Annotated in this window: 139 protein-coding genes, 2 tRNA genes, 2 pseudogenes and 1 riboswitch; of the genes and pseudogenes, 87 read left to right on the top strand and 56 right to left on the bottom strand. The window is 61.1% G+C overall.

The window, feature by feature from the left end:
* Nucleotides 1-157: 157 nt before the first annotated feature.
* Both OC71_RS28650 and OC71_RS28645 read right to left on the bottom strand, forming a co-directional pair.
* Nucleotides 158-757, bottom strand: a pseudogene (locus OC71_RS28650) (methyl-accepting chemotaxis protein); the annotation flags it as partial.
* 303 nt (nt 758-1,060) lie between these two features.
* Nucleotides 1,061-1,717, bottom strand: a pseudogene (locus OC71_RS28645) (MCP four helix bundle domain-containing protein); the annotation flags it as partial.
* A 344-nt stretch (nt 1,718-2,061) separates the two neighbouring features.
* On the opposite strand from OC71_RS28645, the gene OC71_RS06410 reads away from it, so the two are divergent.
* The 3 genes from OC71_RS06410 to OC71_RS06400 all read left to right on the top strand — a co-directional run bounded on the left by OC71_RS06410 (nt 2,062) and on the right by OC71_RS06400 (nt 4,628).
* Complete coding sequence (locus tag OC71_RS06410; protein ID WP_007967306.1) at nt 2,062-2,292, top strand: hypothetical protein; 231 nt, start codon at nt 2,062-2,064, stop codon at nt 2,290-2,292.
* Nucleotides 2,289-2,591: a cell division protein ZapA gene (locus OC71_RS06405; protein ID WP_007967308.1), complete on the top strand. Its 303-nt coding sequence runs from the start codon at nt 2,289-2,291 to the stop codon at nt 2,589-2,591. The genes OC71_RS06410 and OC71_RS06405 overlap by 4 nt, the downstream gene beginning before the upstream one ends.
* A gap of 99 nt (nt 2,592-2,690) precedes the next feature.
* Nucleotides 2,691-4,628: a methyl-accepting chemotaxis protein gene (locus OC71_RS06400; protein ID WP_041065888.1), complete on the top strand. Its 1,938-nt coding sequence runs from the start codon at nt 2,691-2,693 to the stop codon at nt 4,626-4,628.
* A 142-nt stretch (nt 4,629-4,770) separates the two neighbouring features.
* Here OC71_RS06400 and OC71_RS06395 read toward each other — a convergent pair whose 3' ends face one another.
* Together OC71_RS06395 and putA are read right to left on the bottom strand one after the other, a co-directional pair.
* The gene (locus OC71_RS06395; protein ID WP_041065885.1) at nt 4,771-6,573 is read right to left on the bottom strand and encodes an acyl-CoA dehydrogenase; all 1,803 of its coding nucleotides are present in this window, start codon (nt 6,571-6,573) and stop codon (nt 4,771-4,773) included.
* Between the two features lie 260 nt (nt 6,574-6,833).
* Nucleotides 6,834-10,787: a trifunctional transcriptional regulator/proline dehydrogenase/L-glutamate gamma-semialdehyde dehydrogenase gene (gene putA, locus OC71_RS06390; RefSeq protein WP_041065882.1), complete on the bottom strand. Its 3,954-nt coding sequence runs from the start codon at nt 10,785-10,787 to the stop codon at nt 6,834-6,836.
* A gap of 457 nt (nt 10,788-11,244) precedes the next feature.
* On the opposite strand from putA, the gene putP reads away from it, so the two are divergent.
* The 4 genes from putP to OC71_RS06370 all read left to right on the top strand — a co-directional run bounded on the left by putP (nt 11,245) and on the right by OC71_RS06370 (nt 16,845).
* Complete coding sequence (gene putP / locus OC71_RS06385) at nt 11,245-12,729, top strand: sodium/proline symporter PutP (protein WP_041065879.1); 1,485 nt, start codon at nt 11,245-11,247, stop codon at nt 12,727-12,729.
* 349 nt (nt 12,730-13,078) lie between these two features.
* Entirely contained in the window at nt 13,079-15,094 is a 2,016-nt protein-coding gene (locus OC71_RS06380; protein WP_041065876.1) for a type VI secretion system tip protein VgrG, read from the top strand.
* Nucleotides 15,084-15,788, top strand: coding sequence for a DUF4123 domain-containing protein (locus OC71_RS06375; RefSeq protein ID WP_041065873.1), 705 nt, complete (start codon nt 15,084-15,086; stop codon nt 15,786-15,788). Before OC71_RS06380 ends, OC71_RS06375 begins: the two co-directional genes overlap by 11 nt.
* A gap of 217 nt (nt 15,789-16,005) precedes the next feature.
* Nucleotides 16,006-16,845 carry a 23S rRNA (adenine(2030)-N(6))-methyltransferase RlmJ gene (locus tag OC71_RS06370; protein ID WP_041065871.1) on the top strand — a complete coding sequence of 280 codons (840 nt, stop codon included), beginning with the start codon at nt 16,006-16,008 and terminating at the stop codon, nt 16,843-16,845.
* 124 nt (nt 16,846-16,969) lie between these two features.
* Here OC71_RS06370 and msrA read toward each other — a convergent pair whose 3' ends face one another.
* The 5 genes from msrA to aceE all read right to left on the bottom strand — a co-directional run bounded on the left by msrA (nt 16,970) and on the right by aceE (nt 26,988).
* On the bottom strand, nt 16,970-17,635 hold the full coding sequence (gene msrA / locus OC71_RS06365; protein WP_007967332.1) for a peptide-methionine (S)-S-oxide reductase MsrA: 666 nt from the start codon (nt 17,633-17,635) through the stop codon (nt 16,970-16,972).
* A gap of 127 nt (nt 17,636-17,762) precedes the next feature.
* Nucleotides 17,763-20,459 carry a bifunctional diguanylate cyclase/phosphodiesterase gene (locus OC71_RS06360; protein ID WP_041065866.1) on the bottom strand — a complete coding sequence of 899 codons (2,697 nt, stop codon included), beginning with the start codon at nt 20,457-20,459 and terminating at the stop codon, nt 17,763-17,765.
* A 252-nt stretch (nt 20,460-20,711) separates the two neighbouring features.
* Complete coding sequence (locus OC71_RS06355; RefSeq protein ID WP_041065863.1) at nt 20,712-22,109, bottom strand: alkaline phosphatase D family protein; 1,398 nt, start codon at nt 22,107-22,109, stop codon at nt 20,712-20,714.
* Between the two features lie 275 nt (nt 22,110-22,384).
* Nucleotides 22,385-24,331 (bottom strand): dihydrolipoyllysine-residue acetyltransferase, encoded by a 1,947-nt coding sequence (aceF, locus tag OC71_RS06350; RefSeq protein ID WP_041065862.1) that lies wholly within the window; start codon nt 24,329-24,331, stop codon nt 22,385-22,387.
* 11 nt (nt 24,332-24,342) lie between these two features.
* Nucleotides 24,343-26,988 (bottom strand): pyruvate dehydrogenase (acetyl-transferring), homodimeric type, encoded by a 2,646-nt coding sequence (aceE, locus tag OC71_RS06345; RefSeq protein WP_003220999.1) that lies wholly within the window; start codon nt 26,986-26,988, stop codon nt 24,343-24,345.
* A 262-nt stretch (nt 26,989-27,250) separates the two neighbouring features.
* On the opposite strand from aceE, the gene OC71_RS28475 reads away from it, so the two are divergent.
* The 9 genes from OC71_RS28475 to OC71_RS06305 all read left to right on the top strand — a co-directional run bounded on the left by OC71_RS28475 (nt 27,251) and on the right by OC71_RS06305 (nt 37,577).
* Entirely contained in the window at nt 27,251-27,376 is a 126-nt protein-coding gene (locus OC71_RS28475) for a hypothetical protein (protein WP_256198919.1), read from the top strand.
* Nucleotides 27,373-30,312: a bifunctional [glutamate--ammonia ligase]-adenylyl-L-tyrosine phosphorylase/[glutamate--ammonia-ligase] adenylyltransferase gene (gene glnE, locus OC71_RS06340; protein WP_041065857.1), complete on the top strand. Its 2,940-nt coding sequence runs from the start codon at nt 27,373-27,375 to the stop codon at nt 30,310-30,312. Before OC71_RS28475 ends, glnE begins: the two co-directional genes overlap by 4 nt.
* A gap of 305 nt (nt 30,313-30,617) precedes the next feature.
* Complete coding sequence (waaF, locus tag OC71_RS06335) at nt 30,618-31,652, top strand: lipopolysaccharide heptosyltransferase II (RefSeq protein WP_041065855.1); 1,035 nt, start codon at nt 30,618-30,620, stop codon at nt 31,650-31,652.
* 1 nt (nt 31,653) lies between these two features.
* Nucleotides 31,654-32,715, top strand: a complete 1,062-nt coding sequence (waaC, locus tag OC71_RS06330; RefSeq protein WP_027611365.1) for a lipopolysaccharide heptosyltransferase I — start codon at nt 31,654-31,656, stop codon at nt 32,713-32,715.
* Nucleotides 32,715-33,836: a glycosyltransferase family 4 protein gene (locus OC71_RS06325; RefSeq protein ID WP_041065851.1), complete on the top strand. Its 1,122-nt coding sequence runs from the start codon at nt 32,715-32,717 to the stop codon at nt 33,834-33,836. The genes waaC and OC71_RS06325 overlap by 1 nt, the downstream gene beginning before the upstream one ends.
* Nucleotides 33,837-34,643 carry a lipopolysaccharide core heptose(I) kinase RfaP gene (gene rfaP / locus OC71_RS06320; protein WP_041065847.1) on the top strand — a complete coding sequence of 269 codons (807 nt, stop codon included), beginning with the start codon at nt 33,837-33,839 and terminating at the stop codon, nt 34,641-34,643.
* Nucleotides 34,643-35,377, top strand: coding sequence for a lipopolysaccharide kinase InaA family protein (locus tag OC71_RS06315; protein WP_041065844.1), 735 nt, complete (start codon nt 34,643-34,645; stop codon nt 35,375-35,377). Before rfaP ends, OC71_RS06315 begins: the two co-directional genes overlap by 1 nt.
* Nucleotides 35,374-36,126: a lipopolysaccharide kinase InaA family protein gene (locus OC71_RS06310; RefSeq protein WP_041065841.1), complete on the top strand. Its 753-nt coding sequence runs from the start codon at nt 35,374-35,376 to the stop codon at nt 36,124-36,126. Before OC71_RS06315 ends, OC71_RS06310 begins: the two co-directional genes overlap by 4 nt.
* Nucleotides 36,126-37,577, top strand: coding sequence for a lipopolysaccharide kinase InaA family protein (locus OC71_RS06305; protein WP_041065838.1), 1,452 nt, complete (start codon nt 36,126-36,128; stop codon nt 37,575-37,577). The genes OC71_RS06310 and OC71_RS06305 overlap by 1 nt, the downstream gene beginning before the upstream one ends.
* Before the next feature lie 143 nt (nt 37,578-37,720).
* On the opposite strand, the gene OC71_RS06300 is transcribed toward OC71_RS06305, so the two are convergent.
* Complete coding sequence (locus tag OC71_RS06300; RefSeq protein ID WP_041065835.1) at nt 37,721-38,926, bottom strand: hypothetical protein; 1,206 nt, start codon at nt 38,924-38,926, stop codon at nt 37,721-37,723.
* Nucleotides 38,927-39,303: 377 nt separating this feature from the next.
* On the opposite strand from OC71_RS06300, the gene OC71_RS06295 reads away from it, so the two are divergent.
* From OC71_RS06295 to OC71_RS06270, 6 genes are read left to right on the top strand one after another with little or no spacing between them, the layout of a single operon-like run.
* Nucleotides 39,304-41,061, top strand: a complete 1,758-nt coding sequence (locus OC71_RS06295) for a carbamoyltransferase (protein WP_041065832.1) — start codon at nt 39,304-39,306, stop codon at nt 41,059-41,061.
* Nucleotides 41,045-42,175, top strand: a complete 1,131-nt coding sequence (locus OC71_RS06290) for a glycosyltransferase (protein WP_041065829.1) — start codon at nt 41,045-41,047, stop codon at nt 42,173-42,175. The genes OC71_RS06295 and OC71_RS06290 overlap by 17 nt, the downstream gene beginning before the upstream one ends.
* Nucleotides 42,175-43,071 carry an antimicrobial resistance protein Mig-14 gene (locus OC71_RS06285; RefSeq protein WP_041065825.1) on the top strand — a complete coding sequence of 299 codons (897 nt, stop codon included), beginning with the start codon at nt 42,175-42,177 and terminating at the stop codon, nt 43,069-43,071. The genes OC71_RS06290 and OC71_RS06285 overlap by 1 nt, the downstream gene beginning before the upstream one ends.
* Nucleotides 43,072-43,079: 8 nt before the next feature.
* Nucleotides 43,080-44,516, top strand: a complete 1,437-nt coding sequence (locus OC71_RS06280) for a PIG-L deacetylase family protein (RefSeq protein ID WP_041065822.1) — start codon at nt 43,080-43,082, stop codon at nt 44,514-44,516.
* Nucleotides 44,513-45,667 carry a glycosyltransferase family 4 protein gene (locus OC71_RS06275; RefSeq protein WP_041065819.1) on the top strand — a complete coding sequence of 385 codons (1,155 nt, stop codon included), beginning with the start codon at nt 44,513-44,515 and terminating at the stop codon, nt 45,665-45,667. Before OC71_RS06280 ends, OC71_RS06275 begins: the two co-directional genes overlap by 4 nt.
* 14 nt (nt 45,668-45,681) lie before the next feature.
* A complete protein-coding gene (locus OC71_RS06270) occupies nt 45,682-46,566 on the top strand; it encodes a glycosyltransferase (protein ID WP_041065906.1) in 885 nt (294 codons plus the stop codon).
* Nucleotides 46,567-46,584: 18 nt separating this feature from the next.
* Here the strand turns inward: OC71_RS06270 and OC71_RS06265 are convergent, their stop codons facing one another.
* On the bottom strand, nt 46,585-47,802 hold the full coding sequence (locus OC71_RS06265; RefSeq protein ID WP_041065816.1) for an acyltransferase: 1,218 nt from the start codon (nt 47,800-47,802) through the stop codon (nt 46,585-46,587).
* The gene (locus OC71_RS06260; RefSeq protein WP_041065814.1) at nt 47,802-49,664 is read right to left on the bottom strand and encodes a bifunctional O-antigen ligase/aminoglycoside phosphotransferase family protein; all 1,863 of its coding nucleotides are present in this window, start codon (nt 49,662-49,664) and stop codon (nt 47,802-47,804) included. Before OC71_RS06260 ends, OC71_RS06265 begins: the two co-directional genes overlap by 1 nt.
* A 153-nt stretch (nt 49,665-49,817) precedes the next feature.
* Between OC71_RS06260 and msbA the strand changes: the two genes are divergently transcribed.
* The 4 genes from msbA (at nt 49,818) to hldE (ending at nt 54,686) form a co-directional block, all read left to right on the top strand.
* Nucleotides 49,818-51,620 carry a lipid A export permease/ATP-binding protein MsbA gene (msbA, locus tag OC71_RS06255; protein WP_041065811.1) on the top strand — a complete coding sequence of 601 codons (1,803 nt, stop codon included), beginning with the start codon at nt 49,818-49,820 and terminating at the stop codon, nt 51,618-51,620.
* Nucleotides 51,621-51,853: 233 nt separating this feature from the next.
* A complete protein-coding gene (locus OC71_RS06250) occupies nt 51,854-52,558 on the top strand; it encodes a sulfotransferase family 2 domain-containing protein (RefSeq protein ID WP_041065808.1) in 705 nt (234 codons plus the stop codon).
* Complete coding sequence (gene cysC, locus OC71_RS06245; protein ID WP_041065805.1) at nt 52,551-53,162, top strand: adenylyl-sulfate kinase; 612 nt, start codon at nt 52,551-52,553, stop codon at nt 53,160-53,162. The genes OC71_RS06250 and cysC overlap by 8 nt, the downstream gene beginning before the upstream one ends.
* Nucleotides 53,163-53,264: 102 nt before the next feature.
* A complete protein-coding gene (gene hldE, locus OC71_RS06240; protein ID WP_041065802.1) occupies nt 53,265-54,686 on the top strand; it encodes a bifunctional D-glycero-beta-D-manno-heptose-7-phosphate kinase/D-glycero-beta-D-manno-heptose 1-phosphate adenylyltransferase HldE in 1,422 nt (473 codons plus the stop codon).
* Between the two features lie 90 nt (nt 54,687-54,776).
* Here hldE and OC71_RS06235 read toward each other — a convergent pair whose 3' ends face one another.
* The 4 genes from OC71_RS06235 to OC71_RS06220 all read right to left on the bottom strand — a co-directional run bounded on the left by OC71_RS06235 (nt 54,777) and on the right by OC71_RS06220 (nt 58,240).
* A complete protein-coding gene (locus OC71_RS06235; RefSeq protein ID WP_041065799.1) occupies nt 54,777-55,745 on the bottom strand; it encodes a hypothetical protein in 969 nt (322 codons plus the stop codon).
* A gap of 31 nt (nt 55,746-55,776) precedes the next feature.
* Entirely contained in the window at nt 55,777-56,589 is an 813-nt protein-coding gene (locus tag OC71_RS06230) for an aldo/keto reductase (RefSeq protein WP_041065796.1), read from the bottom strand.
* The gene (locus OC71_RS06225) at nt 56,586-57,761 is read right to left on the bottom strand and encodes an FAD-binding oxidoreductase (protein WP_041065793.1); all 1,176 of its coding nucleotides are present in this window, start codon (nt 57,759-57,761) and stop codon (nt 56,586-56,588) included. The genes OC71_RS06230 and OC71_RS06225 overlap by 4 nt, the downstream gene beginning before the upstream one ends.
* Nucleotides 57,762-57,907: 146 nt before the next feature.
* On the bottom strand, nt 57,908-58,240 hold the full coding sequence (locus OC71_RS06220; RefSeq protein ID WP_003221050.1) for a multidrug efflux SMR transporter: 333 nt from the start codon (nt 58,238-58,240) through the stop codon (nt 57,908-57,910).
* Between the two features lie 102 nt (nt 58,241-58,342).
* On the opposite strand from OC71_RS06220, the gene OC71_RS06215 reads away from it, so the two are divergent.
* Both OC71_RS06215 and waaA read left to right on the top strand, forming a co-directional pair.
* The gene (locus OC71_RS06215; RefSeq protein ID WP_041065790.1) at nt 58,343-59,245 is read left to right on the top strand and encodes a LysR family transcriptional regulator; all 903 of its coding nucleotides are present in this window, start codon (nt 58,343-58,345) and stop codon (nt 59,243-59,245) included.
* Between the two features lie 11 nt (nt 59,246-59,256).
* Nucleotides 59,257-60,531 carry a lipid IV(A) 3-deoxy-D-manno-octulosonic acid transferase gene (gene waaA, locus OC71_RS06210; RefSeq protein ID WP_041065787.1) on the top strand — a complete coding sequence of 425 codons (1,275 nt, stop codon included), beginning with the start codon at nt 59,257-59,259 and terminating at the stop codon, nt 60,529-60,531.
* 147 nt (nt 60,532-60,678) lie between these two features.
* Here the strand turns inward: waaA and OC71_RS06205 are convergent, their stop codons facing one another.
* Nucleotides 60,679-62,112: a TolC family outer membrane protein gene (locus tag OC71_RS06205; protein ID WP_041065783.1), complete on the bottom strand. Its 1,434-nt coding sequence runs from the start codon at nt 62,110-62,112 to the stop codon at nt 60,679-60,681.
* Between the two features lie 205 nt (nt 62,113-62,317).
* Nucleotides 62,318-62,423, top strand: a riboswitch (TPP riboswitch).
* 146 nt (nt 62,424-62,569) lie between these two features.
* Here OC71_RS06205 and thiC point away from each other — a divergent pair.
* A complete protein-coding gene (thiC, locus tag OC71_RS06200) occupies nt 62,570-64,459 on the top strand; it encodes a phosphomethylpyrimidine synthase ThiC (protein ID WP_041065780.1) in 1,890 nt (629 codons plus the stop codon).
* Between the two features lie 220 nt (nt 64,460-64,679).
* Complete coding sequence (gene cytX / locus OC71_RS06195; RefSeq protein WP_041065778.1) at nt 64,680-65,972, top strand: putative hydroxymethylpyrimidine transporter CytX; 1,293 nt, start codon at nt 64,680-64,682, stop codon at nt 65,970-65,972.
* On the opposite strand, the gene OC71_RS06190 is transcribed toward cytX, so the two are convergent.
* Nucleotides 65,941-66,687 carry an RsiV family protein gene (locus tag OC71_RS06190; RefSeq protein ID WP_041065775.1) on the bottom strand — a complete coding sequence of 249 codons (747 nt, stop codon included), beginning with the start codon at nt 66,685-66,687 and terminating at the stop codon, nt 65,941-65,943. The genes cytX and OC71_RS06190 overlap by 32 nt on opposite strands.
* Nucleotides 66,688-66,917: 230 nt before the next feature.
* On the opposite strand from OC71_RS06190, the gene OC71_RS06185 reads away from it, so the two are divergent.
* From OC71_RS06185 to OC71_RS06145, 9 genes are all read left to right on the top strand, one after another.
* The gene (locus OC71_RS06185) at nt 66,918-67,535 is read left to right on the top strand and encodes an NUDIX domain-containing protein (RefSeq protein ID WP_041065772.1); all 618 of its coding nucleotides are present in this window, start codon (nt 66,918-66,920) and stop codon (nt 67,533-67,535) included.
* Nucleotides 67,526-67,978: a DUF1249 domain-containing protein gene (locus OC71_RS06180; protein ID WP_007967395.1), complete on the top strand. Its 453-nt coding sequence runs from the start codon at nt 67,526-67,528 to the stop codon at nt 67,976-67,978. Before OC71_RS06185 ends, OC71_RS06180 begins: the two co-directional genes overlap by 10 nt.
* A gap of 99 nt (nt 67,979-68,077) precedes the next feature.
* Nucleotides 68,078-68,893 (top strand): 3',5'-cyclic-AMP phosphodiesterase, encoded by an 816-nt coding sequence (cpdA, locus tag OC71_RS06175; RefSeq protein WP_041065769.1) that lies wholly within the window; start codon nt 68,078-68,080, stop codon nt 68,891-68,893.
* Between the two features lie 241 nt (nt 68,894-69,134).
* Nucleotides 69,135-69,743 carry a YqiA/YcfP family alpha/beta fold hydrolase gene (locus OC71_RS06170; RefSeq protein ID WP_041065766.1) on the top strand — a complete coding sequence of 203 codons (609 nt, stop codon included), beginning with the start codon at nt 69,135-69,137 and terminating at the stop codon, nt 69,741-69,743.
* Nucleotides 69,744-69,785: 42 nt separating this feature from the next.
* Nucleotides 69,786-71,693: a DNA topoisomerase IV subunit B gene (gene parE, locus OC71_RS06165; protein ID WP_041065763.1), complete on the top strand. Its 1,908-nt coding sequence runs from the start codon at nt 69,786-69,788 to the stop codon at nt 71,691-71,693.
* On the top strand, nt 71,693-72,682 hold the full coding sequence (locus OC71_RS06160) for an esterase-like activity of phytase family protein (protein WP_041065760.1): 990 nt from the start codon (nt 71,693-71,695) through the stop codon (nt 72,680-72,682). Before parE ends, OC71_RS06160 begins: the two co-directional genes overlap by 1 nt.
* A complete protein-coding gene (locus OC71_RS06155; RefSeq protein WP_041065757.1) occupies nt 72,679-73,203 on the top strand; it encodes a TIGR02281 family clan AA aspartic protease in 525 nt (174 codons plus the stop codon). The genes OC71_RS06160 and OC71_RS06155 overlap by 4 nt, the downstream gene beginning before the upstream one ends.
* A 7-nt stretch (nt 73,204-73,210) precedes the next feature.
* The gene (gene parC, locus OC71_RS06150; protein ID WP_003221074.1) at nt 73,211-75,475 is read left to right on the top strand and encodes a DNA topoisomerase IV subunit A; all 2,265 of its coding nucleotides are present in this window, start codon (nt 73,211-73,213) and stop codon (nt 75,473-75,475) included.
* Between the two features lie 186 nt (nt 75,476-75,661).
* Complete coding sequence (locus OC71_RS06145; RefSeq protein WP_041065754.1) at nt 75,662-76,372, top strand: membrane integrity-associated transporter subunit PqiC; 711 nt, start codon at nt 75,662-75,664, stop codon at nt 76,370-76,372.
* A 252-nt stretch (nt 76,373-76,624) separates the two neighbouring features.
* On the opposite strand, the gene OC71_RS06140 is transcribed toward OC71_RS06145, so the two are convergent.
* On the bottom strand, nt 76,625-78,139 hold the full coding sequence (locus OC71_RS06140) for an AhpA/YtjB family protein (protein ID WP_041065751.1): 1,515 nt from the start codon (nt 78,137-78,139) through the stop codon (nt 76,625-76,627).
* Between the two features lie 134 nt (nt 78,140-78,273).
* On the opposite strand from OC71_RS06140, the gene serB reads away from it, so the two are divergent.
* Nucleotides 78,274-79,488 carry a phosphoserine phosphatase SerB gene (serB, locus tag OC71_RS06135; RefSeq protein ID WP_007967407.1) on the top strand — a complete coding sequence of 405 codons (1,215 nt, stop codon included), beginning with the start codon at nt 78,274-78,276 and terminating at the stop codon, nt 79,486-79,488.
* Nucleotides 79,489-79,623: 135 nt separating this feature from the next.
* On the opposite strand, the gene OC71_RS06130 is transcribed toward serB, so the two are convergent.
* The 4 genes from OC71_RS06130 to OC71_RS06115 all read right to left on the bottom strand — a co-directional run bounded on the left by OC71_RS06130 (nt 79,624) and on the right by OC71_RS06115 (nt 84,795).
* Entirely contained in the window at nt 79,624-81,378 is a 1,755-nt protein-coding gene (locus OC71_RS06130; RefSeq protein WP_041065749.1) for a hypothetical protein, read from the bottom strand.
* Nucleotides 81,379-81,520: 142 nt separating this feature from the next.
* Complete coding sequence (asd, locus tag OC71_RS06125) at nt 81,521-82,381, bottom strand: archaetidylserine decarboxylase (protein WP_041065746.1); 861 nt, start codon at nt 82,379-82,381, stop codon at nt 81,521-81,523.
* Complete coding sequence (rhdA, locus tag OC71_RS06120; protein WP_041065743.1) at nt 82,381-83,214, bottom strand: thiosulfate sulfurtransferase; 834 nt, start codon at nt 83,212-83,214, stop codon at nt 82,381-82,383. Before rhdA ends, asd begins: the two co-directional genes overlap by 1 nt.
* A gap of 42 nt (nt 83,215-83,256) precedes the next feature.
* Nucleotides 83,257-84,795 (bottom strand): HDOD domain-containing protein, encoded by a 1,539-nt coding sequence (locus OC71_RS06115; RefSeq protein ID WP_041065740.1) that lies wholly within the window; start codon nt 84,793-84,795, stop codon nt 83,257-83,259.
* Nucleotides 84,796-84,961: 166 nt separating this feature from the next.
* Here OC71_RS06115 and motA point away from each other — a divergent pair, with 166 nt between their 5' ends.
* Together motA and motB are read left to right on the top strand one after the other, a co-directional pair.
* A complete protein-coding gene (gene motA / locus OC71_RS06110) occupies nt 84,962-85,813 on the top strand; it encodes a flagellar motor stator protein MotA (RefSeq protein WP_007952169.1) in 852 nt (283 codons plus the stop codon).
* A gap of 3 nt (nt 85,814-85,816) precedes the next feature.
* On the top strand, nt 85,817-86,893 hold the full coding sequence (gene motB, locus OC71_RS06105) for a flagellar motor protein MotB (RefSeq protein ID WP_007967412.1): 1,077 nt from the start codon (nt 85,817-85,819) through the stop codon (nt 86,891-86,893).
* A gap of 52 nt (nt 86,894-86,945) precedes the next feature.
* Here the strand turns inward: motB and OC71_RS06100 are convergent, their stop codons facing one another.
* The 4 genes from OC71_RS06100 to rsgA all read right to left on the bottom strand — a co-directional run bounded on the left by OC71_RS06100 (nt 86,946) and on the right by rsgA (nt 90,044).
* Nucleotides 86,946-87,431, bottom strand: a complete 486-nt coding sequence (locus OC71_RS06100; RefSeq protein ID WP_041065725.1) for a toll/interleukin-1 receptor domain-containing protein — start codon at nt 87,429-87,431, stop codon at nt 86,946-86,948.
* Entirely contained in the window at nt 87,431-88,390 is a 960-nt protein-coding gene (locus OC71_RS06095; protein ID WP_041065722.1) for a caspase family protein, read from the bottom strand. The genes OC71_RS06100 and OC71_RS06095 overlap by 1 nt, the downstream gene beginning before the upstream one ends.
* A gap of 2 nt (nt 88,391-88,392) precedes the next feature.
* Nucleotides 88,393-88,800 carry a TIR domain-containing protein gene (locus OC71_RS06090; RefSeq protein ID WP_041065719.1) on the bottom strand — a complete coding sequence of 136 codons (408 nt, stop codon included), beginning with the start codon at nt 88,798-88,800 and terminating at the stop codon, nt 88,393-88,395.
* Nucleotides 88,801-89,012: 212 nt separating this feature from the next.
* Complete coding sequence (rsgA, locus tag OC71_RS06085; protein WP_041065716.1) at nt 89,013-90,044, bottom strand: small ribosomal subunit biogenesis GTPase RsgA; 1,032 nt, start codon at nt 90,042-90,044, stop codon at nt 89,013-89,015.
* 107 nt (nt 90,045-90,151) lie between these two features.
* On the opposite strand from rsgA, the gene orn reads away from it, so the two are divergent.
* On the top strand, nt 90,152-90,694 hold the full coding sequence (gene orn / locus OC71_RS06080; protein WP_003221098.1) for an oligoribonuclease: 543 nt from the start codon (nt 90,152-90,154) through the stop codon (nt 90,692-90,694).
* 159 nt (nt 90,695-90,853) lie between these two features.
* Nucleotides 90,854-91,465 (top strand): trimeric intracellular cation channel family protein, encoded by a 612-nt coding sequence (locus OC71_RS06075; RefSeq protein WP_003221099.1) that lies wholly within the window; start codon nt 90,854-90,856, stop codon nt 91,463-91,465.
* Here the strand turns inward: OC71_RS06075 and queG are convergent.
* Nucleotides 91,447-92,526 carry a tRNA epoxyqueuosine(34) reductase QueG gene (gene queG / locus OC71_RS06070; RefSeq protein ID WP_041065713.1) on the bottom strand — a complete coding sequence of 360 codons (1,080 nt, stop codon included), beginning with the start codon at nt 92,524-92,526 and terminating at the stop codon, nt 91,447-91,449. The genes OC71_RS06075 and queG overlap by 19 nt on opposite strands.
* A 63-nt stretch (nt 92,527-92,589) precedes the next feature.
* Here queG and OC71_RS06065 point away from each other — a divergent pair, with 63 nt between their 5' ends.
* The 12 genes from OC71_RS06065 to OC71_RS06010 all read left to right on the top strand — a co-directional run bounded on the left by OC71_RS06065 (nt 92,590) and on the right by OC71_RS06010 (nt 107,585).
* A complete protein-coding gene (locus OC71_RS06065; protein ID WP_041065710.1) occupies nt 92,590-94,089 on the top strand; it encodes a bifunctional ADP-dependent NAD(P)H-hydrate dehydratase/NAD(P)H-hydrate epimerase in 1,500 nt (499 codons plus the stop codon).
* Nucleotides 94,077-94,547: a tRNA (adenosine(37)-N6)-threonylcarbamoyltransferase complex ATPase subunit type 1 TsaE gene (tsaE, locus tag OC71_RS06060; RefSeq protein ID WP_041065707.1), complete on the top strand. Its 471-nt coding sequence runs from the start codon at nt 94,077-94,079 to the stop codon at nt 94,545-94,547. Before OC71_RS06065 ends, tsaE begins: the two co-directional genes overlap by 13 nt.
* A 51-nt stretch (nt 94,548-94,598) precedes the next feature.
* Nucleotides 94,599-95,978 carry an N-acetylmuramoyl-L-alanine amidase gene (locus OC71_RS06055; RefSeq protein WP_371260346.1) on the top strand — a complete coding sequence of 460 codons (1,380 nt, stop codon included), beginning with the start codon at nt 94,599-94,601 and terminating at the stop codon, nt 95,976-95,978.
* Nucleotides 95,979-95,983: 5 nt separating this feature from the next.
* On the top strand, nt 95,984-97,885 hold the full coding sequence (mutL, locus tag OC71_RS06050) for a DNA mismatch repair endonuclease MutL (protein WP_177327904.1): 1,902 nt from the start codon (nt 95,984-95,986) through the stop codon (nt 97,883-97,885).
* A complete protein-coding gene (gene miaA / locus OC71_RS06045; protein ID WP_041065702.1) occupies nt 97,885-98,856 on the top strand; it encodes a tRNA (adenosine(37)-N6)-dimethylallyltransferase MiaA in 972 nt (323 codons plus the stop codon). The genes mutL and miaA overlap by 1 nt, the downstream gene beginning before the upstream one ends.
* Before the next feature lie 94 nt (nt 98,857-98,950).
* Complete coding sequence (gene hfq, locus OC71_RS06040; protein ID WP_003221112.1) at nt 98,951-99,211, top strand: RNA chaperone Hfq; 261 nt, start codon at nt 98,951-98,953, stop codon at nt 99,209-99,211.
* Between the two features lie 12 nt (nt 99,212-99,223).
* Nucleotides 99,224-100,525: a ribosome rescue GTPase HflX gene (gene hflX / locus OC71_RS06035; protein WP_003221114.1), complete on the top strand. Its 1,302-nt coding sequence runs from the start codon at nt 99,224-99,226 to the stop codon at nt 100,523-100,525.
* A 96-nt stretch (nt 100,526-100,621) separates the two neighbouring features.
* Nucleotides 100,622-101,797: an FtsH protease activity modulator HflK gene (hflK, locus tag OC71_RS06030; RefSeq protein ID WP_041065698.1), complete on the top strand. Its 1,176-nt coding sequence runs from the start codon at nt 100,622-100,624 to the stop codon at nt 101,795-101,797.
* Nucleotides 101,797-102,666, top strand: coding sequence for a protease modulator HflC (gene hflC / locus OC71_RS06025; protein ID WP_041065696.1), 870 nt, complete (start codon nt 101,797-101,799; stop codon nt 102,664-102,666). The genes hflK and hflC overlap by 1 nt, the downstream gene beginning before the upstream one ends.
* A gap of 313 nt (nt 102,667-102,979) precedes the next feature.
* Nucleotides 102,980-104,167, top strand: coding sequence for an ATP phosphoribosyltransferase regulatory subunit (locus OC71_RS06020; RefSeq protein WP_041065693.1), 1,188 nt, complete (start codon nt 102,980-102,982; stop codon nt 104,165-104,167).
* Nucleotides 104,168-104,221: 54 nt separating this feature from the next.
* Nucleotides 104,222-105,511, top strand: coding sequence for an adenylosuccinate synthase (locus OC71_RS06015; protein WP_003221122.1), 1,290 nt, complete (start codon nt 104,222-104,224; stop codon nt 105,509-105,511).
* A 139-nt stretch (nt 105,512-105,650) separates the two neighbouring features.
* Nucleotides 105,651-107,585 carry a methyl-accepting chemotaxis protein gene (locus tag OC71_RS06010; protein WP_041065689.1) on the top strand — a complete coding sequence of 645 codons (1,935 nt, stop codon included), beginning with the start codon at nt 105,651-105,653 and terminating at the stop codon, nt 107,583-107,585.
* A 79-nt stretch (nt 107,586-107,664) separates the two neighbouring features.
* Here the strand turns inward: OC71_RS06010 and OC71_RS06005 are convergent, their stop codons facing one another.
* The 4 genes from OC71_RS06005 to OC71_RS05990 all read right to left on the bottom strand — a co-directional run bounded on the left by OC71_RS06005 (nt 107,665) and on the right by OC71_RS05990 (nt 110,877).
* The gene (locus OC71_RS06005) at nt 107,665-109,230 is read right to left on the bottom strand and encodes an iron ABC transporter permease (protein WP_041065685.1); all 1,566 of its coding nucleotides are present in this window, start codon (nt 109,228-109,230) and stop codon (nt 107,665-107,667) included.
* A complete protein-coding gene (locus OC71_RS06000; protein ID WP_041065682.1) occupies nt 109,230-110,240 on the bottom strand; it encodes an extracellular solute-binding protein in 1,011 nt (336 codons plus the stop codon). Before OC71_RS06000 ends, OC71_RS06005 begins: the two co-directional genes overlap by 1 nt.
* Before the next feature lie 282 nt (nt 110,241-110,522).
* A tRNA-Leu gene (locus OC71_RS05995) sits at nt 110,523-110,609 on the bottom strand.
* 181 nt (nt 110,610-110,790) lie between these two features.
* Nucleotides 110,791-110,877 (bottom strand) — tRNA-Leu (locus OC71_RS05990).
* A gap of 225 nt (nt 110,878-111,102) precedes the next feature.
* On the opposite strand from OC71_RS05990, the gene rnr reads away from it, so the two are divergent.
* The 11 genes from rnr (at nt 111,103) to OC71_RS05935 (ending at nt 127,950) form a co-directional block, all read left to right on the top strand.
* Nucleotides 111,103-113,736, top strand: coding sequence for a ribonuclease R (gene rnr / locus OC71_RS05985; RefSeq protein WP_041065679.1), 2,634 nt, complete (start codon nt 111,103-111,105; stop codon nt 113,734-113,736).
* Nucleotides 113,733-114,497: a 23S rRNA (guanosine(2251)-2'-O)-methyltransferase RlmB gene (gene rlmB / locus OC71_RS05980; protein ID WP_027611421.1), complete on the top strand. Its 765-nt coding sequence runs from the start codon at nt 113,733-113,735 to the stop codon at nt 114,495-114,497. The genes rnr and rlmB overlap by 4 nt, the downstream gene beginning before the upstream one ends.
* 313 nt (nt 114,498-114,810) lie before the next feature.
* Entirely contained in the window at nt 114,811-115,233 is a 423-nt protein-coding gene (rpsF, locus tag OC71_RS05975) for a 30S ribosomal protein S6 (protein WP_003221133.1), read from the top strand.
* A gap of 28 nt (nt 115,234-115,261) precedes the next feature.
* Nucleotides 115,262-115,492 (top strand): 30S ribosomal protein S18, encoded by a 231-nt coding sequence (rpsR, locus tag OC71_RS05970; RefSeq protein WP_002551829.1) that lies wholly within the window; start codon nt 115,262-115,264, stop codon nt 115,490-115,492.
* 36 nt (nt 115,493-115,528) lie between these two features.
* Entirely contained in the window at nt 115,529-116,422 is an 894-nt protein-coding gene (locus OC71_RS05965; RefSeq protein ID WP_041065670.1) for a hypothetical protein, read from the top strand.
* Between the two features lie 19 nt (nt 116,423-116,441).
* The gene (gene rplI / locus OC71_RS05960) at nt 116,442-116,888 is read left to right on the top strand and encodes a 50S ribosomal protein L9 (RefSeq protein ID WP_003186385.1); all 447 of its coding nucleotides are present in this window, start codon (nt 116,442-116,444) and stop codon (nt 116,886-116,888) included.
* A gap of 120 nt (nt 116,889-117,008) precedes the next feature.
* On the top strand, nt 117,009-118,406 hold the full coding sequence (gene dnaB / locus OC71_RS05955) for a replicative DNA helicase (RefSeq protein WP_041065665.1): 1,398 nt from the start codon (nt 117,009-117,011) through the stop codon (nt 118,404-118,406).
* Between the two features lie 203 nt (nt 118,407-118,609).
* Nucleotides 118,610-120,913, top strand: coding sequence for a YgiQ family radical SAM protein (locus OC71_RS05950; RefSeq protein ID WP_041065663.1), 2,304 nt, complete (start codon nt 118,610-118,612; stop codon nt 120,911-120,913).
* A gap of 296 nt (nt 120,914-121,209) precedes the next feature.
* Nucleotides 121,210-124,485, top strand: a complete 3,276-nt coding sequence (locus OC71_RS05945; protein ID WP_041065662.1) for a DUF2126 domain-containing protein — start codon at nt 121,210-121,212, stop codon at nt 124,483-124,485.
* Between the two features lie 88 nt (nt 124,486-124,573).
* Complete coding sequence (locus tag OC71_RS05940) at nt 124,574-127,060, top strand: circularly permuted type 2 ATP-grasp protein (RefSeq protein ID WP_041065660.1); 2,487 nt, start codon at nt 124,574-124,576, stop codon at nt 127,058-127,060.
* Entirely contained in the window at nt 127,060-127,950 is an 891-nt protein-coding gene (locus OC71_RS05935) for a transglutaminase family protein (RefSeq protein WP_041065658.1), read from the top strand. The genes OC71_RS05940 and OC71_RS05935 overlap by 1 nt, the downstream gene beginning before the upstream one ends.
* A gap of 153 nt (nt 127,951-128,103) precedes the next feature.
* Here OC71_RS05935 and OC71_RS05930 read toward each other — a convergent pair whose 3' ends face one another.
* Both OC71_RS05930 and OC71_RS05925 read right to left on the bottom strand, forming a co-directional pair.
* A complete protein-coding gene (locus OC71_RS05930) occupies nt 128,104-128,295 on the bottom strand; it encodes a hypothetical protein (RefSeq protein ID WP_041065655.1) in 192 nt (63 codons plus the stop codon).
* Between the two features lie 68 nt (nt 128,296-128,363).
* Nucleotides 128,364-128,951 carry a TIGR00730 family Rossman fold protein gene (locus tag OC71_RS05925; protein ID WP_041065653.1) on the bottom strand — a complete coding sequence of 196 codons (588 nt, stop codon included), beginning with the start codon at nt 128,949-128,951 and terminating at the stop codon, nt 128,364-128,366.
* Nucleotides 128,952-129,291: 340 nt separating this feature from the next.
* Here OC71_RS05925 and azu point away from each other — a divergent pair, with 340 nt between their 5' ends.
* A complete protein-coding gene (gene azu / locus OC71_RS05920) occupies nt 129,292-129,738 on the top strand; it encodes an azurin (protein ID WP_041065650.1) in 447 nt (148 codons plus the stop codon).
* A 227-nt stretch (nt 129,739-129,965) separates the two neighbouring features.
* Nucleotides 129,966-130,886 (top strand): hypothetical protein, encoded by a 921-nt coding sequence (locus OC71_RS05915; RefSeq protein WP_052510581.1) that lies wholly within the window; start codon nt 129,966-129,968, stop codon nt 130,884-130,886.
* Nucleotides 130,887-130,961: 75 nt separating this feature from the next.
* On the opposite strand, the gene nadE is transcribed toward OC71_RS05915, so the two are convergent.
* The 3 genes from nadE to OC71_RS05900 form a co-directional block, all read right to left on the bottom strand.
* Nucleotides 130,962-131,789 carry an ammonia-dependent NAD(+) synthetase gene (nadE, locus tag OC71_RS05910; protein WP_041065647.1) on the bottom strand — a complete coding sequence of 276 codons (828 nt, stop codon included), beginning with the start codon at nt 131,787-131,789 and terminating at the stop codon, nt 130,962-130,964.
* 4 nt (nt 131,790-131,793) lie between these two features.
* Nucleotides 131,794-133,017: a nicotinate phosphoribosyltransferase gene (gene pncB, locus OC71_RS05905; protein WP_041065644.1), complete on the bottom strand. Its 1,224-nt coding sequence runs from the start codon at nt 133,015-133,017 to the stop codon at nt 131,794-131,796.
* 199 nt (nt 133,018-133,216) lie between these two features.
* Nucleotides 133,217-134,122 (bottom strand): LysR family transcriptional regulator, encoded by a 906-nt coding sequence (locus OC71_RS05900; protein ID WP_041065642.1) that lies wholly within the window; start codon nt 134,120-134,122, stop codon nt 133,217-133,219.
* 164 nt (nt 134,123-134,286) lie between these two features.
* Here OC71_RS05900 and OC71_RS05895 point away from each other — a divergent pair, with 164 nt between their 5' ends.
* The 9 genes from OC71_RS05895 to OC71_RS05855 all read left to right on the top strand — a co-directional run bounded on the left by OC71_RS05895 (nt 134,287) and on the right by OC71_RS05855 (nt 145,467).
* Nucleotides 134,287-135,777: an aldehyde dehydrogenase family protein gene (locus OC71_RS05895; protein WP_041065639.1), complete on the top strand. Its 1,491-nt coding sequence runs from the start codon at nt 134,287-134,289 to the stop codon at nt 135,775-135,777.
* Between the two features lie 143 nt (nt 135,778-135,920).
* A complete protein-coding gene (locus OC71_RS05890) occupies nt 135,921-137,204 on the top strand; it encodes an FAD-binding oxidoreductase (protein ID WP_041065634.1) in 1,284 nt (427 codons plus the stop codon).
* A 368-nt stretch (nt 137,205-137,572) separates the two neighbouring features.
* A complete protein-coding gene (locus OC71_RS05885) occupies nt 137,573-138,706 on the top strand; it encodes an ABC transporter substrate-binding protein (protein ID WP_041065631.1) in 1,134 nt (377 codons plus the stop codon).
* Nucleotides 138,707-138,947: 241 nt separating this feature from the next.
* The gene (locus OC71_RS05880) at nt 138,948-139,862 is read left to right on the top strand and encodes a branched-chain amino acid ABC transporter permease (protein ID WP_027613532.1); all 915 of its coding nucleotides are present in this window, start codon (nt 138,948-138,950) and stop codon (nt 139,860-139,862) included.
* Between the two features lie 3 nt (nt 139,863-139,865).
* Nucleotides 139,866-141,167: a high-affinity branched-chain amino acid ABC transporter permease LivM gene (gene livM, locus OC71_RS05875; RefSeq protein ID WP_041065627.1), complete on the top strand. Its 1,302-nt coding sequence runs from the start codon at nt 139,866-139,868 to the stop codon at nt 141,165-141,167.
* A complete protein-coding gene (locus tag OC71_RS05870) occupies nt 141,164-142,036 on the top strand; it encodes an ABC transporter ATP-binding protein (protein WP_041065624.1) in 873 nt (290 codons plus the stop codon). The genes livM and OC71_RS05870 overlap by 4 nt, the downstream gene beginning before the upstream one ends.
* Nucleotides 142,033-142,749, top strand: a complete 717-nt coding sequence (locus OC71_RS05865) for an ABC transporter ATP-binding protein (protein ID WP_041065619.1) — start codon at nt 142,033-142,035, stop codon at nt 142,747-142,749. The genes OC71_RS05870 and OC71_RS05865 overlap by 4 nt, the downstream gene beginning before the upstream one ends.
* Before the next feature lie 849 nt (nt 142,750-143,598).
* Complete coding sequence (locus tag OC71_RS05860; RefSeq protein WP_041065617.1) at nt 143,599-144,363, top strand: SDR family oxidoreductase; 765 nt, start codon at nt 143,599-143,601, stop codon at nt 144,361-144,363.
* Nucleotides 144,364-144,561: 198 nt separating this feature from the next.
* A complete protein-coding gene (locus OC71_RS05855) occupies nt 144,562-145,467 on the top strand; it encodes a cation diffusion facilitator family transporter (protein ID WP_041065610.1) in 906 nt (301 codons plus the stop codon).
* A gap of 130 nt (nt 145,468-145,597) precedes the next feature.
* On the opposite strand, the gene OC71_RS05850 is transcribed toward OC71_RS05855, so the two are convergent.
* The 7 genes from OC71_RS05850 to OC71_RS05820 form a co-directional block, all read right to left on the bottom strand.
* Entirely contained in the window at nt 145,598-146,731 is a 1,134-nt protein-coding gene (locus tag OC71_RS05850) for an AGE family epimerase/isomerase (RefSeq protein ID WP_041065607.1), read from the bottom strand.
* A gap of 179 nt (nt 146,732-146,910) precedes the next feature.
* The gene (locus tag OC71_RS05845) at nt 146,911-147,483 is read right to left on the bottom strand and encodes a HupE/UreJ family protein (RefSeq protein WP_041065604.1); all 573 of its coding nucleotides are present in this window, start codon (nt 147,481-147,483) and stop codon (nt 146,911-146,913) included.
* A 27-nt stretch (nt 147,484-147,510) separates the two neighbouring features.
* The gene (gene ureG / locus OC71_RS05840; protein ID WP_041065601.1) at nt 147,511-148,125 is read right to left on the bottom strand and encodes an urease accessory protein UreG; all 615 of its coding nucleotides are present in this window, start codon (nt 148,123-148,125) and stop codon (nt 147,511-147,513) included.
* Nucleotides 148,126-148,136: 11 nt separating this feature from the next.
* Nucleotides 148,137-148,811, bottom strand: a complete 675-nt coding sequence (locus tag OC71_RS05835) for an urease accessory protein UreF (protein ID WP_041065598.1) — start codon at nt 148,809-148,811, stop codon at nt 148,137-148,139.
* The gene (ureE, locus tag OC71_RS05830) at nt 148,808-149,308 is read right to left on the bottom strand and encodes an urease accessory protein UreE (protein WP_003221180.1); all 501 of its coding nucleotides are present in this window, start codon (nt 149,306-149,308) and stop codon (nt 148,808-148,810) included. The genes OC71_RS05835 and ureE overlap by 4 nt, the downstream gene beginning before the upstream one ends.
* A 244-nt stretch (nt 149,309-149,552) precedes the next feature.
* Nucleotides 149,553-150,185, bottom strand: a complete 633-nt coding sequence (locus OC71_RS05825) for a TetR family transcriptional regulator (RefSeq protein WP_007966952.1) — start codon at nt 150,183-150,185, stop codon at nt 149,553-149,555.
* 173 nt (nt 150,186-150,358) lie between these two features.
* Nucleotides 150,359-150,865: a hypothetical protein gene (locus tag OC71_RS05820; RefSeq protein WP_041065594.1), complete on the bottom strand. Its 507-nt coding sequence runs from the start codon at nt 150,863-150,865 to the stop codon at nt 150,359-150,361.
* A 385-nt stretch (nt 150,866-151,250) separates the two neighbouring features.
* On the opposite strand from OC71_RS05820, the gene OC71_RS05815 reads away from it, so the two are divergent.
* Nucleotides 151,251-153,326 (top strand): AsmA family protein, encoded by a 2,076-nt coding sequence (locus tag OC71_RS05815; protein WP_041065591.1) that lies wholly within the window; start codon nt 151,251-151,253, stop codon nt 153,324-153,326.
* Nucleotides 153,327-153,499: 173 nt separating this feature from the next.
* Here OC71_RS05815 and OC71_RS05810 read toward each other — a convergent pair whose 3' ends face one another.
* Complete coding sequence (locus OC71_RS05810; RefSeq protein WP_003221186.1) at nt 153,500-154,033, bottom strand: bacterioferritin; 534 nt, start codon at nt 154,031-154,033, stop codon at nt 153,500-153,502.
* Nucleotides 154,034-154,124: 91 nt separating this feature from the next.
* Nucleotides 154,125-155,084, bottom strand: coding sequence for a LysR substrate-binding domain-containing protein (locus OC71_RS05805; RefSeq protein ID WP_161794897.1), 960 nt, complete (start codon nt 155,082-155,084; stop codon nt 154,125-154,127).
* A 158-nt stretch (nt 155,085-155,242) separates the two neighbouring features.
* On the opposite strand from OC71_RS05805, the gene OC71_RS05800 reads away from it, so the two are divergent.
* The 3 genes from OC71_RS05800 to OC71_RS05790 all read left to right on the top strand — a co-directional run bounded on the left by OC71_RS05800 (nt 155,243) and on the right by OC71_RS05790 (nt 157,168).
* Complete coding sequence (locus OC71_RS05800; RefSeq protein ID WP_041065585.1) at nt 155,243-155,881, top strand: FMN-dependent NADH-azoreductase; 639 nt, start codon at nt 155,243-155,245, stop codon at nt 155,879-155,881.
* Entirely contained in the window at nt 155,882-156,187 is a 306-nt protein-coding gene (locus tag OC71_RS05795) for a multidrug efflux SMR transporter (protein WP_041065582.1), read from the top strand.
* Nucleotides 156,188-156,277: 90 nt separating this feature from the next.
* Complete coding sequence (locus OC71_RS05790; RefSeq protein ID WP_041065579.1) at nt 156,278-157,168, top strand: triacylglycerol lipase; 891 nt, start codon at nt 156,278-156,280, stop codon at nt 157,166-157,168.
* 116 nt (nt 157,169-157,284) lie between these two features.
* On the opposite strand, the gene OC71_RS05785 is transcribed toward OC71_RS05790, so the two are convergent.
* Nucleotides 157,285-158,172 (bottom strand): DMT family transporter, encoded by an 888-nt coding sequence (locus tag OC71_RS05785; RefSeq protein ID WP_041065576.1) that lies wholly within the window; start codon nt 158,170-158,172, stop codon nt 157,285-157,287.
* 96 nt (nt 158,173-158,268) lie between these two features.
* Here OC71_RS05785 and OC71_RS05780 point away from each other — a divergent pair, with 96 nt between their 5' ends.
* The 3 genes from OC71_RS05780 to OC71_RS05770 all read left to right on the top strand — a co-directional run bounded on the left by OC71_RS05780 (nt 158,269) and on the right by OC71_RS05770 (nt 160,643).
* Nucleotides 158,269-159,063: a helix-turn-helix transcriptional regulator gene (locus OC71_RS05780; RefSeq protein ID WP_041065900.1), complete on the top strand. Its 795-nt coding sequence runs from the start codon at nt 158,269-158,271 to the stop codon at nt 159,061-159,063.
* Between the two features lie 63 nt (nt 159,064-159,126).
* Nucleotides 159,127-159,432: a PsiF family protein gene (locus tag OC71_RS05775; RefSeq protein ID WP_041065573.1), complete on the top strand. Its 306-nt coding sequence runs from the start codon at nt 159,127-159,129 to the stop codon at nt 159,430-159,432.
* 197 nt (nt 159,433-159,629) lie between these two features.
* The gene (locus OC71_RS05770) at nt 159,630-160,643 is read left to right on the top strand and encodes an AI-2E family transporter (protein WP_041065570.1); all 1,014 of its coding nucleotides are present in this window, start codon (nt 159,630-159,632) and stop codon (nt 160,641-160,643) included.
* A 132-nt stretch (nt 160,644-160,775) separates the two neighbouring features.
* On the opposite strand, the gene OC71_RS05765 is transcribed toward OC71_RS05770, so the two are convergent.
* Complete coding sequence (locus OC71_RS05765) at nt 160,776-162,050, bottom strand: Hsp70 family protein (RefSeq protein WP_007966976.1); 1,275 nt, start codon at nt 162,048-162,050, stop codon at nt 160,776-160,778.
* 291 nt (nt 162,051-162,341) lie between these two features.
* Between OC71_RS05765 and OC71_RS05760 the strand changes: the two genes are divergently transcribed.
* Together OC71_RS05760 and OC71_RS05755 are read left to right on the top strand one after the other, a co-directional pair.
* Nucleotides 162,342-163,292, top strand: a complete 951-nt coding sequence (locus OC71_RS05760; protein ID WP_041065895.1) for a DnaJ C-terminal domain-containing protein — start codon at nt 162,342-162,344, stop codon at nt 163,290-163,292.
* Between the two features lie 23 nt (nt 163,293-163,315).
* A complete protein-coding gene (locus tag OC71_RS05755) occupies nt 163,316-163,621 on the top strand; it encodes a chaperone modulator CbpM (RefSeq protein WP_003221201.1) in 306 nt (101 codons plus the stop codon).
* A 123-nt stretch (nt 163,622-163,744) separates the two neighbouring features.
* On the opposite strand, the gene OC71_RS05750 is transcribed toward OC71_RS05755, so the two are convergent.
* The 8 genes from OC71_RS05750 to urtE all read right to left on the bottom strand — a co-directional run bounded on the left by OC71_RS05750 (nt 163,745) and on the right by urtE (nt 170,378).
* Nucleotides 163,745-164,872 (bottom strand): sensor histidine kinase, encoded by a 1,128-nt coding sequence (locus OC71_RS05750; RefSeq protein WP_041065566.1) that lies wholly within the window; start codon nt 164,870-164,872, stop codon nt 163,745-163,747.
* A gap of 147 nt (nt 164,873-165,019) precedes the next feature.
* Complete coding sequence (gene ureC, locus OC71_RS05745) at nt 165,020-166,720, bottom strand: urease subunit alpha (RefSeq protein WP_041065563.1); 1,701 nt, start codon at nt 166,718-166,720, stop codon at nt 165,020-165,022.
* A 170-nt stretch (nt 166,721-166,890) separates the two neighbouring features.
* Nucleotides 166,891-167,199, bottom strand: coding sequence for an urease subunit beta (locus tag OC71_RS05740; protein WP_007966984.1), 309 nt, complete (start codon nt 167,197-167,199; stop codon nt 166,891-166,893).
* Complete coding sequence (locus OC71_RS05735; RefSeq protein ID WP_041065556.1) at nt 167,196-167,732, bottom strand: GNAT family N-acetyltransferase; 537 nt, start codon at nt 167,730-167,732, stop codon at nt 167,196-167,198. The genes OC71_RS05740 and OC71_RS05735 overlap by 4 nt, the downstream gene beginning before the upstream one ends.
* A gap of 6 nt (nt 167,733-167,738) precedes the next feature.
* The gene (locus tag OC71_RS05730) at nt 167,739-168,272 is read right to left on the bottom strand and encodes a GNAT family N-acetyltransferase (protein ID WP_041065554.1); all 534 of its coding nucleotides are present in this window, start codon (nt 168,270-168,272) and stop codon (nt 167,739-167,741) included.
* A gap of 9 nt (nt 168,273-168,281) precedes the next feature.
* Nucleotides 168,282-168,584: an urease subunit gamma gene (gene ureA, locus OC71_RS05725; RefSeq protein ID WP_041065549.1), complete on the bottom strand. Its 303-nt coding sequence runs from the start codon at nt 168,582-168,584 to the stop codon at nt 168,282-168,284.
* A 225-nt stretch (nt 168,585-168,809) separates the two neighbouring features.
* Entirely contained in the window at nt 168,810-169,649 is an 840-nt protein-coding gene (locus OC71_RS05720; protein ID WP_041065546.1) for an urease accessory protein UreD, read from the bottom strand.
* Between the two features lie 30 nt (nt 169,650-169,679).
* Nucleotides 169,680-170,378 carry an urea ABC transporter ATP-binding subunit UrtE gene (urtE, locus tag OC71_RS05715; RefSeq protein WP_041065543.1) on the bottom strand — a complete coding sequence of 233 codons (699 nt, stop codon included), beginning with the start codon at nt 170,376-170,378 and terminating at the stop codon, nt 169,680-169,682.
* Nucleotides 170,379-170,533: the final 155 nt, after the last annotated feature.

The raw sequence follows: 170,533 nt of genomic DNA, 5'->3' as shown, positions 1-170,533 counted from the left end.
GGAGGGAGAGGGGACCGACCGCGGGGTTTGTTCAAGTTACACCGACCTGCTATATCGAGCCGAACTCAAAATCTGCAAAGCCCCCAATGTGCTCCCTTTCCCCCTCTCCCTCTGGGAGAGGGCTGGGGTGAGGGGCTTTTGACCTTGATCTGAAAATTTACAGGCTGAACCGCCCGACCATATTGTTCAGATCCAGCGCCAACCGTGACAGCTCGTTGCTCGCCGCACTGGTCTGATTCGCGCCGGTCGCCGATTGCACCGAGAGGTCGCGGATGTTCACCAGGTTGCGATCCACTTCGCGGGCCACTTGTGCCTGCTCTTCAGCGGCGCTGGCGATCACCAGGTTGCGCTCGTTGATCTCGACGATCGCGCTGTTGATGGTGTCCAGCGACATCCCGGCGCCACGCGCAATGTTCAGCGTCGATTCGGCACGCTCGGTGCTGTTGCGCATCGAATCCACGGCGTGTTCGGTGCCGCTCTGGATGCTGCCGATCATGCGTTCGATTTCGCTGGTCGACTGTTGGGTGCGATGCGCCAGGGCACGCACCTCATCGGCGACTACGGCGAAACCACGCCCGGCTTCACCGGCACGTGCCGCTTCAATCGCCGCGTTCAGGGCCAGCAGGTTGGTCTGATCCGCCAGACCACGAATCACGTCCAGCACCTTGCCGATGTCACGGGACTCATTCGCCAGATCGCCGATCAGGGTCGCGGTGCTCTGCACGTCGGCGCTCATGCGCTCGATAGCGCTGACGGTTTCCTGCACCAGGTCGCGGCCGTCGCCCGCCGAAGTGGTGGCGTTCTTCGAGGCTTCCGAAGTGCTCACTGCGTTGCGCGCCACTTCTTCCACGGCGCTGGTCATCTCGTTGACGGCGGTGGCAGCCTGTTCGATTTCGTTGTTCTGCTGGGTCAGGCCACGGGCGCTTTCGTCGGTGACGCTGTTCAGTTCTTCCGCCGCAGATGCAAGCTGGGTGGCCGAGCCGGAAATGCGCTGCAAGGTGTCGCGCAACTTCGATTGCATCTTGGCCATGGCCGCCAGCAGACGTCCGGCTTCGTCGGTGCCGTCGACGTGGATCGGCTGGGTCAGATTGCCCTCGGCAATGGTTTCTGCCGCGTCCAGTGCTTTGGAAATCGGCTTGGTGATGCTGATGGTCAGCAGCCAGGCGAACAGCAAGGTCAGGCCGGTCGCCACCACCAGCAGGGTGACCACCAGATTGAACGCCGAGGAATACTGGTCGACCGCCTCTTGATTGGTCTGGCTGATCTGCTCGCCGTTGATCTGCATCAGGCGGTTGAGCACGGTGTTCATCGCTTCGGAGTTGTTCAGCAACTCGGTGTTGAGCAGGTTGCGCAGCTCGTCCACCTGATTGTTGCGCGACAGGCTCTTCATCCGGTCTTCGATCTGGCGGTACTGGCCCAGCAACTGCACATATTGATCGTAGGCCGCGCGTTCCTGCGGGCCGCTGATCAACGGCTCATAGGCCGATTGGGCGGCGCGGATCTGCTGGTTGCGGGTGTCCAGCAGTTCCATGGTCTTCTGCTGCACGTCCGGCTCGCGATTGACCAGCAAGCGATACGACAGCACCCGCAGGCGCAAGGTCAGTTGGGTGAACTCGTCGAGGTTCTTGATGCTCGGCACGCTGCTGTTGGTGATGTCCTCGGCAGCGCCGCGGATTTTGCTCATCTGGTTCAGGGCGAACACGCCGAGAATCAGCATCAGGCCGCCGATCAGGGCGAAGCCGGTGAACGCCCGGGGGGCGATATTCATATTGCGAAGGGACATGGCGCGGATACCAGAAAGGGCCGCATCCATGCGGGCTGAGACTGCTGTATGGATGACTTATCGGTCATACGACTAAAGTCTTGAGGCACTGTGCGTATTTGTCGCATAGGGGGCTGAGCGACGAAGTGCAGGAACCAGATCGGCAGATCACAGTCTTTTAAACTCGCGAGAACAGTCGGCCGCCAGGAAAATCAAGGCCTTGCGCCGGTATAGCCCTGGCATCCGCAGTGACTTTTCTTTATCGTACGCGCCCTTTGAAAAACGCCTGGAAGATCAAAATGTTGGAAGCATCCCTCAGCCAATTGGAACAGCTCGTCAGCGACCTGGTGCAACAGAACCAGACCCTCGCGCAAACCAACCAGACCCTGTCCACGGAACTGGCCCAGGCCAAGGATGAAAACGAAAGCCTGCAACTGAGCCTGATGGAACAGGAAGAGAAGCACGGCGCCACCGCAGCGCGCATCCAGGCCCTGGTTGATCGCGTCAACGCAGGTCCTGTCAGCGCATGAACCACGGCACCGCAGGGGTAAAAGTCATCTCCATTCTCGGGGAGGACTATTCGATCAAGGCACCGGCCGGGGAAGAACAGACCCTGCTGGACGCCGCACTGATGCTCAAGGCCGCTCTGGCCGACACCAAACGCAAATACCCGACGCTGATCGGTGACCGCTTGCTGGTGCTGGCAGCGATGAACCTGTGCTCGCAGCAGATCGAAATGAAGAAGCAGCACCAGCAGGAACTCGACCGTTACCAAGAGCAAGTCAGCGCCACGGTCGACACCATCGCCAAGACCATCAATCAGGGCTGATGGGGTTGCGCACAACCAAAGAATAGATTGTCGATCAGGTTGTATACAATCGGCACGGCTGTTGCATTGTTTCGGCCACTTATTCTTTGGGGGTGCTCCATGCAGTTGTGGCGACGCAGTATTCAATGGCAGCTGATTCTCAGCATGGGCACCGCCCTGCTGGTCAGCATCCTGATCGTGATTGGCATTTATACCCTGGTGGTCAACCGCCTCGCCCAGAGCTATCTGGTCGAACAAGCGCTGCCGTCGAGCATCGAAGCGACGCGCAACGACATCGAACGCATCCTCGTCCAGCCGCTGACAGCCGCCAAAGACATCGCGAGCAACAGCATGGTGCGCGACTGGCTGGCCTCGGGTGAAGACAGCAGCAAAACAGCGGCTTTCGCGCAGTATCTGGAAGGCATCCGCGCCGAACATAAAGCCTTCACTGCGTTGATCATCGGCAGCGACTCCAATCACTACATCACCGAAAAAGGCTTGGATCGCACGCTCAGCCGGACCAAACCAGCCGATGCCTGGTTCTATTCCTTTCTCGACAGCAATCAGCCGCGCACCCTGAACATTGACAACGATGGCGCCACTGGAGAATTGGCGCTGTTCATCGACTTGAAGGTCGAGCAGGCCGGCAAAGTGGTCGGCGTCGCCGGGCTGGGCTTGAGCATGAAAGAGCTGTCGGAGCTGATCCACAACTTCAGCTTTGGCGAACGCGGCAAGGTCTATCTCGTGCGTTCCGACGGTTTGATCCAGGTCCATCCCGAGGCGCAGTTCAGCGGCAAGCGCACCCTCACGGAGCAAATCGGTGCGTCGGCGGCGCAAGCGGTCATGGGTCAAAAAGTCGCCACCAACAGCTCGTTCCAGCGCGATGGCGAAGACTTCCTCGCCTTCAGCCTGCCGCTGCGCGATCTGGGCTGGACGCTGGTGGCCGAAGTGCCGCAAGCGCAGATCTACGCCGAAGCCCGCAAGGCGATGTGGATGAGCGGCGGTATCGGCTTGGCGGTGGCGCTGGTGTGCTTGGCGCTGGTGGTGTGGCTGGCCCAGGGGCTGGTGCGACCGATTCGTCAGGTAACAGCCGCGCTGGTAGCGATCGGTAGCGGCGGTGGAGATTTGACCCATCGGTTAGATTCCAGTCGCGCCGATGAGCTGGGCGATCTGGCGCGAGGCTTCAACCGTTTCCTCGACAGCCAGCGCGGGCTGATCGGCGAAGTGCTGACCACCAGCGAGCGCCTGCGCACAGCCGTCGGCCAAGTGGCGAAAGTGGTGGAAAACACCGCTGAACGCTCCGGGCGTCAGCAGGAAATGACCGACATGGTCGCCACCGCGGTGCACGAGATGGGCCTGACCGTGCAGGAAATCGCGCAGAACGCCGGCAACGCCGCACTCGCCTCGCAAACCGCCCGGGATGAAGCGTTGCAGGCGCGGGAAGTGGTTGGCGGCTCGATTCGTCATATCGAAAGCATGTCCGATGAGATTGGCGTGGCGGCGGGCGCGGTGGGTGAGCTGGCGCATCAGGTGGCGTCGATCGATTCGGTGCTGGCAGTGATTCGCGGGGTGTCCGAGCAGACCAATCTGCTGGCGCTCAACGCTGCCATCGAAGCCGCGCGGGCCGGCGACATGGGCCGTGGGTTTGCCGTGGTGGCCGATGAAGTACGCACCTTGGCGAGACGGACTCAGGCGTCTACCGACGAGATCCAGCAGATGATCGGCAGCCTCAAGCAAGGCGCCGAGAATGCGGTGTCATCGATGCGTACCGGGCAGGCGGCGACCGGCACCGGGGTTGAGTCGAGCCAGCGTACCGGCGCCTCCCTGACCGCGATTACCGGGCAGGTCGAGCGCATCAGCGACATGAACCATCAAGTGGCAACCGCGACAGAAGAACAGTCGGCGGTGACTGAAGAGATCAACCGCAACGTGCAGGGAATTTCCGATCTGGCCCGGGCCACGGCCGGAGAGGTGCGGGCGTGTCGTGAGGATTGTCAGATGTTGCAGCGGTTGGCGGATGATCTGGCGCGGCAGATGGGAGGGTTCAAGTTGAGCTGATGTGTCCTCCGTTCGGGCCTCTTCGCGGGCAAGCCCGCTCCCACAGGTCTTGTGACAGGTCACTTAATATGTGAACGCCACAGGACCCTGTGGGAGCGGGCTTGCCCGCGAAGACGGCATCAGCAGCGACAAAAAATCTGGATCAGAACCACGCATCCTGCATCGCCAGACACGTATCATCCCGCGCGTCCAGCAACGCCAGCTCATGGTGACAGCCCGGCACTTCCCACGTCAGGAAATACCGCGCTGCCTGCAGCTTGCCCTTATAAAAGTCAGCATCTGCCGCATTGCCTTTGGCCAGACCTTCCTCGGCGCGGATCGCCTGTTCCAGCCAGCGCCAGCCAATCACCGTGTGCCCGAATACCTTCAAGTACAGCGCCGAATTCGCCAGGCTGCTGTTGACCTTGCCCTGCGCCAGATCGGTCAGCAGGCCGATGGTGACTGTTTGCAGGCGCGCCACCAGTTGCTCCAGTGGCTCACGCAATGCCGTTAACGATTCATACGCGGTCGCGCGCTCGGCGGTGTTGGCGATCAGGCGGATCAGTTGCTTCAATCCGGCGCCGCCGTTCTGCGCCAGTTTGCGCCCGAGCAAGTCCAGCGACTGAATGCCGTGGGTACCTTCGTGGATCGGGTTCAGGCGGTTGTCGCGGTAATACTGCTCAACCGGGTATTCGCGGGTGTAACCGTGGCCGCCGAGAATCTGGATCGCCAGTTCGTTGGCCTTCAGGCAGAACTCCGACGGCCAGGATTTGACGATCGGCGTCAGCAGATCCAGCAACTCATGGGCCTGTTTACGCTCGGCTTCGGTCTCCAGCGTCGTGGTGTCATCGAACAGTCGCGCCGCGTACAAACCGAGGTCAAACGCCCCTTCGACGTAGGACTTTTGCGTCAACAGCATGCGTCTGACATCGGCGTGCTGAATGATCGCCACTGGCGCGGTGGTTGGATCCTTGCTGTCCGGCACCCGCCCTTGCGGGCGTTCGCGGGCGTATTCCAGCGAGTACAGGTAACCGGCGTAACCGAGCATCACTGCGCCCATGCCGACGCCGATCCGCGCCTCATTCATCATCTGGAACATGTAGCTCAAGCCATGGTGCGGCTTGCCCACCAGATAGCCGACACAATCGCCGTTATCGCCGAAGTTCAGTGCCGTCGAGGTGGTGCCGCGCCAGCCCATCTTGTGGAACAGCCCGGCCAGCAGCACATCGTTGCGCGCACCGAGGCTGCCGTCAGCATTGACCAGAAACTTCGGCACGATGAACAGCGAAATACCTTTCACGCCTGGCGGCGCGTCGGGCAGTTTGGCCAGCACCATGTGCACGATGTTTTCCGACAGCGGGTGATCGCCGCCGGAAATGAAGATCTTGTTGCCCTTCAGGCGATAGGTGCCGTCAGACGCCGGCTCGGCGCGGGTACGAATATCCGACAACGACGAACCGGCGTGCGGTTCGGTCAGGGCCATGGTGCCGAAGAAACGGCCGTCGATCATCGGTTGCAGGAAGCGCTGTTTCTGCTCGTCGCTGCCGAAGCTTTCGATCAGGTTGGCCGCGCCCATGGTCAGGAACGGGTAGGAAGTGGTCGCCGCGTTCGCCGCTTGAAAGTGCGCAAAGCACGCTTGCGACAGCAGCGTCGGCAGTTGCATGCCGCCCGCTTCGAAACTGCGCGCGGCATTCAGGAAGCCGGCCTCGAGGAACGCGTCCACCGCCGGTTTCACTTCCGGGATCAGAACCGCCTGACCATTTTCGTAGCGCGGCTCGTTCTCGTCGCCCTTGCGGTTGTGCGGTGCGAAGTATTTCTCGGCGATGTTGCGCGCCGTGCCAAGGGCCGCATCGAATGTTTCACGGTTGTGCTCGGCAAAGCGCTCACGCCGGGTCAGGCCCTCGGCATCGAGGACTTCGTACAGCTCGAAAGCCAGATTGCGGGAACTGAGCAGCGTCTCGGACATGGCGGCCTACCTGAAAATTGGGATTGGGCCGAGTCTAGGCGTGCTGATAAAGGCTGAACAGGATGATTGATGGGCGTGATGTTGGAGCCCCGCAACAACTTTGCAAACACCCCAAAACAACTGTGGGAGCTGGCTTGCCAGCGATGGCGGCGGAGCAATCACCATTAATGGTGGCTGACACATCGCTATCGCTGGCAAGCCAGCTCCCACAGTTTTTTCTGCTGAACCGGGCACCTGTGCAGTACCCGGCTTAACGGTTTTTAACCGATAGTCATCAGGCTCGCATTACCCCCCGCCGCCGCCGTGTTGACGCTCAACGCGCGCTCGATCACTAGGCGCTCCAGCGCGATGTTGCTCTCGCCCTGGGACAGGCCCTGAACGCCAACGATCGCACCGGCCCGCTTGGCAATCTGCTGGCACACGCCACGCAACTGGTCGGAATGACCATGATGCAGCACGGCATCAAACACCACTTCATCCTTGTGCCAGTCGGCAACCCGTTTGATCCGCGCCTGAACGTCCTTCGGCAGGCGTGCGAACAAGGCCTTGCTGATGTCGGATTCCGGCCATACCGCCGAACCGCCGACCGCCAATACCGCCGCCAGTTGGGTCAGAAGATCGCCTTCGACGTCCGCCAGGCACAGCACGTGTTCACGCGGCAGGATCGCGTAGCTGTTTTTCTCGCCGGTCGGGCCGGCCAGCACGCGGGTGATACCGCTTTGCGACTGCGCGGCGTATTGCACGCACAGGGTGCTCAGTTCGGCGTATTGGTTGCTCTCGGCCCAGGCCTTGAAAGCGTTCAGCGGTTTGCTCATGGCCTCACGCAGACGCACGTCCGGGGCGACGAGCGCATCACCGCGAGCGAAGGATTGTTCGATGGCGTCCGTAGGACGCGTCGACAGCAGACGATAGAGGTACAGTGGACCACCGGCTTTCGGGCCCGTACCCGACAGGCCTTCGCCGCCGAATGGCTGCACGCCGACCACGGCACCGACGATGTTGCGGTTGACGTAGACGTTACCGGCGTTGACGTTGTCGATCACCTTGGCGATGGTCTCGTCGATGCGGGTGTGTACGCCGAGGGTCAGGCCATAACCGGAGGCATTGATCTGGCCGATCAACTGGTCGATGTCCTTGCGCTTGTAGCGCACCACGTGCAGCACCGGGCCGAAGATCTCGCGTTGCAGTTCGTCAAAGCTTTCCAGCTCAATCAGGGTCGGCATGACGAAGGTGCCGCGTTTGACTTCTTCGCTGTCGGCGATAGCCACCTGATACACGCTGCGACCTTTATCGCGCATGGCCTGGATGTGCTTGTCGATACCGGCCTTGGCTTCGGCGTCAATCACCGGGCCAATGTCCACGGACAGGCGCTCAGGGTTGCCGAGACGGCTTTCAGCCATCGCGCCTTTGAGCATTTCGATGACGCGGTCGGCGGAATCTTCCTGCAGGCACAGCACGCGCAGGGCCGAGCAACGCTGACCAGCGCTGTCGAAGGCCGAGGACACCACGTCGATCACCACTTGTTCGGTCAGGGCCGAAGAGTCGACGATCATCGCGTTCTGGCCACCGGTTTCGGCGATCAGCGGAATCGGACGGCCCTGGCTGTCGAGGCGACCGGCGATGTTGCGTTGCAGCAGGCGCGCGACTTCGGTGGAGCCGGTGAACATCACGCCTTTGACGCGCTCATCACCGACCAGACCGGCACCAACGGTTTCACCGCGCCCCGGCAGCAGTTGCAGCACGCCTTCGGGAATCCCGGCTTCGAGCAGCAAGCGCACGGCTTGCGCGGCGACCAGCGGCGTCTGCTCGGCCGGTTTGGCCAGTACCGGGTTGCCGGCGGCCAGTGCGGCAGCGACCTGACCGCTGAAGATGGCCAGCGGGAAGTTCCACGGGCTGATGCACACCACCGGGCCCAGTGGGCGGTGGGCGTCATTGCTGAAATCGTTGCGCGCCTGCACCGCGTAATAACGCAGGAAGTCGACCGCTTCACGCACTTCGGCGATGGCGTTGGCGAAGGTCTTGCCGGCTTCACGGGCCAGCAGGCCCATCAGTGGCTGGATCTCGCCTTCCATCAGGTCAGCGGCGCGTTCCAGAATTGCTGCACGCTCGGCTGGCGGGGTGGCCTGCCAGATGGGCGCAGCATTCAGCGCGCACTGGATCGCGTTGTCGACATCTTCGACGGTAGCTTCCTGCACGTGACCGACCACATCACGGTGATCCGCCGGGTTCAGCACTGGCGCCGGGGCTTCGTTGCTGGAAGCGCAACCGAGCATCGGCGCGGCTTTCCAGTTGTTGTGCGCAGTGGCGAGCAGCGCGCAGGACAGCGAGGCCAGACGATGTTCGTTGGCCATGTCGATGCCGGCGGAATTGGCGCGCTCGGCGCCGTACAGGTCACGCGGCAGCGGAATGCGCGGGTGCGGCAGGCCGAAACCACCTTCCACGGTCGCCATCTGCTCGATCTGTGCCACCGGATCGGCCACCAGTTCCTGAATCGAAATCGACTGGTCGGCGATGCGGTTGACGAACGAGGTGTTGGCGCCGTTTTCCAGCAGACGACGCACGAGGTACGCCAGCAGGGTTTCGTGGGTACCGACCGGTGCGTACACGCGGCACGGACGGTTCAGCTTGCCTTCGGACACTTTGCCGACAACCTGCTCGTAGAGCGGTTCGCCCATGCCGTGCAGGCACTGGAATTCGTACTGGCCCGGGTAATAGTTCTGACCGGCAATGTGATAAATGGCCGACAGGGTGTGGGCGTTGTGCGTGGCGAACTGCGGGTAGATGACTTCCGGCACCGACAGCAGTTTGCGCGCGCAGGCGATGTAGGAAACGTCGGTGTACACCTTGCGGGTGTACACCGGATAGCCTTCCAGGCCTTCGACTTGGGCGCGCTTGATTTCGCTGTCCCAGTACGCGCCTTTCACCAGACGGATCATCAGGCGATGACGGCTGCGGCGAGCCAGGTCGATCACGTAGTCGATCACGTACGGGCAACGCTTCTGATACGCCTGAATCACGAAACCGATGCCGTTCCAGCCAGTCAGCTGTGGCTCGAAGCACAGGCGCTCGAGCAGATCCAGCGACAGCTCCAGACGATCAGCCTCTTCGGCGTCGATGTTCAGGCCGATGTCGTATTGCTTGGCCAACAGGGTCAGCGACAGCAGGCGCGGGTACAGCTCGTCCATCACGCGCTCGTATTGCGCACGGCTGTAGCGCGGGTGCAGGGCCGAGAGCTTGATGGAAATGCCCGGGCCTTCATAAATCCCACGACCGTGAGACGCTTTGCCGATCGAGTGGATGGCTTGTTCGTACGACGCCAGGTACTTCTGCGCGTCGTGTTCGGTCAGCGCCGCTTCACCGAGCATGTCGTAGGAATAACGGAAGCCCTTGGCTTCGAACTTGCTCGCGTTGGCCAGTGCTTCGGCGATGGTTTCGCCAGTGACGAACTGCTCGCCCATCAGGCGCATGGCCATGTCGACGCCCTTGCGGATCATCGGCTCGCCGCTCTTGCCGATGATCCGGCTCAGCGACGAAGTCAGGCCGGCTTCGTTGTGGGTCGACACCAGTTTGCCGGTCAGCAGCAGACCCCAGGTCGCGGCGTTGACGAACAGCGATGGGCTGTTGCCCAGGTGCGGCTGCCAGTTGCCGGTGCTGATCTTGTCGCGGATCAGCGCATCGCGAGTGCCTTTGTCCGGGATGCGCAGCAGCGCTTCGGCCAGGCACATCAGGGCCACGCCTTCCTGGGACGACAGGGAAAATTCCTGCAGCAGGCCCTGAACAATGCCTGCACGACCGCCGGCACTTTTCTGGTTACGCAGTTTTTCCGCGATGGTCGCGGCGAGTTTGTTGGTGGCTTCGGCCATCGGAGCCGGCAGGCGCGCCTGCTCGATCAGCATCGGCACCACTTCCGGCTCAGGGCGACGGTAAGCAGCGGTGATCGAGGCGCGCAGTACCGATTGCGGCAGGATGCTTTCAGCGAATTCGAGGAAACACTGGTGCGCGTGATCGGTGTGGACTTCACCGGCGTCGTCGCTGTCCTTGGCGGTCAAACCGTTCAGCTCGGTCAGGGTTGCACCACCCTCGAGTTTTTCCAGGTAATTGAAAATTGCCTGCTTGATCAGCCAGTGCGGTGTGCGATCAATCGAGGTCGCGGCAGCCTTCAGGCGCTCGCGGGTCGGGTCATCGAGTTTGACCCCAAGGGTGGTGGTAGCCATATTTTTATCCTCATGGTTGCCACAGTTGCGTGGCATCAGCTGGCGGCAAGATTAGCCGTGCGCCGAAAGAGGTGCAACCGGGTGCAACCCTTTTTTTGTCGGAAAAATAAACGCTTCGTCAGGAATTATTTTCTGGTACTGACGTGCCGCTCCTGCTTGGTGCTTTTACTTCTAGCGGAGCGCAGTGACTGCGCTAAAAAGGAGCAAAAACCGCGTATTTATCGGTATATCCGACTAGGTGCAACTTAATCGCCAGAAACTGGTTGCACCTTTTTTACTTTGTTGCATAGCATTCGCGCCCAAGGTGCAACCGGGAATACCCGGTGTATCGGCTGGTGGCTTTCCTGGGGAAACATCAGTCCTAAATGCGCGGGATCCCGTTTCGTCTGCCAAACATCGTCGTTTGTGTGCGATTGATCACCGCTGCTACATAAAAACAAAGCCAGGGCGTAACTTAATGAGCGTAAGCAATCCAACACTGATCACGTTCGTGATCTACATCGCAGCAATGGTGCTGATCGGCTTCATGGCCTATCGCTCCACCAACAACCTTTCCGACTACATTCTTGGCGGCCGCAGCCTCGGCAGCGTGGTAACGGCTTTGTCCGCCGGTGCTTCCGACATGAGCGGCTGGTTGCTGATGGGCCTGCCGGGCGCCATCTACATGTCCGGTCTGTCCGAAAGCTGGATCGCCATCGGCCTGATCGTCGGTGCCTACCTGAACTGGCTGTTCGTCGCCGGCCGTCTGCGCGTGCAGACCGAGCACAACGGCGATGCCCTGACCCTGCCGGACTACTTCTCCAGTCGTTTCGAAGACAAAAGTGGCCTGCTGCGCATCATTTCGGCGGTGGTGATTCTGGTGTTCTTCACCATTTACTGCGCTTCCGGCATTGTGGCCGGTGCCCGTCTGTTCGAAAGCACCTTCGGCATGTCCTACGAGACGGCGCTGTGGGCCGGTGCTGCGGCGACAATTGCCTACACCTTCGTCGGCGGTTTCCTCGCGGTGAGCTGGACTGACACCGTGCAAGCCACGCTGATGATCTTCGCTTTGCTGCTGACGCCGATCATCGTGTTGCTGGCCACTGGTGGCGTCGATACCACGTTCCTCGCCATCGAAGCCCAGGATCCAAGCAACTTCGACATGCTCAAGGGCACCACCTTCATCGGCATCATCTCGCTGATGGGCTGGGGTCTGGGTTACTTCGGTCAGCCGCACATCCTCGCGCGTTTCATGGCCGCTGACTCGGTGAAGTCGATTGCCAACGCCCGTCGCATCTCCATGACCTGGATGATCCTGTGCCTGGGCGGCACCGTCGCCGTGGGCTTCTTCGGTATCGCCTACTTCTCGGCGCACCCGGAAGTGGCCGGCCCAGTCACCGAGAACCACGAACGGGTGTTCATCGAACTGGCGAAAATCCTCTTCAACCCGTGGGTGGCCGGTGTCCTGTTGTCGGCGATTCTCGCTGCTGTCATGAGCACCCTGAGCTGCCAGTTGCTGGTGTGCTCGAGCGCCCTGACCGAAGACTTCTACAAAACCTTCCTGCGCAAATCCGCCTCCCAGGTTGAATTGGTCTGGGTGGGCCGCGCGATGGTGTTGCTGGTGGCGTTGATCGCTATCGCCATGGCCGCCAACCCGGAAAACCGCGTGCTGGGCCTGGTGTCCTACGCCTGGGCTGGTTTCGGTGCCGCGTTCGGTCCAGTGGTGCTGATCTCGGTAATCTGGAAAGACATGACCCGCAACGGCGCACTGGCCGGCATCCTGGTCGGCGCCATCACCGTGGTGGTGTGGAAGCATTTCGAGGTGATGGGTCTGTACGAAATCATCCCGGGCTTCATCTTCGCCAGCCTGGCGATCTACATCGTCAGCAAAATGGGCGAGCCAACCAAAGGCATGGTGCAGCGCTTCGAAGCGGCGGAAAAAAATTTCCACCTGAACAAGTGATGCACTGAGCTTCGGCTCACAGAAAAACGGCCCGTTTCCTACAGGAGGCGGGCTGTTTTTTTATGCCTGTGATTTCTCAAGAACTTGGAGAACCCTGTGGGAGCTGGCTTGCCAGCGATGGCGGTGTGTCAGTGAGCGAATAAGTTGGATGTGCCGGCCTCATCGCTGGCAAGCCAGCTCCCACAGGTCCAGTGGTGGTTTTGGGGGATATGTCTGTAGTCGATTGCGCCAATATCCGAAGGCTTTTTCGCCAGAAAAAGTAGGGCAAATCTGATTTTCCCGTCACCCGTCCAACACCCGTTATCCCTCATGCAGAATCGCCCGCCCTCAATCTGCAGAGACACATCGGATGTTCGCGCCTGCCAATCAACCGCGTTTCACGTTGACCCTCGAAGGCGCCCAATTTGATCTCAAAGTCCTTGAGTTCACGGGCAAGGAAGCCATCAGCCAACCCTTTCGTTTCGAGCTGGAACTGGTCAGTGAACGGCCCGATCTGGACCTCGAGAGCCTGCTGCATCGTCAGGCGTTTCTGAGCTTCGATGCAGAAGGTTCCGGTGTCCATGGTCAGATTTATCGAGTCGGGCAGGGTGATTCCGGGAAACGTCTGACGCGCTATCACCTCAGCCTGGTACCGCGTCTGACTTACCTCGGGCATCGCATCAACCAGCGGATTTTTCAGCATCAGACGGTGCCGCAAATCGTGGCGCGGATCCTCAAGGACCACGCGATCCTGCGTGACGCCTTCGAGTTTCGTCTCGGCAGTGATTACCCGGTGCGCGAATATTGCGTGCAGTACGCCGAGAGCGATCTGGCGTTCATTCAGCGCCTGTGTGCCGAGGTCGGCATTCATTACCACTTTCAGCACAGTCCTGAAGGCCATCTGTTGGTGTTCGGCGACGATCAAACGGTGTTTCCGCGCCTGGCCGAGCCCACGCTGTATCTGCCGGGGAGCGGAATGTCGGCTGGTGCACCCGCCATCCAGCGTTTCAATGTCCGGGTAGAAACCCGCACCAGCGTGGTCACCCGGCGCGACTACAACTTTGAAAAACCGCACTTGCAACTGCAAAGCCGCAGCGACAGAGAGCAGCGCCCGGTGCTGGAGGATTATCGTTTTCCCGGCCAGTTCAGCGATCGCGAGACGGGCAAGCATCTGGCGCAGCGTGCGTTGGAAAGGCATGTCGCCGATTACCGTCAGGCCGAGGGCATCAGCGACGTGTCTGCACTGGTTTGCGGACATTTCCTGCAACTGACCGAACACCCGCGCCTGGACTGGAATGATCTGTGGCTGCTCACCGCCATTGAACACCGTGGCCGACAGCCGCAAGTGCTGGAGGAATCGGTGACCAGCGATGGGGAAACATTCCAGGGTTACCGTAATACCTTTCTTGCTACGCCGTGGGAGGTGTTCTTCCGCCCAGCCCTCGGCCCGGAAAAGCCACGAATGCTTGGCTATCAACCTGCCGTCGTCACCGGGCCGCACGACGCGGAAATCCACTGCGACGAGTACGGTCGGGTCAAGGTGCAACTGGCCTGGGATCGCGACGGCGAGCTCAACGAGCATTCCAGTTGCTGGCTGCGTGTGGCAACCGGTTGGGCTCATGACCATTACGGCAGCGTGCTGATCCCGCGAGTCGGCATGGAAGTGCTGGTCGGTTTCATCGACGCCGATGCCGACAAGCCGTTGGTGATGGGGTGCCTGCCGAATGCCGCGACCCCGGTACCGCTGGACCTCCCGGCGGACAAGACCCGCAGCATCTTCCGCAGCCACAGCAGCCCCGGTGGCGGTGGTTACAACGAGCTGCGCATCGAGGACAAAAAGGGCGCCGAAGAAATCTACCTGCGCGCCCAGCGCAACTGGACCCAGCATGTACTGCACGACCAGCAGGTGCAGGTCGACAATCAGCGCAGCATCGTCGTCACCGGCACCGCCAAACATGAGTTGAAGGCCGACGAACAACGCATCACCCACGGCCAGCGTCTGACCGAAGTCAAACAGGACGATCACCTGACGGTGGTCGGCGATCGGCATATTCGGGTGAGCAACCAGGCCACCAGCGCCAGCGCACAAATCCACGTGAGTGCCGGGCAACAAGTGGTGATCGACGGCGGCGCGAGCGCCACGATTCAGGCCGGCGGGCAGTGGATCAACATCGGGCCTGGCGGGATCTTCAGTAGCGTGCCGATTCAAGTCGGTGGCGCGCCGATGGCGGCGATGAGCGCGGCACCCGGTGTGCCGGGGTTGCCAGCGAAACTTGCAGCGGCACCGGCGGCCATGCTCACCGCCGCACAAATCATGAGCTTTAAAGGTGATGCGCCATTCTGCGAAGAGTGCGAGCGCTGCAAGGACGGTGTTTGTGCAGCCTGAGTGCCTGACGCCTTCAGCGTGGCTGGCGCGTGAGCCGCTGAAACCTGCGGAGCAACTGTTCGCGATTTTCAGTAATGCCAGCGACGCCAGGCCTCCGCTGGTCGGACCCCACCCGATCTGGGCGGACACGATCTACGCCGAGTGGGACGAGGTAATGCCCTTTGTAGGAGTTGTCGCGGCGGACAGTGCGTTTCTCGATTGGGTGGCCTCTACCGAGTCTCGCGACTGGGGGTGGTTGGCGGTGTCCTCGGCGAGCCTGGAGGTGGTAGTTGAGCACTTTCGCAGCCTGACTCAAGTGCTGATGCCGGACGGCGCAGCAGTGTTTTTTCGCTTCTGGGATGGGCGTTTTGTGTTGCCGATCCTAAAGTCCGACGAAGTGCAATCTGCGCAGTTGATGCCGGTGATTTCGCGCGGCTTGATCAATGGACAGACCGTGGAGATCGGGGGCAGGGCGCAGGTTTCGGGGCGAGTGTTTCCTTGGTGGAAAGTAACGGGATCGGTCTTGGCCGCAACAGCTGATGACATTCGCATCGGCAATGCTGTGCAGTGGCTGAGCGAGGAGCATCCTGCCTTGTTCGAGGCCTTTCCCGAGCCGGTTTTACGTTGCAAGGTCAGGCGGTTTTTCCGGGTTTCAGCGTCGGAAGAAACGTCGCAATCGGCGTTATTGGACCATTTGCAGGACGAAGCAGGATGAAATTTCCGGGCGAAGTCCAAGGATCAGCGATGTTCGCGTCCTGGGCTTTGATAAAGCTTTCGATGGGTTGTCGAGGCAACTGAACTGTGGCGAGGGGATGAATCCCCTCGCCACAGGTATTGGGCCGGATCTTAAGGTGTAAGAGGGCCGCTCAGCCCCCAACCCCTGACTTGCCGCCCGGTAAAAGGTAAACTTCACGGCCCTCGCAGGAGCAGCCATGAATTATCGTCACGCCTTCCATGCCGGCAATCACGCCGATGTGTTCAAACACCTGACCTTGACCCGCCTCATCGCCCTGATGTCGCGCAAGGAGCAGCCGTTTGCCTATCTCGATACGCACGCCGGTATCGGTCTGTATGACTTGCAGGGCGATCAGGCCAACCGTACCGGCGAGTACCTGGAAGGCATCGCACGTTTGTGGGATCAGCCGGATCTGCCGGCGCTGACCGCCGACTACATGAAGGTGCTGCACGAGATGAACCCGGATGGTCAGTTGCGTTACTACCCGGGGTCACCGGAGCTGGCGCGGCGTCTGACCCGGCCGCAGGATCGGGTGATGCTCAATGAGAAACACCCGCAAGACGGCGTGCAGCTCAAGGAGAACATGGCCGGTGATCGTCGGGTCAAGGTGCATCTGGGCGAGGGCTGGCATGTGGCGCGGGCGATGTTGCCGGTGCAGGAGAAACGCGCGGTGATGTTGATTGATCCGCCGTTCGAACAGCTCGACGAGATGCAAAAGTGTGCGGCGTCGCTGAAAGAAGCGATTGGCCGCATGCGCCAGACCGTTGCGGCGATCTGGTATCCGGTGAAGGATCAGCGTGCGTTGCGCCGTTTCTATCAGGATCTGGCCGGTACCGGTGCGCCGAAGTTGCTGCGCGTGGAACTGTTGGTGCATCCGCTGGATACGCCGAACAGCCTGAACGGCTCCGGTATGGCGATTGCCAATCCGCCGTGGGGGCTGGAGGAAGAATTGCGCGAGTTGCTGCCGTGGTTGTCGAAGAAGCTTGGGCAGACTCAGGGTGGATGGCAGATGGATTGGTTGATTGCTGAAAGCTGATCAACTGTTTTAGCGGTGTCTGAACGGACGCCTTCGCGGGCAAGCCCGCTCCCACAAAGTACTGCGCCATTTTGAAGTCGGCGCTAAACCTGTGGGAGCGGGCTTGCCCGCGATGCTTTGGGGTTTAGTTACCCGCCAGGCTCGGTGGCATGCACACGCCGGTGCCGCCGATCCCGCAATAACCTTCAGGGTTTTTCGCCAGGTATTGCTGGTGATAGGCCTCGGCGAAATACACGGTCGGCGCCTGTTCGATTTCGGTGCTGATGTCGCCCAGTCCGGCCTTCGACAGCTCAGCCTGATACACCGCTTTGCTCTTCAGCGCAGCGTCCAGTTGCTCTGGCGAGGTGGCGTAGATCACCGAACGGTACTGGGTGCCGATGTCGTTGCCCTGACGCATGCCCTGCGTCGGGTTGTGCAGCTCCCAGAACATCGCCAGCAGCTCTTCGTAGCTGACCTTGGCTTTGTCATACACCACCAGCACCACTTCGGCGTGGCCGGTCAGGCCCGAGCAGACTTCTTCGTAAGTCGGGTTCGGCGTGTAGCCACCGGCGTAACCGACCACGGTGCTGACCACGCCTTCGCGCTGCCAGAAACGGCGCTCCGCGCCCCAGAAGCAACCCAGACCGAAGATCGCGAAGTCGACGTCCTGGAAAAACGGGCCGAGCAACGGGGTTTCTTCGAAGACGAAATGCTTTTCAGGCAGGGTCATCGCGGTCTCGCGGCCGGGTAGAGCTTGGTCTTTGGTCGGTAGCACGTTTTTGTTCACCAGAATTTCCGAGCGCAGAACCATGATCGTTCCTCTCAGTCAGGATGGGATGTAAAAAATCAGACCGCCAGTGTGCCGAATGATGCCGGATTTCGCACTATTCAATGTAGGAGCTGCCGCAGGCTGCTCCTATATGAAAGGGCGGCGAGGGCTACAGGCAGAGCGGGCCGCGCGGGTAGCGCTTGAGCGCCTGGATCAGCTCACCACCGGGGATCGGCCGGTCGAACAGGTAGCCCTGGCCGACGTCGCACCGGTGGCGACGCAGGAACGCCAACTGCTCGGCGGTCTCGATGCCTTCGGCCACGACCTTGAGCTTCAGGTTGTGCGCCATGGCGATCACCGCGGAGGTGATTTCCATGTCGTCCTGGTTGTCGGGGATTTCGTGGATGAAGCTGCGATCGATCTTGATGATGTCGATCGGGAATTTCTTCAGGTAACTGAGCGACGAATAACCGGTACCGAAGTCGTCCATGGCCAGGGTCAGGCCCAGGCGCTTGAGCTGATCGAGCTGCAAGTGCGTATCTTCGGTGGCTTCCAGCAGCAAACCTTCGGTCAGCTCCAGTTCGAGCAGACTGGCCGGCAGCGCTTCTTCCTTGAGGATGTTGGCGATGGACGCGACTAGATCCGGGTCGGAGAACTGCTTGGGTGACAGGTTGATCGCCACTTGCAGATTGCCCATGCCTGCGGCAGTCAGCGCTTTGCTCATGCGGCAGGCCTGGCGGGCGATCCACTTGCCGATCGGAATGATCAGGCCGGTTTCTTCAGCAACGCTGATGAACTGATCCGGGCGGATCATCCCGCGCTCCGGATGGTTCCAGCGCAGCAGTGCTTCCATGCCCAGCAGGCGACCGCTGCGCAGGCATAGCTTGGGCTGGTAGAACACGTCAAGCTCGTTCTGGGTCAGGGCGCGGCGCAGGTTGTTCTCGACGAACAGTTTGTAGCTGGCCTCGGCATTCAGCGCTTCGGTGAAGACTTGCACCTGATGCTTGCCGTTGGCCTTGGCTTTGTGCAGAGCGAGGCCGGCGTTGCGCATCAGGGTTTGCGGATCGCGTCCGTGCAGCGGCGCGCAGGCCAGGCCCACGGAGCCGGTGACGCTGATCAACTGGTTGTCGACGAACATCGGTTTGTCGAGGGTCGCCAGCAACTGGTTGGCGATCTGCTGGCCGGTGGCGAGATCCGTGTCGTCGAGCAGTACGGCGAACTCGTTACTGGCGAACCGCGCGAGGCTGCCGCTCGGGCTGAGGCTGTTGCGCAGGCGCCGGGCGAGGCTGATCAACAGTTTGTCGCCGGTCTGGTGACCGAGGCTGTCGTTGATTCGCTTGAAGTTGTCGATGTCCACCAGCAGCAGGCTGATCGGCGTATCGCTATCGCGGGCGAAGCGCTCGTCCAGATTGCGGATAAACGCCGGGCGGTTGCCGAGGTTGGTCAGATTGTCGGTGTACGCCAGACGCTCGATGCGCTGTTGCGCCAGTTTGGTCTGAGTGATGTCTTCGTAGATGCCGATGTAGTGCGTCAGCTCGCGGTTATCGCCATACACCTTGGAGATCGACAACTGGCCCCAATACGGTTCGAGGTTCTTGCGCCGGCTTTTGAATTCGCCCTGCCAGCTGTTGCTCTTGGCCAGCGCCGACGGCGCGTCAAACAGCAGCTCGCTGAGGTTTTCCAGGGCCGGCAGTTCCGACAGGCGCTGGCCGTGGACTTCCTCGGTGGAGTACTGGGTGATCGCGGTGAAACTCGGGTTGACGTACTCGACCACGCCGTCGCAATTGACCAGCAAAAAGGCGTTGGCGCTTTGCTCGACCGCGCGCTGGAACAGGTGCAGGGCGCTGGTGGCGGTGCGGCGGTTGTGGTTGTTGATGACCTGGGCGAACTGATCCGCCAGTTCACCGGCAAAGGCGATTTCATCGGACTGCCAGGCGCGGGTCACGCCGGTCTGCTCCAGACAGAGCACGCCGACCACCTGGCCGTCGACGCGGATGCTGGCGTCGAGCATGGCGTTGACGTCGCGCGGGCGCAGGGCTTCGGCCATCTCGCGGGTGCGCGGGTCGCGCATCGCATTGTGCGCGTCGATGGCGCGGCTGCCGTGCAGCGCTTCCATGTAGTCGGGGAAGCCGCTGATGTCGATCACCTCCGGCAGGAGGTATTCCTGCGTTGCGCGGTGATACGCGGAAATCGGCACCAGCAGATTGCCTTCGAGGTTCCACAGGCTGGCGCAGTCGATTTCATAGATGTCGCAGGCGCAGCGGGTGATCAGTTCGGCGGCTTCCTGCAGCGAGTTGTGGCTGCTGTAGCGCTGGCGGGCAAGCAGCAGAATCAGATCCTGCTGGGCGCGGACCCGATCAAGGTGCTGCAGTTGTTCCTGCTGGGCGCGCTGGTTCAGCTCCAAGGCGATCTGCAGCCGCGAGTTCTGGGTTTCGAGGTCGACGGAGGGCAGCGCTGGTGCTTCGTCGAAGACATCATCGACCGCCAGCAAATAACCGCGCAGCAAGTGCCGATTGTGCTGTTTATAGGCTTCGCCGAGTTCGAGGATGCTCAGCACGCCAGCGGCGGTGTGCAGGGTGTAGCGCACCAGATAATGCGGGCTGTCGCGCAGTTGCTGCTGGATCGCGTCGTGCAACTGATAGCGCGCTTCCGGCTCCATCAGACTGGCGTAGGGCGAGCCGACCAAGGCACACAATTCGACGGCCGGCTGGCCGAACTGGCGTTCGCAGTTGGGATCGAGAAACAGCATCGCCCAGCTCGCTTCATTCAAGCGCTCGAAACGCAGCATGCCGAGCCGCGAGGGCACAGGCAACTGCGTCACTACCTCGGCCGCCATACGGCTGGCGGCATCGGGTTGGCTCTTCATGAAGGAACTCGCTTGGAAATATGCTGAACGCGCGGGCTCTCGCCCTCTTTACTGTTGCCTGCGGCAAGGTTGCATCATTGCGGCACCGACTGACAAGAGAGATGAAGGCCAAGTGCTATAAGAATGTGTCGGCCGCTCGGGGCATTTCTCCAGTGTGTGGTTGAAAAGAGCAAAAGATCGCAGCCTGCGGCAGCTCCTACAAGGGATGCATGCCAATGTAGGAGCTGCCGAAGGCTGCGATCTTTTCAGAATTCAACGCAATTTGATGCTGATCGATTGCAGCTTCTTGCCATCACGATCATGGTAATTGACCAGAATCTGATCAGTCTCGACGACTACATGGGCGAAGTTGTCTTCGCTGACGACCGGGCTGGTCAACTCATGCTGATAATCACCCGTCGCCGTGCGCGCCAGCGGTCGATCGAGGATGAACGTTGACGCCTTGGCATAGGGCAGCAGCTTGCTGTTGTAAAACGGTGAGGAAACGATGGTATGGACTTCGAAGTCCGGGTCTTCGCTGTGGGTCAGGCGCGAAGTCAGCGAGCCGTGCACGTCGCCTGAGACAAACACGACATTGTTGATGCGTCGGGTGCGGATGGTTTCCAGCAGGCGCAGGCGCTGCTCCGGGAAGGCTTTCCAGGCATCGTCGCCGTGCAATTTGCGATCCGGGTAGAACATCACGCTGGTCACGACGAATTTCACCCGCGCCGGGCTGTTGGTCAGCCACTTGAGCAGTGCCTGTTCCTGCGCCTCATCGAGTATGCGGCGATCATCAGCTGACAAGTTGCGGCGGGTGCGGCTGTCGGTCACAAACCATTCGATATCACCGTCACTGAATTGATACCAGTAGTGCTCGAGTTTTGCCCGATTCACCTTTTCGTTAGTTGTAAGTTCATGCGCCGGGCTGTGGCTGACTTGATAGATTTCATAGGCGGCCATGGCGTTGCGATATAGCACTTGATCTGATTGTTCGGCATTCGCCGGCCAATTGTCTTCGATTTCGTGATCGTCCAGGATCATATAAGTCGAAGTGCCGGACATCAAACGCTGAATATTCGGCTGAGAAAATGCCGCACGGTACTTACTGAGGATGTCCTTATATTCACGATCAGGTGCAAACAGATTAAGGTCGTCGACATAAACCTGATCACCCGTCATCAGGGTGGCACTGATCGGCGGCTGCGCACCTTCGATCAATTGGTTGATGGAGGCAAAGATCCGGTCACCCAGATGGGGCAGCACCGGCACCCCCGCCGTCATGCGCAAATAGCGGCAAGAGCCGACGATATAGGCCTTTGGCTGCAGGGCATTGCTTGAGCGGGTGCGCAATCGATAGATTTCCCGCGGCCACTGCAGCGGCAGTTCGGCGACACTGTCCACGGTATGGACCGGATTCATCGGGCTGAACCAGCCGGTCTGGTATTCATATTCGGTGTCACTGCTCAAGTTGTTGAGGGTGAACACTTCGGTCATGTCGCGCAGCGCACTGGGTTCGGCGAAAATACTAGCTGACCACTGTTGTGTTCCAGACTTCCGATAGCGAATGGCGGCAAATACCGGTGCGTTGCCTTGCTTGTCGGCGCGCATGAATATACGCGCGTGATGAGTTGTCGTGTGGCCGATAATCGGGCCAATAGTTGGCTTGAACATATTCGAGTCCGTTCGAGTAAGTTTCGTTTTTTATAAATAACTCGGGAAAAACGTTATTTAATCCGAGGGCAGAGATTAGTTGCCTGTCGGTGAAAAATATCGGGACGAATTCGACTGCAGTCGTAGTTCAAGTAAACCGAACTTGTAGGAAGAGCCGCTGCACTTTTTTCAGGGCAAAAAAAAGCCCCGTCAAACTGACGGGGTTGAGGTACGAGCGTGTGGCGCTCGAAAACGTGGAACGCGATCGGCCCTCCGTTGCCGGAGGGCCGAACGCTTTACAGCAGGATGGTGCGGATGTCGCCCAGCAGGCTGCCCAGACGCTGGGTGAAGCGTGCAGCAGCGGCGCCGTTGATCACACGGTGATCGTAGGACAGCGACAGTGGCAGCATCAGTTTCGGCTGGAAGGCTTTGCCGTCCCAGACTGGCTGGATGGTTGCCTTGGAAACACCGAGGATCGCCACTTCCGGCGCGTTGACGATCGGCGTGAAGCCGGTGCCGCCAATGTGGCCGAGGCTGGAAATGGTGAAGCAGGCGCCTTGCATTTCGTCCGAAGAAAGCTTCTTGGTGCGGGCTTTTTCAGCCAGCGAAGCAGCTTCTGCGGCCAGTTGCAGCAGGCTCTTCTGGTCGACGTTCTTGATGACCGGTACCAGCAGACCATCCGGGGTGTCGACCGCGAAACCGATGTTGACGTACTTCTTGCGAATGATCGCCTTGCCGCTTGGTGCCAGCGAACTGTTGAAGTCCGGCAGCTCCTTGAGCAGGTGCGCGCAGGTCTTGAGCAGCAGCGGCAGGATGGTCAGCTTGACGCCGGCCTTCTCGGCGACGGCTTTTTGCGCAACACGGAAGGCTTCCAGCTCGGTGATGTCCGCCGAGTCGAATTGCGTCACGTGCGGCACGTTCAGCCAGCTGCGGTGCAGGTTGGCGGCGCCGACCTGCATCAGGCGGGTCATCGGCACTTCTTCGATTTCACCGAAGCGGCTGAAGTCCACCACCGGGATCGGCGGGATGCCCGCGCCGCCGGTTGCGCCGCCAGCAGCTGGCGCTTCCTTGGCCTTCTGCATCATCGCCTTGACGTAAACCTGCACGTCTTCCTTGAGGATGCGACCGTGCGGACCGCTGGCGCCAACGGCGCTCAGCTCGACGCCGAACTCACGGGCCAGTTGACGCACGGCCGGGCCGGCGTGAACTTTCGCGCCAGGCTTGGCAGGTGCCGCAGCCGGAGCGGCAGCAGCAGGTGCTGCGGCAGCCGGAGCAGCAGCGGCCGGTGCCGGAGCAGCAGCGGCAGCTGGAGCCGGGGCAGCAGCAGGGGCTGCGCCTTTGACTTTCAGCTTGAGGATCAGGTCGCCGGTACCGACTTCGTCGTCCAGCTTGATGGAAATGCTTTCCACCACGCCAGCGGCAGGCGATGGGATTTCCATGCTTGCCTTGTCGGATTCGAGGGTGATCAGCGACTGGTCGGCTTCAACGCTGTCGCCAGCCTTGACCAACACTTCGATGATCTTGGCCTTGCCGGCCGAACCGATGTCCGGAACGTGGATGTCCTGAACGCTGTCGGCAACCGGTGCAGCTGGCGCGGCGGTCGGTGCTGGAGCAGCGGCAGCGGCCGGAGCAGCAGCCGGGGCCGGAGCGGCCGCAGCCGGGGCCGCAGCGCCCGCCACTTCCAGATCCAGAATCAGGTCGCCAGTGCCGACTTCGTCGTTGAGCTTGACGCTGATGGCCTTGACCACGCCTGCGGCAGGCGACGGGATTTCCATGCTGGCCTTGTCGGATTCCAGGGTGATCAGCGACTGATCAGCCTCGACGGTGTCGCCGACCTTGACCTGGATCTCGATGATCTGGGCCTTGCCCGACGAACCGATGTCCGGCACGTGCACTTGCTGCACCGAAGCGGCAGCCGGGGCAGCGGCTGGCGCGGCAGGAGCGGCAGCAGCCGGTTTTTCTTCGGCTTTGGCCGGTGCAGCGGCAGGCGCAGGAGCCGCTTGCGCGGCGCCCTCGACTTCCAGCTCGAGCAGTTCGTCGCCTTCTTTCAGGCGGTCGCCCAGCTTGACTTTCAGGCTCTTGATGACGCCGGCTTTCGGGGCCGGCACTTCCATGCTGGCCTTGTCCGATTCCAGGGTCAGGATGCTCTGGTCGGCTTCGATGCGGTCGCCGACCTTCACAAACAGTTCAATTACTTCACCTTCACCGCTGCCGATGTCAGGTACGCGAATGAGTTCGCTCACAAAATGTCTCCTCAGCAGTCCAGTGGGTTGCGTTTTTCCGGGTCGATGCCGAACTTGACGATGGCCTCTGCCACGACTTTAGGTTCGATATCACCACGGTCAGCCAGTGCTTCCAGGGCTGCCAACACCACGAAATGACGGTCGACTTCGAAGAAATGACGCAGTTTCTTGCGGCTGTCGCTGCGGCCGAAACCGTCGGTGCCCAGGACTTTGAATTCCTTGGACGGTACCCACTGACGGATCTGCTCGGCGAACAGCTTCATGTAGTCGGTAGAGGCAATGACCGGACCTTTACGGCCGCTCAGGCACTCTTCAACGTAGCTCTGCTTGGGCTTCTGGCCAGGCTTGAGACGGTTGCTGCGCTCTACGGCCAGGCCGTCGCGACGCAGTTCGTTGAAGCTGGTGACGCTCCATACGTCGGCGCCGATGTTGAACTCTTCACGCAGGATCTTCGCCGCTTCACGCACTTCACGCAGGATGGTGCCGGAGCCCATCAGCTGTACGTGATGCGCTGCATCGCGGGTGTCTTCTTCGAGCAGGTACATACCTTTCTTGATGCCTTCTTCGGCACCGGCCGGCATGGCTGGCTGCTGGTACGACTCGTTCATCACGGTGATGTAATAGAAGATGTCCTGTTGCTCTTCGGTCATCTTCTTCATGCCGTCCTGAATGATCACCGCCAGCTCGTAGCCGTAGGTTGGATCGTAGGTGCGGCAGTTCGGGATGGTCGCGGCCAGCAGGTGGCTGTGACCGTCTTCGTGTTGCAGTCCTTCACCGTTCAGGGTGGTACGGCCGGCGGTGCCGCCGATCAGGAAACCACGGGTACGGCTGTCGCCAGCGGCCCAGGCCAGGTCACCGATACGCTGGAAGCCGAACATCGAGTAGAAGATGTAGAACGGCAGCATCGGCTGGTTGTGGCTGGAGTACGAAGTACCGGCAGCGATGAAGGAGCTCATGGCGCCTGCTTCGTTGATGCCTTCTTCAAGGATCTGACCTTTCTGGTCTTCCTTGTAGAACATCACCTGGTCTTTATCGACTGGCTCGTAGAGCTGGCCGACGGAGGAGTAGATGCCCAACTGACGGAACATGCCTTCCATACCGAAGGTACGGGCTTCGTCCGGGATGATCGGCACGATGCGCGGGCCGATTTCCTTGTCCTTGACCAGTTGCGCGAGGATGCGCACGAAGGCCATGGTGGTGGAAATTTCACGGTCGCCCGAGCCGTCGAGGATGGCTTTCAGGGTGTCCAGATCCGGGGTCGGCACGCTGAAGCTCTGCGCGCGGCGCTGCGGTACGAAACCGCCCAGTGCAGCACGGCGCTCGCTCAGGTAGCGGGCTTCGGCGCTGTTTGGCTCTGGCTTGAAGAACGGCAGGTTCTCCAGCTCTTCGTCCTTGACCGGGATGTCGAAGCGGTCGCGGAACAACTTCAGGCTGTCGACGTCGACTTTCTTGGTGTTGTGCGCCGTGTTTTTCGCTTCGCCGGCACCGGTGCCATAACCCTTGATGGTCTTGGCCAGGATGACGGTTGGTTGTTCTTTGTGGTTGACCGCTTCGTGGTACGCCGCATAGACCTTGTACGGGTCGTGGCCGCCGCGGTTGAGTTTCCAGATCTCGTCGTCGGACAGATCGGCAACCATCGCCTTGAGTTCAGGCGTGTTGAAGAAGTGCTCGCGAACGAACGCGCCGTCTTTGGCTTTGTAGTTCTGGTACTCGCCGTCGATGACTTCGTCCATGCGACGTTGCAGGATGCCGTCGACGTCCTTGGCCAGCAGTGGGTCCCAGAAACGGCCCCAGATGACTTTGGTCACGTTCCACTGAGCACCGCGGAACACGCCTTCGAGTTCCTGGATGATCTTGCCGTTGCCGCGAACCGGGCCGTCGAGGCGCTGCAGGTTGCAGTTGATGACGAAGATCAGGTTGTCCAGCTTCTCGCGGCCGGCCAGGGAGATCGCGCCCAGGGATTCCGGCTCGTCACACTCGCCGTCGCCCAGGAAGCACCAGACTTTCTGTTTGCCCGGCTGGATGAAACCGCGGTGTTCCAGGTACTTCATGAAGCGAGCCTGGTAGATCGCCTGGATCGGACCCAGACCCATGGATACGGTCGGGAACTGCCAGAAGTCAGGCATCAGCCAAGGGTGCGGATAGGACGACAGGCCCTGACCGTCGACTTCCTGGCGGAAGTTGTTCATCTGGTCTTCGGTGATGCGGCCTTCCATGAATGCACGGGCGTAAACGCCTGGCGAGGTGTGGCCCTGGAAGTAGATCAGGTCGCCGCCGTGTTCGTCGGTCGGGGCCTGGAAGAAGTAGTTGAAGCCGATGTCATACAGGGTCGCGCTGGAAGCGAAGCTGGAGATGTGACCACCCAGGTCAGAATCTTTCAGGTTCGTACGCATTACCATGGCCATCGCGTTCCAGCGCACCAGCGAGCGAATGCGGCGTTCCATGAACAGGTCGCCAGGCATGCGTGCTTCGTGGGTTACCGGGATGGTGTTGCGGTAAGGCGTGGTGATGGCGTAAGGGAGCTGCGAACCGCTGCGGGTCGCCAGTTCACCCATACGGGTCATCAGATAGTGAGCACGGTCTTCGCCTTCTTTGTCGAGAACCGATTCCAGGGCGTCCAGCCATTCCTGGGTTTCGACGGGATCGAGGTCTTGCATGGCTTGCTCCAGGGCGGAAAGGCTTCCAGAATCGGTTGCCTGAGTTTGCGACTGGCCTTGTGGGCAGACGATTTAAAATTCTTGGATTGCCGACAGGTTGTTCCGGCGGCGTGTAGTTTTACTACAAATCTTTGAGCATTTCAGCCTTTCGCCTGTATAGACGAGTAGTAAAACTACAGAGGAAAGGCTTGTGGCCTCCGACTGCGTTGTGAGAATAATCGTTAAGGTTGGTCGATTACCATCCAAAAAAGGTGAAAGTTTGATGCTGGATGCCAAAGAAGAAGAAATTTCAGCTATTTCTAACTTTTGTTCGACAGTCCTTCGCGTAGCGGGTTTTCATCAAACACTACAAGCGGCCATTTACACGCCGATCAAGGATAGACCATGACCCTGCCCGTGCTCGCTGAACTCCCCGCCATTCTCCTGCCGTTGGTCACTCGATCCGAGCAGTCGTTCCGTACGGCCGTGGCCTCCCTTGAAGACGATCACGGCCTGTCGAACTGGACACCGGAGCGTTGGGCGCAATTCGCCCGCGTCGGTGCCGCCAGCGATTTCGTCATTGAACAGAGCGTTCGTGACCCTTTGATGTTGCTGACGCTGGTGCAGTCCGGCGAACTCGACCGGCCGTACGCGCCGGGTGAACTCTGCGCGCAGATTGCCGCCGCCGTGAACACCGCGCAAAGCGAAGATGAGCTCGGTCGTGTCCTGCGTCGCCAGCGCGCTCGCCATCAGGTACGAATCATCTGGCGCGACCTGAACCGCCAGGCCGATCTGGTACAGACCTGCCGCGATCTTTCAGACATGGCCGACGCCACCATCGATCAGGCTTATCAATGGCTGTACAGCCGCCATTGCCAGCAGTTCGGCACGCCGACCGGTCGGCGCAGCGGTCTGCCGCAACAGATGGTCATCCTCGGCATGGGCAAGCTCGGCGCGGTGGAGCTGAACCTGTCGTCGGACATCGACCTGATCTTTGCCTACCCCGAGGGCGGCGAAACCGTCGGCGTGAAACGTGCGCTGGATAATCAGGAATTCTTCATTCGTCTCGGTCAGCGCCTGATCAAAGCCCTCGACCCGATGACCGTCGACGGCTTCGTGTTCCGCGTCGACATGCGCCTGCGCCCGTACGGTTCGTCTGGCGCGCTGGTGCTGAGCTTCAATGCGCTGGAGCAGTATTACCAGGATCAGGGTCGCGACTGGGAACGCTACGCGATGATCAAGGCGCGGGTGGTGGCCGGCGATCAGACTGCCGGCGCGCAGTTGCTCGACATGCTGCGCCCCTTCGTCTATCGGCGTTATCTGGATTTCTCGGCGATCGAAGCGCTGCGCACCATGAAGCAGTTGATCCAGCAAGAAGTGCGGCGCAAGGGCATGGCCGATAACATCAAGCTCGGCTCCGGCGGGATCCGCGAAGTCGAGTTCATCGCCCAGGCTTTCCAGTTGATCCACGGCGGGCGCGACCTGAGTCTGCAGCAGCGTCCTCTATTAAAGGTATTGAGCACGCTGGAAGGGCAAGGCTATCTGCCACCGGCAGTCATTAGTGAATTGCGCGAAGGCTATGAATTTTTGCGTTACACCGAGCATGCGATCCAGGCGATTGCCGATCGCCAGACCCAGATGTTGCCGGACGGCGCTCAGGATCAGGCGCGTATCGCGTTCATGCTCGGTTTTGCCGATTGGGCAGCTTTCCACGAAAAACTGATGTTCTGGCGCGGCCGGGTGGCCTGGCACTTTGCGCAGGTGATCGCCGATCCCGATGAAGAAGAGGGCGCCGACTGCGAAGTGGTGGTCGGCGGTGAGTGGTTGCCGCTGTGGGAAGAGGCGCAGGATGAAGAGGCCGCTTGCCGGCAGCTCGAAGAGGGCGGCTTCGCCGATGCGACCAAGGCCCTGAAAGCGCTGGCGAGCCTGCGTGGCAGTCCGCAATTGCGCGCGATGCAGCGGCTGGGTCGCGAGCGTCTCGATGCGTTTATTCCGCGCCTGCTGGCGCAGGCGGTGGAGCATGACAACCCGGATCTGGTGCTGGAACGAGTGTTGCCACTGGTCGAAGCCGTGGCCCGACGCTCGGCTTATTTAGTGTTGCTGACGGAAAACCCCGGCGCCCTGCGGCGCTTGCTGACGCTGTGTGCGGCCAGTCCGTGGATCGCCGAACAGATCACCCGTTTCCCGCTGCTGCTCGACGAATTGCTCAACGAAGGCCGGCTGTTCAAGCCGCCCCTGGCGCCGGAACTGGCCGCCGAGCTGCGCGAGCGCCTGACGCGGATCCCCGAAGACGACCTCGAACAGCAGATGGAAGCCCTGCGTCACTTCAAACTGGCGCACCGCTTGCGCGTCGCCGCGTCGGAAATCGCCGGCAGCCTGCCGTTGATGAAAGTCAGCGATTACCTGACCTGGCTGGCTGAAGCGATTCTCGAGCAAGTACTGGCCCTGGCCTGGCGCCAGACCGTGGCCAAGTACGGCACGCCGCTGCGCACCGATGGCAGTTTGTGCGATCCGGGGTTCATCATTGTCGGTTATGGGAAAGTCGGCGGGCTGGAACTGGGGCATGGTTCGGACCTGGATCTGGTGTTCATCCATGACGGCGATCCGCAGGCGGAAACCGACGGGCCGAAGCCGATCGATGGCGCGCAGTTCTTCACCCGGCTGGGGCAGCGGATCATTCACTTGCTGACGGCGCAGACCAACTCCGGTCAGCTGTACGAAGTGGACATGCGTTTGCGCCCGTCCGGCGCGTCGGGGCTGTTGGTCAGTTCACTCGGTGCCTTCGAGCGCTATCAGGAAAATGAAGCCTGGACCTGGGAACATCAGGCGCTGGTGCGGGCGCGGGTGCTGGTGGGCAGTCAGGATGTCGGCCAGGCCTTCGAGAAAGTCCGCGCGCAGGTTTTGGGTAAAGCGCGGGATCTGGCGAAATTGCAACAGGAAGTCAGCGAGATGCGCGCCAAGATGCGCGACAACCTCGGCACCAAGGGTACCGCGGCCGGTACGGCGGCTAATGCCTTCGAGGCCACGGCGCCGTTCGACCTCAAGCAGGACGCCGGAGGTATCGTCGATATTGAATTTATGGTGCAATACGCGGCCCTGGCGTGGTCGCACAGCCACCCGCCATTGCTGCGCTGGACCGATAACATCCGCATTCTGGAAGAGCTGGAACACGAAGGGCTGATGCCCGCCGAAGACGCCAGCCTGTTGCGCGAAGCCTATAAGGCTTACCGCTCCGCCGCCCACCGGCAGGCCTTGCAGAAGGACGCCGGGGTGATTGCAGGCGACCAGTTTGTCGAGGAACGCCGGCAGGTATTGCGGATCTGGAAAGAGTTGGGGCTAAGCTGAAACCGGATATTTGAAGCATCGAATACCTTGTGGGAGCGGGCTTGCCCGCGATGGCGGAGTGTCAGCCACCGTCGCTTTCAGATGTGATGGCCTCATCGCGGGCAAGCCACGCTCCCACAGGGACTTGTGGTGATTTGCAGATTGAGACACGAACAAACCATGTAGGAGCGAGCCTGCTCGCGATAGCGGAGTGACAGTCGACAGTCATGTTGAAGGTAATGACCCATCGCAAGCGGCGCCGCTCCCTCAGTGATTCTCGAGGCGGGGAGGCGTAAATGCCTCCCCGGTTCGTTTATGGAAACCACATGAATATTCTGATCGTTGGGCCCAGTTGGGTCGGTGACATGGTGATGGCGCAGACACTGTTTCAGTGTCTCAAACATCGCCACCCGCAATGCGAAATCGACGTGCTGGCCCCCGAGTGGAGCCGGCCGATCCTTGAACGCATGCCCGAAGTGCGCAAGGCCTTGAGCTTTCCGCTCGGCCATGGCGCGCTGGAACTGGCGACGCGTCGGCGCATCGGCAAATCCCTGGCCGGCCAGTACGATCAGGCGATCCTGCTGCCGAATTCGCTGAAGTCGGCGCTGGTGCCTTTTTTTGCTGGCATCAAGCAACGCACCGGCTGGCGCGGCGAATTCCGCTACGGCCTGCTCAATGACGTGCGCACGCTGGATAAAGAACGTTATCCGCTGATGATCGAGCGCTTCATGGCCCTGGCTTACGAGCCGAACGCCGAACTGCCGAAACCGTATCCACGTCCGAGCCTGCAAATCGATCCGGTGACCCGCGAAGCGGCACTGGCCAAGTTCGGTTTGACTCTCGACCGTCCGGTGTTGGCCCTGTGCCCCGGTGCCGAATTCGGCGAGTCCAAGCGCTGGCCGTCCGAGCACTACGCCAAGGTCGCCGAAGCGCGGATTCGCGAAGGCTGGCAGGTGTGGTTGTTCGGCTCGAAAAACGACCACGCGGTAGGTGAAGACATCCGCGCACGGCTGATTCCCGGCTTGCGTGAAGAATCGGTCAACCTCAGCGGCGGCACCTCGCTGGCTGAGGCCATCGACCTGTTGTCCTGTGCCGATTCGGTGGTGTCCAACGACTCCGGCCTGATGCACGTGGCGGCGGCGTTGAACCGTCCGTTGGTGGCGGTCTACGGCTCGACGTCGCCGGGTTTCACCCCGCCGCTGGCCGAGCACGTCGAAATCGTTCGGCTGGGTCTGGATTGCAGCCCATGCTTCGACCGTACCTGCCGGTTCGGCCATTACAACTGCCTGCGCCAGCTGATGCCGGATGCGGTCAACGATGCCTTGCATAAATTGCAGGGCACTGTGGTCGAGGTTCATTAAGTTGCGGGTATTGCTGATCAAGACTTCATCGCTGGGCGACGTGATTCACGCGTTGCCGGCACTGACCGACGCGGCCCGGGCCATCCCCGGGATCAAGTTCGACTGGGTGGTGGAAGAAGGCTTCGCCGAAATTCCGACCTGGCACCCGGCCGTCGGCAAGGTGATCCCGGTGGCGATCCGTCGCTGGCGCAAGAACCTCTGGCAGACGATCAAGAGCGGCGAGTGGAAGCGCTTCAAGCAAAGCGTGCGCGCCAGCCAATACGATCTGGTGATCGACGCTCAGGGCCTGCTGAAAAGTGCCTGGCTGACGCGCTACGTCAAAGCCCCGGTGGCCGGCCTCGACAAAGGCTCGGCGCGCGAGCCGATCGCTGCACGTTTCTACGATCGCAAACTGGCGGTGGCCCGTGGACAGCATGCGGTCGAACGGGTGCGTCAGCTGTTCGCCATCGCCCTCGGTTATGACCTGCCCAAAGGGTTGGGCGACTACGGCCTCAACGTCGAGCGTCTGGTGGAATTGCCGCGCAAGAGCGCCTTCGTGGTGTTCCTGCACGGCACCACATGGGACACCAAGCACTGGCCGGAAGCCTACTGGCGCGAGCTGACAGAGCGCGTCGGCTATCTGGGCGTCGGGGTCAAGCTGCCGTGGGGCAACCCGCTGGAGAAGGCCCGTGCCGAACGGATTGCCGCCGGTTTCAAGCACGCCGAAGTGCTGCCGAAGCTAAATCTGGCCGGGGTCGGCAAAGTGCTGGCCGGCGCCCAGGCCTGCGTCGCGGTGGACACCGGCCTCGGTCATCTAGCCGCCGCGCTGGATGTGCCGACGATTTCGCTGTTCGGCCCGACCAACCCGGGCCTGACCGGCGCCTACGGCAAGGTGCAGATTCACATGGCCAGTGATTTCCCCTGCGCTCCGTGCCTGCAAAAGAAATGTACCTACCAACCGACTGCGCAGGATGCCCGTCAGTTTGACCTCAAGCGCGAGCAGCCTCTGTGCTTCACGCGTGTAAATCCCGAGCGTGTCGCCAGCCGTCTGAGCACGTTGTTAATGGCTGAGGAGCTGCGCTGATGCAATTGGCTTTTGTCCTGTACAAATATTTTCCGTTCGGTGGCTTGCAGCGCGACTTCATGCGCATCGCCCTCGAATGCCAGAAGCGCGGCCATCAGATCCGTGTCTACACGCTGATCTGGGAAGGCGACGTGCCGCCCGGTTTCGAAGTGCTGGTGGCGCCGGTCAAGGCGCTCTTCAATCATCGGCGCAACGAGAAACTCACGGCGTGGATGGAAGCGGATCTGGCCAAGCGTCCGGTGGACCGCTTGATCGGCTTCAACAAGATGCCGGGTCTGGACGTCTACTACGCCGCCGACGGCTGCTTCGAAGACAAGGCGCAGAACCTGCGCCATTCGCTGTATCGCCGTTGGGGCCGCTATCGCCATTTCGCCGAGTACGAGCGCGCGGTGTTCGCCAAAGACGCGAAAACCGAAGTGCTGATGATTTCCGAAGTGCAGCAGCCGCTGTTCATCAAGCATTACGACACGCCGCTTGAGCGCTTCCATCTGCTGCCGCCGGGTATCGCCCAGGATCGTCGGCGGCCGGCGGATGCCGACCAGATTCGCGCCGGTTTCCGCGCCGAATTCAACCTCAAGGACGACGAACTGCTGCTGGTGCAGATCGGTTCCGGGTTCAAGACCAAGGGCGTCGATCGCAGCCTCAAGGCGCTGGCGGCATTACCCGCCGAGCTGAAGAAACGCACCCGGCTGTTTGTAATCGGCCAGGATGACCCCAAATTGTTCCAGATGCAGAGTGCGACTTTGGGCCTGGGCGACAACGTGACGTTCCTCAAGGGCCGCAGCGATATCCCGCGCTTCCTGCTCGGCGCCGACTTGTTGATCCACCCGGCGTACAACGAAAACACCGGTACGGTGCTGCTCGAAGCGCTGGTGGCCGGGTTGCCGGTGCTGGTCAGCGCGGTCTGCGGTTACGCCCATTACATCGCCGAGGCGGATGCCGGGCGCGTGCTGGACGAACCGTTCGAGCAGGCGCAACTGACGCAGTACCTGACTGACATGTTGAGTGACGACGCTGCACGCGTGGCCTGGAGCCGCAATGGTCTGGCCTTCGCCGAGACGGCCGACCTCTACAGCATGCCGCAGCACGCGGCCGATGTGATTCTGGCGGAGCACGCTTAAATGAAGTTGATGCTGGCTGAACCGTTCAAGAGCCTGTGGGCCGGGCGCGACCCGTTCGCCGAAGTCGAAGGCTTGCAGGGCGAGGTCTATCGCGAGCTGGAAGCTCGACGCACGCTGCGCACGGAAGTCGACGGCAACGGATTTTTCGTCAAGATCCACCGGGGCATCGGCTGGGGCGAGATCTTCAAGAACCTGCTGACCGCCAAGCTGCCGGTGCTCGGCGCGGGTCAGGAATGGCAGGCAATCCAGCGTTTGCAGGCAGTCGGCGTGCCGACCATGACCGCCGTGGCTTACGGCGAGAAGGGCAGCAACCCGGCGGATCAGCATTCGTTCATCGTCACCGAAGAGCTGGCGCCGACCGTCAGCCTCGAAGATTTCAGCATCGATTGGGTCAAGAGCCCGCCGCAGCCGAAACTCAAGCGTGCGCTGATTGCTGAAGTGGCACGCATGACCGGCATGATGCACCGCGCCGGGGTCAACCACCGCGACTGCTACATCTGCCATTTCCTGCTGCACACCGACAAACCGGTCACGCCGGACGATTTCAAGCTCTCGGTAATCGACCTGCACCGCGCGCAGACCCGTGCAAAGATTACTCAACGCTGGCGCAACAAGGATCTGGCCGCGCTGTATTTCTCGGCGCTGGACATCGGTCTGACCCGTCGCGACAAGCTGCGTTTCCTCAAAGGCTACTTCCAGCAACCGCTGCGGCAGATCCTGGCAGAAGAAGCGCCGCTGTTGAGCTGGCTCGAAGGCAAGGCCAACAAGCTTTATGCGCGCAAACAGCGTTACGGGGATGCGCTCTGATGGCGGGTTGGACTCTTGAGCCGCAATACAGCGAACTGAGCGAAGATTTCGGCAGCCTCGAAGCGGTGTTTGCCCTGCAGGGCGAGCGCCTGACCCGTGACCCGCTGTCCGAAGTCATCCGCGTGCAGCGCAACGGCGTCAATTACTACGTCAAACGCTACGTCGGCGCCGGCAAAGGCTTGCGCCGCTACCTGGGCAAGCCACGGGTGAAGATGGAGTGGCAGAACCTCAAGCGCTTCGCCAAGTGGGGCATTCCCACCGCCGAAGTGGTGGCCTGGGGGCTGGAGCGACGTGGCGCGGCCTATGCTCGTGGCGCGATGATCACCCGCGAGCTGCCGCGCACCGAAGACCTGTCGGCGCTGGCCGAACGCAACGATCCGAAACTCAAGGATCGCCTGTGGGTTGATGGCATCAGCCGGCAACTGGCCGGCTACACGCGAACCATGCACGACCACCGCTTTACCCATAACGATCTGAAGTGGCGCAACCTACTGATCGACGATCAGGCGCAGCTGTTTTTGATCGACTGCCCGAACGGCGATTTCTGGCGCGGCTTCTGGCTCAAATACCGGATCACCAAGGATCTGGCCTGTCTCGACAAGGTGGCCAAATATCACCTGTCGAACACCCAGCGCCTGCGCTTTTACCTGCAATACCGCGGACGTGATCGGCTGAATGCCGCCGACAAGAAACGGATTCGCCACGTGGTGAGATTTTTCGAGGGACGCGAATGACTGATTTCCTGGCTGCTGATGACCGGGCGCTGCTTGAGCGTCATGGCCTCGGCACTTTCGACGCGCTCTGGGCCAAACAGCTCGAAGCCGTGGACGAACCGAACACCGATGGCGGTGGCTGGAGCAGCGTGTTTCGCCTGGAGCTGGAAGGTCAGGCCTACTACCTCAAACGGCAGAGCAATTACCTGACCCGCACCCTGCATGCGCCGTTCGGCGAACCGAGTTTTGCCCGCGAGTTTCGCAATATCAGCCGCTACAACAAGCTGGGAATTCCTGCGCTGCAAGCGGCGTTTTTCGGCGAGCGCAAGGTCAAGGGCGATGTTCAGGCGATCCTGCTGACCCGTGCCCTCGACGGCTGGGACGACCTTGATTCGCTGTTGCAACGCTGGTCCGAGCTGAGCGCCGCGCAGCAATCGGCCATTCTCAAGGCCTGTGGACAGCTGGCGCGCCTGCTGCACGGCGTGCGTCAGGTGCACGGCTGTTTTTATCCCAAGCACATTTTCTTGCAGGCTGATGGTGAGGCTTATCGGGCGCAGTTGATCGACCTGGAAAAGACCCGGCCCCTGCTGTTCGGCATGCGCGACCGGGTCAAGGATCTGGAGCCGCTGCTGCGTCGCGCGCCGGAATGGAGCGAGGAGCAATTGCGCGAGTTGCTCGCGGCGTACCTCGATCAAACCGTCGACAGTTCGCTGGTCGACAGCTGGGTTTCGCGCCTGACCGCACGGCGCAGTCGCAAGGAGACCCGTTGATGCGCTTGTCCGAACTGAAAAACGCCGGGCGTGCGCCGAGTCTGCCGCTGACGATTTCGCTTGCCGATGCGGCAGGCCCAGCGGATCTGCAACTGCTGAGTCTGCTGCGGGTGTTGCCGGGGCAGCGCTATGTCGGTGCCGGGGTCTGGCGCGGGCGGCCGGTGCTGGCCAAATTGCTGGTGGGCAGCAAGGCTGCACGGCATTTTCAGCGCGAGCTGACGGGCGTCAAACTGCTCGCCGAACAAGGCCTGACCACGCCGCTGTTGTTGGCTGATGGCTTGCAGGACGGCGAGGGTGGCTGGCTGTTGTTCGAATTTCTCGAAGGTGCCGAAAGCCTCGGTGATGCCTGGCAGAAAGTCGAATCGCTGCCGGTGCTGGCGGACGAGCAATCGGCGGTACTCGCCGAGGCGCTGGGCGCGATCGGTCAACTGCATGGCAAAGGCCTGTGGCAGGAAGATCTGCACCTCGACAACCTGCTGCGCCAGGGCGGTCAGTTGTACCTGATCGATGGCGCCGGGATCTGCGCCGAGACCTCTGGCCAGCCGCTGTCGCGGCAGAAAGTGCTGGAAAACCTCGGGGTGTTTTTCGCCCAGTTGCCCAAGTCGCTGGAGCCGTTCACCGAAGAATTGCTGGTGTATTACCTGCTGAGCAACAGCGAACACGCGTTGCCGCTGGAAGCCTTGCAGAAGCAGATCGCCAAGGTGCGCGCCTGGCGCCTGAAGGATTACCTGATCAAGGTGGGCCGCGAGTGCACGTTGTTCAGTGTGCAGCGCGGTGCGTTCGCCTTGCGGGCGATCCGTCGCGAGGAAGAAGCGGCGATGCTGCCGATGCTGGATCAGGCCGATGCGCTGCTCGATCAGGGCCATCTGTACAAGACCGGCGGCGCGGCGAGCGTCGGCAAGGTCGAAGTGGCCGGGCGTACGCTGGTGATCAAGCGCTACAACATCAAAGGCTTTGCGCACTGGCTCAAGCGCTTCTGGCGCCCGAGCCGTGCGTGGCACTCGTGGCGTGAAGGCAATCGCCTGGCGTTCCTCGGCATCGCCACGCCGAAACCACTGGCAGTGCTGGAAAAGCGCTTTCTGTGGCTGCGCAGTCGCGCCTATCTGGTGACCGAGTTCCTGCCGGGGCCGGACATCATCGAGCGCTTTGCGCCGTATGTTGAAAGCGGTGCAGCGCCGGAATCCGAGTTGCAGGCGCTGGATCAACTGTTCGCCCGATTGATTGCCGAGCGCATCAGTCATGGCGACTTCAAGGGGCATAACCTGTTCTGGCAGGAGGATCGCTGGGCATTGATCGACCTGGATTCGATGTGTCAGCACGGTTCTTCCGGCAGCTTTGCCCCCGCCTATGCCAGGGATCGCGCGCGGTTTATGCGCAATTGGCCTGAAGGAAGTGCGCTTTATCAGGTCATTGACCAACGTCTTCCCAAGGACAGCGCTAGCGCTGGCTGAATCTGGGCTATCGGTCCTGTGTGGGCAAGCCCGCTTCCACAGTCGTGCCGGTCGTTCAGAACTCCCTGTGGGAGCGGGCTTGCTCGCGATGGCGGCGGTACGGCTTGCGCCTGTCTTGAAAGGCGACGCCTGTTCTGTTTTTTTTACGTGTTCAGATAGCGCACCATTCCTACAAGGCTTCCTTTTGGGTGTGCAACCACGTCCCCTGTTACCAGAAGCTTGCCGTCGTTTTGTATATGGATGCGACGGGCCATATCAATCCCTCCAAGGTCCGTCATGATCCGCCCGTCGTTACCAAAGGTGGAGTCTACGTTTCCATTTTCGAGATAGCGCATCAGCGTGAAGTTGGATCTCTCGGAATCTCCGAACGACGCTCCAGCAGCTACGACTTTGTTGTCGGACTGTATGGCAACTGCAAAGTGCAGGGCTGCGCGATCATACCCTTCCATGTTAGGTTTCCCTCCGTAAAACGCATTGTCCGGCTTTCCATTTGGATGGATGCGAATTACCAGAGGCCGACCCTCGCCCTCAAAGTAGGCGACACCCGAGGCGACAATCTTTCCATCCGATTGTTGTGCAATGTCTGTGATTCCCACTGCGGAGCTGCCTTCTACAGGAATGATGGCAACTCCAGCGTCGCCAAAGTCGGGATCAATCTTGCCATTGTCCAAGTAGCGGGTAAACATCAGTTTGTTGTTTAGTGCGCCTGCGAACAGCAATTTACCAAGCGCCAATGTGAGTGTTGGTCCGATGTTAATATTGTCGGGCTTCACGACTCCATCCGTGCCAAAGTTGATATCAGGCTCACCGTTATCGCAAAGACGTCGAATAAGTAACGTGCCGATATCAAAGCCGTAAGTAATTGAGCTCACGAGCACAATTTTCCGGTCGTCCTGTATTGCAAGACTGTGAAACTGTTCCAATCCGGACTGTCGCTCAAAGATCAGTCGGCCACCCGTGCCAAACGTTTCGTCAAGTTTGCCGTCAGGCAGAACCCTGATCAGATACGCCTTATGCGGGGGCTCGTTTAAATTGCCGAAAGACCCCGCTATAACGGCTTTGCCATCGGGCTGCAGGGTAATCGATGCTTGTTGGATGAATTGTCCAGGGACAAGGTCGATGTATTTTATTCCCTGATCGCAAAAAAGACGGTCTACAACGCCGGTGTCTAGATGTCGCACGAGCACCAGTTGGTATGTGGCTCGAGTGACGCTGAGGATTTTTCCATCGGTCTGTAATATGGAAGAGCCGAAAGTTGTTGTATCTGGAATCTTGAAAAGTACCTTCCCGTCAATACCAAAAGTCGGGTCGGGGGCGTTGTAGTCTTTAGAGTTGGTTAGTGTGTTCATTATCTGCTTTCCTATGCGAAGTTAATAACAAATGCGCGAGTGGAAATACCTGCTGTCTAGATATAAACGTAATGATTTGTTGTGGGCTACTGTCAGAAATGACAGTCGCGACCAGCGGTGTTTAAACAATATTTGTTATCGCTAATGCGCCAGTGAAACTCTTCAGAAAGTGTGCGAGGGGACGGCGCTGAACGTGGGCATGCCAGCCTGTCGCTCAGGCAAGGCGAAAGCGTTCTCCCCATGTCAATTAACCTCTGGGTCATTCCCGTCATCTTTACGCTATAATCCCGCCCTTTAGCTGTCTCTCGCCCGGTGCGAGGGCACATCAATTTTCAAGGCGCATCGCGCCTGAACGCAGACTAAAGAGGCTAGACCCTGTGGCATTGACGATTCTTGGCCTGTCCGGCGCCCTTAGCCATGACCCTTCAGCCGCCTTGTACATCGACGGCAAGCTGGTGGCGGCGGCTGAAGAAGAGCGCTTCGTCCGCGATAAGCATGCAAAGAACCGCATGCCCTACGAATCGGCGAAGTTCTGCCTGGAACAGGCCGGCATCAAGCCGTCCGACGTTGACGTGGTGGCGATTCCGTTCGCCCCGATCAGCCTGTTCGGCAAGGCCCGCTGGCAGTATGCCAAGCGTTACTGGTACGCCCCGGATCGTGCACTCGACGCGATCCTGATGGGCAACCGTCGCTACAAGCGTTATCGCAACAAGATCGTCTGGTGCCTGGAGCAACTGGGCTTTGATCCGAAGAAGATCAAGATCGAGCCGGTCGAGCACCACCTGGCTCACGCCTCCAGCGCCTACCACTGCTCGGGTTTCAAAGAGAAAACCGCGATCCTCGGCATCGACGGCAAGGGCGAGTACGCCACGACCTTCTTCGGCTATGGCGAAAACGGCAAGATCCACAAGATCAAGGAATTTTTCGATCCGGACTCCCTCGGCGGCCTGTACGGCGCGATCACCGAGTTCCTCGGCTTCGACATGCTCGACGGTGAGTTCAAGGTCATGGGCATGGCGCCGTACGGCGACGCCAGCAAATACGACTTCTCGCGCCTGGCTTCCTTCGAGAACGGCGAGTTGGTGATCAACACTGACTACGCCAACGTGATCGGCCTGCGTCGCTACAAGGAGAAGGGCAAGGGTTACTACTTCTCGCCGAAACTGATCGAGTGGCTGGGTCCCAAGCGCGAGGGCGACATCGCCGACGAGCCGTACATCCACTACGCCGCCAGCATCCAGGCACTGTTCGAAAAAATCGCGCTGCAGATGATCGATTACTACCTGGGCGACGTGCTCAAGGAAACCGGCAAGCTGGCCTACGCCGGTGGCTGCGCGTTGAACGTCAAGCTCAACCAGAAAATCATCGCCCGTGACGACGTCAAAGAGCTGTTCGTACAGCCTGCATCCGGCGACGCCGGCACCGCAGTCGGTGCCGCGGCCTATGTGTCCCACGCCCGTGGTGTGCCGGTCGAGAAGATGGAACACGTCTACCTCGGCCCGTCGTACAGCAACGAAGACGTGATTGCCGCGTGCGCCCGTCACGAGAACAAGCCAACCTGGCGCAAGCTCGACAACATGCCGGAGCAGATCGCCAAAATCATGGTCGATGGCAACCCGGTGGCCTGGTTCCAAGGCCGCATGGAGTTCGGTCCGCGTGCACTGGGCGGTCGTTCGATCATCGGTTGCCCGAGCGTGGCCGGCGTGGCTGACCGCATCAACCACCAGATCAAGTTCCGCGAGCGCTGGAGGCCTTTCTGCCCGTCGATGCTCGACACCGTGGCGCCGCAGATGATCAAGATCGATCACCCGGCGCCGTTCATGACCTTCACTTTCGAAGTGGCGGAAGAGTGGAAGACCCGCGTGCCGGAAGTCGTCCACGAAGACGGCACGTCCCGTGCCCAGGTCCTCAAGCGCGAATACAACCCGCGTTACTACGACATGATGAAGGCGCTGGAAAACCTCACCGGCAACGGCGTGTCGTTGAACACCTCGTTGAACCGTCGTGGTGAACCGATGATCTGCTCGCCGACCGACGCTCTGAACATGTTCTTCGGCTCCGATCTGCAGTACCTGATCATGGAAGACATTCTGGTGGTCAAAGAGGGCGCAAACGCTTATGACTCGCTCGGCTGAACGCCATGTGCTGCAGTTCTGTCACGGCTATGACGGGCCGTTCCTCGACTGCGCACGGCAGTACGCCAGCCTGTTCGCGGGCACCGGTTATCGGGTGACCACGGTCTTTCTGACCGGGGCCGCCGATAGCGAGGTGGCCGCAGCGTGTGCTTCCGATGAAGTGTTGTTCATGGAATACAGCTCCAAGGCCATTCGTGGCCTGAAGCTGGGCGCCATCGGTGATCTGCGCAAGATCGCCGCTTCACGCAATTTCAGTTTCTGCATCGCCCATCGCTTCAAGCCGATCTACATCGCCTTGCTCGGCACGTCGCTGCCGGTGATTGGCGTGCACCACGCGTTTGACGATTACAAACGCGGCACGCGCAAGCTGTTCGCGCACATTTTCCGCAAGCGTCTGAGCCTGCTCGGCGTCTCCGACGCAGTACGCGACGACATGCGGCGCTGCCTGCCGAGATGGCCGTCGACCCGCATCCAGACCTTGTACAACCGCATCGATGTGCCGGCCTTGCAGGCCAGTCAGGTGTCAGCCCGCGAGGCTCGCGAGACCCTCGGTCTGGCGGCGGATGCGTTCATTGTCGGCAACGTCGGTCGGCTGCACCCGGACAAGGATCAGGCCACGTTGCTGCACGGTTTTGCTGCAGCGTTGCCCGGTCTGCCGGGCAACAGTCAACTGGTGATTCTCGGCAAGGGCCGTCTGGAGCAGGACCTCAAGGAGCTGGCGCGCGAACTGGGCATCGGTGACCGGGTGCTGTTTCTCGGTCAGGTGCCGGACGCGCGCAATTACTTCCGCGCCTTCGATGTGTTCGCCTTGAGCTCCGATCACGAACCGTTCGGCATGGTGCTGCTCGAAGCCATGGCCGCCGGCGTGCCGTTACTCGCCACTGCCTGTGGCGGGGCCAAGGAAGTGGTCGAAGGCGTGGGCATTCTGTTCCCGCTGGGCGATGCCGAACACCTTGCACAAGGCCTGCAACATTTGGCCGGTATGGATGATCAGCAACGCCGGCAGTGCGCCGAGCTGATGCTCGATCGTCTGCGTGAGCGTTTCTCCGACCGTGCGGTGCGCGACACCTTCTGGCGTCTGCCGCAAGTTACCGATCTGGCACCGAGGGGCTGATGCTCAACCGATTTCAAGGCTGGCGCGAACGTGGCTGGTCGCCCGTTGACGCCTCCACCTATGCCAGCGCCTGGCAGCGTTTTGGCGGCAGTGTCGCGACCCATCCGCTGGTGGTCGAACGCCTGGCGGATCTGGCCGGTATCCCGGTGCGTTATCTGGCCTGGGAGCAGGACGGCGAAGTCAAAGCGGCAATCCCGACCTGGGGCCGTGATTTGGCGCTGTCCAAAGACGTGCTCAAGCGCAACGGCAAGAAAGGCCTGTTCGACCTCGGCAATGCCGAGTTGATTCTGCCGGCCGCCGCCGATGCCCAGGCGCCGCTGCGCCATCGCGCACGCTATCTGTCGGCGCTCAACGAAAACCGCTTCAGCGGCCTCAAGTTGCAGACCGAACAACTGGCCATGGCCCGCACCCCCGAAGAATTGTCGAAGAAGTTTCGCTACAACCAGCGCCGCGAACTGCGCCTGCTGGAAGAGGCGGGTGGACTGGTGCGCCCGGTCAGTGAGTTTTCCAGTGCCGAGCTGGCGGCGATCTACTGTGATCTGTTCCAGCGCCGCTGGGGCTTTCCGGCCACCGGCGCGGCGCGCATGGCCGAGGTCATCGAGCTGCTGCGCGAACTGTTGATCGGTTCGGTGATTTTCCTCAATGATGCGCCGATCGCGATTCAACTGGTGTACCGCGTCGAAGCGCCGGAGTGGATCAGCGTCGAGTACATCAACGGCGGCGTCGACCCCGAGACCCGCGAATTCAGCCCTGGCAGTGTGTTGAGCTTCCTCAATACGCAAAGCGCCTGGGAACAGGCGCGAGCACTGAACAAGCCGTTGCGGTTTTCCTTCGGTCGCGCCGACCGTGAATACAAGGATCGCTGGTGCAATCCCGTGCCGGTGTTCACCGTATGAGTCAGCCCATGAGCCGCAAACAGCAACTGCTCAAGCGTCATCGCCGCAACAAGCGCGTCACCTTGCTGATCGCCCTGATCGTGCTGATTGCGCTCGGTGTGCTGGTCGCGTGGTGGTTGCCGCTGGTGCTCGCGGTGGTCGGCTGGATCGCCCATGAATCGTGGTTTGCCGATCACCTGTTCTATTCGCCGAAAGACGATTACCAGTACAGCTTTCCGCCGTTTACACCGCAGCCGAAGGTGCATCTGAACGGCGAACAATTGCGTCTGGATGAAGGTGTGATGCTGGTCGACGAAGCGACGTTGATCCTCGCGGTAAAGGTTAAAAGCACTTGGCTGGGACGTTTCCTCGATCCGCGCGTCGAACTGCTCGGCGGGGCGAATCCGGATGCGCAAACCTTCGAACGCGGGGTCAATGGCCTGCGTTACCTGAACCTCAGCGGTCAGGCACAAACCCTGTCGCAAGGTCAGTTGCGTTTGCGCGGGCGCTTCTGCCGGGTCTCTGGCGAGCCTGTTTTGTGGGCACTGGAGCAACCGGACTACCGCCGTCAACGGGTGATGGTGATTGCACCACACGCCGACGACGCCGAACTGGCGGCCTATGGCTTGTACAGTCAGGCCGATGAAGCCTGGATTGTCACCCTGACCGCAGGCGAGATCGAAGCCGAGCACTATCAGCAGATGGGCCTGAACAAGGTCGAAGCGGCGCGACTCAAGGGCCGTCTGCGTGCCTGGGACAGTCTCGCCGTGCCGCGTTGGGCCGGCGTACCTCAGGAACACTGCGTGCAGCTCGGTTACTTCTGCCTGCAACTGGCGGCGATGCAGGCCGCGCCGAATCAGGCGGTGGGCTCGCGCGAAGCGGATCTGAGCGATACCCGACTGTTTCGCCAGTTGAATCCGTTCACCTTGCCGGGCGACGCCGATGGTGCGCCGACCTGGAACAACCTGCTGGCCGACCTGCGTGAAGTGCTGCTGCGCGCCCGTCCGGACGTGATTGTGTTGCCGCACCCGACCCTTGATCCGCATCCCGATCATATCTGCGCCCAGCAAGCGGTTTTGCAAGCGCTCCAAAGTCTCGACTGGCAGCCGACGTTGCTCGGTTACGCCAACCATTTGCACGACAACGACCGCTGGCCGATGGGCAACACCGGGCAGGGCATTGCCTTGCCGCCGGCCTTCGATGCGGCGGCGCCGATGCAGCCGCTGTGCCTGTCGCTGTCCCTTGAACAACAGCGGGACAAGGCCATGGCGCTGGGCATGATGCATGACCTGCAACCACCGGCGCCATTCAAGCGCCGCCTGCGCCGCGTGATTCAGCGCCTGCTCGCCGGGCGGACACCCTCGGTATACGGGGAAAACGAGTTTTTTCGAAAAGCGGTCAGACGCCAGGAATTGTTCTGGTTATTGAAGCACGGTGAACCGGGCGATCAGCGGGGAGAGTCATGAGTCAACGGTCCAAGGTGTTGCAGCTGCAACCCGACTACAACGTCAAAGCCCATGATTTCGCCGACCTGGCCGAGCAGATCGTCAAGGCGTTACCGGCTGATCGCTATGAAGTCACGGCGGCGTTCCTGCGCGGCAAACCGGGGCCGGGCGAGCCGGTGAGCCGGGCTGACCGTTCGGTGTACTTCGAGTTTTCCGACAAGTCGCTCAAAGGCATGCGCCTGCGGGCGATGTGGCAGCTGTACAAGTTCTGCCGTCGGGAAAAGTTCGATGTGGTGATCTGCAACCGCTTCAAGCCGGTGAATATGATGCTGGCGCTCAACCGCTGGTTGAAGGTGCCGCTGTGCATTGGCATCTCCCACGGTTTCGGCGAATACGACCGCTTTTACCGACGTCGTCAGACCCAGCGTCTGATCGATCGGCACTGGCGCTTCGTCGGCGTGTCACCGGCGGTCAAACAGTACCTGCTCGATTGCGACTGCGGCTTCACCGACCAGAACACCTACGCCATTACCAATGCCATCGACATCGAGCAGGCCGAGGGCTTGCAGCACAGCCGCGAAAAAGCTCGCGAACTGTTGGGCCTCGACCCGAATGTGCGTTTGATTGGCGCGCTGGGGCGGTTGGTGTCGGTCAAGGGGCACACTTATCTGCTGCAGGCGTTCGCTGCACTGAAAGACAAATACCCGAACACTCAATTGGCGATCATCGGAGCAGGGCGCCTGCAGGCTCCGCTGGCGGCCGAGATCGAACAACTGGGCCTGAGCGGGCGTGCGCACTTGCTGGGCTTCAAGGAAAACGCCCTGCAATACGTGCGTGCGTTCGACATCTGGACCATGCCGTCGCTGGCCGAGGGCCTCGGTCTGGCGTTGCTCGAAGGCATGAGCGGACACCTGCCGGTGATCGCCTCGAATGTGCCGGCCATGTTGCCGCTGATCGAAGGCGCCGGTGGCTTGGCGATTACACCCAAGGATGTACCGAGTCTGGTCGCCGCGCTGGACAACTACCTCGCGCTATCGGATGAAGAACTCAAGGCCAAGGGCGAGCAGGCTTATCGCTACCTGCAAGAACAACACGACATCGAGGTGTTCCGTCAGCAATACCTGGACTTGATCGATTCTGGCCTGGAACAGGCCCGCAAGGAGCAGCCGTGAGCGAAGTACAAGCCATGAGTGAAGCCAACGCCCTCGTCACCGTGATTATCGCCTCGTACAACCACGGCCCGTATATCGAGGAAAGCATCCTCAGTGTCCTCAATCAGACCTACAAGAACATTGAGCTGCTGGTGGTCGATGATGGCTCGAAGGACGACAGTGTCGAACGCATCAGCGCGTTGCAGGCGCAGTACGGTTTCGATTTTCGTGTGCAGCAGAATCAGGGCCTGACCAATACCCTCAATGGCGCTATCGCCCGTTCGAAGGGCAGCCTGATCGTGCCATTCGGCTCCGACGACATCATGTACCCGGAGAGAATCGCCACCCAGGTGGCGTACATGGCCGGCAAGCCCGAAGTCGGGATCTGCGCCGGCAACATCGAATTGATGCACGCCGATGGCAGCCTTTACCCGGAGAAGCGTCAGCGCCGCGACGTACCGTTCCGCCGTCTGGATTTCGACGATATGTTCCTTGAGCGCAAGCCGTATCCACCGGCGCCAACACTGATGATCCGGCGTGAGGCGCTGGACAAGGTGGGTGGGTTCGATCCGACGATTCGCCTTGAGGATCTGTACATCGAGCTGAAGGTGACCCGCGCCGGTTACTTCATTGACGGTTTGAACGTGGTGATGGCGCGTTACCGCAAGCACGCCACCAACTCGTACAAGAACCATCGCTTCATGATCGAGAACATTCTGCGCACCTATGCGCTGTTCAGCGATCATCCGCTGTATGACGAAGTACGCTTCAAGGCGCTGAACTCGATGTTCCTCAAGACCGCCAACCGCAATCGCAAGCTGGCCCGCGAACTGCTGGCACAGATCCCGTTCAAGGCCTGGAACAAGAAGACCTGGCGCGGCTTGGGGCGTTTGCTCTTTTCTCCGCTGGAAAAGGACTGAGGTCATGGTCGCTCGCACTCAGCGAGCGACTTTCTCCGGCAGGCGCTTTTCGCCCTTCTGGCGCTGGCGCAACCAATGCACAACCTTCTTTCCGGAAGCCATGCCTGGTTGCTCGATATAGAGGAAGGTCACGCTGCTGATCAGAATCAGCAGGCAGGTGCAGATCGCCACCAGGGGCAGGTACACCGAAGTTTCCCGCGCATCGATATCCAGCAGCAGCGGCAGCCGTTGCACCATCAGCCACAGGACGAAACCGTGCAGCAGGTAAGTGCTGTAGCTGATTTCGCCGAGCCAGCGAATGCTGCGTGGTTTCAGCGCGCCGAACAGGCTGTTGCCTGACGCCACGATCACGAAAAACAGCGTCAGCAAAAACAGCGGCGCAGTCTTGAACGCCCGACTGAACGCGGTGAACGCAATCACCAGCGCGAGCACGGCGATGATGCTCGCCAGGCGTGACTGGCTCCATGCCACGAGCGCCGGGCGGCGAATCCAGTACGCGGCGGCGATACCGCCGAGGAAGCTCGCCAGAAAGTGCTTCTTCAGCGAATGCTCCCAACCGATGATCTGGTACAGCGCGTAGATGCCGATCAGGCACAGCACCACTTGCAACCAACTGCCGCGGTAGATGAACACCAGTCCGGCGAGTGGCAGTGCCAGGTAGAAAAACACCTCATAGGCCAGCGTCCAGGTGACGTTGGATATCAGCATGCCGGAGTGTCGGTACTGGTTGATGTCCGGGCGGTCGAACGTCAGCCAGGCGAGAACCTGCTTGAGCACTTCCAGCCCCGGCTCTTTCAGCTGCCAGCTCTGCAAGTGGAAGACCGAGACGAACACCAGCGCCATCAATGGCAGGTACAGCGGGTACAGACGAAATACCCGTGAGACGCCGAACGCCAGCCAGTCATGGTTGCGGCCTTGCGCGAGCAAGCGGCTCCAGAACAGGAACCCGGTGATCATGAAGAACAGCGCGACGCTGCCCTGGCCCAGCATCGAATAGAAGTTGCTCGGTGGGAAGTCGATCACGCCGGTGCGCAAGAAGATCCAGGTAATGATCGAATGGTGCACAAACACACCAAACGCCAGATAGCCGCGCAGACCGTCGATGCTCGCATAGCGGCTTTCGCCGGAATGCTGCAGGTGCCGAGCAATTTTCGGCACCGCGCGCAACAGGAGCGCGGAGGTGACGATGGCCAGCAGGTAGGCTGCCAGCGCAATAAGAGGATTGGTTTCGATCATCACTGAACTCGGGCCGGGGCGTTGCCGGCCAGCACTTGCCTGTGCAGGTTTTCAACTGCGGATTTGGACGCCGTCACAGCGTATCCCTGGAGCAGGGCATCGAGGTGATCCTCGAACAGCCAGCGTTTGTCGACAGTGTAACGTTGCATATGACGCAAATTGCGTTGACGCATCGAAAGGCTGAGCGGGGTCGGGAAGATGCGCAGGTCGGCCAGATCAATCAAGCCGAACTCGCCATCTTCCAGTACCAGTACGTTGCCCAGGTGCAGCGAACGGAAGTACACGCCTTTCTCATGCAATTGCGCCATGAATTTGCCGAAGCGTTCGATCAACGCCTGACGCACCGCCGGGGCGGTAATGCTCTGCAGCACCTGACGCAGGGTGTGGCCAGGCAACGGTGCGTAATGCACGGCACTGCTGCCATCATCGAGACGGTAAACGTTCAATACTTGCGGGGTGGGAATCCCCATCTGGCGCAGTTGTTCGCTGTTGACTGCGAACCGCTCGGAGTAGGGGTTGAAACTGCCGGAGGTGTACCAGCGGCGACGACGGAACAGTTTGAGGAAGCTGCCATCGCTCAGGCACAGGACTTTCGGGCCCAGGCCGTCTTCTTCGATGATCCGGGCTTCGCGGCTCAATTGCTCAAGGCCTGTCACCGACAGCTTTTGCACGGGCAGGGTCAACAGCCGACGCGCGCGTTGATTGATGCTCAGCGCCGCGATCAGTGCCAGCGGGATCCACAGCAGGAACCAGTGCTCCTTGGGCCGCGAAATGATCCCGCCACCTTCTGTCAGGCCTGCGCCGATACCGAATATCAGCCAGGTCGAAGCAATGATCAGCATGGGCTGTACACGCTGACGCCAGCTGCTCAGCAGACCCCATAGCAGGAAAAACAGCCATGGCAGCAGGCCGATGATACCGACGTAGTACAGGACCCCCAGGACAAAACTGTGCGGCTCCTGAAAACTGACACCGTTGCCGGGGTCAACGGAAAGGCTGGCGCTGTAGCCATGGCCGATCCAGGGGTGATCAGCAATCATGTGCAGCACTTTTTGCCAGATTTCCAGGCGGTAGGAATCGCCACGTTCAATGATCATCTGCGCAAACAGGGTCAGAACGGTCGCGCCGCTCAGCGCCAGCGCGATCAATAACCCTACCGAACGTCGGTTCCAGCAAATGAAACACAGCCACAACGCGGCCATGGTCAGTGCTACCAGCGGCGTTCTGGAGCCGGTGCCGATCACCGCCATGAACATGACGGCCATCGCCGGGACGCTGAGCCACATCATCTGGCGGCGCTTGCAGGTCATGGTCACGCTCAGCCAGTAGGCGCTGAAGAACCCGAACAGGTGAGAGCTGAGCAGCGGATTATCGAAGGCGCCGCCGCCAATCAGGCGCATCCCCGGTTCATAGATCCGGGCGAACATGAACAGGAAAATGGTGGTTGCAATCAGGGCGACCAGCGCTGCGCCGAACAGCAAAGGTTGCAGGATGTCGGCGCGGTAGCGCACCAACAGGTAGCAGCCGGCAAACAGCAGCAAGGTATGCAGTGGCGGCTTGAACATTCCGCCGAGCGGCTCGCCGCCTGGCCCCCAGGCGAGGCTGAGCAACGCCCACGCAGCGAACAGCAGGGCCGCGATGAAAATCGGCTCGCGCAGCAGCTCCTTGAGCTCACGCGGGCGCAGGCACAGTGCGATCAGTGTCGGGATGCTGAACAGCCCGTAGAACAACTTGTGATGAAGGCTTCGGCCCGGCAAAAAGAACAGCGCGCACAGGAGCAGGAAATAACCGGTGGGGAGTATCCACAGGCTAATGAAATCGAAAACTCGATTGGACGTACCGCTGAAGCCGCGAAGTTGCATGCTGTGAGATTCATTCCTGAGGTTGATCGACCATTCGAGTGATGGCTATTTGATGCAGAAAAGGTGCATAACAATAACAGCCTTTCGCCGATTGCCAGAACCCTGAAGAAGCTGTGCTAAAGTCAGCGTCCTTTTTATCGACTTTCGCGTGATATGACCGACTCCAGTCCCGCCGCAAGCCCTTCGAGCTTGAAAATCTACTTCCGCCTGCTCGGCTACGTCCGGCCGTACATCAGTCTGTTCCTGATCAGCATCGTCGGCTTTCTGATTTTCGCCTCGACGCAGCCGATGCTCGGCTACATCCTCAAGTACTTTGTCGATGGCCTGTCCAATCCTGAAGCGGTGCTGTTTCCCTCCGTGCCTTACCTGCGTGACCTGCAACTGCTGCAGGCCGTACCGCTGCTGATCATTCTCATCGCTGCGTGGCAGGGGCTGGGCTCGTATCTGGGCAACTACTTCCTGGCCAAGGTTTCCCTCGGGCTTGTGCATGACTTGCGCGTGCAGTTGTTCAACAACCTGCTGGTACTGCCTAACCGCTATTTCGACAAGCATAACTCCGGTCATCTGATTTCGCGTATCACCTTCAACGTGACCATGGTCACGGGGGCGGCAACAGATGCGATCAAGGTCGTAATCCGTGAAGGCATGACGGTGATCTTCCTGTTTGCCTCGCTGCTGTTCATGAACTGGAAGCTGACCCTGGTGATGGTCGCGATCCTGCCGCTCATCGCCGTAATGGTGCGCACCGCCAGCAAGAAATTCCGCAAGCAGAGCAAGAAGATCCAGCTGGCGATGGGCGATGTCACGCATGTGGCCTCGGAAACCATCCAGGGTTATCGCGTGGTGCGCAGCTTCGGCGGCGAGGCTTACGAAGAGCAACGTTTCCTCAACGCCAGCCAGAGCAATACCGACAAGCAACTGCGCATGACCCGTACCGGCGCGATCTACACGCCGATGCTGCAACTGGTGATCTACACCGCCATGGCGGTGCTGATGTTCCTCGTGCTGTTCCTGCGCGGTGACGCCTCGGCCGGTGACATGGTCGCCTACATCACCCTGGCAGGTCTGCTGCCCAAGCCGATCCGTCAATTGTCCGAAGTCAGCTCGACCATCCAGAAAGGCGTGGCCGGTGCCGAAAGCATCTTCGAGCAACTGGACGTCGAGCCGGAAGTCGATACGGGCACCGTCGAGCGCGATTCGGTGAGCGGTCGCCTGGACGTGCGCAACCTGAGCTTCACCTACCCGGGCACCGAACGTCAGGTGCTCGACGACATCAGCTTCTCGGTCCAGCCGGGACAGATGGTCGCGCTGGTCGGCCGCTCCGGCAGCGGCAAATCAACGCTGGCCAACCTGATTCCACGTTTCTATCACCACGACAAGGGCGAAATCCTTATCGACGATGTGGAAATCGAGCAATACAAGCTGCTCAATCTGCGCCGTCATATCGCCCAGGTGACCCAGCACGTCACCCTGTTCAGCGACACCGTGGCCAATAACATCGCTTATGGCGATCTGGCCGGCGCGCCACGTGAAGACATCGAGAAAGCCGCGCGTGATGCCTACGCAATGGACTTCATATCGCAACTGCCGCAAGGCCTCGACACTCAGGTCGGCGAGAACGGCGTCTTGCTTTCCGGTGGCCAGCGCCAGCGTCTGGCAATTGCCCGCGCGCTGCTCAAGAATGCTCCGCTGCTGATTCTCGACGAGGCTACTTCCGCGCTCGACACCGAATCCGAACGACATATTCAGGCCGCGCTGGATCAGGTGATGAAGGGTCGCACCACACTGGTGATCGCCCACCGTCTGTCGACCATCGAGAAGGCCGATCTGATTCTGGTCATGGATCAGGGGCGGATTGTCGAGCGTGGTACCCATGATCAGTTGCTGGCGCAAAATGGTTACTACGCGCGCCTCAACGCCATGGGCCTGGATGCGCCGGCCGAAGATATCGCCTGATTCCAGGCCCTGCCCTGTGGGAGCGAGCCTGCTCGCGAAAGCACTGCAACAGACGACGTCCGTGTCGCATGTTCACCCGCTATCGCGAGCAGGCTCGCTCCCACAGTCGTTTGTATCCAGACCTTTACCCTTCTTGACCAAACCGGAATAAATCCGGACACCGCGCTTGTTAAGGTTCCTCACTGAACTCTGACTTTTATCGAGGGGGCCATCCCCGTCGCGCGGGTGCTTTCATGTTGCAACGCTATCTCTGGAAACTGCTGCCCAAGCCGCAGCGAGCCTTTCTGCTCGGGCGCCTGTCGGTGGTCGATCGGCAGGTGGTGAACAAGTCGATGTCGGCCAACCTGACGTTTCCCCAGCCCTTCCAGCAGCGCTCCTGCCTGTTCATCCATGTCCCGAAATGTGCCGGCAGCAGCGTTTGCACGGCGTTGTTCGACGGCTGGCGTCCCGGGCACTTGCCGTTGTACTGGTACGAAGAGCAATTCCCCGAGCAGTTCGCCAACGCCTTCAAGTTCGCCTTTGTCCGCGACCCACTCGAGCGCGCCTATTCGGCCTACGCCTTTTTGCGTGGCAACGAGTTGAGCGCGCGTGACCATTCGGCGCAGCAGTTGGTGCGGCAGTACCGGGATTTCGACGATTTTGTCGCACGCTGGCTGCATCCGGAAACGATTGCCCGGCAATTGCACTTTGCGGCACAGACCGACTTTCTTACCGATTCGCTGGGGCATCTGGCGCTGGACTTCATCGGTTATCAGGAGCATCTGGCGCGGGATTTTCGTCTGGTTTGCGAACAGTTGCGGCTGACTGGCGAGTTGCCTCACGTCAACGGCTCGCGGGAAAGGCAAACGATGCCGGCGCGGGAGTTCTGTACGGTGCGCACCCGGCGTCTGGTGCGTCGGGTTTATCAGCGTGATTACGAGTTGCTCGGTTATGAATGAGTTCCTGTCAATGCCGATGCAAGCCCCGGCCATTCGGCCTTACGGTCTGGCGTTGTCACATCAGGCCCGTGCAGCGCTCAAGGCGCAACGCCCACGCTGCCTGTGGCTGACCGGATTTTCCGGCGCCGGTAAGTCAACCTTGGCCAATGCCCTCGAACTGCACCTGCATGCGTCGGGTCTGCACACCTTTCTGCTCGATGGCGACAATGTGCGCAATGGCCTGTGTCGCGACCTGGGCATGAGCAACGCCTGCCGCCGGGAAAATACCCGGCGCATGGCCGAGGTAGCACGGTTGATGGTCGACGCCGGGCTGATAGTGATCGTTGCGGCCATTTCGCCGTTTCGCGCCGAACGCGATGCTGCGCGCAGGTTGTTTGCCCAGGGTGATTTCATCGAAGTGCACGTCAGCACTTCGCTCGAAGTCTGCGCCCGTCGCGATCCGAAAGGGTTGTATCAGGCCGTGCGGGAAGGTCGGATCACGCACTTTACGGGCGTGGACAGTCCTTACGAAGCGCCATTGGCAGCTGAGTGGCAGATCGACACCGAGACGCTGGAGTTGTCCGAATCCTGTGAGCAACTGGCGGCGCTGGTGCTCAAAAAATGAGCAAAGTAACGGACTGTTTCATCCTGTTGCAGGCTGCACTCAAGCCTGCGCCAACCCTGTGTTAATATCGCGCCCCTGTTCATTTTGTATGTGGGTTGCTCCATGAAGTTGTCCATGCCGCGATTCGATCAAGCCCCAGTCTTGGTGGTCGGCGATGTCATGCTCGACCGTTACTGGCATGGTGGAACCTCACGGATTTCCCCTGAGGCACCGGTTCCGGTCGTAAAAGTCGAGCAAATCGAAGACCGTCCGGGCGGTGCTGCCAACGTTGCCTTGAACATTGCCGCGCTGGGTGCGCCGGCGTCGCTGGTCGGTGTGACCGGTGATGACGAAGCCGCCGACAGCCTGAGCAACAGTCTCAAGGGCGCGGGCGTGCGTGCCCTGTTCCAGCGCATCGCGCATCAGCCGACCATCGTCAAACTGCGGGTCATGAGCCGGCACCAGCAATTGCTGCGTATCGACTTCGAAGAACCGTTTGCCACCGATGCGCTGGCCCTGGCCTCGCAGGTCGATGATCTGCTCGAGGGCATCAAAGTGCTGGTGCTGTCGGACTACGGCAAAGGCGCGCTGAAGAACCATCAGGCCCTGATTCAGGCGGCCCGGGCCAAAGGCATTCCGGTGCTGGCCGATCCCAAGGGCAAGGATTTTTCGATTTACCGTGGCGCCAGCCTGATCACGCCGAACCTCAGCGAATTCGAAGCCATCGTCGGTGGTTGCGCCGATGAGCACGAGCTGGTGAGCAAGGGCGCCGCCCTGATGCACGATCTCGAACTTGGCGCGCTGCTGGTCACCCGTGGCGAACACGGCATGACCCTGCTGCGTCCGGAGCATCCGGCGTTGCACCTGCCGGCCCGTGCCCGTGAAGTGTTCGATGTGACCGGTGCCGGTGATACGGTGATTTCCACCCTCGCGGCGGCAATTGCTGCCGGTGAAGAACTGCCGCACGCGGTGGCGCTGGCCAACCTGGCCGCCGGTATTGTGGTCGGCAAGCTCGGTACTGCAGCAATCAGCGCTCCGGAACTGCGTCGCGCGATCCAGCGTGAAGAAGGTTCGGAACGCGGTGTGCTGGGGCTGGAGCAACTGGTACTGGCAGTGGCCGATGCCCGTGCGCATAACGAGCGCATCGTCTTCACCAACGGCTGCTTCGACATTCTGCATGCCGGGCACGTGACCTACCTCGAGCAGGCGCGCGCCCAGGGCGACCGTCTGATCGTGGCGATCAACGATGACGCCTCGGTCAGCCGCCTGAAAGGGCCGGGGCGTCCGATCAACAGTGTCGACCGCCGCATGGCGGTCCTCGCCGGCCTCGGCGCGGTGGACTGGGTGATCAGCTTCCCGGAAGGCACCCCGGAAAACCTGCTGCGCGAAGTCAAACCGGATGTGTTGGTCAAGGGTGGTGATTACGGTATCGACCAGGTGGTCGGCGCCGACATCGTCAAAGCTTACGGCGGCACGGTGAAAGTGCTGGGGCTGGTGGAAAACAGCTCGACCACGGCGATCGTGGAGAAAATTCGCGGTCACTGATTCAAGCTAAAAAGATCGCCGCCTGCGGCAGCTCCTGCATTGGAATGCGCTTCCCTGCAGGAGCTGCCGCAAGCGGCGATCCTTTGCGTTTCAGGAACTGACTTTCTTGCGCGGTACGATCTTCTTCAGCAGTTGCTTCGCCTTGCCGCGCAATCGCGCCAGGCCCGTGGGTTTCTCCGGCGGCGTCAGGCCTTGCTGGCGCAGCCAGTCCTTCCAGCGAATCCGCTCCTCGCGTACCAGCCAGCCATCCTGTCTGGCAAAACTTTCGGCCAGATACAGACCGCGCGTGCCGGCCGGAGACAGCTGACCTTTCTTCAAGGTGTACAGCTCAGCCAGCGGCTCACCATCCTGCAACGGCATCAGGTACAGATCCGGACGCTTGCGGTCCAGGCGCGCCACCAGTTGATCACCCTCCAGCCGCTCATCGACATGAAACAGGCTCAGCGATTTGGCTTCTTTTGGTACTTCCAGGCGCAGGTCGTAGATCAGTTGCAGCGACGCGGTGGGCAAATGCACATAGGCCCGGGGCCGTTCGAGCAATTGCAGATTGGCGCAGCGCACCGGCCGCGCCGAGCCGGACAACGGCGTCAGGCGAAACGGCAGCGCTTCGCGATAATGCAGGGCGGACGAGTAGGGCGCGGGCAGCCACGTGTCGTTGAATCGCCCGCCGAGCCAGCCCTCCGGGGTTTCCAGCAGGCACTCTTCGGCAATCTCTTGAATCGCGGTGTGCAGCGGGATGTTCAGCTCATGGGCTGGCACGTAACCGGAAATCAGCTTGAGCACCACGTCGCCGCGATCCTGCCGACGCTGGCGCACCAGCACCCAGTAGTCGCGATTCTGCCAATGCAGGGTCAGGCGCACCGAGACTCCGAGGTTGGCCAGCTCTACCGCGAAACGCTCGGCATCCGCCACGCTCACCGGTTTGCGCCGCTGCAAGGTCTGGGCGAAATTCAGCGGCATGCCGACGCTCTGATAGCTCAGACCCTCGGGCGTGGCCTCGACGAACAGCGGCAGTGTCTTGAAGTTGCTCGGGTTCTTTCTGATGAGCGTACGCGGCATGTCGGCTCCTGCTTAAGGCCGCGGGGCGGCGTCAGTGACCACAAAGGACCTGGGCAACGGTCGCAACGTTATGGGCGAGGTGCAGCGGATTGATCGTCCCGACAATAGCACTGGCCACGCCGGGCTGCTGGAACAACAGCTCGAAGCTGGCGCGTACCGGATCCACGCCGGGGCTCAGGCACACATGGCCGCTGGCCAGGGCCTTCTTCACCAGAATGGCTTTGCCGTGGGCAGCAGCATAGTCAATGACTGCCTTCTCGCTCTGTTCGTTCAGATTGTAGGTGACCATCGCGCAGTCCCCTTGCTCCAGCGCCTTGAGCCCGCCTTCGACGGTTTTGCCGGAGAAACCGAACCCGCGAATCTTGCCCTCGGCCTTGAGTGCGGCAAGGGTGGCGTAGACCTCTTCGTGCTCAAGGATCGCCAGATCGTTGCCGTCGGAGTGCACCAGCACCAGGTCGATAAAATCGGTTTCAAGACGTTGCAGGCTACGCTCGACCGACATCCGTGTATGCGCCGCACTGAAGTCATGGCGCGACAGGCCGTCGGCAAACTCTTCACCGACCTTGCTGACGATCACCCAGTCCTGCCGCTGGCCGCGCAGCAACGGGCCGAGGCGTTCTTCGCTGCGGCCATAAGCCGGGGCAGTGTCGATCAGGTTGATGCCCAAACCTTTGGCCTGATTGAGCAGCAAGCGTGCCGCGTCATCGTCGGGGATCTGGAAACCGTTGGGGTATTTCACGCCCTGGTCGCGGCCCAGCTTGACCGTGCCCAGGCCCAGCGGGGACACCAGCAGGCCGGTGCTGCCCAGCGGGCGATGCAGTTCGTGCAGGGTCGCTACGCTCATGGCAACAATTGCTCCCAGGCCGGTACGCCCATCGGTGGTTTTGGCAGCGCCGGCAATGCTTCGGCAGGTTGCGGCTGAATGCCGTCGCGCTCCAGTGAGGCGATGACCCGGTCGGCAAAGTCCGGTGCCAGCGCCAGTTTGGTCGGCCAGCCCACCAGCAGGCGACCCTGCTCGGCAAGGAAAGCGTTGTCCGGGCGAGTCAGGCCGGTTTGCAGCGGCTCGGCGCGATCCACCCGCAAGGTCGCCCATTGCACCTGGCTCAGGTCGATCCACGGCAGCAATTGGCCGAGTTCTTTCTGCGCGGTGGCGATCTGTTCGGCAGGCTCGCGGGCCACACCATCGCTTTCGGCAATGTCGCCGCCCAGGTACCAGACCCAGTTGCCATCAGCGGCCGGGTGAGTCGTGACGGTGATGCGCGGCTTGGTGCCGCCACCCAGGCAATGGGCGTACAACGGCTTCAGGCTTGGGCCTTTGGCGATGATCATGTGCAGCGGTCGGCGTTGCATCGCCGGTTGGGTCAGGCCCAGGTCTTCCAGCAACTGCGCGGTGCCGGCCCCTGCGCTGAGCACGATGCGCTGGGCACGAATCTCGCGGCCGTCGACTTTCAGACCGACCAGCACACCGGCTTCCAACAGCGGCTCGATGTTTTGCCCGGCGAGCAGGCCGTCACCGGCCAGATCGGCCAGGCGCTGGATCAGGCTCGGTACGTCGACCACCAGTTCGGCGAGGCGATAGACCTTGCCCTTGAAGCGCTTGTCTTGCAGGGCCGGCGGCAGTTGATCGCCCTTGACCTGATCGACTCGGCCACGCACGGCTTTACTGGCGAAGAAACTGGTGAGGTTGCCGGCGAGGGTGCCGGGCGACCACAGGTAATGCGCTTCGGACAGCACGCGCACGCCGGACAGGTCCAGCTCGCCGTTGCCGGCCAGCGCCTCACGCCAGCGGCGCGGCATGTCGGCGATGGCTTCCGAGGCGCCGGTCAGTGCACCGTGCAGCGCGTATTTGGCGCCACCGTGGATGATGCCTTGGGACTTCACACTCTGCCCGCCGCCGAGGCTGGCGCTTTCCACCAGCACGGTCGAAAAACCCTGGCGGCGCAGGCGCGCGTTCAGCCAGAGGCCGGCGACACCAGCGCCGACAATCAGCACGTCGGTGGAAATAACGGATGGCATGCAACGACCTCAGTGTTCAAGACGAGGGCGCAGTATACAGACTCGGAGATCGGAGCTCAGAGGCGAAAAAAGATCGCAGCCTTCGGCAGCTTCTACAGGGATATGCATTCCAATGTAGGAGCTGCCGAAGGCTGCGATCTTTTTCTTCAATGCCCTGCGGTCTTGGAGAACAACTGGATGACCACCACACCGAGCACGATCAGCGCCATCCCGAGCATCGCTGGCACGTCCAGTTTCTGCCCATAAATGAACAGCGCCGCGACGCTGACCATGACGATGCCCATGCCCGCCCACACGGCGTAGGCGACACCCACCGGCACGGTGCGGACAACGAGGGTCAGCATCCAGAAGGCGATCCCGTAGCCGACGATCACCAGAATCAGCGGCAGCGGGGTGCTCAAGCCTTTGACCGCTTTCATCGAAACGGTGGCGATCACTTCGGCGCAGATGGCGATAGCCAGGAAGGCGTAGGCGTTCATGTGTAGATCCTCATGTAAAACGTTGCTTGCTGAGGCGGCATTCTAGTGATTCGCCAGATGCGGTAAAGTCATTACCTATCTGTTTTGAAGATGGGTCGATCGATGAATACCCAGTGGAATCTGGAACAATTGCGCGCCTTCGTCAGCGTCGCCGAACAGCGCTCGTTCTCCGCCGTAGCACGCCAGCAGCGCAAGGCGCAGTCAGCGATCAGCAGCGCGATTGCCCTGCTGGAAGATGATCTGGGCGTCAGCCTGTTCGAGCGTAGCAGTGGTCGCCAGCCCCGACTCACCGAAGCCGGCGAGGCGCTGCTCGAAGAGGCGCGAGAAGTGTTGCGTCAATGCGAGCGTCTGAACGGTCGGGCGATGGCGATGATGCGCGGTCAGGAAGCGCAGTTGCGCGTGGCCCAGGACGAGGCCATGCCTTATCAGGCACTGGTGGAAAGCTTCGATGCGCTGGCCGGGCAATTTCCCAGCCTCGAAGTGCAACTGACCAGCGCCGCCCAAGGCGAAGTGGCGCGCAAACTGGTCGAACGCCGTGCCGATCTGGGCCTGCTGTTCTATCACGATGAAATCCCCGAAGCGCTGGAACGTCGGGTCTTGGGGCGGGTGGAAATGGTCACCGTCTGCGGCATCAATCATCCGTTGGCGACGCAGTCCTACGTCACCTGCCAGCAGCTGGCGCAGCATCGGCAATTGCTGATGTCGACGCAAACCAGCGTCTACCCCGGCAACGAACCGGCTAGCCCGCAGGTGTGGCGTGCCGACAGTTTCTATGTGATGGCCGAATGGCTGGTGCGGGATCTTGGCTGGGCGTGGCTGCCCCGGCATGTGGTGCAGTATTCGACCTATCAGGGCCTGATGGTTGAGCTGGACAGTGAATGGACCCCGCCGGCGCTGGTGGTGGAACTGGTCTGGCGCCGCGACGAACCTCTCGGCCCTGCCGCAAGGTGGCTGGCGGAACGTTTTGCCGTGCACTTGCGGGCGATCGGCGACAAAAGTCGATAAACTCCGCCGCCATGAATAGAACTCTCTACACCGCGCTGTTTTACCTGGGGCTGCCATTGGTGGCGATTCGGCTGTGGCTGCGCTCGCGCAAGGCTCCGGCGTATGCCAAACGGATTGGCGAGCGCTTCTCTTATGGCATGCCGTCACTGCGACCCGGAGGCATCTGGGTGCATGCGGTATCGGTGGGAGAGAGTATCGCTGCTGCACCGATGATTCGCGCCTTGCTGCAACGTTATCCACAGCTGCCGATCACCGTGACCTGCATGACCCCGACCGGATCGGAGCGGATACAGGCACTGTTCGCCAGCGAGCCGCGCATCCAGCATTGCTATCTGCCATACGACTTGCCGTGCGCAGCGGCGCGTTTTCTTGATCACGCCAAACCGAAACTCGCGGTGATCATGGAAACCGAACTGTGGCCCAACCACATTCATCAGTGCGCCAAACGCGGGATACCGGTGGCGCTGGCTAACGGTCGTTTGTCCGAGCGTTCGGCGCGGGGCTATGGGCGCTTCAGCAAGCTGACCGCGCCGATGCTCGCTGAAATGAGTTTTTTCGCGGTGCAGACCGAGGCTGAAGCCCAGCGCTTCCGAGATCTCGGCGCGCGCCCGCAGACGGTCGAGGTCACCGGCTCGATCAAGTTCGACCTGACCATCGACCCGCAACTGCTGCAGCGCGCCCATGAGTTGCGCGGCCAATGGCATGCGCTGGAACGCCCGGTGTGGATCGCCGCCAGCACCCACGAAGGCGAAGACGAAGTGGTGCTCGACGCCCATCGTCGCCTGCTGGCGAATTACCCGAATGCGCTGCTGATTCTGGTGCCGCGTCATCCCGAGCGTTTCAATTCGGTGTTCGAGTTGTGCCAGCGCGAAGGCTTTGCCACGGTGCGTCGTTCCACCGGTGCCAATGTCGAGGCGGACACTTCGGTGCTGCTCGGCGACACCATGGGCGAGTTGCTGTTTCTCTATGCACTGGCCGACAGCGCCTTTGTCGGTGGCAGCCTGGTGCCCAACGGCGGGCACAATCTGCTGGAGCCGGCGGCACTGGCCAAACCGGTCATCAGTGGCCCGCACCTGTTCAACTTCCTCGACATCGCCGCGCAGTTGCGCGAGGCCGGGGCGTTGGCCGAAGTGGATGATGCCGAAGGGCTGGCGGTGGAAGTGCAGCGCCTGTTCGAATTGCCGCGCGATGCCCAGCGCATGGCCGAGGCTGGACTGGCGGTGATGCGCCGTAATCAGGGAGCGTTGCAGCGGCTGCTGGATGGGCTGGGCCGGTTGATTCGCTGATTTGCACTCAACCCCTGTGGCGAGGGAGCTTGCTCCCGTTGGGCAGCGCAGCTGCCCCAAGCCCAGAGACATCGAGTCGCCAGGTTTACGACTGCTGCGCAGCCGAGCGGGAGCAAGCTCCCTCGCCACAGGTATCTTGTTTTCTGTTTACGGCCGTGCCTTGAGCTGTGCTTCGGCGGCTTTGGCCAGATCCGGCGGGAGGAAGTCCTTGTCCGGGTTGTAGTCGGCCTTCAAATAACGTCGCAGGTCTTCCAGATCACCCGGATTCAACGTCCCCGCCGCCTGCTTCAAGCGCAGGTTGTCGAGGATGTAGTCGTAACGGGTGTTGTTGTAGTTGCGCACCGAGGTGTACAGCTGGCGCTGAGCATCGAGCACGTCGACGATGTTGCGCGTCCCCACCTGATAACCGATTTCCGTGGCCTCCACCGCGCTCTGGTTGGAAATGATCGACTGGCGCCGCGCCTGTACCTGCTCGACATCGGTGTTCACCGCGCGGTGCAGGTTGCGGGTGTTTTCGACGATCTGCCGGCGCAGGGCTTCGCGCTGCTGTTCGCTCTGATCCAGTTGCGCATAGGACTGGCGCACTTGCGAACTGGTCAGCCCGCCGCTGTAGATCGGAATGTTCAGTTGTAACGCCAGCGTGCGTTGATCGACGTTGCCACCGTACGGCGTGCCGAAGGCGTTAGGGTTGGCGAAGCCGAGGGCGTCGTTGTCACCCTTTTCGTATTTGGCCACGGCGTCGAGGGTCGGCAAGTGGCCGGCCTTGCGCTGCTTGAGGGTCTGTTCGGCGGAGCTGACCGCAAAGTTGCTCGCCAGCAGATTGAGGTTCTGTTTGGCGGCGGTGTCGACCCAGGCCTTGGCGTCGTTGGGTGTCGGCGGCAGGATCGGCAACGTATGGACGATGCCCTGAATCGAGTTGTACTGACGGTTGGTCAGGGTGATCAGCGCTTCGAAGGCATCGTCGACCTGACGCTGGGCAACGATCCGGTTGGCACGCGCGGTGTCGTAGCTGGCTTGTGATTGCAGGACGTCGGTCTTGTCCGACAGGCCGACATCGAAGCGCTCGTTGGACTGGTCGAGCTGACGCTTGAACGCGGCTTCTTCTGCCTTGGTCGAAGCCAGGTTGTCCTGACTGCGCAGCACGTTGAAGTAGCTTTCGGCTGATTGCAGGATCAGGTTCTGTTCGCTGGCCGAGAGTTGCAGGGCGGCCTGTTCGTTGACGTCCTTGGCGGCCTGGTACTGGAACCAGCGGTCGGCACGGAACAAGGGCTGGGCCAGGGTCGCCTGATAGGAATGCGCGCTGCGATTGGCAATGGCTGAAGGCTGGTCGATCGAGGTGCGCACGTCCGCCACTTCGGCGCCGCCGGACAGGTTCGGCAGCAAGCCGGCACGGGCCTGCGGCACCACTTCTTTCTGCGCGCCGTACTGGGCGCGGGCGGCGGCCAGATCGGCGTTGTTGTCGACGGCTTCCTGATAGACGCTGACCAGATCGGTCTTGGTCGACAAGGGCGCTTCTGCTGCCCAGGCCATTGCGTTGGACGCACAAGACACGGCAAGAGCCAGTGAAAGTTTGCGCAGCATGAGGCGATCCCTAGCAAAAATATTACGAAAATAATGTGCGCGCCAAGGCTACGGCGCGGCCCCGACAGCGTCAAGGTGCGCAGGGCACAGCGAGTGTAGTTGTGCAAACGTGCGGCAACAATCCTGCAAGTCCCGGTAATTGCGCCATTCATCATGGTGTTTGCCGCGGTGTTGGCGTTCTTTGCCGGTTGTGTCTAGACTGGCCGGGTTCTTGTCGGGGTGCCTTGCTATGAGGCTGAGATCGAATAATTTCGGATCCCGTTGAACCTGATCAGGTTAGCGCCTGCGTAGGGAACAAGATTTCTCGTCACCCGGCGAGTCCTCTTGTGCTTCGTCCGGGAAATTGTTCGACAATCGAACGCTCGACGACGATGCACAGCACCTTTCCTGGTGCGTCCGTGCCTTTCAGGTTCTGCTCCGACAATCCACTGCCTGGATGCTGTCTGGAGAGCCCGTGATGACTACAAAATCTAAAAACGCGATCAACCTGAGTGACTCGGCCAAGGTCGATGAGCAGTCGGTTCAGCCGTTCACCCGTTCGCAAAAAGTCTACGTTCAGGGCTCGCGCCCGGACATCCGCGTGCCGATGCGCGAAATCACCCTCGATGTGACGCCGACCGACTTCGGCGGCGAAATCAACGCGCCGGTCACCGTCTACGACACCTCGGGCCCGTACACCGATCCGAACGTGGTGATCGACGTGCGCAAAGGTCTGGGCGACGTGCGTTCGGCGTGGATCGACGACCGTGGCGACACCGAGCGTCTGCCAGGCCTGAGCTCCAACTTTGGTCAGGAGCGCCTGGCCGATCCGGAGCTGACCAAACTGCGTTTTGCCCACGTCAACAACCCGCGCCGCGCCAAGGCCGGGGCCAACGTCAGCCAGATGCACTACGCGCGCAAAGGCATCATCACCGCCGAGATGGAATACGTCGCCATCCGCGAAAACATGAAGCTGCAAGAGGCCCGTGCTGCCGGCCTGTTGACTCAGCAACACGCCGGCCACAGCTTCGGCGCGAGCATCCCGAAAGAAATCACCCCTGAGTTCGTCCGCGAAGAGATCGCCCGCGGCCGCGCGATCATTCCGGCCAACATCAACCACGTCGAACTGGAACCGATGATCATCGGCCGCAACTTCCTGGTGAAGATCAACGGCAACATCGGCAACAGCGCCCTGGGTTCGTCCATCGAAGAAGAAGTGGCGAAGCTGACCTGGGGCATTCGCTGGGGCTCGGACACCGTGATGGACCTGTCCACCGGCAAACACATTCACGAAACCCGCGAGTGGATCATCCGCAACTCGCCGGTGCCGATCGGTACCGTGCCGATCTATCAGGCGCTGGAGAAGGTCAACGGCGTCGCTGAAGACCTGACCTGGGAGCTGTTCCGCGACACGCTGATCGAGCAGGCCGAGCAGGGCGTCGACTACTTCACCATCCACGCCGGCGTGCTGTTGCGCTACGTGCCGCTGACCGCCAAGCGCGTGACCGGCATCGTGTCCCGTGGTGGTTCGATCATGGCCAAGTGGTGCCTGGCGCACCACAAAGAGAACTTCCTCTACACCCACTTCGACGAAATCTGCGAAATCATGAAGGCCTACGACGTCAGCTTCTCGCTGGGCGATGGCCTGCGTCCGGGCTCGATTGCCGACGCCAACGACGAAGCGCAATTCGGCGAACTGGAAACCCTCGGCGAGTTGACCAAGATCGCCTGGAAACATGATGTGCAGTGCATGATCGAAGGCCCGGGCCACGTGCCGATGCAGTTGATCAAAGAAAACATGGACAAGCAGCTGGAGTGCTGCGACGAGGCGCCGTTCTACACCCTCGGCCCGCTGACCACCGACATCGCCCCGGGTTACGACCACATCACCTCGGGTATCGGTGCGGCAATGATCGGCTGGTTCGGTTGCGCGATGCTCTGCTACGTGACACCGAAGGAGCACTTGGGCCTGCCGAACAAGGATGACGTGAAGACCGGGATCATCACCTACAAGATCGCCGCCCACGCAGCGGACTTGGCCAAAGGACACCCGGGCGCGCAGATTCGTGACAACGCCTTGAGCAAGGCGCGTTTCGAATTCCGTTGGGAAGACCAGTTCAACCTCGGTCTGGACCCGGACACCGCGCGTTCGTATCACGACGAAACCCTGCCGAAGGATTCGGCCAAGGTCGCGCATTTCTGTTCGATGTGCGGGCCGAAGTTCTGCTCGATGAAGATCACTCAGGAAGTCCGCGAATACGCGGCCAACCAGCGGATCGACGCGGTCGACGTGGATGTCGCCCAAGGCCTGGCGGAACAGGCCGAGCGGTTCAAGAAGGAAGGCAGTCAGCTGTACAAGAAGGTTTGATCTGACCTGAAAGGCTCTGGGATGACCGGAGCCTCTGTGGCGAGGGAGCTTGCTCCCGCCCGGCTGCGAAGCAGTCGTAAATCCGGCCAACGCGTTCTGATTGAAAGAACGCGTTGGCCGGTTTTGGGTCTGCTGCGCAGCCGGGCGGGAGCAAGCTCCCTCGCCACAGGAATGGTGTGCGATCACACACAACAACAAATGTCCCTCTGAGATAACACCCTTGAGCATTCAACCCGGCACTTATTCCCCCGACCTCGCCGTATCCGCCGACAAGCGAGTATTTGGCGGTCGCGATCTGTTTTCCCTGTGGTTCTCCCTCGGCATCGGCCTGATGGTGTTGCAGACCGGCGCGTTGCTCGCGCCCGGTCTGGGCCTCTCCGGCTCGCTGCTGGCGATCTTCCTCGGCACGCTGGTTGGCGTGTTGCTGCTGGCCGCCGTCGGCGTGATCGGCAGCGACACCGGCCTGTCATCGATGGCCGCGCTGAAACTCAGCCTTGGCAGCAAAGGCGCGAGCCTGCCGGCGCTGCTCAATCTGCTGCAACTGATCGGTTGGGGGTCGTTCGAAATCATCGTCATGCGCGACGCCGCCTGCCTGCTCGGCACTCGCGCGTTCAGCGAAGGTTCGCTGTGGGCCAGCCCGATGCTCTGGACGTTGTGCTTCGGTGCGCTGGCGACCTTGCTCGCGGTCAGCGGGCCACTGACGTTCGTGCGCAAGATCCTGCGCAAATGGGGTATCTGGCTGATCCTGACGGCGTGCATCTGGCTGACCTGGAATCTGTTCGCCAAGGCGGATCTGGCGGCACTCTGGGCGCGTGCGGGGGACGGTTCGATGCCGTTTGCCGTGGGCTTCGATATTGCCATCGCCATGCCGCTGTCGTGGCTGCCGCTGATCGCCGATTACTCGCGTTTCGGCAAACGCGCAAAAAACGTATTCGGCGGCACGGCGATCGGTTTCTTCGTCGGCAACTTCTGGTTGATGAGCCTCGGCGTGGCCTACACCCTGGCGTTTGCGCCAAGCGGTGAGGTCAATGCGTTGCTGCTGGCACTGGCCGGGGCCGGTCTGGGCATTCCGCTGTTGCTGATTCTGCTGGATGAGTCGGAAAACGCTTTCGCCGACATTCATTCGGCAGCGGTTTCCAGCGGGATTCTGTTGCGTTTGAAGGTCGAGCATCTGGCCTTGGCCATCGGCGTGATCTGCACCCTGATTGCACTGCTGGCGCCCTTGGCGCAGTACCAGAACTTCCTGTTGCTGATCGGCTCGGTGTTCGCGCCGCTGTTCGGCGTGGTGCTGGTGGATCACTTCATTCTGCGCAAGCGCAGCGCCCACGTGGCGTCAGCCGCATTGCGCTGGCCGGCGCTGTTGGCGTGGCTGGGCGGGATCAGCACCTACCACTTGCTGGCGAATCTGTATCCGGATGTCGGCGCGACCCTGCCGGCACTGGTGCTGGCAGGGCTGTTGCAACTGGTGCTGGGCCGGGCTTTCAGTTACGGCCGGGAAACAGCTCGGGTTTGAGGATGCCGTTCAGACGCGGGTAAGGAATCTTCAGTTCGACGTGGCCCAGCGCGTAAGGCGCGATGGTGCTCACGTCGTACTTGAGGATCACGCCACCGTAGGTCAGCGCCACGTTCGGGGTTTTCACGAACGGCCAGCTCTTCACGAAATCCGCTTCCTGATCGAGCTTGGTGCTGATCAGCCAGCTGTTGTGCGCCACCTGCGCGGCCTTCCAGAACGCGTCTTCCTGACCCGGCAGCAACATGTCCGACAGGTTCAGCACCTTGTGCTGCTGACGCGAGTAGTTGATGAAGCCGCGCCCCGGGGTGCCATGGGCGCCGCCGGTGTCGAGGTAGCTCGACAGTTCGATGATCACCAAGCCGTCATGCTGCTCGCGTACCTTGGCCTGCAGATAGCTGCTGTTGCGCGGGCCGGCGGTGCGCAGGAATTGATCACGATAGGCCGCCAGGGTTGGCGCGACCGCTGCGTTCTGCTCGGTGCGGGTCATTTGCAGCAGGCGCTTTTCGATAATGCCGTCCAGTGCAGGCTCGGCCGCGAAGTGCACGGTATCGATATTCACCAGCGGACAATCGGGGTTGGAACAGCCGGGTTTCAGGGTTTCCGAGGCGTCGCGGGTGGTTTCCAGCGGCGTGCGGTAGTTGGGCTGGAACAGGTTGGCGCAGGCACCCAGGGTCAGGGCGATGGCGGCCACGGAGGCAATTTTGAAAAGCGACATGGGCGTCCTTTCTGAAACAGGGGAAGGCAAAAAGTTATCCGCTTCGACTCTCGCCGAGGCAGTCAGTTCGCCACTAAGCTAATTAGAGTGGGTTTCGCCGCCACCGTCCATCCCGCTGACGGTAAAGGGGCTGCATCAATCATCACCGGCGCGTTAGGATGGCGCGAAGTCGAGGTTGCCGGTCACCACAAGGCACCTCGTATCGGGATTTGCAGTAAGAGAGGATGCTCATGACAGATTTTGCCAACGCCACTCCGGCCAACGTCGACGTCGTAAAGCGCGAGCGCTGCTACGAGGGCTTCTACAAGCTCGACCGTTTGCACCTGCGCCATGAGCTGTTCGCCGGCGGCATGAGCCGCGAGATCAACCGCGAAGTCTTCGTGCGCCACGATGCCGTGTGCCTGCTGCCGTACGATCCGCAGCGTGACGAAGTGGTGCTGCTCGAGCAGTTTCGCGTCGGGGCCATGGGCAAGACCGACAACCCGTGGCTGGTTGAGCTGGTCGCCGGTCTGATCGACAAAGTTGAAGTGCCGGAAGAAGTTGCTCACCGCGAGGCACAGGAGGAAGCTGGACTGGACATCAAGGCCCTGTGGCCGATGACCAAATATTTTCCGTCGCCGGGCGGCAGCAACGAATTCGTGCATTTGTACCTGGGGCACTGCAGCACCGACGGCGTAGGCGGCCTGCACGGGCTGGAGGAAGAAGCAGAAGATATCCGCGTTACGGTCTGGGCCTTTGAAGATGCCTTGCAGGCCGTCCGTGACGGACGCATTGCCAATGCGGCGAGCATCATCGCCTTGCAATGGCTGGCGCTGAACCGCGCCGAAGTGAGGGGGTTATGGTCGTAAACAAGCTGCGCGATCGTTATCGAGTTGACCTTGCGGGGCTGCAAGCCGCCTGCGAGGCCAACTACGCGCGCCTGATGCGACTGGTGCCGGACATGCGCAACGACCCCGAAGCGCGGCGCATCGCCGTGACTCAGGGCGAGCAGATGCTCGGCGTGCTGGCCCTCGAAGTGCTGCAGACCTGCCCGTACACCACCACTTTGCAGGTGCGCCAGGAGCACAGTCTGCCGTGGTTGCCGGTGCCGCAACTGGAGGTGCAGGTCTATCACGATGCACGCATGGCCGAGGTGATCAGCGCCGAACATGCACGACGCTTTCGCGGCATCTATCCTTACCCGAACGCCGCGATGCATCAGCCGGATGAAAAGGCCCAGCTCAATCTGTTCCTGGGGGAATGGCTGAGCCATTGCCTGGCCCTGGGGCACGAGTACGAAGTCGTACGCTAGTTGTGAACTGCGTCCGGTTCGCCGGTTTCCCCTTTGCGTCATCCCCCAGCATAATTGCGGCACTCAACCGATACCGTGCTTTTGCCCTGGGAGAACGCCTTGCCGAGCGTATCCACATTGACCACCGCCGATCCGGCGTTGCTGGTGCAGTTATCCGACAGTCACCTGTTCGCCGAGGCGGACGGCACGCTGCTGGGCATGAACACCCGCGAGAGTCTGCAAAAGGTCATTGGGCAGGTACTCAAGCAGCAGCCGCGGATTGACCTGATGCTGGCCACGGGGGATTTGTCACAGGACGGAACACTTGAGTCGTATCAACTGTTTCGCCAGATGACCGCGCAGATCAATGCGCCGGCGCGCTGGATTCCCGGCAATCACGATGAGCCGCAAATCATGGCTCAGGCCGCGGTGCAAAGTGCATTGCTGGAATCGGTGGTCGATGTCGGCAACTGGCGCGTGACCTTGCTCGATTCGGCGGTGCCGGGCTCGGTGCCGGGTTATCTGCAGGACGATCAGCTGCAACTGCTGGCCCGTTCGTTGAGCGAAGCGCCGGAGCGCCATCATCTGGTGTGTTTTCATCATCATCCGGTGTCGATCGGATGCTCGTGGATGGAGCCGATCGGCTTGCGCAACCCGGAAGCGTTTTTCGACGTGCTCGATCGTTTTCCACAGGCGCGCGCGGTGCTGTGGGGGCATGTGCATCAAGAGATCGATCGCGAACGCAACGGCGTACGGCTGATGGCCTCACCGTCGACCTGCATCCAGTTCGAACCGGGCAGTCACGACTTCAAGGTCGGCGAACAGGCGCCGGGCTATCGCTGGTTGCGGCTGTTGCCGGACGGGCGGCTGGAGACCGGTGTCGAGCGCGTTACCGACTTCGAGTTCACCGTCGATTACGGCTCCGAAGGCTACTGATTTCGATCAAGAGCCCCTCACCCCAGCCCTCTCCCGGAGGGAGAGGGAGCTGACCGAGGTGTCTGGCATTATCCATCGACCTGAAAGAATGTGTCGATTATGGATTCGCTGAAACTCGCTCAAGTCGGTGTAGCTCTTGAATATCCCCCATTCAGTCCCCTCTCCCTCCGGGAGAGGGCTAGGGTGAGGGGCTTTCTCCCTGTAAACTCCGCTATCTTTCGCCGACACTCAGGGAGCTCAAATGTCCGGTTCGATCCTCTATATCCACGGTTTCAACAGCGCGCCGGCCTCGAAAAAGGCCTGTCAGCTGGTCGAGGTGATGGAACGGCTGGGTTTGAGCGAGCAATTGCGTGTCCCGGCGCTGCATCACCACCCGCATGAAGCCATCGGTCAGTTGCAGCAGGCGATTGCCGAGCTGGGCCGGCCGTTGCTGGTGGGAAGCTCACTCGGCGGCTACTATGCGACTCACTTGGCTGAGCGCCACGGCTTGAAAGCCCTGCTGGTCAACCCGGCGGTCAGCCCGCACCGGATGTTCGACGGCTACCTGGGCACGCAGAAAAACCTGTATACCGATGAGACCTGGGAACTGACCCATGACCATGTGACGGCCCTGGCCGAGCTGGAAGTGCCGGCACCCGTGGATGCGCAGCGCTATCAGGTGTGGTTGCAGACCGGCGATGAAACACTGGATTATCGCCTCGCCCAGCAGTATTACCGGGCCTGCGCCTTGCGCATTCAGGCCGGCGGCGATCATGGTTACCAGGGTTTTGCCGAACAATTACCGGCGTTGTTGAGTTTTGCCGGCATTGGCGCCGATTTGTATCAGGCAATCGATTTCACCGCACTGTGACGTCTTGCCCCTTTTTCATTGAATTACTGACGACGAGACCCTATGGCCACTCCCAGCGCTAGCTCTTATAACGCCGACGCCATCGAAGTCCTCTCGGGCCTCGACCCGGTGCGCAAACGCCCCGGCATGTACACCGACACCAGTCGGCCGAACCACCTCGCCCAGGAAGTCATCGACAACAGTGTCGACGAAGCCCTGGCCGGCCACGCCAAATCGGTGCAGGTGATTCTGCACGCCGATCACTCGCTGGAGGTCAGCGACGACGGACGCGGCATGCCGGTCGACATTCACCCGGAAGAGGGTGTGTCGGGTGTCGAGCTGATCCTCACCAAGCTGCATGCGGGCGGCAAGTTTTCCAACAAGAACTACCAGTTCTCCGGCGGTCTGCACGGGGTGGGTATTTCCGTGGTCAACGCCTTGTCGACCGAAGTCCGGGTACGGGTGAAGCGTGACGGCAACGAATACCAGATGACTTTCAAGGATGGCTTCAAGGCCACCGAACTGGAAATCGTCGGTACCGTCGGCAAGCGCAACACCGGCACCAGCGTGTACTTCGCGCCGGATCCGAAATATTTCGATTCACCGAAATTCTCCATCAGCCGCCTCAAGCACGTGCTCAAGGCCAAGGCTGTGCTGTGTCCGGGGCTGCTGGTCAGTTTCGAAGACAAAAGCACCGGCGAGAAAGTCGAATGGCATTACGAAGACGGCCTGCGCTCCTATCTGGTGGACGCGGTCAGCGAATTCGAACGCCTGCCGGACGAGCCATTCTGCGGCAGCCTGGCCGGTAATAAAGAAGCGGTGGACTGGGCGCTGCTGTGGCTGCCGGAAGGTGGCGACGCGGTGCAGGAAAGCTACGTCAACCTGATCCCGACGGCGCAGGGCGGTACCCACGTCAACGGTTTGCGTCAGGGCCTGCTCGACGCAATGCGCGAGTTCTGCGAATTCCGCAGCCTGCTCCCACGCGGCGTGAAGCTGGCGCCGGAAGACGTCTGGGAACGCATCGCTTTCGTGCTGTCGATGAAGATGCAGGAACCGCAGTTCTCCGGCCAGACCAAAGAACGTCTGTCGTCCCGTGAAGCGGCGGCGTTCGTTTCCGGCGTGGTCAAGGACGCTTTCAGCCTGTGGCTCAACGCCAATCCGGAAACCGGTCTGGCGCTGGCCGAACTGGCGATCAACAACGCCGGTCGCCGCCTCAAGGCGAGCAAGAAAGTCGAGCGCAAGCGCGTCACCCAAGGCCCTGCGCTGCCGGGCAAACTGGCTGACTGTGCCGGGCAGGATCCGATGCGCTCCGAGCTGTTCCTGGTCGAAGGTGATTCCGCCGGTGGTTCCGCCAAGCAAGCGCGGGACAAGGAGTTCCAGGCGATCCTGCCGTTGCGCGGCAAGATCCTCAACACCTGGGAAGTCGACGGCAGCGAAGTGCTGGCGAGCCAGGAAGTGCACAACATTGCCGTGGCCATCGGTGTCGATCCGGGCGCCACGGACATGAGCCAGCTGCGCTACGGCAAGATCTGCATCCTCGCCGACGCCGACTCCGACGGTCTGCACATCGCCACGCTGCTGTGTGCGCTGTTTGTCCAGCACTTCCGCCCGCTGGTGGATGCCGGGCACGTCTACGTGGCGATGCCGCCGCTGTACCGCATCGACCTCGGCAAAGAGATCTACTACGCCCTCGACGAAGCCGAGCGCGACGGGATTCTCGACCGTCTGGTGGCCGAGAAGAAACGCGGCAAGCCACAGGTCACCCGATTCAAAGGCCTGGGTGAAATGAACCCGCCACAGCTGCGCGAAACCACCATGGACCCGAACACCCGGCGTCTGGTGCAGCTGACACTGGGCGACGATTTTGCCCAAACCTCGGAAATGATGGACATGCTGCTGGCGAAGAAACGCGCCGGTGACCGCAAGACCTGGCTCGAATCCAAGGGCAACCTGGCCGAGGTGCTGGCCTGATGCGTTTTGGCTGGGCCTTGGCGGGTGCTTTGCTGCTGAGTGCGATGAGCGTGTCGGCCGAACCGCTGCAGGAGTTGCGCGTGCTCTCCGAACACCCGGTCGAAGGCATGCGTGGCGGCAACCTGTCGGGACTGGCCATGTGTGGCAGCGAGTTGTGGACGGTGTCGGACCGCGATGACGACCAGATCTATCGACTCAACACCGCCGATCAGGTCTGGCAGGCTGAAGCCTTGCACATCGACGTGCCTCTGGTGCCGGAGACCGGTTTGCCGTGGGGATTGCGCTCGCGCAATTGGGCCGCGTCGTTCGTGCGCGGTGGCGACCTGGATTTCGAAGGCATCAGCTGCGACAGCGCCGGCAATCGCTACATTGTCAGCGAGGGCCACGCGGCGGTCCTGCAAGTGCCCGTCAGCGGCCCGGTCAACTGGCTGAAGATTTCGCCGATGATGGTTCGCGAAGCGCGGGCCAGTGGCATGCTCCTGCATTTCAATGCGATCTTCGAAGGTCTGGCGATCAACCCGGCGGGCGATCAGATGTGGCTGGCCGGGGAACGGCAAAACCGTGGCTTGCTGTTGATCAAGCGTCAGCAGACCGTGTGGGATTGCGACGGTCGTTGCGTGCTGCTCAGCGAGGGCGGCAAGGAGATGCAGCCGCCGCAGTTCCCGCACGCCAAAGCGGTCGACCGCGACTTTTCCGACCTTTCGTTGTTCAACGGCAAATTGTTTACCCTTGAACGCAACGCCTTCCAGATTTGTCGGCGTGATGCGCAGACCGCCAAGGTCGAGCGTTGCTGGTCGTACGCTGCTGAACTGTTGCAGGCCAACCGCCGTTATTCGCAGAACTTCGGGTTGGAAGAGGCGCTGATCGTTGATGCGGAGGGGGCGTGGGTCGGCGTCGACAATAATTTCGGCCCGCGGGCTGACGGTGAGGTTCGGCCGATCGTCTGGCGCTTCGCCGCGCCTGAAGGTGGCTGGAGCGCCAAACCGTGAGTCAGCAACCGCCGGGCAAACGCGCCGGCCGGGTGTTGATGATTCTGGCCTGGTGCGCGGGACTGTTTCTGGCCACACGGTTTTTCGGCCAGTGGGAAGAACGTCAGCAGAATCCGAACGTGGTGGTCACGTCCGAGCAGCATGACGGCGTGGTCGAAGTAAAACTGGCGGGCAATGCCCAAGGGCATTTCGTCGCCAGTGGCCAGATCAACGGTGAGCCGGTGGAGTTCATGCTCGACACCGGCGCGACCGATGTGGCGATCCCGGCGGATCTGGCCAAACGCTTGAAACTGGAAGAAGGTTTCGGTGTGACCCTGAGCACGGCCAACGGCCTGAGCCAGGGCTACCGGACAAAGATCGAGCGCCTGCAACTGGGCGACATCGTGCTGCGGGACGTCCGCGCACTGGTGGCGCCGGGGCTGCATGGCGATCAGGTGCTGCTCGGCATGAGCGCCCTGAACAAACTTGAATTCACCCAGCGCGGTGGCACCATGCTGCTGCGCCAGACAACGAACCGATGAGGCCCGCATGAGCGACTCCCTTGATCTCAGCCTGGACGGTGTAGAACGCCGCTCGCTGGCTGACTTCACCGAAAATGCCTACCTCAACTACTCCATGTACGTGATCATGGACCGTGCCCTGCCGCATATCGGCGACGGTCTGAAACCGGTACAGCGGCGTATCGTCTACGCCATGAGCGAGCTGGGGCTGGACGCCGATTCCAAGCACAAGAAATCGGCGCGTACCGTCGGTGACGTGCTCGGCAAGTTCCACCCGCACGGCGACTCGGCGTGCTACGAAGCGATGGTGCTGATGGCTCAGCCGTTCAGCTATCGCTACACGCTGGTTGACGGTCAGGGTAACTGGGGTGCGCCGGACGATCCGAAGTCCTTCGCCGCCATGCGTTATACCGAAGCGCGCCTGTCGCGCTATTCCGAAGTGCTGCTCAGCGAGTTGGGCCAGGGCACGGCCGACTGGGGGCCGAACTTCGACGGCACCTTGCAGGAACCTTTGGTGCTGCCGGCACGTTTGCCGAATATCCTGCTCAACGGCACCACCGGCATTGCTGTCGGCATGGCCACCGACGTACCGCCGCACAACCTGCGCGAAGTCGCTACCGCTTGCGTGCGCCTGCTCGATGAGCCGAAAGCCACGGTCGAACAGCTTTGCGAACACATTCAAGGCCCGGACTATCCGACCGAAGCGGAAATCATCACCCCGCGCGCCGACCTGCTGAAAATGTACGAAACCGGCAAGGGCTCGGTGCGCATGCGCGCCGTGTACCACGTCGAGGACGGCGACATCATCGTCACCGCGCTGCCGCATCAGGTCTCCGGGGCCAAGGTGCTGGAACAGATCGCCGCGCTGATGCAGGCCAAGCCGTCTAAGGCGCCGCAGATCGCCGACCTGCGTGACGAATCCGACCACGAAAACCCGTGCCGCATCGTAATCATTCCGGTCAACAGCCGCGTCGATCACGAAGCGCTGATGCAGCACCTGTTCGCCAGTACCGAGCTGGAGTCGACCTACCGGGTCAACGTCAACATCATCGGTCTGGATGGCAAGCCGCAGCTGAAAAACCTGCGCGCATTGCTGGTCGAATGGCTGGAGTTCCGCGTACTGACCGTGCGTCGTCGCCTGCAATTCCGCCTCGACAAGGTCGAGCGCCGCCTGCACCTGTTGGACGGTTTGTTGATCGCTTACCTCAATCTGGATGAAGTGATCCACATCATCCGCACCGAGGAGCATCCGAAAGCCAAGCTGATCGAGCGCTTCGCCCTCAGCGAAATCCAGGCCGACTACATCCTCGACACCCGGCTGCGGCAGTTGGCGCGCCTGGAAGAGATGAAGCTGCGCGATGAGCAGGACGAGCTGCTCAAGGAACAGGCCAAGTTGCAAGCCTTGCTGGGCAGCGAAGCCAAACTGAAGAAGCTGGTGCGCACCGAGCTGCTCAAAGACGCTGAAACCTACGGTGATGATCGTCGTTCGCCGATCGTCGAGCGTGCCGAAGCCAAGGCGCTGACCGAACACGATCTGCTGCCGAACGAGAAAGTCACCGTCGTGCTGTCCGAGAAGGGCTGGATCCGCTCGGCCAAGGGCCACGATATCGACGCCACCGGCCTGTCGTACAAGGCTGGCGATGGTTTCAAGACCTCGGCGGCGGGGCGCTCCAATCAGTTTGCGGTGTTTATCGATTCTACCGGTCGCAGTTACTCGGTGGCCGCGCACACCTTGCCGTCGGCTCGAGGCCAGGGTGAGCCATTGACCGGTCGTCTGACCCCGCCGCCCGGCGCCACGTTCGAATGCGTGCTGATGCCCGAAGACGATGCGTTGTACGTGATCGCCTCCGATGCCGGTTACGGTTTCGTGGTCAAGGGTGAAGACCTGCAAGCCAAAAACAAGGCCGGTAAAGCCCTGTTGAGCCTGCCGAACAACGCCAAAGTTATCGCGCCGCGCCCAGTGGCCGATCGTGAGCAGAACTGGCTGGCCTCGGTCACGACCGAAGGTCGCCTGCTGATCTTCAAAATCAGCGATCTGCCACAATTAGGGAAGGGCAAAGGCAACAAGATCATCGGTATTTCCGGTGAGCGTGTGGCCAGTCGCGAAGAATACGTCACGGACATCGCCGTACTTCCGGAAGGCGCTACCTTGGTGCTGCAGGCCGGAAAACGGACCCTGTCGCTGAAGGCCGACGATCTCGAACACTATAAAGGTGAGCGTGGACGTCGCGGGAATAAACTCCCGAGGGGCTTCCAGCGGGTGGATGCGCTGCTCGTCGAAAACCTCAATTAGGCGAAAACGCCCCTCTAGAGGCGTCGAACTACGATTTAACGCGTAGATCGACGCTTTGGCGCTGGAGTCGGAACGCATATTCACGGATGATATGGCCTTTCCAAGCGCCGGCGTGGCCGAGCGTTCTTCATATTTATTGAGTATTTTCACTGTGGTCAGCCTTGTGGCGGCCACCTGGACGGGATGATGACTGCTCTGCGCCCTCTTATTTTCCTGCTCGCTGGCGTTTTGGGCCTGGCGGGCTGCAGCGTTCACCAGCCGGTGTCGCTGTATCAACTGGACAGCGGAAGTCCGGTTCAGCCTGCGCAAAGCGCTGGCATGGCGGTTTTGTTGGGCCCGATCGTCGTGGCCGATTACCTGCAACGAGAAACCCTGCTGCAGCGTCAGCCCGACGGCAGCCTGCAAGCTTCGACCGATGGTCGCTGGGCGGGCAGCCTTTCGTCGGATATCGATCAATTGCTGATGCGACAGGTGGCGGGTCATCTGGACAGCCAGCGTGTGGTGCTGGCACCCGCGACGTTGGGCTTCACGCCGGATGTGCAGGTATTGCTGACCATCACGCGACTGGATTCCGGTCAGAAACAACCGGCGATCCTCGATGCGCAATGGCGTCTGATCGACCGTCGTGGGCAGGTACGCGATAACCGCATCGTTCATCTGCAAGAGTTGCATGCCGGGACCACGGCTTCGCAGGTGCAAGCACAGGGGATTCTGCTGCAGCGTCTGGCCGAGCAGTTGTCGGTGGCGCTCAAGCCATTGGCCAACCAGCCGCCGGTGGCCGAAGCACCGCGCAAAGCGGCGCCAAAACCGGCCGCGCCGGCAGCGGATGCCGAGAAACAGCCAAAGATCCCGATGGCCTCGCCGATTCGTACCGATATGGAAGTGTTCCGCTTCTAAGTCTGCATCAGCGTCAAACCAGAGCCCGCCTTGTGCGGGCTTTGTTGTGTCTGGGGGCTGGAAATCTTTGCCGTCAGTGCGGGCCTCTTCGCGAGCAAGCTCGCTCCCACAGGTCTTGAAGGTGTTCACAAGGTCTGTGGCAGCCACCGTCCACTGTGGGAGCGAGCTTGCTCGCAAAAGGGCCGGTACAGGCAACAAAAAAGCCCGCAGACAATCACTTGTCTGCGGGCTTCTGTGCATCTGGCCTGAAGCTTACGCCCGGCGCTCATGCATCCGCGCCAGTTGCCGCTCGAGCATCGACGGATAAGGCTCCATCAAGCGCTCCACACAGCAAGCCCCCTCAGGGCTGGCGATCGGACGGATCCGCGCACGCTGGCGAATCAGCCCGTCGTCACCGATCTTGCGCTCGACCAGCAGCAGGTTGCGGCTGTGCTGCGACAGGGCCAGGGCATCCTGGGCCGAGTCGGTCAGCAGCAAGTCGATCTGGCTCAGACCGAACAGGTCTTCACCCAGGGTCAGGCCCAACTGCAATTGCAGGGTGATGCCGCTGTCGGCGACTTCGATCTGCAATTGATGGCCCAGCGCCCGCAGCAATTCACCGCAGCAGATCGCATTGGTCAGGTAGTCGTCACCGCTGTCTTCGGTGTGGAACAGCATCAGCGTGCTGCCGTCGTTCAGGGTTTCGATCTCGCCCTGATACAGCGAAGCGGCCTGATCGAGGCAATCGCGGTAGCGCTCCAGCAACTCTTCCAGACGGGCACGCGGCAGGCGCCGCAGTTGTTCCTGCGAGCCCAGTTGCACGGCCAGTACCGCGCTGTGCTGGGGCACGCTAGGCGTGGCCTTGCGCGTGATCGGTTGCGGCGCTGCATCCAGCGATTCGTCGCGCAGGTCAGCAAAAGCGTCGTCGTCTTCATCATCTTCAACGGTGCTGACCACATGGCGCGGTGCAGGTTTTTGCGCAGCCATCGGGCGGGTTTCGTCAAAGCTCGGGTCGCGCAGGTTGCGCACTTCGAACTCTGGCTCATCCTCTTCTTCGAACTCGGGTTCCGGCTCGGGCTCGGGTTTGGGCGCAGGCTCTGGGGCGAAGTTGGCGTGCAGCTGACGCGCCAGATCGCCGATCTCGTCCTGACGGTCGGTACCCGGGGTGTATTCGTCGATGTTGCGCAGCCAGACGCGCAATTGCAGCAGGGGCGTCGACAGATAGCGGCCCATGCGCAGACTCAGAGCCAGCGACAGCGCCAACAGGATCGCACTGAGAATGCCCATGCTCTGCAGACTGATGGTCATCGGCTGCTGAAACTGATCCATGTCCAGGCTGATGCGCAGTTGCCCGGCAGTCACGTCCTGGAAGGTGATCTTGCTCTCGTACATGCCCTCGGCTTCGCCCAACAGGCTGTGCTTGGGGCGCTGACCGGATTCGGCGAGGATGCGGTTGTCCACGCTATAGATGGCCGCGTGGGCCACCAGCTTGTTCTTGGTCAGGTTGTTGAGCAGCACGTTGAGGCTGAGGATGTCGTTGGATACCAACAGTTCAGTGGCGGAGGTGGCGGTCTGCGTGGTCAGGCTTTCGCCCAGCGCGTCGGCCTGCTCGTGCATGGCCTGCTTGAACTGCAAGCCCATCACCCCGGCATAGATCACCAGGGCCAGAGCGACCAGGATCACGTTATGGCTGGCAATGCGCAATGCAATCGGCACACGGCGATGACGCAGTGCACGGAAGATCAGCAGGAAGAAGTTATCGGTTTTAACTGGCGTGGGCCGGTTCACTGAGCTCGGCTCTTTTGTCCGTGAAGTTGACGCGCAGTATAGCGACAGGCCCTAGACCGGCAAAGCGCTCGCGGTGCCCGATGGTCACTGAAAGTGGGTAGAATGCGGTTTTTTTCCAGTTGCGGGGGTGCGCGTTGCGCGAAATCGTCCTGATTAACATCACGGGAGTCGACCGTCCGGGTCTGACTGCGGCCATTACTGGCGTTCTGGCACAAGGTGGTGTGAACATTCTCGACATCGGTCAGGCGGTGATCCACGACACCCTGTCGTTCGGCATCCTGGTCGAGATTCCCGACTCCGAGCAAGGCAAAGCCGTGCTCAAGGACATCCTGTTCAAGGGCTACGAGCTCGACCAGCAGGTGCGTTTCACCCCGGTGTCCGAAGAGGACTACCAGCAATGGGTGGGCAATCAGGGCAAGAAACGCCACATCGTCACCCTGTTGACCCGCAAAGTGACCGCCGGCCAATTGCAGGCGGTCAGCTCGATCACCGCCAAATATGGCTTGAACATCGACCATATCGACCGTCTGTCGGGTCGCATGCCGCTGGACACTCCGGCGGACAAGGGCAAGGGCTGCATCGAGTTCTCCGTGCGTGGCGAAGCGGCTGATCCGCAGGCGCTGCGTGCCGAATTCCTCAGCGTCGCGCAGGAGCTGAACGTCGACATCGCCTTCCAGGAAGATTCGCTGTTCCGGCGCAACCGGCGTCTGGCGGTATTCGATATGGACTCGACCCTGATCGAAGCCGAAGTCATCGACGAGCTGGCCAAGGCCGCCGGTGTCGGCGAGCAAGTCTCGGCCATCACCGAGCGTGCGATGGCGGGCGAACTGGACTTCCGCGCCAGCTTCAAAGAGCGTCTGGCATTGCTCAAAGGCCTGGATGTCAGCGTACTGGATTCGATTGGCGCCTCGCTGCGCCTGACCGAAGGTGCCGAAACCCTGTTCGCCGAGCTCAAACGCCTGGGCTACAAGACTGCGATCCTGTCCGGCGGCTTCACTTACTTCGCCAAGCAGTTGCAGGCCAAACTCGGCATCGACTACGTGTTCGCCAACGAACTGGAAGTGGTCGACGGCAAGTGCACCGGCGTGGCGATCGAACCGATTGTCGATGCCCAGCGCAAGGCTGACCTGCTGAAGGAGCTGGCCCATAAGGAAGGTTTGCGCCTGGAGCAGACCATCGCCGTCGGCGACGGTGCGAATGACCTGCCGATGCTGGCGATTGCCGGTCTGGGTGTGGCATTCCGCGCCAAGCCGCTGGTCAAGCAGTCGGCGAAGCAGGCGATCTCCACGCTGGGGCTGGATGGCGTGCTGTATCTGCTGGGCTTTCGCGATCGCGACGGGCAGCTCTGAGCCTGAGGCGGCCTCTGTGGCGAGGGAGCTTGCTCCCGCTGGGGCGCGAAGCGGCCCTGCTCTTTGACTCAAGAGAGTGGGACTGCTGCGCAGTCCAGCGGGAGCAAGCTCCCTCGCCACAGTTTCTTTAAAGCTTTAAAGCGATTTCCACAACGAGTGGAAATCCTCCTCGCCCCCGCCATTGCGTGCGGCCTCCAGCGAGCGATAGGCAAACTGATTGAAACTGTGCGTGCTCGCCACCCGTCGATCCAGCCCGGCGCGGTGTTCTTCGCCATGGGTGTTGATCAGTACTTTATTGCCTTCCTGAAACGGCAGGCGCGGGGCCAGCAAGGTCGCGGGCAAGTCGATGGCACTGATCTCGGGCAGCAGCAGGCCTCGCAAGTAGTGGCTGTGATCGTCCCGCGAACGCACCAGTTGCAAACCGCAGGGCTCGGCGTGCGGCGCCACCAGCTCAATGCCCATTTGCGGTCCGCCACCGCGTACCTGACGAATCCAGCGCACCACCGCAATGCTCCAGCCTTGATTCGAGCTGTCCTGAATCCCGACCATTTCCCCGGCCTGCAACTCGGCGGGCACCTCGTTCGGCCAGCCCAGGCAATAACCTCCGGGGCTATGGTTGATCACCGGCAAGGTGTAAGTCGGGTAGTGCGGAGTGTGGTCGGCTGTGCTGTCGTCTTCGCCGATATGGTCGTACTGAATCTCTTCGTACGGCAGAAATTCCTCAGCGCTGTTTTGCGGGGCGGCGTCGAACGCCTGGCTCCAACTGTCTTTTTCGCCCTTGGCCACCGCGCGGCTGAAGTTCGCCGCGCGGTGGCCGGGATGCTTGAGCAACTCACTGAAAGTGCGTTCGCCTCCCAGGTAGAAGTGCAGGGCGCTCATGCCGACGCACACGGTCAGGTTGCCCTGGCCGGGGGTGCGCTGAAAACTGCGCTCGGCGGTCTGGCCCCAACTGGCGTGCAGATGCTGCAGGGTGTCGAGGCTCAGTCCCGGCGGGACGGGCAGTGGCGTCGATGTTTCCTGATGCAGTAAATGCGCTTCGATGACATTCACCAGCGGCTGCGGATTGACGCCGAGCAGTGTGCCCTGTTGTTCTTGGCGAAACATGCTGCGGTAGCGCGGGCCGGTGTCCAGATCGGCGCTGATGGCGAACAGCCCGTCGTCCGGGCTGCCGGGATGCAGTTTGAGCAGGGCGCTCCACGGCTCCAGCACCTCAGCCAGTCGGGCGATCTGGTTCTGCCGCAGTTGATTGCAACGAGCGCTGCCCAGCAGCAGCGCGGCGATGTAGGTCTGCTCCAGGCTCAGCTCGCTGGTCAGGCTCGCCAGGTCGTCGTGCACCCGACGCTGCTGCAGTTGCAAGCCGCAGGCGCAGCGATATAACTGATGCAGCTCGAACCACAGTTGTTCCGGCGCCGGGCTATACAGCTGCGCGGCGCGCAGCAGTTGTCCCTTGAGCGCATGCGCAGCGCGTTGCAGGGCCTGACTGACCAGCGCCGCACGATCCTTGTGGTATTTGGGCACGATGCGCAGCACGATCTGTTTGTAACCGATGGCCAACTGACTTTGCAGCGCCTGACACAGGTTGCTGATCTTGCGCGAACGGTCATCGAGCATGATCGCCTGATGCAGGAAGTGCCGCTCCAGATGCTGGCAGACGAAATACACCTCGGGACGCAGCAGCTCCAGCAGTTGCAGGCGATTGTCACTGGGGGTCAGCAACTGGTTGAGTTCGCCCAGGCCTTGGTACAACTGGCGGGCGGTTTCGCCGATGTTGGCCTTGGGCAGGCCGGCGATCCAGCGCTTGAGGTCGCGCGGGGTGGCTTCGCAGAACGACAGGCGCGACTGCGTGGGAATCGGAGCGCTCAGCAGCGGGGGGGAGATGGTCTGGCTCATGCCAAAAACCATAGCAGCAAATGAGCATGTCGGCCTTCAACCGGTAGGAGCTGCGGCAGGCTGCGATCTTTTGATCCTGGTTTTTAAAAACTAAGTCAAAAGATCGCAGCCTGCGGCAGCTCCCACAGGGGGCGCCAATGGATCAGGCGTTTGGCAGCGCCAGAGCCTGGCCCATTTGTACTGGCGAACCGGCGACCAACTCTTCAGCCCATTTCACCTGATCCGGGCCAAACAGCACGATCGCGGTCGAACCCAGCTTGAAGCGTCCCAGTTCAGCACCTTTTTCCAGATGAATCGGCGCACGGGCAGCTTCGTCGTAGCGGAAGGTTTTCAGCTCGCGCTTCGGCGGGGTCACCAGACCGGCCCATACGGTTTCAATCGAAGCGACGATCATCGCACCCACCAGCACCACAGCCATCGGCCCGCGCTCGGTGTCGAAAATGCACGCCACACGTTCGTTGCGGGCGAACAGTTCCGGCACGTTTTCCGCGGTGGTCTGGTTGACCGAGAAAATCCGGCCCGGGATGTAGACCATTTCGCGCAGGGTGCCGGCCAGCGGCATGTGCACGCGGTGGTAATCCTTCGGCGACAGGTAAATGGTGGCGAAGTCGCCGCCCATGAACGGTGCGGCATTCGCCGCGTCACCGCCGAGCAGTTCCAGCACGCTGAAGCTATGGCCCTTGGCCTGGAACACGCGACCGTGTTCGATCGGGCCGAGCTGGCTGACCGCACCGTCGGCCGGGCTGAGGATCGCGCCCGGGGTCTGGTCCAGCGGGCGCGCGCCGTCTTTCAGGGCACGGGTGAAGAAGGCATTGAAGTGCTCGTAGGCGGTCAGGTCTTCGACCAGCGCTTGCGACATGTCCACCTGATAACGCTTGGCGAACCACTGGGTGAAGGCATTCTTGAACCAGCGCACGCGGCACTCGGCAATGCAGCCGGCCAGACGCGACAGCAGGTGATGAGGCAGCAAGTACTGGCTGAGGATAAACAGACGCTCTTTCATTAGTTGTCCTTAGAACCTTGAATCTCGACAGGCGTATCAGGGTGGTTGCCCCATTCGCCCCAGGAACCGGCGTAGCCCTTGACCCGCGGATAACCGAGGGACTTGGCCACCAGATAAGTGAAGCCCGACCGGTGATGGGTCTGGCAGTGGGTAATGATTTCTTTGTCCTTGGTGATCCCGAGGTCTTCGAGGATCTGCGGCATGTCCGTGCGGATCCGCAGCTGACGCGCCTTGTCCATGCCCGCCGTCCATTCGAAATTGACCGCGCCGGGGATGTGTCCGCCCTTGGCGGCCAGCACTTTCTCGCCGGAATATTCCAGCGGCCCACGGGCATCCCAGATCGCCAGATCGGCGGCGCCGAGTCGACTTTGCAGGTATTCGCGGGTGGCGGTCGGCCCTTCGTGCAGGGTCAGCGCCACCGGGCCGCCCACGGCAGGCGGCACCTGGATCGACATCGGCATGCCCGCTTCCAGCCACGCCGGCAGACCGCCGTCGACATAGTGGTATTTGTCGTGACCGATCACATCCAGGAGCCAGGTGAAACGTCCGGCCCAACCGCCGCCCTCGTCGTCGTAGACCACGTAGACCGCATCCTGGCGATGCCCCAGCTCACCGAACAACGCCTCCAGATCGGCTTTGGCCGGCAGCAGTCCCGGCGCCGGCGGCTGGCCGAGCTGGGTGCGTTTCGGGTCGACAAAGCGTGCGCCGGGAAGATGACCTTCGGCATAACGGGCAGGGCTGGTCAGATCCACCAGAATCAGTTCAAGGGAATCGAGACGCGGGAGCAGGTCGCTCGGCTCGATGACGAGCGGCAAGCCAGAGAAGTCAGACATGTGAGGTCTCCAGAGCACAAAGGGGGGGATTGTAGCGCAGCCTCATCGGCCACGGCTGCTAAAGCTGTGCAGGGCTTTCTCGATGCATTGTGCAGTTTTGCCGAATGCCTGCACGGTGATGTCGGCGAACGGCCCGCCGCCCTGATCGGCCACGACGATCATGATCACCCGGCCGTTATTGACCAGTGAGCGCAGGAACAGGTGCTCGCCACGGAACAGCGAACGCAGGCCCGGCGGCAACAATGCGGAAAACTGTGCGTTGTTCTCGGGGTTGATCCGTACTTGTGCCTGCTGCGCGAGTAGCCGCTGCAGGACTTTGCTCTGACTGACGACAAAATTCAGCGCGGCGGCTTCCTTCGGCAAACCGAAGGTCTGGTGTACGCGCAGATTGGACTGCGTGCGGTCGGCCATCAGAATCATCACCCGACGCATGCCGCTGGCGACCAGCGCATCGCGCGCGGCGACGGTCAGGCTCATGGCGTTGGTGAAGCGGCTCGGCTCGGCCAGCAGTTCGGCGCATTGTCGGCGCCATTGCGTCAGGTCCTCGGCATTCGGCGCGGCCGCTGGCAGCATCCCGGCCGGCAAACGATGGGTACCCCACGGCCACAATAATGAAACGGCCGGGTGCCACAGATCGGGCATGGCATGCTGGCGCGCACTGTTGGCGGCTTGCTGGTGCAACTGCTGCTGCACTTCATCCATCGAGATTTGCAGATAAAGGCTGGTCAGGTACTGCCAGCGCTCGCTGTGCGGACTGTCCCAGGCCTGTTGCGCCGAGAGCGCCAGACCGTTGGCCAGCAATACGGTGTTGGCCGGTTGATTGAGCCAGCGGCGCAAAGTCGGATCGTCATCGAGGCGATTCTGCTGGCGCAGCGGATGCTCGCTGTCGCGGGCGATACGCAGCACTTTCACCAGTTCGCGCTGTTCGCTGAGCAGCAGTTTATAGCCTTGCTGCACCCAGATCGGCAGGTGCCAGACCTGTACCAGTGCCTCGGCGATCTTCAGCAGGCGTACGCCAAACAGTTGCTTCTCGACCACCAGCGCCGATTCGCCCTTGTGGATAACCCGCAGCTCCCACTCTTCGAGCAACTCGGGAAACGTCAGCGCCAGCGGCCATAACGGCGACAGAAACAACAGGCTGCCCCAATGAATGTCCTGCCACAGGCGCGCGAGGCGACTGGCAAAAAAACCATTGGCCTGTTGTGTGGCGTGCTGGCTGATCATTTGCAGTTGGCGCAGGGCTTTGGGGATTTGCATCTGCGGTTCGACCGGCAGGCGCGCGAGCAATTCTTCGGTACGCGCCAGGCCCAGACGGTTGATCGCCACCTCGAGATTTTCCGCCGCAGCGGCCAGGGTGCCGTGGGTGTGACGATTCGCCTCACGGATGATGCTCAAGGCCAGTGCCGGGCTGTCCTGCATCAGGTCGGCAATGTCGCGCAGTGAACTGCGGTTGTCACGGATCGCGCGGCACACCTTGTCGTGAGCCTCTTGCGGCACGGGCAGCCGGACGCTGTCGAGCAGCTTGACCCAGCCTTCGAGGGTGGTCGGTTTTACGTGTGGGACGTTCGTTTCATTAGCCATGTCTGGACGGGATCTTCACTGACTGTAGACGCGCCCGGCATGGGCTAAATTGGCTTTTCGCCTGAACTGGCTATAGTCTGGCGCAGTTTTGCCGATAAGTAGAAGAAGAGATTTTTTAACTTCCGAATATGACCTTGAACCCGACTTAAGTAAGTACTTTCTACCTATGGCTAAAATTATCGGCATCATCGTCGTATTCGCGAGCGTGCTCGGCGGATACGTGCTCTCCCACGGCAAAATTGCCGCCCTGATCCAGCCCTTCGAGGTGATGATCATCGGTGGTGCGGCCCTCGGTGCATTCCTCCAGGCCAACCCCGGTTACATGACGATGCACGTGCTCAAGAAATCCCTGAGCATGTTCAGTTCGCGTTTCAGCCACACGTTCTATCTGGAAGTGCTCGGCCTGATCTACGAGATCCTCAACAAGAGCCGCCGCGAAGGCATGATGGCCATCGAAGGCGACATCGAAGACGCCGCTGCGAGCCCGATCTTCGCCAAGTACCCGGCCGTGCTCAAAGACGAGCGCATGACTGCGTTCATCTGCGATTACCTGCGCATCATGTCCTCCGGCAACATGGCTCCGCATGAGCTGGAAGGCCTGTTCGACATGGAACTCTACAGCCTCAAGGAAGACCTCGAGCACCCATCCCATGCGGTGAACGGCATCGCCGACGCCATGCCCGGTTTCGGTATCGTCGCGGCGGTACTGGGTATCGTGGTGACCATGGCGTCCCTGGGCGAAGGCGATCAGAAATCCATCGGTCTGCACGTGGGTGCGGCTCTGGTCGGTACCTTCTTCGGTATTCTCGCGGCCTACGGCTTCTTCGGCCCGTTGGCGCATTCCCTGGCCCACGATGCCAAGGAAGAGCTGAACGTCTATGAAGCCATCAAGGCTTCGCTGGTGGCGTCGGCTTCCGGCATGCCGCCATCGCTGGCGGTGGAGTTCGGGCGCAAGGTTCTGTACCCGGCGCACCGTCCAAGCTTCGCCGAGCTGGAACAAGCCGTTCGCGGTCGCTAAGTCATGGAAAATAATCAGCCGATAATCATCAAGCGCGTCAAGCGCATAGCCGGTGGGCATCACGGCGGGGCGTGGAAGATCGCCTTCGCCGACTTCGCCACGGCGATGATGGCGTTCTTCCTGGTGTTGTGGTTGCTGTCCACCGCAACGCCGGAGCAGAAGATCGCCATCGCCGGTTACTTCAAGGATCCGGTCGGCTTCTCCGAAAGCGGCACGCCGTACATCATCGATCTGGGCGGCACACCGACCCTGGCGCCGGAAAACACTCTCAACCCTGAAGTGAAATCGCAGCCGCAACCGGACAAGGTCACGGTCGACACCGAGCAGGTCGAAGGCATGGCCGAGCAGGTCGAGAAAGAACGCCTGGAACTGTTGCTGCAGGAACTGCAGAACAAGGTCGACGAGAACCCGCAGCTGCAGAAGTTCAAGGATCAGATCCTGTTCGAGATCACCCCGAACGGCCTGCGCATCCAGATCATGGACGCCGAAAACCGGCCGATGTTCGACTCGGGCTCCGCGCGTCTGAAGCCGTACTTCGAAGACATCCTGCTGGCCATGGCCGACACCATCAAAGCGGTGCCGAACAAGATCAGCATCAGCGGTCACACGGATGCCAAGCCGTACACCGGCACCGGTGATTTCGGTAACTGGGAACTCTCGGCCAACCGTGCCAACGCCGCGCGGCGTGCGCTGGTGGCAGGCAGCTATCCGGATTCGCAGGTGGCGCGGGTCGTCGGTTATGCCTCGTCGGCGCTGTTCGACAAGGAAAACCCGTTCAACCCGGTCAACCGCCGCATCGACATTGTGGTCCTGACCAAAAAGGCCCAGGCCGCCATCGAAGGTTCGCAAGGTGCCGACGCGGCCAAGCCAGCCGCCGAAGGTCAGAACGGCGCCGCTCCGGCGACGCCGGTCGATCCGAACGCGCTGCCGGCGGATCAGCAACCGGTGCCGGCCCACGAGTTGCGCGAACGCTTGAACCTGTTCGACGACGCCGCACCGAAACCGGCCGCGCCGGGGGCTGCGGCGCCAGCGCCAACAGCTCCGCCAGCCGCTGCACCGGCCCCCGCACCGAAGCAGTGACCAACAAAAAAGCCGACAGTGATGTCGGCTTTTTTGTGGCTGTCGATTGGCCTCAGAAACCGCGTCGAATGCGATTTTTCAGTTGTTCATGGAACAGATCGGCGTTGCGCTTATAGGTACCGCTGAAGGATTCGTTGCTCGAATCCAGCGTCATCGAACGCTTGCTCGACACTTCTTCACGATAGGCATCGATGAAGAAATTCAGATCACTGGCTGTGCTCAGCTTCGGCCACTTGTCCAGATACTCCGGCAACCGCGCGGGCCCGGTGCGGAACGAGCAGATCCGTCGGTTGCTGATGGTCGCTTCGCCGATTTCGAACGGCACCCACCACGACAGTGCGGTTTTCTCCGAAACCACCGCCAGCAGGTGTGTGCATTCGGTGATGTTGCGGGTGATCACCCCGGTGATGTCGTCGGTGGTCTGCGATTCCGGGTCGAGTACGTCGAGGTAGGTCTTGATGTTGGCCTGCATCAATTGGGCATTGATCGCCATGGCTTGCGGACGATCGATGTGGCGGTAGCTGATGAATACGGGCATCAGAAGTGTCCTTTTATGGCGAGTTCGCGGTAATAGGCGCCGAGCGCCGTGAGGCGGCAGCCGGTGGAGTGAAGCGCGGCGTAGTACATGTGTTCGGCATCCACCGGTTCGATCAGGCTGTGGCGGTTGCACATTTGCAGTTGCTTGAAGATGTCGCCGTGCTCGGGGTCGAACAGCGCTTCGGTGGGCTCGTAGCTGGGATCGAGCCGGAAGACGAAACTTGGCTCGGGGAACCAGTCCTTGAGTTTGCGCAGGGTTTCCTCGGCGATCAGCGGCGCGACTTCGCGCAGCGGCACGAACTGCGAGACATTGGTCTTGAACACCGGACGCTGTTCCCAGGCGCCCAGCGCATTGTCGACAAACGAATAAACGCTACCGGGGGTGACCTTGCCGAGTACGTTGGCAGCGCCACCGTGCAGCGCTTGCAGCAACAGATCCGTGAAGACGCCATGACCGCGACTCTCCACAGCGTACTGTTCTTTTTTGCAGGCCGTGAGAATGGTCACGCCTTCGCCGATCACACTGCTGCCGCCACGCAGATTACGCACGGCGCCTGCTGCGCCGGCCTGGCAGCAATCGAGAATGATGATTTTGTTCTTGATGTGCGGGGCCTTGTCGGCCCATTCCAGAATGTCGCTGATGCGGATCCCGTCTCCACCAGGCTGATAGTCCTGGGGAATCAGGAGTCCTTCGTCGATGCTGGTGTCGAACTGACCATGGCCGGCGAAGTACAGCAGTGCCACGTCACAGTCGCCTGAGAACAGGCTCTGGATCTGCTGTTTCATATGGCTGAGCGTGAGTTTTTCTTCGGCTGAAGTCAGCACTTTGCTGCTGAAGTTCGGTCGCCCGTTGGCGTGACGCTCCAGCACCGACGCCATGGCCATGGCGTCGTTGTTACAGCCGCTCAAGGGCGAGACGTGGTCGTAGTGGTTGATGCCGATAAACAGTCCTTTGCGCATGGTTACACCGCCGTGTGCAGACGAATCGCACTGACGATGCTGTTGGTGTTCCACGCGCACTCGGCGTGAGCCGCCTCACGCACGACAGTGGAAATGCGCTCGGCGCCGAACGGCTTGATCGCGATGATCACTTTGCCCATGCGCTTGGCGATCTCGATTTCCTTGTTGATCCACTTGCTGTAAGTCGAATACATCCCGGCCATGATCAGCACCGCCGAGCACGGACGAATCTTGTTTTCGATGGCTTCTTCAAGCTGCTTGTCGGTCTGCGCGCCCATGATCGGGTTGTGCGGCGGCACGGAAAAATTCTTGAAACTGAAATCCGGTCTGGCGCCGAGCAGGCGTACCAGATTGTCGTGGGCGTGGGCGTAGTTCCACGAATGGCTGATGAACAAATGGTAGGTCTGCATGGGGTTCCTCGAAGGTCGCGAAGGTGCGAAGGAGGACCCCAATCTAGGCATCTGACGCGGGCCTACAAGGGCTGGGCGGTGAAAGAGAAATGTCCTGCAAACAGGTGCGGGCGGGTCCGTCAGAAGAGTCTGACGTTTAACGGAATCGGGGATTTGTCAGGCGTGGTCCGACATCCGGCAGCCCTCGGGCGAGAGGCTGCCGGTGCAGATGTTTAGTAGCCGTTTTCCGGCAGGCTGGCGATGATCGAGCGGTAGCTGTTCATCCGCTGCTGCTGCACGCGGCCGTCTTCCAAGGCCTTGAGCAGTGCGCAACCGGGTTCGCGATCGTGTTTGCAGTCGCGGAAGCGGCAGGTGCCGAGCAGGTCGTTGAACTCGATGAAACCGGCTTCGACGTCGGCGCGGCTGACGTGGCCCAGGCCGAATTCACGGATACCCGGGGAGTCGATCAGCTCGCCGCCGCCCGGGAAGTGGAACAGGCGTGCGGTGGTCGTGGTGTGCGTGCCCTGACCGGACAGCTCCGACAACGGGCCGACACGGGTTTCGACTTCCGGCAGCAGGCTGTTGACCAGCGACGACTTGCCGACGCCGGACTGGCCGACGAACACGCTGATGCGCCCGTCGAGCTGCTTCTGCAACTGTTCCATGCCATTGCCGTGATGCGCCGAGACTTCCAGCACCGGATAACCCAGCGTGCGGTACACCGCCAGCAGGGCATTGAGCGCCGGGGCGTTTTGCTCGTCGATCAGGTCGAATTTGTTCAGCAGCAGCAACGGGCGGATGCCGGCGTGTTCAGCGGCCACCAGGTAGCGGTCGATCAGGTTGGCATGCGGCTCGGGCAGTGGCGCGAAGACAATGACGATCATGTCGACGTTGGCAGCGACCGGCTTGAGCTGGCCACGACTGTCCGGGCGGCAGAGTTCGGTGGTGCGCGGCAGTTGTGCGACGATCACGCCGATGCCCTGGTTGCCGGCGCGCCAGACCACCCGATCACCGGTCACCAGCGCCGGCAGGTTGGCGCGCAGGTGGCAACGGAATACCTGACCGGCCAGATCGCCGTCCACAGCCTCGACCTCGACCTGCACCCCGAAGTGGGCGATCACCAGGCCGTGTTGCTCAGGCCCCAGATCGCCGCCCTCGAGGGCTTCGACCGCCGAGGACTCGCGTTTGGCGGCGCGGGCGGCGCGCTCGCCCTGAATCTTTTCGATGCGCCAGTTTTGACGACGATTGAGTTGGCGTTTGGCCATGGGTGTTCCGTCTGAAGAATGCAGCGATTAGGTAAAACGGCCGCGAGTTTAGCACGCCCGGGCACCGGCCTAGGCTAAACTGCGCAGCATTGCCTAGGAGCCCGAATATGCAAAACCCGCAGAACCTGATCTGGATCGACCTGGAAATGACCGGTCTGGATCCGGAAAACGACGTCATCATCGAAATGGCCACCATCGTCACCGACAGTGACCTGAACACCCTGGCCGAAGGCCCGGTGATCGCCATTCACCACAGTGACGAAGTGCTCGCCCGCATGGACGAGTGGAACACCCGCACCCACGGCAACTCGGGCCTGACCCAGCGCGTGCGTGACAGCCGTATCAGCATGGCCGAGGCCGAGGCCGAAACCATCGCTTTCCTCGAGAAATGGGTACCGAAGGGCAAGTCGCCGATCTGCGGCAACAGCATCTGCCAGGATCGTCGCTTCCTTTATACCCACATGAAGGCACTGGAAAGCTACTTCCACTACCGCAACCTCGACGTGTCGACGCTCAAGGAGCTGGCCGCACGCTGGGCACCGGACGTGCGCGACAGCTTCAAGAAGGGCAGCACGCACCTGGCACTGGACGACATCCGCGAATCGATCGCCGAGCTGCAGCACTACCGCAAGCATTTCATCAAGTTCTGATGTTGCACCGGGCCACTTGGTGAAACTGTAGCGGGGAGCGCTTCGCGCTCCATCGGGGATGAATCCCCTCGCCACAGGTTTTGAGGGGGCGCTTACCGCCCCCTTCTGGTGCGGCGCTGAAATGGCTAGACTGCGCGCCTTCCTGCCAGGACCGCCACCATGTTGCTGATGCTCTATCTGATCGCCATTACCGCCGAAGCCATGACCGGCGCGCTGTCTGCCGGACGGCGCGGCATGGACTGGTTCGGGGTGGTGCTGATCGCCTGCGTCACGGCGCTGGGTGGCGGTTCGGTGCGTGATGTGCTGCTTGGGCACTATCCGCTGACGTGGGTCAAACATCCGGAATACTTGGTGCTGACTTCGGCCGCCGCAATGCTCACCGTGTTCACCGCGCGCTGGATGCGTCACCTGCGCTCACTGTTTCTGGTGCTCGACGCGGTCGGCCTGGTGGCGTTCACCCTGATTGGCTGCATGACTGCGCTGGAAATGGGCCACGGCATGCTGGTGGCCTCGGTCAGCGGCGTGATCACTGGAGTGTTCGGCGGCATCCTGCGCGACATTTTCTGCAACGACATCCCGCTGATCTTCCGCCGCGAACTGTACGCCAGCGTCTCGTTCGCCGCCGCGTGGTGCTACATGCTCTGTCTGTACCTGAATGTACCAAGCGAGCAGGCGATTCTGATCACCTTGTTCGGCGGTTTTCTGCTGCGGTTGCTGGCCATTCGTTTCCACTGGGAAATGCCCAAGTTCGTCTACAACGACGCACCTTGACGTTCAGTGTGTTGTTTCAGCGCCCACTCGACGTGCTCACGCACCAGCTCTGATGGGTAGTCACGGCGCGCCTTCAAGGCTTCCAGTACCGGAATGCTCGATGGCGCGTTGCCCAGGCCGACCGCCAGATTGCGCAGCCAGCGCTCGTAACCGGCGCGGCGCAGCGGTGAGCCTTCGGTGCTGCTGAGAAATTTGTCCTCGTCCCACATGAACAGCTCCGCCAGTTCGGCGTTGTCCAGGTTGTGCCGTGGCTTGAAATCGCTTTCCCCGGATGGGCGGGCGAAGCGGTTCCACGGGCAGACGATCTGGCAGTCGTCGCAGCCGAACACCCGATTGCCGATCAGCGGGCGCAGGTCTTCGGGGATGGCGTTTTTCAGTTCGATGGTCAGGTACGAGATGCAGCGCCGGGCGTCCAGCACATAGGGGCCGACGAAAGCATTGGTCGGGCAGATGTCCAGGCACGCGGTACAGCGCCCGCAATGTTCGCTGCTGTGCGGTTCGTCCACGGGCAGCGGCAGATCGACAAACAGTTCACTCAAGAAGAAATAGCTGCCGGCCTTGCGGTTCAGCACGAGCGTATTTTTACCGATCCAGCCCAGCCCGGCCTGCTCGGCGATGGCTTTTTCCAGCACCGGGGCGCTGTCGACGAAGGCACGGAAACCGAACGGGCCGATCTGCGACTGAATCTTGTCGGCCAATTGCTGCACACGTTTACGGATCAATTTGTGGTAATCGCGGCCCAAGGCATAACGCGAAACGTAAGCTTTCTCCGGTTGCGCCAGCATTTGCGCCATTTGCGTGTCGCCGGGCAGGTAGTCCATGCGCAGCGAAACTACACGCAACGTGCCGGGAACCAGTTCCTCCGGATGCGAGCGTTTGCTGCCGTGGGCGCCCATGTAATCCATTTCGCCGTGGTAGCCGGCGGCGAGCCAGCGCTGCAGATGCTGCTCATGCTCGGCCAGGTCCAGACCGCTGATGCCGACTTGCTGGAAGCCCAGCTCGCGGCCCCAATCTTTGATCGATTGGGCGAGGGCGGGCAGATCTGTGGTGATGGCGGACATGAGGCGAGAGAAACCGGAGCTGAGGTGCGTATAATTCTGCCAGACATCGGAGCCCGAAGACGCATGCCGCACACGAAAGATGAATTACCCGACGCGCTGTATGGCGCCGCGCAGGTGCGAGCACTCGATGCGCGGCTGATCGCTGCGGGTACGCCGGGCTTCGAATTGATGCAGCGCGCCGCTCATGCGACCTGGCGCGCATTGGTGCGACAGTGGCCTGCGGCGAACCAAATGACTGTGCTTGCCGGGCATGGCAACAACGCCGGTGATGGTTTTCTGATCGCCGCGCTGGCGCACCGTGCCGGGTGGGCGGTGCGGGTGCTGGCCGTCGGTGATCCGCAACGCTTGCAGGGCGACGCGGCGCAGGCTTATGCGCAGGCCATCAACGATGGTGTCGCCGTGCAGGGCTGGACCGCGCACAGCGAGCTGCGCGGGGTGATTGTCGATGCCTTGCTCGGCACCGGGCTGACCGGCGATGTGCGCGAGCCGTATGTCGCCGCGATCAAGGCAATCAATGCCAGCGGCCTGCCGGTGGTGGCGGTGGATATTCCTTCCGGACTGTCTGCCGATACCGGGCATGTTCTCGGCGTTGCGGTTCGCGCCGACCTTACCGTGACCTTTATCGGCTTGAAGCTCGGCCTGTTCACCGGTGATGCGGCGGATCAGGTCGGGGCGCTGGTGTTTAACGATCTGCAAGCTGCCGCCGACATCTACCGTGACGCTCCTGCCAGCGCTGTGCGCCTTGCGACGGCTAATCTTCCACGACTGGCTGCGCGTGCGCCCGCTGCGCACAAGGGGCGCTTCGGGCATTTGCTGTTGATCGGCGGCGATCAGGGATTGGGCGGGGCGATTCTGCTCAGTTCCGAAACGGCCCTGCGCAGCGGCGCCGGGATGGTGTCGCTGGCAACCCGGCCGGAACATGTCCCGGCAGCGCTGACGCGGATGCCGGAAGTCATGGCGCTCGGCACGTCGTCGGCCAATCAGTTGATGGGTCTACTGGAGAAGGTTTCGGTGCTGGTGGTAGGCCCGGGTCTCGGCCAAGCGAGCTGGGGCCGGGCGCTGTTGTCCGCCGCCGCCAATGCGCAGTTGCCGCAGGTATGGGACGCCGACGCGTTGAATCTGCTGGCAAGCGGTTTTGTCAGCCTGCCCAATAATTGCGTGATCACTCCGCATCCGGGCGAGGCGGCGCGCCTGCTGGGAATCGATACCGCCCAGGTGCAGGCAGACCGCCCGGCAGCCGCGCGGGCGTTGAGCAAAAAATATTCGGCCGTCGTCGTGCTCAAAGGCGCCGGCAGCCTCATCGCCCATCCCGATGGGCGTCTGGCGCTGTGTCATCAAGGCCATCCGGCCATGGCCACCGCTGGTCTGGGCGATGTACTCGCCGGGTTGATCGGGGCGCTGCTGGCGCAGGGCATGGACGGCTACGATGCCGCGTGCCTCGCAGTCTGGCTGCACGCCAATGCCGGCGCGCAACAAGGTAAATTCGGCCGTGGGCTGGCGGCCAGTGATCTGATTCCAGTCATTCGTCAGTTGTTGGAGGAGCATGCACCGTGTCTGAAGTAACCCTGTACCTGGCCGATGAACAGGCCATGAGCGACTTTGGCGCACGGATCGCCCGCGTTACCCGGGGCCACGGCCTGATTTTTCTCGAAGGCAACCTGGGCATGGGCAAAACCACTCTGTCGCGGGGCATCATTCGTGGCCTGGGGCACGTTGGCGCAGTAAAAAGTCCGACCTTCACCCTGGTCGAACCCTACGAAATCGGTGACATCCGCGCCTTCCACTTCGACCTGTATCGTTTGGTCGATCCAGAGGAGCTGGAGTTTCTCGGCATCCGCGACTATTTCGAAGACGACGCGCTGTGCTTGATCGAGTGGCCCGATAAAGGTGCAGGCTTTTTGCCAAAGCCTGACCTGACCATTACCATTAGCCCGCAAGACAGCGGGCGTTCGCTGAAATTGTTATCCCAGGGCTCGCGTGGCGAGGCCTGGTGTGCCGCTTTGGCATTGGAATCCAATTAAATGATGGGGTTAGGTATGCGCTTTCGCGCGTTGGTGGCTGCCGTTGGACTGATGTTGATGGCAGTGACCGTCAACGCTGTGGCCGAGACAAAGGTCAACAGCGTGCGCCTGTGGCGGGCGCCGGACAACACGCGACTGGTCTTCGACCTGAGCGGCCCGGTGCAGCACAGCGTCTTCACCCTGACCGCACCGGATCGGCTGGTGATCGACATCAACGGCGCTACCCTGGGTGCGCCGCTGAAAGTCTCGACCGCCAACACGCCAATCACCGCGATGCGTTCGGCCCAGCGTACGCCGACCGACCTGCGGGTGGTCATCGACCTGAAAAAAGCCGTCACCCCGAAAAGCTTCTCGCTGGCGCCGAACGCGCAATACGGTAACCGTCTGGTGGTCGACCTGTTCGACAACCCGGCCGATGCGGCGCCGCCGCCAGCTCCGACGCCATCGGTCGCCACCGTGCCGGCAGTGCCGGTGACACCGTCGGAACCGGCGATCAAACTGCCACCGGCCCCGGCCGGCAAGCGCGACATCATTGTGGTGATCGACGCCGGCCACGGCGGCGAAGACCCGGGTGCGTCCGGCTCGCGCGGCCAGCGTGAGAAAGACGTGGTACTGCAGATCGCCCGCGAGCTGCAGCGTCAGGTCAACGGCATGAAAGGCTTCCGCGCCGAACTGACCCGGACCGGCGACTACTTCATCCCGTTGCGAGGTCGTACCGAAATCGCCCGCAAGAAGGGTGCCGATCTGTTTGTTTCGATCCATGCTGACGCCGCGCCATCTGCAGCAGCCTTCGGTGCATCGGTGTTTGCCCTGTCCGATCGCGGCGCCACCTCGGAGACTGCCCGTTGGCTGGCTGACAGCGAAAACCGTTCCGACCTGATCGGCGGTGCCGGCAACGTCAGCCTCGACGACAAGGACCGCATGCTCGCCGGTGTGTTGCTCGACCTGTCGATGACCGCTTCGCTGACCTCCAGCCTCAACGTCGGTCAGAAAGTCCTGACCAACATTGGCCGCGTGACCCCGCTGCACAAGCAGCGGGTGGAGCAGGCCGGCTTCATGGTGCTGAAGTCGCCGGACATCCCGTCGATCCTCGTCGAAACCGGATTCATCTCCAACGCCAACGAAGCGAACAAGCTCTCGGCATCGAGCCACCAGCAGGCGCTGGCCCGCTCGATCAGCAGCGGCGTGCGCCAGTTCTTCCAGCAGAACCCGCCACCGGGCACCTACATTGCCTGGCTGCGTGACTCCGGCAAGATCGCCCAAGGCCCGCGCGATCACCGCGTGAGTCCGGGCGAGACGCTGGCGATGATCGCCGTGCGTTATCAGGTGTCGCCCGCGACGCTGCGCAGTGCCAACAACCTCAGCAGCGATGAGCTGAAGATCGGTCAGCACCTGACCATCCCTGGCACCGAACTGGCGTCCAAAGAATGAACCAGGTGTTGAACGCCGCGCGCATTGAACTGCTCAGCCCACGGCTGGCGAACCAGATCGCTGCCGGTGAGGTGGTCGAGCGCCCGGCTTCGGTGATCAAGGAGTTGCTGGAAAACAGCCTCGACTCCGGTGCCAAGCGCATCGACGTCGATGTCGAGCAGGGCGGCGTCAAGTTGCTGCGGGTGCGTGACGACGGCAGCGGCATTTCCGCCGACGACCTGCCGCTGGCGCTGGCCCGTCACGCCACCAGCAAGATTCGCAACCTCGAAGATCTGGAGCAGGTGATGAGCCTGGGCTTCCGTGGTGAGGCACTGGCGTCGATCAGCTCCGTGGCGCGCCTGACCCTGACCTCGCGCACCCGCGATGCGGAGCAGGCGTGGCAGGTTGAGACTGAAGGCCGCGACATGGCGCCTCGGGTACAGCCGGCAGCGCATCCGGTCGGTACCTCGGTGGAAGTGCGCGACCTGTTCTTCAATACGCCGGCGCGGCGCAAGTTTCTCAAGACCGAAAAAACCGAATTCGATCACCTGCAAGAAGTGATCAAACGCCTGGCGCTGGCGCGTTTCGACGTCGCCTTCCATCTGCGCCACAACGGCAAGACCATCCTCAGCCTGCACGAGGCCCACGATGATGCGGCCCGCGCCCGGCGTGTAGCGGCGATCTGCGGTTCGGGCTTTTTGGAGCAGGCGCTGCCGATCGAGATCGAGCGCAACGGCCTGCACCTGTGGGGCTGGGTCGGGTTGCCGACCTTCAACCGCAGCCAGGCGGACTTGCAGTATTTCTTTGTGAATGGCCGTGCGGTGCGCGACAAACTGGTGGCCCACGCGGTGCGTCAGGCTTATCGCGATGTGCTGTTCAACGGTCGTCATCCTACGTTTGCGCTGTTTTTCGAGGTTGATCCGGCGGCGGTGGACGTCAACGTGCACCCGACCAAGCACGAAGTGCGCTTCCGTGACGGGCGCATGGTGCATGACTTCCTTTACGGCACGCTGCACCGCGCGCTGGGCGATGTGCGTCCCGAGGATCAGTTGGCCGGTTCCGTGACGACCGCTGTCGTTCGGCCAACGGGCATCGAGGCCGGCGAATTCGGCCCACAGGGCGAAATGCGTCTGGCAGCCAATGCGCTGCTCGAGCAACCGCAGGCGCAACCGGCGTTCAGCACGTCTTCGGGTGCCAGCGCTGGCGGCGCTTATCAGTATCAGTACACGCCACGTCCGCAGTCGGCGATGCCGCCGGCCGCCGAGGCTCAAGCCGCTTACCGCGAGTTCTTCGCACCGTTGCCGGAAGCGAATGCCAACGCACTGCCGGCTGGTCAGGAGGACATTCCGCCGCTCGGTTACGCACTGGCGCAGCTCAAGGGCATCTACATCCTGTCCGAGAACGCCCAGGGTCTGGTGTTGGTGGATATGCATGCCGCGCACGAACGGATCATGTACGAACGCCTGAAGATCGCCATGGCCAGCGAAGGTCTCAGCGGTCAGCCGCTGCTGGTGCCGGAGTCGCTGGCGGTCAGTCAGCGTGAAGCCGATTGTGCTGAAGAACACGCTGCATGGTTCCAGAAGCTGGGCTTCGAGCTGCAGCGTCTGGGCCCGGAAACGTTGGCGATCCGCCAGATTCCGGCGCTGCTCAAGCAGGCCGAGGCCAATCGGTTGGTGGGTGACGTGTTGTCGGACCTGATGGAATACGGCACCAGCGACCGGATTCAGGCACATCTGAACGAACTGCTCGGGACCATGGCCTGCCACGGTGCGATCCGCGCCAACCGGCGCCTGGCCCTGCCAGAAATGAACGGCCTGCTGCGCGACATGGAAAACACCGAGCGCAGCGGTCAATGCAACCATGGCCGACCGACCTGGACCCAACTGGGCCTGGACGATCTGGACAAACTGTTCCTGCGCGGTCGTTGATGAGCCAGCTTCCTCCAGCGATTTTCCTGATGGGCCCGACCGCTGCGGGCAAGACCGACCTGGCCATCGAGCTGACCAAGGTGCTGCCGTGCGAGCTGATCAGCGTCGACTCGGCGCTGGTCTATCGCGGCATGGACATCGGCACCGCCAAGCCATCGAAAGAACTGCTGGCCGAGTTTCCGCACCGGCTGATCGACATTCTCGACCCGGCTGAAGCCTATTCGGCTGCGGATTTTCGTCGCGATGCCCTGCAAGCCATGGCCGAGATCACCGCGCGCGGGAAAATTCCGCTGCTGGTCGGCGGCACCATGCTCTATTACAAGGCGTTGGTTGAAGGCCTGGCGGATATGCCGGCGGCTGATCCCGAAGTCCGCGCACAGATCGAAGAAGAGGCTGCGCGCCTTGGCTGGCAAGCCCTGCACGAGCAGCTGGCGATCATCGATCCGGTGTCGGCGGCACGCATTCACCCGAACGATCCGCAGCGCCTGAGTCGGGCGCTGGAGGTTTATCGGGTCAGTGGCCAGAGCATGACCGCCCTGCGTCAGCAACAATCTGCGCAAAGTACTGAAGCAGCCGCTTCGGGACGGCAACAATTGCCCTATACTGTCGCGAACTTGGCCATTGCTCCGGCAAATCGCCAGGTACTGCACGAACGCATTAAACAAAGATTCACAAATATGCTGGAACAGGGATTCATCGACGAGGTCGTAGCCCTGCGTAAAAGAAGTGACCTGCATGCCGGGTTGCCGTCTATACGTGCGGTAGGCTACCGCCAAGTCTGGGACTACCTGGATGGCAAGCTGTCGTTAGCTGAAATGCAGGAACGCGGCATCATTGCCACGCGTCAATTGGCCAAGCGCCAGTTCACCTGGCTGCGCAGCTGGGAAGAACTGCACTGGCTGGACAGTCTTGATTGCGACAATCTGCCACGCGCCTTGAAATACCTTGGGACCATCTCCATATTGAGCTGAGTCCTTGCAATTGCCGTCTATCCTTGGGGGTGTGGCGGCCAAAGCCATCTGAATTACCTATTTTTATTATTGAATCCTTAAAGGAGTGCGGCACATGTCAAAAGGGCATTCGCTACAAGACCCTTACTTGAATACTTTACGTAAAGAGAAAGTTGGGGTTTCCATCTACCTGGTCAACGGTATCAAACTGCAAGGCACGATCGAGTCGTTCGACCAGTTCGTTATCCTGCTGAAAAACACCGTCAGCCAGATGGTTTACAAACACGCTATCTCGACAGTCGTGCCAGTACGTCCAATTCGTCTGCCTAGCGCAACCGAATCCGATGCAGGTGACGCTGAGCCAGGTAACGCCTGATAGGAGTCTCCTTTGTTCTTTGAGCGCCACGGTGGTGGTGAGCGAGTCATCCTCGTTCACTTGGAAGGTCAGGACCCTGAGGCGCGCGAAGATCCGCAGGAGTTTCAGGAATTGGCTAATTCGGCGGGCGCCGAGACCGTTGCGTTTTTTAACGTACCGCGTCATCGGCCAACCGCCAAATTCCTGATTGGCAGCGGCAAGGTCGAAGAGTTACGCGACCTGGTCCATGCCGAGAAGGCCGATCTGGTGATTTTCAATCACATTCTCACGCCCAGTCAGGAACGTAACCTCGAACGTGTTTTCGAGTGTCGCGTGATCGACCGTACCGGCCTGATTCTCGATATCTTCGCCCAGCGCGCGCGTACCCATGAAGGCAAGCTCCAGGTCGAACTGGCCCAGCTTGATCACATGAGCACCCGTCTGGTTCGCGGCTGGACTCACCTTGAACGTCAGGGTGGCGGTATCGGCATGCGCGGCCCGGGTGAAACCCAGCTCGAAACCGACCGGCGTCTGCTGCGGGTTCGTCTGCGCCAGATCAAGGGTCGTCTGGAAAAAGTACGCAGCCAGCGCGAGCAATCGCGACGCGGCCGCTCCCGTGCGGATATCCCTACCGTGTCTCTGGTGGGCTATACCAACGCCGGCAAATCCACGCTGTTCAATAACGTGACCAAATCCGAGGTGTACGCGGCCGACCAGTTGTTCGCCACGCTGGACCCGACCTTGCGCCGTCTGGAACTGGACGACCTGGGGCCGATTGTTCTCGCGGACACGGTAGGGTTCATTCGCCACTTGCCGCACAAGCTGGTCGAGGCATTTCGGTCTACGCTCGAAGAGTCGAGCAACTCCGACCTGCTGTTGCACGTGATCGATGCGGCCGAACCGGATCGCATGTTGCAGATCGAGCAGGTGATGGTGGTGCTGGGCGAGATCGGGGCGCAGGACTTGCCGATCCTCGAGGTATACAACAAACTCGATTTGCTTGAAGGCGTTGAGCCACAGATCCAGCGCGATGCCGATGGCAAGCCACAACGGGTCTGGCTGTCGGCGCGTGATGGCACGGGTCTGGAATTGCTTGAGCAAGCCATTGCCGAGTTGCTGGGCAGTGATTTGTTTGTGGGCACATTGCGCTTGCCGCAACGGTTCGCTCGACTGCGTGCGCAGTTCTTCGAACTCGGCGCGGTACAGAAAGAAGAACACGACGAAGAAGGCATCTGCCTGCTGGCCGTTCGTTTGCCCCGGGTCGAGTTGAATCGACTGGTAAGCCGCGAAGGATTGCAGCCGATGGAATTCATCGAGCAACACACTTTGCAATAAAAGCCTGGCAAAGCGGTTGTGCCGCAACGGCAGGCATTCTGTAGCATTGGTCGGCGCGCCGTGGGTGCGTCTTTGCTTTATCAGATGGAGAGCGCTATGGCTTGGAATGAGCCGGGTGGCAACTCGAATAATCAGGATCCCTGGGGTGGCAAGCGCCGCAATAACGGCGACCGCAAGGGGCCACCGGATCTCGACGAGGCCTTCCGAAAGCTGCAGGAAAGCCTGAACGGGTTGTTCGGTGGTGGTAAGAAACGCGGTGGTGACGACGGCGGTGGTTCGGGCAGGAGTGGTGGCGGCTTCGGCGGACTGCTCGGCATCGGCCTCGTCGTGCTGGCGGCTGTCTGGCTGTACAGCGCGGTCTATGTGGTCGACGAGCAGGAGCAAGCCGTGGTGCTGCGCTTCGGCAAGTACTACGAGACTGTCGGCCCCGGCCTGAACATCTACTTCCCGCCGATCGACAAGAAGTACATGGAGAACGTCACGCGTGAGCGTGCCTACACCAAGCAGGGCCAGATGCTGACCGAAGACGAAAACATCGTCGAAGTGCCGCTGACCGTGCAGTACAAGATCAGCAACCTGCAGGATTTCGTGCTGAACGTCGATCAGCCGGAAATCAGCCTGCAGCATGCGACCGACAGTGCTCTGCGCCACGTGGTGGGTTCGACCGCCATGGACCAGGTGCTGACCGAAGGTCGTGAACTGATGGCCAGCGAAATCAAGGAGCGTCTGCAACGTTTCCTCGATACCTATCGCACCGGTATCACCGTCACTCAGGTCAACGTACAGAGCGCAGCGGCACCGCGCGAAGTGCAGGAAGCCTTTGACGACGTGATCCGCGCCCGGGAAGACGAGCAGCGTTCGCGCAACCAGGCGGAAACCTACGCCAACGGCGTCGTGCCGGAAGCCCGTGGTCAGGCCCAGCGTATCCTCGAGGATGCCAACGGTTACCGTGACGAAACGGTCTCGCGCGCCAAGGGTGAGGCAGACCGCTTTACCAAGCTGGTCGCGGAATATCGCAAGGCCCCTGAAGTCACCCGCCAGCGTCTGTACCTGGACACCATGCAGGAAGTCTTCAGCAACACCAGCAAGGTACTCGTGACCGGCAACAAGAACGGCCAGAGCAACCTGCTTTACCTGCCGTTGGACAAGATGATCCAGAACAGTTCGGGCAGCAATGCACCGGTGACCGGTTCGGCCGCCGCCAGCAACAACACGGACGTCGCGCCGCATGTCACTGACCTGCCGCAGACACGTACAAGGGAGAGCCGCTGATGAGCAATAAATCGCTGATCGCCCTGATCGTTGGCGTTGTCGTGGTGCTGGTGGGCTGGAACTGCTTCTACATCGTCGCTCAGACCGAGCGTGCGGTGCTGCTGCAATTCGGTCGTGTGGTTCAGGCTGATGTTCAGCCGGGCCTGCATGTGAAAGTGCCTTACGTTAACCAGGTGCGTAAATTCGACGCACGTCTGATGACGCTGGATGCACCGACACAGCGCTTCCTGACCCTGGAAAAGAAAGCCGTGATGGTCGATGCCTACGCCAAGTGGCGCGTGAAAGATGCCGAGCGCTTCTACACCGCGACTTCCGGCCTCAAGCAAATCGCCGACGAGCGTCTGTCCCGTCGTCTGGAATCCGGGCTGCGTGACCAGTTCGGCAAACGCACCCTGCACGAAGTGGTATCGGGTGAGCGTGATGCGCTGATGGCTGACATCACCGCGTCGCTGAACAAGATGGCGGAAAAAGAGCTGGGTATCGAAGTCGTCGATGTCCGGGTCAAGGCCATCGATCTGCCGAAAGAAGTGAACCGCAGCGTGTTCGAGCGCATGAGCACCGAGCGTGAGCGTGAAGCTCGCGAGCACCGCGCCAAGGGTAACGAGCTGGCCGAAGGCATCCGTGCCGACGCCGATCGTCAACGCCGCGTGCTGTTGGCTGAGGCCTATCGTGAATCCGAAGAGATTCGCGGTGACGGCGATGCCCAGGCTGCTGCGATCTACTCCAAGGCCTACGGTCAGGATCAGGAGTTCTACGGTTTCTACCGTAGCCTGCGTGCCTACCGTGACAGCTTCGCGAACAAATCCGACGTCATGGTTCTCGACCCAAGCAGCGACTTCTTCCGTTACCTGGAAAAGTCCAAGCCTTGATACGACGTTGACCTGAATCATTCCGCCCGGCGGCTAAAACCTCGGGCGGGGTGATCCTTTGGGAAAACGTGTGTATGATGCGGCAGCCGGGAAATTCCCGGCTTTTTTGCGTCTGCACGTTTGATTGCTGTTTTTTGTTGCAGGCATCGGGTTGAATGGCCCGAGCGTTTTTCGAGGAAAGTGATGGGCGAAGCCGGTAACAGGCCTTTCGCCGCGTCGTTCATGCGCGTGCGTTTTGAACGGTTCGGTCATTTTCTGCTTCACTCAAGGCTCGCCCGCAGGCTGGCCGCCCGGATCAAAGGGGAATGGCGTAATGGCAACGGTAGACCGCTGGCTGCTGCCAGATGGCATCGAAGAAGTACTGCCACCGGAAGCGGCGCGCATTGAAGTCGCGCGTCGTCAGGTGTTGGATCTGTTCCAGAGCTGGGGTTACGAGTTTGTCGTGACTCCCCATATCGAGTACCTGGAATCCCTGCTGACCGGTGCGGGCCAGGACCTGGATCTGCGTACCTTCAAGGTCATCGACCCGCAGTCGGGTCGGCAGATGGGGTTCCGTGCCGACATCACGCCGCAAGTGGCGCGCATCGATGCGCACACCCTGCGTCGCGAAGGCCCTAGCCGCCTGTGCTACGCCGGCAGCGTGCTGCATGCCCAGCCGCGTGCGCTGTCGTCCTCGCGCAGCCCGATTCAACTGGGTGCCGAGTTATACGGCGATGCCAGCCCGAGCAGCGACGTGGAAGTCATCAGCCTGATGCTGGCCATGCTGCAACTGGCCGATGTGCCGGATGTGCACATGGACCTTGGCCATGTCGGCATCTACCGTGGTCTGGCGCGTGCCGCCGGTCTGTCCGGTGAGGTTGAGCAGCAGTTGTTCGATGCGTTGCAACGCAAGGCCATCGACGAGGTCATTAGCTTGACCGAAGGCCTGCCGGCCGATCTGTCCGGCATGCTGCGGGCACTGGTCGACCTGTGTGGTGGCCGTGAAGTATTGAGCGCTGCCCGTGAGCGTCTGGCCAATGCGCCGGCGCCGGTTTTGGCGGCGCTGGAAGATTTGCTGGCAATCGCCGAGCGTCTGGCGACGCGTTTCCCGGAGCTGCCGCTGTACTTCGATCTGGGCGAGCTGCGTGGCTACCACTACCACACCGGTGTGGTGTTCGCGGTGTTTGTCCCGGGCGTGGGTCAGTCCATCGCTCAGGGCGGTCGTTACGACGACATCGGCGCCGACTTCGGTCGTGCCCGTCCGGCGACCGGCTTCTCTACCGATTTGAAAACCCTGGTGACCCTGGGGCGTGCTGAGATCGAGCTACCGTCTGGCGGTATCTGGATGCCTGACAGTACGGATGCGGCACTCTGGCAGCAGGTTTGCCAGTTGCGCAGTGAGGGTCAGCGTGTCGTTCAGGCATTGCCTGGACAACCTTTGGCCGCTGCCCGTGATGCGGACTGCGACCGGCAATTGATTCAGCAGAACGGGCTTTGGCAAGTATCGCCACTGGCTTCTTGAGTTTTCCTGCCGGCCATCGCCGGCACCAAGTTTGCGCGAATGAGGACAAGTGTTATGGGTAAGAATGTCGTAGTCCTGGGCACCCAATGGGGTGATGAGGGCAAAGGCAAGATCGTTGATCTGCTGACCGAACATGCTGCCGCCGTAGTGCGCTACCAAGGTGGCCACAACGCTGGCCACACCCTGGTGATCGACGGCGAGAAAACCGTCTTGCACCTGATCCCGTCGGGCGTGCTGCGCGAAGGCGTGCAGTGCCTGATCGGCAACGGCGTGGTGGTTGCACCTGACGCCCTGCTGCGTGAGATCACCAAGCTGGAAGAGAAAGGCGTACCGGTGCGCGAGCGCCTGCGTATCAGCCCGTCCTGCCCGCTGATCCTGTCCTTCCACGTGGCGCTGGACCAGGCCCGTGAAAAAGCCCGTGGCGAGCTGAAGATCGGCACCACCGGTCGCGGCATCGGCCCGGCTTACGAAGACAAGGTTGCACGCCGTGGCCTGCGCGTCGGCGACCTGCTGAACATGCCGCGTTTCGAAGACAAGCTGCGTGAACTGGTGGATTACCACAACTTCATGCTGGTGGGTTACTACAAAGAGCCGGCCATCGAGTTTGAAAAGACCCTGGCCGAGTGCAAGGAATACGCCGAGCTGCTCAAGCCGCTTATGCTCGACGTGACTGCCGAGCTGCACGACCTGCGTCGCGCCGGCAAAGACATCATGTTCGAAGGTGCTCAGGGTTCGCTGCTCGACATCGACCACGGTACCTACCCGTACGTGACCAGTTCCAACACCACCGCCGGTGGCGTGGCGACCGGTTCGGGCGTTGGCCCGATGTTCCTCGACTACATCCTGGGCATTACCAAGGCTTACACCACTCGCGTCGGTTCGGGTCCATTCCCGACTGAGCTGTTCGACGACGTGGGCGCGCACCTGGCCAAGCAAGGTCACGAGTTCGGCGCGACCACCGGCCGTGCTCGTCGTTGCGGCTGGTTCGACGCCGTTATCCTGCGTCGCGCCATCGATGTGAACAGCATCTCGGGCATCTGCCTGACCAAGCTGGACGTCCTCGATGGTCTGGAAACCATCAACATCTGCACCGGCTACAAGGACGCGCAAGGCAATGCCGTGGCGCCGACCGACGCTGACAGCTACGTGGGCCTGCAGCCTGTGTACGAAGAAGTGCCGGGCTGGACCGAATCGACCGTGGGTGCCAAAACCCTGGAAGAGCTGCCAGCTAACGCTCGTGCCTACATCAAACGCGTTGAAGAGTTGATCGGCGCGCCGATCGACATTATTTCGACGGGCCCGGATCGCAACGAAACCATCGTTCTGCGTCATCCGTTCGCTTGATAAGTCGTTGATGTAAATAACAAAGGCCCCTTCATCGGGGCCTTTGTCGTTTATGCCTGTTGGACGGCATGACCTTTGCTGTAAATCTTCCTACAAGAGTGCCATCAAATTAATGGCGTCAGACGTAGAGGGATTCACAGTGTCGGCCGTTCTCTCACTGTTACAAAGCCGTTTGTTGCGGCCCGTGTTCGTTACCCTTGGTATCGCCCTTTTGGTGCAAGTGCTGGTGGCAGTCGCCCTGACACGAAGCACGGTCACGGCGCTGGAGGCTGATCTCGGCACTCGTCTGGGCGCTGACAGCCAAAAGCTCTCCGGCGAGCTGGAGCAGGCCGGGCGCGAAGTCACCTCAAGCCTCGATAACCTTTCCTCAAGTACCCGGCAACGTCTGACCGCTGGTCTGTCCGCGCGTCTGAAGGATGAGCAGGCACAACTGCGTGCGACGCTGGAAAAAGACCTGAAGGATTCGGCCAATGACATGGCCCAGTTGCTCGCCTCAGTGGCGCCGCGCGCCATGTGGGACAGCGACGTGCCGACCCTGTCGGAATTCGCCCGTCGCGCCCAGCGTAACCCCAACGTGTTGTTCGTGGTTTACGACGACGCCACCGGACAACACCTGACGCGTTATCTCAATCGCGAAAACCCGATCAACAAAGCCCTGCTGGAAAAAGGCCAGGGCGAGCGTGCGCTGGACAAGGTACTGGACGCGGCGAAGAACGATCCGTCGGTCTACTACCTCGAAGCGTCGATCAACCCTAACGGCGTGGAAATCGGCAAAGTGCTGATGGGCGTCTCGACCGCGTCGGTGGAAACCGATCTGGCGGCGCTCGACCAGCGCTTCTCAGCGCTGATCGCCAGCAGCGATCAATTGGTGGGCGACAGCCTCAAGGGCGCAGCAGCGGACAGCGCGACAGCCATGCAGGCACGCCTGCAGTCCGCGCAATCCACCGCTGCCGAAATGAAAGCCAATACCAGCAGCACCGTGCAGGATGCCGCCGCGACCTTGCGCTGGCGGATCGGCATGGGCCTGGCGCTCGTCGGTTGTGGCGTGCTGTTGTTGCTGGCGGTGGTGCTCGGGCACCGGGTAGTCAATCGCTTGAAGATGCTCAATGCGGCGATGGACGATCTGGCGGCGGGCGAGGGCGACCTGACCAAGCGTGTGCAGATCAACAGCAAGGACGAGATCGGCGACATGGCCTCGGCAGTCAATCGCTTTGTGGATAAATTGCAGCCGATCGTGCGCGAGGCGGGCGATGTGGCCCAGCGTACCGGCGTGGAAATCGGTGCGATGACCCTGCGCAATGCCGGTGCTGACGCAGCGGCCGGGATGCAGCGTGATGAAGTGGCGGAGAGCCTGCGCGCGCTGTCGCAGATGGCCGACGAGGCACAATCGGAAAGCCACGCCATGCAGGCGGCGTTGAAGCAGGTGGTGGATATTCGCCAGGCCACCGATGAAAACACTCGCACCTCGGCGAAGGTCGGCAGTTTGATCGAGGCGCTGGCCGGGCAGGTCGACACCGGGGCGAAAGTTATCGAGCGACTGGCGCAGCAGAGCGAACAGATTGAAGTGGTGTTGACGGTGATTCACGGCATCGCCGAGCAGACTAACCTGTTGGCCTTGAACGCGGCGATCGAAGCGGCACGGGCCGGTGAGACCGGGCGCGGTTTTGCGGTGGTCGCCGATGAAGTGCGCGCGTTGGCGAGCAAGACGCAAAGCTCGACGGGCGATATCCAGGCGCACATCGTCGCGTTGCAGCAAGGCGCGCGTGAGGCGGTCGAGGCGATTGGTCAGGCCGGGCGTCAGGCCAGCGAAGGTTTGCTGGTGTTACGCGACAGCGCACGGTTGCAGCAGTCGGTGCAGGCTTCGGTCGAGCAGGTGCATGCGGCGATCGGTCTGGCGACGCAGGCGGCGGCGCATCAGGCGCAGGGCGCGCAGGCAGTGCGCGGGCGGGTCGAGACGATCCATGCCCAGGCCGAGAAAGCGGCGCAAGCGGTGGTGGAAACCACGGCCAGTGGCAAGGTGCTGGATGGGTTGGCGGCGCAGTTGAAGGCCAGCCTCGGACAGTTCAGGGCTTAAATCAAAAGATCGCAGCCTGCGGCAGCTCCTACAGGGAAATGCAAATCCCCATGTAGGAGCTGTCGCAGGCTGCGATCTTTTAGCGGCTCAGGTACATTCGCGTCGTCAGCAGATACACCGGCAACCCCGACACCACAATCAACAGCGCCGCATAAGGCGCCGCCGCCGCAAATTCGACATTCGCGGTATGCGCCCAGACCTCGGTTGCCAATGTGTTAAGCCCGGTAGGGCTCAGCAGCAGCGTCGCCGTCAGTTCCTTCATCGCATCCAGAAACACCAGCGCAAACGCCGCACCCAAGGCCGGGAAAATGATCGGCAGGGTCACCCGGCAAAACGCGGTGAACGACGAGGCCCCCAACGTGCGTGCCGCTTCTTCCAACTGTGGCGCAGCCTTGTTCAGTGCCGTGCGAATCGGCGCCTGCGCCAGCGGCAGAAACAGCAGCGCGTAGGCGATCAGCAGCAGCGCCGACGTCTGGTACAGCGCCGGCACGTAATGCAGGGCGAAATACACCAGCGTCAACGCAATCACCAGGCCCGGCAAGGCGTGGAGCAGATACGGCAGGCGCTCGGCCCAGATCGCCAGTTGGCCCTTGTAACGCACCACCAGCAGTCCGACCGGCACCGCCAGCAGCAGGCACAGCGCCGCGCCACCGAGCGACAAGGCCAGCGAAGACAGCAGCGCCTCTGTGATCGCTGCGACCGGGAAGGCTGCCGATGAGCCAACCGCCAGCCAATACGCGAGCATGCCCAGCGGAATTCCGCTGCCGACAATCGCCAGCAACAGGCAATACAACTGACCGACAATAGCCCATGGCCCCAATCGCACTTGCTCGGCCTGACGTGCCGCGCCCTGGCCTGTGCGCACATGGCGACCCTTGCCGCGGACACGCAACTCCAGCCACAGCAGCATCAGACAAAGCGCGAGCAGCACCGCCGAAAGCATCGCCGCGTTGGCGTTGCTGAATTCCAGTTCGAATTGCTGATAGATCGCGGTGGTGAAGGTTTGCAGGCCGATGATCGACAGCGCGCCGAACTCGACCAGCATGTGCAGGGCAATCAGCAGCGAACCGGCCAGCAGCGACGGCCAGAGCAGCGGCAGGGTGACGCGGAAGAACACGCCCCAGCGATTCTGTCCCAAGGTGCGGGCAGATTCTTCAAGGGACGGATCGAGGTTGCGCAGGGTCGCCGCGACCGGCAGAAAGATCAGCGGATACTTCGACAGGCTCATCACCAGAATCGCCCCGCCGAGGCCTTCGAACTGCGCGCTTAACGATACCCAGGTAAAGCTGCTGACGAACGCCGGCACCGCGAACGGCAGGCACAGAATCACGCCCCACAGGCGTCGTCCCGGCAGATTGCTGCGCTCCAGTAGCCACGCCAGTGACAGGCCGATCACGCCGCACGTCAGCGTCACGCCAACCATCAACGCCAGCGTGTTGCGCAGCAGGCCAAACACATAGGGGCGCCACAGCAAGTGCAGTGCCTCCGCCCAGCCGGCCTGCCAGGCTTTCAGACCGACATAGGCCAGCGGCAACAGGCTCAGCACCACCAGTAATAAAACCGGCAGCACCAGCCAGATCGATGGCCGCTTGCGTCGTGGCACGTAACCCCCGCGCGCGGCGGGGGCGGATAACGATGCGGCCATCAGTTCAGGCCAACTTCACGTTCCAGCTCCAGGGCTTCCTCGGCGTTGCCCAAATCGGCCGGGGTCACGTTCGGCGCTTGCAGTTCGCTGAATGGCTTGAGGCCGCGATCCGACTCCATGCCCTTGTGCAGCGGGTATTCGGCGGTGGTCTGGGTGATCACGCGCTGACCTTCTTCGCTGGCCATGTAGGCAAGGAATTGCTGAGCTTCTTTTGGGTGTTTGCTGGATTTCAGTACGGCAGCACTGGACACGGTGATCAGTCCGCCGACATCGCCGCCGGTGAAGTAATGCAGTTTCGAGTCGAGTTTGCCTTTCTCACGCTGCAGGGCGAACCAGTAGTAGTTGTTCACCAATACGGTGGCGACCTCACCATTTTCCACGGCTTTGAGGGCGACCATGTTGTTGCTGTAGGTCTTGCCGAAAGCGCGCAGGCCGGTCAGCCATTCCTCGGCGGCGTCGCGACCGTGCATCTTGATGATCGCCACGGCTTGTTCCTGGAATGCGCCGCTGGTCGGGACGAATCCGACTTTGCCTTGCCACTTTGGATCGGAGAATTCCATCACCGACTTCGGCAGGTCTTTCTCATCGACCAGTTTCGGGTTGTAGGCAACCACGCGAACCCGCGCGGTGACACCGATCCAGGTGCCGTTGCCGGCGACGTATTGCTTGGGTAGCACGGCCAGCGTGGCGTCGTCGGTCTTGGCCAGCAGGCCTTGCTCGCCGAGGTTGTTCAGCGGAGGAGATTCTTCGGTGTAGATCACGTCGGCGGGGGAACGGTCGCCTTCTTCGATGACCTGGCTGGCGAGCTGGTTGCTGCTGCCCTTGCGTACGTTGACGTGAATGCCGGTCTTGGCCTCGAAAGCTTTGGCGATCGCATCGCCGACTTCCTTGTGTTGACCGTTGTAGAGCGTCAGGGAAACCGCATCGGCTGCCTGGGTGAGGGGAGTGGCGAGTGCCAGGCCGAGCAGGGTGAAGGTCAAGCCGCGGCGCAGGGTATTTCGAAACATCATTCGCAGGGTTCCTCACTGTCGCATTGCAAAAACTTGCAACAATGATAAACGATATTGTTTCTCAAGTGCGCCTTGCGGGCTGCCGCCAGCTCTGGTACGGCGCATTCGCAGAAATGTAGGAGCTGCCGAAGGCTGCGATCTTTTGATCTTTTTTTAAAAGCAAAGATCGCAGCCTTCGGCAGCTCCTACAGGGGCGGGGCGCAAGTTTTCAAACGCCAGAAACGCAAAAACCCGCTTTCGCGGGTTTTTGGGAAACTCAACGTCGTAACCTTGAGTTTGAATTGGTGCCCAGAAGAAGACTCGAACTTCCACGACCGTAAGGTCACCAGCACCTGAAGCTGGCGTGTCTACCAATTTCACCATCTGGGCATTCATCGCGAGCGTTGCCGCTGTTGATGTGGCGCACTATACGGAGCGCTTTTTGATCTGTAAACCCCTGATTTAATTTTAATTAATCGGGTTTGACAAAACCGTTCCCCGGAATGCAAAAAACCCGCTTTCGCGGGTTTTTGTGTGAGTCTTGAAACTGTTCTAGTCTCAAACTCGAAATTGGTGCCCAGGAGAAGACTCGAACTTCCACGACCGTAAGGTCACCAGCACCTGAAGCTGGCGTGTCTACCAATTTCACCACCTGGGCATCTCGTCAACGTGTGTACGTCGTCGATGGCGCGCACTATACGGAGCGCCTTTTTAACTGTAAACCCCCGGCAGCAAAAAAAATGATTTTTTTTACCGGCGGTGTTCAAAAGGGCTTTCAGGCGTCGATACAAGGCTTCAGAAGGGCCTTATAGAGTCGGAAATTTCCCGTTTGATGACGCCTATGCCAAACTAACCCGCATATAGACAAGGTGAAAACTCTCTAATGGCCGATTGGCAGTCCCTCGATCCCGAGGCCGCTCGTGAAGCGGAAAAATATGAAAACCCTATTCCCAGCCGCGAACTGATCCTTCAGCACCTTGCTGATCGGGGTTCGCCTGCTGCCCGCGAGCAACTGGTCGAAGAGTTTGGTCTGACCACAGAAGACCAGATCGAAGCCCTGCGCCGCCGCCTGCGCGCCATGGAGCGCGACGCTCAACTGATCTACACCCGCCGTGGCACCTATGCACCGGTAGACAAGCTCGACCTGATCCTCGGTCGCATCAGCGGTCACCGTGACGGCTTCGGCTTCCTGGTGCCGGACGACGGCAGTGACGATTTGTTCATGAGCCCGGCGCAAATGCGTCTGGTGTTCGACGGTGACCGTGCCCTGGCTCGGGTTTCCGGTCTCGACCGTCGCGGTCGCCGGGAAGGCGTGATCGTCGAGGTGGTGTCCCGTGCCCACGAGAGTATCGTTGGTCGCTACTTCGAAGAAGGCGGCATCGGTTTCGTCGTTGCCGACAATCCGAAGATTCAGCAGGAAGTGCTGGTGACTCCAGGTCGCAACGCCAACGCGCAAATCGGTCAGTTCGTCGAGGTGAAAATCACCCACTGGCCGACGCCGCGCTTCCAGCCGCAAGGCGATGTGATCGAAGTGGTCGGCAACTACATGGCGCCGGGCATGGAAATCGATGTCGCGCTGCGTACCTACGACATTCCGCACGTCTGGCCTGAAGCGGTGCTCAAAGAAGCCGCCAAGCTCAAGCCTGAAGTCGAAGAGAAAGACAAAGAGAAGCGTGTCGACCTGCGCCATCTGCCGTTCGTCACCATCGACGGCGAAGATGCCCGCGACTTCGACGACGCGGTCTACTGCGAAGCCAAGCCGGGCAAACTGCGTCTGTTCTCCGGCGGCTGGAAGTTGTACGTGGCAATTGCCGACGTTTCCAGCTACGTGAAGATCGGTTCGGCGCTGGACAACGAAGCCCAGGTGCGCGGCAACTCGGTGTACTTCCCCGAGCGCGTGGTGCCGATGCTGCCTGAGCAGCTGTCCAACGGCCTGTGCTCGCTGAACCCGCACGTCGATCGTCTGGCCATGGTTTGCGAGATGACCATCTCCAAGTCCGGCGAAATGACCGACTACTGCTTCTATGAAGCGGTGATCCATTCCCACGCCCGTCTGACCTACAACAAGGTCAGCGCGATGCTGGAAACCCCGAAAGCCACCGAAGCGCGCAAGCTTCGCGGCGAATACACCGACGTGGTGCCGCACCTCAAGCAGCTCTATGCGCTGTACAAAGTGTTGCTGGCTGCCCGTCACGTGCGCGGCGCGATCGATTTCGAAACGCAGGAAACCCGGATCATCTTCGGTTCCGAGCGCAAGATCGCCGAAATCCGTCCGACCACCCGCAACGATGCGCACAAGCTGATCGAGGAATGCATGCTGGCGGCCAACGTGGCCACTGCCGAATTCCTCAAGAAGCACGAAATCCCTGCGCTGTACCGTGTCCACGACGGCCCGCCACCGGAGCGTCTGGAAAAACTGCGCGCCTTCCTCGGCGAGCTCGGCCTGTCCCTGCACAAAGGCAAGGAAGGACCGTCGCCGAAGGACTATCAGGCCCTGTTGGCGAGCATCAAGGACCGTCCGGATTTCCATCTGATCCAGACCGTGATGCTGCGCTCCCTGAGCCAGGCGGTGTACAGCGCCCAGAACGAAGGTCACTTCGGTCTGAACTACGAGGCCTATACCCACTTCACCTCGCCGATCCGTCGCTATCCGGACCTGCTCACGCACCGCGCGATCCGCAGCGTGATCCATTCGAAGCAGGACACGCCGCACGTTCGCCGCGCAGGGGCGATGACCATTCCGAAGGCGCGCATCTATCCGTACGACGAAGCGGCGCTGGAGCAACTCGGCGAGCAGTGCTCGATGAGCGAGCGCCGTGCCGACGAGGCCACCCGCGACGTGGTGAACTGGCTCAAGTGCGAGTTCATGAAGGATCGCGTCGGCGAATCGTTCCCGGGTGTGATCACGGCGGTGACCGGTTTTGGTCTGTTCGTCGAGCTGACCGACATCTATGTCGAAGGCTTGGTGCACGTCACCGCGCTGCCGGGCGATTACTACCACTTTGATCCTGTGCATCACCGCCTGGCGGGCGAGCGCACCGGTCGCAGTTTCCGTCTCGGCGACACCGTTGAAGTGCGCGTGATGCGCGTCGACCTCGACGAGCGCAAGATCGACTTCGAGATGGCCGAAAAAACCATCAGCGCGCCGATTGGTCGTAAGAAGCGCGGCAGCGAAAGCACCGCTCCGGCTGCGACCAAGGCTGTGGAAGACAAGGCTCCGGCGAAAACCGCCAGCCGTCGTCCAGCCAAAGAGAAAGCCGTCGAGGCCTATCGCCCGAGCGATGCCGTGGCGAAAAACGCCGAGCTGCGCAAAAGCCGTGAATTGAAGAAGGCCTTGCTGGCCGAAGCCAAAAGCGGTGGTAAAGCGGCGTCTGGGGGAAAGACCGGGCGGTCGGCGCCTGACAAGGCCGTCGGCGGCAAACCAGCCAAACCGAGCAAACACCGTAAAGGCCCGCCGAAAGCGGGTTCGGCTCCAGCCAAAAGTGGCGGGTCGCGTAAACCGAAGGCGAAGTCATGAGTCAGTTGGAAAAAATCTACGGCGTTCACGCGGTAGAAGCGTTGCTGCGTCACCACCCGAAACGCGTCAAGCAGATCTGGCTGGCCGAAAGCCGCAATGATCCGCGCGTGCAGACCCTGATCGAACTGGCCAACGAAAATCGTGTGCAGATCGGTCAGGCCGAGCGCCGCGAAATGGACGCCTGGGTTGAAGGCGTGCACCAAGGCGTGGTCGCGGACGTCAGTCCGAGCCAGGTCTGGGGCGAGGCGATGCTCGACGAGCTGCTCGACCGCACCGAAGGCGCACCGTTGTTGCTGGTGCTCGACGGCGTGACCGACCCACACAACCTCGGCGCCTGCCTGCGTTCGGCGGATGCTGCCGGCGCGCTGGCGGTGATCGTGCCCAAGGACAAGTCGGCAACCCTGACGCCGGTGGTGCGTAAAGTGGCCTGCGGCGCGGCGGAAGTGATTCCGCTGGTGGCGGTGACCAACCTGGCACGCACTCTGGAAAAGCTCCAGCAGCGCGGTCTGTGGGTCGTCGGCACCGCGGGTGAGGCCGAGGTCAGCATTTATGACCAGGACTTGACCGGCCCGACCATCCTGATCATGGGCGCCGAAGGCAAAGGCATGCGTCGCCTGACCCGTGAGCACTGTGACTATCTGGTGAACCTGCCGATGGCTGGCAGCGTCAGCAGCCTCAATGTGTCCGTGGCGACCGGCGTGTGCCTGTTCGAAGCGCAGCGTCAACGCGGCGCCAAGGCCAAAGTTGCCGCGAAGAAGTAATCTTGAGCTGAAATCGGTTCAAATGTGGGAGCGAGCCTGCTCGCGAAAGGGGTGTGTCAGACGACAATAATGTTGCCTGATAGATCGCATTCGCGAGCAGGCTCGCTCCCACAGTGTTTTGTGTCAGGTCGAAGATCGGTGATTGTTCAAATAATCACCAATTGCCTTGCACCTCTGCAGTCCCTTCTCTACAATTGCGCCCCTTGCTGTGACGGCAGGCACGCATGTGCCCCGCGCCAGCAAGTCCATAAGTGTCATTCACTCCTTGTCTGACCGTTTTTGAGCGGCAGGCTACAACCCGTAAGGAGCATTCATGCGTCATTACGAAATCATCTTTCTGGTCCACCCTGACCAGAGCGAGCAAGTCGGCGGCATGGTTGAGCGTTACACCAAGCTGATCGAAGAAGACGGCGGCAAAATCCACCGTCTGGAAGACTGGGGCCGTCGTCAACTGGCCTACGCAATCAACAATGTTCACAAGGCTCACTACGTGATGCTGAACGTTGAGTGCACTGGCAAGGCCCTGGCCGAGCTGGAAGACAACTTCCGCTACAACGATGCTGTGATCCGTAACCTGGTCATCCGTCGCGACGAAGCCGTTACCGGCCAGTCCGAGATGCTCAAGGCTGAAGAAAACCGCAGTGAGCGCCGTGAGCGTCGCGACCGTCCTGAGCACTCCGACGCTGATGGCGTTGAGGGTGATGACAGCGACAACAGCGATAACGCTGACGAGTAATCCACGGACCTTTTAAGGAGCCTATCAAATGGCACGTTTCTTCCGTCGTCGTAAATTCTGCCGCTTCACCGCTGAAGACGTGAAAGAGATCGATTACAAAGATCTCAACACTCTGAAAGCCTACGTATCCGAGACCGGCAAAATCGTTCCAAGCCGCATCACCGGTACCAAAGCTCGTTATCAGCGTCAGCTGGCCACCGCTATCAAGCGCGCCCGCTTCCTGGCCCTGCTGGCCTACACCGACAGCCACGGCCGCTGAGACCGGGCAGTCGACAAGTAGCAAAGGATTGAATGCATGCGTGCCTTAGCTGAGTTCATCATGCGCGGCCGTATGCAGGCCACTCTCGTAGTGGCCGGGTGTGCAACATTGCCGTTGTTGTATTGGTTGGGTGCTGCCGCCGGGAGCCTGGTGCTTCTGCGGCGCGGACTGTCGGACGCCATCGGCGTCCTGTCCCTGGGGCTGCTGCCGGCATTGATCTGGTGGCTGTATGCCGATGATCCGCGGGCACTTCTGGTGCTGCTGGGGTCTTCGGGGCTTGCGTTGGTGTTGCGCGCAAGCGAATCCTGGGTCCGCACGCTGCTGGTCAGCGTAGTGATTGGAGTGGTGTTTTCTGTGGTGCTCGGGGCAGCGTTTGCGGCCCAGATCGAGATGCTCGCGCAGGCCTTGATAAAGGTCATGCCGGCGCTTCTTGGTGAAACCTACAAGCAATTGTCGGTCGATGAGCAAGCGCGTTTCGCGTCCCTGATTGCGCCAGTCCTGACCGGACTGATTGCGGCGTTGTTGCAGATCGTCAGCGTGCTGAGCCTGATTATCGGGCGTCATTGGCAGGCGTTGTTGTACAACCCGGGTGGTTTTGGTCGCGAGTTTCGCGCCATCCGGATCCCGCTGGGGCCGGCGATGTTGCTGCTGGCGTTGATGCTTCTGGGCCCGAATCTCGGTGCACAGATGGCCATGTTGACGCCGTTGTGCAGTGTGCCGCTGGTGTTCGCCGGACTGGCCCTGATTCACGGGCTGGTCGGGCAGAAGCGACTGGCCGGTTTCTGGCTGGTGGGGTTGTACGTCACGCTGCTGTTGTTCATGCAGCTGCTCTATCCGTTGCTCGTGGTTCTGGCCATTGTCGACAGCCTGATTGATTTTCGCGGTCGTCACGTGTCGAAAGGCACCGATAACGCGAACGGTGAAGGTTAAAAGTTAAGAGGATTTCCACATGCAACTGATCCTTCTGGAAAAAATCGCCAACCTGGGCAACCTGGGCGACAAAGTAAACGTTAAGGCCGGTTACGGCCGTAACTACCTGCTGCCTTTCGGCAAAGCTACCGCTGCGACCGCTGCCAACCTGGCTGCGTTCGAAGAGCGTCGCGCTGAGCTGGAAAAAGCCGCCGCAGACCGTAAAGCATCGGCTGAAAGCCGTGCTGCCCAACTGGCCGAGCTGGAAGTGACCATCACTGCCACCGCTGGCGACGAAGGCAAGCTGTTCGGTTCGATCGGTACTCACGACATCGCTGACGCACTGACCGCCTCCGGCGTTGAAGTTGCGAAAAGCGAAGTTCGTCTGCCGAACGGCACCATCCGCAACGTGGGTGAATTCGACGTGGCTGTGCACCTGCACGCCGAAGTTGAAGCCACCGTACGCGTTGTCGTGGTAGCAGCTTAAGCAATACTTGTCGGCTGGCACCCTCGGGTGCTAGCCGGTAACATCGGGCACGATCCTGTTTACAGGTCGTGCCCTTTGTCTTTCTGGTACTCCCGTTTTCAACCCTGACTCCAAGTGGCCATGAACGAAATCACCGCTCCCGAGCAATACGATCTGCAAACCGCCGCGCTGAAAGTGCCGCCGCATTCCATCGAGGCCGAACAGGCTGTACTCGGTGGTCTGATGCTGGACAACAACGCCTGGGAACGCGTGCTCGATCAAGTCTCCGACGGCGATTTCTACCGACATGACCACCGTCTGATCTTCCGTGCGATCGCCAAACTGGCCGATCAGAACATGCCGATCGACGTCGTGACCCTTGCCGAGCAACTGGACAAGGAAGGTCAGACGTCCCAGGTCGGGGGCCTCGGTTACCTCGGCGAACTGGCGAAAAACACGCCGTCCGTCGCCAACATCAAGGCCTATGCGCAGATCGTTCGCCAGCGGGCGACGTTGCGCCAGTTGATCGGCATCAGCACTGAAATTGCCGACGCCGCCTTCAACCCCGAAGGTCGTACCGCCGAAGAGATCCTCGACGAGGCCGAACGGCAGATCTTCCAGATCGCCGAGGCGCGCCCCAAGACCGGCGGGCCGGTGGGCGTCAACGAACTGTTGACCAAGGCCATCGATCGCATCGACACCCTGTTCAACACCGCCGACTCGATCACCGGCCTGTCCACCGGTTATACCGACCTTGACGAGAAGACCAGCGGCCTGCAACCGGCCGACCTGATCATCGTCGCCGGCCGTCCGTCGATGGGTAAGACCACCTTCGCCATGAACCTGGTGGAGAACGCCGTACTGCGCAGCGACAAGGCGGTGCTGGTGTACTCTCTCGAGATGCCAGGCGAATCGCTGATCATGCGTATGCTTTCGTCCCTGGGGCGTATCGATCAGACCAAGGTGCGTTCCGGCCAGCTGGAAGACGACGACTGGCCGCGCCTGACCTCGGCGGTCAATCTGCTCAACGACCGCAAGCTGTTCATCGACGATACTGCCGGCATCAGCCCGTCGGAAATGCGTGCGCGAACCCGGCGCCTGGTCCGCGAACATGGCGATATCGGTCTGATCATGATCGACTACCTGCAACTGATGCAGATTCCCGGCTCCAGTGGCGACAACCGGACCAACGAGATTTCCGAGATCTCGCGATCCCTGAAAGCCCTGGCCAAGGAATTCAACTGCCCGGTGGTGGCGCTGTCGCAGCTCAACCGCTCCCTGGAGCAACGTCCCAACAAGCGTCCGGTGAACTCCGACTTGCGGGAATCCGGAGCGATCGAGCAGGACGCCGACGTCATCATGTTCGTGTACCGGGACGAGGTGTATCACCCGGAAACCGAGCACAAGGGCATCGCCGAAATCATCATCGGCAAGCAGCGGAACGGCCCGATCGGCTTTATTCGCCTGGCGTTTATCGGTAAGTACACCCGCTTCGAAAACCTCGCGCCGGGCAGTTACAACTTCGACGACGACGAGTAACGTCGAGCACCTGTGGCGAGGGCGCGTGCTCCCGATCGGCTGCGCAGCAGTCGAATTCTGGGGGCTGCTTCGCAACCCGGCGGGAGCAAGCTCCCTCGCCACAGGTAAAGCACAATTTCCGACCATAGCCGTCGGAATTGGTCAAAATTTGTGCTATATTCCGCGCCCGCGAAATTCAATGAAAGCCAACACCGGTTATCGACATGCAAGCAGCCAAGCCGTTATTTGACTATCCAAAGTACTGGGCCGAATGTTTCGGGCCAGCGCCATTCCTGCCGATGAGCAGGGAGGAGATGGATCAGCTCGGCTGGGATTCCTGCGACATCATCATCGTCACCGGTGATGCCTACGTCGATCACCCGTCGTTCGGCATGGCGATTATCGGCCGGCTGCTGGAGTCCCAGGGCTTCCGCGTCGGGATCATCGCCCAGCCGAACTGGCAGTCCAAAGACGATTTCATGAAGCTCGGCGAGCCGAACCTGTTCTTCGGCGTCGCGGCCGGCAACATGGACTCGATGATCAACCGCTACACCGCGGACAAGAAAATCCGTTCCGACGACGCCTACACGCCGGGTGGCATGGCGGGCAAACGTCCGGACCGCGCGAGCCTGGTCTACAGCCAGCGTTGCAAAGAGGCGTACAAGCATGTGCCGATCGTCCTCGGCGGCATCGAGGCGTCCCTGCGTCGCATCGCCCACTACGACTATTGGCAGGATCGCGTGCGCAACTCGATCCTGATCGACGCCAGCGCTGACATTCTGCTGTACGGCAACGCCGAGCGGGCCATTGTCGAAGTGGCCCAGCGCCTGTCCTATGGGCACAAGATCGAAGACATCACCGATGTGCGCGGCACCGCGTTCATCCGCCGTGACACGCCGCAAGGCTGGTACGAAGTCGACTCCACGCGCATCGACCGTCCGGGCAAGATCGACAAGATCATCAACCCGTACGTGAACACCCAGGACACCCAGGCCTGCGCCATCGAGCAAGAAAAAGGCCCGGTGGACGATCCCGAGGAAGCCAAGGTCGTACAGATTCTGGCCAGCCCGAAGATGACCCGCGACAAGACCGTGATCCGCCTGCCGTCGATGGAAAAGGTGCGTAACGACCCGGTCCTGTACGCCCACGCCAACCGCGTGCTGCACTTGGAAACCAACCCGGGCAACGCCCGCGCGCTGGTGCAGAAGCATGGCGAGATCGACGTCTGGTTCAACCCGCCGCCGATTCCGATGACCACTGAAGAAATGGACTACGTGTTCGGCATGCCTTACGCACGGGTTCCGCACCCGGCGTACGGCAAGGAAAAGATCCCGGCCTACGACATGATCCGTTTCTCGGTGAACATCATGCGTGGCTGCTTTGGCGGCTGCACGTTCTGCTCGATCACCGAGCACGAAGGCCGGATCATCCAGAACCGTTCCGAAGAGTCGATCATTCGCGAAATCGAAGAGATCCGCGACAAGGTTCCTGGCTTCACCGGCGTGATCTCCGACCTTGGCGGCCCGACCGCGAACATGTACCGCATCGCCTGCAAGAGCCCGGAAATCGAATCCGCGTGCCGCAAGCCGTCCTGCGTGTTCCCGGGCATTTGCCCGAACCTGAATACCGACCACTCGTCGCTGATTCAGCTGTACCGCAGCGCCCGTGCCTTGCCGGGTGTGAAGAAGATCCTGATTGCCTCCGGCCTGCGTTACGACCTCGCGGTCGAGTCGCCGGAGTACGTCAAAGAGCTGGTGACCCACCACGTTGGCGGTTACCTGAAGATCGCCCCGGAACACACCGAGGAAGGTCCGCTCAACCAGATGATGAAACCGGGGATCGGTACTTACGACCGCTTCAAGCGCATGTTCGAGAAGTACACCAAGGAAGCCGGTAAAGAGCAGTACCTGATCCCGTACTTCATCGCCGCGCACCCGGGCACCACCGACGAAGACATGATGAACCTGGCCCTGTGGCTCAAGGGCAACGGTTTCCGTGCCGACCAGGTGCAGGCGTTCTACCCGTCGCCGATGGCCACCGCCACCGCGATGTACCACTCGGGCAAGAACCCGCTGCGCAAGGTCACCTACAAGAGCGACGGTGTGACTATCGTCAAGAGCGAGGAGCAGCGTCGTCTGCACAAGGCGTTCTTGCGTTATCACGACCCGAAAGGCTGGCCGATGCTGCGCGAAGCGCTGACCCGCATGGGCCGCGCCGACCTGATCGGGCCGGGCAAGAACCAGTTGATCCCGCTGCATCAGCCGGCCACCGACAGCTACCAGAGCGCCCGTCGCAAGAACTCGACGCCGGCTGGCAGTCACAAGGTCGCGAAAGAGAAGACCACCAAGATTCTCACCCAGCACACCGGCCTGCCGCCGCGTGCCAGTGACGGTGGCAACCCTTGGGACAAGCGTGAACAAGCCAAGGCTGCGGCGTTTGCCCGCAACCAGCAGGCGGCCAAGGAGCGCAAGGAAGCGGCCAAGGGCAAGGGGCCGAAACCGGCACGCAAGCCCGTCGTTCCGCGCTGAGTCACTTTTTGTTTCAACAGAACGCCAACCTTCGGGTTGGCGTTTTTTTTTCAAGATCAAAAGATCGCAGCTTTCGGCAGCTCCTACAGAGGTTCGTGCGTTTCCCTGTAGGAGCTGCCGAAGGCTGCGATCTTTTGATCTTCGCCACATTTAGGCGCAACTTCCTCAATCCATTTCCCCGCATCGCCCGATTTTGGTGCTGTACTGCCCTGAGCATTCCGGGAAAGCGCCCAAGCCCCTGCATGGCATAAGTCTTGCGCGCTTTCGAATACGCTTAGGCTCGCAGGAGGCACGCCGTGTCGATTCATGTCGCATTGCATCACGTCACGCATTACCGCTACGACCGCGCTGTCGAACTCGGCCCGCAGATCGTACGCCTGCGTCCGGCCGCCCACAGCCGCACGCGGATCTTGTCGTATGCGCTGAAGGTCTCGCCCGAGCAGCACTTCATCAACTGGCAGCAGGATCCTCAGGGCAATTACCTCGCGCGTCTGGTGTTCCCCGAGAAAACCAACGAATTGCGCATCGAGGTCGATCTGCTGGCCGAGATGGCGGTGTTCAATCCGTTCGACTTCTTCCTCGAACCCTATGCCGAGAAAATCCCCTTCAGTTACGCCGCAGATGAGCGCAAGGAATTGGCGCCGTACCTCGAAACCCTGCCGCTGACCCCAGCCTTCAAAGCCTATCTGGATAGCATTGATCGCACGCCGCTGCCGGCGGTGGATTTCCTGGTGATGCTCAACCAGCGTCTCAGCGAAGACATTCGCTACCTGATCCGCATGGAACCGGGCGTGCAAACCCCGGAACACACCCTCGAACAGGCGTCCGGCTCCTGCCGCGACTCAGCGTGGCTGCTGGTGCAGTTGCTGCGCAACCTCGGGCTGGCCGCGCGGTTTGTCTCCGGCTACCTGATTCAACTGACCGCCGACGTGAAAAGCCTCGACGGCCCGTCCGGCACCGACGTCGATTTCACCGACCTGCACGCCTGGTGCGAGGTGTACCTGCCGGGCGCTGGCTGGATCGGTCTGGATGCCACGTCCGGGCTGTTCGCCGGTGAAGGGCATATCCCGCTGGCCTGCAGTCCCGATCCTTCCTCAGCTGCGCCGATCAGTGGTCTGGTCGAGCCGTGCGAATGCCAGTTCAGCCACGAAATGTCGGTCGAGCGGATCTGGGAAGCGCCACGGGTGACCAAGCCCTATACCGATGAGCAGTGGCTGGCGATTCAGGCGCTGGGCCGGCAGATCGATGCCGATCTGCTGGAAGGTGATGTGCGCCTGACCATGGGCGGCGAGCCGACCTTCGTTTCCATCGACGACCCGGACGGCGCCGAATGGAACACAGCAGCGTTGGGCCCAGACAAGCGCCGCCTTTCCGCCGAACTGTTCCAGCGCATGCGCCAGCACTATGCGCCGAAAGGCCTGGTGCATTTCGGTCAGGGCAAGTGGTACCCGGGCGAGCAATTGCCGCGCTGGTCGCTCAACTGCTATTGGCGCCGCGACGGCGTGCCGATCTGGCACAACAGCGCGCTGATCGCCGATGAGCAGCAGGACTACGGCGCCGATGGCGAACTGGCGGGACGCTTTCTCGCGAGTGTTGCCGAACGCCTGAAACTGCCTGCTCGTTTCGTGTTTCCAGCCTTCGAAGACCATTTTTATTACCTCTGGCGTGAGGGCGCATTACCGAGCAACGTCAGCGCTGAAGACTCGCGTCTTGAAGAACCGCTGGAGCGCGCACGTCTGCGCAAGGTCTTCAATCAGGGCCTGGATAAAGTGATCGGCCAGGTGCTGCCGCTGGCGCGCACCGCCAAGGGTGATCAATGGCAGAGCGGGCGCTGGTATCTGCGCGACGAGCATTGCCGATTGGTGCCGGGGGACTCGCCGCTGGGTTACCGTCTGCCGCTCGGTTCGCAGCCGTGGGTGAAGGCTGCCGAGTATCCGTTCATTCATCCCAACGATCCGAATCAGGACTTCCCCGAGCTGCCGGACACCATTCGGCTCAACAGTCATGCCGAACCCGCCGCGACCGACGAACGTGCGCCGACAATCGACGAGTCCGCCGACTGGCTGACCCGCACCGCGTTCTGCGCCGAGGCGCGCGAAGGGCGCCTGTATCTGTTCATGCCGCCACTGGAGCGGGTCGAGGATTATCTGGAGCTGGTGGCGGCCATCGAGGCCACCGCCGAAGAGCTGCATTGCCCGGTGCTGCTGGAAGGTTACGAGCCGCCCAGTGACCCGCGCCTGAGCAACTTCCGTATCACCCCGGATCCGGGGGTGATCGAGGTCAACGTGCAGCCATCGGCGACGTGGGACGAACTGGTCGAGCGCACCGAGTTTCTCTATGAACAGGCGCGGCAGACCCGCCTGACCACCGAGAAATTCATGATCGACGGACGCCATACCGGCACCGGCGGCGGCAACCATTTCGTCCTCGGTGGCGCGACCCCGGCCGACTCGCCATTCCTGCGCCGTCCGGATCTGTTGCGCAGCCTGATCAGCTACTGGCACAACCACCCGTCGCTGTCCTACCTGTTTTCCGGGTTGTTCATCGGCCCGACTTCGCAGGCGCCGCGTGTTGATGAGGCTCGCAACGACGCTTTGTACGAACTGGAAATCGCCTTCGCGCAGATGCCTGAACCGGGCCAAGAGTGCGCGCCGTGGCTGGTGGATCGCCTGCTGCGCAACCTGCTGATCGACGTCACCGGCAACACTCACCGCGCCGAGTTCTGCATCGACAAATTGTATTCGCCGGATGGCGCTACCGGGCGTCTTGGTCTGCTGGAGCTGCGCGCGTTCGAGATGCCGCCCCACGCGCGCATGAGCCTGGCCCAGCAGTTGTTACTGCGCGCGCTGGTCGCACGCTTCTGGCGCGAGCCGTATGCGCCGTCAAAACTGGCGCGCTGGGGCACCGAGCTGCACGACCGTTTCATGCTGCCGCACTTTATCGAGCAGGACTTCGCCGACGTCATCGTCGAACTGAACAATGCCGGTTACCCACTGCGCGCCGAATGGTTCGCCGCGCACCTGGAATTCCGTTTTCCCAAGGTCGGCGATTACGCCGTCAACGGCATCGAACTGGAACTGCGTCAGGCGCTGGAGCCTTGGCATGTGCTGGGCGAGGAAGGTACGGCGGGCGGCACGGTGCGCTATGTCGACTCGTCGCTGGAGCGTTTGCAGATCAAACTCAACGGCCTGCCGCCGCAGCGTTATCTGCTGACCTGCAACGGCGTCCCGGTGCCGCTGCAACCGACCGGGCGCATCGGCGAGTTCGTCGCCGGTGTGCGCTTTCGGGCCTGGCAACCGGCCAACTGTCTGCAACCGACCATCCCGGTGCACGCGCCGCTGGTGTTCGATCTGCTCGACACCTGGATGCAGCGTTCGCTGGGGGGCTGTCAGTACCACGTGGCGCACCCGGGCGGGCGCAATTACGAAACGTTGCCGGTCAACGCCAACGAGGCGGAGAGCCGGCGCATGGCGCGGTTTTTCCGTATCGGACACACGCCGGGAAAACTTCCGATACCCAACCTGACAATCTCCGACGAGTTGCCGATGACGCTCGATTTACGACGTTTCTGAGTCCTGCACGACATGCGGATTTTTCGTATATCCGCACGTCATGTGCCTGCGTTAGTCTGACCGTTCCCTGCTGTCTGCCGAGCTTTCCATGCCTGACCTGCTAGACCGCTACCCGCGCACTGCGGGCACTTATCACGAACTGCTGGATGACAGCGGGGAAGTGCGCCCGCACTGGCGGCGGCTGTTCGATCAATTGCAGCGCAGCACTCCGGCGCAACTGGTGCAGCGGCAGGCGTTGCTCGCCCGACAGATTCAGGAAAACGGGGTCACTTATAACGTCTACGCCGATCCGAAGGGCGCAGACCGCCCGTGGGAGCTGGACCTGCTGCCGCATGTGATCGCTGCTGATGAATGGCAGCACCTGTCGGCAGGGATTGCCCAGCGTGCGCGTTTGCTCAACGCGGTACTGGCGGATCTGTACGGGCCGCAGCGGCTGATCCGCGAAGGGCTGTTGCCGGCGGAGCTGGTGTTCGGCCACAACAATTTTCTCTGGCCCTGTCAGGGCATCGCGCCACCGGAAGAGGCGTTTCTGCATCTGTATGCCGTGGACCTGGCGCGCACGCCGGACGGGCGCTGGTGGGTTACGGCGGATCGTACCCAGGCGCCGTCGGGCGCCGGTTATGCGCTGGAAAACCGCACCATCGTTTCGCGGGCGTTTCCCGAGTTGTACCGCGATCTGAAAGTGCAGCACCTGGCCGGATTCTTTCGCACCCTGCAGGAAACCCTCGCACGTCAGGCGCCATGTGCTGACGACGCGCCGCTGGTGGTGTTGCTCACGCCGGGGCGCTTCAACGAAAGCTACTTCGAACATCTTTATCTGGCGCGTCAGCTCGGTTATCCGCTGGTGGAGGGCGGCGACCTGACGGTGCGCGACGCCACGGTGTACCTGAAAACCCTCAGCGGTCTGCGCCGTGTGCACGCGATCATGCGCCGGCTCGACGATGACTTCTGCGACCCGCTGGAGCTGCGCACCGACTCGGCACTCGGGGTGCCCGGCTTGCTGGAAGCGGTGCGTCAGGGCCGGGTGCTGGTGGCCAATGCGTTGGGCAGCGGCGTGCTGGAGTCGCCGGGATTGCTCGGATTTTTGCCGAAGATCAATCAGTACCTGTTCGGCGAAGAACTGCTGCTGCCGTCCATCGCCACCTGGTGGTGCGGCGAGGCGCCGGTGCTGGCGCAGGCGCTGGAAAAACTGCCGGAGCTGCTGATCAAACCGGCATTCCCTTCACAAAGCTTCGCGCCGGTATTCGGCCGCGATCTGAGTGAACAACAGCGTCAGGCGCTCGCCGAGCGCATGCAGGCCCGGCCCTACGCTTATGTCGCGCAAGAGTTGGCGCAGCTGTCGCAGGCGCCGATCTGGCAAGCCGAAGACGGCCAGTTGCAACCGCGAGCCATCGGCATGCGCATGTACGCCGTGGCCAGTCGCGATGGCTATCGCGTGCTGCCCGGTGGCCTGACCCGGGTGGCCGCCGAGGCCGATGCCGAAGTGGTGTCGATGCAGCGCGGTGGCGCGAGCAAGGACACTTGGGTGCTGGGCGAGCGTGCGCCGAGTGGCGAACAATGGAAAACCCAGCGTAACGTCGGCGTACACGATCTGGTGCGCCGTGATCCGTACCTGCCCTCGCGGGTGGTGGAGAACCTGTTCTGGTTCGGCCGTTACTGCGAGCGTTGTGACGACAGTGCGCGACTGCTGCGGATCATGCTCGCGCGTTATGTCGATGGTGATGATCCGCAAGCCTTGCAGGCAGCGGTGGCGCTGGGCGAGCGTCTTATGTTGTTGCCGGAGGAGGGCGAGTTGCCGGAGCGCTTGCTGGCGGCGCTGCTCGGCGAGGACTGGTCGTTCAGCCTGCGCTCCAACCTGCAGCGCTTGCAGTGGGCGGCCTCGCAGGTGCGCGGCAAGCTTTCGCGGGAGAACTGGCAGGCGTTGGTCGAGTTGCAGCGCGAGGCGCTGGAACTGGACACCGAGGAGCCGGACTTCGGCGAGTTGCTGGATTTCCTCAACCGGCTGGTGATGTCACTGGCGGCATTGTCCGGGTTTGCCCTCGACGACATGACCCGCGACGAAGGCTGGCGCTTTCTGATGATTGGCCGACGCATCGAACGTTTGCAGTTTCTCAGCAGCAGTCTGGCGGCGTTTCTGCGCGGTGCCGGGGCGTTCGATCAGGCCGGGCTGGAATGGCTGCTGGAACTGGGCAACAGCAGTATCACCTACCGTTCGCGGTACCTGGCGGTGGCGCAGTTGATTCCGGTGCTCGACCTGTTGCTGCTCGATGAGCAGAACCCGCATGCGGTGCTGTTCCAGTTGAAACTGGTAACCCGCACGTTAAAACGCTTGAACGATGATTTCGGCGTGCCTCGCGAGGCCGGGCTGGCGCAATTGGTCGAGCGTCTGGCGCGGTTCGATCTGGGCTGTCTGGAGAACCCGCTGTTCGGGGAGAACAGCGTGCGTGCGGCGCTCGATGGTCTGGCGGATCTGCTGCAAGCGATTGCCGAGGCCAGCGCTCAGGTGTCCGATCGTCTGGCGCTGCGCCACTTTGCCCATGTCGATGATGTCAGCCAGCGCACGGTGTCCGTCTGATGAGCGCGCATTACCAGATCTTCCACGACACCTGTTACCACTACGACAGCCCGGTGTCGCTGGCACAGCAACTCGCGCACCTGTGGCCGCGTGAGTGCACGTGGCAACGCTGCACCGAGCAGCGATTGCTGATCAGCCCGCAGCCGACGACACGGCGGGATGAGCTGGATGTGTTCGGCAATCCGCTGACCCGACTGGCCTTCGAGCGCCCGCATGACGAGTTGCAGGTCAACGCCCGGCTCACGGTTGAGGTGCTGGCGCGGCCACTGGCGGATTTCAGTCTGTCCCCGGCGTGGGAGCAGACGCGCAACGCGCTGACCTACAGCAGTCAGCCGTTGTCCGCCGAAATGCTCGAGGCTTGTCGCTATCGGTTTCAATCACCCTACGTGCATTTGAAACGCAGTTTCGTCGAATTTTCGGAAAGCTGTTTTCCACCGGGAAGGCCCTTGTTGCTGGGCGTGCAGGCGTTGATGCAGAAGATTTTCAGCGAGTTCACCTTCGATGCCGAGGCCACGCAAGTGGCGACGCCGCTGGTCGAGGTGCTGGAGCGCCGGCGTGGCGTGTGTCAGGACTTCGCGCATCTGATGCTCGCTTGCGTGCGCTCGCGAGGGCTGGCAGCGCGTTACATCAGCGGCTATCTGCTGACCCAGCCGCCGCCGGGCCAGCCACGGCTGATCGGTGCTGATGCTTCGCATGCGTGGGTGTCGGTGTTCTGTCCGGTATCGGGCTGGGTGGATTTCGATCCGACCAACAACGTGCAGCCGGCGCTGGAGCATATCACCCTGGCGTGGGGCCGGGATTTTTCCGATGTGTCGCCGTTGCGCGGGGTGATTCTGGGGGGCGGTTCGCATGATCCGGAAGTGCGGGTCACGGTGATGCCATTGGAGTAAGGAATTTCACTGGCGGGAGCCAATGTGGCGAGGGAGCTTGCTCCCGCTCGACTGCGAAGCAGTCGCAAAACAATTTGGGGTCGCTGCGCAACCCAGCGGGAGCAAGCTCCCTCACCACAGATCGCTCCCTCTGGGAGCGAGTCAGCAATCAGCTCAGGCGTCAGGCGCCTGGTCTTTCGGTGCATCAACATCAACTTCATCATCGAGGTCAGTCGCCACTTCACCGTCAGGGTTCAGTGCCGCTTCTTCAGCCATTTGTTTCTTGCGCTGAAGCTTTTCCTCTTTCTTCTGCTCCTTTGCCAGGTCTCGTTGACGTTTGGCGAAGGAGTAATTGGGTTTGGCCATGGGCGATCCTCTGGGGTCGAAGGTGAGGTTGAGCGGCGCGTATTCTGCCCTGTATCGGTGCCTGGCGGTTAGCCGGGTTTTTGGTCGACCCACTTGGGCGTGACGGTCGGCTTCCACTGATCGAGGGCGTCGAGCAGGGTTTGGGGCGATTCGCTCACTTGCAGCATGTCACGGTGTGGCGCGCGAACGAAGCCTTCGCCGACGATATGGTCGAGAAAAGCCGTGAGTTTGCTGTAAAAACCGTTCACTTCCAGCAGCCCCAGCGGTTTGCCGTGGTAGCCGAGCTGGCCCCAGGTCCAGACTTCGAACAGCTCTTCCAGCGTGCCGAGGCCGCCGGGCAATGCGATGAATGCATCGCTCAGTTCGGCCATGCGCGCCTTGCGCGCGTGCATGCCATCGACCACTTCGAGACGGGTCAGGCTTTTGTGGCCGATCTCCTTGTCCATCAGGCTTTGCGGAATGATCCCGATCACTTCGCCGCCAGCGGCCAGCGCGGCGTCCGCCACCAGGCCCATCAGGCCCACGGCGCCACCGCCGTAAACCAGCGTCAGCTGACGCTCGGCCAGCGCGCGGCCAAGGGCCTTGGCGGCTTCGGTGTAAGCCGGATCAGTGCCAGCGTTGGCACCGCAAAAAACACAAACGGATGTGAGAGACATGCCTTCCTCCTGGGTCAATCCGTCACAGGGTAATGGCTGGCACGCCTTGATCCAAGGACTAAACTTCGCGTTCCGGCGATTCAAAGGTACCGCTGGCGCCACAGGCGTAGGCGGCGAGCAAACTGCACAACAGACCGTTAAAGAACATGACCGGCACTCCGTTTCAGTAGATGCGCCGATCATAGGCCCGGCCGGGAAATCTGGCCGGTAGATTGTTTCGATGAGTGTCATAGCCTGAAAGTTGTATACAATTTTTGACTCAAGTCATAGGAACTTGCGAAGATTTCAGGCAGTCTTTCCATCATTCGTGTTTTTGTTAACCCTGCCTTGGAGATTCACCATGTTTTCCAAAGTTGTTGCGGTATCCCTGCTGGCGCTGGCCAGCAGCCAATTGATGGCTGCCGAGTGCAAAACCACCGTTGACTCCACCGATCAGATGTCCTTCAACACCCAGTCGATCGTGATCGACAAGAGCTGCAAGACCTTCACCGTCGAATTGACTCACTCTGGCAGCCTGCCGAAGAACGTCATGGGCCATAACCTGGTGGTCAGCAAAACCGCTGACATGCAGCCGATCGCTACCGACGGCCTGGCCGCTGGCATCGACAAGAACTACCTGAAAGACGGCGACGAGCGCGTTATCGCTCACACCAAGATCATCGGTGCCGGCGAGAAAGACTCGCTGACCATCGACGTATCGAAGCTGACCGCTGGCACTGACTACGGCTTCTTCTGCTCGTTCCCAGGCCACATCTCAATGATGAAAGGCACCGTGACCCTGAAGTAATACGACTCACGCCTGACACAAAAAACGCCACTGCAATTGATTGCAGTGGCGTTTTTTTCTGCCGATCAAATCTGCATCTATTACCTCATTTCTCTGATCATGGCCGTCGGTCTGAAATACCCCCGAACCTGTAATTTCTGACAGTAGACGCGGGCTTCGAAGAGCCCTCTGATGGGGGAGGCGCTCAGATAACTGTGCGCACCCATTCCGGAAAAAGGAGTTATCGTATGACCGATCAAGAGAAATTACCCCAGCAGCGTACCTTGGTTCAGGGGCCCGACAGCAGAGCTCTGTTAAGCCAAACCGGCATTGAGAGCGTTACCAATGGCAATGGTGAACGCCTCGAACATGGCGGGATCAGCACAAATGCAGATTTGTCTTTTGTTGGTTTCGCTGCTCCCGATCAAACGGCGCAGCTTTTCGACAACGGTGCCCCTGCGCATTCCCCGGTAAATGTTGATAACAATGGTCACTTCAGTTTGATCGTGACTGATCAACAGAACGGTTCACATGTGTACGCCGTGCATACCAGTGATGGACAAGTGTCAGAAACGTTTACGGTTCACATTCAAGTGCCGCTACGTGCCACTATTTTCTGGGTAAATGGTCCCGACGGAGTCATTATCGAAAATGGTGGAAGCACTACGTTTGTCGATCTGTACTTTGTAGGCGGGGGGGAGCCCAACCAAACGGTAAATCTTCTGGATAATGGAATTCTCGTTGCTACCCTCAACATCGATGCAAATGCCCGTTGGAGTGCTGCAATGAACGGAGTATCTCCAGGGCAGTATCATTTCACCGTGGTAGGACAAGACGGTGTTGAGTCTCCACCCTGGAGCATTGAGATTAAGACCTCCGTACTGCCCAGCATTCAGTTTCTCCTGGGAGAAAGCGGGCAGTTGATCGGTAACCACGAGCAGACGACTGATACATCGTTAACGGTTGTCGGTACGGCACACCCAAATGGACAAGGAAAAATAGTCGACTACGATAACGACTTGGTTGAATTCACGGCCGACTCGAATGGAATCTACACGGCTAAGATATCGAATCTGGCTGAAAAGGTTCACACCATTAGAACGATAACTGCTGGTGGTCAAATCTCGTCCCCTTGGGCATTCAGGGTGGTTCCGGCAAAAGCCCGTTAAATCTGCCATTGAGTCCTGAGCAAAGAAAAGCCCGCTGAGGATCACTCCTCAGCGGGCTTTTCATTCACTCACCCATTACGGCGCAAACGGCATGACCCGCTTGTGATGGGTCTTTTTGTAGGTGTTGACGATGATGTCGAACGCTTCCTGACGCACCGGCTCGCCGTGCAGGAAGGCGTCGATCTCGGCGTAGGTCACGCCGTGGGACGCTTCGTCCGGTTTGCCCGGCGACAGGTCTTCCAGATCCGCGGTCGGCACTTTTTCCACCAGCGATTCCGGCGCGCCGAAGCTGCGGGCAATCGCCCGGACCTGGTTTTTCACCAGACCGCTGAGCGGGGCCAGGTCGCAGGCGCCGTCGCCGAACTTGGTGAAGAAGCCCATTACCGCTTCCGCCGCGTGGTCGGTGCCGATCACCAGCCCGTGGGCCGCGCCGGCGATGGTGTACTGGGCGACCATGCGCATCCGCGCCTTGGTGTTGCCGAGCACGAAATCCACCGACACCGCATGTTTGCCTTCGAACGCTGCCACTTCACTGGCCAGCGACTTCACTGCCGGGCCGATGTTGACCGTGTGGCGCTCGTCCGGGGCGATGAAGTCCACCGAAGCCTGGGCGTCGTGCTCATCGAACTGGGTTTCGTACGGCAGGCGCACGGCGATGAACTTGTAGGCGTTGTCGCCAGTGCGCTCGCGCAACTCACGCATGGCGCGCTGGGCCAAGAGACCGGCGGTCAGCGAGTCGACCCCGCCGCTGATGCCCAGCACCAGAGTCTTGAGGCCGGAATTGACCAGGCAATCCTGGATAAAGGTGATGCGTCGGGCGACTTCCGCTTCGAGGGCCTGATGCCCGGCGAATGGCGGTTGCACCTTGAGCTGTTCAGCAATCTCACGCTGTACGGCTTGCATGAATTCACTCCTTGCTAGATAGGCTGGAAACGGCAGGAACCTGGAACACATGTCGCAAATAGGCGACGAAATTCGGGTCTTTGCAGTGGGTCTTGCCGGGCTCGTCGGAGATCTTCGCCACCGGCTGGCCGTTGCAGGCGGTCATTTTAAGCACGATGCTCATCGGTTCGACACCCGGAATGTCACAGGTCAGGTTGGTACCGATGCCAAAGCTGACGTTGATCCGCCCGTGCAGCGCGCGGAAGATCTCCAGCGACTTGGGCAGGGTCAGGCTGTCGGAGAACACCAGAGTCTTGCTCATCGGGTCGATGCCGAGCTTGTGGTAGTGGGCGATGCATTTTTCGCCCCACTGCACCGGATCCCCGGAGTCGTGGCGCAAACCATCGAAGAGCTTGGCAAAGAACAGGTCGAAGTCGCCGAGGAAGGCGTCGGTGGTGATGCAATCGGTGAGAGCAATCCCCAGCAGGCCACGGTATTCGCGCACCCAGCAGTCGAGCGCGGCGATCTGGCTGTCGATCAAGCGTGGGCCGAGTTGCTGGTGGGCCATGATCCATTCATGGGCCATGGTGCCCAGCGGTTTCATGTCCAGTTCGCGGGACAAGTGCACGTTGCTGGTGCCGACGAAGCGCCCGGGGAAATCGTGCTTGAGCACATTCACCACTTCTTCCTGCACGCGATACGAAAAACGCCGACGGGTGCCGAAATCGGCGACCTGCAATTGCGCCAGTTCGTCGGCCGATGCGTTGGCGCTGAGCCAGTCGAACTTGCGATACAGCTGCTCACGCGCCTGCACCAGTTCGATTTCGCGGTAGCGATAGCGGTTGCGCACTTCGCTGACGATCGCCAGCAGCGGCACTTCGTACAGGATCACATGCAGCCACGGGCCGCGCAGACGAATGAACAACTCGCCGTTCTCGATGCCGGTGTGGAGGTAGCGCAGGTTGAAGCGGAACAGTCCGAGAAAGCGCAGGAAATCCGGTTTCAGGAAGGTGATGCGCTCGAGAAAACTCAACTGGTCGGCGCTCAGGCTCAGCTCGGCCAGACGCTCGATCTGGTAGCGAATCTCGGCCAGATACGGCCGCAGATCCTCACTGTTACGGCAACGAAACTCCCATTCGACTTCGACGTTGGGGTAGTTGTGCAGCACCGCCTGCATCATCGTCAGTTTGTAGAAGTCGGTGTCGAGCAGGTTCTGCACGATGCGATCGGCAAACACACTCTCACTCATAAACGGGGTCTCCAGGTGCACCGCGCAAGGCGCGGTATCAATCAATGACGCTAGTGGCGCATATCAGCGGTGGGGATTGCCAGCAATTTTTGGCCTGTAGCGGATTTTGCTTAATGTAGGAGCTGCCGAAGGCTGCGATCTTTTGATCCTGAAAAACAAGATCAAAAGATCGCAGCCTTCGGCAGCTCCTACAGGAGAATCAGTGGTCGTCGGGGCTATCGATCTGCTCCAGCATCCACTTCACAAAATCGCGCACCTTCGGCACTTCCGCCGCATGCTCCGGGTAGGCCAGGTAATAGGCGTCGGAACTGGGCATTGCATGCTGCCAGGGAATGACCAGTTTGCCGTCGGCCAATTCCTCTTCCACCAGAAACCGTGGCAGCAGCGCTACGCCGCAGCCGACCTGGGCGGCGCGGATGCACATATAAAAGGTTTCGAAGCGCGGCCCGTGATAGCTGTGTTCGGTGTGGTAACCCTGACTGTCGAACCAGTCGTGCCAGGCCTGTGGACGCGAGGCGTTTTGCAGCAGCACCAGATCGGTCAGTTGCGTCGGATCGGTGAATGGCTGATCCGGCAGGCTGCCGGGCGCGCAGACCGGCACCAGCTCTTCGCCGAACAGCTTCAGGCATTCGGTGCCGGGGCGCGAACCCTGGCCGAAATAGAACGCCAGATCGCTGCGCCCCTGCAGCAGATCATCCGCCTCCTGCTCGTTGCACAGGTCGAGATGGATCGACGGGTGGCGCAGACGCCAGCCTTTCAGACGCGGAACCAGCCAGCGCGCGCCGAAGGTCGAGGGTGTGGAGACGCGCAGGACTTCGGTCTCGCCGCCGTAGGAACGCAGATAATGCGTGGACATTTCCACCTGGGTGAGGATTTTTCGGACCTCCACCAAGTACAAATCCCCGGCCGGAGTCATCTGCAAACGCCGACGCACCCGGCGAAACAACAAGTGCTGCAACAATTCCTCAAGCTGCGCGACCTGTTTGCTGACGGCACTCTGGGTCAGGTTCAGCTCTTCGGCGGCCCGGGTGAAGCTCAAGTGCCGGGTCACGGCCTCGAAGCACTGCAGCGCGGTGATCGACGGCAGGTGGCGTTTGTTCAGCATGGGTGGTCCTTTTTCTTGTCTTTCTATGCGCAGCATGAATAAACGGAATGATATCTCGCGTAAAGGTCGTTTGTTGCCTTGCCTTCGGGAAGCTACAACTAAAGGCCTGCCCGGTCGTGAACATTCGGCCGCACACATTCAGTTTTTCGCTTGAGGAGTGACCCATGGTTGCCGCATTGCTTGATCGTCTTGGTGTGAACCCGGCCCTGTACCAGAACGGCAAAGTGCCGGTGCATTCGCCCATCGACGGCAGCCGCATCGCCGCCGTGAACTGGGAAGGCCCGGCCGAAGTCGAGCAGCACATCAGTCGCGCAGATCATGCGTTCGAGCAGTGGCGCAAGGTGCCGGCCCCGCGTCGCGGCGAGCTGGTGCGTCAGTTCGGCGAGGTGCTGCGCGAATACAAGGCTGACCTCGGCGAGCTGGTGTCGTGGGAAGCGGGCAAGATTACCCAGGAAGGCCTCGGTGAAGTGCAGGAGATGATCGACATCTGCGACTTCGCCGTCGGCCTGTCGCGTCAACTGTACGGCTTGACCATCGCCTCCGAGCGCCCGGGCCACCACATGCGTGAAACCTGGCATCCGCTGGGCGTGGTCGGCGTGATCAGCGCGTTCAACTTCCCCGTCGCGGTGTGGGCGTGGAACACCACGTTGGCGCTGGTCTGCGGTAACCCGGTGGTGTGGAAGCCGTCGGAGAAAACCCCGCTGACCGCACTGGCCTGCCAGGCACTGTTCGATCGCGTGGTGAAGAATTTCAGCGATGCGCCGGCGCACCTGTGCCAAGTGATCATCGGTGGCCGTGACGCTGGCGAAGCGCTGGTGGATGATCCGCGCGTGGCGCTGATCAGCGCCACCGGCAGCACCCGCATGGGCCGCGAAGTGGCACCGAAAGTCGCCGCGCGTTTCGCCCGCAGCATTCTTGAGCTGGGCGGCAACAACGCGATGATCCTCGGCCCGAGCGCCGATCTGGACATGGCCGTGCGCGCCATCCTGTTCAGCGCGGTCGGCACCGCCGGTCAGCGTTGCACCACCCTGCGTCGCCTGATTGCCCATGAGTCGGTGAAGGAAGAAATCGTCACCCGCCTCAAAGCCGCGTACGCCAAGGTGCGCATCGGCCATCCGCTGGAAGGCAATCTGGTCGGCCCGCTGATCGACAAACACAGCTACGAAAATATGCAGGACGCGCTGGAGCAGGCACTGAGCGAGGGCGGGCGGGTGTTCGGTGGCAAGCGCCAACTGGAAGATCAATTCCCGAATGCCTACTACGTGTCGCCGGCGATCGTGGAAATGCCGGAGCAGAGCGATGTGGTCTGCAGCGAAACCTTTGCGCCGATCCTCTACGTGGTCGGCTACAGCGACTTCCAGGAAGCGCTGCGCTTGAACAACGCGGTGCCGCAAGGCCTGTCATCGTGCATCTTCACTACCGACGTGCGCGAGGCCGAGCAGTTCATGTCGGCGGTCGGCAGTGACTGCGGCATCGCCAACGTCAACATCGGCCCGAGCGGCGCGGAAATTGGCGGCGCGTTTGGTGGCGAGAAGGAGACCGGCGGTGGCCGCGAGTCGGGTTCCGACGCCTGGCGCGCGTACATGCGTCGGCAGACCAATACCGTGAACTACTCGCTGGAGTTGCCGCTGGCGCAGGGCATTACCTTCGACTGAAATTGAGCAAAAGCTGAAAAGATCGCAGCCTTCGGCAGCTCCTACAGGGCTGCGGTTGGCTGCGGTTTTGTAGGAGCTGCCGAAGGCTGCGATCTTTTTAGTGCCCACAACGCAATTGGTTAGGTTTCTGTTGGAGTCTGGCAATGCCGTTACGCGAAGAATGTCTGTGGGAAAAACTCACGCCGCAGCGCCCGGATAACGCCGCGCTACGGGGCGAGGTCAAAGTCGATGTCTGCGTGATCGGCGCCGGGTTTACCGGGTTGTCGGCGGCGCTGCATCTGTTGGAAAAAGGCAAAAGCGTCTGCGTGCTGGAAGCGCATCGCGCAGGTCACGGCGGCTCCGGGCGCAACGTCGGGCTGGTCAACGCCGGCATGTGGATCCCGCCGGACGAGATCGAGGCCGGGTTCGGCGAAGCGGTCGGCAGTCAGCTCAACCGCATGCTCGGGGCGGCGCCAGCGCTGGTGTTCAGCCTTGTGGATAAATACCACATCGATTGCCAGTTGCGCCGCGAAGGCACCCTGCACATGGCGCACAACGCCAAGGGCGAAGCGGATCTGCGCAGTCGCGAGCAACAATGGAAGCGTCGCGGAGCGCCCGTCGAGTTGCTCACCGGCAAGGCCTGCGAGCAAGCCACCGGCACGCAAAAGATCGCTGCCGCGCTGCTCGACCGCCGCGCCGGCACGCTCAACCCGATGGCCTATGTCACCGGACTGGCCAATGCGGTGAAAGGGCTGGGCGGGCAGATGTTCGATCATTCGCCGGTGAGCCGTCTCGAGCGCGTGGGCCAGCAATGGTCAGTGCAGACCGAGCACGGTTCGGTACTCGCCGAGCAAGTGGTGATCGCCTCTAACGCCTACACCGAGGGCGACTGGACCGAACTCAAGCGCAACTTTTTCCCCGGTTACTACTATCAGGTCGCCTCGGTGCCGCTGACCGAAGATGCCGCCCATGACATTCTCCCCGGCGGGCAGGGCTCGTGGGACACGCGGCAGGTGCTGAGCAGTATCCGTCGCGACAGGGACGGCCGGTTGTTGCTCGGCAGTCTGGGCAACGGCAACCAGAAACCGACGTGGTTCCTCAAGGCCTGGGCCGATCGGGTGCAGCAGCATTACTTCCCCAACCTGAAACCGGTGGAATGGGAATGCACCTGGACCGGGCGCATTGCCTTCACCCCCGATCACCTGATGCGCCTGTTCGAACCGGCGCCGGGACTGGTGGCCGTCACCGGTTACAACGGTCGTGGCGTGACCACTGGCACTGTGGTCGGCAAAGCCTTCGCCGACTATCTGTGTAACGGAAATCCTCAAGCCTTGCCGATCCCCTTCGCACCGATGCAGCCCCTGGCCGGTGTCGGCCTGCGCAGTTGCCTGTACGAGGCCGGGTTCTCGCTGTATCACGCGGGCCAGTGCCTGCGCATCGTCATCTGAGTGTTGAAATATGTTGCGTAACGCGGCGCTTTTCGGCGTAGCGACTAGCCTGTAATGGTGCGGGTTGTAGCAGTCCCGCACCAGCAGTGTGCAGTTCGGTGACGCGAGCTGTTACAGGCTGGTTGCACGTCGTTTGGTGCCGCGGTTGCAATGATGGCGCAAGCGGGTTGCGCCTGAGATTTAAAAAGGTTTCACCTTCCGCGGTTTAGACGGTTGCACGCCCAATGAAAATGGGAACGAAACAGTCGAAATAACAAGAAAGCAGCGACTTTTTGAAGAATAAAAAACCGATGGCACGGCGCTTGCTCAGAGCATTCAGTGAAGTGAAGTCGCAGTGCCAACTAAAAAAAACCTTGGAGCACCACCTCATGTCCCAGACGTTTTACAAGAAAGGCTTTCTGGCCCTCGCAGTGGCTACTGCGTTGGGTGTTTCTGCGTTTGCTCAAGCTGATGTGAAAATCGGTGTAGCGGGTCCAATGACTGGCGCCAACGCGGCATTTGGCGAGCAGTACATGAAGGGTGCACAGGCGGCGGCGGACGCGGTCAACGCGGCGGGTGGCGTCAACGGCGAGAAAATCGTACTGGTCAAGGGCGATGACGCCTGCGAACCGAAACAGGCAGTAACGGTTGCGAAGGATCTGGTCAACCAGAAGGTGGCCGGTGTGGTCGGTCACTTCTGCTCTTCCTCCACCATTCCAGCGTCGGAAATCTACGATGAAGCCGGTGTTATCGCGATCACCCCGGGTTCCACCAACCCGCAAGTGACCGAGCGCGGCCTGAGCGCCATGTTCCGTATGTGCGGGCGTGATGACCAGCAAGGCATCGTCGCGGGCGATTACATTGTCGATGTGCTCAAGGGCAAGAAAGTCGCCGTGCTGCACGACAAGGACACTTACGGTCAGGGCCTGGCCGATGCGACCAAGGCTCAACTGGAAAAGCGTGGCGTGAAGCCGGTGCTGTATGAAGGCCTGACTCGTGGCGAGAAAGACTTCAGCGCCGTGGTCACCAAGATCCGTGCGGCCGGTGCCGACGTGGTCTACTTCGGCGGCCTGCACCCGGAAGCCGGGCCGCTGGTCAAGCAACTGCGCACCGAAGGCCTGAAAGACGTGAAGTTCATGTCTGATGACGGCATCGTCACCGACGAACTGGTGACCACCGCCGGTGGCCCGCAATACGTTGACGGCGTGCTGATGACCTTCGGCGCCGACCCACGTCTGCTGCCAGACAGCAAGACCGTGGTCGATGCGTTCCGCAAGGCTGGCACCGAACCCGAAGGCTACACCCTGTACGCGTACGCGTCGGTTCAGACCCTGGCGGCCGCCTTCAACGGCGCCAAATCCAACAGTGGCGAAAAAGCCGCCGAATGGCTCAAGGCCAACCCGGTGAAAACCGTGATGGGTGAGAAAGCCTGGGACAAGAAAGGCGACCTGAAAGTGTCCGACTACGTGGTTTACCAGTGGGACGCGAGTGGCAAATACCATCAGCTGGAAAAACAGAAGTAAGGGCTGACGCGATTAGCTTGATCCCCACCAATACCTGTGGGAGCGGGCTTGCCCGCGATGGCGTCAGGTCAGTCGACACACAGATTGGTTGATCCGCCGCTATCGCTGGCAAGCCAGCTCCCACAGAAGATCGGTGGGTCTGGACTCATCGCGCTCTGACATTGCTCCGACGTAAATCTGTATTTTTCCTAGAAGAACCGCCCGCCCCGGCGGGCAGGTTCTCATTGCGTGAGATTGCGTTATGGATGGTATTTTCCTGCAGCAACTGGTCAACGGCCTGACCCTCGGGTCGGTCTATGGCCTGATCGCCATCGGCTACACAATGGTCTACGGCATCATCGGCATGATCAACTTCGCCCACGGCGAGGTTTACATGATTTCCGCTTACCTGGCGGCAATCAGTCTGGCTCTGCTGGCTTACTTCGGTATCGAATCCTTCCCGCTGTTGATGCTCGGCACGCTGGTGTTCACCATCGTCGTCACTGGCGTCTATGGTTGGGTAATCGAACGCGTCGCCTACAAACCTCTGCGCAACTCCACCCGCCTGGCACCGCTGATCAGTGCCATTGGTATCTCCCTGATCCTGCAGAACTATGCCCAGATCAGCCAGGGCGCCCGCCAACAGGGTGTTCCAACGCTGCTCACCGGTGCCTGGCGCATTGACGTCGGCAGCGGTTTCGTCCAGCTGACCTACACCAAGATCTTCATTCTGGTGGCCGCGTTCGTCGGCATGGGCCTGCTGACCTACGTGATCAAGTACACCAAGCTCGGCCGCATGTGCCGCGCCACCCAGCAAGACCGCAAGATGGCCTCGATCCTGGGGATCAACACCGACCGGGTGATTTCCTACGTGTTCATCATTGGTGCAGCGATGGCGGCTCTGGCCGGCGTGCTGATCACCATGAACTACGGCACGTTCGACTTCTACGCAGGCTTCGTCATCGGCATCAAGGCGTTCACCGCCGCCGTGCTCGGCGGGATCGGCTCACTGCCCGGCGCGATGCTCGGCGGGATCATTCTCGGGATCTCCGAGTCGCTGTTCTCGGGCCTGGTCAACTCCGACTACAAAGACGTGTTCAGCTTCTCGCTGCTCGTACTTGTTCTGGTCTTCCGGCCTCAGGGCCTGTTGGGCCGTCCTCTTGTGTCGAAGGTGTAAGCGATGTCTTCAACCACTCAAAAAAACATCGATATCAAAAAAAGCCTGGTTGAGGCGATTCTGGCCGGCCTTATTGCCTTGATTGTGTTCGGCCCGATTGTCGGTGTCGTGCTCGACGGCTACAGCTTCAACCTCGAACCAACCCGCGTGGCGTGGATCATTGGCATTGTCATGATCGGCCGCTTTGCCTTGAGCCTGTTTCTGCAGACGCCCAAGGGCCTGAAGATCCTCGATGGATTCGAGAGCACCGGTTCCGGTGTACATGTGCTGCCTGCCGATCACAAATCACGCCTGCGCTGGATCATTCCACTGCTGATAGTGCTGGCGGTGATTGTGCCGTTTGTCTCCAACTCGTACCTGCTGGGCGTGGTCATCCTCGGGCTGATCTACGTGTTGCTGGGGCTGGGGCTGAACATCGTGGTTGGCCTCGCCGGTCTGCTCGACCTCGGTTACGTGGCGTTCTACGCCATCGGTGCCTACGGTCTGGCGCTCGGTTATCAATACCTCGGGCTGGGCTTCTGGACTGTGCTGCCGCTGGCGGCGATCACCGCGGGCCTGGCCGGCTGCATCCTCGGTTTTCCGGTGCTGCGTCTGCACGGTGACTATCTGGCCATCGTGACCCTGGGCTTCGGTGAAATCATCCGCCTGATCCTCAACAACTGGCTGTCGCTGACCGGCGGGCCGAACGGCATGCCGGCGCCCTTGCCGACGTTCTTCGGCCTGGAATTCGGCAAGCGGGCCAAGGATGGCGGGGTACCGTTTCATGAGTTTTTCGGCATCGCCTACAACCCGGACGTGAAGTATTACTTCATCTATACGGTGTTGTTCCTGGTGGTGCTGGCCGTGCTGTACATCAAGCATCGTCTGGTGAAAATGCCGGTGGGTCGCGCCTGGGAAGCGCTGCGCGAAGATGAAATCGCCTGCCGCTCGATGGGCCTGAACCACGTACTGGTCAAGCTCTCGGCGTTCACCATCGGTGCGTCGACCGCAGGTCTGGCCGGGGTGTTCTTCGCCACCTATCAAGGCTTCGTCAACCCGACCTCGTTCACCTTCTTCGAATCGGCGCTGATTCTCGCCATCGTCGTGCTCGGCGGCATGGGTTCGACCATCGGCGTGGTGATCGCAGCGTTCGTGCTCACGGTTGCTCCGGAGCTGCTGCGCGGCTTCGCTGAATACCGCGTGCTGCTGTTCGGCATCCTGATGGTGTTGATGATGATCTGGCGACCTCGAGGGCTGATCCGCATCAGCCGTACCGGGGTTACTCCACGCAAAGGTGCCATTCACTATGAGAGGACTGCGCCATGAGTGAAGTCGTACTCTCTGTGGAAAAACTGATGATGCACTTCGGTGGCATCAAGGCCTTGAGCGATGTCAGCCTCAAGGTCAAACGCAACTCGATCTTTGCCCTGATCGGGCCGAACGGTGCCGGCAAGACCACGGTATTCAACTGCCTGACCGGGTTCTACAAGGCCTCCGGTGGCAAGATCGAACTCAACGTGCGCGGCAAGCAGACCAACGTCATCCAGCTGCTGGGCGAGTCGTTCAAACCGACCGACTTCGTCTCGCCGAAAAGCTTCCTCAGTCGCCTGTATTACAAGATGTTTGGTGGCACGCATCTGGTGAACCGCGCCGGCCTGGCCCGGACCTTCCAGAACATTCGCCTGTTCAAGGAAATGTCGGTGCTGGAAAACCTGCTGGTGGCGCAGCACATGTGGGTCAACCGCAACATGCTCGCCGGCATCCTCAACACCAAGGGCTACCGCAAAGCGGAAAGCGATGCGCTGGACTGCGCGTTCTACTGGCTGGAAGTGGTCGATCTGGTGGACTGCGCCAACCGCCTGGCCGGTGAACTGTCCTACGGTCAGCAACGTCGTCTGGAGATCGCCCGGGCCATGTGCACGCGGCCGCAGATCATCTGCCTCGACGAACCGGCCGCCGGCCTCAACCCTCAGGAAACCGAAGCGCTGAGCGCGATGATCCGGCTGCTGCGCGACGAGCATGATCTGACCGTGGTGCTGATCGAACACGACATGGGCATGGTGATGAGCATTTCCGACCACATCGTGGTGCTGGATCACGGCGTGGTCATCGCCGAGGGTGGACCCGATGCGATTCGCAACGATCCAAAAGTGATTGCCGCCTACCTGGGCGCCGACGAAGAGGAACTGGTATGAGCAAACCGATCCTCGAACTCAAAGACCTGGACGTGTTCTATGGCCCGATCCAGGCCCTCAAAGGCGTGTCGCTTGAGATCAACGAAGGCGAGACTGTCAGCCTGATCGGCTCCAACGGCGCAGGCAAATCGACGCTGCTGATGTCGATCTTCGGCCAGCCACGGGCGGCGGGCGGACAGATCCTCTATCAAGGCATCGACATCACCCACAAGTCCTCGCACTACATCGCCTCCAACGGCATCGCGCAGTCGCCGGAAGGGCGGCGGGTGTTCCCCGACATGACCGTCGAGGAAAACCTGCTGATGGGCACCATCCCGATTGGCGACAAGTATGCCAAAGAGGACATGCAGCGCATGTTCGAGCTGTTCCCGCGGCTCGAAGAGCGCCGCACTCAGCGGGCGATGACCATGTCCGGCGGCGAACAGCAAATGCTCGCCATCGCCCGGGCCTTGATGAGTCGGCCGAAGCTGTTGCTGCTCGATGAACCGAGCCTGGGTCTGGCGCCGATCGTGGTGAAACAGATCTTTGCCACGCTGCGCGAACTGGCGAAAACCGGCATGACCATTTTCCTCGTCGAGCAGAACGCCAACCATGCGCTGAAGCTGTCGGACCGCGCGTATGTGATGGTCAACGGCGAGATTCGCCTGACCGGTACCGGTAAAGAACTGCTGGTGAACGAGGAGGTGCGTAACGCCTATCTGGGCGGGCACTGATTGTTCGTGAGTTGTCCACAAGCCCCGCGACGCAAGTCCCGGGGCTTTTTACATCTCAAGTTCACACAGATCCCCTGTAGGAGCTGCCGAAGGCTGCGATCTTTTGATCTTGAAAAACAACATCAAAAGATCGCAGCCTTCGGCAGCTCCTACATGGAATCAAGCCAGGACATCAAGCAGATTTTGAAATTGTGGAAAACAAATTCCCCAAGCTGCCAAAGCGCGACATATAGACGCTGCAAATGGCTGTTTTTCCATAGTTTTGACTTGTCCCCGTTTGCTGTGGAGCCGGCTGTGAATAACGTGGGAGTAGCTGGCTGCAGGCCTTGTTTAACGTGGCTTGCAGGGCGATGAATGTTTTTTGATCAGGCGTTTTTGCTGGAGCTGAAGACGTCGTTGTCAACCCTTTTGTGCGGGTGGCGACACAGGCGATTTGATGTGAGCAAGCCTGTGGATAAGTCTGTGACTAAACTCTGGAAAGACCGCGCTGAGGGCCGTAATTACTGGCCTCGCGCAATCACGACGGTGACCGGTCGGTCGTGCAAAATGCCATGTCCCGCACAACTGCTGCTTCAGGGTCAAGCAAAAAACTTTCTATTTCCGGCGCAAAGCCTTGTGTGGCGCGGCTTTGCGCGATTCTACTTGCCCCCGGAAACTGTGGAAGGGACTGTGGATAACGTGCGTGCACATGGCTACAGGCCACGGCAGGTATGGCGTAGCGACGGTTGATCAAAATTTGATCGGAATATGTCCCGGTGCGGGTGTTGCTCGTAAATGCCGGGCCGGGCATGCTGGCTGCTGATTTTCTATTCCAATGGCTGCGCTGGCGGCCGACGCAAGGAGAACACGATGTCCAACACCCTGTTTATTACCGGCGCAACCTCCGGTTTTGGTGAAGCCTGTGCCCGTCGATTTGCCGAGGCTGGCTGGAAACTGGTGTTGACCGGTCGTCGTGCAGAGCGTCTGAATGCCCTGTGCGCGGAACTGTCGAAGCAGACTGAAGTGCATGGCTTGGTACTCGATGTACGTGACCGCAAGGCGATGGAAGAGGCAATTGCCAATCTGCCGCCGTCGTTCGCCAAGCTGCGTGGCTTGATCAACAACGCCGGGCTGGCGCTGGGCGTCGATCCGGCACCGAAATGCGACCTCGACGACTGGGACACCATGGTCGACACCAACGTCAAAGGCCTGATGTACAGCACCCGCCTGCTGTTGCCACGGTTGATCGCTCATGGCCGTGGCGCCGGCATTGTCAACCTCGGCTCCATCGCCGGTAACTATCCGTACCCGGGCAGCCACGTGTATGGCGCGACCAAGGCGTTCGTCAAGCAATTCTCGCTGAACCTGCGCTGCGACCTGCAGGGCACCGGCGTGCGCGTCAGCAACATCGAGCCGGGCCTGTGCGAAAGCGAGTTCTCGCTGGTGCGTTTTGCCGGTGACCAGGAACGCTACAACGCCACCTACGCCGGGGCCGAGCCGATCCAGCCGCAGGACATCGCCGAGACCATCTTCTGGGTGCTCAACGCCCCGGCGCACATCAACATCAACAGCCTGGAGCTGATGCCGGTGAGCCAGACCTGGGCCGGGTTCGCCATCGAGCGTAACAAGGCGTAAGACCGCATAATGGCCATCGCTGGCAAGCCAGCTCCCACAGGATCGTCGGTATACATAAATCTTGTAATCGACTCGGTACCTGTGGGAGCTGGCTTGCCAGCGATGAGGCCGTAACAGGCAAAACATGGCGATAAGGTAAACTCTCTCCTCAACAACCCCACCGCACCCCGCGGTTCAAGGGTTTTTAGAGGAGGCTACGTGAGTAACCGAGGTGAGCAGTCACTGCTCAAACAATCGACCATCCTGATGTTCGCGGTGTCGATTGCCGGGATCGTCACCGGTTTTGTTTCAGGTTCGCAATCCATCCTTTTCGATGGTTTTTTCTCGCTGATCGCAACGTTCATCAAAGTACTGATGTTGATCACCGCCAGGTTGATCGCCAAAGAAAGCAATCATCGCTTCCAGTTCGGGTTCTGGCATCTGGAGCCGATGGTGCTGCTGATCGAAGGCAGCTTCCTGCTGTTGATCGCTATCTATGCGTTTCTTAACGGTGTGTTCGGCATCATCAACGGCGGTCGCGACATCGAGTTGGGGCTGGTGATCATTTATGCGGCGGTGTTCACCGTCGTTGAATTCGCCTATTTCTTCTACGTGCGTCGGCGCAATCGCAAACTCAAGTCCAGCCTGATCCAGTTCGACAACATCAGCTGGCTGGTGGACGCGATGCTCTCGGTCGGCCTGTTGATCAGTTTTCTCGCGGCGCTGCTGCTCAAGGCTCAGGGCTTTGAGGCGTGGGCGAAGTTTGTCGACCCGCTGATCCTGATCGTGCTGGCGCTGACCATGTTGCCGCCGGCGTTCAAGATCCTCGGCCCGGCGCTGCGCGATGTGCTGGGTATTGCCCCGGATACGCTGGATGACCAGGTGCGTCAGGTCATGGAGGCGGCGAAGGTCGAACACGGTTTCGACGATTACGTGACCTACGTGCAGAAGCACGGACGGGCGCGGTTCATCGAGATTCATGTGGTGTTGCCGGCGGATTATCGGTTGCACAGCGTTGGGCAACTGGATGCGTTGCGGGAGGAGATTTCGGCGCAGTTGGGCGAGCCGGATGCGGCGCGCTGGTTGACCATCAGCTTCACCGGTGACAAGAAGTGGATTGCCTGATTCAGGACTGCTGAATCTCCTGTGGCGAGCGAGCTTGCTCGCGCTGGGCTGCGAAGCGGCCCCGGATTTTTGTGAGTGCTGCGCACTCAAGCGGGAGCAAGCTCCCTCGCCACAGGATAAGTTCAGTCAATCAGTTCAGGTATTCAGCCAGCCCGCTGTAGCACGTCGCCAAGTGATAAGGCGTTGTTGAAGGCATGTCCTTGCGGCTGACCTCTCCCAGCTCATCTCGGCATTCATGCCACCCGCCCGCGTGCAGAAAACGCTGCTGCAGCGCCTGCAACTGGCGCAGCACGGTGCCTTCGCTGTTAGGGCGCAAGGTCAGGGCGCGCAGGTATTCCGCCTGCGCCCAGATGCGCTGAGTCGAATCTTTCGGGCGACCGTCCAGTTCCAGATCGAGCATCGCCCGCACCGCCCCTGAAGGCTGTTCAACGCCGAATTGCTCGGTGAAAGCAAAGGCTCGCTCCAGCGCCGCGTGCAGTTTCGAACCGCGCAGCAGCGCTGAAGATTCAAGCAGGAAATACCATTCGAACTGATGCCCTGGCTCGTACCAGTTATCCACAGCCCCGAGCGGCTTCTCCATCAACACTCCGTGCTGCGGATCGACGAACTGCGTGTGCATGGCTGTGCATAACTCGACCAGCGCTTGCTGCGTCGCCGCGTCTTCACGTACCGCCAAAGTGGCGAGGAACGCTTCGGCCAAGTGCATCAGCGGGTTCTGCAGTGGCCCGGTTTGCAGGGTGATCCAGTCGCGGTCCAGGCAGGCTTCGTACAGGCCATCACCGGTGGCGAAGCGCCGGCCGATGATTTCCAGTGCGGCGTTGAGCGTGGATTCCACCAGCGGCTCCCGGGACTTGGCCCAGTAATGGGCGCAGGCGAACAGGATGAAGGCGTGGGTGTAGAGGTCTTTGCGCTGATCCAGCGGCTGGCCCTGCGCGTCGATGCTGTAGAACCAGCCGCCGTGCTCGGCATCATGGAAGTGCCGTTGCAGCGAGCGGAACAGCGCGGCGGCGCGCACCTCGGCGTTATCCACAACCCCGATCAGGCTGGAAAACAGGTACAGCTGCCGTGCGCAGGCCATCGCCCGGTAGCGTTGCGGTGGCAAGGGTTGATGCGTCGCGTCGAGTGCCTCGTAAGGCAGCGCCATGTCGGCGTTCCAGCCCGGGCCTTGCCAGAGCGGCACGATCACGTTCAGAAAGTGCTGTTGCACGTCGCTGAACAGGGCGGTCAATTCGGGCAGGGAGGTGGAGCGGCAAGCATGGGGCATTGGCGGACGTCGTCACGGCTGGGGCGATTGCGCGACATGGTAGCAGAGAGACTGCTGTTAGAGTCTCGGTGTCTGATCGGCCGTCATCGCTGGCAAGCCAGCTCCCACAAGGATTGTTATCAACCACAAACCTGTGGGAGCTGGCTTGCCAGCGATGGGGCCGGTTCAGGCGGTAGAGATCAGCCGGCCAGCAACCAGGCGCCGGTCAGCGCCGAAGCAGCACCGGCCAGTCGCACCAGCGGCGCGGCAGCCTGAGGCAACACGCGCACCAGGCCATAACCCGCCGCATGCAGCGCTGCCGTCGCCGCGACAAAACCGGCGGCATACGCCCACGGGCTGCTCATGTCCGGCAGTTCCAGGCCGTGCGCCACGCCATGGAACAACGCGAACAACGCCGTCGCCGCCACCGCCATCACCAGCGGTGGACGCACCGCCAGTGCCACTGCCAGACCCAGCGCCAGCACCGAAGCGGCGATCCCGCTTTCCAGCGCCGGCAGCTCCAGCCCTTCAAAACCGAGCATGCCGCCGATCAGCATGGTGCCGACGAAGGTGCACGGCAGCGCCCAACGCGCCGCACCTTGTTGCTGCGCCGCCCACAGGCCGACCGCAATCATCGCCAGCAAGTGGTCGAGGCCGCCGATCGGGTGGCTGATACCGGCGACCAGCCCACTGTCGCCGTGGCCCGGGTGGGCGAAGGCGAGGGCTGGGGTCAGCAGCAGCGCCACGGCGCCGAGAATGCGTTTGAGTGTCATGGAGAAGCTTCCTTGTTGGTCAATGAATCAGGCGGCGTTCAGCAGGCCTTGGCGTTCGATGAAGGCAATGATGTCTTCCAGGCCCTGTCCGGTTTTCTGGTTGCTGAAGACGAACGGCTTGCCGTTACGCATGCGCTGGGTGTCGCTGTTCATCATTTCCAGCGACGCGCCGACCAGCGGCGCCAGATCGATCTTGTTGATCACCAGCAGATCGGACTTGCAGATCCCCGGCCCGCCCTTGCGCGGCAGCTTGTCGCCGGCAGAGACGTCGATCACGTAAATGGTCAGGTCTGACAGCTCCGGGCTGAAGGTTGCCGACAGGTTGTCGCCACCGGACTCCACCAGAATCAGGTCCAGCCCCGGAAAGCGTCGGTTCAGTTGATCGACGGCTTCGAGGTTGATCGAGGCGTCCTCGCGGATTGCCGTGTGCGGGCAGCCGCCGGTTTCCACGCCGATGATCCGCTCCGGTGCCAGCGCTTCGTTGCGCACCAGAAAGTCGGCGTCTTCGCGGGTGTAGATGTCGTTGGTGACGACGGCCAGGTTGTAGCGATCACGCAGCGCCAGGCACAGGGCCAGGGTCAATGCGGTTTTGCCGGAACCGACCGGGCCGCCGATGCCGACGCGCAGGGGTTGTGTGTTCATGGTTTGTTCTCCTAAGAGCGAAACAGTCGGCTGTACTGGCGCTCATGCGCCATGCACGCCAGGGACAGGCCGAACGCGGCGCTGCCGATGTGTTCGGGATTAATGCGGGTGGCGTCCTGCTGCGCCTGTTGCAGCAGCGGCAGCAGTTCGCTGGTCAGGCGCTGGGCGGCTTGCTGGCCCAGCGGCAGGGTTTTCATCAATACCGCGAGCTGGTTTTCCAGCCAGCTCCATAACCACGCGGCAAGGGCGTCTTGCGGGCTGATGCCCCAGGCGCGGGCGGCGAGTGCCCAGCCGAGGGCCAGATGCGGTTCCGCGCATTGCTCAAGAAAGCGGCGGGCCGGCGCGTCGAGTTCCGGCAGGCCATTGAGCAACTGCTGCAGCGAGTAACCCATCTGCCGGCTCTCAAGATGCAATTCGCGGGTCTCGCGGCTGGCACGGTGGGTTTCGCAGAGATGCAGCAACTCGGGCCAGTTTTCCTCGGCCGCAGCCTGACAATGGGCGAGCAGCAGCGGCGCTTCGAAACGGGCGAGGTTGAGCAGCAGTTGATCGCTGATCCAGCGCCGGGCGCTGTCCGGGTTGTTCACGCGGCCGTTATCCACCGCCATTTCCAGGCCTTGCGAATAGCTGTAGCCGCCAATCGGCAGTTGCGGACTGGCCAGGCGCAGCAGCGCCCAGGCCGGATTCACAGGCGAACGCCGAACTGATGGAGTTTGGGCGCGTAGTTGAAATCTTCGTCGCCATGCCGCGAATGATGATGGCCGCCGCCGTAGGCACCGTGCTCCGGCTGGAACGGCGCTTCAATCGCTTCGACCTGCGCGCCGAGCTGTTCGAGCATGGCCTTGAGCACGTAATCATCGAGCAGACGCAGCCAGCCATCGCCGACTTGCAGAGCGACGTGGCGGTTGCCCAGGTGATAGGCGGCGCGGGTCAGTTCAAAGGCATTGGCGCAGGTGACGTGCAGCAGTTGCTCGGGGCGGGCGCAGACGCGAACGATGCGGCCGTCTTCGGCCTGCAGGCATTCGCCGTCGTATAACGGCGCCTGACCGCGCTCCAGAAACAACCCGACGTCTTCACCGTCGGCACTGAAACAGCGCAGACGGCTTTTGCTCCGCGCTTCGAACGTCAGGTGCAACTCGGCGGACCAGACAGGTTGAGGGTCGATTCTGCGATGAATCACCAGCATCGGAAAGCTTCCAGCAGTGGACTGTAGAGAGGGCTAGAGCAAGGGGCTTGCCAACCGTGCGAGATGTAGGAAATCTCTGTCGGAGCGTAGAGGATGTTTCAAGATGTTGCGGGATTTTGGAAGATTTTGGTGCGTGAAGATTTTTACATGCACCAATTTGTGGCCAATAAAAAAGATCGCAGCCTTCGGCAGCTCCTACAGGGGGTTGGTGTAGGAGCTGCCGAAGGCTGCGATCTTTTGATCTTTACTCGGTGCTGCCCAGCCCTTGCCAGTGCTTGAGGCCGATAAAGATGAAGCGCAATTGCTGGGTGATCTTCGCCTGGGGTGTCAAATGTTCCGGCAGGGCCTCGGCAGGCGGGTCGATGATGTCCGGCAGGGTGGCGAACACCGATTTGACGATCAGGTCGGCTATCACGCTCAGGCCGGCTGCATCCAGATGTTGCAACTTGGGCATCAGCGTCAGGTCGGCGGCGAGGTCGGCGCTGATGTTCTCGCGCAGACGACCGATCGCCTGACGCACCGGCAGCGAGCCGCCGTACTGTTCGCGGGCGAGAAACAGAAATTGCGAGCGGTTGGCGCTGACCACGTCGAGGAAGATCCGCACCGACGCATCGATGATGCCGCCCATGACGAATTCGTTGTGGCGCACCAGGCGGATGGTCTCGCGGAAGGTCTGGCCGACTTCACTGACCAGCACCAGCCCCAGCTCGTCCATGTCGGCAAAATGCCGATAGAAACCGGTGGGCACGATGCCGGCGGTCTTGGTTACTTCGCGCAGGCTCAGGCTGCCGAATCCTCGGCCGCTTTCCATCAAATGGCGGGCAGCGTCCATCAGGGCATTGCGGGTCTGTTGTTTCTGTTCGGCGCGGGGCAGCATCGCAAAGGCGTTTTCTTGAGCGGGACAAGCGCCGCACTCTAGCAAATCGGCTTTGCTGGCGTCGAACGGCAGGGGGAATGTCAGCGGTAAAAAAGGGTTTTGCAGATTGCCAGTGCTGAAAAAGTCAAAAGCCCAATCCGGTGATTGGGCTTTTTTTCCAGGCCGCCATGGGCTTAGCTCAAAGCGCTGTTGCGTTCGATCACACGGTCACCACCACCTTCGGCAACGGCTTGGCCCAGTGGGGTTTTGTCGAAACCGTCTTCGGCAAGGGTCTGGCCTTGTGGGGTGCGGTCACCACCACCTTCAGCGAGGGTCTGGCCTTGTGGAGTGCGGTCGCTGCCATCGGAAGCCAGGGTCTGACCTTGTGGAGTCTTGTCATAGCCGTCTTGCACCAGACCTTTCTCTTCCAGACGATCACGGCCGCCTTCTGCTACAGCTTGGCCTTGTGGCGTCTTGTCGTAGCCGTCTTGTACCAGGCCTTTTTCTTCCAGACGATTACGGCCGTTTTCAGCGAGGGTCTGGCCTTGTGGCGTGCGGTCGCCGCCATCAGCAGCCACCGTCTGGCTGAACACCGAGTGGCTGGATTTCACTTGTGGGGTAGCCTGATCGGCAGCGGGCAAGGCGAAAGCAGTGCTGGCTAGCATCGACAGGGTAAGGCTGAGCAGTAATTGGCGTTTCATGATGGGTTGCTCCTTGGGAGGGCGATAAAGTGGGTACGAAGCCAATGCTACTCTCGATAAGTCGATATAAAAGTTCATAAACGCAATGGTAATAATCAACAGAATTGATTGTTCTGCCGAGGCGCTCTAGCTCGGGCGTTTGCGGGCGGCGGTTTTGCACCGCGGTGGGTATTTTCGACTCACTCGCGCCTCGCAAATGTGCGGGTGGCGGTAACGCTGTTCGACCAATCGGTCAGCATTCGGGCGATTTTTTGCCACGGAATCTATATTCCGATTAAACCTGCGCACTGTTTGCCAGTCGTAGATTTCATGAGGGCCGCTTTGGCCCGCCGTTTCAGCTGTGCGTCGCGAAGTCGGCGTGCGGTCGTCATCAGGAGTTTTGTGCATGACGCGCACCGGGAAAATCTTCAGTTGGACCTTCGCCATCCTCGTACTGCTGCTGGCGGTACTCGTTCTGATCATCGTGTTCTTCGATTGGAACCGGATCAAACCGCCGCTCAACGCCAAAGTCTCGGAAGAACTGCATCGACCGTTTGCCATCAATGGCAACCTCGCGGTGATCTGGCAGCGCGAGCCGGACGAGGGCGGCTGGCGGGCCTGGGTGCCGTGGCCGCATGTGGTGGCTGAAGACCTGACGCTGGGTAATCCGGACTGGTCGAAGCAGCCGCAGATGGTCACGCTCAAACGCGTGGAGCTGCGCATCTCGCCGCTGGCCCTGCTGGCGCAACGGGTGACGATCCCGCGCATCGACCTGACCGAGCCCAACGCGCAACTGCAACGCTTGGCCGATGGCCGCGCCAACTGGACCTTCAAGTTCGACCCGAAAGACCCGAACGCCGAACCATCGAACTGGGTGGTGGACATCGGCGCCATCGGTTTCGACAAGGGCCACGTCACGCTGGACGACCAGACGCTGAAGACCAATCTCGACGTGGTGATCGATCCACTGGGCAAGCCGATTCCGTTCAGCGAAATCGTCGGTGACAAAGCCGCGAAAACGGCCCAGGACAAAGGCACCGCGCCACAGGACTATGCGTTCGCGCTGAAGGTCAAAGGCCAATACCACGGCCAGAGTCTCACTGGTCAGGGCAAAATCGGCGGATTGCTGGCGTTGCAGGACGCGAACAAACCGTTCCCGCTGCAGGCCCAGGCGAAGATCGGCGCCACCAGCCTCGAACTCGCCGGCACGTTGACCGACCCGCTCAACCTCGGTGCCCTCGATCTGCGGCTGAAACTGGCCGGTGCCAGCCTCGGCAACCTCTATCCGCTAACCGGCGTGACCCTGCCGGACACGCCGCCGTATTCCACCGACGGTCACTTGATCGCCAAACTGCATGACGCCGCCGGGGCGAAATTCACCTACGAGCAGTTCAACGGCAAGATCGGCGGCAGTGACATTCATGGCGATCTGACCTATGTCGCCAGTCAGCCTCGGCCAAAACTCAGTGGTGCGCTGCTGTCCAATCAGCTGCTGTTCGCCGACCTCGCGCCGCTGATCGGCGCCGACTCGAATGACAAGCAAAAGGCCCGCGGCGGCGAGAGCAAGCAGCCGACCGACAAAGTGCTGCCGGTTGAAGAGTTCAAGACCGACCGCTGGCGCGCGATGGATGCCGACGTCGAGTTCACCGGCAAGCGCATCGTGCACAGCGAAAAACTGCCTTTTACCGACCTTTATACCCATCTGAAACTCAACGACGGCGAACTCAGCCTCGAACCACTGCGCTTCGGCGTGGCCGGCGGCAATCTGGACGCGCAGATCCGCCTCAACGGTCGCGCCGAACCGCTGGAAGGCCGGGCCAAACTGACCGCGCGCGGGTTCAAGCTCAAGCAGTTGTTCCCGACCTTCGAACCGATGAAAACCAGTTTCGGTGAGCTCAATGGCGACGCTGATATCAGCGGCCGTGGCAATTCGGTGGCCAAGCTGCTCGGCGGCGCCAATGGCCAGTTGAAGATGCTGATCAACGACGGTGCAATCAGCCGCGAGCTGATGGAACTGGCTGGGCTTAACGTCGGCAACTACGTGGTCGGCAAGATCTTTGGCGACAAGGAAGTGAAGATCAACTGCGCGGCGGCGGACTTCGACATCAAGACCGGCCTGGCGACCACGCGGCTGTTTGTGTTCGATACCGAGAACGCGATCATCTACATCGACGGCACGGCGAACATGGCCACCGAGCAACTGGACCTGACCGTGACCCCGGAATCCAAGGGCTGGCGTCTGATTTCGCTGCGTTCACCGCTGTACGTGCGCGGTAAGTTCATCAAGCCGGACGCCGGGGTCAAGGCTGTACCGTTGATGCTGCGCGGGGCGGGAATGGTTGCACTGGGCGTGATCGCTGCACCAGCGGCGGGGCTGCTGGCGCTGGTGGCGCCGAGTGGCGGGGAGCCGAATCAGTGTGCGCCTCTGCTTGAGCAGATGAAGGCGGGCAAGGCGCCAGTGACCGTCAAGCCAACCAAGTAAGGCAAGAGCAAAAGATCGCAGCCTGCGGCAGCTCCTACAGTGGAATGTAGGAGCTGCCGCAGGCTGCGATCTTTTGCTTCTGTAGCGGCCCGTTCGCGAGCAGGCTCGCTCCCACATTTGAAATAGATTCCAGTGTGGGAGCGAGCTTGCTCGCGAAGGTGGTTTTGAAAGGCTTACAGGTCTTTCAGAATGTCGGCCATGTCATCGGCGTGCTCTTCTTCCTGCGCGAGGATGTCTTCGAAGATGCGCCGAGTCGTCGGGTCTTTTTCGCCGATGTACTGAATGATCTCGCGGTAGCTGTCGATGGCGATCCGCTCGGCCACCAGGTCCTCATAGACCATTTCCTTCAAGGTGTTCCCGGCCACGTATTGGGCGTGGGACATTTTCGACAGCAGGTCCGGGTTGAACTCCGGCTCGCCGCCCAGTTGCACGATGCGCTCGGCCAGACGGTCGGCGTGTTGTGCTTCCTGGGTGGCGTGTTCGAGAAATTCGTCAGCGGCCACATTGGCTTTCAGACCGTTGGCCATGAAGTAGTGGCGCTTGTAGCGCAGCACGCAGACCAGTTCGGTGGCCAGCGATTCGTTGAGCAGGCGCAGCACCTCTTCACGGTTGGCACTGTAGCTTTCGGTTACCGCGCCGTTCTCGACGTGTTGCCGCGCACGTTCGCGCAGGGTTTTGACATCCGACAAGTGCAGGTCATCGCTCATTTCGATCTCCAGGAGGCTAATCCAATGGGCGCCACGCTCTACAGGCGTGATCGCTTACCCTGGTTGTGAGTCCTGCGCGATGCAAAAAGTTTTACGAGATTTGCGCCGTCCCCCCTTTAGGCGCTGCCGAAGGCTGCGATCTTGGCGTCAGTCCGGACAACACGGCCTCCTCCTGCAACCAGGCAAAAAACGCCCGCACCGGCGGATGGCGCTCCCGTCCCGGCACACACAGTGCGCTGTACCCGGCACCCTCAACCTGCACCTGCCCCTTGTACGGCACCAGCAACCCACTGGCGACGCTCTGCGAGACCAGAATATTGCTCGCAAGGACCAAGCCTTGCCCGGCAATTGCCGCTTGCAAGGCGTAGTGCTCTTCGTCGTATTCGCGCATTGCGGGATGCTGGTTCAGCCAGTTCTCACCTGCGCGGGCGCACCACGCTTCCCAGCCGTGGGCATACAGCTTCGAGTTGTGCCAGCGCACGCTGATCAGCGCCGGCGTGCGCCGGGCGGCCAGCGCCACCTGCTCCGGTGAGCCGTACACGCCGAACGACTCATCGAACAGGCACAAGCCGTAAAGATTGGGGTAGTCGTCAAGGCTGTAGCGCAGCACCAGATCGACGCTGGCGTCCTGATGCAAGTCGATGACTTCGCAGTGGGTATCGAGGCGCACGTTGATGTTCGGGTGCTGCGCATAAAAGCGCCCGAGGCGCGGTACCAGCCATAGCGCAGCAAACGCGGCGGTGGTCGACAGTGTCAGGCTGCTGCCACTGCGTTGCGGACGCAGGGTGTCGACGCTTTGCGCCACTTCCAGCAGCGCGCCGTGCAGGCTGCGAAACAGCCGCTCGCCACCTTCGGTCAGGCGTACCTGACGCGGCAAACGTTCGAACAGTGCCACGCCGAGCCAGTCTTCCAGCGTACGGATCTGATGAGAGATTGCCGTGGGCGTGACCGACAGCTCTTCGGCGGCGGCCTTGAAACTCAGCAGGCGCGAAGCGGATTCGAAGGCGCGCAGAGCGGTCAGCGGCAACGAGGCGAACATTGAAAACTCCATGGATGAAATGAATTCATCCCGACTGATTTTTGCTCATTTGAATGGACGCGGTCACGCGCTTCAAGCTGCAAGCCACAAGCCACAAGCCACAAGCCACAAGCCACAAGCCACAAGCCACAAGCCACAAGCCGTTTGATTCTAGTCCGGAGCAAATACAGATGAGCAAAATTCTTGCAATACATGCCAGCCCACGGGGTGACCGTTCGCATTCACGGCGCCTCGCAGAAAGCTTTCTCAGCGCCTGGCAATTGCGCCATCCGCAGGCGCAGGTCACCCGCCGTGAAGTCGGGCGCACGCTGATCCCGCCAGTCAACGAAGCGTTTGTCGCTGCCGCGTTTCATCCTGAGCCCGAGGCGCGCCCACTGTCGATGCAGGCCGATCTGGCGCTCAGCGATCAATTGGTCGGCGAGTTGTTCGAGCATGACCTGCTGCTGATTTCCACGCCGATGTACAACTTCAGTGTACCCAGCGGCCTCAAGGCCTGGGTCGATCAGATCGTGCGCCTGGGCCTGACGTTCGACCACACCCTCGACAACGGCGTGGCCCAGTACACGCCGCTGCTGCAGGGCAAGAAAGCGTTGATTGTCACCAGTCGCGGCGGGTTTGGTTTCGGCCCCGGCGGTGAACTGGAAGCACTGAACCACGCCGATCCGTGGTTGCGCACCGCGCTGGGCTTTATCGGTATCAACGACGTCACGGTGGTCGCGGCCGAGGGTGAAGAGTCGGCCGAGCGCACCTTCGCCGTGTCAGTGGCCGAGGCCGAGCAGCGTTTGCTCGACCTCGCCCGGGGGTTCTAGATGGCCTGGCTGTGCCTGCTGATCGCCGCCGGGTTCGAAGTCACGTTTGCCATGGGCATGAAATACGCCGAAGGCTTCACCCGGTTGTGGCCGTCGCTGATCACGGTGCTCGCGGCGATTGGCGGGGTTTACTTCCTGACGCTGGCGATGCGCGAGTTGCCGGTAAGCATCGCCTACCCGATCTGGACGTCGATCGGCTCGCTGGGCACGGTGTTTCTCGGTTTTGCCCTGCTCGGCGAGAGCCTGACCCTGGTCAAACTGCTGTCAGTGGGGCTGATTGTGGCGGGGGTGGTGGGCCTGAAGTAGGCTGAGGGTGCAGTTGTCATCATCATGGAGGAGGCTTGGCGGGTGTCTTGCACGTCAGGCCTCCACTCACGACCACAAGGATGTTTGCCCATGTCACAAGGTACGGCGACACGTTATCCACTGGTGCTGGTGCCGGGCATGCTCGGGTTTATCCGGCTGCTGCTGTATCCGTACTGGTACGGGATCATCAAGGCGTTGCGCCGTGGCGGGGCCACAGTGATTGCGGTACAGGTGTCGCCGCTCAACTCCACCGAGGTGCGCGGCGAGCAACTGCTGGCGCGGATCGACGAGATTCTGCGCGAGACCGGCGCCGCCAGGGTCAATCTGTTCGGCCACAGCCAGGGCTCGTTGACCGCCCGTTATGCCGCCGCCAAACGGCCGGATCTGGTCGCTTCGGTCACGTCGGTGGCCGGGCCCAATCACGGTTCGGAACTGGCCGACTATCTGCAGCAACACTACCCGGCGAACACTGCCAAGGGTCGTCTGCTGGAAGCGCTGCTGCGTGTTGTCGGCTGGCTGATGGCATTGCTGGAAACCGGTTACCACGGGCCGAAACTGCCGGTGGACATCCATGCTTCGCATCAGTCGCTGACCCGCGAGGGCGTGGCGCTGTTCAATCAGCGTTATCCACAGGGTCTGCCCGAAACCTGGGGCGGGCAGGGGCCGGAAGAGGTCAACGGCGTGCGTTATTACTCGTGGTCGGGCACATTGCAGCCGGGCAAGACTGACCGCGGTGGCAACCTGTTCGACGGCACCAACCGCAGCTGCCGGTTGTTCGCGAAAACCTTCGTGCGTGAGCCGGGGCAGTGTGACGGGATGGTCGGGCGCTACAGCTCGCACCTGGGCACGGTGATTGGCGACGACTATCCGCTGGATCACTTCGATATCGTCAACCAGTCGCTGGGGCTGGTGGGCAAGGGCGCGGATCCGGTGCGGTTGTTTGTCGAGCATGCGGCGCGGCTGAAGGCAGCCGGGCTTTAACCTGCTTTTGTGGCGAGGGAGCTTGCTCCCGCTGGACTGCGCAGCAGGCCCCGGCTTTTAAAAAAGGGGCCGCTTCGCGCCCCAGCGGGAGCAAGCTCCCTCGCCACAGGAATTTGTCAGGCAACGCTGATCCGGCGGCCCAACACGGTGGTCCAGCGTTCGGAAAGAATCACCCCACCCAACGTCAACACCCCACCCACCAGGTGATACATCGCCAGCTCTTCCTTCAACACCACCGCTGCAATCAGCGCGGTAATCAGCGGCAGCAGGTTAAAGAACAACGTGGTCCGGCTCGGCCCCAGACGCTGCACCGCCTGCATCCACGCCAGCGGCGCAAGCATCGACGCCAGCAGGCACGCGTACAGCACCAGCGGAATGTTCTGCGCGGTGAAGCCGGTTTTCGGCGAGGCGGCGTACAGCGGAAACAGCACCACAATCGCCACCAGCACCTGCAGGTACAGCAACACCAGCGGCGGCAGGCGCAGCTGCCATTTTTTCAGCAGGGTGCTGTAGATCGCGTAGGCCAGGGTGGCGATCAGCATCATCGCGTCACCCAGATTTACCCCGTGCTGCAGCAAGGCGCCGAGGCTGCCGGACGACACCACCACCAGCACGCCGGCGAACGACAGCACCGCGCCGAACAGTGCGCCGGCGGTCAGGCGCTGACCGAGGCTGATGATCGCCATGGCCAGCGACATCAGCGGCATCAGCGACAGGATGATGCCCATGTTGGTCGCGCTGGTCAGGGTCGCGGCGAAGTAGGCCAGGCTTTGATAGACCGCCATGCCCAGCACACCGAGAACGAAGATCTTGCCCAGATTCGGGCGGATTTGCGGCCAGTGGACGATCACCGCTTTGAGCATGAACGGGGTGAACAGCAGGCCGGCGAGCAGCCAGCGGTAGAAACCGATCTCGGCGGGGAAGATCGCCCCGACCGCCAGTTTGTTGATCACGGTATTGCCGGCCCAGATTAAAATCGCCAGCAGGGGAAACGCGTATTGCATGAGTTAAAACCAGAACGTTGATGAACCGTGATTATCCCCTGTCTGGATGCAGCCCTATACTGCGAACCGGACAACCTGCCTCTGCAACCGGACAGCATGAACAGTAAACACATCGATCTGCTGGATTTCAGCGAATTGCCGTCAGCGGTGTACTTCCGCTACGCCGACTTCAACACCCATGAATACGCCGCGCCGCACCGCCATCCGTGGGGCACGCTGGAGTACGCGGCCCATGGCGTGCTGCACATGGACGTCGACGGCAGCCGCTTCATGTCGCCGCCGCAGTACGCGGTGTGGGTGCCGCCGCAGATCGAGCACAGTTTCTACAGCCATCAACCGGTCAACTACCGCGCGGTATGCCTCGATCCGAAGGTCTGCGCCAATTTGCCGGAGCGCGCCTGCACGCTGGCGATCAGCGACATCCTCAAGGCGATTCTCAAGGACTTCGCCGCCCGCGACGTGAAGATCCCCGAACTCGACGCCGACCAACGTCTGGCCCAGGTGCTGGTCGATCAACTGCAACAGGCGCCGGTCCATGAATGTTATCTGCCGTACGCGAGCCATCCCGGGTTGCTGGCGATTCTCGATGCATTGCAGGCCGATCCCGGCAATAACCAGCCGCTGGCGCACTGGGCGGCGCAGGTACACGTCAGCGAGCGCACGCTGGCCCGGCAGTTCGTGCGCGAGTTGGGCATGAGTTTCGGCGAATGGCGTCAGCGCCTGCGTTACCTGGCTGCCATCGAGGCACTGGAAAGCACGAAGAGCGTGCAGGAGATCGCCTTCGATCTCGGCTACAGCAGTGGCTCGGCCTTCATCGCCATGTTTGCCCGTCAGGCCGGTTGTACCCCGGAACAGTATCGGCGCAGCCACCTGGAAGGCAGGAAGGTGTAACAAGATTTGGCTACACTTCAGCGGAGGCCGCATCCATCGATGCGGCGACAAGGAGAAAACTCCATGAAGATGTTGCGTGTGCCTTTGTTGATGATCGGTCTGCTCCTGTGTTCCCAGGGTTTCGCCGCCACGGCGCAACAGAACAAAATGACCACCTGCAATGCCGACGCTACCGCCAAGAACCTCAAGGGCGATGAGCGCAAGACTTTCATGAGCACTTGCCTCAAGGCCGCTCCGGCCGCCAATGACGCCAAAGTGCTGACCCCGCAGCAGGAAAAAATGAAGACCTGCAACGCCGACGCGAAAACCAAGGCCCTGACCGGTGATGCGCGCAAGACCTTCATGAGTGATTGTCTGAAGAAAAAGTAAGCACTTGAGTCTTGTGGTGAGCGGGCTGGCCTCTTCGCGAGCAAGCTCGCTCCCACAGGAGTGCGCATTCCAATGTGGGAGCGAGCTTGCTCGCGAAGGGGCTATTGAGCGCGACAATAGCCCCTGCATATCCCTAGTGCTCTCCCCGGATCGCTGGCAGACTGCCAATCCTTTTACGCCGTTCGTTTTGAGGCTGTATGCCAACGTTTTCTGAGCGTCATGTTGTGTTTTGGGTCAGTTGCATCATTATTTTTGGCGGCTTGCTGCTGGCATTGCCGCTGCGCTTGTTGCCCAGCCTGCTGGCCGGTCTGCTGGTGTTCGAGCTGGTCAACATGCTCACCCCGCAACTGCAACGATTGATCGAAGGCCGGCGTGCGCGCTGGCTGGCGGTGGCGCTGCTGGGCACCTTGGTGGTCAGTGTGCTGGCGCTGATCTTTGCCGGTGCTATCAGTTTCCTGCTGCACGAAGCGGAAAACCCGGGCGCCTCGCTCGACAAATTCATGGGCGTGGTCGATCGCGCGCGCGGGCAACTGCCGCCGTTTCTCGACGCCTACCTGCCGGCCAGCGCAGCGGAATTTCGCGTGGCCATCGGCGAATGGGCGAGCAAGCATCTGTCCGAGCTGCAACTGGTAGGCAAGGACGCGGCGCACATGTTTGTCACCCTGCTGATCGGCATGGTCCTCGGCGCGATCATTGCCCTGCAGCGAGTACCGGACCTGACCAAGCGCAAACCGCTGGCCGCCGCCCTGTTCGACCGTCTGCATCTGGTGGTTCAAGCCTTTCGCAACATCGTCTTCGCGCAGATCAAGATTTCCCTGCTGAACACGTTCTTCACCGCGATTTTCCTGGTGGTGGTCTTGCCGCTGTTCGGTATCAAGCTGCCGCTGACCAAGACACTGATCGTCCTGACCTTCCTGCTCGGCCTGCTGCCGGTGATCGGCAACCTGATGTCGAACACGCTGATCACCATCGTCGGCCTGTCGCTGTCGATCTGGGTGGCGGTGGCGGCGCTGGGCTATCTGATCTTTATCCACAAGCTCGAATACTTCCTCAACGCGCGCATTGTCGGCGGGCAGATCAGTGCCAAGTCGTGGGAATTACTGCTGGCAATGCTGGTGTTCGAAGCCGCGTTCGGCCTGCCGGGAGTGGTGGCGGGGCCGATTTATTACGCGTACCTGAAGAGTGAGTTGAAGCTGGGCGGGATGGTTTGATTTGATAACTGTGTTGCCTTAGCTGACGCCATCGCTGGCAAGCCAGCTCCCACAGGATTGATAGCGCTTTCGAAAGCGGCGCAGAACCTGTGGGAGCTGGCTTGCCAGCGATGGGCGCAACGCGGTCTTGGATCAGTTCATGGCGCCGTAACGCTTCATCGCCTCAATCGCCAGACCGCTGCCAATGCTGCCAAAGATATTCCCTTCAACATGTCGCGCATTCGGCAGCATCGCCGAAACACTGTTGCGCAGTGCCGGAATGCCGCTCGAACCGCCGGTGAAGAACACCGTATCGACCTGCGCCACCGACACGTTCGCATCGTTCAACAGCTGCGTAACGCTGCCGCGCACGCGTTCAAGCAAGGCGTCGATCGACGATTCGAACAGCGCGCGGCTCAGTTCCACGCTCAGGCCCGGCTCAATACGGTCCAGCGGTACGTGGCGGCTGTCGGCGTGGGTCAGCTGGATCTTGGTTTCTTCCACTTCCATCGCCAGCCAGTGCCCGGCGCGCTGTTCGATCAGCTTGAACAGGCGATCAATGCCGCCAGTGTCTTCAATGTCGTAGCGCATGCTGCCCAGCGCCAGGGTGGATTTCTGCGAGTACACCGAGTTGATGGTGTGCCAGGTCGCCAGGTTCATGTGGTGACTGGTGGGCATGTAGGCGCCGCTCTTCATCCGGCTGCCGTAGCCGAACAACGGCATCAGGCCTTGCAGGCTCAGCTGTTTGTCGAAGTCGGTCCCGCCGATGTGCACGCCGCCGGTGGCGAGGATGTCATCGTGACGGTTGTCCATGCCGCGACGCTCGGGCGACAGGCGCACCAGCGAGAAGTCGGAGGTACCCCCGCCGATGTCGACGATCAGCACCAGCTCTTCTTTTTCGATGGTCGACTCGTAGTCGAAGGCGGCGGCAATCGGTTCGTACTGGAACGACACGTCCTTGAAACCAAGCTTGCGTGCCACTTCGACCAGGGTGTCTTCGGCTTCCTGGTCAGCCAGCGGGTCGTCATCGACGAAAAACACCGGACGCCCCAGCACCACTTGTTCGAACTCGCGACCGGCGGCCGTTTCGGCGCGGCTCTTGAGCTGGCCGATGAACAGCCCCAGCAGATCCTTGAACGGCATCGCCGTGCCGAGCACGCTGGTGTCGTGCTTGATCAGCTTGGAACCCAGCAGGCTCTTGAGCGAGCGCATCAGCCGGCCTTCGTAGCCTTCCAGGTACTCGTGCAGCGCCAGGCGACCGTACACCGGGCGGCGTTCTTCGATGTTGAAGAACACCACCGACGGCAGGGTGATCTTGTCGTCTTCCAGCGCGATCATCGTTTCCATGCCGGGGCGCAGCCAGCCGACGGTGGAGTTGGAGGTGCCGAAGTCGATACCGCAGGCACGGGCTGGAGAGGCGTTGTTCATGTCTTTCGGGTTCCGGTCAAAAAACGGCCGCGCAGTGTATGTCAGTGCGCGGCAGATTCGAAGGCCGGTCATCTGCTATTTCACGACTAAGCTTCTTGAAAGTCGCAGCTTCGCCCCAAACTTGCTGGCATGGGCCGGCAGACATACCGGCGGTCGCAAGAACCGTCGTCCACTGCCGATAAACTTCTGCTGCGCCACCCGGTCACAAAGTTGAGATCGGTCAACCCGGCACGTGCGAATGAGCGCATGCTGGTCTCGGCGCGAAATCGATAACGGATGGTGATTCCTTCGATGGACTTCAAAGACTATTACAAGATACTCGGCGTGGAGCCGACAGCGGACGACAAGGCGATCAAGGCTGCCTATCGCAAGCTGGCGCGCAAATACCACCCCGATGTCAGCAAGGAAAAAGACGCCGAGGCCAAGTTCAAGGACGCCTCGGAAGCCTATGAAGCGCTGAAGAGCGCCGACAAGCGCGCCGAGTACGACGACCTGCGCCGTTATGGCCAGCATGGTCAGCCGTTCCAGGGCCCGCCGGGCTGGCAGAGCCGTGGTGGCTTTGGCGGCGGCGGTGGCGACACCGGCGACTTCTCGGACTTCTTCAGTTCGATCTTCGGCAATCGCGGCGCCGGTTTCGGTGGCGGCGAAGGTCGGCAACAACGCAGTGCAGGACGGCGGGGACAAGACGTGGAAATGGAACTGCCGATTTTCCTGGAAGAGACGCTGTCGAACGAGTCGAAGAAGGTCAGCTTTCAGGTCCCGCAGTACAACGCCAACGGTCAGCACGTCAGCAACACCAGCAAAAGCCTGAACGTGAAGATCCCCGCGGGTGTGACCGACGGCGAGCGCATCCGCCTCAAGGGGCAGGGCGCGCCGGGCATCGGTGGCGGCGCCAATGGCGATCTGTACCTGACCATTCGCTTTGCGCCGCACCCGAAATTCGATGTCGAAGGCGAAAACCTGATCATCACCTTGCCATTGGCACCGTGGGAGCTGGCGCTGGGCACCGAGGTGGCCGTGCCGACCCTGACCGGCAAGATCAACCTCAAGGTTCCGGCCGGCAGCCAGAACGGCCAGCGCATGCGCGCCAAGGGCCACGGTCTGAAAAACAAGGCCGGTGAGCGCGGTTACCTGTTCGTGCAGCTCAAGGCCGTGATGCCGAAAACCTCGGACGACGAGGTCAAGGCGCTGTGGCAGGAACTGGCGAAGAAAGCCGCGTTCAACCCACGCGAGAACTTCTGAATCCGACGACGGAGTAGCCCATCATGAGCAGCCCCCTGATCGTTCAACTGGACATGGCAGAATTCTGTGAGGCGGCCGATCTGTCGGACGTCTACGTGATCGAAATCGTCGAACACGGCATCCTCGAACCTCAGGGCGCGCAGCCCCGGGAATGGCGGTTCACCGACTACGAGCTGAGCCTGGCCAAACGCGCCGCGAAGTTGCGGCGCGAGCTGGAGCTGGAGTGGGAGGGCGTTGCCCTGGCACTGAATCTGCTGGAGGAAGTGCACGAGTTGCGGGCGGAGAACCGGATGCTCAGGCAGCGCTTGGGGCGGCTGGTGGTCGAGTAGTTTTAGCGTTGTTTATGGGTGTATTTGCCGGCTCCTTCGCGAGCAGGCTCGCTCCCGCAGGTTGACTGCGGTCTCTTGTGGGAGCGAGCCTGCTCGCGAAGAACGATTACGCGGTTGGCCTGCTTAAACCTTTCTCGGCAACACCACACTGAACAGCGTCCCGTCAGCCTCGCTTGAGCTGACGTCGATCGTCCCGCCATGGGCGCTCACCACTTCCTTGACGATGAACAAGCCCAACCCGAGGCTGGTCGACGGCTGCCCGAGTTCTTCGTCGGCGCTGCGCACCAGCGGGTCGAAAATCGTGCCGATCGCCTCTTCGGAAATCGGTGTGCCGTAGTTGTGCACCGACAGGTACACGTTGTCGCCCTCGCCACGCAGATCAAGGGTCACGTCGCGCTGGCTGGTGCCGTGCTGCAAGGCGTTGCCGATCAGGTTTTGCAGGAGTTGGTCGATTCGCCCGGCGTCCCACACCCCACGGGTGTCGCCGTGCACCGTGAGCTTCGGATCGGATAGCGGATTACCGGCGCAGGCTTCGGCAATCGCCGCTCGCGCCGCAACGGCCAGGTCCATCGCTGCCGGCTCGATCGGCAGGCTACGGCCGAGGCGACTGCGCACCAGCTCCAGCAGGTCGCTGACCATCGTCGCCATGTGCCGCGCGCCACGCTTGATGTGCTGGGCGCAGGCCAGGGCATCGCCTTCAAGGCTGGATTTGCGCAGCAGCAGTTCGGTGGACATGCTCACCGCCTGCAGCGGCGCGCGCAGGTCATGGCCGAGGATGGCGAGGAAAATGTCCCGCGAGCGATTGACCTGCTCGGCGTAGGCCGCGGTGGATTCGGCCAGTGCCTCGTCGATGGCTTCGTTGAAACGGATCATGTCCTGAAAATAGGTCATGTCCGGCGATTCAAGGCTGTTGACCCACAGGCGGATCACACAGGCGCGCAAATGGCGGAATTCGCTGGTCATCTGCACCAGATCGAAACCGACGGTGTGGCGCAGTTCGCCATGGCTGGCGCCGGCCTCGTCCAGACTCGGGGTCTTTTCCGGGCCCTCGCCCTTGGCTTTGGCAGCCTGTTCGGCGGGGCTCTGTGGCTTGCTCATGTCACGGGCGGCGGCCCGCAGAATCTCGCTGGCGTGATCGCGCAGCGCAGTGGAATCCAGATGGTCGGCCGCCGGCGTGATGGTCGCGGCGAACTGCTCCCATTCATCGACGATAGGCTCGATGTTGGCCAAGATGAACTCGGAAAGACGCATGGGCAGTTCCTGAAAAAAGGCGGAGCGAATCGAATATTAGCCCCTTTGGCGGGAAATACACGACCGTTTGCACATAGGTTTTCCTGCCCCATGAAAAAGGCCCCCGGCCGGTGCGCAAGATGCGGGTCGGGGGCCTTTTGCCGTGTGTCAGAACAGGAAGTAACGCTGAGCCATCGGCAAGGTTTCCGCCGGTTCACACCACAGCAGCACACCGTCGGCCTTGACCTGATAGGTCTGCGGATCGACGTCGATGTTCGGCAGGTAATCGTTGTGGATCAGGTCGGTTTTCTGCACATCGCGGCAGCCTTTGACCACGGCGATTTTCTTCTTCAGGCCCAATGCCTCGGGCAGCCCGGCCTCCTGTGCGGCCTGGCTGATGAAGGTCAGGCTGGTGGCGTGCAGCGAGCCGCCGTAGCTGGCGAACATCGGGCGGTAGTGCACCGGTTGCGGGGTTGGGATCGACGCGTTGGCGTCGCCCATCAGGCTCGCAGCGATGGCGCCGCCCTTGAGGATCAGCGTCGGTTTCACGCCGAAAAACGCCGGACGCCAGAGCACCAGATCGGCCCACTTGCCGACCTCCACCGAGCCCACCTCATGGCTGATGCCGTGGGTGATCGCCGGGTTGATCGTGTATTTGGCGATGTAGCGCTTGGCGCGGAAGTTGTCGTTGCCTGCGCCGTCCTGGGGCAGCGGGCCGCGCTGCTTTTTCATCTTGTCGGCGGTCTGCCAGGTGCGCGTGATGACTTCGCCGACACGGCCCATGGCCTGGCTGTCGGAGCTGATCATCGAGAACGCACCGAGGTCGTGGAGGATGTCTTCGGCGGCAATCGTCTCGCGGCGGATACGGCTTTCGGCGAACGCCACGTCCTCGGCAATGCTTGGGTCGAGGTGGTGGCAGACCATCAGCATGTCGAGGTGTTCGTCGATGGTGTTGCGGGTGAACGGCCGGGTCGGGTTGGTCGAGCTCGGCAGCACGTTAGGGAAACCGCAGGCCTTGATGATGTCCGGCGCGTGGCCGCCACCGGCACCTTCGGTGTGATAGGTGTGGATGGTTCGGCCCTTGAACGCGCCCAAGGTGGTTTCGACGAAGCCGGATTCGTTGAGGGTGTCGGTGTGGATCGCCACTTGTACGTCGTACTGGTCGGCGACGCTCAAGCAATTGTCGATGCTCGCCGGGGTGGTGCCCCAGTCTTCGTGCAGTTTGAGGCCGATGGCCCCGGCCTTGACTTGCTCGATCAACGGCTCCGGCAGGCTGGCGTTGCCCTTGCCGGTGAGGCCGATGTTCATCGGGAACGCGTCGGCGGCCTGCAGCATCCGCGCCAGGTGCCACGGCCCGGAGGTGCAGGTGGTGGCGTTGGTGCCGGTCGCCGGCCCGGTGCCGCCGCCGATCATGGTGGTGACGCCGCTCATCAGCGCTTCTTCGATCTGCTGCGGGCAGATGAAGTGGATGTGCGTGTCGATGCCGCCGGCGGTGAGGATCATGCCTTCGCCGGCGATCACTTCGGTGCTGGCGCCGATGGCGATGGTCACGTTCGGTTGCACGTCCGGGTTACCGGCCTTGCCGATAGCAGCGATGCGCCCGTCCTTGAGACCGACGTCGGCTTTGACGATGCCCCAGTGGTCGATGATCAACGCATTGGTGATCAGCGTGTCGACCACTTCGGCAGCGAGCAACTGGCTCTGGCCCTGGCCGTCACGGATGACTTTGCCGCCGCCGAACTTCACTTCTTCGCCGTAGGTGGTGAAGTCTTTTTCGACTTCGATCCACAACTCGGTGTCCGCCAGGCGCACCTTGTCGCCGACGGTGGGACCGAACATGTCGGCGTAGGCTTGCCGGGAAATCTTCATTTCAATTCCTTGCAAAAATTTATTGTGGCGAGGGAGCTTGCTCCCGCTGGGCTGCGCAGCAGCCCCAAAACCTGCCAATGATTTCTTTCACACATACCGCGTTCCCCGGGTTGGCAAGTGCTACGCACTCGAGCGGGAGCAAGCTCCCTCGCCACAGGATTGTGCGCATGTCAGTCGAGATCACCCATCACCCGCCCGGCAAAGCCGAACACCCGCCGATGCCCGGCGTACTCCACCAGCTCGACCTCACGGCTTTGCCCCGGCTCGAAGCGCACGGCGGTGCCTGCGGGGATGTTCAGGCGCATGCCACGGCTGGCGGCGCGGTCAAAGGTCAGCGCATCGTTGGTTTCGAAAAAGTGATAGTGCGAACCGACCTGAATCGGTCGGTCGCCGCTGTTGGCGACTTTCAGGCTGAGGGTGCGGCGGCCGACATTCAGTTCGATGTCGCCGGGCTGGATCTGGTACTGGCCGGGAATCATGGCCGGGCTCCTTGCAGAATCTTGTAGTAGAGGGCAGTCGGGCGATAGGTACCGTGCGGGTCGCAGGCGTAATCGGGAATTTCACCGGCACGGGTGTAACCCAGGGCCTTGTAGAACTCTTCGGCGGGCGAGCCAGCCTCGGTGTCGAGGTAGAGCATGCCGCGCTTGTGTTTGGCCGCTTCGATCTCCAGCGCATTCATCAACTGCTGGCCGAGACCGCGTCGCCGTGCCTGTTCGCGCACCAGCAGCTTCTGCACTTCGGCGCGATTGAGGCCGTTGGCCTTCTGGCACAGGCCCAACTGCACGCTGGCCTGCACCTCTTCATCCTTGACCACCACCCAGAGCAACACGCTGCCCTTGTTCACGTGTTGCTGCACTTCATCGAAATAGGCGCGTGCCTGCGCGGCATCGAGATCGGCCATGAAGCCGACGCTGGCGCCATAACCCACGGCGTCGAGCAGCAGATCAATCAGGCCCTGACGATAGTGCGCAAAACTTTCCGCATTGACGCGTCGCAGTTGGGCGGGGTTCATCGCGTGTCACTCCTTGTTGGCGACCGGCGGCTGGGCGCCAGGATTGAGGGTCAGTTGCATGAAAGTCAGGTCGAGCCAGCGGCCGAACTTGGTGCCGACTTGCGGCATCTGTCCGGTGATGCTGAAACCGGCGCGTTCATGCAGACGAATGGAAGCGGCATTGCCACTTTCGATGGCGGCGACCATCACATGCTTGTCGCAGGCTTTGGCCCGCTCGATCAAAGCCGTCATCAGTTGCGGGCCAAGGCCATTGCCGCGCTGGTCGCTTCGGACGTAGACCGAGTGCTCGACGGTATGGCGGAAACCGTCGAACGGCCGCCAGTCGCCAAAGGAAGCGTAGCCGAGCACCACGTTGTCGGCGTCGACGATCACCAGAATCGGATAGGCCTGGGCCTGACGGGCGCTGAACCACGCCTGGCGGTTGCCGAGGTCGACCGCCGACTCGTTCCAGATCGCCGTGGTGTTGAGCACCGCGTCGTTGTAGATGTCACGGATCGCCGGCAGGTCGGCGTGCAGGGCATCGCGAATGGTGTAGGTCATGGCGAGTCCTCAAACGATCGGTTGGTGGACGGTGACCAGTTTGGTGCCGTCGGGGAACGTCGCTTCGACCTGGATCTCCGGGATCATTTCCGGAATGCCTTCCATCACTTGCTCGCGGCCCAACAGGGTGGTGCCGTAGTGCATCAGCTCGGCCACGGTCTGGCCGTCACGGGCGCCTTCGAGCAGGGCGGCCGAGATATAGGCCATGGCTTCCGGGTAGTTGAGCTTAACGCCACGGGCCAGTCGGCGTTCGGCGACGAGGCCGGCGGTGAAGATCAGCAACTTGTCTTTTTCGCGTGGGGTCAGGTCCATTGCGGGTATCCATCAGGGCAGTTTTGTGAGGTTCTTGCGGGCGTGGGGGCCAGTTAGAGCCATCCCTCACCCTAGCCCTCTCCCGGAGGGAGAGGGGACTGATCTCGGTCGTTTGTCGAGGCCGGTCCAGTCAGTCAATATTTTTCGAGAATGCAAATTTCCTTCCAGACAACCTGGTCAGGCTCCTTCTCCCTCCGGGAGAGGGCGGGGGGTGAGGGTGGCTTTTCAAGTGCTCCAGATTCTCGGTGATACCGCCTCGCGGCCGAGCAGGGCCGGGCGCAGCAGGCGCCACAGGTCGATCAGCCAGGCGCGGGCCAGCAGTGCCTCGCTCGCCAGGCAACGGGCAACCAAAAGCCCCGGCAACTGGGTCAGATCACCGCGCACTGCATGCCCCAGCGAGCGACACCGCTCCAGCAGTTCGGCGTCGATTTCACCGGTCACCAGCAGCGTCGCAAACACCGGATTGCCATCCAGACCGATCGGCGAATCGAGCAAGCCGTCATTGCCGGTGATGCGTTGACGCTCGTGCCAGAGCAATCGCCCGTCACGGCGGATATCCAGATGCGCTTGAAAGTGTCCGAGGTCGAAGCGCTCGCCACTCGCCGGTCGGCCCAGCGCCACCACGTCCCAGTAGAACAGCCGCGCATCGCCCTCCAGTTCGATCAAGGTGGTGAGTTCAGCCTGAGCGGCGCTGTAGACGATGGTTTCCTGCGGCAGCCACTCCAGCGTCGCGCCGGCCGCGACTTGCAGATCGAGCTGTTGATACGCCGGCCCTGCCGCGCGATACCACTTGGCGGCGCCGGGGCTGGTGATCTGCGCCCAGGCGTCCTGTTCGACGCGGGCGCTGATATTCAGTCGATCACCCCCGGCGATCCCGCCGGGCGGGTGGACGATGATGTGCAGGCAGACCTCGGGGCCTTCGGCATACAGGTGCTTTTGCACGCGCAGCGGGCCGAGATGCCGGCGCTGAACCGGGCGTGTGCAGTCGCCGAAGCGGGCGTAGGCCAGTTCCAGCTCGGCGTGCCAGCTCGGGGTAAACAGGGCAGTGGAAAGCGGTAAGTTCATGGTTTGTGATTATCGTTAGGAAGCTACAGATTAAATTGTTACCAGACCTCGTACACCCTCGGCCTCCATATTTTCACCGCGACCCTGCTGCACGATTTCGCCCCGGGACATCACCAGGTACTGATCGGCCAGCTCCGCAGCGAAATCGTAGAACTGTTCCACCAGCAAAATCGCCATGTCGCCCCGCGCCGCGAGCTTCTTGATCACCGCGCCGATCTCCTTGATCACCGAGGGCTGGATGCCTTCGGTGGGTTCGTCGAGGATCAGCAAACGCGGACGACTGGCCAGGGCGCGACCGATAGCCAGCTGCTGTTGCTGGCCGCCGGACAGGTCGCCGCCTCGGCGCTGCTTCATTTGTAGCAGCACCGGGAACAATTCGTAGATGAAACTTGGGACTTCCTTCGCTTCACTGCCGGGAAACCGCGACAAACCCATCAGCAGATTCTCTTCCACCGTGAGCCGGCCGAAGATTTCCCGGCCTTGTGGCACGTAGGCGATCCCGGCGTGTACCCGCTGGTGCGGCTTGAGCGTGGTGACCGGTTTGCCTTCCCAGTTCACCACGCCTTCCTTGGCCGGCAACAGGCCCATCAGGCATTTGAGCAGGGTGGTCTTGCCCACGCCGTTGCGCCCGAGCAGGCAGGTGACTTCGCCGATGTTCACGTCAAAGCTCAGGCCGCGCAGGATGTGGCTACCGCCGTAGTACTGGTGCAGCTTGTCGACTTGCAGCATTCTCAAAATCTCCTCAAATCCCTGTGTAGGAGCTGCCGAAGGCTGCGATCTTTTGATCTTGTTTTTTAGATCAAGATCAAAAGATCGCAGCCTTCGGCAGCTCCTACAGGGGATGGATCATCAGCGACCGAGATAGACCTCGATCACCCGCTCGT

The sequence above is a fragment of the Pseudomonas sp. W15Feb9B genome (genome assembly GCF_000828175.1).
Classification (GTDB): Bacteria; Pseudomonadota; Gammaproteobacteria; order Pseudomonadales; family Pseudomonadaceae; genus Aquipseudomonas; species Aquipseudomonas parakoreensis.
This window is presented reverse-complemented; position numbering and strand designations above follow the sequence as displayed.

Bases quoted from the DNA above. Each gene is read 5' to 3' on its own strand.
- OC71_RS06410 (WP_007967306.1), top strand. From the start codon at position 2,062: ATGTTGGAAGCATCCCTCAGCCAATTGGAACAGCTCGTCAGCGACCTG.
- OC71_RS06405 (WP_007967308.1), top strand. From the start codon at position 2,289: ATGAACCACGGCACCGCAGGGGTAAAAGTCATCTCCATTCTCGGGGAG.
- OC71_RS06400 (WP_041065888.1), top strand. From the start codon at position 2,691: ATGCAGTTGTGGCGACGCAGTATTCAATGGCAGCTGATTCTCAGCATG.
- OC71_RS06395 (WP_041065885.1), bottom strand. From the start codon at position 6,573: ATGTCCGAGACGCTGCTCAGTTCCCGCAATCTGGCTTTCGAGCTGTAC.
- putA (WP_041065882.1), bottom strand. From the start codon at position 10,787: ATGGCTACCACCACCCTTGGGGTCAAACTCGATGACCCGACCCGCGAG.
- putP (WP_041065879.1), top strand. From the start codon at position 11,245: ATGAGCGTAAGCAATCCAACACTGATCACGTTCGTGATCTACATCGCA.
- OC71_RS06380 (WP_041065876.1), top strand. From the start codon at position 13,079: ATGTTCGCGCCTGCCAATCAACCGCGTTTCACGTTGACCCTCGAAGGC.
- OC71_RS06370 (WP_041065871.1), top strand. From the start codon at position 16,006: ATGAATTATCGTCACGCCTTCCATGCCGGCAATCACGCCGATGTGTTC.
- msrA (WP_007967332.1), bottom strand. From the start codon at position 17,635: ATGGTTCTGCGCTCGGAAATTCTGGTGAACAAAAACGTGCTACCGACC.
- OC71_RS06360 (WP_041065866.1), bottom strand. From the start codon at position 20,459: ATGAAGAGCCAACCCGATGCCGCCAGCCGTATGGCGGCCGAGGTAGTG.
- OC71_RS06355 (WP_041065863.1), bottom strand. From the start codon at position 22,109: ATGTTCAAGCCAACTATTGGCCCGATTATCGGCCACACGACAACTCAT.
- aceE (WP_003220999.1), bottom strand. From the start codon at position 26,988: ATGCAAGACCTCGATCCCGTCGAAACCCAGGAATGGCTGGACGCCCTG.
- OC71_RS28475 (WP_256198919.1), top strand. From the start codon at position 27,251: ATGCTGGATGCCAAAGAAGAAGAAATTTCAGCTATTTCTAACTTTTGT.
- glnE (WP_041065857.1), top strand. From the start codon at position 27,373: ATGACCCTGCCCGTGCTCGCTGAACTCCCCGCCATTCTCCTGCCGTTG.
- waaF (WP_041065855.1), top strand. From the start codon at position 30,618: ATGAATATTCTGATCGTTGGGCCCAGTTGGGTCGGTGACATGGTGATG.
- OC71_RS06325 (WP_041065851.1), top strand. From the start codon at position 32,715: ATGCAATTGGCTTTTGTCCTGTACAAATATTTTCCGTTCGGTGGCTTG.
- rfaP (WP_041065847.1), top strand. From the start codon at position 33,837: ATGAAGTTGATGCTGGCTGAACCGTTCAAGAGCCTGTGGGCCGGGCGC.
- OC71_RS06315 (WP_041065844.1), top strand. From the start codon at position 34,643: ATGGCGGGTTGGACTCTTGAGCCGCAATACAGCGAACTGAGCGAAGAT.
- OC71_RS06310 (WP_041065841.1), top strand. From the start codon at position 35,374: ATGACTGATTTCCTGGCTGCTGATGACCGGGCGCTGCTTGAGCGTCAT.
- OC71_RS06305 (WP_041065838.1), top strand. From the start codon at position 36,126: ATGCGCTTGTCCGAACTGAAAAACGCCGGGCGTGCGCCGAGTCTGCCG.
- OC71_RS06300 (WP_041065835.1), bottom strand. From the start codon at position 38,926: ATGAACACACTAACCAACTCTAAAGACTACAACGCCCCCGACCCGACT.
- OC71_RS06290 (WP_041065829.1), top strand. From the start codon at position 41,045: ATGACTCGCTCGGCTGAACGCCATGTGCTGCAGTTCTGTCACGGCTAT.
- OC71_RS06285 (WP_041065825.1), top strand. From the start codon at position 42,175: ATGCTCAACCGATTTCAAGGCTGGCGCGAACGTGGCTGGTCGCCCGTT.
- OC71_RS06280 (WP_041065822.1), top strand. From the start codon at position 43,080: ATGAGCCGCAAACAGCAACTGCTCAAGCGTCATCGCCGCAACAAGCGC.
- OC71_RS06275 (WP_041065819.1), top strand. From the start codon at position 44,513: ATGAGTCAACGGTCCAAGGTGTTGCAGCTGCAACCCGACTACAACGTC.
- OC71_RS06270 (WP_041065906.1), top strand. From the start codon at position 45,682: ATGAGTGAAGCCAACGCCCTCGTCACCGTGATTATCGCCTCGTACAAC.
- OC71_RS06265 (WP_041065816.1), bottom strand. From the start codon at position 47,802: ATGATCGAAACCAATCCTCTTATTGCGCTGGCAGCCTACCTGCTGGCC.
- OC71_RS06260 (WP_041065814.1), bottom strand. From the start codon at position 49,664: ATGCAACTTCGCGGCTTCAGCGGTACGTCCAATCGAGTTTTCGATTTC.
- msbA (WP_041065811.1), top strand. From the start codon at position 49,818: ATGACCGACTCCAGTCCCGCCGCAAGCCCTTCGAGCTTGAAAATCTAC.
- OC71_RS06250 (WP_041065808.1), top strand. From the start codon at position 51,854: ATGTTGCAACGCTATCTCTGGAAACTGCTGCCCAAGCCGCAGCGAGCC.
- cysC (WP_041065805.1), top strand. From the start codon at position 52,551: ATGAATGAGTTCCTGTCAATGCCGATGCAAGCCCCGGCCATTCGGCCT.
- hldE (WP_041065802.1), top strand. From the start codon at position 53,265: ATGAAGTTGTCCATGCCGCGATTCGATCAAGCCCCAGTCTTGGTGGTC.
- OC71_RS06235 (WP_041065799.1), bottom strand. From the start codon at position 55,745: ATGCCGCGTACGCTCATCAGAAAGAACCCGAGCAACTTCAAGACACTG.
- OC71_RS06230 (WP_041065796.1), bottom strand. From the start codon at position 56,589: ATGAGCGTAGCGACCCTGCACGAACTGCATCGCCCGCTGGGCAGCACC.
- OC71_RS06225 (WP_041065793.1), bottom strand. From the start codon at position 57,761: ATGCCATCCGTTATTTCCACCGACGTGCTGATTGTCGGCGCTGGTGTC.
- OC71_RS06220 (WP_003221050.1), bottom strand. From the start codon at position 58,240: ATGAACGCCTACGCCTTCCTGGCTATCGCCATCTGCGCCGAAGTGATC.
- OC71_RS06215 (WP_041065790.1), top strand. From the start codon at position 58,343: ATGAATACCCAGTGGAATCTGGAACAATTGCGCGCCTTCGTCAGCGTC.
- waaA (WP_041065787.1), top strand. From the start codon at position 59,257: ATGAATAGAACTCTCTACACCGCGCTGTTTTACCTGGGGCTGCCATTG.
- OC71_RS06205 (WP_041065783.1), bottom strand. From the start codon at position 62,112: ATGCTGCGCAAACTTTCACTGGCTCTTGCCGTGTCTTGTGCGTCCAAC.
- thiC (WP_041065780.1), top strand. From the start codon at position 62,570: ATGACTACAAAATCTAAAAACGCGATCAACCTGAGTGACTCGGCCAAG.
- OC71_RS06190 (WP_041065775.1), bottom strand. From the start codon at position 66,687: ATGTCGCTTTTCAAAATTGCCTCCGTGGCCGCCATCGCCCTGACCCTG.
- OC71_RS06185 (WP_041065772.1), top strand. From the start codon at position 66,918: ATGACAGATTTTGCCAACGCCACTCCGGCCAACGTCGACGTCGTAAAG.
- OC71_RS06180 (WP_007967395.1), top strand. From the start codon at position 67,526: ATGGTCGTAAACAAGCTGCGCGATCGTTATCGAGTTGACCTTGCGGGG.
- OC71_RS06170 (WP_041065766.1), top strand. From the start codon at position 69,135: ATGTCCGGTTCGATCCTCTATATCCACGGTTTCAACAGCGCGCCGGCC.
- parE (WP_041065763.1), top strand. From the start codon at position 69,786: ATGGCCACTCCCAGCGCTAGCTCTTATAACGCCGACGCCATCGAAGTC.
- OC71_RS06160 (WP_041065760.1), top strand. From the start codon at position 71,693: ATGCGTTTTGGCTGGGCCTTGGCGGGTGCTTTGCTGCTGAGTGCGATG.
- parC (WP_003221074.1), top strand. From the start codon at position 73,211: ATGAGCGACTCCCTTGATCTCAGCCTGGACGGTGTAGAACGCCGCTCG.
- OC71_RS06145 (WP_041065754.1), top strand. From the start codon at position 75,662: ATGACTGCTCTGCGCCCTCTTATTTTCCTGCTCGCTGGCGTTTTGGGC.
- OC71_RS06130 (WP_041065749.1), bottom strand. From the start codon at position 81,378: ATGAGCCAGACCATCTCCCCCCCGCTGCTGAGCGCTCCGATTCCCACG.
- asd (WP_041065746.1), bottom strand. From the start codon at position 82,381: ATGAAAGAGCGTCTGTTTATCCTCAGCCAGTACTTGCTGCCTCATCAC.
- rhdA (WP_041065743.1), bottom strand. From the start codon at position 83,214: ATGTCTGACTTCTCTGGCTTGCCGCTCGTCATCGAGCCGAGCGACCTG.
- OC71_RS06115 (WP_041065740.1), bottom strand. From the start codon at position 84,795: ATGGCTAATGAAACGAACGTCCCACACGTAAAACCGACCACCCTCGAA.
- motA (WP_007952169.1), top strand. From the start codon at position 84,962: ATGGCTAAAATTATCGGCATCATCGTCGTATTCGCGAGCGTGCTCGGC.
- motB (WP_007967412.1), top strand. From the start codon at position 85,817: ATGGAAAATAATCAGCCGATAATCATCAAGCGCGTCAAGCGCATAGCC.
- OC71_RS06100 (WP_041065725.1), bottom strand. From the start codon at position 87,431: ATGCCCGTATTCATCAGCTACCGCCACATCGATCGTCCGCAAGCCATG.
- OC71_RS06095 (WP_041065722.1), bottom strand. From the start codon at position 88,390: ATGCGCAAAGGACTGTTTATCGGCATCAACCACTACGACCACGTCTCG.
- OC71_RS06090 (WP_041065719.1), bottom strand. From the start codon at position 88,800: ATGCAGACCTACCATTTGTTCATCAGCCATTCGTGGAACTACGCCCAC.
- rsgA (WP_041065716.1), bottom strand. From the start codon at position 90,044: ATGGCCAAACGCCAACTCAATCGTCGTCAAAACTGGCGCATCGAAAAG.
- orn (WP_003221098.1), top strand. From the start codon at position 90,152: ATGCAAAACCCGCAGAACCTGATCTGGATCGACCTGGAAATGACCGGT.
- OC71_RS06075 (WP_003221099.1), top strand. From the start codon at position 90,854: ATGTTGCTGATGCTCTATCTGATCGCCATTACCGCCGAAGCCATGACC.
- queG (WP_041065713.1), bottom strand. From the start codon at position 92,526: ATGTCCGCCATCACCACAGATCTGCCCGCCCTCGCCCAATCGATCAAA.
- OC71_RS06065 (WP_041065710.1), top strand. From the start codon at position 92,590: ATGCCGCACACGAAAGATGAATTACCCGACGCGCTGTATGGCGCCGCG.
- OC71_RS06055 (WP_371260346.1), top strand. From the start codon at position 94,599: ATGTTGATGGCAGTGACCGTCAACGCTGTGGCCGAGACAAAGGTCAAC.
- miaA (WP_041065702.1), top strand. From the start codon at position 97,885: ATGAGCCAGCTTCCTCCAGCGATTTTCCTGATGGGCCCGACCGCTGCG.
- hfq (WP_003221112.1), top strand. From the start codon at position 98,951: ATGTCAAAAGGGCATTCGCTACAAGACCCTTACTTGAATACTTTACGT.
- hflK (WP_041065698.1), top strand. From the start codon at position 100,622: ATGGCTTGGAATGAGCCGGGTGGCAACTCGAATAATCAGGATCCCTGG.
- hflC (WP_041065696.1), top strand. From the start codon at position 101,797: ATGAGCAATAAATCGCTGATCGCCCTGATCGTTGGCGTTGTCGTGGTG.
- OC71_RS06020 (WP_041065693.1), top strand. From the start codon at position 102,980: ATGGCAACGGTAGACCGCTGGCTGCTGCCAGATGGCATCGAAGAAGTA.
- OC71_RS06015 (WP_003221122.1), top strand. From the start codon at position 104,222: ATGGGTAAGAATGTCGTAGTCCTGGGCACCCAATGGGGTGATGAGGGC.
- OC71_RS06005 (WP_041065685.1), bottom strand. From the start codon at position 109,230: ATGGCCGCATCGTTATCCGCCCCCGCCGCGCGCGGGGGTTACGTGCCA.
- OC71_RS06000 (WP_041065682.1), bottom strand. From the start codon at position 110,240: ATGATGTTTCGAAATACCCTGCGCCGCGGCTTGACCTTCACCCTGCTC.
- rnr (WP_041065679.1), top strand. From the start codon at position 111,103: ATGGCCGATTGGCAGTCCCTCGATCCCGAGGCCGCTCGTGAAGCGGAA.
- rlmB (WP_027611421.1), top strand. From the start codon at position 113,733: ATGAGTCAGTTGGAAAAAATCTACGGCGTTCACGCGGTAGAAGCGTTG.
- rpsF (WP_003221133.1), top strand. From the start codon at position 114,811: ATGCGTCATTACGAAATCATCTTTCTGGTCCACCCTGACCAGAGCGAG.
- rpsR (WP_002551829.1), top strand. From the start codon at position 115,262: ATGGCACGTTTCTTCCGTCGTCGTAAATTCTGCCGCTTCACCGCTGAA.
- OC71_RS05965 (WP_041065670.1), top strand. From the start codon at position 115,529: ATGCGTGCCTTAGCTGAGTTCATCATGCGCGGCCGTATGCAGGCCACT.
- rplI (WP_003186385.1), top strand. From the start codon at position 116,442: ATGCAACTGATCCTTCTGGAAAAAATCGCCAACCTGGGCAACCTGGGC.
- dnaB (WP_041065665.1), top strand. From the start codon at position 117,009: ATGAACGAAATCACCGCTCCCGAGCAATACGATCTGCAAACCGCCGCG.
- OC71_RS05950 (WP_041065663.1), top strand. From the start codon at position 118,610: ATGCAAGCAGCCAAGCCGTTATTTGACTATCCAAAGTACTGGGCCGAA.
- OC71_RS05940 (WP_041065660.1), top strand. From the start codon at position 124,574: ATGCCTGACCTGCTAGACCGCTACCCGCGCACTGCGGGCACTTATCAC.
- OC71_RS05935 (WP_041065658.1), top strand. From the start codon at position 127,060: ATGAGCGCGCATTACCAGATCTTCCACGACACCTGTTACCACTACGAC.
- OC71_RS05930 (WP_041065655.1), bottom strand. From the start codon at position 128,295: ATGGCCAAACCCAATTACTCCTTCGCCAAACGTCAACGAGACCTGGCA.
- OC71_RS05925 (WP_041065653.1), bottom strand. From the start codon at position 128,951: ATGTCTCTCACATCCGTTTGTGTTTTTTGCGGTGCCAACGCTGGCACT.
- azu (WP_041065650.1), top strand. From the start codon at position 129,292: ATGTTTTCCAAAGTTGTTGCGGTATCCCTGCTGGCGCTGGCCAGCAGC.
- OC71_RS05915 (WP_052510581.1), top strand. From the start codon at position 129,966: ATGACCGATCAAGAGAAATTACCCCAGCAGCGTACCTTGGTTCAGGGG.
- nadE (WP_041065647.1), bottom strand. From the start codon at position 131,789: ATGCAAGCCGTACAGCGTGAGATTGCTGAACAGCTCAAGGTGCAACCG.
- pncB (WP_041065644.1), bottom strand. From the start codon at position 133,017: ATGAGTGAGAGTGTGTTTGCCGATCGCATCGTGCAGAACCTGCTCGAC.
- OC71_RS05900 (WP_041065642.1), bottom strand. From the start codon at position 134,122: ATGCTGAACAAACGCCACCTGCCGTCGATCACCGCGCTGCAGTGCTTC.
- OC71_RS05895 (WP_041065639.1), top strand. From the start codon at position 134,287: ATGGTTGCCGCATTGCTTGATCGTCTTGGTGTGAACCCGGCCCTGTAC.
- OC71_RS05890 (WP_041065634.1), top strand. From the start codon at position 135,921: ATGCCGTTACGCGAAGAATGTCTGTGGGAAAAACTCACGCCGCAGCGC.
- OC71_RS05885 (WP_041065631.1), top strand. From the start codon at position 137,573: ATGTCCCAGACGTTTTACAAGAAAGGCTTTCTGGCCCTCGCAGTGGCT.
- OC71_RS05880 (WP_027613532.1), top strand. From the start codon at position 138,948: ATGGATGGTATTTTCCTGCAGCAACTGGTCAACGGCCTGACCCTCGGG.
- livM (WP_041065627.1), top strand. From the start codon at position 139,866: ATGTCTTCAACCACTCAAAAAAACATCGATATCAAAAAAAGCCTGGTT.
- OC71_RS05870 (WP_041065624.1), top strand. From the start codon at position 141,164: ATGAGTGAAGTCGTACTCTCTGTGGAAAAACTGATGATGCACTTCGGT.
- OC71_RS05865 (WP_041065619.1), top strand. From the start codon at position 142,033: ATGAGCAAACCGATCCTCGAACTCAAAGACCTGGACGTGTTCTATGGC.
- OC71_RS05860 (WP_041065617.1), top strand. From the start codon at position 143,599: ATGTCCAACACCCTGTTTATTACCGGCGCAACCTCCGGTTTTGGTGAA.
- OC71_RS05850 (WP_041065607.1), bottom strand. From the start codon at position 146,731: ATGCCCCATGCTTGCCGCTCCACCTCCCTGCCCGAATTGACCGCCCTG.
- OC71_RS05845 (WP_041065604.1), bottom strand. From the start codon at position 147,483: ATGACACTCAAACGCATTCTCGGCGCCGTGGCGCTGCTGCTGACCCCA.
- ureG (WP_041065601.1), bottom strand. From the start codon at position 148,125: ATGAACACACAACCCCTGCGCGTCGGCATCGGCGGCCCGGTCGGTTCC.
- ureE (WP_003221180.1), bottom strand. From the start codon at position 149,308: ATGCTGGTGATTCATCGCAGAATCGACCCTCAACCTGTCTGGTCCGCC.
- OC71_RS05825 (WP_007966952.1), bottom strand. From the start codon at position 150,185: ATGCTGCCCCGCGCCGAACAGAAACAACAGACCCGCAATGCCCTGATG.
- OC71_RS05820 (WP_041065594.1), bottom strand. From the start codon at position 150,865: ATGAAACGCCAATTACTGCTCAGCCTTACCCTGTCGATGCTAGCCAGC.
- OC71_RS05815 (WP_041065591.1), top strand. From the start codon at position 151,251: ATGACGCGCACCGGGAAAATCTTCAGTTGGACCTTCGCCATCCTCGTA.
- OC71_RS05810 (WP_003221186.1), bottom strand. From the start codon at position 154,033: ATGAGCGATGACCTGCACTTGTCGGATGTCAAAACCCTGCGCGAACGT.
- OC71_RS05805 (WP_161794897.1), bottom strand. From the start codon at position 155,084: ATGGAGTTTTCAATGTTCGCCTCGTTGCCGCTGACCGCTCTGCGCGCC.
- OC71_RS05800 (WP_041065585.1), top strand. From the start codon at position 155,243: ATGAGCAAAATTCTTGCAATACATGCCAGCCCACGGGGTGACCGTTCG.
- OC71_RS05795 (WP_041065582.1), top strand. From the start codon at position 155,882: ATGGCCTGGCTGTGCCTGCTGATCGCCGCCGGGTTCGAAGTCACGTTT.
- OC71_RS05790 (WP_041065579.1), top strand. From the start codon at position 156,278: ATGTCACAAGGTACGGCGACACGTTATCCACTGGTGCTGGTGCCGGGC.
- OC71_RS05785 (WP_041065576.1), bottom strand. From the start codon at position 158,172: ATGCAATACGCGTTTCCCCTGCTGGCGATTTTAATCTGGGCCGGCAAT.
- OC71_RS05780 (WP_041065900.1), top strand. From the start codon at position 158,269: ATGAACAGTAAACACATCGATCTGCTGGATTTCAGCGAATTGCCGTCA.
- OC71_RS05775 (WP_041065573.1), top strand. From the start codon at position 159,127: ATGAAGATGTTGCGTGTGCCTTTGTTGATGATCGGTCTGCTCCTGTGT.
- OC71_RS05770 (WP_041065570.1), top strand. From the start codon at position 159,630: ATGCCAACGTTTTCTGAGCGTCATGTTGTGTTTTGGGTCAGTTGCATC.
- OC71_RS05765 (WP_007966976.1), bottom strand. From the start codon at position 162,050: ATGAACAACGCCTCTCCAGCCCGTGCCTGCGGTATCGACTTCGGCACC.
- OC71_RS05760 (WP_041065895.1), top strand. From the start codon at position 162,342: ATGGACTTCAAAGACTATTACAAGATACTCGGCGTGGAGCCGACAGCG.
- OC71_RS05755 (WP_003221201.1), top strand. From the start codon at position 163,316: ATGAGCAGCCCCCTGATCGTTCAACTGGACATGGCAGAATTCTGTGAG.
- OC71_RS05750 (WP_041065566.1), bottom strand. From the start codon at position 164,872: ATGCGTCTTTCCGAGTTCATCTTGGCCAACATCGAGCCTATCGTCGAT.
- ureC (WP_041065563.1), bottom strand. From the start codon at position 166,720: ATGAAGATTTCCCGGCAAGCCTACGCCGACATGTTCGGTCCCACCGTC.
- OC71_RS05740 (WP_007966984.1), bottom strand. From the start codon at position 167,199: ATGATTCCCGGCCAGTACCAGATCCAGCCCGGCGACATCGAACTGAAT.
- OC71_RS05735 (WP_041065556.1), bottom strand. From the start codon at position 167,732: ATGAACCCCGCCCAACTGCGACGCGTCAATGCGGAAAGTTTTGCGCAC.
- OC71_RS05730 (WP_041065554.1), bottom strand. From the start codon at position 168,272: ATGACCTACACCATTCGCGATGCCCTGCACGCCGACCTGCCGGCGATC.
- ureA (WP_041065549.1), bottom strand. From the start codon at position 168,584: ATGGACCTGACCCCACGCGAAAAAGACAAGTTGCTGATCTTCACCGCC.
- OC71_RS05720 (WP_041065546.1), bottom strand. From the start codon at position 169,649: ATGAACTTACCGCTTTCCACTGCCCTGTTTACCCCGAGCTGGCACGCC.
- urtE (WP_041065543.1), bottom strand. From the start codon at position 170,378: ATGCTGCAAGTCGACAAGCTGCACCAGTACTACGGCGGTAGCCACATC.